148 protein-coding genes, 3 tRNA genes, 1 other RNA gene, 3 pseudogenes and 1 riboswitch (1 of these 156 cut by a window edge) are annotated in these 162,998 nt (G+C 70.2%); of the genes and pseudogenes, 62 read left to right on the top strand and 93 right to left on the bottom strand.

From position 1 onward, the window contains the following. Positions 1–188, top strand: a pseudogene (locus E0497_RS05915) (IS30 family transposase); the annotation flags it as partial. Positions 189–203: 15 nt separating this feature from the next. Here E0497_RS05915 and E0497_RS05910 read toward each other — a convergent pair. Beyond that, positions 204–1,718 carry an MFS transporter gene (locus E0497_RS05910; RefSeq protein ID WP_137723834.1) on the bottom strand — a complete coding sequence of 505 codons (1,515 nt, stop codon included), beginning with the start codon at positions 1,716–1,718 and terminating at the stop codon, positions 204–206. A 121-nt stretch (positions 1,719–1,839) separates the two neighbouring features. On the opposite strand from E0497_RS05910, the gene E0497_RS05905 reads away from it, so the two are divergent. Then, positions 1,840–2,376, top strand: a complete 537-nt coding sequence (locus E0497_RS05905; protein WP_137723833.1) for a TetR/AcrR family transcriptional regulator — start codon at positions 1,840–1,842, stop codon at positions 2,374–2,376. Here the strand turns inward: E0497_RS05905 and ilvA are convergent, their stop codons facing one another. After that, complete coding sequence (gene ilvA / locus E0497_RS05900; RefSeq protein ID WP_137723832.1) at positions 2,377–3,729, bottom strand: threonine ammonia-lyase IlvA; 1,353 nt, start codon at positions 3,727–3,729, stop codon at positions 2,377–2,379. A gap of 62 nt (positions 3,730–3,791) precedes the next feature. After that, positions 3,792–5,568, bottom strand: a pseudogene (locus E0497_RS05895) (pyruvate dehydrogenase). 178 nt (positions 5,569–5,746) lie between these two features. On the opposite strand from E0497_RS05895, the gene E0497_RS05890 reads away from it, so the two are divergent. Continuing rightward, the gene (locus E0497_RS05890) at positions 5,747–7,747 is read left to right on the top strand and encodes a TerD family protein (RefSeq protein WP_137723831.1); all 2,001 of its coding nucleotides are present in this window, start codon (positions 5,747–5,749) and stop codon (positions 7,745–7,747) included. Between the two features lie 27 nt (positions 7,748–7,774). On the opposite strand, the gene E0497_RS05885 is transcribed toward E0497_RS05890, so the two are convergent. Continuing rightward, the gene (locus tag E0497_RS05885) at positions 7,775–8,218 is read right to left on the bottom strand and encodes a nitroreductase family deazaflavin-dependent oxidoreductase (protein WP_137723830.1); all 444 of its coding nucleotides are present in this window, start codon (positions 8,216–8,218) and stop codon (positions 7,775–7,777) included. A gap of 121 nt (positions 8,219–8,339) precedes the next feature. Here E0497_RS05885 and E0497_RS05880 point away from each other — a divergent pair, with 121 nt between their 5' ends. From E0497_RS05880 to E0497_RS05870, 3 genes are read left to right on the top strand one after another with little or no spacing between them, the layout of a single operon-like run. Then, entirely contained in the window at positions 8,340–8,546 is a 207-nt protein-coding gene (locus E0497_RS05880) for a hypothetical protein (RefSeq protein WP_137723829.1), read from the top strand. 28 nt (positions 8,547–8,574) lie between these two features. Next, positions 8,575–9,513: an ABC transporter ATP-binding protein gene (locus E0497_RS05875; protein WP_137723828.1), complete on the top strand. Its 939-nt coding sequence runs from the start codon at positions 8,575–8,577 to the stop codon at positions 9,511–9,513. After that, positions 9,510–10,553, top strand: a complete 1,044-nt coding sequence (locus tag E0497_RS05870) for an ABC transporter permease (protein WP_206663623.1) — start codon at positions 9,510–9,512, stop codon at positions 10,551–10,553. Before E0497_RS05875 ends, E0497_RS05870 begins: the two co-directional genes overlap by 4 nt. 9 nt (positions 10,554–10,562) lie before the next feature. Here the strand turns inward: E0497_RS05870 and dnaE are convergent, their stop codons facing one another. Together dnaE and rarD are read right to left on the bottom strand one after the other, a co-directional pair. Beyond that, complete coding sequence (gene dnaE / locus E0497_RS05865; RefSeq protein ID WP_137723827.1) at positions 10,563–14,099, bottom strand: DNA polymerase III subunit alpha; 3,537 nt, start codon at positions 14,097–14,099, stop codon at positions 10,563–10,565. Positions 14,100–14,169: 70 nt separating this feature from the next. Then, entirely contained in the window at positions 14,170–15,117 is a 948-nt protein-coding gene (gene rarD, locus E0497_RS05860) for an EamA family transporter RarD (RefSeq protein ID WP_137723826.1), read from the bottom strand. A gap of 59 nt (positions 15,118–15,176) precedes the next feature. On the opposite strand from rarD, the gene E0497_RS05855 reads away from it, so the two are divergent. Further along, positions 15,177–16,217: an alpha/beta hydrolase gene (locus tag E0497_RS05855; protein WP_137723825.1), complete on the top strand. Its 1,041-nt coding sequence runs from the start codon at positions 15,177–15,179 to the stop codon at positions 16,215–16,217. A gap of 4 nt (positions 16,218–16,221) precedes the next feature. Here the strand turns inward: E0497_RS05855 and E0497_RS05850 are convergent, their stop codons facing one another. Genes E0497_RS05850 through lspA form a run of 3 tightly spaced genes read right to left on the bottom strand, consistent with a single transcriptional unit; the run spans position 16,222 to position 18,427 of the window. Continuing rightward, on the bottom strand, positions 16,222–16,893 hold the full coding sequence (locus E0497_RS05850; RefSeq protein WP_137723824.1) for a hypothetical protein: 672 nt from the start codon (positions 16,891–16,893) through the stop codon (positions 16,222–16,224). Further along, positions 16,890–17,816: an RluA family pseudouridine synthase gene (locus tag E0497_RS05845; protein ID WP_137723823.1), complete on the bottom strand. Its 927-nt coding sequence runs from the start codon at positions 17,814–17,816 to the stop codon at positions 16,890–16,892. The genes E0497_RS05850 and E0497_RS05845 overlap by 4 nt, the downstream gene beginning before the upstream one ends. Continuing rightward, positions 17,813–18,427 carry a signal peptidase II gene (gene lspA / locus E0497_RS05840; RefSeq protein ID WP_137723822.1) on the bottom strand — a complete coding sequence of 205 codons (615 nt, stop codon included), beginning with the start codon at positions 18,425–18,427 and terminating at the stop codon, positions 17,813–17,815. The genes E0497_RS05845 and lspA overlap by 4 nt, the downstream gene beginning before the upstream one ends. A 65-nt stretch (positions 18,428–18,492) precedes the next feature. Between lspA and E0497_RS05835 the strand changes: the two genes are divergently transcribed. Continuing rightward, on the top strand, positions 18,493–19,446 hold the full coding sequence (locus E0497_RS05835; protein ID WP_137723821.1) for a hypothetical protein: 954 nt from the start codon (positions 18,493–18,495) through the stop codon (positions 19,444–19,446). A 67-nt stretch (positions 19,447–19,513) separates the two neighbouring features. Here the strand turns inward: E0497_RS05835 and E0497_RS05830 are convergent, their stop codons facing one another. From E0497_RS05830 to E0497_RS05715, 24 genes are all read right to left on the bottom strand, one after another. Next, the gene (locus tag E0497_RS05830; protein ID WP_137723820.1) at positions 19,514–19,999 is read right to left on the bottom strand and encodes a WKL family lipoprotein; all 486 of its coding nucleotides are present in this window, start codon (positions 19,997–19,999) and stop codon (positions 19,514–19,516) included. 124 nt (positions 20,000–20,123) lie between these two features. Beyond that, entirely contained in the window at positions 20,124–21,464 is a 1,341-nt protein-coding gene (locus tag E0497_RS05825; RefSeq protein ID WP_170312881.1) for a DNA polymerase IV, read from the bottom strand. 67 nt (positions 21,465–21,531) lie between these two features. Beyond that, entirely contained in the window at positions 21,532–24,717 is a 3,186-nt protein-coding gene (gene ileS / locus E0497_RS05820) for an isoleucine--tRNA ligase (protein WP_137723819.1), read from the bottom strand. Between the two features lie 227 nt (positions 24,718–24,944). After that, the gene (locus E0497_RS05815; RefSeq protein ID WP_137723818.1) at positions 24,945–25,142 is read right to left on the bottom strand and encodes a hypothetical protein; all 198 of its coding nucleotides are present in this window, start codon (positions 25,140–25,142) and stop codon (positions 24,945–24,947) included. Between the two features lie 40 nt (positions 25,143–25,182). Next, the gene (locus E0497_RS05810; RefSeq protein ID WP_137723817.1) at positions 25,183–26,094 is read right to left on the bottom strand and encodes a DivIVA domain-containing protein; all 912 of its coding nucleotides are present in this window, start codon (positions 26,092–26,094) and stop codon (positions 25,183–25,185) included. 114 nt (positions 26,095–26,208) lie between these two features. After that, complete coding sequence (locus E0497_RS05805) at positions 26,209–26,511, bottom strand: YggT family protein (RefSeq protein ID WP_137723816.1); 303 nt, start codon at positions 26,509–26,511, stop codon at positions 26,209–26,211. A gap of 102 nt (positions 26,512–26,613) precedes the next feature. After that, positions 26,614–27,201 carry a cell division protein SepF gene (locus E0497_RS05800; RefSeq protein ID WP_137723815.1) on the bottom strand — a complete coding sequence of 196 codons (588 nt, stop codon included), beginning with the start codon at positions 27,199–27,201 and terminating at the stop codon, positions 26,614–26,616. Positions 27,202–27,304: 103 nt separating this feature from the next. Then, positions 27,305–28,066 (bottom strand): YggS family pyridoxal phosphate-dependent enzyme, encoded by a 762-nt coding sequence (locus E0497_RS05795; protein ID WP_421958307.1) that lies wholly within the window; start codon positions 28,064–28,066, stop codon positions 27,305–27,307. 10 nt (positions 28,067–28,076) lie between these two features. Beyond that, the gene (gene pgeF, locus E0497_RS05790; protein WP_137723868.1) at positions 28,077–28,802 is read right to left on the bottom strand and encodes a peptidoglycan editing factor PgeF; all 726 of its coding nucleotides are present in this window, start codon (positions 28,800–28,802) and stop codon (positions 28,077–28,079) included. Positions 28,803–28,813: 11 nt separating this feature from the next. Next, positions 28,814–30,085, bottom strand: a complete 1,272-nt coding sequence (ftsZ, locus tag E0497_RS05785) for a cell division protein FtsZ (protein ID WP_137723814.1) — start codon at positions 30,083–30,085, stop codon at positions 28,814–28,816. Between the two features lie 236 nt (positions 30,086–30,321). After that, complete coding sequence (locus tag E0497_RS05780; protein WP_137723813.1) at positions 30,322–31,158, bottom strand: cell division protein FtsQ/DivIB; 837 nt, start codon at positions 31,156–31,158, stop codon at positions 30,322–30,324. Beyond that, positions 31,155–32,654, bottom strand: a complete 1,500-nt coding sequence (gene murC / locus E0497_RS05775; RefSeq protein WP_137723812.1) for a UDP-N-acetylmuramate--L-alanine ligase — start codon at positions 32,652–32,654, stop codon at positions 31,155–31,157. Before murC ends, E0497_RS05780 begins: the two co-directional genes overlap by 4 nt. Then, the gene (murG, locus tag E0497_RS05770; RefSeq protein WP_137723811.1) at positions 32,651–33,796 is read right to left on the bottom strand and encodes an undecaprenyldiphospho-muramoylpentapeptide beta-N-acetylglucosaminyltransferase; all 1,146 of its coding nucleotides are present in this window, start codon (positions 33,794–33,796) and stop codon (positions 32,651–32,653) included. Before murG ends, murC begins: the two co-directional genes overlap by 4 nt. Then, positions 33,793–35,262, bottom strand: coding sequence for a putative lipid II flippase FtsW (gene ftsW / locus E0497_RS05765; RefSeq protein WP_137723810.1), 1,470 nt, complete (start codon positions 35,260–35,262; stop codon positions 33,793–33,795). Before ftsW ends, murG begins: the two co-directional genes overlap by 4 nt. After that, positions 35,259–36,806 carry a UDP-N-acetylmuramoyl-L-alanine--D-glutamate ligase gene (gene murD, locus E0497_RS05760; protein ID WP_137723809.1) on the bottom strand — a complete coding sequence of 516 codons (1,548 nt, stop codon included), beginning with the start codon at positions 36,804–36,806 and terminating at the stop codon, positions 35,259–35,261. Before murD ends, ftsW begins: the two co-directional genes overlap by 4 nt. A 3-nt stretch (positions 36,807–36,809) precedes the next feature. Beyond that, on the bottom strand, positions 36,810–37,904 hold the full coding sequence (gene mraY, locus E0497_RS05755) for a phospho-N-acetylmuramoyl-pentapeptide-transferase (protein ID WP_137723808.1): 1,095 nt from the start codon (positions 37,902–37,904) through the stop codon (positions 36,810–36,812). Then, positions 37,901–39,424: a UDP-N-acetylmuramoyl-tripeptide--D-alanyl-D-alanine ligase gene (locus E0497_RS05750; protein ID WP_137723807.1), complete on the bottom strand. Its 1,524-nt coding sequence runs from the start codon at positions 39,422–39,424 to the stop codon at positions 37,901–37,903. Before E0497_RS05750 ends, mraY begins: the two co-directional genes overlap by 4 nt. Continuing rightward, the gene (locus E0497_RS05745; RefSeq protein ID WP_421958311.1) at positions 39,421–41,091 is read right to left on the bottom strand and encodes a UDP-N-acetylmuramoyl-L-alanyl-D-glutamate--2,6-diaminopimelate ligase; all 1,671 of its coding nucleotides are present in this window, start codon (positions 41,089–41,091) and stop codon (positions 39,421–39,423) included. Before E0497_RS05745 ends, E0497_RS05750 begins: the two co-directional genes overlap by 4 nt. A 141-nt stretch (positions 41,092–41,232) precedes the next feature. Next, complete coding sequence (locus E0497_RS05740) at positions 41,233–43,146, bottom strand: peptidoglycan D,D-transpeptidase FtsI family protein (protein ID WP_421958306.1); 1,914 nt, start codon at positions 43,144–43,146, stop codon at positions 41,233–41,235. Further along, a complete protein-coding gene (gene ftsL, locus E0497_RS05735; RefSeq protein WP_137723805.1) occupies positions 43,143–43,799 on the bottom strand; it encodes a cell division protein FtsL in 657 nt (218 codons plus the stop codon). Before ftsL ends, E0497_RS05740 begins: the two co-directional genes overlap by 4 nt. After that, complete coding sequence (gene rsmH, locus E0497_RS05730) at positions 43,796–44,812, bottom strand: 16S rRNA (cytosine(1402)-N(4))-methyltransferase RsmH (RefSeq protein WP_137723804.1); 1,017 nt, start codon at positions 44,810–44,812, stop codon at positions 43,796–43,798. Before rsmH ends, ftsL begins: the two co-directional genes overlap by 4 nt. Before the next feature lie 201 nt (positions 44,813–45,013). Then, entirely contained in the window at positions 45,014–45,445 is a 432-nt protein-coding gene (gene mraZ / locus E0497_RS05725) for a division/cell wall cluster transcriptional repressor MraZ (protein WP_137723803.1), read from the bottom strand. 314 nt (positions 45,446–45,759) lie between these two features. Continuing rightward, on the bottom strand, positions 45,760–46,188 hold the full coding sequence (locus E0497_RS05720) for a DUF3040 domain-containing protein (protein WP_137723802.1): 429 nt from the start codon (positions 46,186–46,188) through the stop codon (positions 45,760–45,762). Positions 46,189–46,400: 212 nt separating this feature from the next. Further along, positions 46,401–46,907, bottom strand: coding sequence for an SAV_6107 family HEPN domain-containing protein (locus E0497_RS05715; RefSeq protein ID WP_170312880.1), 507 nt, complete (start codon positions 46,905–46,907; stop codon positions 46,401–46,403). A 176-nt stretch (positions 46,908–47,083) separates the two neighbouring features. On the opposite strand from E0497_RS05715, the gene E0497_RS05710 reads away from it, so the two are divergent. The 5 genes from E0497_RS05710 to E0497_RS05690 all read left to right on the top strand — a co-directional run bounded on the left by E0497_RS05710 (position 47,084) and on the right by E0497_RS05690 (position 52,033). Next, positions 47,084–47,704, top strand: coding sequence for a GNAT family N-acetyltransferase (locus tag E0497_RS05710; RefSeq protein ID WP_137723801.1), 621 nt, complete (start codon positions 47,084–47,086; stop codon positions 47,702–47,704). Positions 47,705–47,724: 20 nt separating this feature from the next. Beyond that, positions 47,725–49,311: a phytoene desaturase family protein gene (locus E0497_RS05705; RefSeq protein WP_137723864.1), complete on the top strand. Its 1,587-nt coding sequence runs from the start codon at positions 47,725–47,727 to the stop codon at positions 49,309–49,311. Positions 49,312–49,337: 26 nt separating this feature from the next. Beyond that, the gene (locus E0497_RS05700; RefSeq protein ID WP_137723865.1) at positions 49,338–50,114 is read left to right on the top strand and encodes a carotenoid biosynthesis protein; all 777 of its coding nucleotides are present in this window, start codon (positions 49,338–49,340) and stop codon (positions 50,112–50,114) included. Positions 50,115–50,230: 116 nt separating this feature from the next. Then, a complete protein-coding gene (locus tag E0497_RS05695; protein ID WP_137723863.1) occupies positions 50,231–50,872 on the top strand; it encodes an LppM family (lipo)protein in 642 nt (213 codons plus the stop codon). 6 nt (positions 50,873–50,878) lie between these two features. Next, positions 50,879–52,033 (top strand): glycosyltransferase family 2 protein, encoded by a 1,155-nt coding sequence (locus E0497_RS05690; RefSeq protein ID WP_241665726.1) that lies wholly within the window; start codon positions 50,879–50,881, stop codon positions 52,031–52,033. Between the two features lie 10 nt (positions 52,034–52,043). On the opposite strand, the gene metF is transcribed toward E0497_RS05690, so the two are convergent. After that, on the bottom strand, positions 52,044–53,042 hold the full coding sequence (metF, locus tag E0497_RS05685) for a methylenetetrahydrofolate reductase [NAD(P)H] (protein WP_170312878.1): 999 nt from the start codon (positions 53,040–53,042) through the stop codon (positions 52,044–52,046). A gap of 102 nt (positions 53,043–53,144) precedes the next feature. Here metF and E0497_RS05680 point away from each other — a divergent pair, with 102 nt between their 5' ends. The 4 genes from E0497_RS05680 (at position 53,145) to E0497_RS05665 (ending at position 58,510) form a co-directional block, all read left to right on the top strand. Then, on the top strand, positions 53,145–54,266 hold the full coding sequence (locus E0497_RS05680) for a polyprenyl synthetase family protein (RefSeq protein WP_421958310.1): 1,122 nt from the start codon (positions 53,145–53,147) through the stop codon (positions 54,264–54,266). 5 nt (positions 54,267–54,271) lie between these two features. Further along, positions 54,272–55,876: a phytoene desaturase family protein gene (gene crtI, locus E0497_RS05675; protein ID WP_170312877.1), complete on the top strand. Its 1,605-nt coding sequence runs from the start codon at positions 54,272–54,274 to the stop codon at positions 55,874–55,876. Between the two features lie 85 nt (positions 55,877–55,961). Next, positions 55,962–57,590, top strand: a complete 1,629-nt coding sequence (locus E0497_RS05670; RefSeq protein ID WP_137723799.1) for an alpha-(1->6)-mannopyranosyltransferase A — start codon at positions 55,962–55,964, stop codon at positions 57,588–57,590. Beyond that, positions 57,587–58,510, top strand: coding sequence for a phytoene/squalene synthase family protein (locus E0497_RS05665; protein WP_137723798.1), 924 nt, complete (start codon positions 57,587–57,589; stop codon positions 58,508–58,510). Before E0497_RS05670 ends, E0497_RS05665 begins: the two co-directional genes overlap by 4 nt. A gap of 19 nt (positions 58,511–58,529) precedes the next feature. Here E0497_RS05665 and E0497_RS05660 read toward each other — a convergent pair whose 3' ends face one another. Next, positions 58,530–58,898: an Rv2175c family DNA-binding protein gene (locus E0497_RS05660; protein WP_137723797.1), complete on the bottom strand. Its 369-nt coding sequence runs from the start codon at positions 58,896–58,898 to the stop codon at positions 58,530–58,532. A 132-nt stretch (positions 58,899–59,030) separates the two neighbouring features. Between E0497_RS05660 and pknB the strand changes: the two genes are divergently transcribed. After that, the gene (gene pknB, locus E0497_RS05655; protein ID WP_137723796.1) at positions 59,031–61,049 is read left to right on the top strand and encodes a Stk1 family PASTA domain-containing Ser/Thr kinase; all 2,019 of its coding nucleotides are present in this window, start codon (positions 59,031–59,033) and stop codon (positions 61,047–61,049) included. Between the two features lie 108 nt (positions 61,050–61,157). On the opposite strand, the gene E0497_RS05650 is transcribed toward pknB, so the two are convergent. Next, complete coding sequence (locus tag E0497_RS05650; RefSeq protein WP_137723795.1) at positions 61,158–62,543, bottom strand: class II 3-deoxy-7-phosphoheptulonate synthase; 1,386 nt, start codon at positions 62,541–62,543, stop codon at positions 61,158–61,160. Positions 62,544–62,633: 90 nt separating this feature from the next. After that, positions 62,634–63,125 carry a polyadenylate-specific 3'-exoribonuclease AS gene (locus E0497_RS05645; protein ID WP_137723794.1) on the bottom strand — a complete coding sequence of 164 codons (492 nt, stop codon included), beginning with the start codon at positions 63,123–63,125 and terminating at the stop codon, positions 62,634–62,636. Positions 63,126–63,285: 160 nt separating this feature from the next. On the opposite strand from E0497_RS05645, the gene E0497_RS05640 reads away from it, so the two are divergent. After that, complete coding sequence (locus E0497_RS05640; RefSeq protein WP_137723859.1) at positions 63,286–64,521, top strand: glycosyltransferase 87 family protein; 1,236 nt, start codon at positions 63,286–63,288, stop codon at positions 64,519–64,521. 33 nt (positions 64,522–64,554) lie between these two features. On the opposite strand, the pseudogene E0497_RS05635 reads toward E0497_RS05640, so the two are convergent. From E0497_RS05635 to E0497_RS05600, 8 genes and pseudogenes are all read right to left on the bottom strand, one after another. After that, a pseudogene (locus E0497_RS05635) lies at positions 64,555–65,319 on the bottom strand (DUF4436 family protein); the annotation flags it as partial. A gap of 127 nt (positions 65,320–65,446) precedes the next feature. After that, a complete protein-coding gene (locus E0497_RS05630) occupies positions 65,447–66,004 on the bottom strand; it encodes a SanA/YdcF family protein (protein WP_241665725.1) in 558 nt (185 codons plus the stop codon). 8 nt (positions 66,005–66,012) lie between these two features. Next, on the bottom strand, positions 66,013–66,756 hold the full coding sequence (locus E0497_RS05625; RefSeq protein ID WP_137723793.1) for a lysophospholipid acyltransferase family protein: 744 nt from the start codon (positions 66,754–66,756) through the stop codon (positions 66,013–66,015). A 114-nt stretch (positions 66,757–66,870) separates the two neighbouring features. Further along, positions 66,871–67,833 carry an ROK family protein gene (locus E0497_RS05620; RefSeq protein ID WP_137723792.1) on the bottom strand — a complete coding sequence of 321 codons (963 nt, stop codon included), beginning with the start codon at positions 67,831–67,833 and terminating at the stop codon, positions 66,871–66,873. Beyond that, positions 67,830–68,198, bottom strand: a complete 369-nt coding sequence (locus E0497_RS05615; RefSeq protein ID WP_241665724.1) for a hypothetical protein — start codon at positions 68,196–68,198, stop codon at positions 67,830–67,832. Before E0497_RS05615 ends, E0497_RS05620 begins: the two co-directional genes overlap by 4 nt. Further along, positions 68,195–69,355, bottom strand: coding sequence for an ArsA family ATPase (locus E0497_RS05610; protein ID WP_137723790.1), 1,161 nt, complete (start codon positions 69,353–69,355; stop codon positions 68,195–68,197). Before E0497_RS05610 ends, E0497_RS05615 begins: the two co-directional genes overlap by 4 nt. Before the next feature lie 29 nt (positions 69,356–69,384). Continuing rightward, positions 69,385–69,825 (bottom strand): SRPBCC family protein, encoded by a 441-nt coding sequence (locus E0497_RS05605; RefSeq protein ID WP_137723789.1) that lies wholly within the window; start codon positions 69,823–69,825, stop codon positions 69,385–69,387. Between the two features lie 88 nt (positions 69,826–69,913). Next, complete coding sequence (locus tag E0497_RS05600; RefSeq protein WP_137723788.1) at positions 69,914–70,303, bottom strand: polyketide cyclase / dehydrase and lipid transport; 390 nt, start codon at positions 70,301–70,303, stop codon at positions 69,914–69,916. 167 nt (positions 70,304–70,470) lie between these two features. On the opposite strand from E0497_RS05600, the gene E0497_RS05595 reads away from it, so the two are divergent. After that, the gene (locus E0497_RS05595) at positions 70,471–72,282 is read left to right on the top strand and encodes an AMP-dependent synthetase/ligase (protein ID WP_137723787.1); all 1,812 of its coding nucleotides are present in this window, start codon (positions 70,471–70,473) and stop codon (positions 72,280–72,282) included. 154 nt (positions 72,283–72,436) lie between these two features. Here E0497_RS05595 and E0497_RS05590 read toward each other — a convergent pair whose 3' ends face one another. The 4 genes from E0497_RS05590 to E0497_RS05575 all read right to left on the bottom strand — a co-directional run bounded on the left by E0497_RS05590 (position 72,437) and on the right by E0497_RS05575 (position 76,878). Then, positions 72,437–73,564 carry a glycosyltransferase family 4 protein gene (locus E0497_RS05590; protein WP_137723786.1) on the bottom strand — a complete coding sequence of 376 codons (1,128 nt, stop codon included), beginning with the start codon at positions 73,562–73,564 and terminating at the stop codon, positions 72,437–72,439. Positions 73,565–73,601: 37 nt separating this feature from the next. Next, positions 73,602–74,930, bottom strand: coding sequence for a hypothetical protein (locus tag E0497_RS05585; RefSeq protein ID WP_137723857.1), 1,329 nt, complete (start codon positions 74,928–74,930; stop codon positions 73,602–73,604). Between the two features lie 88 nt (positions 74,931–75,018). Continuing rightward, the gene (locus tag E0497_RS05580) at positions 75,019–76,044 is read right to left on the bottom strand and encodes a C40 family peptidase (protein ID WP_137723856.1); all 1,026 of its coding nucleotides are present in this window, start codon (positions 76,042–76,044) and stop codon (positions 75,019–75,021) included. Between the two features lie 231 nt (positions 76,045–76,275). Then, on the bottom strand, positions 76,276–76,878 hold the full coding sequence (locus tag E0497_RS05575; RefSeq protein ID WP_137723785.1) for a C40 family peptidase: 603 nt from the start codon (positions 76,876–76,878) through the stop codon (positions 76,276–76,278). Positions 76,879–76,893: 15 nt separating this feature from the next. Continuing rightward, a riboswitch (cyclic di-AMP (ydaO/yuaA leader) is annotated at positions 76,894–77,060 on the bottom strand. A 365-nt stretch (positions 77,061–77,425) separates the two neighbouring features. Between E0497_RS05575 and E0497_RS05570 the strand changes: the two genes are divergently transcribed. Both E0497_RS05570 and E0497_RS05565 read left to right on the top strand, forming a co-directional pair. Then, on the top strand, positions 77,426–79,171 hold the full coding sequence (locus E0497_RS05570; protein ID WP_241665722.1) for a DEDD exonuclease domain-containing protein: 1,746 nt from the start codon (positions 77,426–77,428) through the stop codon (positions 79,169–79,171). Then, a complete protein-coding gene (locus E0497_RS05565) occupies positions 79,168–79,443 on the top strand; it encodes an Lrp/AsnC family transcriptional regulator (protein ID WP_137723783.1) in 276 nt (91 codons plus the stop codon). Before E0497_RS05570 ends, E0497_RS05565 begins: the two co-directional genes overlap by 4 nt. On the opposite strand, the gene trpD is transcribed toward E0497_RS05565, so the two are convergent. Then, a complete protein-coding gene (trpD, locus tag E0497_RS05560) occupies positions 79,430–80,521 on the bottom strand; it encodes an anthranilate phosphoribosyltransferase (protein ID WP_137723782.1) in 1,092 nt (363 codons plus the stop codon). The two genes, E0497_RS05565 and trpD, sit on opposite strands and share 14 nt — an antisense overlap. 79 nt (positions 80,522–80,600) lie before the next feature. Next, positions 80,601–81,062, bottom strand: coding sequence for a hypothetical protein (locus tag E0497_RS05555; protein ID WP_170312875.1), 462 nt, complete (start codon positions 81,060–81,062; stop codon positions 80,601–80,603). Positions 81,063–81,188: 126 nt separating this feature from the next. On the opposite strand from E0497_RS05555, the gene ctaE reads away from it, so the two are divergent. The 4 genes from ctaE (at position 81,189) to qcrB (ending at position 85,510) form a co-directional block, all read left to right on the top strand. Further along, complete coding sequence (gene ctaE / locus E0497_RS05550) at positions 81,189–81,800, top strand: aa3-type cytochrome oxidase subunit III (RefSeq protein ID WP_137723781.1); 612 nt, start codon at positions 81,189–81,191, stop codon at positions 81,798–81,800. Between the two features lie 64 nt (positions 81,801–81,864). Then, positions 81,865–82,737 carry a cytochrome bc1 complex diheme cytochrome c subunit gene (gene qcrC, locus E0497_RS05545; RefSeq protein ID WP_170312874.1) on the top strand — a complete coding sequence of 291 codons (873 nt, stop codon included), beginning with the start codon at positions 81,865–81,867 and terminating at the stop codon, positions 82,735–82,737. After that, the gene (qcrA, locus tag E0497_RS05540) at positions 82,734–83,870 is read left to right on the top strand and encodes a cytochrome bc1 complex Rieske iron-sulfur subunit (RefSeq protein ID WP_137723780.1); all 1,137 of its coding nucleotides are present in this window, start codon (positions 82,734–82,736) and stop codon (positions 83,868–83,870) included. Before qcrC ends, qcrA begins: the two co-directional genes overlap by 4 nt. Next, positions 83,867–85,510: a cytochrome bc1 complex cytochrome b subunit gene (gene qcrB, locus E0497_RS05535; protein ID WP_137723779.1), complete on the top strand. Its 1,644-nt coding sequence runs from the start codon at positions 83,867–83,869 to the stop codon at positions 85,508–85,510. The genes qcrA and qcrB overlap by 4 nt, the downstream gene beginning before the upstream one ends. Before the next feature lie 102 nt (positions 85,511–85,612). Here the strand turns inward: qcrB and E0497_RS05530 are convergent, their stop codons facing one another. Continuing rightward, entirely contained in the window at positions 85,613–86,257 is a 645-nt protein-coding gene (locus E0497_RS05530) for a TetR/AcrR family transcriptional regulator (RefSeq protein WP_137723778.1), read from the bottom strand. 97 nt (positions 86,258–86,354) lie between these two features. On the opposite strand from E0497_RS05530, the gene E0497_RS05525 reads away from it, so the two are divergent. From E0497_RS05525 to E0497_RS05515, 3 genes are read left to right on the top strand one after another with little or no spacing between them, the layout of a single operon-like run. After that, positions 86,355–87,197, top strand: a complete 843-nt coding sequence (locus E0497_RS05525; RefSeq protein WP_137723777.1) for an SDR family oxidoreductase — start codon at positions 86,355–86,357, stop codon at positions 87,195–87,197. Further along, positions 87,194–88,303 carry an MBL fold metallo-hydrolase gene (locus E0497_RS05520; RefSeq protein WP_137723776.1) on the top strand — a complete coding sequence of 370 codons (1,110 nt, stop codon included), beginning with the start codon at positions 87,194–87,196 and terminating at the stop codon, positions 88,301–88,303. The genes E0497_RS05525 and E0497_RS05520 overlap by 4 nt, the downstream gene beginning before the upstream one ends. A gap of 54 nt (positions 88,304–88,357) precedes the next feature. Then, entirely contained in the window at positions 88,358–89,383 is a 1,026-nt protein-coding gene (locus E0497_RS05515) for a hypothetical protein (RefSeq protein WP_137723775.1), read from the top strand. 168 nt (positions 89,384–89,551) lie between these two features. Here E0497_RS05515 and E0497_RS05510 read toward each other — a convergent pair whose 3' ends face one another. Both E0497_RS05510 and ctaC read right to left on the bottom strand, forming a co-directional pair. Then, the gene (locus tag E0497_RS05510; RefSeq protein WP_137723774.1) at positions 89,552–89,968 is read right to left on the bottom strand and encodes a cytochrome c oxidase subunit 4; all 417 of its coding nucleotides are present in this window, start codon (positions 89,966–89,968) and stop codon (positions 89,552–89,554) included. Positions 89,969–90,004: 36 nt separating this feature from the next. Next, positions 90,005–91,069: an aa3-type cytochrome oxidase subunit II gene (gene ctaC / locus E0497_RS05505; protein WP_137723773.1), complete on the bottom strand. Its 1,065-nt coding sequence runs from the start codon at positions 91,067–91,069 to the stop codon at positions 90,005–90,007. Between the two features lie 329 nt (positions 91,070–91,398). On the opposite strand from ctaC, the gene asnB reads away from it, so the two are divergent. Next, a complete protein-coding gene (gene asnB, locus E0497_RS05500) occupies positions 91,399–93,324 on the top strand; it encodes an asparagine synthase (glutamine-hydrolyzing) (RefSeq protein WP_137723772.1) in 1,926 nt (641 codons plus the stop codon). Between the two features lie 70 nt (positions 93,325–93,394). On the opposite strand, the gene E0497_RS05495 is transcribed toward asnB, so the two are convergent. From E0497_RS05495 to E0497_RS05485, 3 genes are all read right to left on the bottom strand, one after another. Next, positions 93,395–94,366, bottom strand: coding sequence for a carbohydrate kinase family protein (locus E0497_RS05495; RefSeq protein WP_137723771.1), 972 nt, complete (start codon positions 94,364–94,366; stop codon positions 93,395–93,397). A gap of 104 nt (positions 94,367–94,470) precedes the next feature. After that, entirely contained in the window at positions 94,471–94,821 is a 351-nt protein-coding gene (locus E0497_RS05490; RefSeq protein WP_137723770.1) for a HesB/IscA family protein, read from the bottom strand. A 59-nt stretch (positions 94,822–94,880) separates the two neighbouring features. Further along, complete coding sequence (locus E0497_RS05485) at positions 94,881–95,960, bottom strand: glycerate kinase family protein (protein WP_137723769.1); 1,080 nt, start codon at positions 95,958–95,960, stop codon at positions 94,881–94,883. A gap of 62 nt (positions 95,961–96,022) precedes the next feature. Between E0497_RS05485 and E0497_RS05480 the strand changes: the two genes are divergently transcribed. The 4 genes from E0497_RS05480 to E0497_RS05465 all read left to right on the top strand — a co-directional run bounded on the left by E0497_RS05480 (position 96,023) and on the right by E0497_RS05465 (position 99,243). Further along, entirely contained in the window at positions 96,023–96,721 is a 699-nt protein-coding gene (locus tag E0497_RS05480) for a DUF3043 domain-containing protein (protein WP_137723768.1), read from the top strand. 79 nt (positions 96,722–96,800) lie between these two features. Next, a complete protein-coding gene (gene cobU, locus E0497_RS05475; RefSeq protein ID WP_241665721.1) occupies positions 96,801–97,391 on the top strand; it encodes a bifunctional adenosylcobinamide kinase/adenosylcobinamide-phosphate guanylyltransferase in 591 nt (196 codons plus the stop codon). Beyond that, on the top strand, positions 97,388–98,479 hold the full coding sequence (gene cobT, locus E0497_RS05470; RefSeq protein WP_137723766.1) for a nicotinate-nucleotide--dimethylbenzimidazole phosphoribosyltransferase: 1,092 nt from the start codon (positions 97,388–97,390) through the stop codon (positions 98,477–98,479). The genes cobU and cobT overlap by 4 nt, the downstream gene beginning before the upstream one ends. A 14-nt stretch (positions 98,480–98,493) precedes the next feature. Next, the gene (locus E0497_RS05465; RefSeq protein ID WP_137723853.1) at positions 98,494–99,243 is read left to right on the top strand and encodes an adenosylcobinamide-GDP ribazoletransferase; all 750 of its coding nucleotides are present in this window, start codon (positions 98,494–98,496) and stop codon (positions 99,241–99,243) included. A 64-nt stretch (positions 99,244–99,307) separates the two neighbouring features. Here E0497_RS05465 and E0497_RS05460 read toward each other — a convergent pair whose 3' ends face one another. Beyond that, positions 99,308–100,411 (bottom strand): branched-chain amino acid aminotransferase, encoded by a 1,104-nt coding sequence (locus tag E0497_RS05460; RefSeq protein WP_137723765.1) that lies wholly within the window; start codon positions 100,409–100,411, stop codon positions 99,308–99,310. A gap of 53 nt (positions 100,412–100,464) precedes the next feature. Next, a complete protein-coding gene (gene gcvT, locus E0497_RS05455) occupies positions 100,465–101,565 on the bottom strand; it encodes a glycine cleavage system aminomethyltransferase GcvT (protein ID WP_137723764.1) in 1,101 nt (366 codons plus the stop codon). Between the two features lie 84 nt (positions 101,566–101,649). Here gcvT and E0497_RS05450 point away from each other — a divergent pair, with 84 nt between their 5' ends. Next, complete coding sequence (locus E0497_RS05450; RefSeq protein WP_137723763.1) at positions 101,650–103,176, top strand: leucyl aminopeptidase; 1,527 nt, start codon at positions 101,650–101,652, stop codon at positions 103,174–103,176. Between the two features lie 51 nt (positions 103,177–103,227). Here E0497_RS05450 and E0497_RS05445 read toward each other — a convergent pair whose 3' ends face one another. After that, the gene (locus E0497_RS05445; RefSeq protein ID WP_137723762.1) at positions 103,228–103,560 is read right to left on the bottom strand and encodes an oxidoreductase; all 333 of its coding nucleotides are present in this window, start codon (positions 103,558–103,560) and stop codon (positions 103,228–103,230) included. A 303-nt stretch (positions 103,561–103,863) separates the two neighbouring features. Between E0497_RS05445 and sucB the strand changes: the two genes are divergently transcribed. The 5 genes from sucB (at position 103,864) to E0497_RS05420 (ending at position 109,266) form a co-directional block, all read left to right on the top strand. Then, complete coding sequence (gene sucB / locus E0497_RS05440; protein ID WP_137723761.1) at positions 103,864–105,579, top strand: 2-oxoglutarate dehydrogenase, E2 component, dihydrolipoamide succinyltransferase; 1,716 nt, start codon at positions 103,864–103,866, stop codon at positions 105,577–105,579. Positions 105,580–105,662: 83 nt separating this feature from the next. Continuing rightward, positions 105,663–106,553, top strand: coding sequence for a TIGR01777 family oxidoreductase (locus E0497_RS05435; RefSeq protein ID WP_137723760.1), 891 nt, complete (start codon positions 105,663–105,665; stop codon positions 106,551–106,553). Positions 106,554–106,588: 35 nt separating this feature from the next. Further along, positions 106,589–107,356 carry a lipoyl(octanoyl) transferase LipB gene (gene lipB / locus E0497_RS05430; protein WP_137723759.1) on the top strand — a complete coding sequence of 256 codons (768 nt, stop codon included), beginning with the start codon at positions 106,589–106,591 and terminating at the stop codon, positions 107,354–107,356. Between the two features lie 52 nt (positions 107,357–107,408). Next, entirely contained in the window at positions 107,409–108,425 is a 1,017-nt protein-coding gene (gene lipA / locus E0497_RS05425) for a lipoyl synthase (protein ID WP_137723758.1), read from the top strand. Positions 108,426–108,510: 85 nt separating this feature from the next. Then, on the top strand, positions 108,511–109,266 hold the full coding sequence (locus tag E0497_RS05420; protein ID WP_137723757.1) for a DUF4191 domain-containing protein: 756 nt from the start codon (positions 108,511–108,513) through the stop codon (positions 109,264–109,266). A 104-nt stretch (positions 109,267–109,370) separates the two neighbouring features. Here E0497_RS05420 and E0497_RS05415 read toward each other — a convergent pair whose 3' ends face one another. After that, a complete protein-coding gene (locus E0497_RS05415; RefSeq protein WP_137723756.1) occupies positions 109,371–109,847 on the bottom strand; it encodes an RDD family protein in 477 nt (158 codons plus the stop codon). A gap of 237 nt (positions 109,848–110,084) precedes the next feature. Between E0497_RS05415 and glnA the strand changes: the two genes are divergently transcribed. Together glnA and E0497_RS05405 are read left to right on the top strand one after the other, a co-directional pair. Then, positions 110,085–111,521 carry a type I glutamate--ammonia ligase gene (gene glnA, locus E0497_RS05410; protein ID WP_137723755.1) on the top strand — a complete coding sequence of 479 codons (1,437 nt, stop codon included), beginning with the start codon at positions 110,085–110,087 and terminating at the stop codon, positions 111,519–111,521. Positions 111,522–111,879: 358 nt separating this feature from the next. Beyond that, positions 111,880–113,130, top strand: coding sequence for a Fic family protein (locus E0497_RS05405; RefSeq protein ID WP_241665720.1), 1,251 nt, complete (start codon positions 111,880–111,882; stop codon positions 113,128–113,130). 69 nt (positions 113,131–113,199) lie between these two features. Here the strand turns inward: E0497_RS05405 and E0497_RS05400 are convergent, their stop codons facing one another. The 3 genes from E0497_RS05400 to E0497_RS05390 form a co-directional block, all read right to left on the bottom strand. Continuing rightward, on the bottom strand, positions 113,200–114,189 hold the full coding sequence (locus E0497_RS05400) for an NADPH:quinone reductase (protein ID WP_241665719.1): 990 nt from the start codon (positions 114,187–114,189) through the stop codon (positions 113,200–113,202). Positions 114,190–114,284: 95 nt separating this feature from the next. Continuing rightward, a complete protein-coding gene (locus E0497_RS05395) occupies positions 114,285–114,788 on the bottom strand; it encodes a C40 family peptidase (RefSeq protein WP_137723753.1) in 504 nt (167 codons plus the stop codon). Positions 114,789–115,167: 379 nt separating this feature from the next. Beyond that, complete coding sequence (locus E0497_RS05390) at positions 115,168–116,289, bottom strand: endonuclease/exonuclease/phosphatase family protein (protein ID WP_137723752.1); 1,122 nt, start codon at positions 116,287–116,289, stop codon at positions 115,168–115,170. A gap of 172 nt (positions 116,290–116,461) precedes the next feature. Here E0497_RS05390 and E0497_RS05385 point away from each other — a divergent pair, with 172 nt between their 5' ends. Continuing rightward, positions 116,462–117,148, top strand: coding sequence for a GntR family transcriptional regulator (locus E0497_RS05385; RefSeq protein WP_137723751.1), 687 nt, complete (start codon positions 116,462–116,464; stop codon positions 117,146–117,148). Between the two features lie 3 nt (positions 117,149–117,151). Here E0497_RS05385 and E0497_RS05380 read toward each other — a convergent pair whose 3' ends face one another. The 4 genes from E0497_RS05380 to E0497_RS05365 all read right to left on the bottom strand — a co-directional run bounded on the left by E0497_RS05380 (position 117,152) and on the right by E0497_RS05365 (position 124,082). Then, positions 117,152–120,166 (bottom strand): bifunctional [glutamine synthetase] adenylyltransferase/[glutamine synthetase]-adenylyl-L-tyrosine phosphorylase, encoded by a 3,015-nt coding sequence (locus tag E0497_RS05380; RefSeq protein ID WP_137723750.1) that lies wholly within the window; start codon positions 120,164–120,166, stop codon positions 117,152–117,154. Next, positions 120,163–121,503 carry a glutamine synthetase family protein gene (locus E0497_RS05375; protein WP_137723749.1) on the bottom strand — a complete coding sequence of 447 codons (1,341 nt, stop codon included), beginning with the start codon at positions 121,501–121,503 and terminating at the stop codon, positions 120,163–120,165. Before E0497_RS05375 ends, E0497_RS05380 begins: the two co-directional genes overlap by 4 nt. A 68-nt stretch (positions 121,504–121,571) precedes the next feature. Continuing rightward, complete coding sequence (locus tag E0497_RS05370) at positions 121,572–123,140, bottom strand: alpha/beta hydrolase (protein WP_137723748.1); 1,569 nt, start codon at positions 123,138–123,140, stop codon at positions 121,572–121,574. A gap of 99 nt (positions 123,141–123,239) precedes the next feature. Further along, complete coding sequence (locus tag E0497_RS05365) at positions 123,240–124,082, bottom strand: type IV toxin-antitoxin system AbiEi family antitoxin domain-containing protein (protein WP_241665718.1); 843 nt, start codon at positions 124,080–124,082, stop codon at positions 123,240–123,242. A 260-nt stretch (positions 124,083–124,342) separates the two neighbouring features. Between E0497_RS05365 and panB the strand changes: the two genes are divergently transcribed. From panB to E0497_RS05345, 4 genes are all read left to right on the top strand, one after another. Continuing rightward, positions 124,343–125,188 (top strand): 3-methyl-2-oxobutanoate hydroxymethyltransferase, encoded by an 846-nt coding sequence (gene panB / locus E0497_RS05360; RefSeq protein ID WP_137723746.1) that lies wholly within the window; start codon positions 124,343–124,345, stop codon positions 125,186–125,188. Positions 125,189–125,267: 79 nt separating this feature from the next. Beyond that, positions 125,268–125,711, top strand: a complete 444-nt coding sequence (locus E0497_RS05355; protein WP_137723745.1) for a hypothetical protein — start codon at positions 125,268–125,270, stop codon at positions 125,709–125,711. Positions 125,712–125,714: 3 nt separating this feature from the next. Beyond that, the gene (gene pip, locus E0497_RS05350; protein WP_137723744.1) at positions 125,715–126,671 is read left to right on the top strand and encodes a prolyl aminopeptidase; all 957 of its coding nucleotides are present in this window, start codon (positions 125,715–125,717) and stop codon (positions 126,669–126,671) included. A 56-nt stretch (positions 126,672–126,727) separates the two neighbouring features. Continuing rightward, positions 126,728–127,618 carry a CHAD domain-containing protein gene (locus E0497_RS05345; RefSeq protein ID WP_137723743.1) on the top strand — a complete coding sequence of 297 codons (891 nt, stop codon included), beginning with the start codon at positions 126,728–126,730 and terminating at the stop codon, positions 127,616–127,618. Positions 127,619–127,641: 23 nt separating this feature from the next. Here the strand turns inward: E0497_RS05345 and E0497_RS05340 are convergent, their stop codons facing one another. Next, positions 127,642–127,824 (bottom strand): hypothetical protein, encoded by a 183-nt coding sequence (locus E0497_RS05340; protein ID WP_137723742.1) that lies wholly within the window; start codon positions 127,822–127,824, stop codon positions 127,642–127,644. 410 nt (positions 127,825–128,234) lie between these two features. Further along, an RNA gene (rnpB, locus tag E0497_RS05335) (RNase P RNA component class A) lies at positions 128,235–128,649 on the bottom strand. A 77-nt stretch (positions 128,650–128,726) separates the two neighbouring features. Here rnpB and E0497_RS05330 point away from each other — a divergent pair. Both E0497_RS05330 and E0497_RS05325 read left to right on the top strand, forming a co-directional pair. Then, positions 128,727–129,257: a DUF1697 domain-containing protein gene (locus E0497_RS05330; protein ID WP_137723741.1), complete on the top strand. Its 531-nt coding sequence runs from the start codon at positions 128,727–128,729 to the stop codon at positions 129,255–129,257. A gap of 22 nt (positions 129,258–129,279) precedes the next feature. Continuing rightward, complete coding sequence (locus E0497_RS05325; RefSeq protein ID WP_137723740.1) at positions 129,280–130,515, top strand: SLC13 family permease; 1,236 nt, start codon at positions 129,280–129,282, stop codon at positions 130,513–130,515. A gap of 19 nt (positions 130,516–130,534) precedes the next feature. On the opposite strand, the gene E0497_RS05320 is transcribed toward E0497_RS05325, so the two are convergent. From E0497_RS05320 to cobC, 5 genes are all read right to left on the bottom strand, one after another. Then, positions 130,535–131,917, bottom strand: a complete 1,383-nt coding sequence (locus tag E0497_RS05320) for a dicarboxylate/amino acid:cation symporter (RefSeq protein ID WP_137723739.1) — start codon at positions 131,915–131,917, stop codon at positions 130,535–130,537. Positions 131,918–132,193: 276 nt separating this feature from the next. After that, positions 132,194–133,300, bottom strand: a complete 1,107-nt coding sequence (locus E0497_RS05315; RefSeq protein WP_170312868.1) for a bifunctional RNase H/acid phosphatase — start codon at positions 133,298–133,300, stop codon at positions 132,194–132,196. Continuing rightward, positions 133,297–134,034 (bottom strand): zinc ribbon domain-containing protein, encoded by a 738-nt coding sequence (locus E0497_RS05310; protein WP_137723737.1) that lies wholly within the window; start codon positions 134,032–134,034, stop codon positions 133,297–133,299. Before E0497_RS05310 ends, E0497_RS05315 begins: the two co-directional genes overlap by 4 nt. A 93-nt stretch (positions 134,035–134,127) precedes the next feature. Continuing rightward, entirely contained in the window at positions 134,128–135,264 is a 1,137-nt protein-coding gene (locus E0497_RS05305; RefSeq protein ID WP_137723736.1) for a Nif3-like dinuclear metal center hexameric protein, read from the bottom strand. Beyond that, positions 135,261–136,307 carry an Rv2231c family histidinol phosphate aminotransferase CobC gene (gene cobC / locus E0497_RS05300; protein WP_137723735.1) on the bottom strand — a complete coding sequence of 349 codons (1,047 nt, stop codon included), beginning with the start codon at positions 136,305–136,307 and terminating at the stop codon, positions 135,261–135,263. Before cobC ends, E0497_RS05305 begins: the two co-directional genes overlap by 4 nt. 43 nt (positions 136,308–136,350) lie before the next feature. Between cobC and E0497_RS05295 the strand changes: the two genes are divergently transcribed. Further along, positions 136,351–137,034, top strand: coding sequence for an HAD hydrolase-like protein (locus E0497_RS05295; RefSeq protein ID WP_241665717.1), 684 nt, complete (start codon positions 136,351–136,353; stop codon positions 137,032–137,034). 28 nt (positions 137,035–137,062) lie between these two features. Next, positions 137,063–138,019: an SURF1 family cytochrome oxidase biogenesis protein gene (locus E0497_RS05290; RefSeq protein WP_137723733.1), complete on the top strand. Its 957-nt coding sequence runs from the start codon at positions 137,063–137,065 to the stop codon at positions 138,017–138,019. Here E0497_RS05290 and E0497_RS05285 read toward each other — a convergent pair. From E0497_RS05285 to E0497_RS05255, 7 genes are read right to left on the bottom strand one after another with little or no spacing between them, the layout of a single operon-like run. Further along, the gene (locus E0497_RS05285) at positions 138,001–138,999 is read right to left on the bottom strand and encodes a cobalamin biosynthesis protein (RefSeq protein ID WP_241665716.1); all 999 of its coding nucleotides are present in this window, start codon (positions 138,997–138,999) and stop codon (positions 138,001–138,003) included. The two genes, E0497_RS05290 and E0497_RS05285, sit on opposite strands and share 19 nt — an antisense overlap. 26 nt (positions 139,000–139,025) lie before the next feature. Next, positions 139,026–140,636, bottom strand: a complete 1,611-nt coding sequence (locus E0497_RS05280; protein ID WP_137723732.1) for a polyamine aminopropyltransferase — start codon at positions 140,634–140,636, stop codon at positions 139,026–139,028. Further along, positions 140,576–141,046 carry a DUF350 domain-containing protein gene (locus tag E0497_RS05275; protein ID WP_137723731.1) on the bottom strand — a complete coding sequence of 157 codons (471 nt, stop codon included), beginning with the start codon at positions 141,044–141,046 and terminating at the stop codon, positions 140,576–140,578. The genes E0497_RS05280 and E0497_RS05275 overlap by 61 nt, the downstream gene beginning before the upstream one ends. 32 nt (positions 141,047–141,078) lie before the next feature. Continuing rightward, on the bottom strand, positions 141,079–141,486 hold the full coding sequence (locus E0497_RS05270) for a DUF4247 domain-containing protein (RefSeq protein WP_137723730.1): 408 nt from the start codon (positions 141,484–141,486) through the stop codon (positions 141,079–141,081). Beyond that, entirely contained in the window at positions 141,474–141,977 is a 504-nt protein-coding gene (locus E0497_RS05265; RefSeq protein ID WP_137723729.1) for a DUF2617 family protein, read from the bottom strand. Before E0497_RS05265 ends, E0497_RS05270 begins: the two co-directional genes overlap by 13 nt. Continuing rightward, complete coding sequence (locus tag E0497_RS05260) at positions 141,974–142,570, bottom strand: DUF4178 domain-containing protein (protein WP_137723728.1); 597 nt, start codon at positions 142,568–142,570, stop codon at positions 141,974–141,976. Before E0497_RS05260 ends, E0497_RS05265 begins: the two co-directional genes overlap by 4 nt. Positions 142,571–142,618: 48 nt before the next feature. Beyond that, positions 142,619–143,143 carry a protein-tyrosine phosphatase family protein gene (locus E0497_RS05255; RefSeq protein WP_137723727.1) on the bottom strand — a complete coding sequence of 175 codons (525 nt, stop codon included), beginning with the start codon at positions 143,141–143,143 and terminating at the stop codon, positions 142,619–142,621. A gap of 166 nt (positions 143,144–143,309) precedes the next feature. On the opposite strand from E0497_RS05255, the gene E0497_RS05250 reads away from it, so the two are divergent. After that, entirely contained in the window at positions 143,310–143,582 is a 273-nt protein-coding gene (locus tag E0497_RS05250; RefSeq protein WP_241665713.1) for a type II toxin-antitoxin system Phd/YefM family antitoxin, read from the top strand. On the opposite strand, the gene E0497_RS05245 is transcribed toward E0497_RS05250, so the two are convergent. The 4 genes from E0497_RS05245 to E0497_RS05230 all read right to left on the bottom strand — a co-directional run bounded on the left by E0497_RS05245 (position 143,579) and on the right by E0497_RS05230 (position 145,909). After that, positions 143,579–144,871 (bottom strand): threonine/serine exporter family protein, encoded by a 1,293-nt coding sequence (locus tag E0497_RS05245; RefSeq protein WP_137723725.1) that lies wholly within the window; start codon positions 144,869–144,871, stop codon positions 143,579–143,581. The genes E0497_RS05250 and E0497_RS05245 overlap by 4 nt on opposite strands. A 19-nt stretch (positions 144,872–144,890) precedes the next feature. After that, positions 144,891–144,962: transfer RNA gene (locus E0497_RS05240), tRNA-Val, on the bottom strand. 32 nt (positions 144,963–144,994) lie between these two features. Further along, complete coding sequence (locus E0497_RS05235; RefSeq protein ID WP_137723724.1) at positions 144,995–145,459, bottom strand: peroxiredoxin; 465 nt, start codon at positions 145,457–145,459, stop codon at positions 144,995–144,997. Positions 145,460–145,486: 27 nt separating this feature from the next. Then, complete coding sequence (locus E0497_RS05230; RefSeq protein ID WP_137723723.1) at positions 145,487–145,909, bottom strand: DUF3052 domain-containing protein; 423 nt, start codon at positions 145,907–145,909, stop codon at positions 145,487–145,489. Positions 145,910–146,296: 387 nt separating this feature from the next. Between E0497_RS05230 and aceE the strand changes: the two genes are divergently transcribed. The 7 genes from aceE to E0497_RS05195 all read left to right on the top strand — a co-directional run bounded on the left by aceE (position 146,297) and on the right by E0497_RS05195 (position 155,793). After that, a complete protein-coding gene (aceE, locus tag E0497_RS05225) occupies positions 146,297–149,146 on the top strand; it encodes a pyruvate dehydrogenase (acetyl-transferring), homodimeric type (protein WP_137723722.1) in 2,850 nt (949 codons plus the stop codon). Positions 149,147–149,249: 103 nt separating this feature from the next. Beyond that, positions 149,250–150,584 carry a PucR family transcriptional regulator gene (locus E0497_RS05220; RefSeq protein WP_137723721.1) on the top strand — a complete coding sequence of 445 codons (1,335 nt, stop codon included), beginning with the start codon at positions 149,250–149,252 and terminating at the stop codon, positions 150,582–150,584. 128 nt (positions 150,585–150,712) lie between these two features. Next, positions 150,713–151,621 (top strand): ACP S-malonyltransferase, encoded by a 909-nt coding sequence (locus E0497_RS05215; RefSeq protein ID WP_137723720.1) that lies wholly within the window; start codon positions 150,713–150,715, stop codon positions 151,619–151,621. A 20-nt stretch (positions 151,622–151,641) separates the two neighbouring features. Further along, positions 151,642–151,953, top strand: coding sequence for a meromycolate extension acyl carrier protein AcpM (gene acpM / locus E0497_RS05210; RefSeq protein WP_137723719.1), 312 nt, complete (start codon positions 151,642–151,644; stop codon positions 151,951–151,953). A 7-nt stretch (positions 151,954–151,960) separates the two neighbouring features. Beyond that, the gene (locus E0497_RS05205; protein ID WP_137723718.1) at positions 151,961–153,208 is read left to right on the top strand and encodes a KasA/KasB family beta-ketoacyl-ACP synthase; all 1,248 of its coding nucleotides are present in this window, start codon (positions 151,961–151,963) and stop codon (positions 153,206–153,208) included. Between the two features lie 101 nt (positions 153,209–153,309). Next, entirely contained in the window at positions 153,310–154,743 is a 1,434-nt protein-coding gene (locus E0497_RS05200) for an acyl-CoA carboxylase subunit beta (protein WP_137723717.1), read from the top strand. Positions 154,744–154,887: 144 nt separating this feature from the next. Beyond that, positions 154,888–155,793: a tyrosine-protein phosphatase gene (locus tag E0497_RS05195; protein WP_137723716.1), complete on the top strand. Its 906-nt coding sequence runs from the start codon at positions 154,888–154,890 to the stop codon at positions 155,791–155,793. Positions 155,794–155,819: 26 nt separating this feature from the next. On the opposite strand, the gene E0497_RS05190 is transcribed toward E0497_RS05195, so the two are convergent. The 3 genes from E0497_RS05190 to E0497_RS05180 form a co-directional block, all read right to left on the bottom strand. Next, positions 155,820–156,329 (bottom strand): DUF3145 domain-containing protein, encoded by a 510-nt coding sequence (locus tag E0497_RS05190; protein WP_137723715.1) that lies wholly within the window; start codon positions 156,327–156,329, stop codon positions 155,820–155,822. A gap of 180 nt (positions 156,330–156,509) precedes the next feature. After that, complete coding sequence (locus E0497_RS05185) at positions 156,510–157,328, bottom strand: serine hydrolase domain-containing protein (RefSeq protein WP_137723714.1); 819 nt, start codon at positions 157,326–157,328, stop codon at positions 156,510–156,512. A 34-nt stretch (positions 157,329–157,362) separates the two neighbouring features. Further along, positions 157,363–158,490, bottom strand: coding sequence for an NDMA-dependent alcohol dehydrogenase (locus E0497_RS05180; protein ID WP_137723713.1), 1,128 nt, complete (start codon positions 158,488–158,490; stop codon positions 157,363–157,365). Between the two features lie 271 nt (positions 158,491–158,761). On the opposite strand from E0497_RS05180, the gene E0497_RS05175 reads away from it, so the two are divergent. Then, positions 158,762–159,829, top strand: a complete 1,068-nt coding sequence (locus E0497_RS05175) for a ParB/Srx family N-terminal domain-containing protein (RefSeq protein ID WP_137723712.1) — start codon at positions 158,762–158,764, stop codon at positions 159,827–159,829. A gap of 9 nt (positions 159,830–159,838) precedes the next feature. Here E0497_RS05175 and E0497_RS05170 read toward each other — a convergent pair whose 3' ends face one another. The 3 genes from E0497_RS05170 to E0497_RS05160 form a co-directional block, all read right to left on the bottom strand. Next, on the bottom strand, positions 159,839–160,786 hold the full coding sequence (locus E0497_RS05170) for a hypothetical protein (protein ID WP_137723711.1): 948 nt from the start codon (positions 160,784–160,786) through the stop codon (positions 159,839–159,841). Then, positions 160,780–161,673, bottom strand: coding sequence for a poly(ethylene terephthalate) hydrolase family protein (locus tag E0497_RS05165; RefSeq protein WP_241665712.1), 894 nt, complete (start codon positions 161,671–161,673; stop codon positions 160,780–160,782). The genes E0497_RS05170 and E0497_RS05165 overlap by 7 nt, the downstream gene beginning before the upstream one ends. Before the next feature lie 52 nt (positions 161,674–161,725). Further along, positions 161,726–161,799 (bottom strand) — tRNA-Ile (locus tag E0497_RS05160). 170 nt (positions 161,800–161,969) lie between these two features. On the opposite strand from E0497_RS05160, the gene E0497_RS05155 reads away from it, so the two are divergent. Next, positions 161,970–162,656, top strand: coding sequence for a 3'-5' exonuclease (locus tag E0497_RS05155; RefSeq protein ID WP_137723710.1), 687 nt, complete (start codon positions 161,970–161,972; stop codon positions 162,654–162,656). A 68-nt stretch (positions 162,657–162,724) separates the two neighbouring features. Here the strand turns inward: E0497_RS05155 and E0497_RS05150 are convergent. Beyond that, positions 162,725–162,797, bottom strand: a tRNA-Asn gene (locus E0497_RS05150). A 136-nt stretch (positions 162,798–162,933) separates the two neighbouring features. On the opposite strand from E0497_RS05150, the gene E0497_RS05145 reads away from it, so the two are divergent. Beyond that, a protein-coding gene (locus E0497_RS05145) for a hypothetical protein (protein WP_137723709.1) crosses the window boundary here: on the top strand, positions 162,934–162,998 show its start. The gene runs 184 nt beyond the window's last position; 65 of the gene's 249 nt are visible here — the first part of the coding sequence; the start codon lies at positions 162,934–162,936; its stop codon lies beyond the right edge, outside the window.

Below are 162,998 nucleotides of genomic sequence, written 5' to 3'. Positions count from 1 at the left end.
ACGAGAACACCAATCGGCTCCTGCGGCACTGGTTCACCAAGGGCACCGATCTGTCCGGGCACGACGCGGCCGAGTTGAAGAGGGTCCAACACCTCCTCAACACCCGGCCTCGTCCCACCCTCGGCTACGACACCCCCGCCGACCGTCTCAACGCCCTCATCCAGGCCGATGTTGCCCTGACCGCTTGACTTCCCCGAGGGAAATCAGCGCTGACGCAGCAGCTTCGCCACCAGGATCGCCGACACCAGCAGGACGATCGCCGTCGCACCGGCCGCGATGTGCATGCCGTCGACGAACGCCTGCTGAGCCGTCTCGACGAACGCCGCAGACTGGTCCGCGGGCAGCGCCTTCGACACCTCGACCGCACCGCCGAGGGTGCCCTGCGCGACCTGCGTCTGCTCGTCGGTGAGCGCCGTGACGTCGAGTCCGCGGCGGAAGATCGCCAGCACGACGCTGCCGAGGACCGCGACACCGAGCGCGATACCGAGTTCGTAGGCGGTCTCCGAGACGGCCGACGCGGCACCGGCCCGCTCCGGTTCGACGGCGCCGACGACGAGGTCGTTGGTGAGGGTGAGCGCGACACCGATACCGGCACCGGCCAGCAGGAAGCCGAGCACGAATGCCTGCGGGCCGCTGTCGGCGCGCAGCGCGATCAGAGCGGCGGCACCGATCGCGGACACCACCAGGCCGACGCTCAGGACGCGGCTCGGCGACCAGCGGCGCACCAGCCAGGCCGCCGCGAGCGACGCGAACGCACTGACCAGGGTGCCCGGCAGCATCAGCAGACCCGCCTCGAGCGGGCTGTAGCCGAGGACCAGTTGCAGGTACTGCGAGCCGAAGAACAGCACACCGGCGAGCGCGAACACCGACAGCAGGTTCGTCACCACGGCCGTCGAGAACGCCGGACGCGCGAACAGGGACAGGTCGAGCATCGGGTCGGCGAGCGCCTTCTGGCGGCGGACGAAGATCCAGCCCGCGAACGCGCCGACGGCGCCGACCAGGGTGAACGTCCAGCTCGGCCCGTACACGGCGGTTTCCTTGACCGCGTACACCATCGGCACCAGCGCGAGCATCGACAGTCCGGCGCTGATCAGGTCGAAGCGGCCCGGGTTCGGGTCCTTCGACTCCGGGATCACCAGCGGACCGAGCGCGACGAGACCGATCATGACCGGGATGTTGATGAGGAACACCGAGCCCCACCAGTAGTGCTCGAGCAGCCAGCCGCCGACGAGCGGGCCGGCCGCGGCGCCACCACCGGCCATCGCACCCCACACGCCGATCGCGGTGGTGCGCTGCTGCGGGTTCACGAACATGGTGCGGATCAGGCCGAGGGTGGCCGGCATGAGCGTCGCACCCGCGACACCCTGCAGCACGCGCGCGAAGATCAGCATCTCCGGGCTCGACGACCAGGCCGCGATCAGCGACGCGAGACCGAACCCGACCGCACCGATCAGCAGCAGCCGACGGCGGCCGATCCGGTCACCGAGGGTGCCCATCGTGACCAGCAGGCCGGCCAGGACGAACGAATAGACGTCGATGATCCACAGCAGCTGCGTACTGCTCGGTGCCAGGTCCTCACTGATGAACGGCAACGCGAGGTCGAGCACCGTCGCGTCCACCGAGATCAGCAGCACCGCGAAGGCGAGCACGACCAGTCCGAGCCAGTCCTTGCGGCTCGCGGTCGCCTCGCGTGGATTCTGCAGCGTGTCCACGGACATGCTTCCACTCCCCGAAATTTGTCGTGCAATGAACAGGAACCGACCGGGGAGTTAACCGTCCAGCCGGTACAGTAGCCGCACCAGATTAGCACTCGACCGTCCAGCCGGTACAGTCGGCGCTATGGCATCAGACACACGGGATCGCATCCTCGACGCGCTCGAAACCCTGCTGCTCGACGTCGGCGTCGCCCAGGTGACGCTCGAGGCGGTCGCCGCGGGCGCCGGGGTTTCCAAGGGGGGCCTGCTCTACCACTTCCCCACCAAGGAGGCGCTGCTCGCGTCGATGGTGCGCCGACTCGGCGACCGTTCGGACCGGCAACTCGCGGACGCCGTCGCGCAGGGCCGCACCGTCTCCGAGATCTACCTGCAGTACCCGGTGGCCGAGACGGAAGAAGAGATCACGATGTTCCAGTCGATGCTCGCCGCGATGCGCAGCGCCGACGGACAGCACGACGAGGTGCAGCAGGCCGTCGCCGACGTCATGCGCTCGTGGGACGACGGACTGCTCGCCGAGATCGACGACCCCGTCCAGGCCGAGATCGTCCGGCTGGCCGGCGACGGCATCTATCTCGCCGCACTCCTGGGGCTGCCGCAGCCCGACCCGGACCTGCATCGCCGGGTCGTGCACCGACTGCTCGGCACCGACCCGGCGAACTGACTACGTCAGATAGCGGTACGCGGGCGTGCCCGGCTCGAGCTGCTCGACCTCGATACGCGAGCAGCGCATCCGCTCGAGCAGCGCCGACAGGCCGTCGGCCGAACCGAGCTCGATACCGACCAGCGCGGCCCCGGTCTCCCGATTGTTGCGCTTGACGTACTCGAACAGCGTGATGTCGTCGTCCGGGCCGAGGACCTGGTCGAGGAATCCGCGCAGCGCCCCCGGCTCCTGCGGGAAGTCCACCAGGAAGTAGTGCTTGAGCCCGAGGTGCACGAGCGACCGTTCCAGGATCTCGCCGTAGCGGGAGACGTCGTTGTTGCCGCCGGAGATCAGGCACACCACGGTGGACCCCGGCTCCACGTCCAGCGACGCGAGCGCCGTCACCGACAGCGCACCCGCCGGCTCGGCGATGATGCCCTCGTTCTGGTACAGCTCGAGCATCGCGGTGCAGATCGCACCCTCGTCGACCTGCGTCATCACGAACGGATCCCCGGCCCGACCGGCCGACGTCCCGGCGATCAGCGGCAGCTGCGAATGCGACACCACGTGCGCCCCGAACTGCGCCATCACCGCATACGGCAGATCGCCGACCCGCTTGACGGCGGCACCGTCGACGAACGGATCGACATCCGGCAGCGTCACCGGGCCGCCCGCGACAAGGGCCGCGGTCATCGACGCCGCCCCGACCGGTTCGACACCGACGATCGCCGTCTCCGGCGCCCGCTCGTTCAGGTACGTCGCGATACCGGCGATGCAGCCGCCGCCACCGACGGGGACGACGACGGTGGCCGGCGCCTGACCCAACTGGTCGAGGATCTCCGCGGCGATGGTGCCCTGACCGGCGGCCGTGCGCGGATCGTCGAACGGCGGCACCATCGTGGCACCCGTGCGCGCCACGTCAGCGGCCGCGGCGGCCGCAGCGGCGTCGTACGTCTCCCCCGTCGGGATCAGTTCGACGAAACCGCCACCGTGCACCATGATCCGGTCACGCTTCTGCTTCGGGGTGTTGGCGGGAACGTAGATACGGCCGTGTACGCCCATCGTGCGGCACGCGAACGCGACACCCTGCGCGTGGTTGCCGGCACTGGCGGTGACCACACCGGCGGCGCGTTCGGTGTCGCTGAGCTGAACCATGAGGTTGTAGGCGCCGCGGATCTTGTACGAGCGGACCATCTGCAGGTCCTCGCGCTTGAGGTAGACGCGGGCCCCGGTCAGCGTCGACAGCCGCTCACTGAACTGCAGCGGTGTCGCGTCGATAATGTGCGCAATTCGCTTCGCGGCCGCATCGATGTCGTCCGCGGTGAGCGCGGGCGAGGTTACCTTCGGATCTGCGAGCTTCGACGAATGAGACACTCCCGCATTTTCCCACCCCACGTGAGGCGCCGCACAACCGGGCCGATCCCGACAGCCGCGGGTCAGCCGCGCGGCGAGAACTGCGACGGCCGCGGCACGTTCCGCAGATTCGACTTCGCCATCCGCACCGCCTCCCCGACACCGCCGTTCATCACCACCTTCGACATCGCGAGCGCGAAGCCGCGCACCTGCCCACCGGTGATCTCCGGGGGCAGCGACAGCGCGTTCGGGTCGGTGACGACGTCGACGAGCGCCGGGCCGTCGTGCGCGAACGCGGCCCGCAGGCCGTCCTCGATGTCCGCCGGATTCTCGATGCGCCGGGAGAAGATGCCGAGCGCCGCCGCGACGGCCGCGTAGTCGACCGACGGCACATCCACCCCGAAATCGGGCAGGCCGTCGACGAGCATCTCGATGCTTGACCATGCCGAACGTCGAATTGTCGAATACCACAATTTTCGCCGGCAGCCGGTATGCCGCGACAGTGATCAGTTCGCCGAGCAGCATCGCCAGGCCGCCGTCACCGCACATCGCGACCACCTGCCGGTCCGGCTGGGCGACCTGCGCGCCGATCGCGTGCGGCAACGCGTTCGCCATCGACCCGTGCAGCGCCGACGACAGGAACCGGCGCCGCCCGTTCGGAGTGAGGTAGCGGGCCGTCCACACGTTGCACATGCCGGTGTCGGCGGTGAAGATCGCGTCGTCGGCGGCGACGTCGTCGAGGATCGACGCCGCGTACTCGGGGTGGATCGGGGTCCGCTGTTCCACCGGATCGGTGTAGGCGCCGACGACCTTGTCCATGAGCATCCGGTGCCGGTCGAGGCTCCGGTCCAGGAAGCCCCGATCGGTCTTGCGCTGCACCAGCGGGATCAGCGCTCGCAGCACCGAACGGCTGTCGCCGTGCACCGCGAGATCGACGCCGGTGCGGCGCCCCAGTGTCCGGGCGTCGACGTCGATCTGCGCAGTCCGCACGTCGTCGGGCAGGAACTGGTCGTACGGGAAATCGGTGCCGACGAGGACCAGCAGGTCCGCCCCGTGCATGCCGTCGTGCGCGGCGCCGTACCCGAGCAGCCCGGTCATGCCGACGTCGAACGGGTTGCCGTACTGGATCCACTCCTTGCCGCGCAGGCTGTGCCCGATCGGCGCCCCGATCAGGTCCGCGAGCGTCAGCAGATCGTCACGGGCGCCGCGTATCCCGGCGCCGGCGAAGATCGCGACGGCCGACGCCGCGTCGATCGCGGCCGCGAGGGCCCGCACGTCCGTGTCGGCGGGCACGACCGCCGGCGCCGCGGTCCGCACCAGCGGCGGCGGGGTGCCGTGCGCGGATTCGGCGGCGACATCGCCGGGCAGGGTGACGACGGAGACACCCGGACCGGCGATCGCATGCTGCATCGCACTCTGCACCACCCGCGCCGACTGTGCGGGGCTGCTGACCAATTCGGCGTACTGCGCGCATTCGACGAACAACCGATCCGGGTGCGTCTCCTGGAAGTATCCGGTCCCGATCTGCGTGCTCGGGATGTGCGACGCGATCGCCAGCACCGGGGCGCCCGAACGGTTCGCATCGAACAACCCGTTGATCAGATGCAGATTCCCCGGACCGCACGACCCCGCACACACCGCGAGTTCCCCGGTGATCTGCGCATCGGCGGACGCCGCGAACGCCGCCGCCTCCTCGTGCCGGACATGCACCCAGTCGACACCGCCGCGCCCGGAACCACCGGTGCGACGCACCGCGTCGACCACCGGATTCAGACTGTCCCCGACAATGCCGTAGACCCGACGCACCCCGGCATCGACGAGCTGGGAAACCAGTTGATCCGCAACAGTTCTCGATGCCATACCGAACCTCCGCAGTCGCTTCGGAAGGTGACGCACTCCCCTCGCACGCTAGCCGAAACCCGGGAGCACCGGGGGACAACTCCACAGACCGGTGACAGCGAAAGACTACGATGCACGCCGACACGCATGTCGCAGGCGTGCTTCCGGTGTTCCACCGGTTCGATCGAGGGGTGGGTTGATGACTTTTCCGCTGTTGTCCAAGGGACAGAACATGACGCTTCCCGGCGACGTGTCGCACGTCGACGTGGTGCTCGGATGGACCGATTCGACCGTCGAGATCGACGCTTCGGCGTTGCTCCTGGGTGAGGATCGGAAGGTCCGGTCGGACGCGGACTTCGTCTTCTACAACCAGCCCGAGTCCTCGGACGGTTCGATCCGGTTCCTCGGGACCGGCGCCACGACGGAAGGAGCGCAGGCCCGGATCGCGATCGATCTCTCGACGGTCCCCGACGACGTCCACACCGTCGCACTGGCCGGCAGCATCGCGACCGGCGTGTTCGGTGACCTCGGCAAACTCACCCTCCGTGTCCTCGACGGGGCCGGGCACACGCTCGCAGAGCATGCCACCGCGGACGCCACCACGGAGTCCGCGCTCGTGTTCGGCGAGGTGTACCGCCGGAACGGCGAGTGGAAGGTCCGCGTCGTCGGGCAGGGCTGGGATTCCGGACTGTCCGGTCTCGCAACCGATTTCGGTGTCACCGTCGACGACGACCCCGCAGATACAGACATCGACGACACCGGTGGTGCCGTCGACACCGCGCCGGCCGCGGCCACCGAGGATCCGACGCCGACCGTCGGGACCTCCGCGCCGAAGGGCCGGGTGCGCACGTCCAAGAAGGTCGCGAAGAAGGTCACACTACGACCCCTCACTCTGGCCGAGGACGATGCGTGGCAGCCTGCCCGGCTGTTCTCGGTCGTCGGTGTCGGCACCGGGGACGAGCAGGAACGCCGCGCAACTTCCGCCCTGATTGCAACGATGCAGGCCGTGCGCCCGTTCGCGCGTGCACTGTGCGCCCGGATGGGTGCGCCCGCCGGTGCGTTCGAAGGGTACGTGGAGGTCCGGTACGAACGCGGGGACACGAAGGTCATCCCCGACGCCGTCCTGAAGGTGTCCCGCGGAAGCCGGTTGTGGACCGGACTGCTCGAAGTCAAGACCGGCAACGGCAGGCTCAAGAAGGAACAACTCGAGAGCTACCTCGACGTGGCCCGGAAACAGAAGTACGACGTGGTCGTCAGCCTGTCGAACGATGTTCCCGCCAGTGCCGGGGAACTGCCCGTCGAGGTCGACCGCCGCAAGCTCGCCAAGGTCGCGTTGCGGCATCTGTCGTGGTCCGAGGTCGCCCACGAGGCCCGGGTCCTGCTCACCCACGGCGGACTCGACGACGAACTGCAGATGTGGATACTCTCCGAGTTCCTGCGCTACCTCGAACATCCCCGTTCCGGCGCAACCGAACTCGTCGACATGGGCCGCCACTGGGCCACCGTCCGCGACGGGGTCACCGCGGGCACGCTCCGGGCCGGTGACCAGAAAGCCCTCGCGGTCGCCGACACCTGGGCCTCCGTCGCACGGCATCTGGCCCTGCGACTGACCGCCGAACTCGGCGTCACCGTCAAGCACGTCCTCCCCCGCAAGTACAGCCAGGACCCGGCGGCCCGGAATGCCGCGATCTCGGAACGGTTGGCCACAGAAGGGGTCTTCGAAGCCGTCCTCCGGATACCGGAAACCGCCGGTGACCTGATCGTGGTCGCGGATGTCCGCACCAACAAGATCCGCTGCCGCACGAAGGTTGCGGCCCCGGACGAAGGCACGCCGGGAAAGCGCCTGTCGTGGCTCCTCAAACAACTCAAGGACGCGCCCGGCGACATCCAGGTCGAAACAGTGTTCTCGGAACGCGGGCACGAGACGTGCGAACTGCTCGACACGGTGCGCGCGAACCCGAAGGTCCTGACCGACGGCCGGAGCGGGGACGTCGTGTCCTTCGGTCTCGAGCAGACGTTCCCGATGGGCAGTCGGCGTTCCGGAACAGCGGCCAGCTTCGTCACCAGCGTGACCACGTCGACGGACACCTTCTACGGCAGTGTGGTACAGCGACTCCGGGAGTGGGTGCCGGCGGCGCCCAAGCAGTCCGACACGCCGCCGTCGCATCCGGACGCACCGAGCACGCAGGAAGCAGACTGATGCACACCACTTCCTCGCCGGTCGCGGTCAGGCGCCCGGCGCGGGGGTGAGCACGAACACCGGGATCTGCCGGTCGGTCTTCTTCTGGTACTCGGCGTAGTCCGGCCACGCCTGCACGGCCCGTTCCCACCACTGTGCTTTCTCGTCGCCGGCGACCTCGCGGGCGGTCATGTCCTGCTTGACGGTGCCGTCCTGCAGTTCGACGTGCGGATCGGCGACGATGTTGTGGTACCAGACGGGATGTTTGGGGGCACCGCCGAGCGAGGCGACGACCGCGTACTGCCCGTCGTGTTCGACGCGCATGAGCGGTGTCTTGCGGAGTTTGCCGGACTTGGCGCCTGTGGTCGTGAGCACGATGACGGGTTTGCCCTGCATCATCGTGCCCTCGGTGCCGCCGGAACGCTCGTACAGGTCGACCTGGTCGGCGGCCCACGAGGCGGGGCTGGGTTCGTATTCACCGGTGAGTGGCATGTCCCGAGTACACACCTCGCGCATGATCTGCACCACTCGAACGCCCGGAACCAGCGGTTTCTTCCGGCCGTCCCCAATTGTTCGCTGGACCGAACTTCTCGTCGCGGCTAGGGTGAACATCATGACCACGACCGTCGACATCGCAGGCACCGCGTGGCCGCTCTACAAGCTCGAGGCGGTCGCCTCGGCCCTGGTCGTGTTCGTCCTGGCGCTCGCCGTCACGCAGGTCCTGCAGACCGCGGTGCTCACCGCGGCCGCCGTCGCCGTCGCCGTGTGGTGGGTGCGACGTGTCGTGCTGACCCGTCGCACCGTCGAATCCTCCTGGTAATTGCCGCAATTGCCGTAACGTTCGGGCGATGAGCCCACCGCGTGCCGACACCGGAATCCGTGCACGGAACCTGGCCCGTGCGTTCGGATCGGTGCACGCGGTCCGCTCGATGGACGTCGACGCCCACCCCGGCGAGGTCACCGCGCTCATCGGCCCCAACGGTTCCGGCAAGACCACCCTGCTGCTGATGCTGGCGTCGCTGCTGCGTCCCGACTCCGGCACCATCGACATCTGCGGGCACGATCCGCTCACCGAACCGGCGGCCGTGCGCGCCCTGCTCGGCTGGATGCCCGACACGCTCGGCGTGTGGGAGTCGCTGACCGCCGGTGAGATCCTCACCTCGATCGGACGCCTCTACGGCCTCACCACCGCCGCCGCGCGCAGCCGTGCCGGCGACCTCCTCGACACCGTCGCGCTGACCGCCCTCGCCCGCACCCCCGCCCGCGCCCTGTCCCGCGGCCAGCAGCAGCGTCTGTCGCTGGCCCGCGCCCTCGTGAACGACCCGCAGGTGCTGCTGCTCGACGAACCCGCGTCCGGCCTCGATCCCGGCGCCCGGATCGACCTGCGGATCCTGTTGCGCCGCCTGGCCTCCGAGGGCCGCACCGTCGTCGTCAGCTCGCACGTCCTGTCCGATCTCGACGACACCGCCGACCGTGCCGTGTTCGTCGCCGACGGGCGCACCGTGCGGATGCAGACCATCGCCGAGGCCGGCGCCCAGGCCCGCCGCTTCGTCGTGCGCGCCCTCGACCCGGTGGCCCTCGACGCCGCACTCGACCGGGCCGGATGCCGGGTCGGCCCGTCCACCGACCGGCGGCCCGGCGACCGGGTGATCCTCGTCGACGACGAGACGGGGGCCGCCGACATGCTGCGCGCCCTCGTCGCCGACGGTGTCGCCGTCACCGAATTCGCGCCCGCCACCGGCATGTGGGAGCAGACGTACCTGAGCATGCAGGAGGAATTGCGGTGACCGGCACAGCGGTACGGACCCGGCCGACGCTCGGCTACCTCGACGGCGTGCTGACGGTGTTCGATCTCGAGTTCCGGCAGCGCCTGCGCACCCGCGGCTGGTATGTGCTGCTGCTCGTGTGGTTCCTACTGGTCTGCGGCGTCACCGTGCTCGGCGAGGCCACCGCGCACGCCGACGACATGTCCGGACAGTTCCTGTTCGAACTGGTCGTCGGGTTCGTGTTGGTGTTCGCGCTGCTGGTGGTGCCGGCAGTGTCGGCGAACGCGATCAGCGGGGACCGGGCGTCCGGGACCCTGGCGATCCTGCAGAACACGCTGCTCACCCCCGGGCAACTGCTGTGGGGCAAGTGGCTCGCCGCGTGGGCCGCGTCGCTGACGTTCCTGCTCGTGGCCGCGCCCGCCCTCGTGTGGTCGGTGATCAGCGGCGGCGTCCACGCCGCGAGCCTGCCGGTGTTCGTGCTGATGGTGGCACTCGAACTCGGCCTGATGTGCGCGATCGGCATCGGCATCTCCGCCCGCTCGCACCGTCCCCTGTTCGCGGTCACCGCCACATATCTGCTGGTGGCGGCGTTCACGGTGGGCACCCCGATCGCGTTCGGGCTGGGTTCCGCGCTGGCCCGCGAGGACGTCGAGGTGCCCCGCGTCGTCGGCTGGGATTCGACGCCGGACGGCGACCACTACGTGTGCAGCCCCACCGAGACCACCACCCGCACCGTGCTGCACACCGAGCGCACCGCCTGGATGCTCGCGGCCAACCCGTTCGTCGTCGTCGCCGACGCCGTCCCGAAGCCGCCGCGGTACTCCGACGACTTCGGGGTCATGGGGTCACTCGGTGCGAGCGTGCGGGACGCCCAGCGCGGCGGCCTCGCGGACATCCCGTGCGTGTCCGGCCGGAACCCGGCGACCGCCGACGCACCGGGCCCGATCTGGCCGCTCGGGGTGGGCCTGCAGGCCGTGGTCGCCGGTCTCGTGCTCACGGCCGGGTACCGCCGGCTCCGCACCCCGATGGGCACCCTGCCCACCGGTATGCGGGTGGCGTGACGGCCTCGTCTATCCCGCCAGGCAGCTCGGCCCGAGCAGGGCCTTGAGGTCACCCATCAGCGACGACGACGGCTCCACCCGCAGCATGTCGTCGACCTTCCACAGCGATGTGCCGCGGGATCCGATGAGCTTGACGTGCACGTCCGCGGTCCCGGGATGCCGGGACAGCACCTGCCGGAGCGCGCCGAGCTTCTCCTGGGTGCACTGCCGCACCGGCAGGCTCACCGCGACCGGTTTGGCGACCCCGATCGCCGACAGGTCCGGCACCGCGAGATCGTTCGCGATCAGCGACACCCGGTCGTCGCGGACCGACACGCGGGCCTTGACGAGCACCACCGCGTCCTCGACGACGTCCATGCCGTACACCGAGTAGGACTGCGGGAAGAACAGCACCTCGATACCGCCGGACAGATCCTCGAGCTGCGCCGACGCCCACGTCAGACCGTTCTTGTTGATCCGTCGGTTCACCGACGCGAGGATGCCGCCGACCGTGACCTGTGTGCCGTCCTTGATGTCGCCCTCGAGGATCGTCGGGATCGACGTGTCCGACTGCGCGGCCAGCACGTGCTCGACGCCGGTGAGCGGGTGCCCGGACACGTACAGGCCCAGCATCTCCCGTTCGAGGGCGAGCTTGTGTTTGGTGTCCCACTCCTCGCCTGGCACCTTGACGTCGAACACCGAGGTGATCGACTCGTCGGCGTCGTCCCCGCCGAACAGGTCGAACTGGCCCATCGCCTCGGCCTTCTTGGTGCCCATCACCGCGTCGATCGCGTCGGCGTGCACCAGCAGCAGACCCTTGCGGGGATGGTTCAGGGAGTCGAATCCGCCTGCCTTGATCAGGGATTCGGTGACCTTCTTCGAGCACGCCAGCGCGTCGATCTTGTTGAGATAGTCGGAGAAGTCGGCGAACGCCCCCTTCTCCTCGCGGGCCGTGATGATCGAGCCCACCACGTTGGCGCCGACGTTGCGGACCGCGCCGAGACCGAACCGGATGTCCTCGCCGACCGACGCGAAGTCCACGCGGGACGCGTTGACGTCCGGCGGCAGCACCGTGATGCCCATCTTCCGGCAGTCCGACAGGTAGATCGCGGCCTTGTCCTTGTCGTCGCCGACGGAGGTGAGCAGACCGGCCATGTACTCGGCCGGATAGTTCGCCTTGAGATACGCCGTCCAGAACGACACCAGACCGTAGCCGGCGGCGTGCGACTTGTTGAACGCGTAACCGGCGAACGGCAGGATCGTGTCCCACAGTGCCTTGATCGCGGGCTCGGAGAAGTCGTTGTTCAGCATGCCCTCGCGGAAGCCGGCGTACGCCTCCTCCAGTACCGACAGCTTCTTCTTACCCATCGCTCGACGCAGAATGTCTGCCTGTCCCAGCGAGTAGCCGGCCACCTTCTGAGCGATCTGCATGATCTGCTCCTGGTAGACGATCAGACCGAAGGTGTCCTCGAGGATGTCCTTCAGCGGCTCCTCGAGTTCCGGGTGGATCGGCTTGACGTCCTGCCGCCCGTTCTTGCGGTCGGCGTAGTCGTTGTGCGCGTTCATGCCCATCGGACCCGGGCGGTACAGCGCCAGGACGGCGACGATGTCCTCGAAGCCGGTGGGCTGCATGCGGCGCAGCAGATCCCGCATCGCGCTGCCGTCGAGCTGGAACACGCCGAGCGTGTCACCGCGGGCCAGCAGCTCGTACGTGGCCGGATCCTCGAGCGGCAGCGTGTCCAGGTCGATGTCGATGCCACGGTTGGCCTTGATGTTCTCGATCGCGTCACCGATGACGGTGAGGTTGCGCAGACCGAGGAAGTCCATCTTGAGCAGGCCGATGGCCTCACACGACGGGTAGTCCCAGCCGGTGATGATCGCGCCGTCCTGCGCGCGCCGCCACACCGGGATGGCGTCGGTGAGCGGCTCGCACGACATGATGACCGCGCACGCGTGCACGCCGGCGTTGCGGATCAGGCCTTCGAGGCCCTTCGCGGTCTGGTAGATCTTCGCGACGTCCGGGTTGGAGTCGATGAGCGCCCGGACCTCGGCGGCCTCCTTGTAGCGCTCGTGCTCGGGGTCGGTGATGCCGGACACCGAGATGTCCTTCGCCATGATCGGCGGCGGCAGCGCCTTGGTGATCTGGTCGGCGATCGCGAACCCGGGCTGACCGAACTGGACGCGGGCCGAGTCCTTGATCGCGGCCTTCGTCTTGATGGTGCCGAAGGTGATGACCTGGGCGACCTTGTCGGTGCCCCACTTCTCCGACGCGTAGCGCACCATCTCACCGCGGCGACGATCGTCGAAGTCGATGTCGATATCGGGCATCGACACGCGCTCGGGGTTGAGGAACCGCTCGAACAGCAGACCGTGCGGGATCGGGTCGATGTTGGTGATGCCCATCGCGTACGCGACGAGCGACCCGGCCGCCGACCCACGACCCGGGCCGACCCGGATCCCGACGTCGCGGGCATGGTTGATGAGGTCGCCGACGACGAGGAAATAGGCGGGGAAGCCCATCTCGTTGATGACGCCGATCTCGTAGTCGGCGCGTTCGAGGTAGTCCTGCGGCGGCCCGGACGGGAACCGGCGGTCCAGGCCGCGCAGCACCTCGTGCCGCAGGTAGCTCTGCTGCGTGTGACCGTCGGGCACCGGGAAGATCGGCATCCGGTCGCGGTGCTGCCACACCTCGTCGTACGACTGCACCCGCTCGCCGATGAGCATCGTGTTGTCACACGCGCCGGGGACCTCCGCGTCCCACAGTGCCCGCATCTCGTCGGCCGACTTCAGGTAGTAGCCGTCACCGTCGAACTTGAACCGCGTCGGATCCGACAGTGTCTTACCGGTCTGGATGCACAGCAGCGCCTCGTGGTTCTCGGCGGCATCCTTCGTCACGTAGTGGCAGTCGTTGGTGGCGATCGGACGGATGTCGAGCTTGCGGCCGATCTCGAGCAGCCCCTCCCGGACCCGGCGTTCGATGGACAGGCCGTGATCCATCAGTTCGAGGAAGAAGTTGTCCTTGCCCCAGATCTCCTGCCACTTCGCGGCCGCCTCGAGCGCCTCGCGGTCGTGGCCGAGCCGCAGCCGGGTCTGGATCTCCCCCGACGGGCAGCCGGTGGTGGCGATGATGCCCTCGGCGTGCGTCGCGATCAGGTCCTCGTCCATGCGCGGCCACTTGCCGAGCTGCCCCTCGATCGACGCGAGCGACGACAGCTTGAACAGGTTCCGCAGCCCGGTCGCGTTCTCGGCGACCATCGTCATGTGCGTGTACGCGCCGGAGCCGGACACGTCGTCGGATTTCTGGCCCGGATCGCCCCACAGGACACGTTTGGTGTTGAACCGGGACTCCGGCGCGATGTACGCCTCGATACCGATGATCGGTTTGATGCCGTGCTTCTTGGCGGCGTTGTAGAACTCGCTGGCGCCGTACATGTTGCCGTGGTCGGTCATGCCGACCGCGGTCATCCCGAGACGTTCGGCCTCCGCGAACAGCGGGCCGACCTTTGCCGCACCGTCGAGCATCGAGTACTCGGTGTGATTGTGCAGGTGAACGAACGAGTCAGCCACGCGTGCCTCTCTGGGTATCGGCGGGGAGTGCCGGCGAATGCGTCCGGCCCCGGGGTCGGCGGGTTCGAGTCTAGGCCGTCGCGCCGACCGGTTCGGCCACCCCGGACTGCGCGGCGCGCGCGGCCCGCGACCGGCGTGCCCGCACCAGCGCGTCGGTCGTGAAGACGACGAGCGCCACCCAGATCAGCGCGAACCCGGCCCAGCGGGACGGCGGCATCACCTCGTGCATCACGGCCACCCCCCACACCATCTGCAGGGCCGGTGTCAGGTACTGCAGGATGCCGAGCGTCGTCAGCGGAATGCGCTGCGCGGCCGCCCCGAACAGCAGCAGCGGAACCGCGGTGACCGGTCCGGCGGCCAGGAGCAGCAGGCTGTGCCCGGCGCCGTGGCCGAAGAAGGTTCCGGTTCCGCCCGCCGCGAGCACCACGAGGTAGCCGACCGCGAACGGCGCCGCGACGACACCCTCCGCCGTCAGGCTGGTCCGCGGGTCGAGCGGCACCACCTTCTTCACCACCGCGTACGCCGAGAACGACACCGCCAACGTCAACGCCACGACCGGCGGCTGCCCGTAGTCGACGGTGATGATCACCACCGCGATCGCGGCGACGGCCAGCGCCACGATCTGCGCCCGCCGCAGCCGCTCCCGGAAGAACACGACACCGAACAGCACACTCACCAGCGGATTGATGAAATATCCGAGCGCCGCCTCCACCACGTGCCCGGACACGACGGCATACACGTAGACACCCCAGTTGATGCCGACCGCGACGGTCCCGGCGGTCACCAACAGCCACGTGCGCCGGCCCAGGCCGCGCAACGTCGCGAGCCGGCCCAGGACCGCGAGCAGGATCAGCATCACGACCACCGTCCACACCATCCGGTGCGCGAGAATCTCGAGCGCACCGGCCGGCGCCAACAGTCCGAAGAAGATCGGGAACGCGCCCCACAGCACATTGGCTCCGAGTCCGGAAGCCAGGCCGACGGATTCCTCGGAACGGGAGCGCTGCATCACATCCATCGACGCTAGACCTCGGGCTACTGTGACTCCGCACGCACCGCAGCCGGCAGGAGAGACGAGTGACGACCACCACGAACCACCACCGGCGGTGGCCGCGCCGGCTCGCGTGGACCGCCGGGACCCTGCTGGTCCTCGGCGCCGGGGCCGCGGTCGCGTTCGTCACCGACCCACGGCCCGGTGCGCTGCTGGTGCGGGCCGTGTTCGACCGCAGTGCACGACAGACGACCGACGCGCTCACCGCGCACGCCCCGTCCGGCGTCGACGCGATCACCGGTGTGCAGTACCGCGACGGCGACGACGACGCCTACCTCGACGTGTACTTCCCGGCGGAGCTGTCCGGGACCGCCGACGCGCTGCCCACCGTGATCTGGACGCACGGCGGCGCCTGGATCTCCGGGCACCGCACCAACTACGCCACCTACTACGAGTTGCTCGCCGACGCCGGATTCACCGTGGTCTCCGTCGACTACTCGGTGGGTCCCGAGCACCGGTATCCGACCGCGGTCGCGCAGTTGCGGGACGCCCACGCCTACGTCCTCGCGAATGCCGCACGCCTGCACGTCGACCCGGACCGGATCGTGCTCGCCGGCGACTCGGCGGGCGCGCAGCTGTCGAGTCAGCTCGCGGCCGTCGCCACCAGCGACGACTACGCCCGCGAGATCGGGATCGTGTCGGCGCTGCGGCCCGAGCAGCTGCGCGGGGTGGTCCTGAACTGCGGCATCTACGACGTGCCGAACATGGTCGGCGGTCCCGGCGTCATCGGCTGGGGCACCGAACAGTCCGTCTGGGCGTACACCGGCAGCAAGGACGTCGACGACTCCCCCGCGGTCGCGCAGATGTCGACGCTGCGCCACGTCACCGCGGACTTCCCGCCCGCCTACATCTCCGGCGGGAACGCCGACCCGCTCACTCCGAAACAGTCCAAAGCCCTGGCCGCGAGACTGACCGGGCTCGGGGTGGACGTGACCACCCTGTTCTTCCCCGACGACCACGAGCCGCCGCTCGCCCACGAATACCAGTTCGACCTCGACACCGCCGACGGCCGCACCGCCCTCGACCGGACGATCGAGTTCCTGCGCAAGCACACCACCGACAGCTGACGGCTCAGGTGCCGGGCACCGGGCCGTCGTCCGGACCCGGCACCGCCGCGACCGTCTGCGACGGCAGCAGCGGGGTCACCGCGAACGCGCCGGCGACCGCGTCGGCGGGCAGCGCCTCCACCGCCCGCACCCCGTCGGCGTCCGCCATCTCGAGGAGCCGTTCGGGGGTCGCGCGGACCGTCGCGCCGACGACGCACGCGCAGCCGGCGGACAGCTGCGCCGCCGTATACGCCGCGACCGCGGATGCCCGGTCGCTTCCGGGGATCGACGCCGTCAGCCGCGCGGACGCCACCGCGGGCGCCCGGCGCACCGCCTCCGGATCTGCGCCCACCGGGATCGCCGCGAGCGGGGTCTGCACCCGGTCGAGCGGAACCTGCAACAACACCTGGGAGACCCGGACACCACCGACCACCGCGAGCAGGCCGTCGGCGGTGACGGGTGCACCCAGGGACACCAACGCCCAGCGCTCTGCCGCGTCGTCGCTCGTGTCCGTGAGGCTCGCCCGCGCCCGGTCGACGTACTCCGGGACCGGCTCGCCCGAGTCCGGACCGAGCCGGTCCGTCGAGATCCGCGCCGCCGGAACGGGATTCGCGGCACCCAGGGCGACTACGACGGCGACCAGAGCGCCCGCGACGACCGCGGCGGCAGCACCCGACCGGACCGGGTCCGAGCTCATGATTCCCGCAGGACCCCGAGTGCGTGCTGCAGATCCTGCGGGTACTCGCTGGTGATCTCCACCCAGTGCCCGTCGGCAGGATGCGCGAAGCCCAGCGACCGCGCGTGCAGCCACTGCCGTTCCAGTCCGAGCCGTTCCGCGAGCCGCGGATCGGCGCCGTACGTGAGGTCACCGCAGCACGGGTGCCGCAGCGCCGAGAAATGCACGCGGATCTGATGCGTGCGTCCCGTCTCGAGGTGGATGTCGAGCAGGCTCGCCGCCTGGAACGCCTCCACCGTGTCGTAGTGCGTGACGCTCGGCTTGCCGTCGCGGGTGACCGTGAACTTCCAGTCGTTGCTGCGGTGCCGGCCGATCGGCGCGTCGATCGTGCCGCTGCTCGGATCCGGATGCCCCTGCACCAGTGCGTGATACCGCTTGTCGATGGTGCGCTGCTTGAACGCCCGTTTGAGGGCGGTGTACGCCCGCTCCGACGTCGCGACCACCATCACACCGGACGTGCCGACGTCGAGGCGGTGCACGATGCCCTGCCGCTCGTGCGCACCGGACGTCGAGATCCGGAAACCCGCCGCCGCGAGACCGCCGATGACCGTGGGACCGGTCCAGCCGACACTCGCGTGCGCCGCGACCCCGACCGGCTTGTCGACCGCGACGACATCGTCGTCGGCGTACAGGATCTCCATGCCCTCGACCGGTTCCGGGGTGATCGTCAGCGGCCGCGGCGGCTCGGGCAGCTCCACCTCCAGCCACGTGCCCGCCGTGAGACGATCCGACTTGCCGACCGGGGCGCCGTCGACGAGCACGGCCCCCTCCTCGGTGAGTGTGGCCACCGCGGTACGCGAGAGCCCGAGCAGACGTGCCAGACCGGCGTCGACGCGCATGGCGTCGAGTCCGTCAGGAACCGGCATCGAACGCATTTCCCTCATGCCGCATCCCCATTCCGAGAAGTCGATCCGCCGCCCGGTTCGATACCGAACAGCGTCAGTGCCACCAACAGGATCGCGCCGCACACGATCGCCGAGTCGGCGACGTTGAACACCGGCCACCAGCCCACGGAGACGAAGTCCACGACGTGGCCCTGCAGCGGTCCGGGCGAACGGAAGATCCGGTCCACCAGGTTACCGAGTGCGCCACCGAGCACGAGCCCCAGCCCCAACGCCCACCAGCGGGAACTGAGAGTGCGGCCGATCCGGACGACACCGATCACCACACCGACCGCCACGAACGTCAGCAGCCACGTCATCCCGGTGGCCATCGAGAACGCGGCCCCGGGGTTGCGGATGAGCGTCAACGTGACCGTGTCACCGATCACCTCGATCGGGTTGCGCGGATCGATGAACGCGACCGCCGCGATCTTCGTCACCAGATCCAGCGCGAACACCACCACTGCGATCCCGACCAGCAGCGTCGTCATCCGGCGGGCCGTCACCGATCGTCCGGGATCGTCGGGTCCGGGTGCAGTAAGGCCGGCGGGGTCGGGTACTACGGGATCGGGAATCGGGGCACGGTCCTCGCGCTCGTCACGGTCGTCACTCACCCCGCCATCATCCCCTACCCGGGAGACAGACCGGTCATCCCACCCGCGCCGACTAACCTGGTGGCGTGCCACTGCAGTCGAAACTTCGCTCGTCCGGACCCGCCCTCGTCGCGGCGACACTGTCCCTCTCGGTGCTCGTCGCCGGCTGCAGCGGCGGTGGTGACTCCACCCCCGTCAGCCCCGACGCCGTCGGCGCCGCATCCGACGAGGTGACCGTGCCCGTGACCGCCGCGACCACCGAACTCGTCGAGCCCGGCACCTCACCACGCGCGGTCGTGCAGTTCCGTCCCGCGCAGGGCACCCGGCAGCAGGCGAACCTGGTGACCACCGCGACCGTCGCCCAGCAGATCGACGAGCAGACGCCGCAGGACTTCTCCAACCCCGAACTGACGATGCCGGTCACCGCGCTGGTCACACAGGCCGCGTCCGACGCGGTCCCGGCGACGACGATCGACCTCACCCTCGGCATCCTCACCACGACCGACGACGAGACCACCGCGCTCCTCGCACCCGCGACCGGCTCGCACGCCGGGTTCACCGTCGACACGTCCGGGGCGATCACCGCGCTGCGGCTGCGCCCGGACCCCGACGCCGAGAACAAGGCCCGCGCACTGATCGAGCAGGCGTTCTTCCAGGCCGTCTACCGGGCCGTCGCGTTCCCCGCGCAACCGATCGGGGTGGGCGCGGTGTGGCGGATCCAGCAGCCGGTGATGAGCGCTGTCGCCCTGAACCAGACGACGACGGCCACCCTCGTCGCCCGCGACGGCGACCGGCTCACCGTCGACGTCCGGGTGGAACAGACCCCGCAGTCGCCGGTGTTCGAACTGCCCAACGGGGCCGGCACCCTCAACGTCGACGCGTACGCGCTGACAGGGTCGGGGACCGTCGTCCTCGACCTGCACTCGCCGCTGCCCGTCGACGCCTCCGTCACCGTCGAGGGCAGCCAGCTCTACAGCGACCCCGATGATGCGATGCACCTGCGGCAGACCACCCACGAACAGGTGCGCTGGACCAGCTGAGTCCTGAAACGGCCGATGCCGGTGCCGCCCTGTCAAAGGCGACACCGGCACCGGTGGTCTCGGCTGCCTACGCGGGGCAGGCCGGCGACGTCAGCTGCGCCATCGCGACGAGCTGGCAGGCGTACGCCTGCGACATCTTCCAGACACCGTTCTCCGAGACGAAGTCGACGGTCGCGGGGTTGACCTGACCGTTGATCGTCAGATCGACACCGGCGGTGACGGTGTCGGCGCCGGTCGGGGTCACGTCCTTGACCACGATGGTGGCGCCGGCGTCCTTCGCGGCCTGCGCGACCTGCTCGACCAGACCCGGATCCTTCTCCGCGCCCTGCACCAGCTGCACCTTCTGATCGACCGGGACGGACGGATCGAGGGCCTGGGTGATCGCGGCGTTCAGTTCGTCGGCCGTCGGCGCCGGGGTCTCCGGGGTGGCCGCGGTGGTGGTCTGGGTGACCGGGGTGCGGGTAGGTCCGTCGCCGCCTTCGCTCGAGCAGGCCGTCATCGTCAGGGCCGCCGCGATCGCCACACCGGCGATGGTCATCTTCCGAAGCTTCAAGTGCTTGTCCTTTACTTTCTCGGTCTTCGTACTCGATCGACATCGTCGGGGCCGCCGCCGGGATCAGTCACCTCCCCAGCCGTGACCCACGCTCACAGCAAGAGTACCGGCGACACGATCGAGGTCAGCTCGAGCTGCCGATCGGATCGGCGACGACCAGGTCTGCGTCGTCGTCGGCGAACGTGCGCGCCTGCCCCGGACCGGTACTGCGGGTCTCGAACCGCACCGTCACCACCCCGTGCCCGGCACCCTGCACCCAGCCGTGCCCGAACTCCGGGTGCGCGACGTCCAGACCCGGACGCCACCGCGGTCCCGTCGCCGCCTCGACGGGCGAAACCTCGTGCGCTGCGGTCTCGTCCACGTCCGGCAGCGTCCGGTCGAGGTCGGGGAACAGTGATCCCTGACTGGCTGCCGACAGGCCACCGAACCCCACCCCCACCAGCCGGATCGGGCCGAGCTCGAGCGGATCGATCGCCTGCCGCTGCGCGGTCGCGGTGAGCGTCCGCAGATCCGTCGTCGCGTACGGCAGCGTCAGCGACCGCGTGACGATGCTCATGTCGGACCTGCGGAGCTTCAGCACGACGGTCCGCGCCGACCGGCCGTCCCGCTCGAGCCGCCGGAACGCCGACGCCGCACTCGTGTCGACCGCACGCCGCAATGCCGCCATCGTGACGATGTCCTCCGGATACGTCGTCTCCGCGCTCACCTGCTTCGCATCGGCACGCTCGGCCACCGGACGCTCGTCGATCCCCCGCGCCATCCGCTGCAGGCCCGGCCCGACCGTCGCCCCCAGCACCGCCACCACCTCGACCTCCGGCAGTGCCGCGAGCGCCCCGATCGTGCCGATCCCGAGCCGCTCGAGCTTGGCCTCCGCGACCGGACCCACACCCCACAGCTTCCGCACCGGAAGACCGCTCATCAACTGCTGCTGCACATCCGGGGAGACGACGGTGACCCCGTCCGGCTTCGCGAGCCCCGACGCAATCTTCGCCACCTGCTTCCCGGCGCCCGCCCCGATCGACGCCACCAACCCCGTCGCGTCCAGCACCAGCGCCCGCAGTCCCGCGCAATAGTGTTCCACCTCGGCTCGTCCCGCCCCCGCCAGCTCGACCGGCTCCGCGAACGCCTCGTCCATCGACAGTTGTTCCAGCACCGGCACTCTCGTGCGCAGCGTGTCGAACACCAGCGTGCTCAGGTGCCCGTACAGGCCGCCGCGGGGCGGCAACACCACCACCGACGGACCCACCAGCCGCCGCGCCTGATGCATCGGCATCGCCGACCGTGCCCCGAACACCCGCGCCTCGTAACTGGCGCCCGCCACCACCCCGCGCCCGCCGAGACCCCCGACGAGGACCGGCCGCCCCCGCAGCGTCGGCCGGGTCAGCTGCTCGACGGACGCGAAGAACGCGTCCATGTCCAGGTGCAGCACCCACCGGCGGCTGCGCGTGGGATCGACGGCGGTCATGGGAGAAAAATACGCCGGGCGGGCGACAGGATCGTCCTGCCGCCCGCCCCACGTGGTGCTACCCGATTCACACCTTGGCGATCGTGACCCGCACACCCTCACCGAGATCCACGGCATCCGCGCCCGCGTCCCCCAACTCGAGGGTCGTGGCCAGGATCTCCCCCGCGATCAGCTCCCGGTGCCGGGCCGCCCAGTCCATCCGCTCCGCCGGCACCTGCAGGACCACCGAGATCCGGTCCGAAACCTCGAGGCCGGCGCCCCGGCGCGCGTCCTGCAGTTCACGGACCCGGTCCTTCGCCCAGCCCTCGGCCTCGAGTTCCTCGGTGACCTGCGAGTCGAGGACCACCAGACCGGCACCGCCGGGCAGAGCCGCCGTCGACTCCGGCTCCGCGGCGACCAGACGCTGCGTGTACTCGGATTCGAGCAGTTCGATCCCGGCATCAGGAGCGGAGCCTGCGGAGCGACCCGGCCACACAGTGATGACGCCGTCTTCGTCCGACCAGTCGCCGGCCTTGACGGCCTTGATGACCGTCTGCACGTTCTTACCGAGACGCGGACCTGCAGCACGCGCGTTGACGACCAACTCGAAACGGCCGTGCGCGTCGACGTCGTCGGTGACCTCGACGTTCTTGACGTTGACCTCGTCGGCGATCAACCCCAGGTAGGGGCGCATCTTCTCGGCGTCCGGTGCGGCGACCGTGACCGCGGGCAGCGGCAGCCGCACCCGCAGGTTCTGCGCCTTGCGCAGACCCAGAACCGTCGAACACACGTTGCGGACCTCGTCCATCGCGGCCACCAGATCGACGTCGGCCGGCAGTTCCCGAGAGGCCGGCCAATCGGTGAGATGCACCGAACGCCCACCGGTCAGGCCCCGCCAGATCACCTCGGACGCCATCGGCAGCAGCGGCGCCGCCAGCCGGGTGACCACCTCGAGCACCGTGTGCAGGGTGTCGATCGCATCCTGGTCCTCGTCCCAGAACCGGCTGCGCGACCGGCGCACGTACCAGTTGGTGAGCGCGTCGCAGAAGGTGCGCAGTTCGTCGCAGGCGCCGGCGATGTCGTTGACCTCGAGCGCCTCGGTGATCGCGTCCCGCGTCGCGGCGAGCTTCGCGAGCACGTACTTGTCGAGCACGTGCTCCGAATCGGTGCGCCACGTCCCCGGCTTCGACGCGTACAACTGCAGGAAGCTCCACGCGTTCCACAGCGGCAGCAGCGCCTGCCGGACACCCTCGCGGATGCCCTGCTCGGTGACGACGAGGTTGCCGCCCCGCAGGATCGGCGACGACATCAGGAACCACCGCATGGCGTCCGAGCCGTCGCGGTCGAACACCTCCTTGACGTCCGGGTAGTTGCCCTTCGACTTGCTCATCTTCAGGCCGTCGTCACCGAGGACGATGCCGTGCGCCGCCACCGTCTTGAACGCGGGACGGTCGAACAGCGCGGTCGCCAGCACGTGCAGCGTGTAGAACCAGCCGCGGGTCTGCCCGTTGTACTCGACGATGAAATCGCCCGGGTTGTGCGACTCGAACCAGTCCTGGTTCTCGAACGGGAAGTGCACCTGCGCGTACGGCATCGACCCGGACTCGAACCAGCAGTCCAGGACCTCCGGGACACGACGCATCGTCGAGCGGCCCGTCGGATCGTCCGGGTTGGGCCGGGTCAGCTCGTCGATCACCGGCCGGTGCAGATCGGTCGGGCGCACCCCGAAATCGGCCTCGAGCTGGTCCAGGGAGCCGTACACGTCGACCCGCGGGTACGACGGATCGTCGGACACCCACACCGGGATCGGGCTGCCCCAGTAGCGGTTCCGGCTGATGTTCCAGTCCCGGGCACCCTCGAGCCACTTGCCGAACTGGCCGTCCTTGATGTGCTCGGGCACCCAGGTGATCTCCTGGTTGAGCTCCACCATGCGGTCCCGGAACTTGGTGACCGCGACGAACCACGACGGCACCGCCATGTAGATCAGCGGCTGACCGGACCGCCACGAGTGCGGGTACGAGTGCTCGATCGTCTCGTGCCGCAACAGCTTTCCGGCGGCCTTGAGGTCCTTGATGATGACCGGGTTCGCATCGAAAACTTGCAGGCCCTCGTACGGCGGGACCATCGACGTGAACTTACCGCCCGCATCGAGCGGCTGCACGATCTCGATACCGTTCGCGGTCGCGACGTCCATGTCCTCCTCACCGAAAGCCGGTGCGATATGGACGATTCCGGTGCCGGAGTCGGTGGTGACGTAGTCGGCCGACAGCACCCGGTGCGCGTTCTCGTGGCCCTTGCCGGGGCCGTGGAAGAAGTCGAACGGCGGCGTGTACGTCAGGCCGACGAGGTCGGCGCCCGTGTACTCGCCGAGGACCTCCGGCGATTCCCCCAGCTCACGGGCGTAGTGCCCGACGCGGGCCGCGGCGAGCAGGTACCGCTTGCCGTCCTCGCCGGCGACCAGCACGTAGTCGACGTCCGGATGCACCGCGATCGCCAGGTTCGACGGCAGCGTCCACGGCGTGGTGGTCCAGATCAGGGCGTTGGCACCGTCGAGGGCATGATCGTTTCCGGAGAAGACCATGTCGACCGTGACCGCCGGGTCCTGACGCATCTTGTAGGCGTCGTCGAGTCGGGTCTCCTGGTTCGACAGCGGTGTCTGCTCGTACCAGGAGTACGGCAGCACCCGGAAGCCCTGATAGATCAGGCCCTTGTCGTGGAGTTCCTTGAACGCCCACATCACGGACTCCATGAAGTCCAGATCGAGGGTCTTGTAGTCGTTGTCGAAGTCGACCCAGCGGGCCTGCCGGGTCACGTAGTCGCGCCACTCGTCGGTGTACCGCAGGACCGACTGCTTGCAGTACGCGTTGAACTCCGCCAGGCCCATCGCGTCGATCTGCGACTTGTCCTTGATACCGAGTTGCTTCTCCGCCTCGAGTTCGGCGGGCAGGCCGTGGCAGTCCCAGCCGAAACGACGCTCGACCTTCTTGCCGCGCATCGTCTGGAACCGCGGCACGACATCCTTGACGTACCCGGTGAGCAGGTGGCCGTAGTGCGGCAGTCCGTTCGCGAACGGGGGGCCGTCGTAGAAGACGAACTCGTCGGCGCCGTCACGGTTCGCGACGCTCGCCCGGAAGGTGTCGTCCGCTTCCCACGCCGCGAGCACCGTGCGCTCGAGGTCCGGGAAGGAGACGGAACCGGTCGCGCGCGCGCCGACGAGGTCGACGCGCGGATACCCGGTATCCGTCCGGTCAGGGGTGGATTCGTTACTGGTCACCGCACAAGCTCCTCGTGCCCGTCTTCCGGCACGGGGACGACGACGACGCCCTGTGCGCCTCCACCGCGGTACCACCCCGCTTGCCCGCCGACCGTGCGACGAGCCTCTCGATCAGGCTGTGACGGGCCCACCCGTTCGGTTCTAGTGAGTCCGACGCACGCGCGCCGCACCGTTCTTCCGAAGACTCCCCGGTGATGGCCGGATCACTGCCGTGTGTGCGTTCGAGTCTAGCCCGGCCCGGGCGAGTCCCCGGAGTCGCCGTCGGGCGCCGTCTTCCGCCCCGCCAGCGCACTGGCGAGGAGAAGGACGGCGCCCGCGACACATACTGCGATACATCCCCACGCCCAGACGACGGAACCCGTCATCAGAGCGATCACCAGCAGCGCGAAACCCACTGCCGCGAGGACCAGCGTCAGGACCAGCACGATTCACCCTCTGTCCGAGAGCCGGCCGGTGTCGGCTCGGTCAGTTGTTCCCCTTGGCGAACGACTGGTTGAACCCCGACTGCCCGAAGTTGTCGTCGCCACCGTCGACCGGCACGGCCGAACCGCGCTGCTCGAGCTCCTCGAGCTGCGACTCCAGGTAGGACTTCAGCCGCACCCGGTACTCACGCTCGAACGTCTTCAACTGCGCGATCCGGCCCTCGAGCACGGAACGCTGCTGGTTGATCGTCGCCATGATCTCGGTGTGCTTCTTCTCGGCATCCGCCTGCAGCGCATCGGCCTTCTCCTTGGCCTGACGCAGCTGGGTCTCCGAGCGGGTCTGCGCATCGGACAGCAGCGTGTCCGACTTCTTGGTGGCCTCCGCGACCATCGTCTCCGACTTGCGGGTCGCATCGGAAACCATCGTCGTCGACTTGCGAGTCGCATCGGAGACCAGGGTCTCCGACTTCTGCTTCGCGTCGGCGACCATCGTCTCCGACTTGGTGCGGGCCTCGGTCACGAGACGCTCGGAATTGGTGCGGGCATCGCCGAGCAACTGCTCCGCCTCGACCTTGGCGTCACCGGTGAGGCGATCCGCCATCTCCTGCGCGAGACCGAGAACCTTGGCGGCCTGCATGTTGGCGTCCTCGGACGGACGCGGCGCCGCCGCCGGCACCGGCACCGGCTGCGGTGCGACAGCGACCACCGGCTTGGGTGCGGGAGCCGCGACCGGGGCGACCGCCGCGGCGGAACGCGGCGCCTTCTTGGCCTCGGCCAGCTCCTGATCGAGCTCGCCGACACGCTGACGAAGGTCTGCGTTCTCCTCGATGAGCCGGGACAGCTCCTGCTCGACGAGATCGAGGAACGCGTCTACCTCGTCCTCGTTGTAGCCACGCTTCCCGATCGGCGGCTTGCTGAACGCAACATTGTGCACATCAGCTGGAGTCAGCGGCATGGAAGGATCCCTTCACGCATCAGTTGGCGGTCTAGCACGCATTCGGTTCTAGCGCTGTGCGCGTACTCGTTAACCATTTCGTTACCTGTCACACTGTAACTGCGGGTCATTCTGTCACACCAAACCCGAAGGTGACGCGAGTCCCGACACGACCTGCATCAGGATGAACAGCAGAAACATCAGCACCATGATCGACAGATCGAGGCGCACACCGCCGAGTGAAACCGGCGGAATCAGTCGGCGAAGCAGCTTCACCGGAGGGTCCGTCACCGTGAAGATCGCCTCGAGCACGACCACGACCACGCCCGTCGGCCGCCAGTCCCGCGCGAAGACCCGAATGAACTCGACGATGATCCGTCCGATGAGCAACAACCAGAAGATGAACAGGATCACGTAGATCACCGAGAACACGGCCACACCTTCACTCTGCCTGACGACGACCGGGCGGACAAAACCATCGGACACCTGGAGGTGCGCGTCACACCCCGCAGGGCGTCACGCGCACATCGGCGCCGGCGACTACTTCTGGTTGTAGTAGCCGGTCTCGGCGATCCGACGCCGTTCCTCGGCGGACACGTCGATGTCGGCCGGTGAGAGCAGGAACACCTTGGTCGCAACCTTGTCGAATGAGCCACGCAGCGCGAACGCCAGGCCCGCCGCGAAGTCCACGAGACGCTTGGCGTCGGCGTTGCTCATCTCGACCAGATCCATGATCACGGGGCTGCCGTCACGGAAACGCTCGCCGATCGTGCGGGCCTCACCGTAATCCCGGGGACGCAGCGTCGTGATCTTCGACAGCGGGCCGGCGTCGTCGACGGCCGGGCGACGGCTCTCGAGCCGGTCCATCCGCGAGTCCACGGCGAGCGCACCCCGGGTCGCACCGCGCGGTGCAGCGGGACGCGGCGCGATCGACTCGACCCGCGGGGCGGGCCGGGCCGGCGACTCGTAGCGGTCGAAGTCGGCGGCGACCTCGTCGCGACGCGCAGGCGCGTACCCCGGTTCCGCGTACTCACGACGACCCTGACCGGGCTCGTCGATGTAGTCGTCCTCGAAATCCTCGAGGGGAACCATGCCGAAGTAAGCCTTGAACTTGTGCAGGCTGCTCATTGATCGACCTTCCTGGGCGCGGCGGACTGGTAGTGATTCTGACTGGTACTGCGATCTGCCGCAGCTGTCCCGGTGTGTCTGATGTTTCCGGTGTGACTGGTGATCATTCCGAGACTATCGGTCGACGGCCGAGGATGGCGGTTCCGACACGCACACACGTCGAGCCGTGCCGGATCGCCGCATCGAGATCCCCCGTCATCCCGGCGGACACCGTCGTCGCCGACGGATGCGCCGCGAGCACCTCCGCGTGCAGAGCCTCGAGTCGCGCGAACTCCGCATCCGGGTCGGATCCGAGCGGCGGCACCGCCATGACACCCCGCAGCACGAGATTCGACGACGCCGCAACGCGGTCCGCCAGGGCCGCCACCTCCCCGACCGGCACCCCGCCGCGCCCGGGATCGGTATCCAGGCTCACCTGCAGGAGGACATCGAGAGAACCCTCCCGATCACCGGCATCCCGCGCCGCACCGACCGCGGCGTCCAGGGCGTCGGCCAGACGGACACTGTCGAGCGAATGCACCACGTGCGCCCACCGCGACACCGTCTTGACCTTGTTCCGCTGCAAGCGGCCGATCATGTGCCAGCGCACCGGATCTACGACGGCTCTGCCGTCGAGATCGGCCCGCACCTGCGCGATCTTGGTGCTCGCCTCCGGTTCCCGGGACTCCCCGAACTCCCGGCATCCCAGATCGTAGAGAACCCGCACGTCGGAGGCGGGAAAGAACTTCGTCACCGGCAGCAGGGCCACCTCGGCCGGATCCCGCCCGGCCGCACGGCACGCCGCATCGATCCGTGCGCGCACCGCATCCAGTGCGGCGGCGACCTCGTCGCACCTGCCCACCGGGGACTGCTCGTCGAACGTCACTCGAACCGTCTCACGCGTCCCCGGCGGGATCCATCCAGATCACCGCGGCCAGCCGGCCCGTCGGGGCACCCCGACGATGGCTGAACAGCGCCCGATCCTCGATGGTGCACCGCGGATCCTCCGCGACACCCGACACCCCGGCGGCCAGCAACTGCCGGCGCAGTCCGGCCCGCAGGTCCAGACCCGGAGTGCCCTTCGCGGTGCGGACGGCACTGCCCGGCAGGAACGTCTCGACATCGGCCTGCATCGCGGCCGGCACCTCGTACCGGCGCCCACTCGCGGCCGGACCGAGAAACGCCCCGATCCGTTCCGGGCGGGCACCCTGCTCGACCATCGCGGCGATCACCTTCGGGACGATACCGATCCGGGCACCGATCCGTCCGGCGTGCACCGCCGCGATCACCCCGGCCTCGTCGTCCGACAGCAGCACCGGCACACAGTCCGCGCTGAGGGTGACCAGTGCCAGCCCCGGAATCGTCGTCACGAGCGCATCGGTCGCCGGAACCGGACCGTCGACCGGACCGTCGACCACCGTCACGGTGCGGCTGTGGATCTGTTCCATCCACACCAGCCGCTCGAACGGCAGTCCGATCCCGTCCGCCAGTCGACGCCGGTTGGCGTCGACGGCAGCCGGATCGTCACCGACGTGATCGCCCAGGTTGAACGAGTCGTACGGCGGCGCGGACACGCCGCCCGCACGGGTCGTGACGACCCGGCGGACGCGCACGGCCGTCACCGTGTCCCCGGTCACCGGCGCATGAAGGAAGGCACGTCGACATCGTCGTCGTCGCCCTCCTCGTACCCGACCGGCACCGCACGCGACCCGTACGCACCCAGCGGCGGCAGGCTGGCACCGCCGGTCGGCGTGCCGACAGGCTCCCTCGCCGGAACGGGCGCAGGCGCCGGTGCGGGGGCAGGAGCCGGTGCCGGTGCCGGTGCGGGCGCCGCGGCCACGGCCGGTTCGGAGACCGGGGCCGCCGGGCGCTCGGTCTGGCCGACCTCACCGGCACGGCCCGCGCCGATGTTGCCGCGACCGATCGCGGACTGCACCTCGAGCGGACGCTTGACCGGTGCTCCGCCGTCGAATCCGGCGGCGATGACCGTCACGCGCACCTCGTCCCCGAGCGAATCGTCGATGACGGTGCCGAAGATGATGTTGGCGTCGATGTGAGCGGCCTCCTGGACCAGCGACGCCGCCTCGTTGATCTCGAACAGGCCGAGATCCGAGCCGCCGGCGATCGACAGCAGCACGCCGCGCGCACCCTCCATCGACGCCTCGAGCAGCGGCGAGTTGATCGCCGTCTCGGCAGCCTTGATCGACCGGCCCTCGCCCCGCGACGAGCCGATGCCCATGAGCGCACTGCCGGCGCCGGACATGACGGACTTGACGTCCGCGAAGTCGACGTTGATCAGACCCGGGGTGGTGATGAGGTCCGTGATGCCCTGGACACCGTTGAGGAGCACCTCGTCGGCGCTGCGGAACGCATCCATGAGGCTGACGGCGGCGTCACCGAGCTGCAGCAGCCGATCGTTCGGGATCACGATGAGCGTGTCGCAGGACTCGCGCAGCGCCGCGATACCCGACTCGGCCTGCGTGCCCCGGCGCTTGCCCTCGAACGAGAACGGGCGGGTGACGACACCGATCGTGAGCGCACCGAGCTTGCGGGCGATGCTCGCGACGACGGGGGCGCCACCGGTACCGGTGCCACCGCCCTCACCGGCGGTGACGAAGACCATGTCGGCGCCCTTGAGGACCTCTTCGATCTCGTCCTTGTGATCCTCGGCGGCCTTGCGGCCCACCTCGGGGTCCGCGCCGGCACCCAGGCCGCGGGTCAGTTCGCGGCCGACGTCGAGCTTGACGTCGGCATCGGACATCAACAGCGCCTGCGCATCGGTGTTGACCGCGATGAACTCGACTCCCTTGAGTCCCTGTTCGATCATGCGGTTGACCGCGTTGACGCCGCCTCCGCCGATACCGACGACCTTGATGACGGCGAGGTAGTTGTGCGGGGGCGTCATGGGCTCTCGCCTTCCGTGAGTGATGTTCGCGCTCGTTCTGGATGAAAGAGGTAACCCTCGACCTCAACCACAGGGTCAAGGTTATGTCAAGTATTTCCTCGTGGTGCGAAACGCTATGTAGTACCGCAGCGTTCCGCCAGCAGGCGCGCCGATGCACACCAAGTTTTTGTGGAGCAAGTTCGTTGCGGAGCCGAAGGCTCCCGATCCGAATTCGTCATCGGTCATCGAATCGCCTGTCACTTTACTGTGGGCAACTCGGGACTCGACACATCGAACGTCCGGCCGGGCTGCGTCAGCAGTACCGAGACCACCGCCGACTTCCTCTCGGAATTGTCGGCGCTGCCCCACACCACGACGCGGCCATCCCCCAGCGTAACCGAGACACTCGACATCGTCGGTGCCACGACCTCGGACACCTGGAACCGGATCGACTCGGGCAATGCGGCCAGGACCGCGAGCGCCGCCTGCGTCGCGTGATCGTCGTGACCCGGTGCAGGGGTGACGAGTCGCGGCACCCCGAACGGCGGCGGTTCCACCGCGTAGTCGACGCCGCCGGCGTCCAGCAGATGCGGCCCCTCCGGGGAATCGAAGAACACCACGGGCACCCGTTCGACGACCGTGAGCCGGATCGTCGACGGGTACGCCCGCTGCACCCGCGCCTCGGCGACCCTCGGGATCCCCGCGACCCGCTGCGCTGCCGCAGCGGTATCGACCCGCAGCAACGGCGTGCCCTCCGCGACGGCGAGGACCCCGAGCGCCTCCTCCTCGGTCACCACGCCGTCACCGGAGTACACGACCGACCGGACCGACATCAGCGGACTGAACCACAGTGCCCCGACCGCAACCACGAGAACCGTTCCGGCCGCGCCCGCGATCAGGACCACCTTCCGGCGCAGTGCCCGGGCCCGGGCCCGGGCGGCCGAACCGCGGCCCGCACCGTCGGACTCCCCCGGCCCGTCCGGCCCGGCGGGCGGCTCGGCACGTTCCCGCGACGGCGTCCGGACACGGGCACCCCGGTCCCGCCGGGCGTCCGGACGCCGTCGGCGGGACCGGTCACGGCCGTCGACCGTCATCGCGGTCCCGGAGCCGATCCCGCCGCCTCGCGGCCGTGCCCCGGCTGGGCCCGCAGCGCATCGAGGATCGGCCCGCCCAGCATCGTCACATCGCCGGCGCCCATCGTGATCACGACGTCGCCGGCCTCGGCGAGACCCGCCACCTGCCGCGGCAGCTGCGAGCGATCCGGCTGATAGTGCACCGGTCGCGTGACCGCCTGCGCCACCAGCGCGCCACTGACACCCGGGATCGGCGCCTCCCGGGCGCCGTACACGTCGAGGACCACGACCTCGTCGGCCAGGCTCAACGCCTCCCCGAACTCGCGGGCGAACGTCTCCGTCCGCGAATACAGGTGCGGCTGGAACACCACGACGACACGGCCGCCGCGCGGATCACCGGCGACCAGTTCGCGGGCCGCCCCGAGCACCGCCCGCACCTCCGTCGGATGGTGGGCGTAGTCGTCGAACACCCGCACACCGCGTTCGCGGCCGGTCAGCTGGAACCGCCGGTGCACGCCACCGAACCCGGCCAGCCCCTCGAGCAGTTCGTCGATCCCGGCACCCGAATCGAGTGCCGCGAGCAGCGCCGCGAGCGCGTTGAGCGCCATGTGGCGTCCCGGCACACCCAGCCGCAGCGACCGGGTCCCGTCCTCACCGGCGAGCCGGATGAGGGCCACGCCCCCGACGTCCCGCGCCTCCCACGACACCAGTTCCACACCGACCGGGACCCCCGACAACGACGCCGCCGCGGCCGCCTCCGACGTCCCGTACCCGATCACCCGGACATCGGTGCGGCCGGAGTCGACGGTGCGGCGGGCCAGCGCGGCCGACCCCGGATCGTCGAGGCAGGCGACCAGCAGACCGCCCGGGGCGATCCGGGCGACGAAGTCGTCGAACACCTGGACGTACGCCTCGGCGGTGCCGAAGAAGTCGAGATGATCGGCCTCGATGTTGGTGACCACCACGATGTCCGGGTCGTACTGCAGCAGCGAGCCGTCACTCTCGTCGGCCTCCGCGACGAACACCTCACCCGAACCGTGATGTGCGTTGGTGCCGGCCTCGTTGAGTTCGCCACCGACCGCGAACGACGGATCGAAACCGCAGTGCTGCAACGCCACCACCAGCATCGACGTCGTCGACGTCTTCCCGTGCGTACCCGACACCAGCAGCGTCCGATGCCCCTGCATGAGCGACGCCAGCACCGCCGGACGCAGGATCACCGGGATGCCGCGGCGGCGGGCCTCCACCAGTTCCGGGTTGTCCTTCGGGATCGCCGCGTGCGTCGTGACGACCGCGGTCGGGCCGCCCGGCACCAGGTCGAGTGCGCTCGCGTCGTGCCCGATCCGGACGACGGCGCCGCGCGCTCGCAGTGCGAGCACCCCGCGGCTCTCCTTGGCGTCCGACCCGGACACCTGTCCGCCGCGGGCCAGCAGGATCCGTGCGATCCCGGACATGCCGGCACCGCCGATACCGACCATGTGCACCCGTTCGAGGTGCGCGGGCAACGACTCGCTCATCGGTTTCCTCTCGCTTCGTCGACGACGATCCGGGCGACCGCGGCGGCCGCACTACGGTGTCCGGCCCCGGCCGCGGCCCGGCCCATCTCGTCGAGTCGGGTCCGGTCACCGAGGATCTGGACGACACTGTCGGCGATGTACTGCGGGGTCAGATCGGCGTCCGCGACGAGCGCACCGCCGCCGGCGGCCACGACGGGCCGCGCATTGAGTTCCTGCTCGCCGTTTCCGTGCGGCAACGGCACGTAGAACGCGGGCAGGCCGACCGCGGACACCTCCGCGACCGTCATCGCACCGGAGCGGCAGATCACCGCGTCCGCCGCCGAATACGCCAGATCCATCCGCGACAGGTACGGCACCGCCACGTACGGGGCGGCCGCATCCGATGCGACCTCCACCGAGTTCTTCGGGCCGTACGCGTGCAGCACCGAGATCCCGGCCGCCGCGAGCGCCGGCGCCGCCCCGACGACCGCGTCGTTGAGGGATCGGGCGCCCTGCGAGCCACCGAACACCAGCAGCACCGGACCGTCGGCGGGCAGACCGAAATGCGCACGGGCCTCGGCGCGCAGCGCCGCCCGATCCAGCCCGGTGATCGACGACCGGACCGGGATGCCCACGACCTCCGCGTCGCCGCGGCCCCGTGCCGCGACACCGGAACCGGCCACCGCGGCCAGCACCCGGCGCGCCCGTCGGGCACCGATCTTGTTGGCGATACCGGCACTCGCGTTCGCCTCGTGCACGATCACCGGAATCTTCCGTCGCCGCCCGAACAGACCGGACCCCGCCGCCAGATACGCCGGCAGCGCCACATAGCCACCGAACCCGACGATCACGTCCGCGTCCGTCCGGTCCAGGACGGCCCGCGTCGCGGCGACGGATCGCCGGATCCGTCCGGGCAGCCGCAGCAGATCCATCGTGGGCTTCCGCGGCAGCGGCACCGGCGGAATCAGTTCCAGGGGATACCCGCGTTCGGGTACCAGCGTCGTCTCGAGACCCCGCTCGGTGCCCAGCGCGGTCACCGTCGCCGACGGGTCGAGGACACGAATCGCGTCCGCGACGGCCAACGCCGGCTCTATGTGGCCGGCGGTCCCACCGCCGGCCACCACCACGGACAGTCCCGCCTTCTCGCGGTTGTCGCCGTTCACCTACGCATTCCTCGCTCTCCAGGGCGGCCGCCCCGTGGTGGGGTCGCCCGCCCGCGTTCCGAATCCGGGACCCGTCGTCCCCCGCGGTCCCGGGATTCCTGGTGTCCCCGCTGTACCGGCCGGCCGTGCTGCGCCGGTGGACGGTGCTGAATCTGTGTGCGCCGCTGCGCCTGGGCATGCCCCCGAGGCTGGACGCGCTGCTCGGGTCGGACGCGCGGCCGGGTCGACACGAGCCGCGGCGGCACGTACGGCACCGGTTTCGGCAACCGCAGCAGCCGCGACATCCGACCGTTCTGGCCGCTGTGCAGGGCCGCGACCGCCTCCGGTTCGTGCCGGGCCGCGTTCGCGACCAGACCGAACATCAGCAGGGTCGTCGCCGTCGACGTGCCACCGGCGGACACCAGCGGCAACTGCAGGCCCGTCACCGGGAGCACCCCGACGACGTAACCGATGTTGATGAACGCCTGACCGGTGATCCACGCCGTCGCGGTCCCGGCGAGCAGTTGCAGGAACGGGTCCGACGACCGGCGGGCGATCCGCAGACCCGTGTACACGAACAGGCCGAACAACCCGATCACCGCGCCCGCACCGAGGAACCCGAGTTCCTCGCCGATGATCGCGAAGATGAAGTCGTTGTGCGCGTTGGGCAGATAGCTCCACTTGGCGCGGCTCTGCCCGAGTCCCTCGCCGAAGAAACTGCCGTCGGCGAGTGCGTACTTGGCCTGCCGAGCCTGGTAGCCGATGCCCTGCGGGTCCGCTGCCGGATCGAAGAACGCCTGGACGCGCGCCGACCGGTAGCCGGCGGTCAACGCCAGCGTCACCGCGGCCACCGCGCCCGCCCCGAGCACACCGACGAAGATCTTCAACGGCAGGCCCGCGAACCACAACAGCGCCAGCACGATGATCGCGAGCGACACCGTCGTCCCGAGATCCGGCTGCAGCACGATCAGCACGAACACGATCATCGCCGCCGGCAGCAGCGGGATCAGCATCTCCTTGAGCGACGGCCGGTCCCGGCGCCGGGTCGCGAGCAGGTGTGCACCCCACACCGCGAACGCGATCTTCGCCAGTTCCGACGGCTGCAACGAGATCGGGCCGATGACGAACCAGCCGCGGGTGCCCTGCGACAGCGTGCCGATACCGGGAATGAGCACCAGCACCAGCATCACGACGGTGCCCGCGAACGCCCACAGCGACCACGTGCGCAGTACCCGCACCGGGACGAGCAGTGCCAGGTAGAAGATCACGAAACCGAGCGTCGCGAAGATCAGCTGAGAGACGAACTTGCCGTACGCGGACCCGTCCGCCGCCACCGACTCGACACTCGACGACGACAACACCATGACCAGGCCGAGCACGGTCAGCAGGAACGCGATCGTGACGACCAGATGGAACGACGTCAACGGCCGCGCCAGCCACGCACCCACCCGGGTACGCGGGCGGACGTCGGTCTTCTCCGGTGTCATCGGCGGGATCCGAACTCCCCGGTCGTGATCTGCTCCGCGCCCAGTCCGCGCGCGGCCTCCGTGAAACTGCGGCCCCGATGGCCGTACGAGTCGAACATGTCCAGCGACGCCGCCGCCGGCGCCAGCAGCACCGTGTCGCCGGGCGCGGCCAGCGCGGCCGCCGCCCGCACCGCTTCCGCCATCACCGCATCGGCGTCGGCGGCGGCGTCGGCCAGGTCGAGCCGAGTATCCGATCGCGTCGGCTCCGGAGCATGCGCACCCATGGCTGCATCGTCTCCCGAGGAGACGTGCACGACCGGGACGTCGGGGGCGTGTCGCGCCAATGCGTCCGCGATCAGGTCCGCGTCCCGGCCGATCAGGACGGCCCCGGCGAGCCGGGACGCGACCTCCGCGACGAGGTCGTCGACGCGGGCGCCCTTGAGCAGACCGCCGGCGAGCCACACCACCGACTCCTGCGCGACGATCGACGACCGTGCCGCGTGCGGGTTGGTGGCCTTCGAATCGTCGACGAACCGCACCCCGGCCGTCTCGCACACCAACTGCGCGCGGTGCGGACCCACCCGGTGCGCCCGCAGCCCGGCCCCGACGATCTCCGCCGACAGTCCGACGGTGCGGGCCAGCGCGGCCGCGGCGAGCGCATCGCACACTCCGGCCGGTCCGGGCGGGCTGACCTCGTCGGCGGCGAGCAGCGGCGCCGCGGCCGCGTCGTCGGTGAACGCGCGGTCGACGAGCATCCCGTCGACGACACCGAGTTCCCCGACGGCCGGCTCGCCCAGCCGGAAACCGATCGTGCGACCGCCGCGGGGACGGTCCGCGAGCGACGCCGCGACCGGATCGTCGAGGCCGACGACCGCGACGTCCCCGTCGAGTGCGTGCGCCTTCGCGTCGACGTAGCCGGGCATGCCGCCGTGCCAGTCGAGATGATCCTCGGCGATGTTGAGGACCACCCCCGCGGCCGGGCGCACCGACGGCGCCCAGTACAGCTGGAACGACGACAGTTCGACGGCGAGCACGTCCGCGCGCGGCGACTCGGCACGCAGCGCGTCGAGCACCGGCAGGCCGATGTTCCCGCACGCCGCCGACCCGACACCGGCCGTCTCGAGGATCGACTGCAGCATCGACGTCGTCGTGGTCTTGCCGTTGGTGCCGGTCACGACGAGCCATCGGCGCGGCGGACCGTACAGCCGGGCCCGGTCCACCCGCCACGAGAACTCGATGTCCCCCCACACCGGGACCCCGGCGTCGGCGGCGAGGGTGACCAGCGGCGCGTCCGGGCGGAAACCGGGACTGACGACGACGAGCGCGAACCCCGCCACCCGCACCGGGTCCGCGACCACGTCGCCGATCGGTGCGGTGGCGGCGCCCAGTGCCGCACACACGGCGAGCGCGTCGGCGTTGGTGTCGGTGACCGTCACCCGCGCCCCCAGACCGTGCAGCGGTGCGATCACCGCACGGCCCGAGATGCCCGCCCCGGCCACCAGCACGTCACGGCCGCGCAGACCGGCCAGACCTTCCCGCTCGAGGTAACGCTCGTCGAGCTGCATGCGTCAGTCCCCGATCGCCGACAGGTATTCGCTGTAGAACAGGGCCAGGCCGATCGCCGACGCGATCGCCGCCAGCAACCAGAACCGGATGATCACCTGGGTTTCGGCCCAGCCGCCGAGCTCGAAGTGGTGATGGAACGGCGCCATCCGGAACACCCGGCGCCGGCTCGACCGGAACACCGCCACCTGGATGACGACCGATGCGGCCTCCGCGACGAACAGGGCGCCGATGACGACCATCAACAGCTCGGTGCGGGTCGTGATCGACAGGCCCGCGAGCATGCCACCGAGGGCCAGCGAACCGGTGTCACCCATGAAGATCTTCGCGGGCGCCGCATTCCACCACAGGAAACCGATGCAGGCGGCCGCGCCGGCCGCACACAGCAGTGCCAGGTCCAGCGGGTCGCGGACGTCGTAGCAGCCCTTGGCAGGACCGACGCTGCCCGGACCGGTGCTGCAGGCGTTGCGGTACTGCCAGAACGTGATGATCACGTACGCGCCGAGGACCAGGCTCATCGAGCCGGCCGCCAGGCCGTCCAGGCCGTCGGTGAGGTTCACGGCGTTCGACCACGCGCTGACCAGCAGGTACACGAAGAACACGAACACGATCGAGCCCATGGACACGGTCGCGATGTCCCGCACGTACGACAGGTGCACGCTGCCCGGGGTGAGTCCGTTGCCGCCGCGGAACTGCAGCGCGAGGATCGCGAACACGACCGCCGCGATCAGCTGGCCGACGAGCTTCGCGGTCTTGTTCAGGCCCAGGTTGCGCTGCTTGCGGATCTTGATGAAGTCGTCGAGGAATCCGACACCGCCGAGCGCCGTCGTCAGACCGAGCACCAGCAGACCCGACGCCGACGGCCCCTCGGCGTCGTAGCCGATGCCGATCAGGTGCGAACCGAAGTAGCCGGCCCAGATGCCGGCGAGGATCGCGACACCGCCCATCGTGGGGGTGCCGCGCTTCGCCTGATGGCTCGCCGGGCCCTCGACGCGGATCTCCTGACCGAAACCCTGCCGCGAGAAGATCTTGATGAGGACCGGAGTCAGCAGGATGGAGACCGCGAGCGCGATGCCCGCGGCGAACAGGATCTGCCTCACTGCACCACTCCCTCACCCGTCGACACCGAACCGGCGACCGGTGCGGCGAGGACCGCGTCCGCGACCTCCCACAGGCCGATGGACTGCGACGCCTTCACCAACACCAGATCCCCTGCTCGCAGTTCGTCTTCGAGCACCTCGACTGCGCTCGCTGCGTCGGGCACGTGCATCGCCTCGTCACCCCACGAGCCTTCCATGATCGCGCCCTGGTACATCGCGCGGACGGGACGTCCCGGTCCGACGATGATCATCTTGGTCACGTCGAGGCGGACCGCGAAACGTCCGATCGCGTCGTGCTCGACGACCGAGTCGTCCCCGAGTTCGGCCATCTCACCGAGGACCGCCCACGTGCGGCGCGGCGCGCCGTCACCGGACCGGGCCATCGACACCAGCGCCTTGATCGCGGCCCGCATCGAATCCGGGTTCGCGTTGTACGAGTCGTTGACGACGGTGACGCCGTCGGCCCGGTCCCGCACGTCCATGCGGCGACCGGACACCGCCCGCGCACCGCCCAGGGCGGCCGCGATCTGCTCGAGGCCCACCCCGCATTCGAGGGCGACGGCCGCCGCGGCAAGCGCGTTGCCGACGTGGTGCTCGCCGTGGACGGCGAGGGTGACCGGGACACTGCCGGCCGCGCATTCGAGCGTGAAACTCGCCCGCGCCTGCGCGTCGAGGTGCACGCCGGTGGCCCGGACGTCGGCGTTGCCGGCCAACCCGACCAGCACGACCCGCGCCGCGGTACGTGACGCCATCGCCGCGACCAGCGGATCGTCGGCGTTGAGGACGGCGACACCACCGTCGGCGGCGGACGGCAGCGACGCCGGCAGCTCGCCCTTCGTCTCGGCGATCGCCTCCCGCGAGCCGAACTCGCCGAGATGCGCGGTGCCGACGTTGAGCACGACGCCGATCTTCGGCGGCGCCGTCTTCGCCAGCGCGGCGATGTGCCCGCGGCCGCGTGCCGACATCTCCAGGACCAGGAACCGGGTGTCACGCTCGGCGCGCAGCGCCGTCCACGGGTGGCCGAGTTCGTTGTTGAACGATCCGGGGGGCGCGACGACGGATCCGAGCGGAGCCAGTACCGCGGCCAGCAGATCCTTCGTCGACGTCTTGCCCGACGACCCCGTCACCCCGACCACGGTCATCCCCGCCTCGGCGGTGAGCCGGTCGACGCTGGCCCGGGCCAGTTTCCCGAGTGCCTCGAGCACCGCGGCGCCGGAACCGTCCCGGTCGTGTTCGAGTGCCAGCGCACCGCTTCCGGACGGGCCGAGCGGTTCGACGACGATCGCCGGAACCCCGACGGGCCGCGCCGCGAGGACCGCCGCGGCACCCGCCGCCACGGCACCTGCCGCGTGGTCGTGGCCGTCGGTCCGGGCCCCGGGCAGTGCCAGGAACAACCCGCCCGGGCTCACCTCGCGGGAATCGAACTCCACCGTTCCCGTGACGGTGGCCGACGGGTCGTCGACGTCGTGCAGCGTCCCGCCGACCGCCTGGGCGATCTGCGCGAGCGTCATCGGGATCATGCGTTTCCTCCGTGTGCGGGGTCGTCTCCGGAGACGACCCGATCGATCGCCTCTCCCAGGACCTCTCGGTCGTCGAATGGGTACTTCACACCGTGGATCTCCTGGCCGGCCTCGTGGCCCTTGCCGGCGATCAGCACGACGTCACCGGGCCGCGCCCAGGCGACCGCGGCGGCGATCGCGCCGGCCCGGTCCCCGATCTCGCGGACCTCGCCGCGTTCGGCGGCCGGGACGGCCAGCGCGCCCGCGGTGACGGCAGCCCGGATCACCGCCGGATCCTCGGTGCGCGGATTGTCATCGGTGACCACCAGCAGGTCGGCGCCGCGGGCACCGGCCTCCCCCATCAGGGCCCGCTTGCCGGTGTCCCGGTCCCCGCCCGCGCCGACGACGACCGCGATGCGGCCGCCCGGATCGGACAGCTGGCCGCGCAGGGTCGCGATCACGGCCTCGAGCGCCGCCGGCTTGTGCGCGTAGTCGACGACGGCCAGGAAACCCTGACCTCGTTCGACCCGCTGCACACGGCCCGGCACGTCGACGCCGGCGATCCCGGTCAGGGCGGCGGCGACGTCCACCCCGGCCGCAGCGCACACGGCCACCGCGAGCGTCGCGTTCGCGACGTTGTAGTGGCCGGGCAGCCGCACCGACACGGCACGGGTGACGCCGTCGGGGCCGGTGAGCGAGAACGTCTGTGTGCCCGACGGGCTCGGGTCGCTCTCCCCCGCACGCCAGTCGGCGGGACGGGCGCCGGTGCCGACCGTGACGACGGCGCCGAGGCGGTCCGGGTGGGCGCGGCGGGCGACGTCCGCCATCCGCGCACCCCACTCGTCGTCGGTACAGATCACCGCACGCTCGGCGCGCACCGCGGAATCGGCCGCGAACAGCCGGGCCTTCGCCGCGAAGTAGTCGTCGAAATCCTTGTGGAAGTCCAGATGGTCCTGCGACAGGTTCGTGAACGCGCCGACCGCGAACCGCACCCCGTCGACCCGCCCGAGGGCGAGCGCATGACTCGACACCTCCATCACGACGGTGTCGATGCCGCGTTCGAGCATCGCCGCGAACAGCGCGTGCAGTTGCGGCGCCTCCGGGGTGGTGAGGGCGCTCGGCACCCGGTCCCCGGCGACCCGCGTCTCGATCGTGCCGACCAGGCCGATGCTGCGACCGGCCGCGGCCAGGCCCGCCTCGATCAGGTACGACGACGTCGTCTTCCCGGACGTGCCGGTGATCCCGACGATCTGCATCCGCCGCGACGGATGCCCGTAGACGGTGGCCGACACCGCACCGAGCACACTGCGCGGGTCCGGATGCACCAGCACCGGAAGCGGATTCGGGAAGATACCGGCGTGCTCCCGCACCAGGGCGGCACCGGCGTCGTCGGTGAGGACCGCGGTCGCCCCGGCCGCGACGGCGTCCGCCACGAATCGGGCGCCGTGCGTGTGGGCGCCCGGCAGCGCCGCGAACAGATCCCCCGCACGGATCGCCTGCGCCCGCAGTTCGACACCGGTCACCGTGAACGGCAGGGACGACGCGTCGCCCGCGCCCACGGTCTCGATGCGGGCACCGACCGCGGCGGCCAGGTCCGCGAGGTCCGTCACGGGCGGATGCGTCGGGCGAAGACCGCTCCCCGGCGCCCTGTCCGGCGTGGAAGGCTGCGGACTCGGAAGCACGGGCAGCAGGTCCTTTCGGTTCGGTGGAGACTCACGGTTCGAGCAGTGGAAGGTCGACGTGTCAGATTACCGGCGACGGCACCGTCGGCACGAGTCACCACGTCGCGCGCGTGCGGCGAGGGTGTCCGGAGTCACCTCGCGCACCGGTCAGTCGGCGTCGGCCTGGAGTATCAACCGTCGGCCCGGATCCGGTGACATCGGCACACTGTCGCGCTGCAGCAGCCACGACGCGATGTTGTGGAACAGCGGCGCCGCCGACTGCCCACCGCCGCCGTCGACACCGCGCACCGGCGCGTCGAGCATGATGCCGACGACGTAGCGGGGATCGTCGGACGGTGCGATGCCGGCGAACGTGATCCAGTAGTCGGAGTTCGAGTAGCAGCCGCACGCCGGATCGACCTGCTGCGCGGTACCCGTCTTCCCGCTGATCTGGTAGCCCTCGACGGCGGCCTGCGGCCCGGTCCCCTGCTGGTAGCCCATCGGATCCTTCTGGGTCACCGACCGGAACATGTCCCGGACCGTGCGGGCCGTCTCCTTGCTCACCACGTGGACCGGTTCGGGTCGCTCCGGTTCGGTACGGGTGCCGTCGGCAGCCACGGTCGCCTTGACGATGCGCGGCGGGATCCGTTCACCGTCGTTGGCCATCGTCTGGTAGATCGCGGTCATCTGCAGCAGCGTCATCGACAGGCCCTGTCCGATCGGCAGGTTCGCGAACGTGCCGCCCGACCAGTCCTCCAGTGCCGGAACGCTGCCGGCGCTCTCACCGGGCAGCCCGACGCCGGTGGCCTGCCCCATGCCGAAGCGGTGCAGCATGTCCGCGAACCGCTCCTCCCCGACGCGTTCGGCGAGCATCAGCGTGCCGACGTTGGACGACTTCCCGAACACCCCGGTGCTGGTGTACGGCACGACGCCGTGCGCCCACGCGTCCTTGACGGACACGCCGGCCATCTGGATCGACCCCGGCACCTGCAGCACCTCGTCGGGGGTGGTCAGCCCGTACTCGACCGCCGCCGCCGCCGTGATGATCTTGTTGACGGAGCCGGGCTCGAACGGGCTGGTGACCGACAGGTTGCCCATCCGCGCCTCGGGCGGATTGTTGCCGACACCGATCGCCGGGTTGAACGTGCCGTCGTTGGCCATCGCCAGCACCTCGGACATCTTCGCATCCAGCACGACGACGGACACGTTCTTCGCGCCCGACAACTCCTTGGCCTGCTGGGTCTGCTGCTGCACGTAGTACTGCAGATCCGAGTCGAGGGTCAGTTCCACGGTCTCACCGTCGACCGCGGGGCGCAGGTCACGGCGGCTGCCCGGGATCACGGCGCCGTCCGAACCCCGGTCGTGCGTCTCCGAACCGTCGCTGCCGGCGAGGACCTCGTCCATCGAGTCCTCGAGCCCGAGCAGTCCGTGCCCGTCCCAGCCGGTCGCGCCGACGAGGTTCGCGGCCAGCGACCCGCCCGGATACTCGCGGATGTCCTGTCGCTCGAGGCCGACCTCCGGGAACTCCCCGGCGATGTCGGCGGCGACCGCCGGGTCGACACTGCGCGCCAGGTACACGAACGTCTCGTTGCTCTGCAGCTTCGCGAGAAGATCCTTCTCGGGCGCGGCGTCCCCGAGTCGGTCGTGGATACCCGCGGCGATCTCCTGCACCCGGGTCTGCGCGTCCGGGAGGGAATCGTCCTCGGCACGCAGGTCGTCGATGTTCTTGCGTTCCCGCACCGGCTGGAACGTCAGCGCCTTCGCGTCCAGGGTGTACGCGAGTTTGCTGCCGTTACGGTCCAGGATCGCGCCGCGGGTCGCGGGCAGGGTGACGACGGCGGTGCGCTGGTTCGCGGCCTCCGCGGACAGGCGCGGCGCATCGATGCCCTGCACCCACAGCAACTGCAGTGCGACGACACCGAGCGCGACGAGCATGACGGCCCGCCCGTACTTCAACCGGAACGCGAACGCATCGGTGCGACGGACCCCGGACCGGCGGGCCTTCCCGGCACGCGCACGACGCGGCGGTGTCGGTGCCGGCCGGCGCCGGGGTGCCGGTCGGCGCCCGCCGGAGGACGTCACTGCCGCGCGCCGGCCGGGGGCTGGGTGACGACCGTGATCGGCGTCGGCTGTTCACCACGCGCCTCGATACGGCCCTCGACGTTCTGCTGCGGCGCGGCCGGGGTGTTCCGCTGGGGTGCGGCCGGCTGCGCCGGCGCGGGCGCCGCGGCACGCGGTGCCGGTGCCCGGTCCAGCGGCGGGACCGGCTTGCCCTCGGCAGGCTCGGGAGTGCCGACGACGGTCACGGCACCGGCGGCGTCCAGCACCAACCGCGCCGGGTCCTTGACCGGGATCAGTCCCAGTTCCGCCGCCTTCTCCGCGAGGATCGGCGCCGAGTTACCGGCGGCGACCTGACGCTGGAGGGCCGCGGTCCGCTCCTGCAGGCTCTGGTTGTGTGCGCGGGTGTCCGCGAGCTGGTAGGAATCCTCCGCGGCACGCGTGGTCAGCAGCAGCGTCGTCGCCAACCCGAGGCACAGCAGCCCGATGATCGTGGCCACGAACGGAACCCGGGCCGAGATCCGCCGCGACGACGGTGTGGTCGAGGCAGCCTCCGGCGCCGGGACCGCAGCCCCGTGCGGGTCGACGACGGACGCGCGGTGCCGGCGCCGGTCGTAGGCACGCTGCGCCGCCGTCGACCGTCGGATACGCGCGGTGGGGGCTACCTGAACAGTCATGCCGTCGTCCTCCTCGCGATACGCTGCGCCGCCCGCAACCGGACGGGTGCCGCTCTCGGGTTGTCCTCGATCTCCTGCTCCGAGGCGCGTTCCGCGCCGCGGGTGAGGATCCGGAGTTCCGGACCCATACCCGGCAACTCCACGGGCAGGCCTTCGGGGGTCTTGGACTTCGAGAGGGGGGTCAGTTCCTGCTTGACGACCCGATCCTCGAGGGACTGGTACGACATGAACACGACGCGGCCACCGACGGCGAGGGCGTCGAGGGCGGCAGGCACCGCGGCCCGCAGCGAATCCAGTTCACCGTTGACCTCGACCCGCAAGGCCTGGAAGGTCCGCTTGGCGGGATGGCCGCCGGTCCGTCGGGTCGCGGCGGGGATGGCGTCGTACAGCAACTCCACCAGCGCGGCGCTGGTGGTGAACGGCTGCTTCTCGCGACGACGCACGATCTCGGATGCGATCCGGCTCGCGAACCGCTCCTCGCCGTACGTGCTGAGGATGCGGGCCAGCTCACCGTGGCTGTAGGTGTTGAGGATCTCGGCGGCGGTGAGCCCCGCGGTGGGGTTCATCCGCATGTCGAGCGGCGCGTCCACCGAGTAGGCGAAGCCGCGGTCGGCCTCGTCGAGCTGCATCGACGACACACCCAGGTCGAACAGGATCGCGGCCACGGTACCGGTCGACGCGAGCCCGGCCTGGTCGAGAGCGTCGACGATGCCGTCGTAGCGGGTGTGCACGAACGTGGTGCGGTCGGCGTACGGTGCGAGCCGGCCGGACGCGATCCGCAGCGCCTCGGGATCCCGGTCCAGCCCGATCAGGTGCAGACCCGGATAGGTGCGCAGGAAGTGCTCCGAGTGTCCGCCGAGACCGAGGGTCGCGTCGATCATCACCGCGCCGGCACCGCTCGGATCGTCGGCGGTGATCGCGGGACCGAGCAACTCGTCCGCGCGATGCAACAGAACCGGGACATGACCGAACTCGTCGGGGACCGACCTGGTGCCGTCCTCGCCGTCGACCATGCTGTCCTCCGGTTGATGCTCGTGCGCTCGCGCGCGGTGGTGGTTGTTCGGAGGGCGACGAATGCCTCGGGGTCCCTGTCCGATCGAGGAACCTGGCACTGGGGAAGAGTGTCAGGTTCCCGGTGGCGACCCTGGCGCTGGGGAAGTGCGTCAGGGTCACACTCGGGCAGAGGCCTCGCGGCACTCGCCGGCGCCCGGGGGCTAGAAGATCCCCTCGAGCGCTTCGTCTCTGGCTTGCGAATAGCTTTCTTCGTGCTCCGCGAGATAGTCCGCCCATGCCTGGGCATCCCAGATCTCGAGGAAGTCGACCGAACCGATCACCACGCAGTCCTTGGACAGGCCCGCGTAGCGGCGGTGATCCGAGGACAGGGTGATGCGGCCCTGCCCGTCGGGGTGCTGCTCGTCGGTTCCGGAGGCGAGTCCGCGCACGAATGCACGCGCCTGCGGATTGCTCCGCGAGGCCGCCGCGGCACGGCGAGCGAGCGCGGTGAACTCTTCCCGGGGATACACCGCAAGGCTGTGGTCCTGACCCTTCGTGACCATCAACCCTCCCGCCAGCATGTCCCGGAACTTCGCGGGCAGCGTGAGCCGCCCTTTGTCGTCGAGCTTGGGCGTGTAGGTGCCGAGAAACACTCGACACACCTCCCGCCGGGGCCCTGTGGCGAACATGCGAACAATCGGCTGCGCAAAGCTGCCGAACCACTCACATTTCTGGCGGGTCGCCTCCACGATCCGCTGTCCGCCACTTTACCCCACTTTCCACCACTTTCAATCCGAAACACCGGGCGATTTGACAAGCCCCTCCGGATAAGTGCAGCTCACAGCAGGGTCACGAAGTGGGGGGCGAATCGACGGGTGACGGCAGACACCCGAAGCCGACCGGACCGAACAACGGCGGCGGCGCAACCGGGATGGTTGCGCCGCCGCCGTAATCCGGACGAACTCGACTACTCCTGCTCGAATCGCCTCCGGAAACGGTCTTCCATGCGGGACGAGAATCCGCCCGCAGATTTCTTGCCGCCATGGGATCTGCGCGGATGCGATCCACCCGCCCCATGCGGAGTGGCGTTCCCGTCGGGAACTTCCGCCGGACTCCCCTTGCCTCCACCGAGGAGGAAGAGAATTCCGGCACCGAACATCACGACGAATCCGATCAGACTGATGATCGGAAACTCGCCCAACCGCACATTCAGAGCCACGCCCGCGACGAGGAGGACCAGACCCAGAACGAAAAGGGCCACCGCCTGCAGTCGTCGCCTTCCGGAAGGGGCACGCATGCGCCCGCCCCTCACGGTGGACGCGAACTTGGGATCCTCGGCGTAGAGCGCGCTCTCGATCTGGTCGAGCATGCGCTGCTCGTGCTCGGAGAGTGGCACGGTACCTCCCCCGGCACTAAGAGTTGACACCTCGCCGCGGTGCGGTGAGGCGGGTAACGAACTGACGATTACCTGAACTCGATAATACGAGGTACGCCCGCGCCGTACCACCTACTCCACCGACGAGTTCCCGACGAATCGGCGGTAACCGATGGCAGCCGACACCGATGTGCCCATGACCTGCACATATGCCGCGTTCCGGACAGGGTCGATCACCCGGTGCCGGCATCGACCGCGTGTCGACCGGCCCCGGCGAGCAGATCGTCGACCGCGATGAGGAACCGTCCGACCTCCCCGTAGAACCTGTCCGCGGCGACACCGTCGATCGACCGTGTCACCCCCGACTCGACCGCGGCCCGCAACGCGGAATGCTCCGCGAAATAGTCGGCCCACGCGGCGAACTCGGGTGCCGCCCGCGCCAGGAGCACCCACGCACTGCGTGAGCGCGGCCGCCGACCGGATGCCACCCGCGCCGCGCCCTCGCACGCGGCGAGTACCGCGGCAGCCCCCTTCAATGCACTCAGATACGCGCACCGGAAACGCTCGTCGGGCATCGACGCCCCCGCCGCCTCCGACAGCAGTCCGTCCGCACGCCGCAACAGCACGGTCGCCCGATACGGCGCCGACGCCGGCGAACGCGTGGAACCCGCGCACCCGGCCGGCCCCACCGGCAGACTGGACGCGACCCCCACCCCGACCCGAGACTCGACTTCCGCCATGACTCCGAGCACCTCCCACCGCTGCCGAGTTCCCGGCGATCCGGTGATGCGTCGCTTCCCCGGGCGAACCACCGACACATCACCGGATCACCAATATCGAACGCATGTTCGACCTATTCAATATAGCTGGCCCCACCGACACGTCGTCAAGGGAGAGAACCAGGGTGAGCCCACGCATGAACTCCACAGACACGACAGACGCCGCGGATCCGTCCGACCCGGGTCCGGTCGTCGTCGATCTGCCGCCGGCGGAGATGCGCGCGCGACTGCCCGAGGCGCTCGGGATCTACGTCGCGGCCATGGGCTACCCGAAGGGCACCGAGTACCACCGCGCCCCGATGTGGTCCGAGCACATCGGGCGTGCCGGGTGGCGGGCGGTCGGCGCGGTCCGCACCGATCCGCAGCGCCCCGACCGGCCGGCGGACCTGCTGGCGATCGCGTACGGCTACCGCGGCGCCCCCGACCAGTGGTGGCAGCAGCAGGTCCGGCACGGGATGCAGGAGTCCGGGTGGAGCGGCGAGCAGGTCGACCGCATCCTCGGGAACTACTTCGAACTGACCGAACTGCACGTCCACCCGGCCGCGCAGGGGCACCGACTCGGTGAGCGGTTGCTGCAGCGGCTCCTCACCGACCGCCCGGAGCGGGGTGTGCTGCTGTCCACCCCGGAGGTCGACCGGGAGGACAACCGGGCGTGGCGGCTGTACCGGCGCACCGGATTCCGCGACGTCGTCCGCCATTTCACGTTCGCCGGCGACCGGCGCCCGTTCGCGGTCCTCGGCCGGGGGCTTCCGCTGTGAGCGCTCCGGGAGGAACCGCCGTGCTCGACGCCGTCGTCGTCGGATCGGGGCACAACGCGCTGGTGTCGGCGTGCTACCTGGCCCGCGACGGCTGGTCCGTCGAGGTCCTCGAACGGGACACGGTGCTCGGCGGTGCGGTGTCGACCGTCGAACGGTTCCCGGGGCACCGGATCGATCGCGGCTCGTCGGCGCACATCATGATCCGGCACTCCGGGATCGTCGAGGAACTCGATCTCGCCGCGCACGGGCTGCGCTACCTCGACTGCGACCCGTGGGCGTTCGCGCCCGCCCCGGCCGGGTCGGACCGGCCCGGCATCGTGTTCCACCGCGACCTCGATCGCACGTGCGCGTCGATCGAGGCAGCGTGCGGGGCCGCCGACGCGGACGCCTACCGGCGGTTCGTCGGCACGTGGGGTCCGCGCAGTGCCCGCGTGATGCGCGCGTTCGCAGCCCCACCGACGGGCGGGCATCTGCTGCGCTCGTTCTGGGGACTCGACACCGGCAACGGGGGTGCGGCCCTGTCCCGGGAATTCCTGACGACCGGTGACGCTCTGCTCGACGAGTACTTCGACAGCGAACCGCTCAAGGCCGCGCTCGCATGGTTCGGCGCCCAGTCCGGGCCGCCGATGTCGGAGCCGGGGACCGCACCGATGGTGGGGTTCGCGGCCCTGATGCACACGTTGCCGCCGGGCCGGGCGGTCGGCGGCAGCGGCGCACTCACCGCCGCACTGGCGTCACGTCTCGAATCGGACGGCGGCACCGTCACGCTCGGGGACAGCGTGACCGAACTGCGCCGCGACCCCGACGCATGGACCGTGGTCACCGAGTCGGGACGCCGCGTGCGGGCCCGCACGGTGATCGCGGGCTGTCACGTCCTGACCACGCTCGATCTGCTGGAGCGCGGCGGCTACGACCGCGACACGCTCGCCGGATGGCGGCGGCGGATCCGCATCGGCCCCGGTATCGGGCTGGTGCTGCGACTCGGGACGGACGCGCTGCCGTCGTATCCGAGCGTGCCGGACGGCGCGACGGCCACGAGCGGGCTGCAGTTGCTCGTCACCGACCGGGCCCAGTTGCGGACCGCGCACGGCGCCGCGCTCGCCGGGGAACTGCCACCGGATCCGGCGGTGCTGGCGATGAGTTTCAGCGGCATCGATCCGACCATCTCCCCTGCCGGGGAGCATCAGGTGACGCTGTGGTCGCAGTGGCATCCGTACGCGCTGTCCGGCGGCCGGTCCTGGTCGGACATCGGTGAGCGGGAGGCCGACCGGGTGATCGCGGGTGTCGACGCGCTCGCACCCGGGTTCGCCGCCGGCATCCGGCACCGGCACGTGCAGACCCCCGCCGACATCGAACGCGAGATGGGTCTGCTCGGCGGCAACGTGATGCACGTGGAGATGTCACTGGACCAGATGTTCATGTGGCGGCCGATCCCGGAGTTGTCGGGGCATCGGGTCCCGCACGCGGACGGGCTGTACCTGACGGGGGCGTCGACGCATCCCGGCGGCGGCGTGTCCGGGGCGAGTGGGCGCAGCGCGGCCCGGATCGCGCTCGCGGACACGCGTGGTGGGCGGGTGCGGCGACTGCTGCGCGGTCGGCTGCGGTGACGCGCACCGTCTCCACCGTGTCGCCGCTGGTGCGGGTGTCCGCGGGGCTCGCCGTCGCCGCGGTCGGCGCCCAGATCGTCTATCCGCTCGTCGACGGCCGGGTCCGGGACGTCGTCACGGTGGCGGTGGTCGTGCTGCTGGCGGCGGCGTCGGTCGTGCACGCGACCGCGGTCCGCGGCGGCCGGTGGGCGGCGGGGCTGGTGGCGTCGACGGCCGGGATCGGGCTGGTCTCGGAGATCGTCGGGACCGCGACCGGGTACCCGTACGGCTGCTATGCGTACGCGACCGACCGGCTCGGCTGGGCGATCGCGGACGTGCCGGCGGTGGTGCCACTGGCGTGGACGGCCGGCTTCTATCCGGTGTGGTGCGCGGCGTCACTGGTCACCCGGACCCGTGTCACGCGGATCGCACTGACCACGATCGGCGTCGTCGGCTGGGACCTGTACCTCGATCCGCAGATGGTGGCCGACGGGCAGTGGCGCTGGTGTGTCGCCGACGCCGGACTGCCCGGTATCGCGCACATTCCGCTGACCAACTACGCCGGGTGGCTGTTCGTCGCCGCCGTCATGGCGACCGTCGTGGACAGGCTCGACACCCGGATCGGGTCGCCGACGCCGTCCCCGGTATCGGACGCGGTGCCGCTCGCACTGTTGCTGTGGACGTGGCTCGGGTCGTCGCTCGCGCACGCCGTCTTCCTCGATGCACCCGAATTGCGGTATTCGGCGGTCTACGGTCTGTTCGCGATGGGTGTGGTCGGGGTGCCGTTGCTGGTGCGGCTGGCACGCCGGAACGGCGGCACCTGACGCGGGCGACCGGTCGCGCCTGGCACGATGGCGCTGTGCTGTCGTCGACACCTGCCCCGGCTCCCCGTTCCCGTTCCACCCGTGCGGTCGCCGCCGCGGTACTCGCGGTACTGCTGATGCCGCTGCTGGCGGGCTGTCTACGGGTACAGGTGTCGATGGGGGTGTCCACCGACGACAAGGTGTCCGGGCAGATCGTCGCGGCGACCGTCCCCAAGGACGAGAACGACAAGGGCCCGCAGCTCACCCCGTCCGATGCGCTCGCGCCGCGGATCCGGGTGGAGGAGTACCGCAAGGACGGCTACGTCGGCACGCAGGCGTTCTTCAGCGACCTCACGTTCGGTGACGTCGCCGATCTCGGATCGATGTACGGGCAGACCGGGGGCGCGCTGCAACTGGCGCTGCGCCGGGCCGGGGACCAGGTGACCCTCGACGGCACGGTGGATCTCGAGGACGTTCCCGCGCAGGGCACCGACGTGCAGTTCACGATCGCGTTCCCCACCCGGATCGCCACCACGAACGGCACCCGCAACGGCGACTCGACGGTCAGCTGGACGCTGCCCGCCGGTGACATCAGCACCCTGCACGCCGAGGTCCGCTACCCGGATCCGCGGACCCGCAGCTTCGCCGGCTGGGCGGGCATGGCCGGGGGCGTGGCGGTCGCGGCCGCGGTGATCGTCGGCGTGCTGGCGTGGCGCGGGCGCAATCCGTCGCCGTCGGACACGCCGCGACGCGATCCCGCCGAGACGTCGACCCACTGATCCGACGTGCTGTCTCCGTTCGACGTCGCGGTACGCGTGGGTGCCGGGCTGGCGCTCGGCGGGGCCGTCGTCGCCGCCGCGAACACGGTCACGCTGCCCCGGCTGCGACCGTGTGCCGGTGCGGTCACCGAGCCGGTCACGGTCGTCGTCCCGGCCCGTGACGAGGCCGACCGGATCGCCGCACTCGTCGGGGATCTGCGCGCCCAACGCGGCCTGGTGACGCTGCGGGTGTTGATCGTCGACGACGATTCGGCCGACGACACGGCCGCGGTGGCCGCCCGCGCGATCGGCGGCGACGGGCGTTTCACACTGATCCGGGGCGCCGAGCTGCCGCCACCGGGCTGGCTCGGCAAGAACGCCGCATGCCATCGGGGCTCGGAACATGCTGCGCGGCTGACGGATTCGACACGGCCGGGCGTGCTGGTGTTCCTCGACGCCGATGTCCGTCTGACCCCCGACGCGCTCGCCGCCGCCGTCACCGGACTCCGCGACCACGACGCCGCACTGCTGTCGGCGTGGCCGCGGCAGGTCGCGGTCACGGCTGCCGAACGACTGGTCCAGCCGCTGCTGTGCTGGTCGTGGTTCGCGAGCCTGCCCGTCGCGATCGCGCACCGCGGCACCCGGCCGTCGATGGCGGTCGCGTGCGGTCAGTTCCTGGTGTTCGACGCCGCCGCGTACTTCCGGCTCGGCGGGCACGCCGCGGTCGCGGGTGCGGTCACCGAGGATCTCGCGATCGCCCGCGCGCTGCGGCGGCAGGGAGACCGCACCGTGGTGGCCGCGGCAGGCCGGGTGGCGTCGTGCCGCATGTACGGCGACGCCGGTGCGGTGCGGGACGGCTACCGCCGCTGGCTGTGGTCGGCGTACGGCTCGACTGCCGGGTCGGCGGCGGTGTCGGCGGTCGTCGCCGTCGCCTACGTGCTGCCGCCGCTGGCGGTGGTGTCCGGTCGCACCCGCCGGTGGGGTCTGCTCGGCTACGGCGCGGCCGTGGCGTCCCGGCTGGCCGCACGAGCCGTCGAGACCGGTCGCCGCCCCGGGATCCGGGAGGCCGCGGACGCGGCGGCGCATCCGCTCTCGGTCGTCGGCTACCTCGGTCTGACGGCGGCGTCCCACCTCGGCCGGCGACGGGGCCGGCTGCGGTGGAAGGGCCGCCCCGTCGGGTGAGCCGACCGGGTCAGGCGGATGCCGCCGTGGACGCCGACAGGCCCAGGTTCGCCAGCACCTCGCCGGTCGCCCGCGCGAAGTTGAGGGTGATGAAGTGCAGGCACGGGGCGCCCTCGGTGATGAGCCGTTCGGCCATCTCGGTGGCCACCTCGATGCCGACCTCGCGGACCGCGGCCCGGTCCTCCTCCGGACCGTCGCCGGCGGCCCGCACCAGGCGTTCCTCGAGCGCGACGGGCAGCTTCGAGCCGGACAGCTCCAGGCTCCGCCGCGCCGAGCGCAGCGACGTGATCGGCATGATCTCCGGGATGATCGGCTTCTCGCCCTGCTCGGCGTCGCACGCGACGACCCGGTCCCGCAGACGCAGGTAGTCGTCGACGTCGAAGAACATCTGCGTGATCGAGTACTCGGCGCCGGCCCGCAGCTTCGACACCAGGTACTTCGTGTCGTGGTCGAGGTCCGGGGCCCGGTAGTGGCCCTCCGGGAACGACGCGACACCGACGTGGAAGTCGCCCATGTCACGGACGAGCCGCACGAGTTCCTCGGCGTACTCGACACCGTCGGGATGCTTGACCCACTCGCCGAGCGGGTCGCCCGGCGGGTCGCCGCGCAGGACCAGGATGTTGCTGATGCCACGGTCGGCATACGCCCCGCACATCGCCCGCAACTCGTCGATGCTGTGCCCGACGGCGGTCAGGTGCGCGACCGGCAGCAGTGTCGTCTCGTCGGCGATCTGCCCGGTCACCCGGACGGTGCGGTCCCGCGTGGAGCCACCGGCCCCGTACGTCATGGACACGAACGCCGGCCCGAGTCGCTCGAACTCGCGGACGGCGCGCCACAACCGCGCCTCGGCGGCCTCGTCGCGGGGCGGCGAGAACTCCACGGAGAACGGGATCCGACCGCTCCCGGGCTCTGCCGAGGAACGGATGCGGTCCACGATCGTGGGGGTACGGGTCACCCAACCGGAGCTGCTTCGCCCCCGAACGGCATCGAATGTCACGAACCCCAGCATAGGTTGACCTGCATCACTCGATCGCACCGCATCGCCCGAATGGTCCGGATGGGTCCGGGTGGCGTGCCCACTAAGGTGGGGGCGAGGCTTTTCGCGATCAACCTGGAGGCAGTCCTGTCCCCCCTGTCCGCCCCTGCCGGCGCGTCCACCCCGCCCGTCCCGCCACTGACCGACCTCGTCGAGGAGTCGCTGCGGGAGTTCTTCGCGTCGCGCGGCGACGCGGTCCGTGCCGTCGGAGGCGGCTACCCGGACGCCGTCGCCGCGTTGGAGAGTTTCGTGTTGCGCGGCGGCAAGCGGGTGCGCCCGGTGTTCGCGTGGACCGGGTGGCTCGGTGCCGGTGGTGATCCGGACGGGCCGCAGGCGGCGGCGGCGCTGCGGGCGGCCGCCGCCCTCGAACTGGTGCAGGCGTGCGCGCTCGTCCACGACGACATCATCGACGCGTCCACCACCCGGCGCGGGTTCCCGACCGTGCACGTCGAGTTCGCCGACCGGCACCGCGCGAACGGGTGGAGCGGCGGGGCCACCGAGTTCGGGCACGGTGTCGCGATCCTGCTCGGCGATCTCGCGCTCGCGTGGGCCGACGACATGATCCGGGAGGCCGGCCTCGACCACGACACGCTCGCGCGGGTCTCCCCGGTGTGGTCCGCGATGCGCACCGAGGTGCTCGGCGGCCAGTTCCTCGACATCACGGGCGAGGTGAGCGCCGACGAGACGGTCGAGGCGGCGCTGCGCGTCAACCGCTTCAAGACGGCGGCGTACACGATCGAGCGGCCCCTGCATCTGGGTGCGGCGATCGCCGGCGCGGACGCCGGTCTCGTGGACACGTACCGGCGCTTCGGCACCGACATCGGGATCGCGTTCCAGTTGCGCGACGACCTGCTGGGCGTGTTCGGCGACCCCGATGTGACGGGCAAGCCGTCGGGCGACGACCTGCGCGCCGGCAAGCGCACCGTACTGTTCGCGGTCGCGCTCGAGCGGGCCGACGCCACCGACCCGGCCGCGGCGGCGTTGCTGCGCGAGTCGATCGGCACGGATCTGTCGGACGCCCAGGTCGAGCGGCTGCGGTCGGTGATCACCGATCTGGGGGCGGTCGACGACGCCGAGCGGCGGATCGCCGATCTCACGGACCGCGCGCTGACGGCCCTGGACGCCGGCAGCGTCACCGACGACGGCAAGAGCCGGCTGCGGGACATGGCGATCGCCGTCACCCGCCGGAACGCCTGACCGCCGTGCGGAGCGTGCGGGGCGCGACCGACCGGGTCGTGGTCGTCGGAGCCGGGTTGGCGGGACTGTCCGCGGCACTGCATCTGCGGGGCACCGGACGGGACGTGACGATCCTCGAACGCGACGACCGGCCCGGCGGCCGGGTGGGCGCGTACGACGGCGACGGCTACACGATCGACAACGGCGCGACGGTGCTGACCATGCCGGAGTTGGTGCACGACGCGCTCGCAGCGGTCGGCGCGGACGGCGCGTCGACGACACCACCGCTGCGCCTGCACCGGCTCGAACCGGCATATCACGCCCGGTTCGCGGACGGCTCCACGATCGACGTGCACTCCGATCCGGACCGGATGGCGGCGGAGGTCACCCGGGTGTGCGGCCCCGACGAGGCCCGTCGGTACCGGAATCTGCGCCGCTGGCTGGCCCGGGTGTTCGACGCCGAGTTCGACACGTTCATCGACGCGAACTTCGATTCGCCGCTGGATCTGCTGTCGACCCGGAAGTCGGCGACGGATCTGGCGCGGCTCGCCGCGGCGGGCGGGTTCGGACGGCTCGGCCACCAGGTGGCCCGCCGGATCACCGATCCCCGCCTGCGCCGCGTGTTCACGTTCCAGGCCCTGTACGCGGGGGTCGCGCCGGCGAAGGCGCTCGCCGTGTACGGCGCGATCGCGCACATGGACACGTCGATGGGGGTGTCGTTCCCGGAGGGCGGCATGCACACGATCGCGGCGTCGCTGGCCGACGCGTTCACCGCGGCCGGCGGGCACCTGCATTTCGGCGCCGACGTGGTCCGGATCGACCGGGACCCCACGCGACCCGGTGCGCGGGCCCGGGCGGTGCACACCGCCGACGGCCGCGTGTTCGAATGCGACGCCCTGGTGCTGACCCCGGACCTGCCGGTCGTCGACCGGTTGCTGGCGACCCGGCGGCCGCGGCGGCTGCGGATCTCCCCGTCCGCGGTGGTGCTGCACGGCACGGTGCCGCGGGCGACGGCGGCGCGGTGGGGGGCGGCGCACCACCACACCATCGACTTCGGCGGCGCGTGGGAGCGCACGTTCGCCGAGATCACCGCGCCCCGCGGCCGGGGCCGGTTGATGAGCGATCCGTCCCTGCTGATCACCCGGCCGGCCGTCACCGACCCCGGTCTGACGGTCGTCCGCGACGGTGTCGACCACGAACCGCTGTCGGTGCTCGCGCCGTGCCCGAACCTGGACAGTGCACCGCTGGACTGGCCGGTGCTGGCCGACGTGTACCGCCGGGAACTGCTGCAGACCCTCGAGGCGCGCGGCTACCACGGCATCACCGGCGACTATCTCGTCGATCACATCGACACCCCGGACACGTGGGTGCAGCGCGGCATGGCCGCCGGCAGCCCGTTCGCGCCGGCGCACGTGTTCCGGCAGACCGGCCCGTTCCGGCGCCGGAACATGGCCTCACGTGCGACGAACGTGGTGTTGGCGGGGTCCGGTACCACGCCGGGGGTGGGGGTTCCGACGGTGCTCGTGTCCGGGAAACTGGCCGCACAGCGCATCGCCGGGACACTGCACCCGGCGCCGGAACGTCCGATCCCGAGGCAGGGCTTTGCCGAACATTCGCCGGCGACACACTAAACTGTCACTTCGTCCCGTGCCGACCGACGGTTTCGACACCGTCGGTCACCGTCGAACGATCCTTCCGGGGGAGGAACCTGCACCCATGTCGGCCCCTTCCGCGTCCGTCGACGCCACCTCCATCGACACTGCGGCGGGTCCGCGGTCCCGGCTGCGGGTGAGCGCCGACTACCTGCGCACCCCCGCCGGACACGCGTCGCTGCTCGGCTTCCTCGGCGCGATCATGATCACGTTCGGCGGGTTCGGTGCCGGCAGCGTCCGGCGCCACGACCCCCTGCTCGAGGACTGGCGCCTGTCGTGGCTGCGGTTCGGGCACGGCTACGCACTGTCCACGATCGTCGTGTGGGCGGGCGTGCTGGCGATGATCGCGGCATGGGTCCGCTTGGGCCGCATCGCACTCCGTGGTGATGTCGGACTGCGGGGCGTGCTGTGGACGGTGCCGGTGTGGACCGCCCCGATGCTGCTGGCCGTCCCCATGTTCAGCCGGGACGCCTACTCCTATCTGGCGCAGGGCGCGCTGCTACGGGACGGCTTCGACCCGTACGCGGTCGGCCCGGTCGTCAACCCGGGCCTGCTGCTCGACAACGTCTCCAACGTGTGGACGACGACGACCGCACCGTACGGTCCGGTGTCGCTGCTCCTCGGCCAGGGCATCACGGCGATCACCGGGGACAACGTGGTCGCGGGCACGATGCTGCTGCGCCTGGTGTTCCTGCCCGGTCTGGCGCTCATGATGTGGGCGCTGCCGCGGCTCGCCCGGCAACTCGGCGGCAATCCGACGATCGCGGTGTGGCTCGCGGTGCTCAATCCGTTGGTGCTGATCCACCTGATCGGCGGCGTCCACAACGAACTGCTCATGGTCGGCCTCATGGTCGCCGGTATCACGCTCGCACTCGACCGCAGGCATGTCGCCGCGGTCGCGGTCATCGCGCTCGGTGTCGCGGTGAAGGCGATGGCCGGGATCGCGCTGCCGTTCATCGTGTGGATCTGGATGATCCACGAACGCGACCGCGCGCTCGCCGAGGGCCGCGAACCGGCCACCCCGTGGGCGGCGTTCGTCCGCACCGCCGGCACCGGTGTCGCGGTGTTCGCGGCGATCTTCGCGGCCGCGTCGGCGATCGCCGGGGTGGGACTCGGCTGGCTGACGGCCCTGTCCGGCTCCGCGAAGATCATCAACTGGCTGTCGCTGCCGACGATCATGGCGCACGTCGTCACGGTCGGCACCGGCTGGTTCACCGGTCTGCGGCTGGCCCCGGTCCTCGAGGTGACCCGCACGATCTCGGCAGTCGCGCTCGCGGGCCTGCTGGTGTGGATCTGGTGGCGGTTCCGCACGACCGAGCGGGACGCGGTGATGGGTATCCTCGTCGCCCTGGTGGCGATCGTGGTCCTGTCGCCGGCCGCCCTGCCCTGGTACTACTCGTGGCCGCTCGCGATCGCGGCCGGTTTCTCGACGTCGACGCGGACCCTGCAGATCCTCGTCGGCCTGTCGACGTGGCTGATGCTGGTGTTCCAGCCGGACGGGTCGATCGGCCTGTACACGTTCCTCCACGTCGCGCTCGCCACGTTCGCCGCGGTCGTCGCCGCCGTCTCGCTCACCACCGTCGATCCCCTACGACTGCGGGCAGTGTCCGATCCGACCCGCGCGGCGGTCGCCGACACCGAGACGACACCGGCACCGGCACCGCTACCGGAACGGGCCTCGTCGCCGCTGTGACCGGTCCCCGTCCGGCCGGCGATCTCGCGTCGGCGTACGAGCGGTGCCGCCGGATCGCCGCCGAGCACGGCCGCACCTACTACCTGGCGACGCGACTGCTGCCGCGCGAGCACCGGTCCGCGGTGCACGCCCTGTACGGGTTCGCGCGCACCGTCGACGACATCGTGGACGTCGCACCCGACGGCGGGCAGTCGGCCGCGCTCGACCGGATCGAGGACCTGTTCGACGCCGCGGTGACCGGCCGGCCGGTGGACGATCCGGGCACCGGACCGATCCTGGCGGCACTCGCCGACACGATCGACCGGTACGGGATCGATGTCGACCTCTTCCGGGCGTTCCTCGCGTCGATGCGGATGGACGTGCCGGGGACCCCGGCGTTCCGCGCGACCTACCCGGACATGCCGGCGCTGCAGCAGTACATGTACGGCTCGGCGGCGGTGATCGGGCTGCAGATGCTGCCGGTCCTCGGCACCACCGTCCCCGTCGCGGAGGCCGCACCGTACGCGGCGGCGTTGGGGGAAGCGTTCCAGCTCACCAATTTCCTCCGCGACGTCGGCGAGGACCTGGACCGCGGCCGGGTGTACCTCCCGGCCGACGAGTTGGCAGCGTTCGGGGTCGACGCGGACCTGCTGCGGCACTGCCGCGCCACCGGGGTGTCGGAGCCGCGAGTGCGCCGCGCACTGGCGCACGTCGTCGCGGTCACCCGCGGCGTCTACCGCCGCGCCGAACCGGGACTCGAACTGCTCGAGCCGCGGGTCCGGCCGGGACTGCGGGCCGCGTTCGTCCTGTACCGCGGGATCCTCGACGAGATCGAGGACAGCGGGTTCCGGGTCCTCGACCGGCGGGTGGCCGTGCCGCGCCGACGCCGCCTCGCCGTGGCAGCACCGCTGCTCGTGCGGACGGTCGTCGGCGCGGGATAGCGTCCGGTGGAATCGTCTGTCAGAACGCCATCGACTGGGCGCGGCGGATCACCTCGCGGGCCAGGTCCCCGTGCATCGCGTCGATCGGGGTGCCCGGCAGGGACTCGTCGGCGGTGAACAGCCAGCTCAGGATCTCCTCGTCGGAGTAGCCGCCGTCGCTCAGCACCATGATCAGACCGGACAGCAACCGGGCCGGCTGCCCGTCCTCACCGAAGAAGGCCTCCGGGACGCCGGGGACCCGGTCCCGCTTGACCGCGATCAGGCGGTGGTCACGCAGCAACTGGTGGACGCCGGTGATCGGGATACCCATCCACTTCGACACGTCCGGCAGCTGCAGCAGCGGGATCGACCGGTCCAACACGTCATCGCAGTAAGGGAGTGCACTCACTCCCGTTACGTTATCGGGTCGGGGGACGGTCCTCGACCACCGCCGTCGTCTCCCCGTCACGGAATCGGGGCCGGAGTGTCCGGCTGACTACGATCGGGGGGAATCTGTATCGGCAAGGCGAGGGGCTCGGGCTTGAATCCAGGAGGTCGAGGGTTGATCGGTGTGGTGCTCGAACGGCGCTATCGCATCGATGCGCCCATCGCGCGCGGCGGCATGTCCACCGTGTACCGCGGCGTGGACCTGCGGTTGGACCGCCCGGTCGCGATCAAGGTGATGGATCCACAGTTCGCTGCGGACCCCCAGTTCCTCGCCCGCTTCGAGTTCGAGGCCCGCGCCGTCGCCCGGCTCGCGCATCCCGGCCTGGTCGGGGTACACGACCAGGGCAGTGACGGAGAACACGTGTTCCTGGTGATGGAACTCGTCGAGGGCGGCACCCTGCGCGAACTGCTCCGTGAACGCGGCCCCATGCCGCCGCACGCCGCGGCCGCGGTGGCCCGTCCCGTCCTCGAGGCGCTCGCCGTCGCGCACCGGGCCGGGCTCGTGCACCGCGACATCAAACCCGAGAACGTGCTGATCTCCCACGCCGGCGACGTCAAGATCGCCGACTTCGGACTGGTGCGGGCGATCGCCGCATCCAACGCGACCTCCCGCAGCGTCATTCTGGGCACCGCCCAGTACCTGTCCCCCGAACAGGTCACCACCGGCACCGCCGACGCGCGCAGCGACGTGTACGCCGCCGGCGTGCTGCTGTTCGAGATGCTCACCGGTTCCACCCCGTTCACCGGTGACACCTCGCTGTCCATCGCCTACCAGCGCATCGACAACGACGTCCCGGAACCGAGCAGCATCATCGACGGGGTGCCGCCCGCGTTCGACGAACTCGTCGTCCGCGCCACCGAACGCGACCCCGACCGACGGTTCACCGACGCCGGTGCCATGGCAGCCGAACTGCGCTCCGTCGGCACCCGGTTGCGGCTACCCGAGTACCGGGTGCCGTCGCCACGGCGTGCCACTCCCCCCGCCGCGGCATCCCCCGCCACGGCACCCACAGCCGCGACCACACGGGTACCGGCCGGACCGGCGACTGCCGCACCGGCCGCCGACACCGTGTCCCCCGGGGACGCGACGACCGTGCTCGCAGCGGCCCCCGACCCCGGCTCCGGCGTCCGGCACACCAAGGTCGTCACGACGGTGACGCCGCGTCCGACACCCGAGTCCGAGTCCGCCCCCGAGTCCCCCCGACCCTTCGGAGTCGGGTCGGCCCGCCTGCAACGGTCCCGTCGCACCGTCGTGACCTGGCTGCTGGTGGTCGTGCTGCTCGCGGCCGCCGTCGGATTCGGCGGCTGGTGGCTCGGTTCGGGCCGCTACGCCGCGATCCCGGCGATCGGCGGCCAGGACAAGGCCACCGCGACCGCCACCATCGAGGCGGCCGGGTTGAGCGTCGACACCGCCGGACGGTACTCGGACACCGTCGCGGCCGACGCCGTGATCGGCACCGACCCGGATGCCGGCGCGGAGGTGCCCCGCGGATCGTCGGTGAACCTGCTGATCTCGCTCGGCCGACCCACCGTCCCCGAGGTCACCGGCCGCGGCGACATCGCCGCCGTCGAGGCGAGCCTGCGGGAACGCACGCTCGCCCCCGTCGACGGCGGGGAGACGTTCAGTGCCCGCGTCCCGGTCGGTGCGATCGCCGCCCTCGACCCCGCCCCCGGCACGATGCTGCCCGTCGGCGCGCAGGTCCGGATGCTCCGCAGCAAGGGCGCACCGCCCGTCGACGTCCCGGACGTGTCCGGCATGTCGGAGGACAAGGCCCGCAAAGCCCTCGACGACGTCGGGATCACCGTCCGGGACGTGCAACTCGTGTTCGACGCCTCCGTCGACGCCGGCGACGCGATCGGTACCGACCCGGCAGCCGGGACCGGCGTCACCTCCGGCACCAGCGTCGCGCTGAAGGTATCCAACGCGATCAAGGTGCCGTCGCTGCTGGGCCGCTCCGTCGGCTCCGCGAAGAACGAACTCGACCGCCTCGGCCTGCCCTACGAGGTGCGGCAGATCATCAGCTCCGACCGCTCCCTCATCGTCTCCCAGGACCCGAGCGCGGGCTCCCGCGTCACACCCGGCACCACCGTCACGCTCACGTCGCTGCTCTGATCTTCTCCCCAGTGAACGGCTGAAGGGTCCCTTCGTTCGCCTCAGGCGAACGAAGGGACCCTTCAGCTGATGCGGCAGGAGTATCCCGCCGGCGGGTGGAGCCCGGGGTCAGCCGCGCAGCATTTCCGCGACGAGGAAGGCCAGTTCGAGGGACTGCTGGGTGTTGAGGCGGGGGTCGCATGCGGTTTCGTAGCGGCCGGACAGGTCGATGTCGGAGATGTCCTGGGCGCCGCCGGTGCATTCGGTGACGTCCTCGCCGGTGAGTTCGACGTGGATGCCGCCGGGGTGGGTGCCGAGTCCGTTGTGGACCTCGAAGAAGCCCTGGACTTCGTCGACGATGCGGTCGAAGTGGCGGGTCTTGTAGCCGGTGGTGGCCTCGTGGGTGTTGCCGTGCATGGGGTCGCACTGCCAGATCACCTGGTGGCCGGTGGCCTGGACCTTCTCGATGATGGGGGGCAGCAGGTCGCGGACCTTGCCGTTGCCCATGCGGGAGATGAGGGTCAGGCGGCCGGGCTTGTTGGTCGGGTCGAGGCGTTCGACGTATTCGACGGCCATCTCGGGGGTGGTCGACGGGCCGATCTTGAGGCCGATGGGGTTGGCGACGAGTTCGGCGAACGCGATGTGGGCGCCGTCGAGCTGGCGGGTGCGGTCGCCGATCCACAGGAAGTGTGCGGACAGGTCGTACAGCTTGGGGTGGTCGCCGTTGTCGTCGAGGCGCAGCATCGCGCGCTCGTAGTCGAGGACGAGGGCCTCGTGGCTGGCGTAGATCTGTGCGGACTGCAGGTTGGGGTCGGTGACCCGGCAGGCGTCCATGAACTTGAGGCCGCGGTCGATCTCGGCGGCGAGGGCCTCGTAGCGGGCGCCGGCCGGCGAGTTCGACACGAATTCGCGGTTCCAGTCGTGGACGCGGTGCAGGTCGGCGGTGCCGGAGCCGGTGAGCGCGCGCACCAGGTTCATGGCGGCGCTGGCGTTGGCGTAGGCGCGGACGAGCCGGGACGGGTCGTGGGCGCGGAGGGCGTCCTCGGCGACGATCGAGTTGACCATGTCGCCGCGGTAGGACGGCAGGCCGAGGGCGTCGGTGTTCGACGAGCGCGGCTTGGCGTACTGGCCGGCGATGCGCGCAACCTTGACGACGGGCAGGCTCGCCCCGTAGGTGAGGACGACGGCCATCTGCAGCAGGGTGCGGATGTTGCCCTTGATGTGTGGTTCGGTGTTGTCCGCGAAGGTTTCCGCGCAGTCGCCGCCCTGCAGCAGGAAGGCTTCACCGCGGGCGACCTCGGCCAGCTTCTCCGACAGCGCCTCGACCTCGCCGGCCACCGTGATCGGTGGCACGGATTCGAGGACGGTGCGCATGGCCGCGGCCTGGTCGGCGGGCCATTGCGGCTGCTGGGCGGCCGGCTTGGCGAGTGCGGCGGCCAGCCGGTCGCGCATGGCGGCGGGCAGCGGCGGCAGTTCGGGCAAGCGGTCGATGGGCACGTCGACAGTCCAGTTCACGACTACAGGATATTCTCTCCGTCACAATCGGGGCCGGGAAGGCTCCCGTTCACAGAGATCACCTGTCGGGTGATCCCGGTCACCGCCGGGTCACCGCATCCGTCGGAACGCCTCGATCGCGTCGAACTTGGCGAGGTTGTGGCGGGCGTCGGCGAGGGCGTCGTGGGCGTCGTCGGGGACCGGCGGCAGCGGCGGGCAGCCGTGGAACTCCCAGTGCTGGCGCAGTTCGCGGGTGTAGCGGGGCAGGCTCGACGGCAGCTCCGTCATCGCCCCCCACAGCTGGCACAGGACGACGTGGTCGTAGGCGGCGACCCACGCCCACAGTTCGGGTTCGATGCCGGGTCGCGGGATCAGGAACGCCATCAGGTCGTCACGGATCCGGGACCGCGACTTCCACAGCGGCGACGACGGCGGCGGCAGCTTCGGCAGCACGTTGCGCCGCACCCAGCGTCCGGCTCGTTCGGGATCGAACTCGGTGGAGACGGCGTAGAACTCGCGGCCGTCCTCGCACACCACACCGATCGAGACGAGCTCGATGGTGCGGCCGTCCTCGATGAACTCGCAGTCGTAGAAGTAACGCACCGTGGGAGCCTATGCTCCCGCTCACCGGGTCACTCGACACGGCACCCCCGGTTCGGGGCAGGATGGTTCGGTGCGCACCCCCTCCCCCGTCTCCGCCGACCGATCGTCCGACGTCGACTCGTTCTCCGAGTCGGCCGTCCCGTCGTGGTGGCGGTCGCCGATCGGTGTCGCGGCCCGGATCGCGATCGGGGCAGGTGTGGTGTTCGGCGCGGTCTACCACCTGATCGGGTTCCCCGGTATCCGTGATCTCGGCTTCTACTACCGCATCGATCTGGACGTGTACCGGCTCGGCGGTGCCCTGTTCGCCGAGGGCGGGCCGCTGTACGGATCGCTGCCGCACACGGCGTCGGGGGATTCGCTGCCGTTCACGTATCCGCCGCTCGCGGCGGTGGTGTTCTCGCCGATGTCGATGATCTCGCTGAACGCGGCCGGGGTGGTGCTGACGGCGTTGACGCTGGTGGCGTTGTTCGCGACGCTGGTGCTCACGCTCGCATCGATCGGGGTGCGGGTGCGTACGACGTTGGCGTGGACGGCGCTGGCCGCGACGGCGATCGCGTTCACCCTCGAACCGGTGCGGTCCACGTTCGACTACGGGCAGGTGAACATTCTGTTGATGGCGTTCGTGGCGGCCGACTGCCTACCGAAGCGGACGCCGTGGCCGCGGGGGCTGCTGATCGGGTTCGTGGCCGCCGTCAAGCTCACACCCGCGGTGTTCGTGCTGTTCTTCCTGGTCCGCAAGGACGTTCGGGCCGCGGTGACGACGGGCGTGAGTTTCGTGGTGTTCGGCGCGATCGGGTTCGTGCTCACCCGCGCCGACTCGTGGCAGTACTGGACCGAGACCCTGTTCGCGTCCGACCGGATCGGGACGCCCGCGTATCCGTCGAACCAGAGCATCACCGGCATGCTGGCACGGCTCGGGGTGGACGAGTCGCTGCGCAGCGCGCTGTGGCTGGGCCTGAGTGTGGTGGCGCTCGGGGTGGCAGCGGTCGCGATGCACCGTGCGTTCGCGGCGGGCGCGACAGTGCTGGCGCTGTGCGTCAACGCGCTGTTCGGTCTGCTCGCCTCCCCCGTGTCGTGGTCACACCACTGGGTCTGGGTGGCTCCGCTGCTCGCCCTCACCGCCGTCGAGGCGCACCGGCGGCGTAGCGCACTCCTCGCCGGGGGTGCGGCCGCGACCTGGCTGCTGTTCGTGATCGCCCCGCACTGGCGGCTGGGCCCGGGCCGGTGGGAGGGCACCGGGTGGCCGTTGTGGGACCAGTTCGCCGCCTCCGCGTACGTGTGGTGGGCGGTCGCCGTGATCGTGGCCGTCGCGTGCGGGACCGGGCTCGACCGGCGGGGACGCCGCAGCGACCGGCACGTCGGCGCCGATGTCCCGCAACTGTCGCCGGTGGCCTGACGGGTCCTCGCCGGCGGTGTCCCGCCACCAGCAGTACACGTACGCGGCGAGCGCACCCACGAGGGTGACCACCACCCACAGGGTGACCGACACGTCCACCCACGATCCGATCGGCGGGCTGCCGGGCAGGATGCTGCGCATCGGGACGACCGCGAACAGCATTGCGGCCATCCAGCCGAGCATGTCGGTGTCGACACGCCGGCGCCGACGGACGGTCGAGATCGCCACGAACGCGGCGAGGACCGCGAGGACGACCATCATGAGCAGCAGGATGACGGCGTAGACGAGGGTGCCGACCGAACGCCGGAGTTGCACGTCGATGCCGGTGCCGCCGAACGGCTCGGCGGTGCCGTCGATACCGATGTCGACGGCGTGCTGCGTGATCCGCCATCCGTCGAGGCGCCCGTCGAGGTACGTGCGGGATTCGATCACGCGGCTCTCCCCGCCGTCGTCCGTGTAGGCGAGGACGGCGAACGGTTCGATCGTGAACCGGTCGAACGGCCAGTGCGCGGCCCTGCCGCGGACCACGAGTTGGGCGTCGACCGTCGTGGGCACCGATCCGGACGGGAACACCAGTGCCTGCCGCGAGGTGCTCGGTTCGACGTACAGCCCGAGCGACTGTGCGAGCGTTTCGCCGTGCGGGACGTAGAAGTCGTCTCCGAGCACGACCGTGATCTCGACGTCGAGCCGGCCGGTGGTCGGATGCATCGTGGTCGGGGTGACGATCACGACGACCTCCCCGTCCGCGGCGAACGCCGGGACCTCGTCGGCGCCGACGCCGTCGCTCGCGGCGAACACGCCGAGCACCGCGGCGTACACCGCGACGACCGCCCCCGCGACCGCGGTCCGGAACAGTCGGGGCCGTCTACGGGCGAAGGACGAGAAGGGCACGTCACGGAAGATACCGCGCCGCGGGACACCGGGGTCAGTGACGCGCGAGCGCCATCGTCACCGAATCATCCGGCGGGGACACCACTTTCGGATCCCTGCGGGTGGCGACGTCCCACACCGCCTTCGGGTAGGCGAGGATCTCGCGCACCGAGTTCCGCACCAGGGTCCGCAACCGGCCACCGGCGATCCCGGCGCGGACACCGTCGGCGTCGATGCCGGCGGCACGGGCGAGGGCGACGGTCCGCGGCAGGTGGAACGTCTGGGTGACGACGAGCGCCCGCCGGATCCCGAACGTGCGGGCGGCCCGCACACACGTGTCGTACGTGTCGAGACCGTAGGGGTCGGCGACGATCCGCCACCGGTCGACACCCGCGGCGACGAGGTAGCCGGTCATGGCCGCGATCTCGTCACCGGAGTGTCCGTGGGCGTCACCGGAGACCAGCACGACCGAGACCGTGCCGGCCCGGACCAGCGCGACGGCGGCGTCGAGCCGGCCCTGCAGGAATCGCATGGGCCACCCGTCCGCGACGCGGGCGCCGAACACGATCGCGACCGGCGCCGCGGGCGCGGTGGCCGGGACGGACAGTCGCACGCGCCCGGTCAGCCGACCTGGGTGTCGGGGACCCGGGCGACGTCGGTGGCCGGGGCGGCAGGGGTCTCGGGGGTGCCGGGGGCCGTGTTCTTCAGGGTGGCCGCATAGATGTCGACGTACTCCTGACCGGACAGCCGCATCAGCTTGTACATGACCTCGTCGGTGACGGCGCGTTCGACGAACCGGTTGCCGCCCATCCCCTCGAACCGGGAGAAGTCGATCGGCTCCCCGATCCGGATGGTCACCTTGGAGGGCTTCCACACCCGGGAGCCGATCGGGTTGACCTTCTCGGTGCCGATCATGGCGACGGGGATGACCGTGACGCCGGATTCGAGGGCGAGCCGGGCCATGCCGGTCTTGCCCTTGTAGAGACGGCCGTCGGGTGAGCGGGTGCCCTCGGGGTAGATACCGAGCAGCTTGCCCTGGCCGAGGACCCGCAGGCCCGCGTCGAGGGCGTCCTTGGCGGCCGACGCACCGGTGCGGTCGATCGGCACCTGGCCGACCGCGGAGAAGAACCACTTCTGGAACGCCCCCTTGGGGCCCGTACCGGTGAAGTACTCGCTCTTGGCGAGGAACGTGATACGCCGCTTGACCCGCAACGGCAGGAAGAAGGAGTCGAGCACGGCCTGGTGGTTGCTGGCGAGAATCGCCGGACCGTCCACCGGAATGTTCTCGGCGCCTTCGACTTTCGGGCGCCCGAGGAGCCACAGCTGGGGGCCCAGCAACACGTACTTAAACAGCCAGTACCACATGGTGTCCTTCCGGCCCCGGGGCTTACCTTTGCTCAAGACTGTACTCAGCAGTCTCGACGCCTGCCACACCGCACCGGGTCGCCCGCGGCACCGGTGAACACCGTCGGACGTGCATCAGAGCGCGGCCCGGGCGAGGTCCGCGGCACCGATCACGGCGGCGGATTCCCCGAGCAGGGTGTGCCGGATCCGGGCCAGCGGGCGATGCCCGGATCCGGTGACCAGCCGGGCGTAGTGTTCACGGGCGGCGTCGAGGAACAGCGGTGCCGAACTGCCGGCGCCGCCGCAGATCACGACGAGGTCCGGGTCGAACACGTCGGACACGGTCGCCAACCCCACTCCGAGCCACGTCGCGAAGTCGGCGAAGGTGGCCAGCGCGAGCGGATCCCCCTCGGCTGCGGCCGCCGCGATCCGGCGGCCCGTGAGCGTGCCCGGATCGACCGCGACGTCACGGGCCAGGACCGTCGACCCGGACGGGTCCGCGGCCAGCAGGTCCAGCGCCGTCTCGACGAGCGCGGTCCCACTGCAGTACCGCTCCCAGCAGCCGCGTTTGCCGCACGCGCAGGCCCGGCCGTCGGGGACGACCTGCAGGTGGCCGAGTTCCGGTGCCACGCCGAAGCTTCCACGATAGAGCCGGCCGTCGATCAGCAGTGCCGCGCCGATCCCGGTGCCGATGGCGACGACCACGACGTTGCGGCCGCCGGCGGCGGCACCGAACCGGGACTCGCCCCAGCCGGCGGCGTTGGCGTCGTGTTCGAGGACGACGGGGAGTCCGAGCCGGTCGCCGAGGATCCGGGCGACCGGTGCGTCGACCCACGGCAGGTGCGGCGCGAACCGCACCGTCGTCCGATCCGAGTCGACGAATCCGGCGACCGCGAGGCCGACGGCGGCGACCGGGTGCCGCGCGGCAAGTTCCCGCACGGCGCGTTCGATGCCGCACTCGAGGGCGTCGGCCGACTGCGGGGTCGGCGCACGGACGGAGTCGAGCACCTCCCCGGCCGCGTCGACGACCGAGGCCCGGATGCTGGTGCCGCCGACGTCGATACCGACGGTCGGGGGACCCGAGCGGGGTCCGCTCATGTCGTGATCGTGACGTCGATCGGCGCGAACGCCGACGACGGTGTCGGTGGTGGCGGCGTCGGTTCCCCGTCGGGTGGGGCGCCGGCGCCGCGTTCGTGTGCGTCGATCGTCTCCCGCAGTGCCGCCAGCACCGTCGACGCCTGCCCGGCGACGAGGGTCACCAGGTCGTGTTGTTCGCCGCGGATCAACGCCGCGAGCGCGCACAGCGGACACCACGAGCAGCTGCGGCAGCCGTCCGTGTCGGCGCCCGTCGCGGCGGATCCGGCGGCCTGCTGCGCCTTCGCGAGGATCGGGTCGAGCCGGTCGAGGACGACGTCGGCGAGGGCGCGCAGTTCCGCGATCAGTTCGGCATGGTCGTTCGTCACCGCGGCCACACCGCCGGGTCGGGCACGAACCGCACCACCAGGTCCGTCCCGTCGAAATCGGCGCCCGCGACGGTGCACCGTCGCAGCACCGAGGCCAGGCGCACGCGACGGCGTCTCCCGTCGGCCCCCACCAGCACGTCGTCCTCCACTCGTCCCAACGTCAGTGTCCCCGGGTCGACGAGCGGCAGGTGCATGCGCATCGTGTACACCGATTCCAGGTCGCCCGAACCCGATTCCCGCACCACCCGCACCGCGGGTTCGGCCCCGGCAGCACCTGCCGGGTCGGCCGGGTCCACCGGGGCGCCGCCGGGTTCCGTGTACACCGTTGCGGCGACGGCGGCGAGGGCGTCCCACCCTGTCGGTTCGGTCTCCGCGCACTCCGCCACCAGGACCGGGGTGGCGACGTCCACGACGTCGGATACCGAATCCGGGTGCGGCAGAATCCTGTTCACGATCATCGCATCGACGCGCAGCCCGGCGAGAGCGGCTGCCGACAGTACCCGGCGGGTCTCGGCGGCCGCGACCCGACCCGGCGTGGACACGACCCGCAGCGCGGTCCGGGACCGGTCGGCGAGCAGCGCCGCGACGGCTGCCGCGCTGTCCACGGCCCGGTCGAGCATCGCGACGGCGAAGGCCGTCCGGGGGTCGGCGGACGTCGCGGCGGTGATCCGCCGGTGCTGCGGCCACACCCGTTCGACGTACCCGGTGACGGTCTCGGGAATCGCCAACGCGCGCAGGGCATCCGCGGTCGGCGGACAGTCCACGACGACGACGTCCCAGCGTCCCGCCGCCGCGTACCGGGCGATCTCGCCGAGACCCAGGAGATCTTCGACGCCGGGCAGCCCGGTCAGCTCCTCCGGGGCGAGGTCGGTGAACTGTGCACCGTGATCGTGGGTGCCGGCGACCGCGAGGAACGCGACGAGCCCGCGGTAGCGCTGTTCGAGCAGGGTGAGCGTGTCGATCTCGACGGCGTCGAGTCCGTCCCGGATCCGGGTCTCGGTTCCGCGTCCGACCGGACGGCCCAGGACGTCGGACAGGGCGTGCGCCTGGTCCAGGGACGCGAGCAGTACCCGCCGTCCCGCCGCGGCGAGTGCCACCGCCGTCGCGGCCGCCATGGTGGTCCGGCCCGTCCCGCCCTTGCCGACGAACAGTCGCACCGCGGTGCCCGCACCGGGCCCCGCGGCGTTCAGCCCTCCACCCGCTTCTTGAGTTCCTTGAGGGCGGTGTCGGTGATGACCTTCTCCGCTTTCCGTTTGAACAGCCCGATCATCGGGATCGTCAGGTCGACGGTCAGCTCGTACGTCACCCGTGTCGACGCCCCGCCGTTCTCCGGTTCGAGGACGTACGAGCCGTGCTGCGCCTTCTGAATCTCCCCGGACACGAGTTCCCAGCTGACCGACAGCGCGTCGGGCGCCCACCGGTACTGCAGGACGTAGGTGTCCTCGACCATGCCGGCGTCGAGGACGAAACGGACTCGCTCGGCTCGGCCGCCGGGGCCGACGGCGAGAACCTCGACGGACGTCGCCGCGTCCACCCACACGGGGTAGGAGTCGAAGTCGGCGATCACACCCATCACGTGCTCGGCGGGTGCGTCGATGGTGATCGACCGCTGGGTCTTCTCGGCCATACCTCGGACGCTTCCTTTCAGAACGGGCTCGCTGCTGTCGCGGCGTGCACGTTCATCTCACACGACTTCCCGGTCACCGCACAATTCCCTACGCGGCGGGCGGTTCCCCGGCCGGCCGGCCGGCCTCGAGCTGCCGCTTGATCTCGAACGTCATCTCCTTGCCGGCGACGCGGCGCGCATGATTCATGCCGGCCAGGTCGAGGGACGCCAGGTCCTGCGGGCTCACCCCGGTCGGTTCGGCGTGCAGGAAGTAGTGGACGACGGTGCCGTCCATCACCGGTTCGAGCCACACCTCCATCGTCCCGGCCAGCGGGCCGGCGACGGTCCAGCGGATTCCCTTCTCCGCCCGGTCCTCTCGAACCTCGAGGACGAGGTCCGGCCACCAGGCCCGCCACCGTGCGGGTACGGACACGCGGGCGGCCACCTTCGCCGGGGCTGCGGCTACGAACGTCTGGTCGGAGACCTGAATGCTGCTCACTCCCACAGCTTCACACACCGGATCCGGCGGCGGTGACCCGGATTACACTGGACGGCGGTCCGACCCCGCCCGTGGGGTCGACGGCAGTGCCGCACGTCACGTTACGTCGGTCTATCGTGAGGGCCAGCAAAACTTACTCGCCAGTATCTGCAGTCCCGGAGGTTGTCGTGCCCGAGTTCAGCGTTCCTGCCAGCTTCACGGTCCCGGAGGACGCGTCCGCTGTCGATTCCGTCTTCGAGTTCGCGAGGACGACGCCGGGACACGTCGTCTACCGACGCCTGGTGAACGGCACCTGGACGAACGTGAGCGCACGGGAATTCGCCGGGCAGGTCGACGCGGTCGCCAAGGGCCTGATCGCCCGCGGTGTGCGCCCGGGCGACCGGGTCGCGCTGATGTCCGCGACCCGCTACGAGTGGCCATTGCTCGACTACGCCATCTGGGCGGCCGGCGGTGTCACCGTGCCGATCTACGAGACGTCGTCCGCCGAGCAGGTGCGGTGGATCCTCGAGGACTCCGCCGCTGTCGGGCTGATCGTGGAGACCGGCAAGCACGCGGCCACCGTCGCCGACGTCGCCGCGGCCGCCCCCGACTTGCGCGCGGTCCTGCAGATCGACCCGGCCGGAACCGATACCGGTGCCGTCGCGGTCCTGACCGCGGCCGGTGCCGACATCGCCGACGACGAGGTCACCGCCCGGGTCGCCGCGCTGCGCTCGTCCGATCCGGCGACGCTCATCTACACGTCGGGGACCACCGGCCGACCCAAGGGCTGCCAGCTCACCCACGCGAACCTCATCGCCGAGTCGAAGGGCATCGTCGCGTCGCCCCTCGGCGGCCTGCTCACCCAGCCGGGCGTGAGCACACTGATGTTCCTGCCGCTGGCGCACGTGCTGGCACGGGCGGTGTCCATCGCCGCGTTCGACGCCGGCGCCACCCTCGGGCACACCAGCGACATCCCGAACCTCGTCCCGACGTTCGCGCAGTTCCGGCCCGACTTCATCCTGTCCGTGCCGCGCGTGTTCGAGAAGGTGTACAACACCGCCCGGCAGAAGGCGCACAGCGAGGGCAAGGGCAAGATCTTCGACCTCGCCGCCGCCACCGCCGTCGAATGGAGCGAAGCGCAGGACACCGGCGGACCGGGCCTGCTGCTGGGCATCAAGCACACGATCTTCGACAAGCTCGTCTACTCGAAGCTGCGGGCCGCGCTCGGCGGCAGGTGCCAGCTCGCGATCTCCGGAGGCGCCCCGCTCGGCTCCCGGCTCGGGCATTTCTTCCGCGGCCTCGGCGTCACCATCTACGAGGGCTACGGCCTCACCGAGACGACCGCCGCGATCACCGTCAACACGATCGGCAACCAGAAGATCGGCTCGGTCGGAAAACCGTTGGCCGGCAACGCCGTCCGCATCGCCGCCGACGGCGAGATCCTGCTCAGCGGCCCCGTCGTCTTCACCGGGTACTGGCGCAACGAGAAGGCCGGTGCGGAAGCCCTCGCCGACGGCTGGTTCCACACCGGCGACCTCGGCACCGTCGACGCCGACGGCTACCTCACCATCACCGGCCGCAAGAAGGAGATCATCGTCACCGCGGGCGGCAAGAACGTCGCCCCCGCGCAACTCGAGGACCACCTGCGCGCGCACCCGCTGATCAGCCAGGCCATCGTCGTCGGCGACCAGAAACCGTTCATCGGTGCCCTCGTCACGATCGACGCCGAGGCTCTGCCCGGCTGGAGCGAACGCAACGGCAAACCCGCCGGCGCCACCGTCGCGGACCTGCTCACCGACGCCGACCTCGTCGCCGAGATCGACGCCGCCGTCGCCGACGCCAACAAACTCGTCTCGCACGCCGAGTCGATCAAGAAGTACCGCATCCTGCCCGTCGACTTCACCGAGGAGACCGGCGAACTCACCCCGACGATGAAACTCAAGCGGAACGTCGTACACGAGAGCTTCGCCACCGACATCGAGAAGATCTACGCCGGGTAATCACGTTGCAACGTAGTTGCAACGGTCCGCGTGGGACTCTCGTCGCGAGGTGTTCCCACACGTCGGGGGTGGGAAGGCCTTCTGCGCCGCGGTATCCGAGTCCCCTGTCGGGGGTAGGACTCGGGTACCGCGGCGCAGGTCGGAGTCGGCCGGTTCAGGCCAGCAGTGTGCGCAGGCGCGCACCGAGCACGTCCCACCGCCAGTGCGCCTGCACCCACTCCCGCCCGGCCGCACCCATCGCGGCCGCCCGCTCGGGGTCGGACAGCACGGCGATCACCTTCTCCGCGACGTCGTCCACATCGGTTCCGTCCACCACGAACCCGGTCTCGCCCTCGACGACGGTCTCCGGCGCTCCCCCGGAGCGGCCCGCGATCACGGGCACCCCCGACGCCGACGCCTCCAGGAACACGATGCCCAGGCCCTCGACGTCGAGGCCGCCGCCACGGGTGCGGCACGGCATGGCGAACACGTCCGCGATCGTGTGGTGTGCGGCCAGTTCCGCGGCCGGTACCCCGCCGGTGAACACGACGTGCTCGGCCACCCCGCACGTCTCGGCGAGCGCGTGCAGACGCTCCGCGTACGGGCCGCCGCCCACGATCACCAGGACCGCGCCGTCGATTCGGCGCCGGATCGCGGGCAGTGCCCGGATCAACTGGTCCTGCCCCTTGCGAGGTACCAGTCGGGACAGGCACAGGATCGTCGGCCGCTCCCCCAGCCCGTACCGGGCGCGCAGTTCCGCGCGTGCGGCCTGATCCGGGCGGAACGTGTCCGGGTCGACGCCCGGCGGCAGATGCTCGAGCGCGGCGTCGGCGCCGAACGCGGACGCGAACCGTCCACGCGTGTACCTGCTCACGAACGTGACGGTGTCGGTGTGCTCGCCGATCCGTCGAAGCGCCTGACGCGCACCGGGAATCATCGACCAGCCCACCTCGTGCCCGTGGGTGGAGGCGACGACGTGCCGGGCACCGGCCCGGCGCACGGCCGGTGCGAGCAGCGCCAGCGGGGCCGCCGCCCCGAACCACACGGTGTCGCACTCGTACCGTTCGACGAGGGTCGCCGCCCGCCGCGCGACGAACGGGGTGGGCAGCATGAGCGTCGTCGGATGCCGGACCACGTCGTACGGCTGGTCGGCGTCGAACCGGGTGTGGCTGTCGCCGCGCCAGCGCGGGGCGTACACCACCAGTTCGTCGGCCGGCAGTCGGCCGGCGAAAGTGTGCAGGTACGACTGGATCCCACCCGGTCGGGGCGGAAAATCGTTCGTCACCAACAGTGTTCGGCGCATGCGTCCACCGTAGGGGTCGGGGCTCCCGGCCCAGGAGTCAGGGTCGCGGCACCTGGTGCTCGACCCACGTCCCCCACGACCGGGCCAGATCGCCGCTGCTCTCCCCCAACGCGTCCCGGATCCGGTCGTCGAGTTGTGCGGCCGTGGCACGGCCCTGCGCGAGGTCCCGGTACAGCTCCCCGAGTCGCTGCTCGCCGTACTCGTCCGCGACGAACGCCGCCAGTGACCACGACGATTCGTAGGCGCGGCGGGCCACGTCCCCACCGGCCCCGAAGTCGGCATCGGCCGGTAGCGCCGTCGGCGGTCCGCCCGCGGCCACCGCGGCGCTCAGGGTGGGTGCGAGGGACCCGAACGTCGATTCCACACCGCGGTAACCGATGTAGTCGGCGTAGCCCTCGAGGATCCACATCGGCGAGCCGTCCTCGGTGACCGGTCGGGCCGCGACGTGGGTCAGTTCGTGCCGGAGCACCACGATCCGGGTCAGGTCCGTCAAACGTTCGGCCGATTCCGGGCTGAACACGATCCGCTGACCGGTCGCGGTCCGGGTGCCGTGGTCGACCGCGTCGGACACCGCGACGGCCGCGATGTCCGAACCGCTGTGTTCCTCACCCACCAGCGAGACGAACTCGTCCCGCGAGCCCGCGACCACGACGACGGCGCGGCGCGACCAGTCCTCACCCCACACGTCGGTGACGTGGTCGACGGCGTCACCGATCTCCGCGGCGAGCCGATCGATCATCGCGGCCTGCTCCGGGTGCCCCAGCACGATCGAGGAGCGGCCACCCGCACCGGGCACCTCCCGCACCACGAGGGGCCCGAAATCCCAGGGGCCGCGCCATGTCTCGCGACCGGAGTCGCCACCGGTGGTGTCGTCGACCAGTTTCCACTCGTCGCCGTGCCGGGCGAGGAGCAGCGAGACGGGCTTGCGGGTCGGCGCCGGGTCCGCGCCCGCGATCGCGTACCGCAGGTACACCGTCGGCGCCCACACGTCCGACGCGCCGAGACGGTCGGCGACCTCCGACGGAACCGGCGCCTCCGGATCGGACCCGATGTCGTAGGCGAACTCCGAGAACGGCACCGCCGCCGCGTTACGTGCCCGACGGATCTCCGCATCGAGGAAGCCCGGATCGGCGCCGGGGTCGAACAGGGCGGGCAGCGCCTCGGTGTCCCCGGAGCGGACCGCCCGGGCCCACTCGTCGAGCACCACCTGCGCCGCCGCACGGCGACCGTCGTCGTACGGGTCGGCGACCGGAACATCGGCCCGGACGTCCGGGCCGGCCGTCGGCTGGGAGAACGCCGCCAGCGACAACACCACGGCCGTCGCGACACCGAGACCGGTCAGCCCGATCCATTCCCACCGGCGCACCCGCCGCTTCGGCGGGGGACTCGGGAGGGGGGCGTCGTCGGGCACGTCCGAAAGTGTAGGAGGCGAGCCTCACACCGGGTGCACGCGGTCAGTATCGGCGCGCCCCGTGGAACGGCATCGACGCCATCGAATCGACCTTCACCGGGGTTCCGTACGTCGATGCGTGCAGGACGTTGCCGTCCCCGGCGTAGATACCGACGTGCGACGCGTCGTCGTAGAAGAGGACGACGTCGCCGGGCTGCAACTGCGAGCGGTCGACCGGGATGCCGCCCTGTGCCTGCGCCTGACTCGAGCGCGGCAGCGTCGTGCCCGTCTGCCGGTACGCCCACACGACCAGCCCCGAGCAGTCGTACGAGTCGGGTCCGGTCGCACCCCAGTTGTAGGGCTTGCCCACCTGCGTCAGGCCTGCCTGCAACGCCGCCGACCCCGATCCGGGGGCGAGACCGGTCAGGATACGGCCGGCGTCGAACCCGGGAGGGAACGCGGAGCCGGCGAGCTGCGCCCGCTCCGCCCCGGTGAGCCGGTCGAATGCGCGGGTGACGGCGTCGATCTGCTTCTGCAGTTCGCTCTGTTCGTGCTGGAGGTCGTCGCTGACGAGCCGGGCCTGTTCGGTGGCCGCGCGGGCGGCGTCCGCGGACGTCCGGGACGCGTCCGCGGCCGCCTTCGCATCCGCGGTGGCCTGCCGGAACTGTCCCACCGCCTTCGACGTGTCGTTCGAGATCACGTCGAGCGCCGACATCTGGTCGAGCAGCTGTTGCGGCGAATCGCTCGTCATCACCGCGAACAACCGGTTGGTGCGGGCCCCCTGGTAACTCGCGGCCACGAGTGCGTTCACGGTGGGCCGGAACTCCTCGAGCCGGGTCTGCGCCGCGGCGAGCGCACCCTGGTCGGCCGCCAGACGGGCCTCCGCGTCCCGCTGGGTCGCCTGCTTGCCGTCGAGATCGATCTGCGCGGCGTGCAGCACCTCGGTGGTCCGTTCGGATTCCCGGGACAGGTCCGCGAGCTGTTCGAGTGCGGCGGTCGGGTCGTCCACGACGGGGTCGGCGACGGCGACGGGGCCGGGAATCCCGACGAGCGTCAGCGAGAGCATGCCCGCCACCAGGGCGGCACGCATCGAACGTTTGATCGTCGACGACGGTTCGGGGACGGGCACGGCAGCGCGACTCTCCGTTTCTGGGATCGGTTCCGTCCGCGCGGCTCACGCCCGCAGCGGACTCCAAAGGTCTCGATCAGGTTACGGAACGGCATCGAGTCGTGTCCACCTCGCCTCCCGACGCGCAACGCCCCGGGGGCGGCCCCGACCGAATGTCGGAACCGCCCCCGGGGCGTGGAACCGCGGGACGCGTCAGGCGTAGCGGCGTGCGCCGTCGAACGGCATCGACGACACGGGCGCGTACTTGACCGGCTGACCGGCCGTCGATGCATGGATGACGTTGCCGTTGCCGGCGTAGATGCCGGAGTGGCTGCCGTTGTAGAAGGAGACCACGTCGCCGGGCTGCAGGTCGTCGTACGACACCGCGATGCCGGCGGCGGCCTGCTGGTAGCTCGTGCGCGGAAGGTTCAGGCCGGCCTGCTGGTAGGACCACTGGACCAGGCCAGAGCAGTCGAACGCGTCCGGACCGGCGGCGCCGTACACGTACGGCGAGCCGAGGCGGGACTCCGCGGCCTTGACGGCCTGCTGGCCGAGGCTCGAGACGGGCGCCGGGGCGGCGGGGAGTTCCGGTGCGACGCTTCCGGTGCCGAACTGCTGGGCGATACCGGGCGCGATGGCGCCGATCGCGGAGTCGACCTGCGCCTGCGTCACGCCGGGGATCTCCACGGTGCCGACACCCGGCACGTCGACGGGATCGGCGAGCGCCGGTGCTGCGGTGACCGTGACTGCTCCGACGGCAAGTGCGCCGGCGACGGCGGCGCGCCGCGCGGAACGCTTGAAAGTAGTTGACGCCACGAGAAGGGGAACTCCGTTTCTTCCGTTCGTCCGCCGACCGAGTTAGCTGACGGGTTCGGGCTGGGAAGATCAGCCCTACCCGGCGGCACCGCGAGTGCGGCTCCGACGGGATTCACCCCAAAGAAAACGTGGGTTCCCGGCACGTCCCCTCCGAGGAGGTTCCGATTAGGCGGTCCCAGCGATGCCGCTCCGGGTGGGGCGGCAAGACTCCGCTAGGTCTCGAGAAGATTACGAAAGCGCATCCGTCGTGTCGACTCGAACGCGCGGAAAATGCCCTTTTAGACCGTTTTGCATCATTTTTGGCATCCCGGTTCGCCGATCCCGTCACGAGTCGATAACGACCGACTCGCTTCCGGTGCCGAGCCCGCTCCGCCGCTGCTCCGACGCCGCTGCCGGCCCCGAATCCCCGACACCCGGGCGACGCGCGCCGACCCCCGGCGCACCGACCGTCGCACACGCATTGTGATGCTCGTCTCTTCCGGGCCGAATGCTCCGCGCCCGGCAGCGGGAGCGCCCCTGTCGGGGGGCGCCCCTATCCTCGACAGACGTGAGTGCCCCCGACCGAGCCCGCGGCGCCGGTGAACGACAACTGTCCTTCGACGAACTGGACACTCCCCTGCGCGACGTCACGTTCGTCGTCGTCGACCTCGAGACCACCGGCGGCAGCGCCGCCACCGATGCGATCACCGAGATCGGCGCGGTCAGGGTGCGCGGCGGCGAGATCCTCGGCGAGATGGCCACCCTCGTCGACCCGGACCGGGAGATCCCGCCGTACATCGTCGAGCTCACCGGCATCACGACCGCGATGGTGCGCGGAGCTCCCCGGATGGAGACCGTCCTCCCGGCGTTCCTCGAATTCGCCGGCGGCGCGGTCCTCGTCGCGCACAACGCCGGCTTCGACATCGGATTCCTGAAGGCCGCCGCGGCCCGCCTCGACCTGCCCTGGCCCCCGTTCCAGGTGCTGTGCACCGTCAAACTCGCCCGCCGGATCCTCGGCCGCGACGAGGCGCCGTCGGTGAAACTGTCCGCGCTCGCCCGACTGTTCGGGGCCGACACCACCCCCACCCACCGCGCGCTCGACGACGCCCGCGCCACCGTCGACGTCCTGCACGCCCTCATCGGGCGGGTCGGCAATCAGGGCGTGCACAGCCTGCCCGAGCTGCTCGACCATCGGCCGCGGGTGTCGGCGGCGCAGCGCGCCAAGCGCACCCTGGCCGACGGACTGCCCTGTACACCCGGCGTCTACCTGTTCCGAGGTCCGTCCGACGAGGTGCTCTACGTCGGGACCGCGGTCGATCTGCGGCGCCGGGTCCGCACCTACTTCACCGGCTCGGAGACGCGCAGCCGGATGACGGAGATGATCGGGCTCGCCACCCGCGTCGACCACGTCGAATGCGCGCACGCACTCGAGGCCGGGGTGCGCGAGTTGCGGCTGATCGGCGCGCACGTCCCGCCGTACAACCGGCGGTCGAAGTTCCCGATGCGCGGCTGGTGGGTCGTGCTCACCGACGAGGCGTTCCCGCGGCCGTCGGTGGTCCGCACCCCGGCCCCCGACGCGCTGGGCCCGTTCCGGTCCCGCACCGACGCCGCCGACGCCGCCCTCACGCTCGCCGAGTTCTGCGGCCTGCGCACCTGCACGACCCGGATCGGCCGGGGCCGGCACCACGGTCCGCAGTGCCCGCCCCGCGAGGTCGGTGGCTGCCCCGCGATCGCCGACGACCCGGACGGCTACCGGATCGCCCCCGAGCGGGCGCGCTCGCTGATCCGGGGCGACGACGACACCGCCCTGCACCGGATGCGTGATCGTGTCGACCGGCTCGCCGCCGACCAACTGTTCGAGAACGCGGCCCGGCTCCGCGACCGGGTCGCGACGTTCGGGACGGTACTGCGCCGCCTGCAACGCCTCGCCGCGCTCGCCGCCGTCGACGAACTCGTCGCCGCGCGGCCCCGGACCGAGGGCGGCTGGGAGTTCGCGGTGATCCGGTCCGGCCGGCTGGCGTCGGCCGGGATCGCCGACCGCGGGGTGCCGCCGATGCCGGTCGTCGACGCCCTCACCGCCGCCGCCGAGACCGTCCGGCCCGACGACACCCCGCTGCGCGGCGCCTCACCCGAAGAGCTCGCGCTCGTCGCCCGTTGGCTCGAGAGTGACGGTGTGCGGATCGTGCGGGTCAGCGACGGCTGGCGCGAACCCGCGCACGGGGCCGGCGCGTGGGAGAGCTGGTACGCGCTCGCCCGCGACGCACAACCGCCTACTGTGTTCACCGAACGCCAGAACACCCGAGGAGCCACATGATCAACGCGATCGTCATGATCCACGCCGAGTCCGACCGGATCCCGGAGACCGCGCAAGCGGTCGCCGACGTCGACGGCGTGTCCGAGGTCTACTCGTGCGCCGGGGACGTCGATCTGATCGCGATCGTGAAGGTCCGCGACCACGCCCGGATCGCCGAGGTCGTCACCGAACGCATCAACAAGGTGCCCGGGGTGCTCCGGACCGCGACGCACATCGCGTTCCAGTCCTACTCGAGCGCCGACGTCGAGGCCGCGTTCTCTATCGGGGAGTAGCCAACTGCGTCGTCAGCGACGCCCACCGGTCGAGCAGCGCCGAGGCCGCCCCCGAGTCGATCGCGTGGGCGGCCTTGCGCATTCCCGCCGCCAGCGACTCCTCGAGGTCACCCTCGAGTCCGTCGAACGCCGCGATCGCGCCGGCCGCGTTCAACAGGACCGCGTCCCGCACCGGACCGGGGTCGCCGGCGAAGATTCCCCGCGCCACCCGCGCATTGTGGTCGGCGTTGCCGCCGCGCAGCGCGTCGAGGGACACCCGGGTGATCCCCAGATCCGTCGGATCCAGCTTCTGCGTCCGCACCGTCCCCCCGGACACGACGTGCACCACCGACGTCGTCGACGTCGTGAGCTCGTCGAGGCCGTCGTCGCCGCGCACCACCAGCGCCGAGTTGCCGCGTCCCGCGAGCACACCGGCGATCACCTCGATCAGGTCCTCGAACGCGCACCCGATCAGGCCCGCACGCGGGCGGGCCGGGTTGGTCAGCGGACCGAGCACGTTGAACACGGTCGGGATGCCGATCTCCTTGCGCGGCGCCCCCGCGAACCGCAGCGCCGGATGGAACACCGGCGCGAAACAGAAACCGATCCCGGCCTCGTCGACACACCGTGCGACGGCCGCCGCACCGAGATTGATGTGCACCCCGAGCGCCTCGAGAACGTCGGCACCGCCACTCTTCGACGACGCCGCCCGGTTCCCGTGCTTGACGACCCGGACCCCGGCCGCGGCCACGACGACCGACGCCATCGTCGAGATGTTGACGGTGTTGGAGCGGTCCCCGCCCGTGCCGACGATGTCGACGACGTCCGGCGACACCGGCACGGTCGTCGCATGCCCGAGCATCGAGTCCGCCAGGCCCTCCAGCTCGCCGGGCGTGGCGCCCTTCATCTTCAATGCGACGCCGAACGCCGCGATCTGCGCCGCGGTCGCGTTGTCGGACATGATCTCGTCCATCGCCCACGCGGTGTCGGCGGCCGACAGGTCACGTCGATCGGTGAGGGCGCCGAGGACGGCGGGCCAGCTCCGGTCGACCGCGCCCGTCCCTCGCTGTGTGCCCTGCGCTGCCGACCGTCGCTCCATCACGACCCCTTCTACTTCCTCGTCCACCGACTGCTCGGTGATCCTCGTCGCACCGCAGCTTAGTGCGCGCACACTCCGGTCATGCCGGTGGCAGCGGCTGCAGCCCGTCCCAGCCGAGCGCGGTGCCACCGTGCCGCTGGGCGAGGCCGGCCATACGTGAACGTTCCTGCGAGCAGTGCAGGGCGTCGAGCACCTGCACCCGCTCGAGCAGCAGCACGACGGTGCCGTCCGTACCGGCAGGTCCCTCCGTACCGGCATCGAGGTCCGCGGAAGGTGCATAGCCGTCCTGCGCGGCGATCGCCGTCACCGCGTCGACCGCGACCGCCGGCAGGTGCAGGTGATGCCGCAGGACGGCCTCCGCGTCCGCGATCCACTCCGGGGACCCGGCCGCACCGCGCTCCAGCACCGCCGAACACGACTCCACGTCGTCGAACCCCGACACCACGACCACGAGGTCTGCGCGAGTGCGGTCGAGCGGTTCGGGCCGCCGCCGCGACAGAATTCCCCGCACCCAACGAGTGACACCGCTGCCGAGTTCCATGCGCCCACTCTGTCACGTCCGACGACCGCCTCCGTAACCGTGATCGAACCGCCTCTGACGTGCACCGACGCGCCGATGCCGGACCCGGGTGGCTTTCCTTTACGACAAGGCGTCATACTTCTCAGCGTGACGAGCGCAGTAGGGACTTCAGGATCGGCAATCACCCAGCGCGTGCACTCGCTGAACCGGCCAAACATGGTCAGCGTCGGCACCATCGTGTGGTTGTCAAGTGAGCTCATGTTCTTTGCAGGGCTCTTCGCCATGTACTTCGTTGCACGAGCACAGGCGAATGGGAACTGGCCACCGGAACCGACCGAGCTCAATCTCGCGTTGGCGGTACCGGTGACCCTGGTGCTGATCGCGTCTTCCTTCACCTGCCAGATGGGTGTCTTCGCGGCAGAGAAGGGTGACGTCTTCGGACTCCGGCGGTGGTATCTGCTCACCCTCGCCATGGGCACGTTCTTCGTGCTCGGGCAGGGCTACGAGTACTACCACCTGGTGCATGCAGGCACGACCATCTCGAGCAGCGTGTACGGCTCGGTCTTCTACATGACGACCGGTTTCCACGGCCTGCACGTCATCGGCGGCCTGATCGCGTTCGTCTTCTTGATCGTCCGCACCAAGGTCAGCAAGTTCACGCCTGCACAGGCCACTGCGGCGATCGTCGTTTCGTACTACTGGCACTTCGTCGACATTGTGTGGATCGGCCTGTTCGCCACGATTTATTTCATCCGTTAGCCAGCTGAACGACCAGGCAGCCCCCTGACGCTTCAGTCGTCCCGACATACCCAAAGGGATACAGATGAGTTCATCCCCCCCTCCCGCAACCGAGGGTGACATGCCCGACCGCACCACGACAGGTTCCGCCACCAAGGCGCGCCGGCAGCGCAAGCTGCGTCGGCGCGTCAGTGGCGCGTTGATCCTCATGCTCGGTCTCGTGAGCGCCGGATTCATCGCTTCCGCTCTGACGCCTGCCCCGCAGGTCGCCACCGCGAGCGACGATTCCGCTGCGCTGATCCGCGAGGGCAAGCAGCTCTACGACACGTCCTGCATCACGTGCCACGGCGCGAACCTGCAGGGCGTCGCGGATCGCGGCCCCAGCCTGATCGGTGTCGGCGAGGCAGCCGTCTACTTCCAGGTGTCGTCCGGTCGTATGCCGGCCGCTCGTAACGAGGCGCAGGCTGCTCGCAAGCCCGCCAAGTTCGACGCCCGTCAGACCGACGCCATCGGCGCGTACGTGCAGTCGCAGGGTGGTGGCCCGACCATCATCCGCGACGAGAACGGCGAGATCGCACAGTCGTCGCTGCGTGGCGGCGACATCGCCCGCGGCAGCGAGCTGTTCCGCATGAACTGCGCGTCGTGCCACAACTTCACCGGACGCGGCGGCGCGCTGTCCTCCGGTAAGTACGCCCCTGTTCTGGATCCGGCCAGCGAGCAGCAGATCTATGCCGCCATGGTCACGGGCCCCCAGAACATGCCCAAGTTCTCCGACCGTCAGCTGACGGTCGAGGAGAAGAAGGACATCATCGCCTACGTCAAGCAGTCCGCCGAGGTCAAGGATCCGGGCGGATACGGTCTCGGTGGCCTCGGCCCGGCCTCCGAGGGCATCACGATGTGGGTTCTCGGCATCGTCGCTGTCGTCGGTGCAGCAATGTGGATCGGAGCAAGGTCATGAGCGACGCCGGCAGCGGCGGCACGCCGAAGAAGTACACGGACGATGAACTCGACCGGATGAGCCGGGACGAGTTGGTCGAACTCGGTACCAACCTCGACGGCGTCGATGTCGCGTTCGAACGGGACCGCTGGTCGGTCGAGGGCACCAAGGCCGAGAAGCGCGCCGAGCGTTCGGTCGCCTTCTGGTTCGCCCTCGCGGGTGTCTCGGCACTCGCCTTCATCGGCATCTTCCTGTTCTGGCCGTGGGAGTGGGCCGGCCCGAACGACGAGTCCTACTCGGCGTACAACCTGTACACCCCGCTGATCGGCCTGACCATGGGTCTGTCCATCACCGCGGTCGGTGTCGGTGCGGTGAAGTTCACCAAGAAGTTCATCCCCGAAGAGGTCTCGATCCAGGACCGCCACGACGGCGGTTCCGCCGAGGTCGACAAGCGCACCCTCGCGGCGCAGCTGTCCGACACGCTCGACAAGTCGACGATCGGCCGCCGCAAGATGATCAAGCGCAGCCTGATCTTCGGTGGCGGCGCGGTCGGCATCATGTCGGTCATGCCCCTCGGCGGCATGATCAAGAACCCGTGGGCCCAGGGCGACAAGTCGCCGCTGTGGGTGTCCGGCTGGACCCCGCGCTACCCGGGCGAGACCGTCTACCTGCGTCGTGACACCGGTCGCCCGCACGACATCGTGCTGGTCCGTCCGGAAGACCTCGACGCCGGCGGCATGGAGACGGTGTTCCCGTTCCGTGAGTCCGATCGCGGTGACAACGACGCACTGTTCAAGGCGCTGCGCGGTATCCGCAACGCCGTCATGCTGATCCGTCTGCGCACCGAGGACACCGAGCGCGTCGTCAAGCGCAAGGGCCAGGAGAGCTTCAACTACGGCGACTACCTCGCCTACTCGAAGATCTGCACCCACCTCGGCTGCCCCACGTCGCTGTACGAGCAGCAGACCAACCGAATCCTGTGCCCGTGCCACCAGTCGCAGTTCGACGCGCTGCAGTACGGCAAGCCGATCTTCGGTCCCGCCGCTCGTGCTCTTCCGCAGCTGCCTATTACTGTGAACGAAGAGGGCTACCTCGTCGCCAACGGTGACTTCATCGAAGCCCTCGGCCCGGCATTTTGGGAGCGTCGCCCGTGAGTACTGCAACCCAGTCCCGTGTCGCGGAGGCTGCCGAGAACGTCGACTCTCGGTACCATCTCGCGGCCGGCATGAAGCGCCAGATCAACAAGGTCTTCCCGACCCACTGGTCGTTCATGCTCGGCGAGATCGCGCTGTACAGCTTCGTCATCCTGCTGATCTCGGGCGTCTACCTGACGCTGTTCTTCGACCCGTCGCTGGCCGAGGTCACCTACAACGGTGCCTACGAGCCGCTCCGCGGCGTCGAGATGTCCCGCGCCTACGAGACCACCCTGAACATCTCGTTCGAGGTGCGCGGCGGCCTGTTCGTCCGTCAGATCCACCACTGGGCCGCACTGATGTTCGCCGCGTCGATCATCGTGCACCTGTTCCGCATCTTCTTCACCGGTGCGTTCCGTCGCCCGCGTGAGGCGAACTGGGTCATCGGCTCGCTGCTGCTGATCCTGGCGATGTTCGAGGGCTTCTTCGGCTACTCGCTTCCGGACGACCTGCTGTCCGGTACCGGTCTGCGCGCCGCGCTGTCCGGCATCACCCTGAGTGTGCCGATCGCCGGCACGTGGCTGCACTGGCTGATCTTCGGTGGCGACTTCCCCGGCACCCTGATCATCCCGCGTCTGTACGTCGCGCACGTGCTGCTCATCCCGGGTATCCTGCTGGCCCTCATCGCCGCGCACCTCGCGCTGGTGTGGTACCAGAAGCACACGCAGTTCCCCGGCCCCGGCCGCACCGAGAACAACGTCGTCGGTGTCCGGATCCTCCCGGTGTTCGCGATGAAGGGCGGTTCGTTCTTCGCGTTCACGTTCGGCATCCTGGCGCTCATGGGCGGCCTGCTGCAGATCAACCCGATCTGGAACATCGGCCCGTACAACCCGTCGCAGGTGTCGGCAGGTTCGCAGCCCGACTTCTACATGATGTGGACCGACGGTATGGCCCGCCTGTGGCCGGCGTGGGAGATCTACCTGTTCGACCGGTACACGATCCCCGCGGTGTTCGCGGTCGCCCTGATCATGGGCATCACGTTCGCACTGCTGATCGCCTACCCGTGGATCGAGAAGAAGTTCACGAAGGACGACGCACACCACAACCTGCTGCAGCGTCCGCGTGACGTTCCGGTGCGTTCCGGTATCGGTGCGATGGCCATCGCGTTCTACATCGTCCTCACGCTGTCCTGCATCAACGACATCATCGCCTACCACCTGGACATCTCGCTGAACGCGATGACCTGGATCGGCCGTATCGGCATGGTGGTTCTGCCTCCGATCGCCTACTACGTCACCTACCGGTTCTGCCTGGGTCTCCAGCGCAGCGACCGCGCGGTGCTCGAGCACGGCATCGAGACGGGCATCATCAAGCGTCTGCCGCACGGTGAGTACGTCGAGATCCACCAGCCGCTCGGCCCGGTCGACGATCACGGCCACCCGATCCCGCTGGAGTACCAGGGTGCTGCGGTCCCGAAGAAGATGAACAAGCTCGGTTCGGCCGGCAAGCCCGGCTCCGGCAGCTGGGTCACCCCGGATCCGGTCGAGCAGAGCCAGGCACTCGAGGCCGCCGAGCATGCGGGCGAGCACGAGCAGCTGCGCATCCTCTCGGAGTACCAGAACCGCAACCGCGGTATCACCTCCGGCGACAGCGAGCACTGATCGCCACCGGCGACGGCGAACACTGATTCGCCCATAGCCACGGAAAGGCCCCGAACCATTCGGTTCGGGGCCTTTCCCGTTTCCGGCGCCGTCGTGTCACCCTCAGTCCGGCACGCCCCGTTCCACGGCCAGCCGGGTCCGGGCCGCGGAGAACAGCGTCTCGCACACACTCACCAGAAGTTCCGGGTCCTGTCGCCCCCCGCCGAGGAGCCAGTCGACGAGCAGGTGGTTGACGGCACCGGCGAGCGCCACCCCGGTCAGTGCGTCGCGGGCGTCCGGCATTGTCCCGGCCCCGACGAGAAGCGGGGTGATCATGTCGGCGAATCCGCCCAGCACCCGGTACCGGGTGTCCTCGAGACCGGGTGCGACGCCGACGACCTCGACCAGCACCACCTTTGCCCGGCGGGCGTCCTCGGTGAGGTAGCCGACGAACGCGGCGAGTCCGCGGGCCGGGGCGTCGTCCCCCTCCCCCGCTCCGGTGACCGCATCGGCGGTGAGCGTGCGCAGCCGGTCCGTCAGTTCCACGTACAGGTCGTGCAGGCACGCCGCACGATCCTGGAACGACTCGTAGAAGTACCGTTCGGTCAGTCCGGCCTCGCGGCAGATCTGTTTGACCGACGTCGACGCGTACCCGCCGGTCCCGAAGCATTCGAGCGCGGCGTCGAGTAGCGCACTGCGGCGCACCCGTGTCCGTTCCGCCGGGTCGAGACCCGCGTAGCGCCGGCCCGGCCCCGTCGTCCTCGCCATCGATTCGCCTTCCGATCACCGGGGAGCATTGCGCACTCCAATCTGACATGTAACCATGTCAAAAGTTTGTACGTCAGCGACGGGAGACGATGATCCGATGGTGTCACTGGACGGAACGGTCGTGGCGGTCACGGGCGGTGCCCGCGGGATCGGCCGGGAGATCGCGGCGCAGTTGGCCCGTGCCGGTGCCCGGGTCGGTATCGGCGACCGGGACGGGGACGCGGTCCGGGACACCGCCTCCGTTCTCGGGCCGCGGGTGCAGGGATTCGATCTCGATGTCACCGACTGCGTCTCGTTCGACGCGTTCCTGCGGTCCGTCGAATCCGCGTTCGGACCGGTCGACGTGCTCGTCAACAATGCCGGTGTGATGTGGGTGGGACCGTTCGACGAGGAACCGGAGGCTGCGCAGCGCCGCCAGTTCGACGTCAACGTGCACGGCGTCATCAACGGCGTGAAGGCCACGGCACCGGTGATGCGGGCCCGCGGCCGCGGGCACATCGTCACCGTCGCCTCGGCGGCGGCCAAGCTCGCCCCCGCCGGTGAATCCACATATGCCGCAACGAAACACGCCGTCCTCGGCTATCTGACCGGTGTCCGGTGGGAGCTCGCCGGCACGGGGGTGGAACTCACCGCGATCATGCCGGGTGTCGTCGACACGGAACTCGCGGCGGGCACGGCGACGGGGGCGGCCCGGATGCTGCAACCGGCCGACGTCGCCGCGGCGGTCCTGTCGGCGATCGAGAAGCCACGCTTCGAGATCACGGTCCCCCGCTACATCGGTCCGCTCGTCGGCTGGGTGAACGTCCTCCCCCAGCGGGTCCGCGACGTCCTGCTCCGCCGCATGGTGCCGAACCAGGTCACCGCGGTCGCCGGCACGTCGGCCCGGGCCACGTACGAGCGACAGTTCACGAACCCCGATCAGCCAGGAGACCTGCAGTGAGCACCTCGTCCGACGCCACCGCGTCGACCACCGTCCGTCCCATTCCCGAGTTCGACGGCGTCCACGACGTCTGGCCGCGCGGTGCCCGGCTGGCCGCGGTGCGGGAGGCCGCCGCGAAGTACCGGGATCGGTTCCTGTCGCAGGGGCAGGTCACGGCGATCAAGAGTGTCGACATCGCCACCGCCCCGTATCCGTCCCGGTTCGCGTTCCAGGGTTACTCGATCAGCGTGAACCCGTTCATCAGCATCACCAACCGGATGCTGGTGATCCAGTTCGAGGGCTTCGACGGCACGCTCAAGACACTGGTGTGGGAGCCGACGGTCGCCGCCGGGTCGGCGGAGGCGCCGTTCTACCACAAGATTCAGCAGCTGGGTCGCCGGTTCAAGGTCGAGCGGTTCTTCGCGGACTACATCAACGACCCCGACGACGTGCTGCCGAGTCTCGGGCTGCGCAACGAGGACGTCGACTACGTCAGCTTCGACCACCTGCACGTGCAGGACGTGCGCATGATCATGGGTTCGGCCGAGCCGATCGAGGGCGAGTCGACGCCGCGTGAGCCGCTGTTCCCCCATGCCAAGTTGCTGGTGCACCGCAAGGAACTCGCCACCTTCGAGTCGATGCACCCGATGCAGTCGGCGTGGTACGTGCACGGTGGCATGGACGGCGTCCCCGCAGACCGGTTGGAGGTCTTCGACGGCGACGTCGAACTGGGTGTCGGCGTGAGCCTGCTGTGGACGCCCGGGCACACCGACGGCAACCATTCGCTGTGCGTGAACACCCCCGACGGCATCTGGGTGCAGTCCGAGAACGGTATGGCCCCGGACAACTGGCAGCCGGAACTGTCGAAGATCCCCGGCGTCCGGCAGCAGGCCGCGTTCTACGGCCGCGAGGTGGTGTTGAACTCCAACACCTTGGAGGACCCGCAGGACCAGTACGACTCGATGGTCAAGGAGAAGACGATGGCATCGCCGTCGGTGCGCGATCCGCGCTGGCTGCAGGTGATCCCGTCGTCGGAGTGCACGAACTTCCGCCGGCAGTGGCCGCTGGTACCGACGTTCAGCCACGGCAGCCTCGACTACGACACCATCGTCGCGCCGGAGCACTGAGGCAGCGGCTCCGGGTCCCGGAGCACACTCGACCCCCTCGGCTAGGGTCACCTCGTGGACACCGTGGCGTCGATACTCGCATCACCTCGTGGCCGGTTCTTCTCAGCCACGGTCGGCTATCGGTGCAGCGGTGACGGGCTGGATCCGACATGTCGGCCGATCGGCACCCTGTCGGGTGTTCTGGAGCGTCTGGCGTCCGTCGACCTCGACAGGGTGCGAACGCTGCCGGAACTGCACCTGCTCGACGCGTTGGGCCTGGCCACCGACTTCGCGCGCTACTGGCAGTTGCCAGACGAGCACGACCGCATGTTCGCTCGTCCGGATCTCGTATCGGCGTTGCGTCCGATCGTCGAGGCCGTTCTGGAGTCACCGCATGCGGCCTGGTGGAACGAGTCCGTCGACCTTCACGCTCAACATGTCACCGCGAAACTGCAGAACGGTTCGGACTGGTCGGACACTGCAACGGAATTCGTCCGATGTGCCGTCGATCTGATCGGGTGGCGCGACAAGGTTCTCGGGGATGAAGCCCGTTCTCGCGCGTTTCGTGTGGAGAATCCACATCGGGCTGTCGGTGGCGAATGGTGGTCGACACCAGAGGCGTCCGGGGTGATGGAGACGAGCCGGGCACGTGACGGCCTCGGCGCAGTCCAACTCGTTCTCGAAGAAGACGACATCTCCGACGGGCGCCGAAGCCGGGTGTGGCCGGTCACCGTGGACGGCACGCCACGGGTATACGAGATCGGATGCCCGCAGGACTGGGCTGTCCTGGTCGATGCATACCCGTTGGCTGTTCCCGAGTGCCGACGTTCCGACTGGTTCGACACCACCGGCGTTCACTGCCACTGGAACATTCCGGACTGGGTGGCGGTCTCGGAGGACTACGATGCCGTGCACCTCACGGTCCTCGGATACCTCACCACGCCGGGGATCGCGATCCCACTCGCCCACCGTGACGGTGCCACTCTGCTCGCTGGCTGGGACCCCGATGTCACCTACTGGCTACGCGACGGCGGCCTCCGCGTGGATCGGGCACCGACCGACTGGTCCCGGAGCGGGGGCCGGCCTTGGACGCAGATCTGACATTGCCGCACGGCTATTGCCGCCGTCGCAGCTCTTTTCGGCACTGAAAAGGCCTGCGACGCCGGCAGCGGGCATGCGACAACGACGGCACACCGGTCCTGTTCCGCACCCGGAAAACAGCGAAGGCGCCGAACCCTTGTCGGGTTCGGCGCCTTCGGCGGTGTGGTGCTAGTGCTTCTCGGGTCCGAGGTGGTACTCGAAGACCAGGCCGGCGGCGGCGGCGATCACGAGCGCGGCCGCGACGGCGATCATCCAGAACTGGAAGAACGCCAGCGACAGTGCGGCGATAGCGGCGGCACCGGCGAGCAGGATGGGCCAGAAGCTGCCGGGGCTGAAGAAGCCCAGGTCGCCGGAGCCGTCGGAGACCTCCGCCTCCTCGTAGTCCTCGGGGCGGGTGTCGAGACGACGCGCCACGAACCGGAAGTAGGTTCCGACGATCAGGCTCAGACCGGCCGACAGGACGATCGCGGTGAGGCCGGCCCACTCGATTCCGGTGCGCGACATCGCGGTGAAGACACCGTAGACGATCGCGACGAGAATGAAGAACACCGTCAGGATCTCGAAGAGCTTGGCTTCGATCTTCATATCAGTTGTTGTCCTTGGTCAGTGGTGCTCGGGCGGTCAGTTGCCGCTGGCCGAAGCCTCGCGCACGGTGCGGTCGGTGTTGAACGGCGAGGTCGAGGTCGCCGTGGGCGACTCACCGATCGATGCCAGTGCCTCGGCGGTGCTCAGACCCTGACCACCCTCCTCGACGGGCTTGCGCGCCTCGATGTACTTCTCGAACTTCTCCGGCGTCACAGCACGGACCTCGAAGTTCATCATCGCGTGGAAGGTGCCGCACATTTCGGCGCAGCGGCCCACGAACGCGCCTTCCTTCTCGATCTCACTGATCTGGAAGATGTTGTCGGAGTGGTTCTCCTTCGGGTTCGGGTTCACGTCACGCTTGAACAGGAACTCGGGGACCCAGAAGGAGTGGATGACGTCGGAGGACGCCAGCACGAACTCGATGCGCTTACCGGTCGGCAGGACGAGGATCGGGATCTCGTTGCTCGAGCCGACGGTCTCGATCTTGTTGTAGTACAGGTAGGACAGATCCTGCGGGTTCTTGCCGTGGATCGCGCCGATCTTCTCGTTGCCGTGCTCGTCGACGCCCTCGGGCTTCGACGCTGCGACTGCGGCAGCGGTGGCGGCCTCGTCGACACCGTCGTACTTGGCGGTGCCCTCACCGAGGTCGATCGAGCGGTAACCGAACTTCCAGTTCCACTGGTATGCCGTCACGTCGACGACGACGTTCGGGTTGTCCTTCTTCTCCGTGACGTAGTTCTGCACGACCACGGTGAAGTAGAACAGCACGGCGATGATCACGAACGGAACAGCCGTGTAGAAGAGTTCCAGCGGCACGTTGTATGCCGTCTGGCGCGGGAACTCGGGCGAGTCCTTCTTCTTACGGTGGAACACGACCACCCAGAAGGTGAGGCCCCACACGATGACACCCATGACGAGGGCGGCGATGACCGACCACGTCCACAGTTCGCGCATACGCTCGGCCTGCGGGGTAATACCCGATGGCCACCCGAAGCGAAGCACCGAATTGTCGATTGAACAACCCGACAGCAGCATGGCAGCTATGCCCAGAGATGCTGCCAGCCCGGCTCGCCGAAGGATCCGACCTTGCGCCACGTTCACGCCTTCCTGATCGCCGCAATTCCACACAGGGCTCACCCGAAGGGAAGGCCCAATTACTACGCAGCGTAGACCAACGGCGCCGATCCTCCACCCTCGGGTCGGCGCCCGTGGTGCAGTCGGGACCAATGCCCACCGAATGTACGCGCGCTACCTGGGATCGAGCTGAGAACGGCGCGCGGGCGCGTGTCCGCGGGGATCCCCGCGGACGCGGGGGGCGGGAAAGCTGCGGCATACTTTCGAGGGGGAAATCGGCACTCCTCGGAACTGCCGGCTCCGGACGCGTCAATCGACGACGCGACAATCGACTCTGAATCGAGGTACTGGACGCTGTGTGCGGACTGCTCGGACTACTCACCACCGACGGCACCGGCGACGCGGCGGTCACGCGCGTCGGGGCAGCGCTGCACTGTCTGCGTCACCGCGGCCCCGACGAGCACGGAACGTGGCACGACGCCGACGTGATCTTCGGTTTCAACCGGCTGTCGATCATCGACATCGAGCATTCGCATCAGCCGCTGCGCTGGGGCCCGCCGGAGAACCCGGAGCGGTATGCGCTCACGTTCAACGGTGAGATCTACAACTATCTCGAGATCCGTGCGGAGCTCGCCGAGAAGCACGGCACCGAGTTCCGCACCGAAGGGGACAGTGAGGCGATCGTCGCCGCGTTCCATCATTGGGGCGCCGACGCGGTCCGCCGGCTGCGTGGCATGTTCGCGTTCGCGGTGTGGGACACGCAGGAGCGTGAACTGTTCGTCGCTCGTGACCCGTTCGGCATCAAGCCGTTGTTCCTGGCGACCGGTACCGGCGGCACCGCGTTCGGCAGCGAGAAGAAGAGCCTCCTCGAACTGGCCGACGTGATCGGCATCGACACCGACCTGGATCCGCGGGCGATCGAGCACTACACGGTGCTGCAGTACGTCCCGGAGCCGGAAACCCTGCACGCGGGAATCCGCCGGCTGGAGTCGGGCTGCTACGCCCGGCTGGCACCCGGCAAGTCCCCGGAGGTGACGCGGTACTTCACGCCGACGTTCCCGGCGGCGGCGTTCACGGCCGGTTCGGAGCAGTCCCGGTACCGGGAGATCGCCGAGGCCCTCGAGGACTCGGTGGCCAAGCACATGCGCGCCGACGTCACCGTCGGCTCGTTCCTGTCCGGTGGCATCGATTCGACGGCGATCGCGGCGTTGGCGATGCGGCACAACCCGAACCTGATCACGTTCACCACCGGGTTCGAGCGGGAGGGGTATTCGGAGGTGGACGTCGCGGCCGAGTCGGCGGCGGCGATCGGCGCCCGGCACGTGGTCAAGGTGGTCTCCCCCGCCGAGTTCGCGGCCGCGATCCCGGAGATCATCTGGTATCTGGACGATCCGGTGGCCGATCCGGCGCTGGTGCCGCTGTACTTCGTGGCCAAGGAGGCCCGCAAGCACGTCAAGGTGGTGCTCTCCGGCGAGGGCGCGGACGAGTTGTTCGGCGGCTACACGATCTACCGGGAGCCGCTGTCGCTGAAGCCGTTCGAGTACCTGCCGGCGGCGTTGCGTCGTGCGGCCGGGACGCTGTCGGAGCGGATCCCGGACGGCACGCGCGGCAAGAGCCTGCTGCATCGCGGGTCGATGACGCTCGAGGAGCGGTACTACGGCAATGCGCGCAGCTTCAACGACGCCCAGCTGCGGGCCGTGCTGCGCGACTTCCGTCCGGAGTGGACGCATCAGGACGTGACGGCGCCGATCTACGCGCAGTCCCGCGACTGGGATCCGGTGGCGCGCATGCAGCACCTGGACCTGTTCACGTGGCTGCGCGGCGACATCCTCGTCAAGGCCGACAAGATGACGATGGCGAACTCGCTGGAACTGCGGGTGCCGTTCCTCGATCCCGAGGTGTTCTCGGTGGCGTCGCGGGTACCCCTCGACCAGAAGATCACGAAGTCGACGACGAAGTACGCGCTGCGGCAGGCACTCGAGGGGATCGTCCCGCCGCACGTGCTGCACCGGGCGAAGCTGGGCTTCCCGGTGCCGCTGCGGCACTGGCTGGCCGGCACCGAACTGTACGACTGGGCGCACGAGCAGATCGCGGCGTCGGGCACCGACCACATCTTCGACAAGGCCGCCGTCACCCGGATGCTCCGCGACCACCGGGACGGTGTCTCCGATCACAGCCGCCGACTGTGGACGGTGCTGTGCTTCATGATCTGGCACGGCATCTTCGTCGAGAAGCGCATCGTGCCGCAGATCCAGGAGCCGACCTACCCGGTCAGCTTGTAGGCAGCGGAGCTGCCTGTGCGCCTTTTTGGTAGTAGCTACTACCAAAAAGGCGCACAGGCGCCGCAGGCGCCTACAACAGCGTCGCGATCTCGTCGGCGGCGTCCTTGCCGTAGGCCTCGGTGAGTCGCTTGACGGCGTCGTCGCGGTCGAGGGTCCATTCCTGGGTGCCGACGGTCTCGAGGACGTACACGGCGACCAGGGAACCCAACTGAGCCGAACGTTCCAGACTCAGCCCGGCGGTCTGCGCGTGCAGGAAGCCGGCTCGGAACGCGTCGCCGACACCGGTGGGGTCGACCTTGGCGCGTTCGGGGACGACACCGACGCGGATCCAGTTGCCGTCGGCGTCGACGATCTCGACGCCCTTGGCTCCGAGGGTGGTGACGCGCAGCCCGACCTGGGCGCGGATGGCTTCCTCGGAGAGTCCGGTCTTCCGCTGCAGCAGGCCCCACTCGTATTCGTTGGTGAACAGGTACTTCGCGCCGGTGATGAGCTGGGCGGCCTCGTCACCGGACAGTCGGGCGAGCTGCTGGGACGGGTCTGCGGCGAACGGGATGCCGAGCAGTCGGCATTCGTCGGTGTGCCGGATCATCGTCTCGGGGTCGTTGGCGCCGATCAGGACGAGGTCGAGGCCTCCGGCGTTCTTCGCGACGGATGCCAGTTGGATGCCGCGGGCCTCGCTCATCGCGCCCGGGTAGAACGACGCGATCTGCGCCATGTCCTCGTCGGTGGTGCACACGAAGCGGGCCGTGTAAGCGGTCTCGGAGACGAGCACGCCGCTGCAGTCGACACCGTTGGCTTCGAGCCACGTGCGGTATTCGGCGAAGTCCATACCGGCCGCGCCGACGAGCAGCGGCGAGGCGCCCAGCACACCCATCGCGTAGGCGATGTTGCCGCCGACGCCACCGCGGCGGATGACGAGGTCGTCGACGAGGAAGCTCAGCGAGATGTGTGCGAGCTGGTCGGCGAGCAACTGTTCGGCGAAGCGGCCCGGGAACCGCATCAGGTGGTCGGTGGCGATGGAACCGGTTACCGCAATGGTCACGTTCGGAGGCCTTTCGGGGTGATGGTGGGTAGAACGCAGTCTGACGCGGAGTCCGCCGTGGTGGCGGACTCCGCGTCAGACGGTGTCGCTGTGGGGTGCGGGACTCAGTTGAAGGAGTCGCCGCAGGCGCAGGACCCGGTCGCGTTCGGGTTGTCGATCGTGAAGCCCTGCTTCTCGATGGTGTCGACGAAGTCGATGGAGGCACCCTCGACGTAGGGGGCACTCATCCGGTCGACGGCGAGCTTGACGCCACCGAAGTCGACGACCAGGTCGCCGTCGAGGCTGCGGTCGTCGAAGAACAGCTGGTAACGCAGGCCCGCGCAACCGCCCGGCTGCACCGCGATCCGCAGCGCGAGGTCGTCGCGTCCCTCCTGGTCGAGCAGCGCCTTCGCCTTCGAGGACGCGGTCTCGGTCATCGTGACGCCGTGGGTGGCGGTCTCGTTCTGCACAGTCATGGGCTCTCCCTGTCGCTCGTGCCAAACCCGTGATCGCTTCAACGGTACTCTGCGCTTCCCTATTCCTCGTGTATCGGGCCGGGTGTTCCGGGCCAGGCGCGGGCGACGGACGCGGTCAGCGCGGCGAGGTGCGTCCCGGCATCCGCCATGGCGTGTGCGACGGATCCGGCGGTCTCCACCAGTGAGTACACCGCGGTGACGCCGACGTCGGCGGCGGTGGCGGCGGGCACGTCCACCTGCCCGGCGAGGACCACGGCGGGCACTCCCGCGGCGGAGCCGAGGCGGGCGACGGCGACGGCGAGTTTGCCGCGCAGCGACTGGTGATCGAACCGACCTTCCCCGGTCAGGACCAGATCCGCGGCGGCGACCCGGCCGGTGAGACCGGTGACGCGGGCGACGACGGTTGCCCCGGATTCGCGGGCCGCACCGAGCGCGAACAGTGCAGCGCCGAGCCCGCCGGCGGCCCCGGCGCCGGGCCGGACGGACACGTCCCGGCCGACGGCGGCGCGCAGGTCGCCCGCCCACGCCGTGTTGCGGCGTTCGAGCAGTGCGACGGTGGCGGCGTCGGCCCCCTTCTGCGGTCCGAAGACGTGGGCGGCGCCGTGCTCGCCGAGCAGTGGATGCTCGACGTCGGTGGCGGCGACCAGGTCGATGCCGTGCAGCCGGGCGCGTGCCCGGTCGATACCGCCGAGCGCCTCGATCGCGCCGCGGCCGCCGTCGGTGCAGCAGCTGCCGCCGAGTCCGACGACGATCCGCCGCGCCCCGGCCGCCGCGGCGGCGGCGATCAGCTGTCCGACACCGCGGCTGTGGGCGCGGACCGCGGTGTCCGGGGTCGGCGGGCCGGCCAGGAGGTCGAGGCCGACGGCCTGCGCGGATTCGAGACAGGCGACGGGGGCGGGGCCGTCGGACAGCACCCAGCGGGCGTCGACGACGGTGTCGAGCGGTCCGTCGACGCGGGTGGTGTGCACGGCGCCGATCACGCTCAGGGCGTCGACGAAGCCGGGTCCGCCGTCGGACTGCGGGACGATGTCCAGCTCGTCTCCGGGGCGGGCGGCCCGCCATCCGGCGGCGATCGCGGCGGCCGCCTCGGCCGCGGTGAGGGTGCCGCCGAACGAGTCGGGGGCGATCAGCACGCGCATCGGCGCAGTCTAGGTGGGTGGTCGGTTTCGCCAGGACGACGGTTATCCCATAGCCTGGTTGTGTGAAGCTGCTACGCCGAGGCGACTCCGACAACTCCGACAAGCACGACGTCGAGGTCGGCGCGTCGGCCGCGTCGCCCGCGTCGTCCTCGGAGACCGTCACCGAGTCGGCCGCGGAGACCACCGGGAAGACCGCGGAAACACCGGGCAAGGGCCGTCCCACCCCCAAACGTCGCGAAGCCGAGGCCAAGCGTCGCGGCCCGATGACCCCCGCCCCGCTCACCGCGAAGGAGGCCCGCGCCCGCCGCAAGGCCACCCGCGGCTCCAAGGAGGAGCGCAAGGTGGCTGCCGCCGAGCGTCGCGCCGCCTCCGCCGACCGCCGCGCCCGGATGCTCGCCGGCGAGGACAAGTACCTGATGCCCCGCGACAAGGGTCCGGTCCGCGCGTACACCCGCGACCTGGTCGACAGCCGCCGCAACCTCGTCGGCCTGTTCATGCCGCTCGCCCTGATCCTGATCATGGCGATGTTCCTCAACCCGGTCATCCAGAGTTACGTCACGCTCGGCATGCTGGTGATGATGCTGTTCATGGCCGTCGAGGGCTACATCCTCGGCCGCATGATCAACAACCGGGTGCGGACCCGGTTCCCGGACACCGCCGACGGCGGTTTCAAGCTCGGCTGGTACGCGTTCGTCCGGGCGTCGCAGATCCGCAAGATGCGCGCCCCCAAGCCGCGTGTCGGCCCCGGCGATGCCGTCTGAGCCGTCTGACATCCCCCTCGTTCCGGGCCGGTCCGCGCACTGCGGGACCGGCCCGGCGCGGTTGATAGCGTCTACCCTCGTGTCCTCCCCCGATGTCCCGCGCCGCACGCTCGTGCTCGGTGGCGCCCGGTCCGGGAAGTCGGCGCACGCCGAGGGCCTGCTCGACGATCTGCCCGCCGACGCCGCCGTCCGGTACGTCGCGACCGCCCGCCGGTATCCGGGGGACGCCGACTGGGATGCCCGGATCGAGCAGCATCAGCGGCGACGGCCGGCGGCGTGGACGACGGTCGAGACGGGCCTCGAAACCACGCTGACCAGTGTCCTCACCGCATCAGGCCCGCACCCACCGACGCTCGTCGACGACCTGGGCACGTGGCTCACGGGCGTACTCGACGATGACGCCGCATGGGACGCCCCGCGCGGCACGATCGCCCCGATCGTCGAGGCGCTGGTCGCGGCGGTCGCCGGCTTCGACGGACGCCTGCTGCTGGTGAGTCCCGAGGTGGGGCTCGGTGTGATCCCGGAGACCCGGTCCGGCCGGCTGTTCCGCGACGAGATCGGCGCCCTCAACTCCCGTCTCGCCGCCGTGTGCGACGACGTGGTCCTCGTCGTGGCAGGCCTCCCCCTGACCCTGAAATCATCGCAGTTGCACATGAAAGGCCCAGCGTGACAAGCGAACCCGTGAACCCGTCGGTGACCGACTTCGAGTTCCCCGCCCCACCGGACGCCGAGGTGCGGGCGCACGCGCAGGCCCGGCAGTTGCAGTTGACGAAGCCGACCGGGTCGCTGGGACGGCTCGAGGAGCTGTCGGTGTGGGCGGCCGCCTGCCAGGGCGTGTGCCCGCCGAAGGTGTTCGAGCGGCCCCGGGTCGTCGTGTTCGCGGGTGACCACGGCATCGCCCGCGGCGGTGTGTCGGCGTATCCGCCGGAGGTGACCGCGCAGATGGTCGCGAACATCCGCGGCGGCGGTGCCGCGGTGAACGTGCTCGCCGAGATCGCCGGTGCCGGTGTGCGCGTGGAGGATCTGTCGGTCGACGCCGACACCGATCCGTCCGTGTCGGCATTCAAGGTGCGCCGCTCGTCGGGGTCGATCGACCGCGAGGACGCGATGACGCACGAGGAGACGGCGCAGGCGATCGCCGCGGGCCGCGCGATCGCCGACCAGGAGGTCGATGCGGGCGCCGACCTGCTCATCGCCGGCGAGATGGGCATCGGGAACACCACGCCCGCAACGATTCTCATCGCCGCGATCACCGACACCGAGCCGGTCGCGGCCGTCGGTCGCGGCACCGGCATCGACGACGCCGGTTGGATGCGCAAGACCGCCGCGATCCGGGACGGGCTGCGGCGTGCGCGGCCGTACACGCGGGACGCCGTCGGCCTGCTGCGGACCGTGTCGGGTGCCGACCTGGCGGCGATGGCCGGGTTCCTCGCGCAGGCCGCGGTGCGCCGCACCCCGGTGATCGTCGACGGCCTGGTGGTGACGGCGTCGGCGCTGGTCGCCGAGGAACTGGCCCCGGGTGCCCGGCAGTGGTGGGTGGCCGGGCACCGGTCGACCGAACCGGCGCACACGATCGCACTGCGGCACCTGGGCCTGGACCCGATCCTGGGGCTGAACATGCGCCTCGGCGAGGGGTCGGGCGCGGTCGCGGCACTGCCGATCCTGCAGGGCGCGGTGGCCACCCTGGCCCGGATGGCGACGTTCGACTCGGCCGGTGTCAGCAACAACGCCGAAGTGCCGGCGCCGGAATCCGACTGACCGTGCGCGGCACGATCACAGGGGTGGCGTTGGCCCTGTCGTGGCTGACGGTGCTGCCGGTGCGCGGCCCCCGCGACATCGGCCGCGACGAGGGCCGGTGGGCGATCACCGCCGCCCCGGTGGCCGGGGCGCTGTTGGGCGGCGCCGCGACGGGACTGCTGTGGCTGCTGTCGTGGGCGGGCCTCGACCCGGTGCTGGCGGGACTGCTGACCGTCGGGGCGCTCGCGCTGGGCACCCGCGGCATGCACGTCGACGGTCTCGCGGACACCGCGGACGGCCTGGGCTGTTACGGGCCGCCGGAGCGGGCGCGGGAGGTCATGAAGAGCGGCGGCGCCGGCCCGTTCGGGGTGGCGGCGCTGATCGTGACGTTCGGGGTGCAGGCGCTCGCGTTCGGGGCGCTCGCCGCGCACGGCGCGTGGCTCGCGGTGGCGGTCGCGGTGGCCGCGGGCCGGGTGGCGGCGGTGGTCGCGTGCCGTCGCGGGATCCGGGCGTCGGGAACGACGGGTTTCGGTGCGCTGGTGGCGGATTCGCAGCCGTGGTGGGTGGCCCTGCTGTGGGCTGCCGCGGCGGCGGGCACGGCGGCGTGGGCGGTGCCCGGACACGGGTGGCAGGGCCCGGTGGTCGTCGTCGCAGCGCTGTTCGCCGCTGCTCTGCTGGTGCGGCACTGTGTGCGCCGCTTCGGCGGTGTCAACGGCGACGTCCTCGGAGCCGCACTCGAATTCACCGTCGCCGCGACGGCCGTCGGGTTCCTGCTCGGAGGCTGATCCCGAAACCTGCTCGGGCCCCTCCACCGAAGCGGAAGGGCCCGAGCAGGTTTCGGCCGAGTGATCAGCGCAGCTTCGTCATCCATTCGTGGGTGTCGGCGAAGGTGCCGCGCTGGATGCCGGTGAGGGTGTCGCGCAGCGCCATGGTGATCTTTCCTGGTTCGCCGTCGGCGACGGTGAACTCCCCGACCGCGGACTTGACGCGGCCGACGGGGGTGATGACGGCGGCGGTGCCGCACGCGAACACCTCGGTGATCTCACCGGATTCGGTCTTCTCACGCCATTCGTCGGTGCTGATCTTGCGTTCCTCGACGGCGAAGCCGGCGTCGGCGGCGAGGCTGAGCAGCGAGTTGCGGGTGATGCCCGGCAGCAGCGACCCGGACAGTTCCGGGGTGACGAGGCGGGCGTCGGGGCCGGAGCCGAAGACGAAGAACAGGTTCATCCCGCCCATCTCCTCGACGTACTTGCGTTCGATCGCGTCGAGCCACACCACCTGGTCGCAGCCCTCGTCGGCGGCCTGCGCCTGCGCCACCAGGGAGGCGGCGTAGTTGCCGGCGAACTTCGCGGCACCCGTGCCGCCCGGTGCGGCGCGGACGTATTCCCGCGAGAGCCACACGCTGACCGGCTTGACGCCGCGCGGGAAGTACGCGCCGGCCGGGGACGCGATCAGCAGGTAGCGGTACTCGGAGGCGGGACGCACCCCGAGACCGGCCTCGGTGGAGAAGAGGAACGGGCGCAGGTACAGCGATGCTTCGCCGCCGGCCTCGGGCACCCAGGCCTCGTCGACGTCGAGCAGTGCCTCGATGGACGCGACGAACAACTCGTCCGGCAGTTCCGGCATCGCGAGTCGGCGGGCGGACTGGCGCAGCCGTTCGGCGTTCGCGGTGACCCGGAACGAGGAGAGGCCGCCGTCGGGCTGGCGGTACACCTTGAGTCCCTCGAAGATGGCCTGCCCGTAGTGCAGCACCATGCCGGCCGGGTCGAGCGTGATCGGGCCGTACGGCAGGACCTCGGCGTCGTACCAGCCCCGGCCCTCGGTGTATCGGATCGACACCATGTGATCGGTGAAGTACCGACCGAACCCGGGCGACTCCAGAATCTCGTGCCGTACCTCGTCGGTGGCGGGAGAAGGGTTCTGGGTGCGCGCGAATTCGAGGGCGTCTGTCATGAGCCGTGATCCTATCTAACGGGAGTTTCGCCTGGAACCAGGCGTATCGGGGATTACTTGGTGTGCACGGGCACGAACGGCGGCGCCACGACCTCGCAGCGCAGGCTGCGTCCGCGCACGTCGACGGTGATCTCGTCGCCCGCCGCCACACCGGACGCGGTATCCAGCAGTGCCAGCGCGATCCCGACCTTGAGGGTCGGGGAGAACGTGCCCGACGTGGTCTCGCCGATCGGGGCGCCGTCCTTCGACACCGTCTGGCCCTGGCGCAGCACGCCGCGGTCGAGGGCCTTGATGCCCCACATGCGGCGGGCCGGACCGGCGGCCTTCTCGGCGGTGAGCACGTCGCGTCCCCAGAACGCCGGCTTGGACCAGCCGATCGCCCAGGCGCAGCGGGCCTGCAGCGGCGAGATGTCGAGGGACAGTTCGTGGCCGTGCAGCGGGTACCCGGCCTCGGTGCGCAGCGTGTCGCGGGCGCCCAGGCCGGCGACCTCGCCGCCGTGGGCGCGGACGGTGTCGACCAGGGTGCGGAACAGGGCGTCGGCGTCGGCCCACCGCGGCAGCAGTTCGTAGCCGCGTTCGCCGGTGTAGCCGCTGCGGCACACCCGCACCGGCACTCCGTTCCAGTCGGAGTCGACGAACGCCATGTACCCGATGTCGGTGGGCAGACCCAGTTCGGTGAGCACGTCGGCGGACTTCGGCCCCTGCACCGCGAACACCGCGTAGTCGCGGTGCTGGTCGGCGATGGTGACCCCGTCGGGGGCGGCGGCCTGCAGGCGGGCGACGACGTCGGCGGTGTTGGCGGCGTTCGGGACCAGGAAGATCTCGTCGTCGGAGACGTAGTAGGCGATCAGGTCGTCGACGACGCCGCCGGTCTCGGTGCAGCACAGCGTGTACTGGGCCTGCCCCGGCGTGATCTTGTCGAGGTCCGCGGTGAGGGTGGAGTTCACGAACGCGGCGGCACCGGCGCCGGCGACGAGCGCCTTGCCGAGGTGGCTGACGTCGAACAGGCCGACCGCGTCCCGGACCGCGGTGTGCTCGGCGACGGTTCCGGCGTACGAGACGGGCATCTCCCACCCACCGAACGGGGCGAACGTGGCACCGAGATCGACGTGGACGGAATGGATGGGGCCCTGCAGCAGTTGTGCGTCGCTCATGAGGGACAACGCTAGCCCACGCGTCTCGAGCACTAACATCGGAATTCGGCAGCTGTGCCCCCTTCCCTTCCCCGTCCGTAGGAGATGCCCGTGCCCTCTACCTCTTCGCCCCTCCGCCCGCTGGGGCCGACGCTCGCGCTGGCCGGTTCGCCGAGCCGCCGCGCCGACGTCCTGGTGATCGGTCTGACGACCGGTTCCGACGGCCCCGAGGTGCTCGTCGGCGCCGGGGTGGACGAGGAGGTGCTCGCGGGACTGCTCGACGCGCTGACCGCCGTCGGTGCGACCGGTCGCGCCGAGGAGCTCACCCGCATCCCGGCACCCGCCGAGCTGCCGGTGGGCAGTGTGCTGGCCGTCGGTCTCGGCGCCGCGGACCGGATCGACGCCGAGCAGGTCCGCCGCTCCGCCGGGGCCGCGGCCCGCGCCCTGTCCGGGGTCGCCACCGCCACCACGACGCTGTCGTCGGTCGATCTGGGGGCGGCCGCCGAAGGCTTCTTCCTGGGCGCCTACCGCTTCGACGAGTTCCGTGCCAAGTCGGCGCCGGGTGACGGCGCACAGCCCCTCGGACGCGTCGAACTGCTCGTCGAGTCGCCGCGCACCAAGGGCCCCAAGGACGAGCTGGCCCGCTCGCTCGCGGTCGCCGAGTCCGTCGCCACCGCCCGCGAGTTCGTCAACATCCCGCCGAGCCACCTGTTCCCCGCCGAGTTCGCCGACCGCGCGAAAACACTCGGCACCGCGGTCGGCCTGACCGTGAAGGTCCTCGACGAGAAGGCGCTCGCCAAGGGCGGTTTCGGCGGCATCCTCGGCGTCGGGCAGGGCTCGTCGCGGCCGCCGCGGCTCGTCCAGATGACGTACAAGGCGACCAAGCGTCGCGGCGTCAAGAAGGTCGCGCTCGTCGGCAAGGGTGTCACGTTCGACACCGGCGGCATCTCCATCAAGCCGGCCGCCGGCATGGAGAACATGACCTCCGACATGGGCGGTGCGGCCGCCGTCGTCGCGACCGTCGTGCTCGCCGCGAAGCTGCGCCTGCCCGTCGACGTCACCGCGTGGGTGCCGATGGCCGAGAACATGCCGTCGGCGACCGCGCAGCGTCCCGGTGACGTCCTCACCCAGTACGGCGGCACCACCGTCGAGGTGATCAACACCGACGCCGAGGGCCGCCTGATCCTGGCCGACGCCATCGCCCGCGCCTGCGAGGACGCGCCTGACTACCTCATCGACACCGCCACCCTGACCGGCGCACAGATGGTCGCACTCGGCAACCGCACCCCCGGCGTCCTGGGCACCGACGACTTCCGGGACCGGGTCGCCGCCATCTCGCAGGCGGTCGGCGAGAACGGCTGGCCGATGCCGATGCCCACCGAACTGCGCACCGACCTCAACTCCCGGGTCGCCGACCTTGCCAACGTCACCCCGCACCGCTGGGGCGGCATGCTCGCGGCCGCGATCTTCCTCAAGGAATTCGTCGCCGACGGTGTCCAGTGGGCGCACCTCGACGTCGCCGGCCCCGCGTTCAACACCGGCGGCCCGTTCGGCTACACCGGCAAGGGTGGCACCGGCGTCCCGGTCCGCACCATGATCTCGGTGCTCGAGGACATCGCGGTCAACGGCTAGGTGCTGTGCGCCTTTTTGGTAGTAGCTGCTACCGAAAAGGCGCACAGGCCGTCAGGCCTCCCGGGCGCGTTTGCGTTCGATACGGCGGCGGTTGTCGTAGTCCCGCATCCGCTGCGGATACCCGGTCTTGTGCACGTCGTAGACCGGGATCCGCAGCTCCTCCCCGAGGCGGCGGGCACCGCGGTCCCCGCCGACCTTGCGCCGTGTCCACTCCCCGTCCGCGGCGACGAGGACGACGGTCATCTCGGTGACCGTCGTCTGCGGTTCGATGTAGGCCTCGACGCCGTGGTGTGTCCGCGTCCAGTCCGCGAGGTACCGGGCGTCGTCGGACGTGGCCGACGGCGTCTGCCCCCGGCCACGAGTGAATCGGTCGAACAACCCCACGCGAACTCTCCTCCCGGTGTGTCGCGGACCACTCCGCGGCATCCGTCCGATTTTGCCAGTCACCGTGTCCGGCGACACGGAAATCGGCGCGACGCGGCCCTCCCACGACACGCCCCGGGCATCAATGGAAGGATGGTCCGGGTGCGTCGCACGACGCGTCCGACGCGCAGCACACGACCCGTGTGATGCGTCTCGGATCCGTCGTACAACGCCGCCGGAACCATGCTTGCCGAGCACAATGGTTGCGACCACAAGTCGCTACAACTCAACAACCCGAACACAATCGTCGAGGAGTCGAAAGAAATGGCCTTCTCCGTCCAGATGCCAGCCCTGGGTGAATCCGTCACCGAGGGAACTGTCACGCGGTGGCTCAAGCAGGAAGGGGACACGGTCGCCGTCGACGAGCCGCTGCTCGAGGTCTCCACCGACAAGGTCGACACCGAGATTCCGTCTCCGGCCGCCGGCGTTCTGACGAAGATCGTCGCGCAGGAGGACGACGTCGTCGATATCGGCGGCGAACTGGCCGTGATCGGTGAGGCCGGTGAGGCTCCCGCGCCCGCCGCCGCCCCGGCTCCCGCTGCCGCCCCGGCACCCGCACCGGTCGTCGAGGCTGCCCCGGCTCCTGCCGCTGCCACCCCGGCTCCTGCTGCCGCGCCCGCCGCCGGTGCCGCGCCCGGCACCCCGGTGAAGATGCCCGAGCTCGGCGAATCCGTCACCGAGGGCACCGTCACCCGCTGGCTCAAGGCCGTCGGTGACGAGGTCGCCGTCGACGAGCCGCTGCTCGAGGTCTCCACCGACAAGGTCGACACCGAGATCCCGTCGCCCGTCGCCGGTGTGCTGCTCGAGATCAGCGCGCAGGAAGACGACGTCGTCGAGATCGGCGGCCAGTTGGCCGTCGTCGGCTCCGGTGCCCCGGCCGCCGCACCGGCTGCTCCGGCACCCGTCCCGGCTCCCGCTGCTCCCGCACCGGCTGCTCCCGCACCGGCTGCTCCCGCACCGGCTCCGGCTGCCCCGGCTCCCGCTCCGGCTGCTCCGGCACCGGCAGTTCCCGCTCCGGCTGCCGCACCGTCGGGTGACGCCACCCCGTACGTCACTCCGCTGGTCCGCAAGCTGGCCGCCGAGAACAACGTGAATCTGGCCGCGGTGACCGGCACCGGTGTCGGTGGTCGCATCCGCAAGCAGGACGTGCTCGCCGCCGCCGAGGCTGCGAAGGCTCCGGCCGCCCCGGCGGCTGCGGCTCCGGCTGCTGCCGCGGCCCCGGCCGCCCCGGCCGGTGTCCGCCCCGAGCTGGCCAACCTGCGTGGCACCACGCAGAAGGCCAACCGGATCCGCCAGATCACGGCGACCAAGACCCGTGAGTCCCTGCAGACCACGGCGCAGCTGACCCAGACCTTCGAGGTCGACGTCACCAAGATCGCGGCGCTGCGGGCTCAGGCCAAGGCCGACTTCGCCGACCGTGAGGGCGTCAACCTGACGTTCCTGCCGTTCTTCGCGAAGGCCGTCGTCGAGGCGCTCAAGGTTCACCCGAACGTGAACGCGTCCTACAACGAGGGCACCAAGGAGATCACGTACCACGCCGCCGAGCACCTGGGCATCGCGGTCGACACCGAGCAGGGTCTGCTCTCCCCGGTGATCCACAACGCCGGCGACCTGTCGCTGGCCGGCCTGGCCCGCGCCATCGCCGACATCGCCAAGCGTGCCCGATCCGGTGGCCTCAAGCCGGACGAGCTCGCCGGTGGCACGTTCACCATCACCAACATCGGCAGCCAGGGCGCCCTGTTCGACACCCCGATCCTGGTGCCGCCGCAGGCCGCGATGCTGGGCACCGGCGCGATCGTCAAGCGTCCGGTCGTCGTGCAGGACGAGAACGGCAACGAGTCCATCGGCGTCCGCTCGATGTGCTACCTGCCGCTGACCTACGACCACCGTCTGGTCGACGGTGCCGATGCGGGTCGCTTCCTGACCACGATCAAGCAGCGTCTCGAGGACGCCGCGTTCGAGGCCGACCTCGGCCTGTAAGGGTCCGTGTTCCCCACGCCGCGGGGCACCCTCTCCCACCGGAGAGGGTGCCCCGCGGCGTTTCCGGTATCGGGAGGAGTCGCATGCGGGTAGTCGTCGCCGGATCGTCCGGCCTGATCGGGTCCGCGCTGGTCGACGCGCTGCACATCCACGGCCACGACGTGGTCCGGTTGGTGCGGCGGCCCGTCGCCCGCCCGGACGAGGTCGCGTGGGATCCCGAACGCGGCGTCCTCGACGTCGGGGCCCTGCGCGGCGTCGACGCCGTCGTGAACCTGTGCGGCGCCGGGATCGCAGGCCGCCGCTGGTCCGGCGCCTACAAGCAGGCGCTGCGGGACAGCCGGATCACCCCGGCCGACGTCCTCGCCCGCGCGGTCGTCGATGCGCAGGTGCCGGTACTGGTCACCGCGTCCGGCATCAACTGGTACGGCGACACCGGCGACCGGGTCGTCGACGAACGGTCCGCGCCGGGTGACGGTTTCCTGGCCGGGCTGTGCCGGGACTGGGAGGCGGCGAGCGGCGGCGCGGCCGCCGCCGGGGTGCGGACGGTGTCGCTGCGCACCGCCCCGGTCCTGGCGCCGCACGCCGGTCTGCTCGGCCCGCTGCGCCGGATCTTCCGACTCGGACTCGGTGGCCGGCTCGGCAGCGGACGCCAGTACCTGTCGTGGATCTCACTGGCCGACGAGCTCGCCGCGATCGAGTTCGTGCTCGACCACGACGCCGTGTCGGGGCCGGTGAACCTGTGCGCCCCGGAACCGGTCACCAACACCCGCTTCACCGCGGCGATGGGCCGCGCGCTGCACCGTCCGACGCCGTGGCGGGTGCCGGGCGTCGTGGTGTCCGCGCTGATCGGCGAGTTCGCCGACGAGGCGGTGCTGTCCGGGCAGCGGGCCGTCCCGCGGGTGCTCACGTCCGCCGGATTCCCGTTCCGGCACACCACGATCGACGACGCCCTCCGGTACGCACTCGGCCGGTGACGGACCGTGCGGTCGGCGGGCGTAACGTCGTCCGCATGAGCAGTGCTACCGCGTCGGCCCGGTCCAGTTCCGATCCGATGTCCGTCGAGCGTCTCGGCCGGATCGACTACGTGGCCGCCTGGGATCACCAGCGTGAGCTGGCCACCCGCCGTGCCGACGGCGAGGGCCCCGACACGCTGCTGCTGCTCGAGCATCCCGCCGTCTACACGGCGGGCCGGCGCACCGCCCCCGAGGACCGTCCGGCCGACGGCACCCCGGTCATCGACGTCGACCGCGGCGGCAAGATCACCTGGCACGGTCCGGGACAGCTCGTCGGGTATCCGATCGTCGGCCTCGCCGAACCGGTCGACGTCGTCGACTACGTGCGACGCCTCGAGGAGGCCCTCATCGAGGTGTGCACCGACCTGGGTGTCACGTGCGGCCGCGTCGAGGGACGGTCCGGGGTGTGGCTGGCCGCTGCCGCCGCCGACGGCCGGTGGCTGCCCGAACGCAAGGTCGCCGCGATCGGCGTCCGGGTGCAACGCGGCGTCACGATGCACGGCTTCGCCCTGAACTGCAATGCCGCCCTCGACGGGTTCGACAACATCGTCCCTTGCGGCATCCGGGACGCCGGGGTGACGACCCTGTCGCGGGAGCTCGGCCGGGACGTCACCGTCGGCGAGGTCACCGACGCGGTCACCACCGCCGTCCTCGCTGCTCTCGACGGGACGCTGCCGGTGACGGTCCGCGACATCGAACGCACCGAAGTTACCGACGAGTTCGCCCGTCCGGCACCGGAGTTCACCACCGTCCGCTTCGGCTGAGGGATACCGGCCGGACCCGACGACGCGTTCGGTCAGGCGTACCATCGCACACGTGAGTGTCGTCCCAGAAGGTCGCAAGCTGCTCCGCATCGAGGCTCGAAACGCGGAAACTCCGATCGAACGCAAGCCCGCCTGGATCCGGACCCGCGCCAAGATGGGCCCCGAGTACACCGAGCTGAAGGGCCTGGTGAAGAGCGAGGGCCTGCACACGGTGTGCGAGGAGGCCGGTTGCCCCAACATCTACGAATGCTGGGAAGACCGCGAGGCCACCTTCCTCATCGGCGGCGACCAGTGCACCCGCCGCTGCGACTTCTGCCAGATCGACACCGGCAAACCCACCGCCCTCGACCGGGACGAACCGCGCCGGGTCGCCGAATCCGTCCGGTCGATGGGCCTGCGCTACTCCACCATCACCGGTGTCGCCCGCGACGACCTCCCCGACGAAGGCGCCTGGCTGTACGCCGAAACCGTCCGGCAGATCCACGAGTTGAACCCGACCACCGGCGTCGAGAACCTGATCCCCGACTTCCACGCGAAACCGGACCTGCTCGCCGAGGTGTTCGACGCCCGCCCCGAGGTCCTCGCCCACAACCTCGAGACCGTGCCCCGCATCTTCAAACGGATCCGGCCCGCGTTCCGCTACGAACGGTCCCTCGAGGTCATCACCGCCGCCCGCGACTTCGGACTCGTCACCAAGTCGAACCTCATCCTCGGCATGGGGGAAACCCCCGACGAGGTGCGTGAGGCGATGGTCGACCTGCACGACGCCGGCTGCGACATCCTCACCATCACCCAGTACCTGCGGCCGTCGCCGCGGCACCATCCCGTCGAACGCTGGGTCAAGCCGGAGGAGTTCGTCGAACACTCCCAGGCCGCCGAGGAGATCGGGTTCGCCGGTGTCATGGCCGGACCACTGGTCCGCTCCTCGTACCGGGCCGGCCGCCTGTACGCCCAGGCGATGGCCCACCACGGGCGCCCCCTCCCCGACGGGCAGGCACACCTCGCCGACGGTGGCAGCGCCGCACAGGAAGCCGGCTCGGTCCTCGAACGTCTCGCCGCCCGCGCCTGACCGGCAGCTCGTCCCTCACTGCAACAGAGGTTCGTCCCTCACCGTGAACGCGATCGGACGCGGTGAGGGACGTATCCTGTGAGGTATGGCGAACGGCAGTAAGTCCGGAAAAGCGGGCAAACCCAGCAAGGAAGCGAAGGCTGCAGCGAAAGCGGCCCGCAAGCAGGCATCCAAGGAACGACGCACCCAGCTCTGGCAGGCGTTCCAGATGCAGCGCAAGGAAGACAAGCTGCTGCTGCCGCTGATCATCGGCGCACTGGTGCTCAGCACCCTCGTGTTCTTCCTGATCGGCCTCATCTTCGGCATCCAGTGGTTCCTGCTGCCGATCGGCCTGCTCGTCGGCGTCATGCTCGGATTCATCATCTTCGGCAAGCGCGTCCAGAAGACCGTGTACGGCAAGGCCGAAGGGCAGGCCGGTGCCGCCGCGTGGGCCCTCGACAACATGCAGGGCGCGTGGCGCGTCAAGACCGCTGTCGCCGGAACCACCCAACTCGACGTCGTGCACCGCGTCGTCGGCCGCCCCGGCGTCATCCTCGTCGCCGAAGGCTCCCCGCAGCGCGTCAAGGGCCTCCTCGCGCAGGAGAAGAAGAAGACCGCGCGCCTCGTCGGCGACACCCCCATCTACGACTTCGTCGTCGGCAACGGCGACGGCCTGGTGCCGCTGTCCCAGCTCACCAAGCAGCTGAACAAGCTCCCCCGCAACATCGACACCAAGCGCATGGACTCCCTCGAGGCCCGCCTCGCCGCCCTCGGCAACCGGTCCGGCGCCGCGATGCCCAAGGGCCCCCTGCCCCCCGGCGCGAAGATGAAGGGCATGCAGCGCACGATTCGTCGCCGCTGACCCACTCCCCTGTATGGCCGAATGTCACATCGGTTCAGTTGGACTGAACCGATGTGACATTCGGCGTTTCAGCGGCTTTCAGCGGCTTTCAGGGGTCGGCGAAATCAGCGCACGCGGACGAGGGCGGTGCCGGTGGCACGGTCGTGCATGCCGCGGCCGTCGACGTCGGTGATGACGGCGGGGACGATGAACACCATGAGGGCTTGGCGGCCGAGGGCGCGGAGGATGCCGACCTTGGTGGGGGCGTCGACGCGGGCGACCTGCAGGCCCAGCATGTACTGGCCGGGGGTGAAGGAGAACAGGGTGACGCAGGCGACGCCGACGGCGAACCACAGCATCATCGTGTAGGTGCCGAGTCGGGGGTTCTCGAGGGGTGCGGGGCCGATGAGGAGCAGGACGACGCCGGCGGAGGTGAGCCAGTCGATCGCGAGGGCCGCGATGCGGCGGCCGGTGGTGGAGAGTGCTCCGGGGCCGTCGGCCGGCAGTCCGAGCAGTTCACCGCGGTGGGCCTGCGGTTCGGTCTGATCCTTCGGTAGTGCCGCGGAGGGTCCGGAGAGCCAGGAGCCGGTCATACGTGCCATGCCGTCCAGGATAGGCGGCGGCGGGCACGGGCCGCCCGGACCAGGCCGGATCGGTGCACTGCGTCACAGTCACGACCGTGGGTCCGGTCACATTCGCGTGGCATATGCCCACCGAACACCGACGCGTAACACTGGTGAAACATAACCTTGATTAGTGGGCAACACCGGCTCTCTACCGTCTTGCCTCGACGACACCGCCGTAACCCGACCGGCAGGTAACCGACTGAAGGAGCACACGTGGCTTTCTCCACGGCCGAAGAGGTCATCAAGTACATCGCCGACCAGGACATCGAGTACGTCGACATTCGCTTCAGTGACCTGCCCGGCGTCCAGCAGCACTTCTCGATCCCGGCGTCCGCGTTCAACCAGGACGTGTTCGAGGACGGGCTCGCGTTCGACGGTTCCTCGGTGCGCGGCTTCCAGTCGATCCACGAGTCGGACATGACGCTGCTGCCGGACGTCTCCACGGCGCGGATCGACCAGTTCCGCAAGGCGCGCACGCTGAACATGGACTTCTTCGTCCACGATCCGTTCACGCGGGAGGCGTACAGCCGAGATCCGCGCAACGTCGCCCGCAAGGCGGAGGAGTACCTGAAGTCGACGGGTATCGCGGACACCGCGTACTTCGGTGCCGAGGCCGAGTTCTACGTGTTCGATTCGGTCCGCTACGACTCGGCGATGAACGGCGCGTTCTACGAGCTCGATTCGGTGTCGGGTGCCTGGAACACCGGCAACGACCGCAACGCCGACGGCTCCCCGAACCTCGGTTACAAGGTGCGCGAGAAGGGCGGCTACTTCCCGGTCGCCCCGTACGACCACTACGTCGACCTGCGTGACGCGATCTCGACGAACCTGGCGAACGCGGGCTTCGAGCTCGAGCGCGGCCACCACGAGGTCGGCACCGGCGGCCAGCAGGAGATCAACTACAAGTTCAACACGCTGCTCGCGGCGGCGGACGACCTGCAGCTGTTCAAGTACATCGTGAAGAACACGTGCTGGCAGTTCGGCAAGTCGGCCACCTTCATGCCGAAGCCGCTGTTCGGCGACAACGGTTCGGGCATGCACGTGCACCAGTCGCTGTGGAAGGACGGCAAGCCGCTGTTCCACGACGAGTCCGGCTACGCGGGCCTGTCGGATCTGGCCCGCTGGTACATCGGCGGCATCCTGCACCACGCGCCGTCGCTGCTGGCGTTCACGAACCCGACGATCAACTCGTACCACCGTCTGGTGCCGGGCTACGAGGCCCCCATCAACCTGGTGTACAGCCAGCGCAACCGGTCGGCGGCGGTCCGTATCCCGATCACGGGCAACAACCCGAAGGCCAAGCGCATCGAGTTCCGCGCCCCCGACTCGTCGGGCAACCCGTACCTGAACTTCGCGGCGCAGATGATGGCCGGCCTGGACGGCATCAAGAACAAGATCGAGCCGATGGCCCCGGTCGACAAGGACCTGTACGAGCTGCCCCCGGAGGAGGCCCTCGGCATCCCGCAGGCGCCGACCAGCCTGTCCGCGGTCATCGACCGTCTCGAGCAGGATCACGACTACCTCACCGAGGGTGGCGTGTTCACGTCCGACCTGATCGAGACCTGGATCTCACTCAAGCGGGAGCAGGAGATCGCACCGGTCAACCTGCGTCCGCACCCGTACGAGTTCAACCTGTACTACGACTGCTGAGTCTCGTAACCCGCTGACCTGCTGCGTTACGTGACGCTTCCCGCATCCGTCCGCAGTTCGTCCGCAGCACTCCCCGAGTCGGCCCGCTCCGCGATCACTGAACCGATCGCAGAGCGGGTCGACTCGTCTGCGTCGGGCATCGGGATGCTGCTCTGCAACTCCGAGGCGGCCCGCGAACGCCCTGGTCTCGGTTCGGAATGCTGTAGTCACCGCCGCCCATACGGCAAGCGTTGGCCGCGAAACGACACCCGTTCTGCAGTTCTATTTTATCCAGATGCAGCTCTAGATAAAATAAGCCCGTTAGGTGATATAGCTACATGATGTAGAGACCAGGAGAGACTGGATGGCGTACAGGACGTTGAAGTCGATCTTCCACCAACGAGATCGTGCCGGCGCCGACGCCGAGGAACGAGCGCGACGAGAGTCTCCCGCCGCTGTCCACTGGGACCTACCGATCGGCGAACACTCGATGTTCGCGCTGATGACACCCGAAATCGCAGCTCTGATCGAACGGATCATGAGCTTCGAGCCGAAGATTCAGGCCCAGTGGAACCGACTGCCAGACCGCGCGTGCAGCCACTACCTGTATCACATGGTGATCGACGAGATCCAGGCAACGAACGAGATCGAACAGGTCCGCTCGACCCGGAAGGAGATCAGCGAGGCCATCGAGATGGTGCGGTCGGAACAGCCTCTCTCGCGCAAGCGGTTCGCGGAGATGGCGAGACTCTACCTCGCCATCGGCAACAACCAGGCCGAAAGTCCGCAGACGCTCGACGACATCCGGGCCGCCTACGACGCGGTAACTCGGGGCGAGATTCCTGTGGAGGACTCCCCCGACGGGAAGAGGTTCCGGCGAGGATCCGTGTCGATCACATCAGGGACCAAGATCGTGCACACCGGCGTGGTGCCCGAATCAGCGATCGACGACGCGCTGACACTCATGCTGAGCCAGGGACGCGACGACTCGATCCCTCGGTTGATCAGAGCAGTGGTCGCGCACTTCGTCTTCGAGTACACGCACCCGTTCTACGACGGCAACGGCCGAACCGGGCGCTACCTTCTCGCACTGGATCTCAAACAGGTGCTGGCTCCGTATGCGAGTCTGGCGTTGTCGGCGACCGTCGCCGACAACAAGGATCGCTACTACAAGGCGTTCTCCGACGCGGAGAATCCGTTGAACCGCGGAGATCTGACGCCCTATCTGATCGTCATGCTGGAGATCATCGCCGAGGCGCAACATCGCCTGCTGCTCGACCTCTCCGAACGCCGGCAGACGATCGAGACGATCGAGGAGCGTATCCGCGTTCTGGTGGAGGACAAGGAGTTTCCGCTGAGCGTGGGACTCGATCGCGAGTCGGCGCCGCCGGTTGACAGCAACGACATCGGCGCAGTCCTGTTCACCCTGGGTCAGGCCCACTGCTTCGATGCGAACCGCGCCGTCAAGTTGAACACCCTGGCCGAGACGGTGGGTCGGTCCAGCCAGTTCGTCCGCCCGCGGCTTCGGCGCCTGGACGACGCCGGAATCATCGAGACGGTCACGAAGAAACCGCTGCGCTTCCGGCTCACGGCGCGGGGCGTATCGCTCCTCGAACTGGATAGAGAGTGATTCTCTCCAGGTAACGGATGGGCAGCACACGGGAGGGTCCCCTGAGGGTGCGGGTGTCGATCGTTCGTGTCACGGCAGTACCACGATCCGTCCCGTCACTGTTCCCGATTCCAGGGCCCGGTGTGCGGCGGCGGCGTCCGCCAGTCGGTAGGTGGCGCCGATCCGGGCGCTGATCCGTCCTGCGGCGAGTATCCGGGACACGCCGGTGGCCGCGTCGGCGAGATCGGCGACGGACGCGTTGCTGATCGCGAAGCCGCGCAGGCTCACGTCGCGGGTGTACATGTCGCCGACGGGCAGGGCCGGGTGCGTGCCGGAGCCGAGTCCGGCGGAGACGACGACCCGGCCGCCGCGGCGCATCAGCGGCAGGCTCGCCACGAAATCCTGGTGGCCGCTGTTGTCCCACCACACGTCGACGCCGCCGGGGGCCGCGTCGCGGATGCGGTCGTGCAGGTCGTCGTGGTGGTAGTCGAGGACGACGTCGGCGCCGCACGACCGGCACCAGGCGTCGTCGGACGGCGAGCAGGTCGCGATCACGCGGGCGCCCGCCACGGTCGCCAGCTGCACGGCGGCACTGCCCACCCCGCCGCCCGCGCCCCCGACGACGACGGTCTCCGCCGGCCGGACAGCCGCTTCCCGGACGAGTCCGAGCCAGGCGGTGGCCCCGGTGTGGGCGATCGCGACGACATCGGTGTCGGCGACACCGTCCGGCACCGGGTACACCCGATCCGCGGCGACGACCGCGTACTCGGCGAACGCACCCTGCCGTCCGTCGTGGCCGAGACTGTTGGCCCACACCCGGTCCCCCACCGTCACGGCGTCGACGACCGGGCCGACCGCGGCGACGGTGCCGACGAGGTCACGGCCGAGGACGAACGGGAACGGGGTGCGGGTGCGGTAGGTGCCCGCGCGGACGAACAGGTCGACGCGGTCGACGGCGGACGCGGTCGTGCGGACCAGGACGTCGGTGGGTCCGGGCCGTGGCACCGGCAGGTCCCCGATCTCGATGGCGCCGCCCGTCTCCCGGACGAACGCGGCCCGCATGGTCTCGGGAAACGACATCACCGTCTCCTCTCTGTATGCCCTCCGAGTGTGGCCCGGACGCGGAAGAGCCCGCCACTCGGGGAGAGTGACGGGCTCGGGAAGGACGGGGACGGTCAGTAGCGGCTGGCTCCGGCGAACGGCATGGAGTCGACCGGCGAGATCTTCACGACGTCGCCCTCGGTCGGGGCGTGGGCGACGCTGCCGCCACCGATGTAGACGCCGACGTGCTCGGCGCCGTAGAAGGCGACGACGTCACCGGGCTGCAGGTTGCCCTTGGCGACCGGGGTGCCGCCGCCGACCTGCGCCTGGCTGGTGCGCGGGACGTTGACGCCGGCCTGCTTGTAGGCCCACTGGACCAGGCCGGAGCAGTCGAACGAGCTGGGGCCGGTGGCGCCCCACACGTAGGGCGAGCCGACCTTGGACTGGGCGGCGTTGGCGACAGCCTGCCCGTGTGATGCGACCTGGGTGGGTGCGATGTCGACGCTGCCGAACGAGAACGGCTGTGCCATCGCGGGGGTGGCGGGGATCATGAGGGCGCCGACGGTGACGGCTCCGAACAGCAGTCCGCGGGTGGTGCGGGTCAGGCGGGTCGTCTTCTGCGTGCGGTGGTTGGCCATTCGAGGTCCTCCAGGGGGTGTTGCTGGTGGTCCGACATCGTGTGCTATCGGTGTTCGGGCACCACCCAGAGTTCCGTTGTTATCGATTGGAAACATCCGTAGAACTACCCGCCCGGGTACGTGAACCCGGATGCACGTATACGGGGACGGTCGGACCCCGTACCACCACACGACCTCACGAAACACACCCCCATCTGCATCGATGCATGTGTTGACAGCATTCAGCACGACCACCCGGTTCGTGATGCCCGACACCCCACCCCCGGACACACCGAACAGTCAAGTCACGATCACACAGGCGAAATCGGGTGCGTCGGCGACCTGGGTCACAGCCCTGCAACGGTGATTGCAGGGCTGTGACGCGGCGGGTGTGCCGGAATCAGGACACCGATCCCCCGAGCGAACCGAGCGAACCGAACCCGCCGGACGCCGGCAGGCACCGGTAGGTGGCGAGGACCGCCTTGTGGTCGGTGGGCCACGGCGTCGGGGAGGCAACGAAGTTGTCCCGGCTCGTCTCCGCGACCCGTTCGCTGCGCACGATGGTCTCCCGCGGTCCGACGATCCCCGCGGACTGCAGCCGCAACCGGGTGCCGGGTCCGGCGAACACGTAGTCGATGCGGTCGCGTTCGTCTGCGTCGGGCGCCCACGTCAGGTCCGAGACGGCGACGTTCGGGTTGTCCGACGGCCACGTGAAGCCCGGATGTGTCACGGCGCTCGGGTACGTCGCCCGGTAGGCGTCGACGAAACCGGCCGCCTCGAGCAGTCGGGTGGACTGCCACGGCACCACGACCCCGTGGTGGTCGTACAGGTCGCGGGTGTCGGCGGCCCAGTCCAGGTGGGAGGGCTCGTTGAAGTCGCCGCCCATGAGCACCTGCCGGCCCTTCTGCTGTTCGGCGGCGGCGTCCGCGAGGAACGCCTCGATCACGGCGGGGCGGCCCGAGGCCGCGTTGACGCGCAGCACCGTGTCGGCGTCGGTGACCGGCCCGCCGGGCAGCTTGTTCCAGCCGAACTCGGAGAACTCCCCGCTCGGGTGGCCGCCACCGTAGCCGCGCGGTAGGTACGTCGCGTACCACCGGTACTCGAGGTGCGCGGCGTACACCGCGATCTCGAGGTCGTCGACGGTCACGACGGCCTTGACCATGTAGTCGAGCTTCCCGGTCTCGACGATCGGGAAGGCCGACAGGATGCCGGTGTCCGACGACGTCGCCGCCTCGAAGTGCAGCCCCTGCGCGGCCAGCCGGGTCGCGAGTTCGGCCGTGGTGTCGCCGGCCTCCGACAGCAGCACGATCGAGGCGCGCGTCGACCGGATCAGGTCGACGATCCGGTCGGCCCCGTTCGTGATCTTCGCGCCGCCGTGCCACGTGTTCAGCGAGAGCACCCGGATCTCCGGTCCGGGCCGGGCTCCGGCCGGTGCCGCCGTCGCGAGCGCCCCCACCCCGACCGCGGCCGTGCCCGCGGTCAGAATCTTCAACGCCTGTCGCCGCGTCAGTCCGTTCGTCACAATCGTTCTCCTTCGTTACCACCCTGCACGGCAGATGGCACCAGGAAGAACTGAACGAATCGCCAATTCGAGGCAAAGCGCACACAAACGTATCCGGTCGTATCCGTGTGTCACCAGTGGCATAATCGGGGGGTTCGACGACAGACCTGACAGACCTGACAGAGGGGACACGATGACGCACGAGGACGACGTGACGGATCCGGGCATACTGCTGCCCTCCGGCGCCTCCGGCCGCTCCGATCAGACGTCCAAGCAGTACCTGCGCCTGCGCGCCGACATCCTCGACGGCATCTTCCCCCGCGGGGCCGCCCTGCACGAAACCCAGCTCAGCGAAACGTACGGAGCGTCACGCACCCCGATCCGGGAAGCACTCAACTGGCTCTCCCACGACGGCCTGCTCGAGCGCGCCGCACGCGGATTCCGGGTCCGCTCCGGCAGCGCCGAGGACGTCATCGAGATCTATGCCGCCCGTGTCGCCCTCGAGGCGGAGGCCGCCGGGTCGGCCGCGCTCCGGCACACCGAACTCGACATGGCCCGCCTCGAACGCCTCCACGACTCGTGCTGCCACACCGACGACGACAGCACCGCCCAGGTCGACAACTTCCGTTTCCACGAGGCCCTGTGGCAGGCCGCCCACAACACCACCATCATGACGCTGCTGGTGCGCCTGACCACGCAGTTGCGCATCTACGACAGCGGTCCGCCGTCCAACTACGGCGAACCCGAACTGCTCAACACCGAACACGAACAGATCCTCGCCGCGATCCGTGCCCGGGACGAGAAGGCCGCCCGCGAGCACATGCGCGGCCATCTCGAGCGCAGCCGCGAACAGCGGATCCGGCTGTTCGCGGGCAGCTGAGCGTCACTCGCCGCCGAACACCCGCTGCACGACGGCCTTCGCACGGCGGGTGACGCGCAGGTAGTTGTCGAGGAACTCGTTCGCGTCGCCGCCGGGCCAGCCGGCGACCTGCGCGACCGCGGCCAGTAGTTTGCCGGGTCCGGGCAGCTGGTCGCTGGGCTTGCCCCGGACCAGGACGAGCGCGTTGCGGGCCTGGGTGGCGGTGAGCCACGCGTCCCGCAGCAGTTCGACGTCGGTCTCGCCGAGCAGTTCCGCGGCCCCGATCGCGTCGAGTGTCTCGAGGGTCGACGTGTTGTGCAGCGACGGGACCTCGTGGGCGTGCCGGAGTTGGATGAGCTGGACGGTCCATTCGACGTCGGCGAGACCGCCGCGGCCCAGTTTGGTGTGGGTGGACGGGTCCGCGCCGCGCGGCAGCCGCTCCGAGTCGACGCGCGCCTTGATCCGCCGGATCTCCCGGACGGCCTGCTCGGACACTCCCCCTGCCGGATAGCGGGTCGCGTCGATCATGTGCAGGAACCGCAGCCCCAGGTCGGTGTCGCCGGCGACGGTGTGCGCCCGCAGCAACGCCTGTACCTCCCACGCCTGCGCCCACTGCGCGTAGTACGCCTCGTACGACGCCAGGGTCCGCACCAGCGGGCCGCTGCGCCCCTCGGGCCGCAGTCCGATGTCCACCTCGAGCGGCGGATCGGTGCTCGGCGCACCGAGCAGGGAGCGCACCCGGTCACCGATCGTGTTGGCCCACTTGACGGCCCGGGTCTCGTCGGCGCCCTCACGCGGTTCGCACACGAACAGCACGTCGGCGTCGGACCCGTAGCCGAGTTCACCGCCACCGAGCCGTCCCATGCCGATCACCGCGAACGTCGCGGGCGCGGGCTCACCGGAGTCGACCTCGCTCGCCCGGACCACCGCGGCCAGGGACGCACCCAGTACCGCCCCCCACACCGACGACAACGCCCGGCACACCTGCGGGACGTCGAGCATGCCGAGGACGTCGGCGCTCGCGACGCGCGCGAGTTCGTAGCGGCGCAGCGAGCGGGCCGCACCGACCGCACGCACCGGGTCGACGTAGCGGGCCGACGACGACAGGATGCCGCGCGCGACGTCCTCGGGTTGCGGCTCGAGCAGCCGCGGCCCGGACGGCCCGTCCGCGAAGAGCCGGATCACGTCGGGCGCCTTGACCAACAGGTCCGGGATGTACGCCGACGAGCCGAGGACCGTCATGAGCCGCTGGGCCACGGACGCCTCGTCGCGCAGCAGCCGCAGGAACCAGGTGGCGTCGACGAGGGCGTCGGACAGGCGCCGGTATGCGAGCAGGCCCGCGTCGGGATCCGGTGTGTCGCCGAGCCATTCGAGCAGTGTCGGCAGCAGCAGCGCCTGGATCCGGCCCTTGCGGGACGCACCGGCGGTCAGTGCCGTGAGATGCCCGAGCGCATTCTGCGGCGCCGAGTAGCCGAGGGCCGCGAGCTGCCGGACCGCGGCGTCCGGGCTCAGCCGCAGCGCGTCCTTGTCGATGCGGGCGACGGATTCGAGCAGCGGCCGGTAGAACAGTTTGGCGTGCAGCCGGCGCACCCGGTGCGCGTTGCGTCTGATCTCCGCGTTCAGCACCCCGAGCGCGTCGTTGCGGCCGTCGGGGCGCATGTGGGCGGCGCGGGCGAGCCAGCGCAGCGCCTCCTCGTCGTCGGCGGGCGGCAGCGTGTGGGTGCGTTTGAGTTTCTGCAACTGCAGCCGATGTTCGAGCAGTCGCAGGAACTCGTACGACGCCGTCAGGTTCGCGGCGTCGTCGCGTCCGATGTAGCCGCCCGCGGTGAGCGCGGCCAACGCGTCGAGAGTGCTCGCGACCCGCAGCGACGTGTCGGCCCGCCCGTGCACCAATTGCAGGAGCTGGACGGCGAATTCGACGTCACGCAGGCTGCCGCGACCGAGTTTGAGTTCCCGCTCCCGCAGTGCGGGGGGCACCGAGTTCTCGACGCGGCGGCGCATCGCCTGCACCTCGGGCACGAAGTCGTCGCGCTCGGACGCCACCCACACCATCGGGGCGACGGCCTCGGTGTACTGCCGGCCGAGGTCGAGATCGCCGGTCATCGGGCGGGCCTTGAGCAGCGCCTGGAACTCCCACGTCTTGGCCCACCGCTTGTAGTACGCGATGTGCGAGTCGAGAGTGCGGACCAGTTCGCCGCGTTTACCTTCCGGGCGCAGGGCGGCGTCGACGTCGAAGAACGCCGTCGAGCCGATACGCATCATCTCGCCGGCAATGCGGCTCGAGACCGCATCCGACGGTTCGGCGACGAACACCACGTCGACATCGCTGACGTAGTTCAGTTCCCGCGCACCGCATTTGCCCATCGCGATGACCGCGATCCGGGCCGGGCACGGGCCATCCGGGCACACCGTCGCGACGGCCACCGCCAACGCTGCGGTGAGGGCGGCATCCGCCATGTCGGACAGATGTTGCCCGACGGTCTCGTACGGGACGGCGGGCTCGTTCTCGACGGTGGCGGCGAGGTCCGCGGCGGCCAGCACCATCATCTGATCCCGGTAGCACGTGCGCAGTGCCGCAACGGCATCCGGCCCGGTGACCGCGGCCCGGTACAGCAGCTCCGACGCGTGCGGCCCCGTCTCGGGGACCGCGTCGACGCACCCGAGCATCGTCGCCGTCATCTCCGCCCGCGTGGGCAGGCGCATGTCCCCGGCCAACAGCCGCCACGACTCCGGCTCCGCCACCAGATGGTCGCCGAACGCGGTGGACGCGCCGATCAGCCCGAACAGCCTGCCGCGCAAGCCCGTGTCGGTGCGCAGTGCGGCGTCGAGGTCACCCCACGACCCCCCCGCCGCCTCCTGCAACCGGACGAGCGTCCGCAACGCGAGGTCCGGGTTCGCGGCCCGCGACAACGCCCACAACAGTTCGACACCGTCGAGGTTCGACCAGCCCAGCACCCCGAGTTCGGCGGGGGCGGTGGGTTCGATCAGGCCGAGCCGTCCCGCACCGGGGACGGCCGAACGCGCGTGCGGCGGCCTCACAGTCCGAGGTAGGCCTTCAACTCGAACGGCGTGACCTGGTTGCGGTACTCCTCCCACTCACGCCGCTTGTTGCGGAGGAAGAAGTCGAAGACGTGCTCGCCGAGCGCCTCGGCGACCAGTTCGGACTGCTCCATCTCACGCAGGGCCTCCGCGAGGCTGCCCGGCAGCGGCCGGTACCCCATCGCCCGGCGTTCGGCGTCGGTGAGCGACCACACGTCGTCCTCCGCCTCCGGCGGCAGTTCGTAACCCTTCTCGATGCCCCGCAGACCGGCCGCGAGCAGCACCGCGAACGTCAGGTACGGGTTGCACGCCGAATCGGGGCTGCGGATCTCGACGCGACGCGACGACGCCTTGTTCGGCGTGTACATCGGCAACCGGATCAGCGCCGACCGGTTGGCCGCACCCCACGTCGCCGCGGTCGGCGCCTCGCCGCCGTGGATGAGCCGCTTGTACGAGTTCACCCACTGGTTGGTGACCGCACTGATCTCGTTGGCGTGCTCGAGGATTCCGGCGATGAACGCCTTGCCGGTCGCCGACAACTGCATCGGGTCGTCCGGGTTGTGGAACGCGTTGGTGTCGCCCTCGAACAGGCTCATGTGGGTGTGCATCGCCGATCCGGCGTGCTCACCGAACGGTTTCGGCATGAACGACGCGCGCACCCCCTCCCGCAGCGCGACCTCCTTGACGACGTACCGGAACGTCATCACGTTGTCGGCCATCGACAGTGCGTCCGCGTACCGCAGGTCGATCTCCTGCTGGCCGGGTGCCGTCTCGTGGTGGCTGAACTCCACCGAGATCCCCATCGACTCGAGCGCGTCGATCGCGTGCCGCCGGAAATTGGGGGCACTGTCGTGCACCGCCTGGTCGAAGTAGCCGCCGTTGTCGGCCGGGATCGGCGGGGTCCCGTCGAGCGGACCGTTCTCGAGCAGGAAGAACTCGATCTCCGGGTGCACGTAGCACGAGAAACCCAGATCGCCGGCCTTACCCAGTTGGCGGCGCAGCACGTGCCGCGGATCGGCCCACGACGGGGTGCCGTCGGGCATCGCGACATCGCAGAACATGCGCGCCGAGTGCTGCGCGCCGTCGTTGTGCGCCCACGGCAGCACCTGGAACGTCGACGCGTCCGGCTTGGCGACGGTGTCGGCCTCCGACACCCGTGAGAAGCCCTCGATCGCGGACCCGTCGAAACCGATGCCCTCCTCGAACGCGCCCTCGAGTTCGGCGGGCGCGATCGCCACCGATTTGAGGTAGCCGAGGACGTCGGTGAACCACAATCGGACGAACCGAATATCGCGCTCTTCGAGGGTGCGAAGCACGAATTCCTTTTGGCGATCCATACGCGCGAGCGTAGGCATGCCGCGTTACATCCGTGTTACTTCGTGAAATTCGTCTCGGCCGATCCCGGTCAACACGTCAGGTCGGGCGCGGGCACGGTCAGGTCGACGAAGTACGCGGCCACCGGGTCGTCGACGCACGGCCGACCGTCGAACGTCGCGGTGTGCTGCGCACCACGGAACGTGACGAGCGATCCCCCGAGTTGCTTCGCCAGATCGACACCGGCCTGATACGGCGTCGCCGGATCCTGCGTCGTCGAGACGACGACGATCGGCGGCAGCCCCTCCACCGAAACTGCGTGCGGGGCACCGGTGTTCGGGACCGGCCAGAACGCGCACACGTCCAGTGGGGCGTTGCCGGTACCGCGGCCGTCGTCGAGGAACGGGGCCGCCTGCCGGTACCGGGTGTCGGCCTCCCCCGCCACCGCACGGTCCGTGACCGGCGGGTCGTCGACACAGCGGACCGCGTTGAACGCGTCCTCGAGGTTCGTGTAGCTGCCGTCGCCGAGACGGCCCTCGTACAGGTCCGCGAGCAGCAGCAGCGTGTCGCCGCGGCCCGCCGCCACCTGATTCAGCCCGCCGCGCAACGACCCCCACAGGTTCGGCGAGTACAGCGCCTGCTGCACCCCGGTGATCGCGTCGCCGTAACTCAGGCCCCGCGGATCCGTCGTCGCCGCCGGACGCTCGATCAGCGGATCGACCAGGGCCCGGAACCGGGCGTTCGCGCCGGCCGGGTCGGTGCCCAGCGGGCAGTCGGCGGCCCGCGCACACTCGGCGGCGAACTCGTCGAACGCGGCCTGGAACCCGGCACCCTGCGCCACCACCTCCTCGACCGGATCCTGCTCCGGGTCGAGAGCACCGTCGAGCACCATCGCCCGCACGTTCCGCGGGAAGGTCTCCGCGTACTCGGTGCCGATCCGGGTGCCGTACGACAGACCCAGATAGTTGAGCTTCGCGTCGCCGAGCACCGACCGGATCACATCCAGGTCCCGCACCACCTCCCGCGTCCCCACGTGCGCGAGCAGCGGCAACCCGGACCGCTCCGCACACAACGCCGCGTACGCCCGGTTACGGTCCTCACTGCGGGCGATCCCCGCCGGACTCGTGTCGACGTCCGGTTCCGCGCGGCGGGCGTCGGTCTCCTGCGGCGTCAGGCAGCGCACCTGCGGCGTCGACGCCCCCACCCCGCGCGGATCGAAGCCGATCACGTCGAACCGCTCCGCGACGTCCGTGCCGTCCGCGATCGACGCGAGCGCCAACCCCGACGCGCCCGGCCCGCCCGGATTGACGAGCAGCGACCCGATCCGCGCACCCGTCGCCGTCGCCGTCGACCGAGAGAGCGCCAACTCGACGGTGTCGCCGCCCGGGTTCGCGTAGTCCAGGGGAACCGTCACCTGCGCGCACTCGAGTGCCCGGCCGAGTTCCTCGCCGTCGGTCGCGAAGTCGTCGCACGACCCCCACCCGATCTGCTGCGTGTAGAACTCCTCGAGCCCGGCCGGAATCTCCCCGGCCCCCGCCGCCGGCTGCGCCGCCACCGGCGTCCCGGCCACGTCCGGCGCGGTTCCCGAGCCGCACCCGGCCGCCAGCACGACCACCGCCCCGATCGCCGAGGCCAGGACTGTGCGCGGTCGTGTCGACATGCCCTCGATCGTGCCACGCACCGGACCGGGCACCGGTGGGAGCGATCCGGGAAGGATCTGCCCCGGAATGCGGGGCCGATCCTTCCCGATCCCGGAACCTCACCGGTCGAGAGCCGTAACGATCTGCGCCAGGACCTTCTCCGGTTCGTGCACCAGGTGATGCCACGTGAACCTCAGCACGTGCCAGCCCGCGTTGACGAGAACGTTCTGCCGGGCCGCGTCGTGGTTGAACCGTTCGACCCCGCGATGCCACGCCCACCCGTCGACCTCCACCGCAACCATGCGGCGCGCGAACGCGACGTCGATCTCGTAGCCGTGACTGGTCACGTGCGGTCGCCACCCCGCCAGCCCGGCACCGCGCAGCAACCGCAGCAGCATCCGTTCAGCCTCGGACGCGCCGCCCTCACCCGCCGAGCGCAGCAGGCGCGCCGCCGCGGCGGCACCCCGTCGACCCGGGTTGCGTTCGTGGACGGCCGCGAGGATCGGCAGCGTCGTGTGCCGTTGGAGGGCACGGTCCATCGACACCGATCCCTTCGGCAACGCCACGGCCGCCTCGAGGACGGTCAGCGGCAGCGATGTCACCCGCAGGCTGCGGACCGTCGAGACATCCAGGCGATGCAGTGTGCGACGCCGGACCCGGCAGGGCGTCTGCCGTTGCAGGCATCGCCCGCGGGGGACGGTGACCCACTGTTCGCGGGGAGCGCGGTCCAGCAGTCCGTGCCACCATGCCGCGCTGGGACCGAACGCGCAGGCGTCCGCGCCCGCGCCGAGTACCGCCGCCCGCAGTTCGACGGCGGCGGTGTGGGTGCGGTCCGCGCGGATGAACACGCCGCGGTCGAGTCGACGCCAGTCGCCGCCGCTGACCCGCCGGTCGACGGCGGTCGTGCTCATGCCCGCCTCGACTGCCTGCGCGAGGCTGACCACACCGTCCTGTCTCGCCATGATGCGGTGGGCGCGGAGATCGCTCGGTCTGCCCATATCCGTTTCGACGCACTGGACGCCGAACGGTTCCACCCGGTGCCCCGTCCGGGAAGGATCGGCCCCGGAACCCGGGGCCGATCCTTCCCGGATGCACTCGCAGGGGTGTGACGAACCGCACCCGCCGCCCCCTTCGTCGCACCCCCGGCCGGTGGCAGACTGTGGTCGTCAGCACCCCACCCGGGGACCCGCAACGCGGGCCTCGAGGCCAGAAAGGGACAACGATGTCCGAGAACGCTGTCTACGGCGGTTCCGCCACCCCCTCCGGCGCACCCAAGCGCAAGACCCGGATCCATCACCTGCAGGCGATGAAGACCGAGGGCACCCGCTGGGCGGAACTGACCGCCTACGACTACTCCAGCGCCCGCCTCTTCGAGGAAGCCGGTATCCCCGTGCTGCTCGTCGGCGATTCGGCCGCGAACGTGGTGTACGGCTACGACACCACCGTCCCGGTCACGATCGACGAGATGCTGCCGCTGGTCCGCGGCGTGGTCCGCGGCGCCCCGAACGCCCTGGTGATCGCCGATCTGCCGTTCGGCAGCTACGAGGCGTCACCGCAGCAGGCACTCGAGACCGCCTTCCGGTTCATGAAGGAGGGCCAGGCGCACGCCGTGAAGCTCGAGGGCGGTGAGCGGGTGGCCCCGCAGATCGCGGCCCTGACCGCCGCCGGCATCCCGGTGCAGGCACACATCGGTTTCACCCCGCAGTCCGTGAACAGTCTCGGCGGTTTCCGCGTGCAGGGCCGAGGGGACGGCGCCGAACAACTCGTCGCCGACGCCATCGCCGTCCAGGAGGCGGGCGCATTCTCCGTCGTCATGGAGATGGTGCCCGCCGACATCGCCGGCCAGGTGACCCGCAAACTGACCATCCCCACCGTCGGCATCGGCGCCGGCAACGAATGCGACGCGCAGGTACTGGTGTGGCAGGACATGGCCGGATTCACCAGCGGAAAGACAGCGAAGTTCGTCAAGCGGTTCGGCGAGGTCGGCGCATCCCTGCGGGACGCGGCCACCGCCTACGCCACCGAGGTTGCCGCCGGCACCTTCCCCGGGCCCGAACACAGCTTCTAGGCAGTTGCGCTGCCTGTGCGCCTTTTTGGTAGCTACCACTACCAAAAAGGCGCACAGCACCTACATTGAGGAGCCTCAGATGACCGGATGTCGTCTCGCGGTCGTGTTCGCGACCGCCACTGCCCTGGCCGCGCTGGCCACCGGATGCTCCACTGGTGGTGACACCCCTGCGCCCGGCACCGCCGCGCACACCACGGCACCCCAGGTGCAGCCGACGGCCGGCACGCCGGCACCGTCGTCGGGGAACACGCTCGGTGTCTCCGGCGAGCAGGTCACGCAGTTGTGCAGTGACATCGACGGGCAGTTGCAGAGTTGGCGCACGTACACGCCGACGATCGGCAAGGCCGGACTGAACACCGCGGTGGTCTCGTGGGCCACCGCGAACGGTGTGGATCTGTTGAAGCTGGCGGGTGATCGCGGGCAGGTCGACACGATCATGTCGGAGCAGTGCCCGCAGGTGCACGACGGCGCCCTGTATGCGCTCGAGGTTCCGACGCTGGCGTCGGCGCTGATCGGGTTCTGAGTCGTGCGGACGCTGTATCCGCCGATTTCCCCGCACGAGACCGGGTTCCTGCCGGTCGGGGACGACCAGCACGTGTACTGGGAGGTGAGCGGGAATCCGTCGGGCAAGCCGGTGGTGTTCCTGCACGGCGGCCCGGGTGGCGGCACCGATCCGGCGCACCGTCGGTTCTTCGACCCGGACGCGTACCGGATCGTGCTGTTCGACCAGCGCGGGTGCGGGCGTTCCACCCCGCACGTCGCGTCGGGTGCGGATCTGTCGGTGAACACCACCGACCGTCTGATCGCCGACATCGAGGCGCTCCGCACGACCCTCGGTATCGACCGCTGGCAGGTGTTCGGCGGCTCGTGGGGGTCGACGCTGGCGCTCGCGTACGCGCAGCGGTTTCCGCGGCGGGTGACCGAACTGGTGTTGCGGGGGATCTTCCTGCTGCGCCGCAGCGAGGTCGACTGGTACTACAACGGTGGGGCCGGACTCCTGTTCCCGGAGCGGTGGGAGCAGTTCCTGGCCCCCGTCCCGCCGGGTGAACGGTCCGGTGACCTCGTCGAGGCGTATCACCGGTTGCTGCACGCCGACAATCCCGACGTGGCGTTGGAGGCGGCGGTCGCATGGTCGACGTGGGAGGGTGCGACGAGTCATCTGCTGCCGCATCCCGACCGTGTCGAGCAGACGGCGGAGCCGCGGTTCGCGTTGGCGTTCGCACGGATCGAGAACCACTACTTCCGCAACGCCGGCTTCCTCGACGAGGGGCAGCTGTTGCGGGACGCCGCCGTGCTGGCGTCGATCCCGGGGGTGATCGTGCAGGGCCGCTACGACGTGGTCTGTCCGGCGGCGAGCGCGTGGGAGTTGCATCGGGTGTGGCCGGGGTCGGTGTTGCACCTCGTCGACGACGCCGGTCATGCCGCGTCGGAGCCGGGGATCACGCATCGTCTGATCGAGGCGACGGACCGCTTCCGGCCGTGACGATTCCGGCCCGGTGCCGGTCGACGGGCCGCTGCCGCGCTGGTAGACCTGGACGTGTGGCAGCGGGGACGACGGTCTCCGGGGTGATCGTTCCGGCGACTCGACGGCACTACGAGCGGCTCGTGTCGCTCGTGGCCGATGTGCGCGCCGACGCCCCCGACTCGGTGCACCGGATGCGGGTGGCGGCGCGGCGGATGCGCAGTTTGCTCGGCACGTTCTCCGACGCGTTCCCGCCCGCCGCGACCGTGACGGTGCGCGGTGAACTGCGCTGGCTGGGCGGTATTCTCGGGGCGGCCCGCGACGCCGAGGTCCTGGCCGGACGGTTCGGCGACCTGATCGATGCGCAGCCGCCCGATCTGCTGCTCGGGTCGGTGCACCAGCGTCTGGTCGGGGTGCAGGAGGACATGTACCGGGCGGCGCACGCCCGCATCCTCGAGGTGTTCGACGGTCCGCGGTTCGCGGCACTGTGCGCACTGCTCGACGAGGTCACGTCCGGCGATCACCCGGTTCCTGAGGGTTCGACGGTGCGCGGCGGCCTGGATGCGGCGTACCGGCAGCTGCGCACGGCGTACCGGAAGGTTCCGGGCCGACCGGATGTGGACGACGGCGCAGACGACACTGCTGCCGCGTTGCACCGGGTTCGCAAGCGCGCCAAGAAGGTGCGGTACGCGGCCGAAGCCGTCTCGGATGCGGAACCGTCGGCGGCGGCTCTCGCGACCGCGGCCGAGTCGCTGCAGACGCTGCTCGGCGCCCACCAGGACGGGGTGCTGGCCCGCGCCCGGATCCTCGATGCGGTGGCCCGTGCCCGCGCCGACGACGAGGACACGTTCGCGTACGGCGTGTTGTACGCCGCCGACCGCGCGCGCACGGTCCGGGCCGCCGACGAACTACCGGGCCGTGTACGGGCGATCCGGAAGGCCTACCGGCACCTCGGGTTCCGGCGGTGACGGTCGGCCCCGGAACCGGTCGGTCAGTTGTTCCACTCGTCGTCGACGGCGTCGGCCGCCTTGTTGCGTGCGGCCGCGATCTGCAATGCCTGCTCGGCGGTCGCCCGGTCGGGGTACGGCCCCATCCGGGTGAACACGTCCCCCGTCCGCCCCTGGGACACCGAGCCGTCGGACAGGTCGAAGTACCACTGATCGTCGTCACTCATGTCTCCAGTGTGCCTCGACCGGGGTTCGGGTACGGCCGCATCCGGGTCACCGGCACAGCCGATTCGCAGCGACGCGAAGAGTGCAGTACGTACATCTGTGACAAAGCGACTCGGACTGCTACTCTCTGCGCGTACGGCGCACTCGCGTCGACGCTTTCGCGTCACCGAAGCACCGGTGCACCCTGTCAGTTTCGTACCGACGCGCCTGCGTCACAGATCGGAGTCCGGCATGTCCTACATCATCTTCGACACCCTGCTCCCCTACCTCGGCAAGGCCGACGCCGAGCACTGGGCCAAGCTCCTCATGATCAATCCGATCGGCGGATTCTTCCAGTAGGACACGGACGCCGCAGAGCCACGGCGAAGGCCCCCGGATTCCTCCGGGGGCCTTCGCCGTATTCGAGTGTGGGCGGACGAGTCGGCGTGTAAGCCGGATCCTGTCCCCGACGCGAGGCGTCGGGTGGCGACCATCCATCTGGGCACACCGTTGCCGGGTACCTCGAGCGGTTCACCCGCAGGCTCGGGCGAGCAGCCCTCGAACACCTGCGCAGCCGCACCGTCACCGGTGCGGCCTTCAACCTTGCTCCGGGCGGGGTTTACCGAGCCACCCCGGTCACCCGGGGTGCTGGTGCGCTCTTACCGCACCTTTTCACCCTTACCGACGCTCACGCGTCGGCGGTCTGTTTTCTGTGGCACTGTCCCGCGAGTCACCTCGGGTTGCCGTTAGCAACCGCCCTGCTCTGTGGAGTCCGGACTTTCCTCGGCGTCGGGCCTGGCATCACGTCGGACACCGGTTCCCTCTGCCGCGGCCGCCCGGCCAACTCGTCCGCACCGGAAACAATACTGTGTGTGCGCTCCGGTTCCGAACCCGCGGTGTCGGTGGCCCGCACTATCGTCGGCGCATGACCCGTTACGTGGCGCTGCTGCGCGGCATCAACGTCGGCGGTATCCGTATCGCGATGGCCGATCTGCGGCGCGTGTTCGTCGACCTCGGGTTCGACGACGTGAAGACGGTGCTGGCGACCGGCAACGTGCTGTTCGACGCCACCACCGACACCGACACCGCCGCACTGAAGCCGACGATCGAGTCCGCGTTGCGGTCCGCGTTCGGCTACGAGGCGTGGGTGATCGTGGTCGACGTCGACACGCTCCGGCGCATCGTCGAGGCGTACCCGTTCGATCCGGAGCGCGACGGGCGGCATCCGTACGTGCTGTTCACCACCGATCCCGGCGTGGCGGCGGGTCTGCTCGCGGACCATCCGGTCCTCGACCCGGACATCGAACGCATCCAGTCCGGGGAGAGCGTCGTGTACTGGGAGGTCGAACGCGGCCGGACCCTCGACAGCCCGTTCGGCAAGTCCACGGGCAAGCCGAAGCCGAAGGCCGTGACCACGACCCGCAATCTGCGGACCCTGGTGAAACTGCTGGCCTGACCCGGCGTGGCATCATGCGTCGGTGACGATCGTGGCGGTGCTGCTGGTGGCCGCCGTGATGGTGTTCGCGATCGTGCGGCCGCGCGGCCTGCCCGAGATCGTGGCGGCCGCACCGGCGGCGGCCGTCGTCCTCGTTGCGGGGATCGTGCCGCCCGAGCGGGCGTGGCACGAGATCACGGTGCTGGCGCCGACGGTCGCGTTCCTGGCGGCGATCCTGGTGCTCGCGCATCTGGCGGATGCGCTCGGGGTGTTCGCGTGGGTGGCGTCGTTCCTCACCCGGTCCGGCGGCCCACGCCGTCTGCTGGTGGCCGTGTTCGCGGTCGCCGCGGTCACGACGGCGGTGCTGAGCCTGGATGCGACGGTGGTGCTGCTGACGCCGGTCGTGCTGCGGGCCGCCCGGACGCTGGGGGTGTCACCCCGCCCGTATGCGTATGCGACGGCGCACCTGGCGAATTCGGCGTCGACGCTGCTGCCGGTGTCGAATCTGACGAATCTGATCGCGTTCTCGGCGACCGGTCTGACGTTCGTTCACTTCACTGCGGTGATGGCGCTGCCGTGGCTCGTGACCCTCCTGATCGAACTGGCGGTGTTCGTGGTGTTCTTCCGCCGCGACCTGGTCTCGGCACCGGCACCGCCGGCACCACCGGATACCCCACGACCGGCGGGACCGGCACCGGTGCTCGCTCTGGCCGTCCTCGTACTGGCCCTGTTCGGGTTCGCGTTCGGCGGCCTCGTCGGGGTCGCGCCGGCGGTGACGGCCGCCGTGGCCGCCGCGGTCCTGGGCGTGGTAGCCCTGAAGGACGGCCGCACCGAGCCCCGGCGCCTCGCCCGGGCGGCCGACCTGCCGTTCTGCGGCTTCGTGTTCGCGCTGGCGGTCGTCGTCGCCGGAGTCGCGACCGGGCCGGTCGGCAGTTGGCTCACGGACCGACTACCGACCGACGCGAGCCTGGTCGGGATGCTCGCGACGGCGGCGGTCGCCGCGATCGCCGCGAACCTGATCAACAACCTGCCGGCGACGCTGCTGCTCCTGGCCGCATTGGGTCCCGCCGCCCCGACCGGGCTGGTGCTGGCGATGCTGATCGGCGTCAATCTGGGCCCGAACCTCACCTACGTGGGCTCGCTCGCGACGATGCTGTGGCGTCGGGTGGCGTCCGCGAACGGCGACCGGCCCGAACTCGATACGTTCACCGTGCTCGGGCTGGTCACCACTCCCGTGGCCGTCGTCGCGGCGACGATCTGCGTGTGGCTGGTGCTGTGAGGCTGCTCCCCTACACCGCTCAGCGGGCGGCGACGAGGTCCTCGTCGGCGAACGGGTCGCCCTGCCGGGGCGCGTTGTACAGCGTCTCGTCGAGGATCTTCTCGCGCTTGGCGACGATGGTCGGCACGAGTGCCTGGCCGGTGACGTTGACCGCGGTGCGGCCCATGTCGATGATCGGTTCGACGGCGAGCAGCAGTCCGACACCGGCGAGCGGCAGGCCCAGCGTCGACAGCGTCAGGGTGAGCATGACCGTCGCACCCGTCGTGCCGGCGGTGGCCGCGGATCCGATGACGGACACCACGATGATGAGCAGGTAGTCGGTCAGGCCCAGGTCGATGCCGTAGAACTGGGCGACGAAGATCGCGGCGATCGCCGGGTAGACGGCGGCGCAGCCGTCCATCTTGGTGGTGGCGCCGAGCGGCACCGCGAACGACGCGTATTCGCGCGGCACACCGAGGTTGCGTTCGGTGACCCGCTCGGTCAACGGCAGGGTGCCGATCGAGGAGCGGGAGACGAAACCGAGCTGCGTGGCCGGCCACACCCCGGAGAAGAAGTTCTTCACCGACAGGCCGTGCATGCGGATGATCGCCGGATACACGCCGAAGAACACGATCGCGAGACCGATGTAGATGGCGAGTGTGAACATGCCGAGCTGGCCGATCGCGTCCCAGCCGTAGGTGGCGACGGCCTTCGCGATGAGCGCGGCGGTGCCGATCGGGGCGAGCCGGATGATCCACCACAGCACCTTCTGCACGATGGCGAGCAGGGCGGCGTTGAAGTTCAGGAACGGCTCGGCCTTCTCCCCCACCTTGAGGGCGGCGATACCGATCGCGATCGCGACCACCAGCAGCTGCAGCACGTTGAAGCTCAGCGACGTGGTTGCACTCAGGGCGCCCGACGCGCTCTCGGTGACGGTGGTCCGGGCGCCCAGGCCCAGGAAGTTCTGCGGCACGAGTCCGGTGAGGAACGCCCACCACGACCCGGCGGACTTCGGTTCGGTCGCGGTGGCGGCGTCGACGGTGGTATTGGCGCCCGGCTGCGTGATCAGACCGACCGCGATACCGATCAGCACGGCGACGAACGCGGTGATCGCGAACCACAGCAGCGTCTGCACGGCCAGTCGGGCGGCGTTGGCGACGTTGCGCAGGTTCGCGATGGAGGAGACGACGGCGGTGAAGATCAGCGGGATGACCGACACGGTCAGCAGCCCGACGTAGCTCGAGCCGATGGTGGTGACGGTGCCGACGAGCCAGTTCGGGTTGCCGTCGGCGGCGTCCGGCATGGCACGGGCGACGAGCCCGAGGACGATGCCGAGGATCAGACCGGCGACGATCTGGGGTCCGAACGAGGTTGCCCACGTGGGCAGGGCGCGCCGGGGCGCGTCGAGGGTGGGGGCCGACATGAGGGCCTTTCAGGGTGACAACGGGGAGCGCACGGCGGTGCGTGGTCTCCGAAAGGACGCAGGGGACACGCGGGGCACCGGGACATCACACGGGATTTCCGGGAGCCGGCCCGGACACGAGAGGTCGGGCGTCGTCAGAAGCGACAGACCGCGCTCGACTGCAGACAGTTGTCGACCCAACGGCGACAGGTCAGCAGGGCGTTCACATTGGACACACTACGCCCGCCGCCGATGGCGAATCCAATCGACCGTTCGTTCGGCTACCGACCGCACCGGTCACAGGTGCGACGTGTCGTTCACCAGCCGCACCGATGCACCACCGTCCGGATAGAACTCGGCGATGCTCAGCGACGCCAGATCCAGGTGCAACCGGTACAGCAGCGACGGCCCGACACCCAGCGCGAGCTGCAGCAGCGTCTTGATCGGGGTGACGTGCGAGACGACGAGAATGTTGCTGCCCGCGTACGTCGCGGTCAGGTCGTCGCGGACGGCCTCGACCCGGGTGCGTACCTCGTCGAAACTCTCCCCCGCCGGGGGCCGGACCGCGGTGTCGGACAGCCAGCGGCCGTGCAGGTCCGGATCGCGTTCGGACGCCTCGAGGAACGTGAGGCCCTCCCACTTCCCGAAGTCCGTCTCGATCAGACCGTCGTGGACGGTGACCGGCAACCCCAGCGCGCCCGCGGCCGCCTCCGCGGTCTCACGGGCCCGCCCCAGCGGCGACGACACGACCGCCGCGATCGCCCCCTTCGCGGCGATCCGGCCGGCCGCGGCCCGCACCTGCCCGCGCCCCAACTCGGTGAGCGGCGGATTACCGCGGCCCGAATAGCGGCGTTCCACCGACAGTGCCGTCTGACCGTGCCGCAGCAGCAGCATCCGGGTGGGGGCGCCGACCGCGCCGGTCCAGCCGGGGGCCGGCGCGACCGCCGCGTCCACAGCCGCATCGGTCGAGTCGTCGGCGAGGCCGGACACGATCGCGTCCTGCCCGTCCATCGCCTCGTTCGCGAGCCGGTCGGCGTGGCCGTTCTCGCTGCGCGGGATCCACGTGTAGCTCACCCGGGCGAATGCCGCGGCGATCTCCCGGGCCCGCTGCGCGAGCGGAATCATGTCGGGGTGCTTGACCTTCCAGCGTCCCGACATCTGCTCGACGACGAGTTTGGAATCCATCCGCACGTCCACCTCGCGGGCGCCGGCGTCACGGGCCGCGGTCAGGCCCGCGATCAGACCGCGATACTCGGCGACGTTGTTGGTGACGACACCGAGGAATTCCCGCCGCTCCGCGAGCACCCGCCCGCGGGCGGCGTCGAACACGACCGCGCCGTAGCCGGCCGGACCCGGATTACCGCGGGACCCCCCGTCCGCCTCGACGACGACGCGGTCGGTCACAGACCGGATTCCTTGGTGCGCACCATGATCGCGCCGCACTCGGGGCAGCGGACGACGACGTCGGCGGGGGTTCCGGCGATGCGGGCGATCTCGCCGCGGTCGATCTCGATGCGGCATGCGCCGCAGCGGCGGGCCTGCAGCAGTGCCGCACCGACACCGCGGTCGGCGCGCTGCTTCTCGTAGATCGCGAGCAATTCGTCGGGGAACAGGCCGACGAGCCCGGCCCGGTCCGCGTCGCAGCGTTCCTGCGTCTTGTCCAGATCGGCGACGGCGTCGTCGCGGCGGCGCTCGGCGTCGATCATCTCGTCCTCGGCCTGTGTCAGGCGTGCCCCGGCATGATCGTGGTCGGCCTGCGACGCCTCCCGGCGCTCCATCACGTCCAGCAGTTCCTCCTCGAGGACCGACTGCCGGCGCTCCAGGCTCCCGAGCTCGTGCTGCAGTTCGGTGAGCTGCTTCGGGGCGAGCGTGCCACCCTCGAGGAGCTTGCGGTCGCGGACCTCACGCTGCCGGACCGCGTCCACCTCGCCCTCGAGCTTCCGGATGTCGCGATCGAGATCGTCGAGCACGATCTCCACGGCCACCGCCGCGTCCTTGCGGGACACCCGCTCGGCCTCGAGACGCTCGACCTCCTGCTGCTCGGGCAGCGTCGAACGACGGTGCGCGAGTCGGGCCGATTCGGTGTCCACACCGGCGAGTTGGAGAAGCTTGGACTGCACTGAGGGGTCGACGTTCACGCGTGAAAGCTCCTGCTGTGTTCTTGTACATCGCTGAGGTACATCGGGGCACTCGGTGACCCGAGATCGAGTGTCAACCGTACCCGCCCGCGGTCAGTGACAGGCGACGGTCCACGGATCGGTCCGCAGGTCCGTCACCCGCACGTCCCAGCCGTCGACCCCGGCGAACCGGGCGTCCAGGACATCCTTGGCCTGCGCGCACCACGGCTGCTCGCTGGCCCAGTGCGCGACGTCCACCAACGCCGGGCCGCCGGTGCGCAGGTGCTCGTCGGCGGGGTGGTGCCGCAGGTCGGCGGTGACGTACACGTCGGCACCGAGCCGGGACACGGCGCCCAGCAGCGAGTCCCCGGATCCGCCGCACACCGCGACGGTCTGCACGATCCGGTCCGGGTCACCGGCGGCCCGGACCCCCCATTCGGTGCGGGGCAGCGCGGCGGCGACGGTCGCGGTGAACGCGCGCAGTGTCGTCGGCTGCGACAGGACCCCGATGCGGCCGAGTCCGCGGCGGCCGGGCCGGTCCGCGGTCTCGTACACGTCGTAGGCGGGTACCTCGAACGGGTGCGCGGCGTGCAGGGCCGCCCGGATCGTCTCGCGGCGGCCGCGGGGCGCGACCACCTCGAGCCGGTCGTCGGGTCCGCGTTCGAGTCCGCCGACCTCCCCGACGACGGGGTTCGCGCCGGCGACGGGCCGGAACTGGCCGTCGCCGGTGACACTCCAACTGCAGTCGTGGTAGTTGCCGATCGCGCCGGCCCCGGCCGCGAACAGGGCGTCGCGCACGTCGTCGGTCGACGCGGGCGGCACCATCACCACCCACTTGTCGGTGACCTCGTCGGGGATGGGGACGAGCGGCCGGGTGTCGACGAGTCCGAGCGCGCCGGCGAGAGCGTCGGACACGCCCGGATCGGCCCGGTCGGCGTTGGTGTGGGCGCTGTACAGTGCGCAGCCGCCGCGGATCAGCCGGTGCAGCAGCGCCCCCTTGGGGGTGTGCGCGCCGACGGTGTCGACGCCGCGCAGCAGCAGCGGATGGTGCACGAGCAGCAGTTGCGCGCCGGTGGCGAGGGCCTCGTCGACGACGGCCTCGGTGGCGTCGACGGCGACGACGACCTTCCGCACCTCGTCGTCGGGGTCGCCGGCGACGAGCCCGACCGAATCCCACGACTCGGCGAGCGCCGGCGGGTAGGCGGCCTCGAGGGCAGCGATGACGTCGGCCAGGGTCGGGGTGGTCGTCACAGGATCTCCTTCAGGACGTCGATCAAACGTTCGGTCGTCGGTCGCGGGCGCACCGCGATCCGCAGGACGTCCGGGCCGAGCCCCGGGAACGTGTCGCAGCGCCGGACCGCGATCCCCCGCTCCCGCAGCGCGATCCGCACCCGCTCGCCGCCGGGCACCCGGAGCAGCAGGAACGGCGCCGACGCCGGGGTGTGGACGTCGATACCGGCGCCGCGCAGCAGGTCGACGGCGATGTCCCGGTCGGCGGCGATACGCAGGGCCTTGTCCGCCGCCTCGGCAACCGCGTGCGGCTCGCTGCACGCGGTGATCGCCTCGAGCTGCAGGCTGCCGACCGGCCAGTGCGCCCGCCCGTGAGTCAGCCGAGACAGCACGTCGGGGTGCCCGAGCGCGTAGCCGCAGCGCAGACCGGCCAGCGCCCACGTCTTCGTCAGACTGCGCAGCACCAGCACGTCCGGCAGCGAGTGTCCGGCCACCGACTGTGTCTCCCCCGGTACCGCATCCATGAACGCCTCGTCGACGACGACGATCCGGCCGGGCCGCCGCAACGCGAGAATGTCGTCGACCGGGTGCAGCACCGACGTCGGATTGGTGGGGTTGCCGAGCACCACCAGGTCGGCCGACTCTGGCACCACCGCCGGGTCCAGCCGGTAGGGCGCGTCGAGACGCACGTGGACGACCGGGACACCGGCCTCGCGCAGCGCCAGTTCGGGTTCGGTGAACGACGGGTGGATCAGCGCGGCCCGACGTGGGGCGAGCCGCGGCAGCATCGCGAACCCCTCCGCACCGCCGGCGAGAGTCAGTACCTCCTCGGCACGGCGGCCGTGCCGGGCGGCAACCTGCTGCCGGGCCCGGAGGTCGGCGTCGGCGCCCGGATACCGGCCGAGGGAGGCGACCGTGTCGGCGAGCCGGCGTCGCAGCCACTCGGGAGGTCCGTCCCCCTGCACGTTGACCGCGAAATCGAGCAGTCCGGGACCGGTCTCGGTGTCGCCGTGGTGCCGCAGCGGCGCGAGCACGTCGGTCGCGGTCCCTGATCCGAAGTCCATGACCGCCCACCCTACGGTGGGGACCGACCGGGACAATGACACGGTGACTGATGCGGTGACCGACAACGTGACGCCCCTCGCCCCTGTTCTGCTGTTCGACCTCGACGGCACCCTCACCGACTCCGCGCGCGGCATCCACAACGGTTTCCGGCACGCCCTCGCGGCGGTCGGCCGGCCCGAGCCCACCGCGGCGATGCTGGCGACGGTGATCGGTCCACCGCTGATCGAGTCGATGCACGCGATGGGACTCGACGAGCCGGAGACGGCGGCCGCGCTGGCCGCGTACTTCGAGCGCTACGACGCGGCCGGCTGGTCCGAGAACGCCGTGTACGACGGGGTCGAGGAGACGCTGGCCGCGGCACGCGCGGCGGGGGCCCGGCTCGCGGTGGCGACGTCGAAGACGGAGACGTTCGCGATCCGGATCCTGGAGCATTTCGGGCTCGCCGGCCATTTCGAGGTGATCGGCGGCGCCAGCGCGGACGGGTCGCGGCGCGCGAAGGCCGACGTGATCGAGCACGTCCTCGGCGGGCTGGGACTCCCGGCAGTCGCGGACGGCACGACCGACGTGGTGATGATCGGTGACCGCGAGCACGACGTGCACGGTGCCGCGCACTGGGGCATCCCGACGGTGTTCGTCGAATGGGGCTACGGCACGCCGGGCGAGGCGGCCGGGGCACGCTGGACGGCCGCGACCGCCGCCGATCTGACTCGGGTGCTGACGAGGTGACCTGCACCGAACCAGTACCGTAGGGGTCGTGGGCAGGCTGAAATTTCTGTTGCGACCGGGTTGGCTGGCGTTGGCGGCCGTCGTCGCCGGTTTCGCGTTCATGTGTTTCACGGTGCTGGCGCCGTGGCAGCTGGGCAAGAACACCCGGACGTCGGAGCGCAACACCCTGCTCGAGGAGTCCATCGACGCCGGCGCGGTGCCGATCGACACGCTGATCGGCGGCACCGGGCCCGCACCGCAGGACGAGTGGCGCAAGGTGCTCGCGACCGGCACGTATCTCCCGGACACCGACATCCTGGTCCGGCTGCGGTCTGTCGAGGATCAGCCCGCGTACGAGGTGCTCACGCCGTTGGCGATGTCGGACGGGCTGACGATGCTCGTCAACCGCGGGTACGTGCGGCCGGTGCGGGGCACGCAGGCGCCGCCGATCCCCGCCGCCCCCACCGGGCAGGTGACGGTCGAGGGCCGCATCCGGATGTCGGAGGGCACGGTGCCGGGTAAGGATCCGATCACCGAGTCCGGCACCCGGCAGGTGTACTTCATCGACTCCGGCCAGATCGGCGGCTTCATCGGCACCGATCTGGTGGCCGGCTACCTGCAGCTCGACGACGCCCAGCCCGGTGGCCTGGGCACGATCCCGCTGCCGCAGATGGATTCCGGACCGTACCTGTCGTACGGCCTGCAGTGGCTGGCGTTCGGGATCATGGCGCCCCTCGGCCTGGCGTATTTCGTGCGCGCCGAGCTACGGGAGCGTCGCAAGGCCAAGGCGCTCGCGGCGGCACCGGTGCTCGAGCCCGAACACACCCCGCCGACCGAACCCGCTCCGTCGACCGGATCCGTTCCCGAGACCACCGCACCAGCGCCCATCGACGACTTCCGACTGCCGGCCAAGCGCACCCTGCGCAAGAAGAAGTCCGACGCCCCGGCCGCACCGTTGACCGCGTCGGAGGCGAAACTCGCCGACCGTTACGGCAAGCGCCGCTGACGCCGTCGTCCCACCGCGAGCGCGACCACCGCGGCAACCCCGGCCGCACCCGTCTGCACCGCGGTCGACAGTCGTGCCGCCCGCTCGAGGTCGGCGACGACGGGCGCCGGACCGGATCCGAGAGTGGGACGCATCTCCACGCCGTGCCCGTATTCGGTGCGGCCTCCGAGTTGCACCCCGAGCGCGCCGGCGGCGGACGCCTCCGCGACCCCTGCGTTGGGGCTGGGATGGTTCGCCGCGTCCCGGCGCCACGCCCGCCACGCCGCGGCCGGTGAGCCGCCGACGACGGGTGCCGCGGCCACGGTGAGTCCGCCTGCGAGCCGGGCGGGCAGCAGGTTGACGGCGTCGTCCCAGCGGGCCGCCGCCCACCCGAACTGCCGGTATTTCTCGTTGCGGTAGCCGATCATCGCGTCGAGCGTGTTCGACGCCCGATAGCCGAGCAGTCCGGGCACCCCCGCGACCGCACCCCACAGCAGGGCGCCGACGGTGGCGTCGGAGGTGTTCTCGGCAACCGATTCGAGGCTGGCGCGGGCGATCCCGTCGACGTCCAGGACACTCGGGTCGCGTCCGCACAGTGACGGCAGCAGATTCCGTGCCGCCGCGAGGTCGCCGCGGTCGAGGTGGGCGGCCATGGTCCGTCCGGTACCGGCGAGCGAGGTGCCGCCGAGGACCGTCCAGGTGGCGGCGGCGGTGACCGCCGCCTCCCCTGCCCAGCCGAGCCGGACGCTCAGGTGTTCGACTGCGACCCCGGCGGCGACGGTCGCGCCGACGAGGACCGCAGTGTGCACGACACCCGCGGGCCGGCTGTCGGCGTACGTGCGCTTCTCGACTGCCATGGCGGCAAGCCCGAATCCGGCGACCGGATGGAAACTGCGGGGATCGCCGAACGCGCGGTCGGCGGCGTAGCCGAGGAGCAGTCCGGCGGCGCGAGCCGAGGCACGGACGGAACGGGGGGCCTGACGGCGGGTGGAGCGCAGCACGCCGCCAGTTGTATCACCGGACCGAATCAGCGTTCGAATCCGCGGCGCATGTCGTCGACGATGTGCGGACGGTCCAGCGTCGACGGTGCGAGGACGCGGCGCTGCCGGTCGAGGGGGAACCCGGCGGCCGCGGCGAGGGTGGTCGCGTCGAGGAACCGGCGGGGCGCGGCGTGCGGTGACAGCGCCAACTCCGGGGGCGGTCCGGCCTGCGCGAGCGCGTACCCCCAGTCCCCGAAACTCGGCACCAGCACGTGGTACGGCGTCACCCCCAGTCCGACGGATTCGACGGTGCCGACGGTGCGCCAGAACGCGTCCGGCGTCGAGTACGGGCTGCCGGACTGCACCACCATCAGGCCGCCGGGGGCGAGTGCTGTCGACGCGATCCCGTAGAACTCGGTGGAGTACAGCCGGCCCAGGGTCGGGGTGTCCGGGTCGGGGAGGTCGACGATCACGGCGTCGAACTCGCCGTGGGTGCCGGCGCGCAGCCAGCGGAACGCGTCGTCGACGACGACGGTGACCCGCGGATCCTCGAGGGCGCCGCCGTTGAGGCCGCGCAACCGGGTGTTCGCGACGTCGAGGACCGCCGGATCGAGTTCCACCTGCACGATCTCGCGGACGCTGTCGTGTCGCAGCACCTCGCGGGCGGCGAGACCGTCACCGCCACCGAGGATCAGCACCCGCTGCGGGTCCCGTGCCAGCGCCGGATACACGAGGGCCTCGGTGTAGCGGTGTTCGTCGCGGCTGGAGAACTGCAGGTCGCCGTCGAGGTAGAGCCGGGTGTCCCCGGACCGTTCGGTGACGACGATCTCCTGGTATTGGGAGCGTTGCGCATACACGACCGGGTCCGGGTACAGCCGCTGCCGGGACGTGGTCTCGATGTCGGACGAGCGGGCCAGCAGCGTCGCGAGCAGGGCCGCGGCCAGCAGCAGTGCCAGCACGGCGACGGCCCGCGCCGCGGGGCGCAGGTGCCCGCGCAGCAGGAACAGGGCGGCGACCGCGGCCGCGCCCAGGTTCACCATGCCGGTCAGGGCGGTGCCGCGGATCAGTCCGGCTGCGGGCAGCAGCAGGAACGGCCATGCGAGACCACCGACGAGGGCGCCCGCGTAGTCGGCGGCGTTGAGGTTGGCGAGCACCTTGCCGGTGTCGGCGGCGTCACCGTCGCGCCCGGTCTGCAGCAGCGTCATCAGCAGCGGCACCTCGGCGCCGACGAGCATGCCGATCGCGGCGGTCGCGAGGACCAGCACCCACGTCGACGAGCCGAGGAACGTGAACGACACGTACAGGGTGGCGGCGCTGACACCGCCGACGAGTCCGAGGACCACCTCGACGCCGACGAACGCCGCCGCCGCGTGCCGCAGCAGCGGTTTCGCGGCGAGCGCGCCGAGTCCGAGGGCGGCGACGTAGCAGGCGACGATGAGCGACGTCTCGGTGATACCGCCGCCGGTGAGGCTCGCCGACAGGGTCAGCAGCGCCAGTTCGTACACCAGCCCGCACGCCGCGCAGGCCGCGACGGCGGCGAGCAGCAGCACCCGCGAGCGGCGGCCCAGTGCGCGAGGCGCGGTCGGCGCGACCGCCGTCACGACAGGGCTGCGGCGTTGACCAGGCCGACGGAGAACAGGGTGATCGCGACGGCCCATGCGGCCCCGCACATGCGGGGTTCCCCGACGAGGGTGACGAGGCGGCCGGGCAGCAGCACGTTCATGATCGCGAGCGCGGCGGCCTGCAGCACCACCCCGACGACGCCGTACACGAGCGAGTCGACGAGGCCCTGCGCGAATCCGTCGGAGCTGGTGAGGATCGCGGTGATCACGACGATCGCGAGCGCGAGGTGGTTGGCGCCGAGCAGGATCGCCGCGTTGGGGTTCTTCTCGACGTACACCTGGTGGCGCAGGTTGCCGGGGGTGAGGGCGTCGAGCATCGCGAAGCCGGCGGTGAGCACGGCGATACCGACGGCGAAGAACGCGAGGGTCGCGGCGATACCGCCGACCATCGGCCCCAGATGGACAGATCCCATCTCGGTGGTCACGGCGAGGTTCGTGACGGTCATGTGCGTGCTCCCGGAAGACGGTGTGATGGTGATCATTTCGCGGACCCCGATCCGCCGGACACGTTGCCGGCCGCGGGCGAGCCGGGACTGAACACGGGTCCGAGGTAGGCGAAGTGGCCGCCGTTGTAGCGGCCCAGGTCCTCGACGGTGACGGTGCTGCCGCCGCCCGCGGCCGGGCCGACGGTGACGATGTCGTCGCTGTAGCGCAGGTACTCGTTGTTGCCGTCGGCGCGGCGGGCGCTGGGTTCGTCGTCCGCGACGATGCGGGAGACGGTGGTGCCCACCGGATCCGGCGAGTGGTAGGTGGTCACGCTGCCGGACTTGGAGCGGTACTCGAAGTTGTCGCCGAGGTGGTCGCGGACGTTGCCGCCGCACCCGGCCAGCAGCAGGCCGACGCAGGCGAGCACGGCCGCCACGAGTCCGCGCTTCACGGCCGCCACCTGCTCTCGGTCGTGACGACGGTGCCGGATCCGCGGCCCGGGTACAGGTGCCACGTCCGCCAGTGCCACTGCCCACCGTCCGCGGTCGCGGTCAGTGCCGTCAACGCATCCGGGTCGCCGGGGAATCCGGCGCACACCCAGTCGTCGGCGGCCGCGTCCGCCCGCAGATCGCGGGCCCGGTCGCGTAGTTCGGTCTCGGTGACGTGCTCGACGCGGGCAGCGAACCGGTAGCCGTCCTGCTGCTCGGCCGCCGGGAGTCGGCGTCCGCCGGAAGCGACGGCGTCGCACGACACCTGTTCGGTGAACACGGTGTCCCCGGATTCGGCGACCACCACGTGCGACGCACCGAGCACGCCGAGGGTGACGGTGCCGGCGACCGGGTCGGACAGCCGCAGTTCGGCGAGGGTGTCGGGGGCCGGGGCGCCGAGGACGAGGCCGAGCGCGTCGGCGGCGACGTCGGTGGGGGCCACGTCGAGCAGGTGGACGCTCACCGGGCGGGACCGGAGTGGATGACGCTCAGCTCGCCGCGGGTGACGCTGCGGCCCGTCGAGACCTCCCACGACGAGGCGCGGGTCCACCGCTCGAAGCCGAGCAGTCCGGTGCCGTCGGCGGTCTCGTAGTCGGCGTAGTCCATCGCCCCGGTGGGCGCGGTGCCGGTGGTGCCCTCGGCGGTGAACCGGGCGGAGCCGGATTCGATCCGGCGGTAGACGCGGTCGTCGAGGATCACGTCGCCGTCGGGTTCGAGGCCGGTGCCCTCGCGCCGCATCCACAGCGTCATCTCGAGTTCGCCCTCGTCGTCCTCGACGGTGAGCCAGCGGCGGCCGGTGGAACCGTCGAGGAGGTGTTCACGCCACTGGTAGCCCTCGTCGTCGAGGACGATGGTGCCGCGCACGACGTGGTCGATACCGGCGTAGGTGACGATGTCGCCGACACCGATCTTGTGCGGGTCGTACGCCTCGGGGTAGTCGGCGAGCGGGTCGACGCGGCGGGCCGGTGCGGACGTCCCCGCCCGCTTGACGTAGACGACGATGCCGGCGACCACCACGAGCACGAACAGGACGATCAGAACAATCAGTACAGCCATGCGAACAGGTTTCCCCCACGTTCGTCGGGTTCCGGGACCCGTCCGACCCTACTGGTCGTCGCCGGCGGCCCCCTCCAGCAGCCACGACTCGAACGCCTCGTTGCACAGGCACGCCGACGATCGCCGTAGTCGCAGCAGCGCGATCGCCCCGGCCGGATCCGCCTCCCCGGACAGCACCATCGCCCGGGCCGCGACCAGGCTCGACCGGTTCAACCCGACCTGGCAGTGCACCAGCACCGGCCCGGTCTCCCGGCACACGTCGACCCACGCCGCAAGGGCGTCGACCTGCTCGAAACCCTGCTCGGGACTGTCGTACATGCGCACGTACATCTCGGAGTCGACGGCGTGCCGGATCTCGTACTGCTCCCACGGGTAGAGGGAGACGAGATGGCGGACGAAACCCGGCAGTATCAGGCCGTCCCGGCAGCCGCCCTGCCACAGGTTGTGGGCGACCTCGCTGATGACCGGGACGTCGAACGGCAGATGCCCGTGTGCGGTGATGCCGACCAGGTGCTGGCGCAGCGGGTCGAGTCGGATGTCGATCGCCGTCGGATCGACGTACTCGTCGTTCACGCGGACGTCCGTTCGTTGCGGGGACGGGACTCCAGTATCGCCGCAGAACGTCGGCGGGCGTGCACGGTTTCGCGTCGCGGTCGTACCCGGATCGGCGCTGCTGATGCGAGGATGCCCGGAGCAGCACGACACTGTCCGGTTTTCACGACGAAAGGGGGCGACGCGAGTGGCGACGACCACGGTGAAGAACGCGCGCAAACGGTTGGGGTCGCTCATCCGCGCGGTCAACGAGGACGCCGTCGCGATCGAGATCGTCGGCAGACGCGGCGAGGCGGTGCTGATCTCCCGGGAGCGGTACGCCGCGCTGCAGGAGGCGAACTTCCTGCTCCGGTCCCCCGAGTTGATGGACAGTCTGCGGCGGGAGATGGCCCGCGCCCGTCCCGCGGCAGCGGCGGCGAACCACGGGAAACGCAGTAAACGCAAGGACGCCGCAGGTTAGTCGACGGCGCCGAACCCGGCGGGTGATCGGCGGGGACGCACGAGGACCTCCGCGACCAGTGCACCGATCTTGGTTCCGATGCACAGGCTGACGAATGTCGCCGGGGTGCTGTGCAGGGCGGCGGTGTCGAAGGCGGCCACCGCCACGAGTCCGACGGTGCCGGGTACCAGCAGCAGGAACGCCGGCTGGAACGAGACCGTGGCCGGGACCGCGACGGTCAGGCTCTCGAGGATCCGGGCGGTGACGAACAGGACGCCGGCGGCCAGTCCGGTCGCGGCGACACCGCCGATGACGGGCGTCGCGACCGTGAGGACCGCGTAGGTGCCGGTCATGACGGCGACACCCAGCAGGGTGAGCCGACGGCCGGCACCGAACGCGATACCGATCCCGAGTGCGAGCACCACGACGCCGACCCAGGACATCCACAGCGGCGGCAGGGCCTGCCAGCCGCTGGTGCCGGCGGCCGCACCGATCTGGCCGATCAGCGCGGCGGAGTCCGGGTCGATCCGCAGTCCGGTCACGTGCGCTCCGGCGCTGATCCCGGCGGTCATGAACCCGAGCATGATCAGCCCGTAGAGCAGTCGCGCGGATCCGGTCACGATGTCGGTGGACGTCAACTCCAGCAGCGCGTTGGTGATCACCGCGCCCGGCACCAGGATCGCGACGGGCGCGCACACCGCGAACAGCGGCACCGGCCCCAGGTCGAGGGCGGTGCCGACGACCCCGACGAGCACGGTGGACAGGAACGCGGTGACGAACGGCACGATCGAGACACCGTCGCGGGTCCGGTCGAGGATCGAGGCGACCACACCGACGAGCGCACCGACCGCGGCCGCGACGAGGATCGACCACCACGGGCAGCGGAACACCACGGCCAGACCCCCGGCGATCAGTGCGCTGCCCACCGCCCAGGACGTCACCGGATGGGGACGTGTCATCGCCCGCACCTGCGCGATGCGTGCGGGTAACTGCGACAGCGACACCGCCGCCGCAACCGTCTCGTGGAGCAGTCTGCTGGCGTGCGCGGCCTGCCGGAACGACAGTCCGGACTTACCGGAACGCACCATCGTCACCGTGCCGGTGTCGTCGGTGACGATGACGGAATCGGGCAGGACGGCGAACGCCAGATCACCACCGGCGCCCCGGCCGGCCGCCGGCACCGACTCCAGGGACGCCCGCACATCGGTGACCGACAGCCCCGCCTCGAGCAGCAGGACCCCCAGCTCACCGAGATGCCGGGCGGGGGTGGGTTCGGTACCGGTGCCGGTGGTGCGGGTCGGACTGCTCACACGAAAAGGGTAACGACGGTGGGCGCGGAGGGTTTCGAACCCCCGACCGCTGGTGTGTAAAACCAGAGCTCTACCACTGAGCTACACGCCCGAATTCCGGCGGCAGATGCCGCCGGAATCGCCTCAGGACTGTAGCGCGGTGAGCGCTTTCTCCCAAGCGCCCTGGTCACGGGGCTCGCCGGGACCGTTCATCTCGGCGAACCGGACGACACCGTCCTTGTCGATCGCGAACGTGCCGCGGTTGGCGAAACCGAGGGCGTCGTTGAAGACGCCGTACGCCTGCGCGACGGCACCGTGCGGCCAGAAGTCGGACAGCAGCGGGAACGTGTAGCCCTGTTCGGCGGCCCAGATCTTGTGGGTCGGCGACGGGCCGACGGAGATCGCGAGGATCTCGGCGTCGTCGTTCTGGAACGTGGGCAGTTCGTCCCGCACCCGGCACAGTTCGCCCTGGCACACGCCGGTGAAGGCGAGCGGGTAGAAGACGAGCAGCACGTTCTTCTTCCCACGGAAGTCGGACAGCGTCACTTCCTGGTTGTTCTGGTCCTTGAGGGTGAAATCGGGCGCGGTGGCGCCCACTTCGAGAGGCATGTCGGCTCCTGAGGGTCGGGGTGTGGGTCAGCGCTTGGGGGCGCGAGCCTTGGGCTGCACCAGGCGGCTACCGCTCCAGGTCCCCAGGTTGGCTGCCGACGTCTGCGTCAGGCCGGCGGTCGGCGCCGATTCGGCGATCTCGCTCGGCTCGACGTGGCCGGGCAGACCCGTCTTGGGGGTGAGCACCCACACGAAACCGTCGTCGGACAGCGGGCCGATCGCGTCCATCAGCGCATCGACGAGATCGCCGTCACCGTCACGCCACCACAGCAGCACGACGTCCACGACCTCGTCGGAGTCTTCGTCGACCATCTCCCCGCCGACGGCATCTTCCACCGATACCCGCAGGTCCTCGTCGGTGTCCTCGTCCCAACCCAGCTCCTGGACCACCATGTCGTGGACAATTCCTAGCTTCTGGGCGTAGTTCTGGGCGTCCTCCGCGGCGACCACGGTTGGTGTCCTCCTCCTGTTGTGGAGCTCTGCTCGGCCGAAGCGATTCGGCCGATCTCGCGCATCCCGGTCGGGATCGAGCGTGCAGCGATCATTAGTGGAAAGCGAACAGGGTCGGAGCCGTTCATGCAAGCCGACGAACGTGAAAATTTCGAGAAAGCCCGAACGATACCGCCCAAACCTCGCTGATCAGGGCAAACGCGGAGGCGTCGATGACGGTCCGACGCGCCCGGCCCCGAACCGGGGAGCGGGGGTGCCCACATTCGACGGATGAGGGAAGATGAGGGCTGCGCCATATTCATATGGAAACCGGCGGCCCCTACCCAGGACCGTCCGGAGGGAGCGGACGCGGCATCCGCGCGTCCCCACCACAATGAGGAGCACACCTTGTCAGACCTGATCCAAGGGCCCGCGTCTTCACCGAACGCCGACACTCCTGGCGTCCCCGGAGGGTCCTCGTCACCCGCAGCACCCGGCACCGACGGCCGGGTCCGCGTCATTCGCGAGGGGGTGGCCTCCTATCTGCCGGACATCGATCCGGACGAGACCAGCGAGTGGCTCGAATCGTTCGACGGCCTGCTCGACCGCGCCGGCGACACCCGCGCCCGCTACCTGATGCTGCGCCTGCTCGAGCGGGCCGGTGAGAAGCACGTGTCGATTCCCGCGCTGACCTCCACCGACTACGTCAACACCATCCCCACCGAGAACGAACCGTGGTTCCCCGGTGACGAGGAGGTCGAGCGCCGCTACCGCGCCTGGATCCGCTGGAACGCCGCGATCATGGTGCATCGCGCGCAGCGTCCGGGCGTCGGCGTCGGCGGCCACATCTCGACGTACGCGTCGTCCGCCGCCCTGTACGAGGTCGGCTTCAACCACTTCTTCCGCGGCAAGGATCATCCGGGCGGCGGCGACCAGATCTTCGTGCAGGGTCACGCGTCGCCGGGCATCTACGCCCGCGCGTTCCTCGAGGGCCGGATCGGCCCCGAGCAGCTCGACGGCTTCCGTCAGGAGGCCAGCCACGCGAAGAAGGGCGGCGGCCTGCCGTCGTACCCGCATCCGCGTCTGCTCCCCGACTTCTGGGAGTTCCCGACGGTGTCGATGGGCCTGGGCCCGATGAACGCCATCTACCAGGCCCGGTTCAACCACTACCTGCACGATCGTGGTCTCAAGGACACGTCGCAGCAGCACGTGTGGGCGTTCCTCGGCGACGGCGAGATGGACGAGCCGGAGTCGCGTGGTCTCGCGCATGTCGCGGCCACCGAAGGCCTCGACAACCTCACGTTCGTGGTCAACTGCAACCTGCAGCGTCTCGACGGCCCGGTCCGCGGCAACGGCAAGATCATCCAGGAGTTGGAGTCGTTCTTCCGCGGCGCCGGCTGGAACGTCATCAAGGTCGTGTGGGGTCGTGAGTGGGACACCCTGCTGCACGCCGACAAGGACGGCGCGCTCGTCAACCTGATGAACGAGACGCCGGACGGCGACTACCAGACCTACAAGGCCAACGACGGCGCATTCGTGCGCGAGCACTTCTTCGGCCGCGACCCGCGGACCAAGGCCCTCGTGGCGAACATGAGCGACCAGGAGATCTGGAACCTCAAGCGCGGCGGCCACGACTACCGCAAGGTGCACGCCGCCTACGCGGCCGCGATGGCGCACAAGGGCCAGCCGACGGTCATCCTCGCGAAGACCATCAAGGGCTACACCCTCGGCAAGCACTTCGAGGGCCGCAACGCGACGCACCAGATGAAGAAGCTCACGCTCGACGATCTCAAGCGGTTCCGCGACATCCAGCGCATCCCGATCTCCGACGCGGAGCTCGAGAAGGATCCGTACCTGCCCCCGTACTACCACCCGGGGGCGGACGCGCCGGAGATCCAGTACATGCTCGACCGTCGCAAGACCCTCGGCGGGTTCCTGCCGGAGCGCCGCACCGACGTCGCGCCGCTGACGCTGCCGGACGACAAGGTGTACGCCCCGGTCCGCAAGGGGTCCGGCAAGCAGGAGATCGCCACCACGATGGCGACCGTGCGCATCCTCAAGGAACTGCTGCGCGACAAGGAGATCGGCCCGCGCATCGTGCCGATCATCCCCGACGAGGCCCGCACGTTCGGCATGGACTCGTGGTTCCCGTCGCTGAAGATCTACAACCGCAACGGCCAGCTGTACACGTCGGTCGACGCGGAACTGATGCTCGCCTACAAGGAGAGCCCGGTCGGGCACATCCTGCACGAGGGCATCAACGAGGCCGGGTCGACGGCGTCGTTCACTGCGGTCGGCACGTCGTACGCGACGCAGGGTCTGCCGATGATCCCGATCTACATCTTCTACTCGATGTTCGGTTTCCAGCGGACCGGCGACGGCCTGTGGGCGGCAGCCGATCAGATGGCACGCGGTTTCGTGCTCGGCGCGACCGCGGGCCGCACCACCCTCACCGGTGAGGGCCTACAGCACGCCGACGGTCACTCGCTGCTGCTGGCGTCGACCAACCCGGCGGCCGTCACCTACGACCCGTCGTTCGCGTACGAGATCGCACACATCGTCAAGGACGGTCTGCGGCGCATGTTCGGCGGCACCCCCGGCCAGGATGTGTTCGGTGGCGAGAACGTCTTCTACTACCTCACCGTCTACAACGAGCCGTACGCGCATCCCGCCGAGCCGGAGGACCTCGACGTCGAGGGCCTGCTCAAGGGCATCTACCTGTACAAGCGTGCCGAGACCACGGGACCGAAGGCCCAGATCCTGGTCTCCGGTGTCACCATGCCCGACGCCGTGCGCGCGCAGGAAATGCTCGCCGCCGACTGGGGTGTCGCCGCGGACGTGTGGTCGGTGACGTCGTGGGGCGAACTGCGCCGCGACGGCGTCGAGTGCGAGCGTCAGGCGCTGCACAACCCGGGCGAGGACGAGCCGCAACCGTACGTCGCCCGGGCGCTGGCCGGCGCCGAAGGCCCGTTCGTCGCGGCGTCCGACTGGATGCGTGCGGTGCCGGACCAGATCCGCCAGTGGGTGCCCGGCACCTACACGACGCTCGGCACCGACGGGTTCGGTTTCTCCGACACCCGTCCGGCCGCGCGCCGCTTCTTCAACGTCGACGCCGAGTCGATCACGGTCGCGGTCCTGTCCGCGCTCGCGAAGGACGGCAAGCTCGACCGTGCGAAGGCCGTCGAGGCGGCCGCCCGCTACCGGATCGACGATGTCGACGCCGCTCCGGAGCAGACGTCGGATCCCGGCGTCGCGTAACCGGTAGTCGGCACCGCCGACACCCGGAGAAGTAGCCACCCGCCCGCCGCCGGCACGAGTCCACCCGGACATTCGTGCCGGCGGCGGGCGTATGTTCCTCTGCATGTCCATCGAACCGCCGGAATCGCCGGACACCGCTCCCGCCCCGGTGGCGCCGCGCCGGACGCGGTATCAGCCGCCGCCCCCGACCCTGTCGGGCCGCCCGAGCCGGGATTCGCTGCCGGATGCCCTGCTGCGCCGGGTCAAGCAGTTCTCGGGCCGGTTGTCGACCGAGGCGATCGCCTCGATGCAGGACGAGTTGCCGTTCTTCACCGACCTGGATGCCGAGCAGCGGGCCAGCGTGCAGATGATCGTGCAGCGGTCGGTGGTGAGTTTCCTCGAGTGGCTGACGGACTCGGACGCCGACATCCGGTTCAGCATCGACGCCTTCCAGGTGATCCCGCAGGATCTGGCGCGCCGGTTGACGCTGCGCCAGACCGTCGACATGGTGCGGGTCGCGATGGAATTCTTCGAGCAGCGGCTGCCGGCTCTCGCCCGCAACGACCGCCAGCTGGTGGCGCTGACCGAGGCGATCCTGCGGTACGGCCGCGAGCTGGGGTTCGCGGCGGCCGCGGTGTACGCGAGCGCCGCCGAGTCGCGTGGCGCGTGGGACACCCGGCTCGAGGCTCTGGTGGTGGACGCGGTGGTGCGCGGCGACACCGGGACCGATCTGCAGTCGCGGGCCGCGACACTGAACTGGAACGCGTCCGCCCCGGCGACGGTGATCGTCGGCACTCCCCCACCAGAGGAGAGTGTCGCGGTGGTCGGCACCGTCCACACGACGGCCCGTAAGCACGGGCGGGCGGCGCTGGCGGTGGTGCAGGGTGAGCGCCTGGTGATGGTGATCAGCGGCGAACTCGGCGGCAGCAAGAAGGCCCTCGAGTTCATGGCCGAGCTGATGGCCGGTTTCTCCGCCGGACCGGTCGTGATCGGTCCGACCATGCCGAGCCTGAGTGCCGCGCATTCGAGTGCGGTCGAGGCTCTGGCCGGGATGGACGCGGTCGCGGGCTGGCGCGGGGCGCCGCGTCCGGTGTCCGCCGCCGATCTGCTGCCCGAGCGGGCCCTGCTCGGCGACACCGCCGCGGTGGCCGATCTGAACGAACGCTTGATTCATCCTCTGGCGCTCGCGGGCACCGCGCTCGCCGAGACCCTCGACACCTACCTGGACTCCGGTGGCGCCGTCGAGGCGTGTGCCCGTCAGCTGTTTGTTCATCCAAATACGGTTCGGTACCGGCTGAAGCGAATTGCGGAGATCACCGGACGTGACCCGACGAACCCTCGGGACGCCTATGTGTTGCGCGTCGCAGCGACAGTCGGGCGACTTGGCCAAACACCTGTTCAAACATCGACTTCCGGCCCATCCGGCGCAAAGTTCACAATCCGGAGCGTCGGGACGTAACACGGAAGCCTTCGGATTCGATAGCCGGCGCCGACGTGGAATTTTGTGGGAAACCTACAAAACACGTGTCCAGGTTTCATTCCCGGCAACATCTCCCGTCACCACCGCAACGGTGTTCCCTGGAATGCGTGATTTCGTTGCTCGCCCCGGGTCAGGGCTCACAAACCCCCGGCATGCTCAGCCCATGGCTGGAGCTGCCGGGCGCACACGATCGCGTCGCACTGTGGTCGAAGGCCGCCGGCCTCGACCTGGTACGTCTGGGCACCACCGCCACGGCCGAGGAGATCACGGACACCGCCGTGACCCAGCCGCTCGTGGTGGCGTCCGCCCTCCTCGCCTACGAGGAGCTCGAGCGGCGGGGACTCGTCCCCGCCGACACCGTCGTCGCCGGCCATTCGGTCGGTGAACTCGCGGCCGCGGCCGTCGCCGGGGTCCTCTCCGCCGACGACGCGGTGCGGCTCGCCGCGATCCGCGGCGGCGAGATGGCCAAGGCGTGCGCGCTCGAACCCACCGGAATGTCCGCCGTCCTCGGCGGCGACGAGGCGGCCGTCCTCGCCCGCCTCGAGGAACTCGATCTCACCCCGGCCAACCGCAACGCGGTCGGGCAGATCGTCGCGGCCGGCCGGCTCGACGCGCTCGAGCAGCTCGCCGCGAACCCGCCGGAGAAGGCCCGCGTGCGGGCCCTGCCGGTGGCGGGCGCGTTCCACACCCGGTTCATGGCCCCGGCCCAGGACGCGGTCGCCGAGGCCGCGTCCCGGATCACGCCGCAGGATCCGGTCCGGACGTTGCTCTCCAACGCGGACGGCGCGCCGGTGACCTCCGGCGCGGACGCCCTGTCCAAGCTGGCCGCACAGGTGACCCGACCTGTGCGCTGGGATCTGTGCACCGCGAGCCTGCGGGACGCGCAGGTCACGGCGATCGCGGAACTCCCTCCCGCCGGCACCCTGATCGGGATCGCCAAGCGGGAGATGCGCGGCACACCGACCGTCGCGCTCAAGGAATCCGACAACCTTTCCGCACTCGCGGAATTCATCTGACGAAGAAGGGGACCACCCACGTGGCAACCAACCAGGAAGACATCATCTCCGGCCTCGCCGAGATCATCGAAGAGGTCACCGGCATCGAGCCGTCCGAGGTGACGATCGACAAGTCGTTCGTCGACGACCTGGACATCGACTCGCTGTCGATGGTCGAGATCGCGGTGCAGACCGAGGACAAGTACGGCGTGAAGATCCCGGACGAGGATCTGGCCGGGCTGCGCACCGTCGGCGATGCCGTCTCCTACATCCAGAAGCTCGAGGCCCAGGGCGGCGACGCTGCCGAGGCCGCCAAGGCCAAGCTCGACGCCGCGAAGAACGACAACGAGTAGGCCACCCGTGACTTCCGCTTCTACCCGAGGGAGCTTTCCCAACATCGTCGTCACGAGCCTCGCGGCCACGACGTCGGTGGCTGGTGATGTGGATGGCACATGGAAGGGCCTGCTGGCCGGTGAGAGCGGGATCGACGTTCTCCACGGCTCGTTCGTCGAGGAGTTCGATCTGCCGGTGCGTTTCGGTGGCCAGTTGAAGGTCCCGTTCGACGATGCACTGAGCCGGGTCGAGAGCCGTCGGATGAGTTTCGTGGAGCGGCTCGCTCTGGTGATGGGTCGGCAGGTCTGGCAGAACGCCGGCAGCCCCGAGGTCGACAAGGATCGCCTCGGGGTTGTCATCGGCACCGGGATCGGCGGCGGTGAGGCACTCATCGACGCGTCCGAGAAGCTCCGCAGCGGCGGCTACCGCAAGGTGTCGCCGTTCGCAGTCCAGATGGTGATGCCGAACGGTCCGTCGGCCACCGTGGGACTCGAGCTCGGCGCACGCGCCGGTGTCATCACGCCGGTGTCGGCGTGTTCGTCCGGGTCGGAGGCCATTGCGCATGCGTTCCGCATGATCGCGATGGGCGACGCGGACATCGTCGTCACGGGCGGCGTCGAGGGCAACATCGACGCCGTTCCGATCGCGAGCTTCGCCATGATGCGCGCGCTCAGTACCCGCAACGACGACCCGAAGGCGGCCTCGCGGCCCTTCGACAAGGACCGGGACGGCTTCGTCTTCGGTGAGGCCGGCGCCCTCATGGTCCTCGAGACCGAGGAGCATGCGAAGGCGCGCGGGGCGACGATCCATGCCCGCCTGCTGGGCGCCGGGATCACCTCGGACGGTTTCCACATCGTGGCGCCGGACCCGGCGGGGACCGGGGCGGCGCGCGCGATGACCCGGGCCATCGAGACCGCAGGTCTCACCAAGTCCGACATCAAGCACATCAACGCGCATGCGACTGCGACCCCGATCGGTGATCTCGCCGAGGCCGCCGCCATCACGGCCGCGGTCGGTACGCATGCCGCGGTGTATGCGCCGAAGTCGGCACTGGGCCACTCGATCGGCGCTGTCGGCGCGCTCGAGGCAGTGCTCACGGTCCTGAGTGTGCGTGAGGGCGTCATTCCCCCCACGCTCAATCTCGACAATCAGGATCCGGAGATCGATCTGGACGTCGTGAAGGGTGAACCCCGGTACGGCGACATCGATTTCGCGATCAACAATTCGTTCGGTTTCGGTGGGCACAACGTCGCGCTCGCTTTCGGCCGGGCATAACCGGCCCGACCCCACTTCGATCGCCGGGTGGGGACTCCGCACACGGGGTCCCCACCTACGAAATCTCGCCCCTGCGTGGGCTCTCGTTCAAGGAGAACACGATGACCGTCACGGCTCCCGCGACGCATTCCGAAGCAACCACCGATCCGCGCGACCCGCTCGCCCGGCTCGCGAATCTGTTCGACGCCGGCACCGTCACGCCGCTGCACGAGCGCGACAAGTCCGGTGTCCTCGCCGCTGCCGGTGAGATCGACGGCGTCCGCACCATCGCCTACTGCTCCGACGCCACCGTCATGGGTGGCGCAATGGGAGTCGACGGCTGCAAGCACATCGTCGCCGCCATCGACACCGCGATCGCCGAACAGGCGCCTGTCGTCGGCCTGTGGCATTCCGGTGGCGCCCGGCTCGCCGAAGGTGTCGAGGCCCTGCACGCCGTCGGCCTGGTCTTCGAGGCCATGGTCCGCGCGTCCGGTCTCGTCCCGCAGATCTCCGTCGTCCTCGGTTTCGCCGCCGGCGGCGCCGCATACGGGCCCGCCCTCACCGACGTCGTGATCATGGCGCCGGAGGGCCGCGTGTTCGTCACCGGCCCCGACGTGGTCAAGTCCGTCACCGGCGAGCAGGTCGACATGGCCACCCTCGGTGGCCCCGAGACGCACGGCAAGAAGTCCGGTGTCGCACACGTCATCGCCCGCGACGAGGACGACGCCTACCACCGCGCCCGCCGTCTGGTGTCGATGTTCTGCGAGCAGGGCACGTTCGACGTGGCCGCCGCCGAACGCGGCGACACCGATCTGCGGGCCCTGATGCCCGCGTCGGCCAAGCGCGCCTACGACGTGCGCCCGATCGTCCACGAGTTCCTGGACAACGTCGAGGGCGAGTCGAGCTTCGAGGAACTGCAGGCCGGGTGGGCCCGCAGCATCGTCACCGGTGTCGGTCGTCTCGGTGGCCGCACGGTCGGCGTCATCGCGAACAATCCGCTGCGCCTGGGCGGCTGCCTCAACTCGGAGAGCGCCGAGAAGTCGGCCCGCTTCGTGCGCCTGTGCGACGCGTTCGGTATTCCGCTGGTCGTCATCGTCGACGTTCCCGGCTACCTGCCCGGTGTGAGCATGGAATGGGAGGGTGTCGTGCGCCGCGGCGCGAAGCTGCTGCACGCGTTCGCCGAGGCGTCCGTCCCCCGCGTCACACTGGTGACCCGCAAGATCTACGGCGGCGCCTACATCGCGATGAACTCCCGTGCCCTCGGCGCGACCGCCGTGTACGCGTGGCCCGAGTCGGAGGTCGCGGTCATGGGCGCCAAGGCGGCCGTCGGCATCCTGCACAAGCGAGCCCTCGCGGCCGCCCCGGAGGAGGAGCGCGAGGCGCTGCACGAGCAGCTCGCCGCCGAGCACGAGGCCATCGCCGGTGGTGTCGGACGCGCCATCTCGATCGGTGTCGTCGACGAGACGATCGACCCGGCCAAGACCCGCAGCGTCATCACCGCGGCCCTCGCCGCGGCGCCCGCGGCCCGCGGCCGGCACAAGAACATTCCGCTGTAACGGGCCTGTTCTCCCGACCCCCGAGGGGCCGCCTCCACCGTCGTGTGGAGGCGGCCCCTCGTTCGTTCACCGACCGGACATGTTCCGGTCAGGTCCTTCGTCCACGATCCGCTGCACCAGTTGTGATCGCTCGAAGGAGAATTCGTGAACACTCGCCTCGCCGTCGTCGGTGTCGCCACCGCCCTGACCGTCGTCCTGACCGGATGCGGCCAGTCGACGGGCGACGTCGCCGCCGCACCGTCCGCGGACGCCACGACGTCGGCCACGACGTCGGCGAGTGTGGCCGCACCGGCGCCACGGCTGGCCTCGATCGACAATTTCCGCGATCTCGCCGGTCCGGACGGCGGCTACACCACCGTCGACGGGCGCCGCATCCGTGAGGGCGTCGTCTACCGGTCGAATGCCCTGACCACCACCGACGCGGACGCCGCGGTCCTGGACACGCTCGGTATCGCCCGGATCTTCGATCTGCGGACCACCGCGGAGATCGCGAAGGCCGCCGACCGGGTTCCCGCCGGCGCGGAGTACACGAACGTGAACATTCTCGGGGACGCCTCCAGCGGTGCGGTGACCTCGTCCGTCGACCTGTCCACCCCGGAGAGTGCCGCTGCCGTGCTCGTCGACGCCAACCGGCAGTTCGTGTCCAATCCGGCGATGCGCGCCCAGTTCGGCACCCTGCTGACGGAGATGGCGTCGACCGACGGCCCGCTGCTGTTCCACTGCACCGCCGGTAAGGATCGGGCGGGCTGGACCAGTGCGATGCTGCTGACGATCGCGGGGGTCGACGAGGCGACCGTGATGGAGAACTACCTGCTCACGAACGAGTATTCGCAGGCGTCGATCGAGGCGAAGGCCGCGCAGGTGTCGGCCGCGAAGGGCGCGCAGGCGGGCGAGGCGATGCGGGTCCTCATGGGTGTCTCCCCCGCATTCCTCACCGCCGGATTCGACGAGATCGACGCGCAGTTCGGCAGTGTCGACACCTACCTGTCCGAGGGTCTCGGCCTGTCCGCCGACACCCTCGCGGTGCTCCGCACGAAGCTGACGGTCTGATTTCTCGCCGGTGGGACCGCCGGTGATCAGCCGACGTCGCGGCGCAGCCAGGTGACGGCGGTGTCCCCGCCGCAGCGCAGCGGTTCGAGGGCGTCGTCCCACGCGGTCCCGAGGGTGTGTTCGAGAGCGGCGGCGACGCTGTCGGCGCCGCGGGTGAGCAGTGCGCGCAGTCGCATCTCCCCCACCACGACATCGCCGTTGGCGCTCGTGTTGCCCCGCCACAGGCCCAGTCCCGGGGCGTGGCTGAAGCGTTCACCGTCGACGCCGGCGCTGGGGTCCTCGGTGACCTCGAAGTACAGCAGCGGCCACGCCCGCAGCGCATCGGCGATCCGGGCGCCGGTGCCGACGGGGCTGTCCCAGTCGAGGGTTGCTCGCAGTGTGCCGTCGGCGGCCGGCTGCGGTGTCCAGTGCAGCTCGGGGCGGACGCCGAGGATCGACGTCAGTGCCCAGTCGATGTGCGGGCACAGGGCCGCGGGCGACGAGTGGACGTAGATCACTCCGGTCGTCGCATCCGCGAACTGGTTCAACGAGCGCACTGCTACACCTCCGACTTCGACGAGGGACGTCTTCCCCAACGGCCTCGTGCAGAGCTCAGAGTCCGGCGCACGCGGTATCGCGATATGTGATGTACGACACTGCAACACGCCGGTGATCAGTGTGCCCTGTGATGCACCTGTTACGCCAGTCGAAGCGCGAAATTGGTCGGTTTCGTCCGGTCAGCGTCGGGCGAGCTCGTCGAGTACGCCGTCGCCGAGCTCCGTCCACAACGGTTTGGCCCAGTCACCGAAGGCCCGATCGGTGAGGACGACGCACGCCGCGTCGATCTGCGGATCCACCCACAGGAAGGTGCCGGACTGACCGAAGTGCCCGTAGGTGGCCGGCGAGTTGCCGGTGCCGGTCCAGTGCGGATACTTGCCGTCGCGGATCTCGAAGCCGAGCCCCCAGTCGTTGGGGCGCTGCGACCCGTAGCCGGGGAGCAGTCCCGGAAGCCCCGGGAACTGGACACCGGTGGCATCGGCGTGGGTCTGCACCGAGATCAGGGTGGGCCGGAGCAGTTCGGCGGCGAACGCGGCCAGGTCGTCGAGGCTCGCCTGCGCACCGTGCCCGGCCGGGCCGACGAGGGCGGCGTCCCTCATGCCGAGGGGCACGAAGACGGCATCGGCGAGATAGTCGGCGAACGCGATACCCGTCTCGGCGGCGATGAGGTCGGCGAGGATCTCGAAACCGGCGCTCGAGTAGATGCGTTTGACGCCGGGCGCCGCCGCCGCGCCGCGGTCACCGAACGCGACCCCGGACGCGTGGGCGAGCAGGTGCCGCACCGTGGCGCCGGGCGGGCCGGCGGGCTGATCGAGTTCGATCGCCCCCTCCTCGACGGCGACGAGTGCGGCGTAGGCGCACAACAGTTTCGTCACCGACGCCAGCGGATACACCCGCCGCCGGTCCCCGACATGCGCAATGCCCCGGCCACCGTCGTAGACGACGGCGGCCGAGGCATTGTCCACCGGCCATTGCCCGATCCGATCGAGAATCTGCACCCGATCAGAGTACGAGGGGCCCGTGCGGGTCGATCTACCAGTCGGCCTCGGTGTAGCGGACGACGCCGCGCAGGTTCTTGCCGTCGAGCATGTCCTGGTAGCCCTCGTTGACCTGCTCGAGCGAGTAGGTGCGGGTGACCATGTCCTGGAGGTTGAGCAGGCCCGCCCGGTACAGGTTGAGCAGGTTCGGGATGTCGACGCGGGCGTTGCAGCCGCCGAAGATGTTGCCCTGCAGATCCTTCTGCAGCATCGCGAACAGGAACGAGTTGAGCTTGACGTCCATGTCGGCCATGTGGCCCATCGCGGTGACGACGCAGCGGCCGTTCTTCGCGGTCAGCGTCAGGGCCGGGTCGATGTACTCGCCGCGCATCTCACCGACGGTGATGATCGTCGTCTGACACATGCGGCCCCACGTGATCTCCATGATCGGGACGATCGCCTCCTCCATGGAGGCGAAGGCGTGGGTGGCACCGAACTTGAGGGCCTGCTCGCGCTTGAACTCCACCGGGTCGATCGCGAACACGTGGCGGGCACCGGAGGCGACCGCACCCTGCAGTGCGCTCAGGCCGACGCCACCGATGCCGATGATCGCGACCGAGTCACCGGGCTTGATGTCGGCGACGTGGGTGGCCGAACCCCAACCGGTCGGGACACCGCAGCCGACGAGGGCCGCGAGCTCGAACGGGATGTCCTTGTCGATCTTGACGACCTGGGACTCGTGGACCGTCATGTACGGCGAGAACGTGCCGAGCAGGCACATCGGGATGACGTTCTCCCCGCGGGCCTGGATGCGGTAGGTGCCGTCGGAGATGGCCTGTCCGCTGAGCAGCCCCATGCCGAGGTCGCACAGGTTGGAGTGGCCTTCGGAACACGACGGACAGCGGCCGCACGCCGGGATGAACGAGAGCACGACGTGGTCGCCCACCTCGACGCCCGTGACGCCCGCGCCGACCTTGATGATGACGCCGGAGCCCTCGTGGCCACCCATGGCCGGGTAGGACGGCATCGGGGTCGCACCGGTGACGATGTGGTGGTCGGAGTGGCACATGCCCGCGGCTTCCATGCGGATCTGCACCTCACCGGCGACCGGATCACCGAGCTCGATCTCCTCGACCGACCACTTCTCGTTCACGCCCCACAACAACGCGCCCTTGGTCTTCATGACAACCGCCCTTCCCTGGCTTACTTCCGGTTGGCTGTGACGATAACCACAAATCTACGAAATTGGAACCTGTTCTAGGTGCCGAGTAGTCAAACGACCCATCCAACGGGAGATTTACACAGGTCGAGGGGATGTAACGCGCCGAAAGTCGGGTCGGCCGGTGAGCGTTCACGTCCCGGACGACGGCCGTTCTCCTACTGGACGGGTGTCCGACACAGGGCCGGGGTGCGATCGAGCGGCCCGCACCGCCCCACCCCCGAGGAGCCTCCCCGTGACCGTTCTCCGCCGCGCCGCCTCGACTGCGCTCACCGCCCTCGTCGCCGGAACCGTCGCCGCCGGAGCCGCGTCCACGAGTTCCGCCGCTCCTGCACCGCCGTCGTGCGGCGTCACGTCCGCGGCCGGGTCGCTCGATCTCGGTTCACTCGGTGCCGGTTCGCCCTATCGGTGTGCCGAGGCGGGCGATCTGCTGGACGTGCGGATCGGGGACGTGCACGCGACGCAGTCGTCCGTCGGGTACGACGAGGTCTATTACAAGCTGGGCCGCTACACGCTCGGCAAGGATGCGATCGACAAGCGGTTCGACGACTGGTGCGAGGCGAACGGTCAGGGTGAGGCGGCGTCGGCCCGACCCGATGCGGTCCTGTCGGATCCGTCGTCGTTCGCGTGCACGATCCCGCTGGGCGCCGAGACGGACGCGTCGGTCGCGGCGATGAAGACGGTGGTGATCGGTCCCGGTGGCCGGCCGTATCTCACGGACGGCCATCACACGCTCACGGCGCTGTACGAGGTGCCGGACGGCGGCCCGGACCTGCATGTGCGCCTGCGGGTGGTCGACAATATCGCGGGCCTGTCCGACGCCGACTTCTGGGCGACGATGAAGCGGAACAAGTGGGTGTGGGATCGGGACGTCGACGGCGATCCCGTTGCGGTGGAAGCACTCCCGGACGGTGTGGGGCTCGCGAAGTTCGCCGACGACCCGTACCGGAGCCTGCTGTACTTCGCCCGCGACATCGGGTTCGCGTCGGGCACGGTCCCGTTCCAGGAGTTCTACTGGGGTGCGTGGCTGCGCGACGCGTCGGGCGTCGACCTGACCGGCTGGGACCGCACCGACGCCGCGAGCTATCTCGCGGCGATCGAGAAGGTGTCCCGGGCGCAGACGACGCTGGCCGGGAACACCGTCGTCGAGGCCGGGTTCACCGCCATCGACCTCGGTGTCCTGGGCGAGTGGAACGACGGCAAGGCCCCCGGCAAGGGCGAGTTCGGGAAACTGTCCCGGCCGTACAGCGACGACAAGCCCGGCAAGATCGCCTACGCCCTGGAGTACCTGCGGGGACGGTGATGCGGCGGGCTACCGCGCCGGCACCCACGCCTCACCGTCGGGCCCGTGGTCGAGTCGCCACTCCCGGCGCGGACTGTCCGTCTCGGTGACGACGTCGGTGAGCCAGATCGTGCGGCCCGGATCCCAGCCGGCGATGACCGTGGCGGTGTCGGCGTCGACCGGGAGCGCGCGGGTCGCGCCGCTCAGATAGGCCAGGGGTGTGAGATGCACGGCGTCCCACTCGGTGGCGACGCGCTCCCAGTCCGGGATCACCCAGCGTCCGCTCCGGCCGGTGGCGCGGAACCAGTCCGGCCCGCGGGACGCGGTCACCTCGAGCGGGTAGGTGCGGCACAGGACGATCCAATCGTCCGGGGAGCGCACCTCGAACGTCCGACCCGATCCGCGGACCGGGATCGTCGTCGCCCCCTCCCACCCGAAACCGTCCTCGACGAGGTTCAACGTCTCCGGCAGGTGTCCGACAGTGGTGACGAGTCCGAGCGGCATCGACCACCAGTGCCCGGTATCGAAAGCATGGGGGTTGTGGGCCGCGTGTTCCTCCTCGACGCGGGTGTCCCGCGCCCACTGCTGCAGGGTGTGCTGCGGATTCGTCGGCAGCGGCGGCCAGGTGCGGTCGGCGTGCCAGGCGATCGCCCACTGTTCGGGACGACGCGACTCGGTGAACCAGTCGGTGGACGGGGACGCCGTCACGTGTTCGGCGACGCCTCGGAGCGCCGTCCGGAGAAGTGGTTCGGCCGCGAGCACATCGGTCCCGTCCGGTTCTTGCCAGTACATCGCGGAATCCACTGCGCGCCCCAGCGCGGCCTGGATCCGGGCGGGCGTAAGGCGCGTGAGGTCGAGGGCGTCGATGGCCGCGGCGAGGTGTTTCAGATCGGAAACAGGGAAGCTCGTCGCGAGTTCCAGGCACAGCCGTCGGCCGCGGGGCCCGGCCAGGATCGCGTCGGCCGGGGTGGTCACCATCCGGTGGCCGCGGTGCCGTCCCAGGCCGGGTCGGACAGCAGTTCGGGTGTGGGGCCGGTGAAGGCGCGGGCGGCGTCGGTGTCGCCGGTGAGGGTGAACCGCAGCCACGCGGTGAGGTAGCCGCGGAAGCCGCCGCCGTCGGACGGCCAGTTGTGGCCCACTCCGAGGAGCCGTCCGCGGGCGGCGGGTCCGGGGCTGATCGCGTGGTAGGCGGCCTGTGGGATCGCGGTCGAGACGGGGTCGTCGGCGCCGGTCAGGTAGAAGACGGGGCCGGTCAGCCGGGTCACGTCGATCACGTCGACGGGCCGGGACGCCCACCACGGGTCGGGCAGGTCGAGGACGGCGGTGGAGGCGATGAGACCGCCGGAGTTCGTGCTGGCGTTGATCGCTCCCCCTGCGCCCTGCGAATGCCCGACCGCGGCGATGTGGTCGACGTCGATGCGGTTGTGGAAGATGCTGGCGGGGTTGCCGTTCCGGGCGACGACGTCGCGGGCCGCGGCGAGGATCTCGGTGCCGTCGCCGGTGACACTGCTGTCGGCGACCACCACGACGAACCCCCACGACGCGAAGTGCCGCAGCAATCCCTCGTACTGCTCGTACGTCGCGTAACTGCCGTTGCCGAACGTGACCACCGGGAACCGGTCGGAGCCGGTCGCGATGTCGGCGGGATAGAACAGCTGGTATCCGGGGATCTCGACGAACTCGACGGCATGGGAGCCGGGGGCGGCGTAGCGGTCGCTGACGGACTGGTGTTCTTGTGGCGCCGTGTTCGCCGTCTCGGGTACCGAGGCGAACGCGGGCACCGCCGCTGTCGTCGGCACCGCGAGCACGGCCGCGAGCAGCAGTATCCGGGCAGAGCGGGTGGCGGGTCGCAGTCGCAGCGTCACGATCGGATCGTAGCCAGGATCGACCGAAATGTCGGGCGGCGACACGTGACGGTGGGGCGGGCGGGGCTCGAACCCGCGACCAATGGATTATGAGTCCACGGCTCTAACCGACTGAGCTACCGCCCCGTGGCGCGTGGTGCTCGCGCCGCCGTCGGAATCGTACCGTCCGCACGTGTCTGTTTCGGTGGTCGGGGTGGTGTGGGTCGCACTGTCTCGTGTTTTGTCGGTGGGTGCGGGGAGACTCGTCGGCATGGTGGGCGAGCATTCGGCTCTCCGCAAGAGTCGAAGGACCGTAGATGAGTGACTGGACGACCCGACCGATCTGTGCGTTCGATCTGGAAACGACGGGCCGCGATCCGCTTTCGGCGCGGATCGTGACGGCATGTGTCGTCACGGTCGACGACGGGGTGCCGTCCACCCGGAATTGGATTCTCGATCCGGGTGTCGCCATTCCGGAGGATGCGATTGCCATTCACGGCATTTCCACGAGCTATGCGCGGGAGCACGGCCGTGACTATGTCGAGGGGTACACCGAGATCCGGGCAGCCCTCACCGACGCCTGGAATGCCGGGTACGCCGTCGTCGCGTTCAATGCGGCCTACGACCTGACGGTGCTCGACGCGGAGGCCCGCCGGCTCGGGCTGCCGCCGCTCGACGACTACGGTCTCGTCGTCGACCCGTACGTCATCGACCGGGAGATGGACCGGTACCGCCGCGGCAAGCGGACCCTCGGGGCGCTGTGCGAGCACTACGGTGTCGATCTCGGGGCCGCCCACGAGGCGCAGGCCGACGCGCTGGCCGCCGCGGAACTGGCCCGGCTGCTCCCCCGGCGTTTCCCGCAGCTTGCGCAGCTCGACGACGTGATGGCCAGCCAGGCCGCGTGGCATGCCGAACGGCAACGCGATCTGCTCGAGTATCTGCGCCGTCAGGGCCGGGACACCTCGGACGTCGACGGACGCTGGCCGATCCGCACGGCCGCCTGAGCGGCAGGACCGGACCCCGGAAACGAGAAAGGACCCCCACCCGGAACGGGTGGGGGTCCTTCTCCGAGCTCCCCCGGCTGGACTCGAACCAGCAACCCTTCGATTAACAGTCGAATGCTCTGCCAATTGAGCTACAGGGGATTACCTTGGCGGCACTGCCGTTTCCGGCGGCGCCTGAGAAACTGTAGCCCATACCCCCACCCAAGTACCAAATCGCCTGAACAGCGGCCGGTCGTGCAGGATGGGAGCAGGCTCTTCGAGAAGGAGGAATCCGGAAATGATGCGGTTGTTGGTGGGCGTCGCTGCGGGCTACGTCCTGGGCACCCGGGCGGGGCGGGCCCG

The sequence above is a fragment of the Prescottella subtropica genome, from assembly GCF_005434945.1.
Taxonomy (GTDB): Bacteria; Actinomycetota; Actinomycetes; order Mycobacteriales; family Mycobacteriaceae; genus Prescottella; species Prescottella subtropica.
This window is presented reverse-complemented; position numbering and strand designations above follow the sequence as displayed.

Excerpts from the sequence above, each read along its gene's own strand:
- E0497_RS05910 (WP_137723834.1), bottom strand. The coding sequence starts at position 1,718 with ATGTCCGTGGACACGCTGCAGAATCCACGCGAGGCGACCGCGAGCCGC.
- E0497_RS05905 (WP_137723833.1), top strand. The coding sequence starts at position 1,840 with ATGGCATCAGACACACGGGATCGCATCCTCGACGCGCTCGAAACCCTG.
- E0497_RS05890 (WP_137723831.1), top strand. The coding sequence starts at position 5,747 with ATGACTTTTCCGCTGTTGTCCAAGGGACAGAACATGACGCTTCCCGGC.
- E0497_RS05885 (WP_137723830.1), bottom strand. The coding sequence starts at position 8,218 with ATGCCACTCACCGGTGAATACGAACCCAGCCCCGCCTCGTGGGCCGCC.
- E0497_RS05880 (WP_137723829.1), top strand. The coding sequence starts at position 8,340 with ATGACCACGACCGTCGACATCGCAGGCACCGCGTGGCCGCTCTACAAG.
- E0497_RS05875 (WP_137723828.1), top strand. The coding sequence starts at position 8,575 with ATGAGCCCACCGCGTGCCGACACCGGAATCCGTGCACGGAACCTGGCC.
- rarD (WP_137723826.1), bottom strand. The coding sequence starts at position 15,117 with ATGGATGTGATGCAGCGCTCCCGTTCCGAGGAATCCGTCGGCCTGGCT.
- E0497_RS05850 (WP_137723824.1), bottom strand. The coding sequence starts at position 16,893 with ATGAGCTCGGACCCGGTCCGGTCGGGTGCTGCCGCCGCGGTCGTCGCG.
- E0497_RS05845 (WP_137723823.1), bottom strand. The coding sequence starts at position 17,816 with ATGAGGGAAATGCGTTCGATGCCGGTTCCTGACGGACTCGACGCCATG.
- E0497_RS05825 (WP_170312881.1), bottom strand. The coding sequence starts at position 21,464 with ATGACCGCCGTCGATCCCACGCGCAGCCGCCGGTGGGTGCTGCACCTG.
- E0497_RS05810 (WP_137723817.1), bottom strand. The coding sequence starts at position 26,094 with ATGCCGCTGACTCCAGCTGATGTGCACAATGTTGCGTTCAGCAAGCCG.
- E0497_RS05800 (WP_137723815.1), bottom strand. The coding sequence starts at position 27,201 with ATGAGCAGCCTGCACAAGTTCAAGGCTTACTTCGGCATGGTTCCCCTC.
- ftsZ (WP_137723814.1), bottom strand. The coding sequence starts at position 30,085 with ATGACGCCCCCGCACAACTACCTCGCCGTCATCAAGGTCGTCGGTATC.
- E0497_RS05780 (WP_137723813.1), bottom strand. The coding sequence starts at position 31,158 with ATGACGGTCGACGGCCGTGACCGGTCCCGCCGACGGCGTCCGGACGCC.
- murC (WP_137723812.1), bottom strand. The coding sequence starts at position 32,654 with ATGAGCGAGTCGTTGCCCGCGCACCTCGAACGGGTGCACATGGTCGGT.
- ftsW (WP_137723810.1), bottom strand. The coding sequence starts at position 35,262 with ATGACACCGGAGAAGACCGACGTCCGCCCGCGTACCCGGGTGGGTGCG.
- murD (WP_137723809.1), bottom strand. The coding sequence starts at position 36,806 with ATGCAGCTCGACGAGCGTTACCTCGAGCGGGAAGGTCTGGCCGGTCTG.
- E0497_RS05750 (WP_137723807.1), bottom strand. The coding sequence starts at position 39,424 with ATGATCCCGATGACGCTCGCGCAGATCGCCCAGGCGGTCGGCGGGACG.
- ftsL (WP_137723805.1), bottom strand. The coding sequence starts at position 43,799 with ATGACTGTTCAGGTAGCCCCCACCGCGCGTATCCGACGGTCGACGGCG.
- rsmH (WP_137723804.1), bottom strand. The coding sequence starts at position 44,812 with ATGGTCGACGGCGAGGACGGCACCAGGTCGGTCCCCGACGAGTTCGGT.
- E0497_RS05715 (WP_170312880.1), bottom strand. The coding sequence starts at position 46,907 with ATGGCGGAAGTCGAGTCTCGGGTCGGGGTGGGGGTCGCGTCCAGTCTG.
- E0497_RS05710 (WP_137723801.1), top strand. The coding sequence starts at position 47,084 with ATGAACTCCACAGACACGACAGACGCCGCGGATCCGTCCGACCCGGGT.
- E0497_RS05695 (WP_137723863.1), top strand. The coding sequence starts at position 50,231 with ATGCCGCTGCTGGCGGGCTGTCTACGGGTACAGGTGTCGATGGGGGTG.
- metF (WP_170312878.1), bottom strand. The coding sequence starts at position 53,042 with ATGCTGGGGTTCGTGACATTCGATGCCGTTCGGGGGCGAAGCAGCTCC.
- E0497_RS05670 (WP_137723799.1), top strand. The coding sequence starts at position 55,962 with ATGTCGGCCCCTTCCGCGTCCGTCGACGCCACCTCCATCGACACTGCG.
- E0497_RS05625 (WP_137723793.1), bottom strand. The coding sequence starts at position 66,756 with ATGTGGTACTGGCTGTTTAAGTACGTGTTGCTGGGCCCCCAGCTGTGG.
- E0497_RS05620 (WP_137723792.1), bottom strand. The coding sequence starts at position 67,833 with ATGAGCGGACCCCGCTCGGGTCCCCCGACCGTCGGTATCGACGTCGGC.
- E0497_RS05605 (WP_137723789.1), bottom strand. The coding sequence starts at position 69,825 with ATGGCCGAGAAGACCCAGCGGTCGATCACCATCGACGCACCCGCCGAG.
- E0497_RS05590 (WP_137723786.1), bottom strand. The coding sequence starts at position 73,564 with ATGCGCCGAACACTGTTGGTGACGAACGATTTTCCGCCCCGACCGGGT.
- E0497_RS05580 (WP_137723856.1), bottom strand. The coding sequence starts at position 76,044 with ATGCGTGCCGCCCTGGTGGCGGGCATGCTCTCGCTGACGCTCGTCGGG.
- E0497_RS05565 (WP_137723783.1), top strand. The coding sequence starts at position 79,168 with ATGATCAACGCGATCGTCATGATCCACGCCGAGTCCGACCGGATCCCG.
- trpD (WP_137723782.1), bottom strand. The coding sequence starts at position 80,521 with ATGGAGCGACGGTCGGCAGCGCAGGGCACACAGCGAGGGACGGGCGCG.
- E0497_RS05555 (WP_170312875.1), bottom strand. The coding sequence starts at position 81,062 with ATGGAACTCGGCAGCGGTGTCACTCGTTGGGTGCGGGGAATTCTGTCG.
- qcrC (WP_170312874.1), top strand. The coding sequence starts at position 81,865 with ATGAGTTCATCCCCCCCTCCCGCAACCGAGGGTGACATGCCCGACCGC.
- qcrA (WP_137723780.1), top strand. The coding sequence starts at position 82,734 with ATGAGCGACGCCGGCAGCGGCGGCACGCCGAAGAAGTACACGGACGAT.
- E0497_RS05530 (WP_137723778.1), bottom strand. The coding sequence starts at position 86,257 with ATGGCGAGGACGACGGGGCCGGGCCGGCGCTACGCGGGTCTCGACCCG.
- E0497_RS05525 (WP_137723777.1), top strand. The coding sequence starts at position 86,355 with ATGGTGTCACTGGACGGAACGGTCGTGGCGGTCACGGGCGGTGCCCGC.
- E0497_RS05510 (WP_137723774.1), bottom strand. The coding sequence starts at position 89,968 with ATGAAGATCGAAGCCAAGCTCTTCGAGATCCTGACGGTGTTCTTCATT.
- E0497_RS05490 (WP_137723770.1), bottom strand. The coding sequence starts at position 94,821 with ATGACTGTGCAGAACGAGACCGCCACCCACGGCGTCACGATGACCGAG.
- E0497_RS05485 (WP_137723769.1), bottom strand. The coding sequence starts at position 95,960 with ATGCGCGTGCTGATCGCCCCCGACTCGTTCGGCGGCACCCTCACCGCG.
- E0497_RS05460 (WP_137723765.1), bottom strand. The coding sequence starts at position 100,411 with ATGACAGACGCCCTCGAATTCGCGCGCACCCAGAACCCTTCTCCCGCC.
- gcvT (WP_137723764.1), bottom strand. The coding sequence starts at position 101,565 with ATGAGCGACGCACAACTGCTGCAGGGCCCCATCCATTCCGTCCACGTC.
- E0497_RS05450 (WP_137723763.1), top strand. The coding sequence starts at position 101,650 with ATGCCCGTGCCCTCTACCTCTTCGCCCCTCCGCCCGCTGGGGCCGACG.
- sucB (WP_137723761.1), top strand. The coding sequence starts at position 103,864 with ATGGCCTTCTCCGTCCAGATGCCAGCCCTGGGTGAATCCGTCACCGAG.
- E0497_RS05435 (WP_137723760.1), top strand. The coding sequence starts at position 105,663 with ATGCGGGTAGTCGTCGCCGGATCGTCCGGCCTGATCGGGTCCGCGCTG.
- lipB (WP_137723759.1), top strand. The coding sequence starts at position 106,589 with ATGAGCAGTGCTACCGCGTCGGCCCGGTCCAGTTCCGATCCGATGTCC.
- E0497_RS05420 (WP_137723757.1), top strand. The coding sequence starts at position 108,511 with ATGGCGAACGGCAGTAAGTCCGGAAAAGCGGGCAAACCCAGCAAGGAA.
- E0497_RS05415 (WP_137723756.1), bottom strand. The coding sequence starts at position 109,847 with ATGGCACGTATGACCGGCTCCTGGCTCTCCGGACCCTCCGCGGCACTA.
- E0497_RS05400 (WP_241665719.1), bottom strand. The coding sequence starts at position 114,189 with ATGTCGTTTCCCGAGACCATGCGGGCCGCGTTCGTCCGGGAGACGGGC.
- E0497_RS05395 (WP_137723753.1), bottom strand. The coding sequence starts at position 114,788 with ATGGCCAACCACCGCACGCAGAAGACGACCCGCCTGACCCGCACCACC.
- E0497_RS05385 (WP_137723751.1), top strand. The coding sequence starts at position 116,462 with ATGACGCACGAGGACGACGTGACGGATCCGGGCATACTGCTGCCCTCC.
- E0497_RS05375 (WP_137723749.1), bottom strand. The coding sequence starts at position 121,503 with ATGGATCGCCAAAAGGAATTCGTGCTTCGCACCCTCGAAGAGCGCGAT.
- E0497_RS05370 (WP_137723748.1), bottom strand. The coding sequence starts at position 123,140 with ATGTCGACACGACCGCGCACAGTCCTGGCCTCGGCGATCGGGGCGGTG.
- E0497_RS05365 (WP_241665718.1), bottom strand. The coding sequence starts at position 124,082 with ATGGCGAGACAGGACGGTGTGGTCAGCCTCGCGCAGGCAGTCGAGGCG.
- panB (WP_137723746.1), top strand. The coding sequence starts at position 124,343 with ATGTCCGAGAACGCTGTCTACGGCGGTTCCGCCACCCCCTCCGGCGCA.
- E0497_RS05355 (WP_137723745.1), top strand. The coding sequence starts at position 125,268 with ATGACCGGATGTCGTCTCGCGGTCGTGTTCGCGACCGCCACTGCCCTG.
- E0497_RS05340 (WP_137723742.1), bottom strand. The coding sequence starts at position 127,824 with ATGAGTGACGACGATCAGTGGTACTTCGACCTGTCCGACGGCTCGGTG.
- E0497_RS05330 (WP_137723741.1), top strand. The coding sequence starts at position 128,727 with ATGACCCGTTACGTGGCGCTGCTGCGCGGCATCAACGTCGGCGGTATC.
- E0497_RS05320 (WP_137723739.1), bottom strand. The coding sequence starts at position 131,917 with ATGTCGGCCCCCACCCTCGACGCGCCCCGGCGCGCCCTGCCCACGTGG.
- cobC (WP_137723735.1), bottom strand. The coding sequence starts at position 136,307 with ATGGACTTCGGATCAGGGACCGCGACCGACGTGCTCGCGCCGCTGCGG.
- E0497_RS05280 (WP_137723732.1), bottom strand. The coding sequence starts at position 140,636 with ATGGGCCGTCGCGATCACCCTGTTCTCCGTCGGCCTGGTCAACGCCGC.
- E0497_RS05275 (WP_137723731.1), bottom strand. The coding sequence starts at position 141,046 with ATGACCGTCACGAACCTCGCCGTGACCACCGAGATGGGATCTGTCCAT.
- E0497_RS05260 (WP_137723728.1), bottom strand. The coding sequence starts at position 142,570 with ATGGCTGTACTGATTGTTCTGATCGTCCTGTTCGTGCTCGTGGTGGTC.
- E0497_RS05235 (WP_137723724.1), bottom strand. The coding sequence starts at position 145,459 with ATGCCTCTCGAAGTGGGCGCCACCGCGCCCGATTTCACCCTCAAGGAC.
- E0497_RS05220 (WP_137723721.1), top strand. The coding sequence starts at position 149,250 with ATGTCCATCGAACCGCCGGAATCGCCGGACACCGCTCCCGCCCCGGTG.
- E0497_RS05200 (WP_137723717.1), top strand. The coding sequence starts at position 153,310 with ATGACCGTCACGGCTCCCGCGACGCATTCCGAAGCAACCACCGATCCG.
- E0497_RS05180 (WP_137723713.1), bottom strand. The coding sequence starts at position 158,490 with ATGAAGACCAAGGGCGCGTTGTTGTGGGGCGTGAACGAGAAGTGGTCG.
- E0497_RS05170 (WP_137723711.1), bottom strand. The coding sequence starts at position 160,786 with ATGGTGACCACCCCGGCCGACGCGATCCTGGCCGGGCCCCGCGGCCGA.
- E0497_RS05155 (WP_137723710.1), top strand. The coding sequence starts at position 161,970 with ATGAGTGACTGGACGACCCGACCGATCTGTGCGTTCGATCTGGAAACG.